Consider the following 227,978-nt stretch of genomic DNA (forward strand, 5'->3'; position numbering starts at 1 on the left):
CGCCGGGAATGGGCGATCGGCTTCGGCGCCGTAGAGTATGGGGGGCAAACGCTCGCGAAACTGGCCCGGCACGTTGCGAAGGTCAGGCGTGGACGAGCGAATGAGCCTGTGGGTCCAACATTCACACACAGCGCGAATGCCGAATGAAGACTCGTCCCGCTCCTTCGTGCCGCCCTGGGATCGGCGGAATAGCAACTGATTGCCAGTCTATAATCGAACAAAGTGCCGGAAAGGATCGGATATGAGAAAACTGATCGCCTGGAACGTCATGACGCTGGATGGATATTTCGAAGGCCCCGGACCCTGGCAGCTCGATATGCACGGCACGGTCTGGGGCGAGGAGATGGAGGAGTTTTCCCTCCGTCAGGGTGCGGAAATCGGAACGCTCCTGTTCGGACGGCGCACATATGACGGCATGCGCGACTACTGGACGAAGGAGGAGGGTCCGATCGCCAGGATGATGAACGGCCTCGACAAGGCGGTGGCCTCCCGCTCACTGGAGGCGGCCGACTGGGCCAACAGCCGGCTTCTGAAAGGCGAAGCGGCCGAAACGGTCAAGGCGCTCAAACAGGAGACCGGCAGGGACGTGTTCGTCTTCGGCAGCGCCGAATTGCTGGCAACGCTGATGGCCGAGGAACTGGTGGACGAATACCGCCTCTGTCTTGCGCCGGTGGTGTGGGGCGAAGGCACGCCGCTGTTCAAACCTGCAAGCGGCCGCACCCACTTCACCTTGCGCGAGAGCCAGCCTCTCAAGAACGGCGGGCTGATCCTTTCCTACGAGCGAAAGAGCGTGTGACGCTCGTAACAGTCGTTCTTGTTCCGCTGAGCCGCGCTGTGCGGTCGGCATAGCCGTCCAGGGACTGGTTCAATGCAAAGGCGAGCCTCGCCATGCGGGATCTTCTCGCTACTTCAATAGAGTACACGGCGCGATGTTCTGATCTCGGTGGGAATCTGGCGAAGCTCTGGAGCCATCGGTGTATCTCAATCAAAGCGGTGCGTTGAACCGGAACCGGGGTTCCGGGTGTGACCGTGGCCAGCCAGATCGAGCACACCATGCTAGAACCGATAGTGCAGCCGCACGCAGCCCTTGTCGATCGCCTTGGCGCTGACGAGAGTCGGGCTCTCACGGAAGCCGGTGAGCGGGAAGAGCGGCCGACCGCCGCCCAGCATCTCCGGGATGACGTAGATCTCGATCTCGTCCAGTGCGCCGCGCTCGAGGAACGCCATCTGCAACTGCCCGCCGCCCATCATCCAGACGTCGCCATCGTCCAGACCGCGAAGTTCGCGGACCAGCGCGTCGATGTCGCCGCAGACCTCCAGCGGACCCTTCGGTTCGTCGATCGGCCGCGAGCTGACGACGATGACGCGCTGGTCCGCGTAGGCCCAAGGCGAGGGATCCCTGGCGATGAAGTCGTACGTGCCCCGCCCCATCACCACGGTACGGATGCGACTGAGGAAGATGCGGTAGTCGTGCTCCCCCAAGTCCATGTCGTTGTACTTGAACAACCAGTCGAGATTGTCGTCCTCCCTGACGATCAGCCCGTCGAGGCTGGCGGCGATATAACCCAGAATCCTGGCCATGGCCGCTCCCCTGTTGATTAGTAAATGAATAAGCGTTTATATATTCCCATGGCAAGACCCAAAACGATCCCTGACGAGCAGGTGCTCGATGCCCTCCTCGATTCCCTGATGGAGAGCGGGCCCGACGGTCTCACCTTCGCCCGCGCAGCGAAGGCCTGTGGCCTCTCGCCCGCGACACTGGTGCAGCGCTACGGCGCCCGGGAGGCCATGGTTCAAGCCATTCTCCTGCGCGCCTGGGACCGGCTCGATGCGGAGACCGAGGCCGCGGACGCGGTTGAGGCGCCGACGCCCGAAGGCGCGATCAATCTGCTGCTGCGCCTGATGCCGCCGAAGACCGCCGAACGTGACGCGAGCAATGGCCTGCTGCTGTTGCGGGAGGACATTCGCGATCCCGTCCTGCGCCGCCGCGGCGCGGCCTGGGGCCATCGCCTGGCTGAGGCTCTCGGCCGCCGCCTTTCCAAGGATCCGACTCATGGCAAGCGCCTCGGGTGGCAGATGGCGAGCCTCTGGCAGGGTGCCTATACCTGGTGGGCCTTCACGCGCGAGGAACCGCCGGACCGGGCGATCTGCCGAGTCCTGGAAGAGTGGGTAGCACGATTGAAATGACCGAGCGCCAGAGCGACATCGGTTGATACGGCCGGTGTCCTCCCTTTTATCTGGCAGCACCTTTCCTCAGGCTGCGGTCGGCACTTGGTCGAGAAAGCCAACCACATTCTTGAGGCTGCCATTCTCCGAAGTGGCGAAGTGGGTGCCTTTGGTGGGACAGCCACCGAAGTTCCGATAGCAGGACGTTATGGACCATAGACTCGAATGGGAGAACTGATCCGGTAAGGTCCGGAGTGGGTCAGGTGCAGTCTTTAAGCGTAACCTTGTAAAGCTCCGCTTCACTCTTCTCTTGCAGAAGTTCGGCTAAGGTCTGCCCCGTGCCAGAAGTGGGCGTTCCAAAATTCGAGAGAACCGCCGCAGTAGAGTTGGTGTGAAGCAGCAGCAAGGCTTAGCTTCTGGTGTCAGTCTGCAATCCGATCGCGCATGGGTTGCGAGTATCTCCTTGGAAGCGGACGCTTTTTGCCCGCCTCCAGCTCTCCCTTTCCGTGCATCCTTGATGCAAGAGCGAGCCGCACGATGCAGTCAGACGATCTCAGCCGCCAAAGTCAAACGCTTTCGCCAGACTTTCCACTGCACCGTAGCGCGCGCTCGGCAAGGGCGCGAGGCGATGGCGCTCTCCAATGAGTTTCAGGATCGAGGTGGTGTCGTATTGGGTATGATCGATCATCCCCTTGCGGGCGAACGGCGAGACGACAATGGTCGGCACGCGCGAGCCAGGCCCGACGAAATCGGCCCGCCCTCCGGCCGTCGCCGGTTGCGGCGGCGCGACGTGGTCGTAGAAGCCACCGTTCTCATCGTAGGTGATGATGATGGCATAGGAGTCTTTCATCAGGCTCTCATCCATCAGCCTGACGATGCGTCCGACCTCCTCGTCCGCGGGGACAAGGCTGGCATAGCCCGGGTGCTGGTTCAGCACACCAATCGGCTTGTAGAAGGAGACCGGCGGCAAGGTACCTGCCTTGATGTCGGCTTCGAGCTGCGTGGCGTCCTTAAGGTACCTGTCCCGTTCGCGGCGACCAGTCTCGTTGGTGGGATCAAACCGGGTGAAGTAGGCGAACGGTTGGTGATGCCACTGGAAGGACAGATCGTTGAGTTGCTTGTCCTCGTCCGGGGTCCGGCTCTTGATGGCAAGGCTCCAGCCTCCCGAATACCAGGCCCAGTCAATCCCTTTCTCTGTAAGCTTGTCCCCGATCGTCGGTGCGGACTGAGGCGGCAGGAGATCCCCGCCCTGTCGGCCGTTGTTGAGAAAGATCGACTGCGTGGTGTTGACGGCATAGTTCCCGTCGCCTGCTGCGGTCACCTTGCGCTCCCGAACCACTGTGCCCTCTTCATCGATCTCCGAACGCAGCTCCTTGGGAGGGTTGGGCCAGACAGGAGCACAGCCGCAGACGAACCAGATGTGGTTCAGGAACGAGCCTCCTAATGCCCCCTGGAAGAAGTTGTCGAGCAGCGTGTAGCGCTCGGCAAGCTTCCAGAGATTGCTGTCCTTGAGCGCGGCGGCGCCGTAGTAGCCCATCGTCAAGCCCTTGGCGTCCGAGAACTGGGCGAACCAGTCGTTCTTGCCGCCGTGGATCTGGGTCCGGTGAGTATAGAAGGCATGGATGAGATCCCGGGTGTGGGTGGCCGTAGTCACACCGGGCCGGATGCCTTCGCTGGCGAAGGGCTTGTTGGGCAGGTTGTCGAGAATCGCCATATCCCTCAACTCGGGCGGATTCTTTGGGATATTGAAGGGTTTGTCGACGGCCGGCAGCGTGGCGAATGGCTTGCCGTCGCGATCGCGCTGGATGGCCCCTTCTCCGGCATTGGCGATACCGTTGGCGCCCGGGAACTCGCCGAACATGTTGTCGAAGCTGCGGTTCTCCAGATAGAGCACCAGAATGTGGGAAAGCCTATCGAGACCCTGCGGTGATTGAGCAAGCGTCGGAGCGGCCATGGCGCTCCATGCGCAGGCGGCAGTGCCAAGCAGAAATAACCGAAGTTTCATGAGCGCTCCTCCCTGATCCCTCCTCCGAGGAGAGAAGAGAATAAGCTAAGTCGGCTTCGTGTTTGGGCTATCCCTCCCCCTCATTAGGGCGATACGGCCATCAGAGAGATGCAATCAGAAGACGGTTGCATTTTACCCTGGTGGCTCCATGCGCCCTGGGTGCCTCGGGCCGAAGCTTCGGAAGCCTTTTGTAGAGTTCCGAATGTCGGCACCGGGTCAGGCAGTGACGTTCGCCGACTTTTCGGAATATCTGGCGCCCCGGGTGAGCGGATACTCGGCTTACGTCTCAGATGTGCCAAGATCGGGCAACGTCTGGCAGCGGATATGCCGTCATCTGAAATTGGGCATTAACCGCGCCGCGCCGCCTCGATCGCGGCAACATCGATCTTCCTCATGTCCATCATCGCCTCAAACGCGCGTTTGGCTTCATCGCCGCCTGCCGCCAACGCTTCCGTCAGTGCGCGTGGCGTGATCTGCCAGGACACACCCCACTTGTCCTTGCACCAGCCGCACGCGCTCTCCTGGCCACCGTTGCCGACGATGGCATCCCAGTAGCGGTCGGTCTCGGCCTGATCGTCGGTGGCGATCTGGAACGAGAAGGCCTCGTTATGCTTGAACGCGGCTCCCCCGTTGAGGCCGAGACAGGTAACGCCCGCAACCGTGAACTCGACGGTCAAGACGTCGCCCTCCCTGCCGGCTGGGTAGTCACTGGGCGCACGGTGCACGGCAAGCACCGCACTGTCGGGAAACGTCTCGGAGTAAAAGCGCGCGGCAGCCTCGGCGTCCTTATCGTACCAGAGGCAGATCGTGTTCTTTGCCATAGCGAGTTCCTTTCGCCTCGAAGCCAACACTCTGGCCATCCTCGGCTCAAACTCTTCTGAAATCGTTAGCAAGCCGCTTTTCGCCATTGCGGATGGGTCTCACACCCGGGCGACCTCCATGGGCCGCTTACTTAAAGCATCGCTATCCGCTGTAGATCAGGAACGGTTTCTAAGTGTGCCCGTGCGACGGTCCGCCCACCGCCGCAAATGAGGACATTCGGTTTAGGTCAGCCTCGGGCCAGAAGCCGCCATTTACTGATCTGCGGCCGAATGGCTGGAGTCGACCCATAGCCGACGATTAGCAGCCGCGCCATTTCCGCTGGCAGTGCCTGTCAGGCTTACCCTATAAGACGTCGGGCTTGAGCTTATCCGTCGTCGACGCCCCGCTTTCCTATAACGTTTCCCTGGCGGAGACTGAGCTGGGCCTGGCCGCACAACGCAATTAAAATGTTGGGAGGAGCAGATGGAAAAGCTGGATTTGAAGAAGACTAGGAAGGAACTCTTCACCGCTCCCCTCAACCGGTTCGTACCGATCAATGTGCCGCCGGTTTCCTACCTCATGGTGGATGGTCATGGTGACCCGAACACAGCCCCGGCTTATAAGCTGGCTGTCGAGAGCCTCTACGCGACGGCCTACACGATCAAGTTCTCCTGCAAGGCAAACGGGGAAGACTTCATCGTGATGCCGTTGGAGGGACTTTGGTCAGCTCCCGACCCTGAAAGTTTCACCGCCCGGCGTAAGGACGAGTGGGACTGGACCATGATGATCATGGTGCCGGACTATGTGGATGACGAAACGTTCCTGGCTGCCAAGCTCAGGGTGCGCGAGAAGCTCGGCACGCCTCCTGAAAGTCTGAGGCTCGAGAGCTTGGAGGAAGGCCTGTGCCTTCAGGCATTGCACGTGGGCAGCTACGACGCCGAAGGACCGCTGCTCGCTGTGTTGCACGGGGAGATCATGCCTTCGGGCGGCTACGACTTCGCCGGCCGGCATCATGAGGTCTATCTCAGCGACCCTCGCAAGGCGCCGCCCGAGAAGCTCAAGACCGTGATCCGCCAACCTGTGCGGCAGAACTGAACGTCCGCTCTCCACCAGTTGCAGCCATTCGTGACGCCACGATCGAAGAGCGGCCTAGGTCAGGCAGTGAAGTTCGCGGACTTTTTGGAATGTCTGGTTACGAGAGGATTGTCGCCCTCGTGCTTGGGTCTCAGGCGTGCCATTAAAGACTTTCCCGGTTCATATGTGTAATTTCGCGGAAGGCCGTATGGAATGGCTGCTTCGGATGACGCACTTTAGCGAGCAGCCTTCCTTTGCGCAGCGACCTTCTCGTATGCGGCCTGAAGCTCATGCAGCACTGAGCGCTTCGGAGCAGGCGCGCCGAGATGCAGCGCTCGGAGCTCCGCCATGAACGCATTCCACAGCGACGGACCGCCCTCCTCCAGCAACTGCGCGCGGATCGACAGCTCCGCCGAAACCGGTCTGTGGCGCCTTCCCCAGGCCCCCATCTGCACGAGCAGGGGGACGAGCTGAATGGCAGACTCGGTCAGGCTGTAAATCGCCTTCTGCTGATGGCTGGGATCGTCACCTTTCGTGAGCAGTCCGGCTTCCATCAGCCGCTTGAGCCGAGCGGCTAGAATATTGGATGCGATCCCCTCCTCTGAGCGGTTCAGCAACTCTCGGAAATGGCGCCGATTACCGAACATGATGTCCCGGATGACGATCAGGCTCCATCGGTCGCCCAGAACTTCCAGAGTCAGATTGATCGGGCACCCGGAGCGGTGCGCATCGTCCATAGCGAGATCCTCATCAGAGACCGCTTGCAAAATAGGATCGGTCGAGTTACCGATCAACCAGTTGCAATCTGAAAGCAGATACTCCCTGCGCGAGGTGACGATGACGTTGACGCTCTACGCCCACCCCCTCTCATCCTACTGCCAGAAGGTACTGATCGCGCTTTACGAGAATGGCACCCCGTTCGAGTACCGGATGCTCGATAGCGAGCAGGCCAACTCAGAATTGGCAGCGCTCTGGCCGATCAAGCGATTTCCGGTCCTGGTGGACGACGGCCGCACAGTCGTCGAGACGAGCATCATCATCGAGCATTTGGATCTCCGCCACCCAGGACCGGAGCGCCTCGTTCCTGAGGACGCCGGAAGCGCTCTCGATGTGCGAATGATGGACCGTTTCTTTGACAACTACGTCATGACACCGGTGCAGAGGATTGTGTCCGATAGCCTGCGATCCGCGGAGGCGCGAGATCCGCAGGGCGTGGCCGAAGCCCGGGAGATGCTCGATAGATCCTATGGTTGGCTCAATAAGGTCATGGATGACCGAGAATGGGCGGCGGGTGAGGCTTTCAGCCTTGCGGATTGTGCGGCGGCCCCTTCTCTCTTCTATGCCGACTGGGTGCACCCGGTCAGTGAGGCGTTTGCCGGTGTGCGGGCCTATCGCAGGCGTTTGCTTGCGCGGCCGTCATTCGCACAGGCTGTGGACGAGGCACGGCCCTATCGCCATCTCTTTCCGCTTGGCGCCCCTGATCGGGACTGAACGAGTTTTTGCATTCCTATCTGACCACGGATGCCAAGTCTGACCACGGATGCCAAGGCGAAGGATGCGATCCGGGGAACAGCGCCACCATCAGCAATATCGCCACCGTGAAGCGTCTCAACTCTCGTCGGCGTGAGGCAACGTAATGTCTGTTGTCCCTGAGGCGGGTTATCTGCGTGTCGCCATTGCAGCGGTGACGCCGAGGCCAATGAACGACGTGCCGGCGAACCAACGCTGACAGCGCAGGAAACGCCGGCTGCGGCGCAGGAACTCGCCGGTAGCCCCGGCCACCAGCGCAAACATTCCATCGCTCAGGATGCCGAGCCCCATGAAGGTCAGACCGAGAAGGAGGATCTGCCAATGGACCGCGCCCCGCGCGGAGTCGACGAATTGCGGCAGGAATGCGAGGAAGAAGATTGCCGTCTTCGGATTGAAGAGATTGACCACGAAGCCGTCGCGGAAGACCCGGCGCAGCGGCTCGGCCGGCACTTTGGGCCGTTCTGGATCGGGATCCTTCGCCATGAGGGTGCGGATGCCGATCCAAATGAGATAGGCGGCGCCGAGATACTTGACGACGGCGAAGGCGAGCGCCGACGACACGAGCAGAGCCGAGAGCCCAACCGCCGCTGCGGTGATGTGGACGATGGTGCCGAGATGGATGCCAAGCACCGAGACCAGCCCCGCCGCCCGCCCCTGCTCGATCGAGCGGGCCACGATGTAGATCACCGCTGGGCCGGGCGTTAGCAGCAGCACCACTGACGCGACGATGAATACTCCCCACAAGGTCGGATCGGGCATCGTTGTTCGTCCTGACTTGCCTGAGCGAGTAAGCCACACCGAGGTGGCCGAGGCAAGTGATCTCCCTTCCCTCACGAGCGTCCGCTCAATCCTTCGACACCCGACATTGGAGTATGGTCAGCCGCGTGCCAAGAGCTGCCTTTACGGATCGGCGAACTTCACAGGTTCCTGGCGACGGAAGATGAGGCTGAGATTGTTGGCGGGCATCGGAATGCGCTCGACAAGCATCAGCCCGTGACTTCCGGCGAGTTCTGCTACTGCTTCAAGGTCCCGAATACCCCAATCGGGATTTCGGCGTCTGAGATCCGCATCAAAAGCTTCGTTGCTCGGAGCCGTGTGGGTGCCGTTCTCCCTGTAGGCTCCGTAAAGGTAGAGCACGCCCTCATGCTGGAGCACCCTTCCTGCGCCGGCCATCAACCCCTGCGTCGCCCGCCAAGGGCTGATGTGGACCATGTTGATGGCCACAACGGCGTCGGCCTGCTCGACGGGCCAATCAGGAGCAGCAGCATCAAGGGAGAGCGGCGCGAGAAGATTGGACAGCCCGGAGATCTCCCGATGGGCTGCGATGCTTCTCAGAGCCGGCTCGTCCTGATCCGATGGCTGCCACGTCAGATGCGGCAGCGCAGCCGCGAAGTACACCGCGTGCTCGCCCGTGCCGCTGGCGATTTCCAGAACCGTCCCGGCTGGCGGAAGAACCCTGTGCAGCACGGCCAAGATCGGATCCCGGTTGCGCGCCACGGAAGGCGAAGCCAGTGCATCTTCGGAAGAAAACGTCTTCATCATGGGGAGATATATACCCCAGTTCAGGGCCACGTGTCTGAGCCTTGAACGGCACGTCGCCGACGGATCGAATAAAGTCACTGTGGCAGGCGCAGTCAGCCGGATGACCTGATCCTCTCCAGCGTGTCCGCGACAGCCCGTCTCGCGGCTTCCACCGCTCCGGCCAGGGTGAGGCGCCGTCGCCACGCTCCTGTCACCCAGGCAGCATCCGCGGATGAGACATGGCCGGTGAAACTCCGGTCAGCGGGAGCCGCGGTCAAGGGATCGGCCGCAGCCTCTGGATCGCCGACGAGGCCGGTCATGGCCTGCCCGAGACCCCGACCGTGTTCGGTGTCACGCCGCTGCTCAAGGCTTCTCAGCGTCGAGACCACCATGATCGAGGGCGAGGAGGATCGGTTCGAATGACCGCAATGGGTCAACTTGGGAAGTTTAGGCATGCCCGCTAGAGCATCGGACCCCAAAGTGGCTTCCACTTTTGGGATTGATCCGATGCTCAACCCTATAAGCGGCGCATCGTCCGATGCGGAAAACCGGGTCCACTTTTCCGCACGATGCGCTAAAAGTCCGCTCACCGCGGGAGACCGGACCTTCCCAGCCTCATCACATGCCATTCTGTGACAGCACTGCGGATATGTTGGGAGTCAGATCAACGGCAGACTTTGAATGACTCAGTTCGGTATCCCCGCTCTCCTGGTTGGCTTGCCTTGCACCCCGCCTGAGTCTCGCCGACCGAACGTGTGGCTACCTATTGGCTACCTGGGAGAAAACAGCTCAAAGGGCAAATGCCGGTAACCCTTTGAAATTGATGGTGAGCGCGCTGGAACTCGAACCCAAGACCCTCTGATTAAAAGTCAGATGCCTGCTTCATTCGAACTCATTCCCTGTTAGAGCAGAAATATTCCCTGTTAGCACGCAGGGGAGGAGTTTGCCTAAGCCGCTGAGGTTTACGGGAGATCCACTCATTCACGCGATCCTAGTAAGCCAAATCAGATAAATTTCCCAGTATTTTCACGTAGAACAGGGAATGCAGTTCGGAGACAGGTTCGCAGGTGACTACCTCCATCGCCATTATCTAAACCACTGAAATTACTGTCTCTTTCTTTTCGGCATGCCTTCTTCTAAGTGCCGGTATCCTTGTGCCAATTTCGGGACAGTCGCTCTCTGATAGACGTTCTCTGGATATCAAAAAGGGGCTTCAGGGCTCCAACTTTGCCCCTATTTTCCGCTAGAAAACCGCCCAGTCCGGTTGTGCCGTGAAAGGCGACTGCGGGTCTATCCTGCGAAGCAGGTCGCGATGTGCAGCAGGCCGCAGTCAATCATGAGAAGCGCCTCACATGCCCGAGGCACGAAGGCGCGTCTCACGTCTCCTCATCGCTCCAGCAATCACAGGCTATGAGCGCTCCTGCTTCTTCTTGCGCCAGAGTGCATTCGATTCCCAATCGCCGGCCATGATACAGCCATAAGGCAACACCTCGTCGACGATCTCAGCCAGATCGTAACGCTCGATCTGGCGACGCACCGCAGCGGCGTTCTTATAGGCACTTGGCAACTCCGAAATGTCAGTGACGCCTGAGAAGAAGCGAGCGTCGATGCCCTTCGTCTCCTCAGCGAAGATGTCGGCATCGCTGCGGCCAGCCTGCATACGCCGGTGTTGACTGCGCGAGAAGTTGCGCCCCGCGCCATGCGGTGAGAAACCGAGCCCGTTCGGCGCGTTCTTGCCGCGCGCGATCAGGATCGGCTCCGCCATGTTAAGCGGGATCAGCGTCAGATCCGTCGCGTCGTCGGCCCAGTTGTCGAAGGCCGGCGTTGCGCCTTTGCCATGATAGAACAGGCCGTCCGAACGCCGGAAGACGAAGTTGTGCTCGTTCCAGAAGCGATCCGCGACCTTCGCGGACAGGCGCTCCGCCGCCAGATCATGGATCAGCATGTGGTTGGCCTTTGTCCACGCGCGGATCGTCTGAAGCGCCTCCCAATAATCCTCGCCCTCCTGCGTGTCCGCGGGAATCCAGGCATTCTGCGGCAGCGTCTCGGGGGAGAGCTGCCTGCGGTAGCTTTCGGCGATCTTCATGCCCTTCGCATAGAGACGAGCCCCAGGCCCGCGCGAGCCGTGATGCGTCACGAGCGCCGTCTCGCCGCTCGATTTGATCGTACCGACATAGGCGAAGTGATTACCGTCTCCCTGAGTGCCGAAATGCTCGATCGCCGCACTCATTACGTCGCGCAGAAACGGATTGGCGTCGATGCGTTCGGCGACGTGCTGCGGCGGCCGGATTTGCTGGCCGCGCTGCCGCCCGCCCGGACCGAAATGAGTCACCGCCTGCACGGCATCGAGCAGCGTGGCCGGAGCCACCCCCGGAAAGATGGAGATTGCCACGGAGCAGCAGATGTCGGCGGAGTGCATGCCCGGATGGATCGCCTCGGAAACAGCGACACCGCCAACGGGAATCGTGCCGTGAGGACCGGCCGGGCAGGCGTCGGGCATGACGGTGCCCGCGCGGACGACCGGCGTGCGCATCAATTCGCGCATCGAGCGCGTCACGGCTTCGACATTGACTGCCTCGTGGGCGTTCTCCGCCTCGATGTTGAGATGGAGCGGCATTGAATCCGGCGCATGCAGCGCGCGCGCCGGAGGCGGCTCGAAGCCGCGCGCGGTCGTCAGCGCCCCCTCAAAGGAGCCGCCGCCTTCCAGCACGGCGTTTGCCGCAGCCAGCGCCTTACCGAACCACTTTCCCTGCACCATTCCGGCGTCGATCAAGTCCTGTCCACTCAAAACCAAAACTTCACTCATCTTCCTGTTTCCAATGTTGCTGTTCATCAACCGAGTGACGGCAAGGAACAGCGAGATTTTCATTCCGCCACTTCGCGATCCGCGAAGGAAGGACACGAACCTTCACGCCTTTCGGCCACCCGCACATGCGGGCTGCGTCTACCTGTAATCCCACCTGCATCCGTGACCCGGCAGAAAGGAATGACAAGACTTATGCCAGACTGTCGGCCACCCGCGGGAGACCGGGCGGATTCGAACCGCCATTGACCAATGTAGTCCGACAAGCATTCATCCCTTTCCCCATAGCGGGCGGCGAGTTTCTGTGAGACTTTTGCTGAGCTACTTCCTGCTTTCGCCGGAAGGGGTGCATCGAACACCCGACCTCCTACCCCTTGCGAGGCAGGCGCTCTCATCTGTAGTCCCACATGCATCCGCCCACCGGTTTGGCGACCAGAAGCGACAAGACAGTTTTGTCTGCGCCACTCCGCTCCTCGGAGCAGAGGGGTGATTTGAACACCCGACCTCCCGCCAGATGGCGGGCGCGCTACCTGTAGTCCTGCCTGCATTCGCCATTTGTGATGCCGCGGCGACAAGAATGGACGAAACCCGGAATACCCCGCTCGTGCCAGAGAGCGCCTGCAAGGCGAGGAGTCGAACCTCGCGAGCATTCCATCGATGGTGCTGTAGTTCCGTCCGGCATTCGCCGCGCTTTTTCCTTTCTTTCCTGATCCGATCCAGACAATGGCCATGACGACGAGAGTGATGAAACATCGCCTGCCTTACGGCAGACACCTGCTCTACCGCTGAGCTACGGGCCCGCAGATGGTGGACCCGACGGGATTCGAACCCGCGACCTGGAGGTTAACAGCCTGTAGTTCCATCGGCATTCGTCATGCCTTATCCGAATTCCTTCCCTCATGGTCCCGGCGGCTTCACCGCCGGGACCCTCGTCAAAGCCTCAATGCTTCAATCGTGCGCACCCAATGATCCGGGTCGCTCTTGGAGGACAGCATGGTTCCGATCACGTCGAAGACGCGATCGGAAAACCCGCCGACATTCAGCACGTCGGCGTTGGGCTTGGCCTGCACCGTCGTGTAAGGCTGGATGTCGATGCAGACGAGCTTCGCCCCAGGGTTTATCGCCTTGAGCTTCTGCCATTGCTGCATCGTCGCCGTGCCCTGATGCGGATGGCCGGTTGAATCCACCCAAGACTGGTTGTCCGATATGAACACCACGAGATCGACCTTAGCGCGTTCGCTTACTAGGCGAGCCAGTGGCGCGGAGCAATTCGTTCCGCCGCCACCGATCGCGGCAAGCTTCTGCGCATTGGTCATGACCGTATCCCGCGCATTGAGACGGACATCGACCACATCGTTCTCGAACGGCAGCACCCGAGCGGTGGGGTTGCGCCGCAGAAGCGCAGCAGCCACCAACGCAGCCACGTCGATGCATCGCACCACCGAAGTAGAGCCCTTGCGGTAACCGGTTGCCGGCGAGCTCATCGAACCCGACACATCCGGGCACACGACAACGCGGCCTTCGATACTCGGCACGTTGGCAAGCGCGATTTCCATCGCATCCTGCAAAGCACCCCTGACTACCTCGGGAACCCCCGCATCGACGGTGTTGAAAGCCACCATCAACTGGTAGGGGAACACGCGCGAGCGCCGCACTTCGTTGGGATCACGCAGTCGCGCCGCCAGCCTTTCGGCAAAGCCCTCGACCTCGAACACGTCGTTGCGCGCGAAGGTGTTGAGGTTCTGCCGCAGCATCTGCCAGCTGGCATTTTCCGCGATCTGAACCCAATGCGCCTTGGTGAGCGGCAGCGAGGTCAGCATCTGGAACGGCACCTCCGGCACCGGCAACGACGGATCGCGCTTGAACGCCTCGAAGGCTTTCACCACTTCGGGCAACGCCAGCACGTTATGCGGCTTGCCGATCAGATAGCCGTAAAGCGCTGCCCGCGAGGCCGATTTCGGCTTGGGATGCACCATCTTCACCACATCGGCCAACGACGGGTCGTTGCCGACTGCCGCCCGCATGATCTCCGCATCCGATGCCTGCTCGAGCCACTCGAGGACGAGCCGCTTCGGGCGTGTTCCCAGCGACTTGCGACCAGTCGCGCCGGAGCGCATGACCTGGACGAAGTTGCGCAGCATCTTGCCGTTCTTCACGATGCGGCGAAAAGCGCGGCCGAAACCATTACCCTCCATCATCGAAAGCACAGCCAGCAGCAGCGCCGGCATGTCCTTCATGTAGCCGGATTCATAGGCATGCACGGCAATCTTGGCGAGAAACTCCGGCTCGACCTGCCAGGCCAGTTTCAGAACCTCATCCAGCTGCTCCCGCGCATCAGCATAAAAGGTCGCGTTGAACGTTCCCGTCGACGCCAACTGCGCCAGAGCCTGTTGGGGCGTGAGGCTATAAGCCTGGGCGTCCTCATGGTTCACGGCGCCAGCGTGCGGGAGCAGCTTTCCCTTGATCGTCGCAAACACGGATTCATTTGCCATGGTTCTCTTCCTTCTGTTCACGCCGCCTTCTGAGCAAGTTGCGTGCCAAGCTGAGCAGGAGAGCCAAAAATCGATCAAATAAAATGATAAGTCATTGTTTTTACATGATAAAAAAATTTACCCTAATATCTGCGCCCAGAGGCCACCATTGAAGTCTTCCTCTAAGGCTGATATCTAATGATATAGCATTTATAAAAATGGATAATCAGGGATGCGCAGACGCGTCGCTATCGGCTTCCTCGGGACCACACTGGACGCAGGCCGCCATAATCGCTGGCAGCGTTGGCGCCCCACGATCGCGCTGTGCCAGCAGCCGGGCCTGTTCATCGATAGGCTCGAACTCATCCACGGATCGGGTTCGGACAGTCTTGCAAAGCAGGTCATTGACGACATCGCGCAGGTCTCGCCGGCGACTGAGGTGAGATCGCATATCATCGAAATGGATGATCCATGGGATTTCAGCGAGATCTATACGAGCTTGCGCGACTTCGCCCGTTCCTATGCCTTCGACCCTGAGCGCGAAGATTATCTGGTCAACATCACCACCGGCACCCATGTCGCGCAGATCTGCTGGTTCCTGCTCACCGAGGCGCATTTCATCCCCGCTCGGCTTTTGCAGCTTTCACCGCCGAAAAATCGCGAAGGCGACGACTATTCCGGTACCCATTCGATCATCGACCTCGATCTGTCGCGCTACGACGCCATCGCAACGCGCTTCACCGCCGAGCATGAGGAGGCAACATCCTTTCTGAAATCCGGCATCGCCACTCGCAACCGCGCTTTCAACACCATGATTGACCAGATCGAGAAGGTGGCGATCCGTTCGCGCGCGCCGGTGCTCCTGACCGGGCCGACTGGCGCGGGTAAATCGCAGCTGGCAAGACGCATCTACGAGCTAAAGAAGGCGCAACATCAGGTATCTGGCGCCTTTATCGAGGTGAATTGCGCTACCCTGCGTGGCGATCAGGCGATGCCAACCCTGTTCGGCCACGTCAAGGGTGCCTTTACAGGAGCGCAATCGGCCCGTGGCGGGCTGATGAAATCTGCCGACAAGGGCATATTGTTTCTCGATGAGATTGGTGAATTGGGGCCGGATGAGCAGGCGATGTGCCTGAGGACCATCGAGGAGAAGCGCTTCCTTCCGGTGGGCGCCGACGAAGACATGACCTCGGACTTTCAGCTTCTTGCCGGCACCAACCGGGATCTGTCCATTGCTGTGAGCGAAGGGCGGTTTCGAGAGGATTTGTTCGCTAGGCTCAATTTATGGACATTCGAGCTGCCCGCCTTAAAAGACCGGAAAGAGGACATCGAGCCGAACCTGACCTTTGAGCTGCGCCGCTTCTCCGAACGCGAGGGACAGAACGTAACTTTCAACAAGGAAGCGCGCGAGTTCTATCTTAAATTCGCCATGGCACCGGAAGCTCTCTGGCGCGCAAACTTCCGCGACTTGTCCGCGTCGGTTACGCGCATGGCAACGCTGGCGCCACAAGGACGGATCAACGAGGAGACCGTTCGGGACGAGATCGGGCGCCTGACACGACTATGGTCGTCGGCCAGGGACACCACGGCCCCGGATGCACTATTGGAAAGGGTGCTTGGCGCCGAGCGTGCCAAAGCCATAGACCTGTTCGACCGCGCCCAATTGGCGGCGGTGATTGCAGTCTGTCGCAAGAGCTCGTCGATGAGCGCGGCCGGCCGCGAGCTTTTTGCCGTCTCGCGACTGACCAAGAGCAGCGGCAACGACGCAGACCGCCTGCGCAAATATCTGCTACGGTTCGATTTGAGTTTCGAGAGTCTAAATCGCACATAGTTCATCGACGTCGTCTGGCATCTTGGTGACGCGCCATACAACGCAGGACGCCGAGGAGACGCCGGGCGGTAGTCGCATCGACGCCCACCGGCTCACAACACTAATGAAGCCCTCTGGGGCGAGCTTCTGCCGATCAGCCGGCATTCTTTCAGTAACGGATTGCAAGGCTACACTCATGAACCCCCTCCCCTGCAGATATGCAATATATAGCTCATTAACTGCAAATCAGTTCTAGGGAGCCATTGCCTCGCGCTAGGTAAATAGGTTGCCTTCGAACCATTCTCTGAAGGGCACTCTCGGGAGACCAATCAGAGGCATTCCGGCTCCAACTGTGCCTCTATTCTCCGCCTTAAAATCACCAGTCCGGTTGTGGCGTGGCACGCAGGTTCGGGCGCAATCGATTGACCAATGCTCGCGGTCAACCTGAGAGCGGAATTTTGGCCAAGGTTCGGTAGGCGGTAGAAGCAATCGAAGAGAGGCCATCTCTAGGATGAAGCTTCCTCTATCGCGCTCACTGAGGAGAGCATGACGATCCGTCGCTTTGATCGCTGCGCCGCCTCCTCGGCACATTTCTCCACATGCGCGGTCCGGTTGATGACCTGAAGATTGCCAGCTCCCCAGAAAGCCAGCAGCTCCGGCCAAGGAGTCGCACGATGTTGGGACCAAACAGCAAAGAGCGGAATGCGATGGTCCACTTCGGCGGTTCTTAATAAACGCCGTCCATCTGTTGCGCATTTCCTGTTCTGGCGCAGTTTCAGCATCTTCAAGTGATCGGTCGGTGCGGTCCAGAGTTGCCAGGCGACCACACACGCGGCATGCCAGGTGGCATTCTTGTTGGACTTGCTGTCACCCCAGAGATCACAGTGCCATCCCAGGCGATAGACAGGCTGCCCGCAGATGCAGCAATGCCCGGCTCCACGCGAGAAGGCGGTTTCGCGATAGGGTGATGGCGGTGTGCGGAAGGACATCGGTAGCCCTTCATCCTTGTTGGATCCAAGCCGCCATTGCCATCCTGCAGGCTGCCCGCTCCGGGCTGCGAGGGCCCGCGCCAATCGATCCGCGAGAAGCGGGCGGTGACGCCAATACGACTCCATAGCGCGACGCTGCGTTGGCGGGTTCAATGGTTGCCTGAGCGCGTGGGACAGAACACATGAAGGAAAGTGCTCGGAGAGGCGCTTTTCAAGTCGGGCTCGTGCCTTTTGATTTCTTTCGTCTCGCCACCCGGACATCTCAGATCCACTGCCCTCACTAATTTCATCGTCAGGTGCGGAGCGGCCGTTTGCAGTTCCGGAACCCATTGACAGAATGCCGGATATATGTTGACCGGCCCTTAACCTTATGGCGGCCAGTTTGGTCCTATGGTCTCGCATTCATGAACAGGGGCAGCATTGCTGCGAGGGCTGAATGCGGGGACAGGCGGATCACTAAACCTGCGCCTCACGTACCTCCTCGGCCACTGCAAGGCGTCTCTCCAGATTCTTCTACGAAGGGAGACCGGCCGAGCCGCTGCGGTCCTCGGCTCCCCTGAACCCAGCCCGAATACAGAAGGTGGACAGCATGCCGCGCCCGTGTCAGCCCGACATAGAAGAGGCGACGACTCTCGCAGAGCGCCGCCTCACTCTCGTTCCTCCAAGGCATGGCTCCGAGATCCATTCCGACCATCGTCATTACGTCATACTCGCAACCTTTTGCCGAGTGCAGGGTCAGCATATTCACGTGGGTCAGCGATCCGTCACGGCCGTCAAGGCTCTTCAGCTCTGACCCCTCCAGCTTGCCGCCGGGCGCCAGCGCTTCGCTCATGCGACGAACCTGGTCACGCTGATCTGCGAGACTTGGCTCCTCGACCGTTAGGGGGGCGACGAGAGCTTCGCGTATGGCTGCAACGAAGGCCGATGCGGCACCTTCATCAGCTCGGTTCGCCATCAGGAGCGCCGTGAGCGTCCGCGCCGCCTCCCTTGTGTCCCGCTCGCTTGGGCGGCCACTGCGGAACCCTATCCAGCGCGAAATTAGGCCACTCAACTTCGGACGACTACCCCGCCAGCCGCCGGCGCACCATGCCGCGCAGTCTTCGATCCAGCTCGTCAGCCCTACTTTCTTGTAGGGCGCCGCCGTGTCGACTCGGATAAAATCATAACCACGAGAGGATAGTACGTCGGCAAAGACATCACCGACATTGGCGGTTCGATATAAGATGGCGAGGTCGCCGAGTTTCCGCCCCCCTTCCGGCCAACGCCTCGGGGATCAGTGTCTCAGCCACAAAGGCCGCCTGATCCTCCAACCCGCCCGGACGCTCGACGAACTGGATAACGGCCTGACGATCGGGGTCGGTCGGCCGGTACCCTCGCACCTCTCCAAGCGCGTATTCCGACGCTTCGATGATCCGTCCGCCTGAGCGATAATCGAGTTCAAGCCGGACAGTCTCAACATCATCGCGCTCAGACAAACGGAACAGCAAATCACCATAGGCGCCGGCGAAGCCGTATACTGATTGATCGGCGTCCCCAACGGCAAGTAGCCTGACTCCACCCTCGAACGCCAGTCGCATTACGATGCGATGAAGCGGAAGACCAAGATCCTGATACTCATCAATCGCTAGGATCGGCCAACGCGCAGCGATCACCGGCAGCACCCAATCGTGCTCGCCAACCAGCTGGTTACCGCAAACGACCAAGTCATCGAAATCAATCAGGCCCCGCCGGCGCAGCGCTTGTTCATATCTCTCGCAAATGCGTGCCAGCTGCCGATCGTCGTTCCAGTCGGGGCAGCGCGGTCGAGATTCACGCGCCGATATTTGCCCATATCGTGGGGCTTGTAGGGCTGGTTGAGCCCAAGCAAATCCTCCACGACCTGTCGGAAGATGCTGTCCGCCTGTCCGGTAGTCGCAAGTGTTAGTGGAAATGGCAGATCGAGCCTGGCCAACCGCGCATAAGGCGTCAGAATATGGCGCAAACAGAAGCCATGCACCGTGCCAACGAAGAGATTCGGTGCCTCGCGCAAGCCAAGTTCTCTAAGCCGCCGCGTCAGCTCGCGGCCACATTCCTGACTGTAGGTGATACAGGCGACACCCTGCGGGGCGCGCACGTCCTCGGCCAGCATGCGTGCCAGTTTCAGGACGAGCGTTTTCGTCTTGCCCGACCCTGGGCCGGCCAGGACAACGCAATGGCCTTCGGAGCCATAGGCTGCCTGCTGCCCCGGGTTTTCGGCAAGGTCAGCAGCGTGACGAAGATAGGCTGCGCTCGTGCTACGCCACGGCGTCGTGGATGCGCTCCAGTGCGCTACGAATGTAAGGCGGGGCAGCGGTCGGATCGCGTTGCCGAGTCTGTGGCCGGAGCGCAAGCTACGCCTTCAGGACGCACACCATCTTGCGGCGTATGGCTGTCGCGAAGAGTTCTGGCTCAAGGGTATTCGCGTTAACAAAGATACCTCGGCGCTCGCCGCGGCGGAACACCTCGGCTTCATCCATCGCGCCGTAGCCGGGCCCAGGTCGGATAATCTCCAGTAGCTTGGCCACGCGGCCGCGCCCCAGGACCGTACCGTTATCGAGCAAGTCGCGATCGGTCAGCACAACAAGTGGGATATTCAGACCGTCCGATCCGAGCAGCTTCACATAAGGTGCGAAGTTCGTTCCTCCGACTGAACACTCTGAGATGCCGAGCCTATCGAGATGGATGTTGAGCGCCTCGGCGAACGCCGGTATGAGGAAACGTTCCGCACCTCCCTCCACCAGGATCACGCCGCGCGCAAAAAACAGCTCGCCCCGCGTCACGTCGATGTAGCGCTGTAAGTCTTTCTCCTCCCGAATGCTGAGCTCGATATTCGCATTCGAAACACCGGTGGTGGAACCGTCAGCAGCACGACTGAGCGCAGCGGCGCGATGCTCGCAATGTGGGGCGAATGGATCGTTAAGATGGTAATGTGGCGGCCGCCATCTCCCTAGCTTCGTCACTATCCCCCGCGTCATCATCCTCGTCGGCTTCCTCGACTGTCTCCAGGAAATGCCTGTAAACGAGGCGTTGGACCTGGGGATGGAGGTGGGCCTCTGGCTCCTCGACAGCGAGGAAGGTGTAGCCTCGCTCCCCCTCCTCAATCAGTCGGTCGAGTTCCAGGCTTTTGAGCGCCAGGAAAATGAGGTTGGCCGTACCTAGCATTACAGTTGCACCTGCCGCATAGGGTCCCATAATCTCCTGATCTGACCCAGGAGGCTGCCATGACGGGTGTGGCCATCGAGCAGATGCTCGAACTCTGGTGTGTGGAGTTGCGTCAGGTCAAAGCCGATCTCCAATCCCTGTTTGCTCATCCCAGCGTGGCCGCCTCAGCCGCCGCCTTCCTCGATGGGGTGCTCGGGCCGGAGCGGCGCAAGACCGGCTGGATGCGGGCCGAAGCCGCGGGTGATCCGGGGCCGTGGCGTCAGCAGGCGGTGCTCGGGCGCAGCCACTGGGACGCCGATGCTCTGCGGGACATGGTGCGCGACTATGTGCTGGAGACGCTTGCCGCACCTGGTGCCGTGCTGGTGATCGACGAGACCGGCTTTCTCAAGCAGGGCCAGCACTCGTGTGGCGTGGGCCGCCAGTACACCGGATCGGCGGGCAAGATCGCGAACTGTCAGATCGGCGTGTTTGCCGCTTACGTGTCGAATAAGGGCTGCGCCTTCATCGACCGCCAGCTCTATCTGCCCAAGGACTGGAGACCAACACGCCCGAGCGCCGCACCGCTGCTCAGGTGCCCGACAGCATCCGCTTCGTGACCAAACCCGAGATCGCCGCGCAGATGATCGAGCGGGCGATTGCGGCCGGTGTGCCGTTCGACTGGGTGGCCACCGACACGGTCTATGGCGTGGGCCGGCTCGAGATGCAGTTGCGCCAGGCCGGCAAGGGCTATGTGCGGGGCGCTCATGCGACTGACCAATTCTCTTCCTGGATCGACAAACCGGAAGTGGCCGGCACGGCCGAGGAGATCGCACAGGCTCTTGCGCCCGAGGCGTGGACGCGCCTGTCGGCGGGAGACGGGACTAAGGGAGCACGCCTGTAAGACTGGGCTTATCGCGAACTCGCCGATCTCGCGGTGGAGGAATACAGCGAGGCTCTCACCGGCCTGTGGACGCGCGGCCTGCTGATCCGACGCAGCCTCAGTGATGAGGACCTGGCGTTCTTCTCGACCTGGTGTCCGGCCGGCACGCCGATCGACACCTTGGTGCGGGTCGAGGGGCAGCGCTGGGCAATCGAGGATGCGTTCGAGACCGCCAAGACGGAGTTGGGACTCACGCACAACGAGACGCGCTCGTGGCATGGCTGGCATCGGCACGTGTCGCTGATGATGCTGGCCTTTGCCATGATGGCGGTGGTGCGCCAGCGCGCCAACACTCTCACGTCACCCCAAAAAAGAACCGACGAGGCCAGGCTCCAGCGCTGGTACGCCGGTCTGTCCAGGAAATCCGCCGCGTGGCCACACGTCTCCAGCAGCGCCGGATCGAGCCTGCCCTCGTGATCGCCTGGTCCGCGTGGCGCCGGGCGCATCAGGCCATGGCGCAAGCCTCACATCGCAAACGAAAGGTGCAACTGTAGTGCTAGATCACACCTTGCCCCTTGCGGATCATCGCGCTGACCTCATAACGGGCAATTTGTCCGTGAGGCGTCACGACGCTTTTGAAGCCCAGCCCAGGCCGGACAAGATGCGCCGGTGATCCTGCTCGACGATGTTGTTCAAAAATCTCATCTGTCGGAGTTTGGAAAAACACCAGAGCACTCCATCCCTCTTCATGGCCTTCATCGCGATTGGGTAGGCGGCATTCGGTCGACCGTGATCATTCTCGGATTGACCGTATGCAACTGCCTCAGGGCCTTCTGGAAGGAACGTCGTGCCGCCGTGGCATCGCGCTTGTCGAGCTCTGGCACATAAGCCTGAATCCAACGAAACAGCGTCGTATGGTCCACTTGGGCCTTGCGGTCCGCCAGCATGCGTTCGAGGTCGCGATAGCTGATCGGGAGCTGCAGAGACCAGCATACCGCTCACAGCGGTGACCTCCGCCGTGAACGGCCGGCCCTTGAATGGGCTCTTGTTATTGTACTTCATCGTCAGCCCCTCATGTCGCAGCTCAGGCAGAGCGAGGTTCAAAGATGCAACAGATCCGCCACAGCTACCTGGGTGGCTTCGATGTTGCCAAATCCCAGGCCGTATCGACGAGCACTCGGGCGCCAGCTGTGATGTGTTCAGGTTCAACCCACTCCTTTGGACTGTGCGAGATTCCTTCATGACATGGAATGAAGATCATTCCAGTCGGGCACCAATAGTGTAGTTGACGAGCATCATGCCCTGCTGCTGAGTAGATATCCATGCTTGGAATTCCGATGCCTTGGGCGGCTCTCGTGATCGCGGCGCGAACCTCGCTCGCGAACGTGAGCGAGCGCGCATGAGCGATCTGTATGAGTTCGACCTCGCATGAACCCTTTTCGACTTCGGTGATCCTGCGGATCTCACTATCCACCCGGTCGACGATCTCGTCTTGCGGATGCCTCAGGTCGATAGAGAAGAACGCCTCGGCAGGCACCACCGAGGGAGCATTGGGCGACACAGTGAGGAGACCAACCGTCAGCATCGTATCTGCCGGTTCCAAAGCGGCGCGGTCGATCGCGGATATCATTCGGACAGCCGCCATGAGTGCGTCCTTCCGCTCTGCCCGCAGAGCGGTGCCCGCATGCGCGGCTTCGCCCGCGACTCGCACGCGATAGCGCCGGGTCCCCTGAATCCCGGAAACCACGCCGATCGGAATACCGGCTTTCTCCAGAACAGGCCCTTGCTCGATATGCGCTTCCAGGAATGCCGCTATGGGAAATCCGAGGGCGCGTTGTGGAATGTCGATATCCCGTGAAAGAACGGCCTCAGCCGCCTGTTGAACAGTGATGCCTTTTGCATCCCTGATCTGGAAAAGTTCCTGTGCCGAACGTTTGCCGGTGAATACCTCGGAACCGGTCATGCCGGGGGCGAAACGGGAGCCCTCTTCGTTCGTCCAGGCCACAACTTCGATCGAGCGAAGTGGTCTTTCTCCCCGTGCGATGATTGCCTGGACAGCCTCCAACGCCGCGAGGACACCAAACACCCCATCAAACTTTCCCCCGGTTGGTTGCGAGTCGATGTGGGATCCGACCAAGATCGGCGCCAAACTCGGATCGCGTCCTTCATATCTCAAGAAAAGATTGGCCACCGCGTCGGTAAACGGGCGAAGCCCCAGTTCCCGTCCCCACGCGACGATCTGCGCGCGCGCGTCAGCCTCGACACCGGACAGGGCCGGGCGATCGACGCCGCCGTCATCACGCGCCCCGAAACGCGCGAGAGCCATATGGCGGTCCCAGAGCCTGGAACCATCGATGAAGTCTGAAGGTCTCCTGCTCATCCGGGGCATCGCTTGTCTCAATTCGTTCTCATGATCTGTGACGGGTTGGCCCGTGGGTCGCGCGGGCTCCAACTGCCGGCTTCGACCTGCGCGATGAATTCCGCGATCATCCGATTAAACAGCTCCGGCTCTTCCAGATTCAGGGTGTGGCCGGCTTTCGGAAGCACCGCCAGGCCACAGCGGGTAATCGTTTTCTTCAGGAACACTCCCGGCTGGATGCAGTGATCGTCTTCGTCGCCGACCATGACGAGGATGGGGGCGTCAAGCATTTCGAGTTCCGATTTGAGATCGTAGAGGGATGGCCTACGCATCTGGACGCCCCGCATCGTATTGGCCGCACCTAAGCTGGAATGCTTACCAAGCCGCTCCGCAAAGAGTTTCCACCCACGAGGATCCTTGTTCTGAAATTGGACGCGTGAAGCACCTTCCGCGTAGATCGGCGCGAAGCTTTCCGCACCGTGTGCCTCGAAGTTCTTCGCCACCTGTTCCGAGATGCCTCGGAAATATTCTTCGTGGGCCTTCTCAGCCCCATAACCCGCGCCGGCGATAACTGCGGAGAGGATGCGATCGGGGTGGCGGATGGCAGCGTGCAAGCATGCGAAACCACCCATCGAAAGACCCACGATATGGGCTTTTTCGATGCCTGCGGCACTCATCACCTCGATGATGTCGTCGGCCGCACGGGCCTGGGAGTATTTTTCGACATCCTCAGGGATATCGGATGGCGGATATCCACGGGCGGCATACGTGACACATCGATGCCGCCGGGAGAAGTAGCCGAGCTGGGGCTCCCAGCTCCAATGGCTTCCACCGAATTCATGCACGAAGATGATAGCCGACCCGGTTCCTGCGGACTCGTAGAAGAGCCTTACGCCGTCGTCGGTGGTGGCGAACGCCATTTTTCGCTCCTCAGATTACCGGACTGTCCAAGACGAGGCTACGGAACACCTTGAACCCCAGGCTTCCCCATGACGGCAAAATACCACAGAAACTTAGCCAGTCGCACGTCAGATATACAATGCATATGTTTGTGTATGCATCAAGTTTATATGTGCATATATGAATCGTGAATTTTCCCGGCGGCGCTCAACCCCGGACCCAATCATCCCAAAGCACCTGTGACACCAACTCTTGACGTCAGGCGAAGGGCTATGGGCAAGACACTAGGCCATCGGCGACTTTCGTGAGTACGGCACTCCCCCTCCATTCCATTTCTGGGCGTATCTGAAATGAAACCGCGCAGTCCATCCATTCCGGATTCTTGCCTTAGTCCTGGCATTCCCTCGAAGTACCAGTAAGCACAGGAATTAGATTTTTGCGCACCAAAACATTTTTCTTGTATACATGATGAAGAATCGCCGCTAGCCTCCATCGAACGTTAGGCCAGCAACAAAGGTAAACCGATGATGGGAGCCGCGCACCAGTCTGTTGCCGCGACAGAGGTGAAAGTTTTGCCCAAACGTGAGCTTGCAATCGAAATAAGCGGCCTATCCAAGACCTTCTTGCTCGCCGCCGGGGGCGGCTGGACTGCCCTTCAGGGAATCGACCTGCAGGTCGAGCGCGGCAAGTTCCTGTCGCTCGTCGGCCCAAGTGGCTGCGGCAAGTCGACAATGCTGCGTCTCATCAGCGGTCTCCTCTCGCCCACCACCGGAACGGTGACGGTCCTTGGTCAAAGCCCTGAACAGTTCCGCCGCAAAAATCGTATTGGCTTCGTCTTCCAGGATGCGACGCTGCTGCCTTGGCGCACCGTTTTGGGGAATGTGCTGTTCCCCATGGAAATCCTGGGAGTTCATACGCGCAAGGAGCGGCTCGAGCGCGCAGAGGCCTATCTGGAACTCGTGCGGCTGCACGACTTTCGCAAATCCTATCCAGCTCAACTTTCGGGCGGTATGCGGCAGCGGGTTTCGATCGCGCGCGCATTGGCGGACTCTCCGGCCATCCTGCTGATGGACGAGCCCTTCGGCGCTCTCGACGAAATCACGCGCCAGGATATGCAGGAAGAGCTTCTGCGGATCTGGGCCGAAACGGGCATAACGACGATTTTCGTCACCCATTCCCTGTCGGAGGCTTTGTTCCTCTCCGACGAGGTGGCGGTGATGCAAGCGCGCCCTGGGCGCATCACCGGTTCTGTCGCAGCGGATCTGCCGCGACCTCGCGAGCCTTCGTTGCGGCTCAAGCCGAACTTCGTCGAACAGCTCATGCGTCTCGAGGCAATGCTTCGGGATCCGGATCAGCAAAAGTCTTGAGGCAGTCGTGAACACTCCTTCGCACCTTCATAACAGTTTCCTCACGCGGGCCGCCTCATCCCTCCAGGAAAACTGGCCGTCAATCGCGTTGTTCGCACTTGGGCTGCTCATCTGGCAATATGCGGTCGCGTTTCTGCAGATCCCGCAATATCTGTTGCCGACGCCGTCCGAGATTTTTCTGCGCATCTGGAAGGAGAGATGGCTGCTATGGAGCAATCTCTCGATCACGATGATTGCGGCGATCTCAGGATTCTTCCTCGGCCTTCTGATTGCGGTCGGACTCGGCACTCTCTTCGTCTTTTCCAGAACAGCAGCGCGTGCGCTGATGCCATGGACCATTATCATCAGGACGATTCCGATATTGGCCATCGCGCCCCTGATGACCATATGGCTCGGCTTTGGCATTGCGCCTAAGATCGCGGTCGCCGCTCTGGCGTGCTTTTTCCCCATCCTCATCAATTTCTATCGTGGCCTCGGGTCCATCAGCCGCGAGATTGGCGAACTTCTCTCACTTGTGAATGCGAGTCGGATTCAGGGCTTGCTTCATGTCCGCATATTCGCGGCCATGCCCTTCACATTCGCTGCGCTCAAGATCAGCTCCGGTCTTGCCGTCGTGGGGGCCATCGTCGCCGAGTTTACCGGCGCTAATCTCGGGATCGGCACGCTTATCGTGACGGCAGGATATCAGCAGGACGCCGTCATGCTGTTCGCCGGGATCATCGTGTCCTGCATCGCTTCAGTACTGTTCTACTACGTTGTCGTCGCCGTGGAGAAGCTTTGCTTGTACTGGCCCGAAGCACGCATGGGCTAAAACCAAAAGAGGGGAAAAGAAATGCGTAACATCGCTACTGTCAAATACACGAAGAAAATCGGAAGAATTTTCGCTTCGGCACTCGCCCTGGCCCTCGCACTCGCGACGCCATCGCTTGCCAACGACAAGGTCGTCATGCGCCTCCCATGGATCGCGAATGTGCAGGCCGCCGCCTACATCATCGCTTTCGAGAAAGGCTTCTATCGCGATGCCGGCCTTGATGTCGAAATCCGTCCAGGCAGCGTGCAGGTCAACCCGAACCAACTGGTGGCGTCGGGAGACGAGCATTTTGGCGCAAACGACTCTCCAAACATCATCACGGGGGTCAGCCGTGGCATGCCGCTCGTCGCCGTGGCCGCTTGTTGGCAGAAACACCCGGGCGGCCTTTACATGCTTGAATCGAGCGGGATCAAGACACCAAAGGATCTCATCGGCAAGCGCGTTGCTTACGATGAGGGTGGCCCGTGGACGCTGATCAAGGCGATGTTGTCCAAGTCTGGTGTGAAGCTCGACCAGATCAACACCGTCAATGCGAGCGGCAACGAAGTGCTGATGAAAGGCACCGTCGACGCTCGTTCAGGATTCGTAATCAACGGCCCTGTTGCAATCGAGCTGGCAGGCATGAAGACCACCTCCATGCCGGCCGCCGACTACGGGATTTCGGCCGCGGCCGAAGTGATCTTCACAAACAAGAAGATGATTGCAGAGCGGCCGGATGTCGTTCGGCGCTTCGTCGAAGCCACAGTCAAAGGCTATAAATATGCCTATAGCAACCGCGAGGAAACGCTGAAGATTGTTCTCGCGAACAATCCTCAGCTCGCGGCCGAACAACAGCGCCGCCAACTCGATCTGCAGGCCAGCCTCATCTTCACGGAACGGGCCGCCCAGAAGGGCCTGTGCAGCTTCGACCGTCAGGACGTCGCCAGCACGGTCGACGTCCTGCGTGAGTTCGGTGGACTCACGGGCCAGGTCGATGTCGACGCCATGATCAACACGAGCTTCGTGCCGGCGCCCTAGGGCATTTTCCGCAGAAGCGGGGAGCCGGTTCTGCGCGGGACAAATACGGCAAAGTAAGAGTGCTTTCCGATTCAATCGGATCGGAAAGCACCCCAGCAACGAACGCACTCTGGCCACATCCGGTCACTCATGTCTCGGGAAGATACCCTGAGACATCCCTTTCGGCTGACCTTTAACAACCCGAAAAAGGACCTGCTCCGTGAAGTCCTTCGAGCTTCGTAACGCCCACTTCGACCGACTGGTGAATACGCCCGATCTACGCTGGCTGGGGCAGAACACCAATCATGCCCGCCCGCATCCCGCCGTTACCGAGGCGATGCTGCGCAGCATTCACGATGAGGAGTTTCATATCTACGCGCCGCCTGCCGGGCTCGAGGAGCTTCGCGCAGGGATCATCGCCGATCTGGGCCTCGAGGGTTTCTCGGCGCTGGTTTCCGATGGGGCCGTGGCCTCGCTTTACCATGCTTGCCACACCTTGCTCGGTCCAGGCGACGAGTTCATTACGACCGATCCGACCTGGAACTGGCCGATGGCCTTTGCTCGCTCCGTCGGCGCTTCTGTGAGGCAGATCCCGATCTATGGGGAAGAGCATTCCTACCGGCTCTCTCCTGAAAGACTTGCGGCGGCCATTACTCCGAAGACAAAGGTCGTCTATCTTGTCGATCCCAACAATCCTTTGGGAACGGCCTGCACGCCCTCCGAAATCGACGCCATCGTCGACATTGTCCGCGCTGCCGGCGCTTATCTCATTCACGACTGCACGTATCGCGACTTCGCCTATGACCATACGCTTGCCGCGACCCGTTATCCTGAACGGACCCTGACCATCTACAGCTTCTCCAAGTGGCTGGGGCTTGCCGGTTTGCGCGTCGGTGCAGTCGTAGCCAATCCCGACATCATCGAGCAACTGACAGCCGCTCCACCGAACAATCTTGGATCGAGCATTCTCTCCCAGCGAGCCGCGATCGCGGGCCTCAGCATCAAGAATGAATGGTTTCCGGGCGTTCTCGCGCAGCAGCGCATGATTCAAAAGCTCATCATGGAAGCAATCGGCGGGATTCCCGGTCTGTCGTTACCGGTATACCCGTCCAACGGCAACTTCGTCGTTCTTGAAACCCACGGCGCCGGTATCGCACCGGAGGCTCTCGTGGCCGGGTATCAGAAGCGAAAGATCATGATCCGACAAGGTGCATATCACACGCCTACTTTCGGGGATCGCTTTGTGAAGGTCAGTACCAGCGTTCCGACCGAATGGATCGAGGAATTTACTACGCTCCTACCGGAGATGGTGGAAAGCGCACGCGGCCTTAACGAAACCACAAAGCTTTTTTGAACCGCGCCGCGTGGCGTTGCGTTCGCATAGGAGAATGTCCAATGGATCTCGGTCTTTCTGGAAAGAAGGTTCTGATCACGGGAGCGTCACAGGGAATTGGGGAGGGGCTTGCGAATGCCTTTGCCGACGAAGGTTGCGACGTGCATCTCGTCGCGCGCTCGTCCGATAAGCTCGAAGCCATCAAAGCGGAACTGGCCGCCTCTTGTTCCGTCAAAGTCACTGTGCAAGCGCTGGATCTCTGCGAGCCGGACGCAATCGAGCGCGTGGTGGCCGAGGCCGGACAAGTGGATGTCCTGGTGAACAATGCCGGCGTCATTCCCAGCGGCGATCTGTGGGATGTCGACGAGGACAAGTGGCGTGAGGGCTGGGAGCTCAAGGTCTTCGGCTATATCAACCTGACCCGCGCCATCTACCCGCGCATGAAAGCTCGCGGTGGCGGTGTCATCATCAACAACATTGGCAATGGCGGCGAGGTCTTCGATCCCAACTACATCGCCGGGACGACAGGCAATGCGAGTCTGATGGCCTTCACGCGAGCCCTCGGCGGCCACAGCCTCGACGACAACATCAGGGTCGTTGGCGTCAACCCCGGTCCGGTCGATACCGATCGCATCTACAATATGTTGAAGAAACGCGCGAAGACCTGGTACGGCGATGAGGGAAAGTATACCGATCTACTCGAGCGCTACCCGCTTAAGAGGCCCGCGCATATTCACGAGATAACGGATCTGATCGTTTTTCTGGCGTCCTATCGGTCCGGGTATACCTCCGGCGCCATTTTTACCGTAGACGGCGGAATAGCGTCGCGTCGCTCGGTCATCTGAGTTCACTGTTGGAAGTGGCGTGATCCCAACCTACAATCGAGCGAAAAAGGAAACACCATGTCTGACGCCACAGCCTCTCAGCGGAAGATGCACGTCAAGATCGCGCCTGGCGACGTTCCGCGCTACGCGATCATTCCCGGAGATCCCAGCCGCGTTCCCCTGATCGGCGAAGATTGGGCAAGCTACGAAGAAATCTCGTTCAATCGCGAGTTCCGTGTCGCGCGGGGTACGATCGGTACGACGCAGCTTGCGGCCTGTTCGACCGGCATCGGCGGCCCTTCCACGGATATTGCCGTTCAGGAACTGTCGGCATGCGGCGTCGATACGTTCATTCGTGTCGGCACCTGCGCGGCCTTGCAGGAAGAGATTGCCTGCGGGACACTCGTCATATCGAGTGCTGCCGTTCGCCTGTCCGGCGCGGCTGACGCCTATGTTGGACGAGAGTATCCGGCCGCTGCCGACATTGCCGTGACATACGCGCTGATCGAAGCGGCGGAAGAACTTGGCGCGACCTATACTGTTGGCGTGACGGCCAGCGTCGATTCCTTCTTCGCGGGTCAGGACAATCCCACGCCTCAGGCCTATCGGCCATCGCATATCGCGCACATCGTTGATGATTTCCGCCAGCAACGCGTCGCCAATATCGAGATGGAGGCGGCTACTCTCTTCGTGCTTGGTTCGTTGTTCGGCTTGCGGAGCGGTTGCATCTGCGCGGTCGGGTCAAACCGGATCACGCGCAAGCGGGAGCCCTCGGAAGAGGCCATCCGGCTGGCCTGCCGTGTGGCGTCTCGCGCGATCGAACTTCTTGCCGCCCGCGATGCGCGCGCTGTCGAGTTAGGGAAGGCGCGTTGGTATCCTGGTCTGTAATGTCCACCCCCAACGGACGAGCCGGTCATCTCAGCGCAGCGAATCCAGAATGATGGCGATATCTCGCCGCAGGAAATCGAGATGGGCCCGCGATGCGGCCGCCGCCGCTTCCGGCTGCATGGCCAGGATGGCATCGATAATGAGCTGGTGTTCCTTGAGCGAAACCGCAATGCGCCCGGGATGATAAGTGACGATCCGTCGGTACGGCTCCAGGCGACGCCGGAAAAGCGAGGCCTGCTCGCCGATGAAACGGTTCCTGGCCGCCTTGTAGAGAGCCTCGTGGAAGTCGCCGTTTGCGGAATAGAAGCGATCAGGATCGTTGGAGGAGGCCGCCTCGATGCAAGCCGCATGTGCATCGGTCAGATTCTGGCCGTCGGCAGCCGTCAGCCGCGTGGCGGCGAGATAAGCGCAGGAAGCCTCAAGCTCGGCCATCGCCTCGAAGAACTCGATGAGCTCGGAGGTCGTGAGTTGCGCGACCGTCGCCACGCGGCGCGCGCGTATCGATACCAGCCCCGCGCTCGCCAGCTCCCGCAATGCTTCACGAACGGGCGTCCGCGACACGCCATAAAGGGTCGCGAGGGCATTCTCGTCCAACCGTGCGCCGGCCTTAAGGTCTCCGGTCAGAATCTTATCCTCAAGGTCCTTCTTGATGCGACTACTGGCCGGACCGGGAGGGCTTGCTTCATTCATGGATTCCGGCTTTTGCTTAATTCGTGGCATGAATTGATTTCCGCCGAAAAAATGCGATGTTGCATACAGAACTGTACCTTCAGTATGCGAAGTTGCCTCTGGCGGTCAACTCTGGGCAAGGATAAGTTATTATTCCTTGGAATGCCCCGTGAGAGTCTTCAATGCGGAGTTTGCCGATGACGTCGTCTGTCAATCATAGCGGTCACCAGAGAAATCCTGGAATTGACCTTGATCTGAGCTGGCTCGACGACATACGCCATGTCAATCGGAGCGCGCTGGAAAGGCGCGCGCAAACGCTTACGCGCCGACGCAGCATCAAGGGCGAGTATCAGGCTGCCTGGCTGTTGCGCTCCATCGCCTGTATGGACCTGACGACGCTGTCGAGCCACGATACGGACGAACGTGTGCGACGCCTCTGTGCCAAGGCAAAGCAGCCGCTGCGACCGGAAATGGCCGCTCAACTCGGACTTGGCGATACCGTCATCCGTCCCGCGGCCGTGTGCGTTTATCATCCTTTTGTCGCGACGGCGGTCGAGGCCCTTCGCGGCACTGGAATCCAGGTCGCCGCTGTTTCGACTGCGTTCCCGCATGGGCTCGCTCCCTTCGCGACCCGTCTGCGGGAGATCGAGGAATCGGTTGCCGATGGAGCAACCGAGATCGACGTTGTCATCACACGAGGGCATGTGCTGAGTGGGCAATGGTCAGCTCTGTACAATGAAGTCAAAGCCTTTCGGGCCGCCTGCGGCGAGGCCCATCTCAAGGTCATTCTCGGGACCGGCGAGTTGTCCACGTTGCGCAACGTAATGCGGGCCTCCCTCGTCTCCATGATGGCGGGCGCCGACTTCGTGAAGACCTCGACCGGCAAGGAGACCGTCAACGCCACGCTTCCTGTCGGACTTGCGATGGCTCGGGCCATTCGTACATACCATGAGCGCACAGGCTGGCTCGTCGGATTCAAGCCCGCCGGCGGAATTTCTTCCGCCAAGCAATCTCTCGACTGGCTTGCTCTCATGCGCGAAGAACTTGGTTTGACCTGGCTGGATCCCGGACTATTCCGGTTCGGCGCAAGCAGCCTTCTCACCGATATCGAGCGGCAGCTCGAACATTTTCTGACTGGCCGATATTCGGCCAACCACCGCCACGCAATCGCATGATAACGACGGGGAATGCCGTGAACATTCTGGAGAAGTACGCCACCATGGAATATGGACCGTCCCCAGAGGCCCGCAACGAGGCTGATGCTTGGCTGGCGCAACGAAACTTTGACGAAGCACTTTTCATCGACGGCTCCTGGCGGGCGCCCGCATCGGCCGAGACCTTCGAGGTTATCGAGCCTGCCACGGGCCGCGCGATCACCAGTATAGCCTATGCCGGTGTCGACGATGTCGATGCCGCGGTCGCCGCTGCGAACGATGCGCAAGTCGCCTGGGGGGCCACATCGGGCTTCAGGCGGGCTCGCGTGTTGTACGCGCTCGGGCGCATGCTGCAGCGCAATGCACGCCTTTTTGCCGTGCTGGAATCGATCAACAACGGCAAGCCGATCCGCGAAAGCCGAGACATCGACATTCCCCTCGCGGTTCGTCACTTTCTGTACCACGCGGGCTGGGCCCAGGCGATCGAGCGGGAGTTTCCGGGCTACAAGCCCGCAGGTGTCGTCGGGCAGATTATACCCTGGAACTTTCCGCTGCTGATGCTGGCATGGAAGATCGCGCCAGCTCTTGCGGCTGGCTGTACCGTCGTTCTGAAGCCGGCGGAGTTCACGCCGCTGACGGCCATTCTGTTCGCCGAAATGTGCGAGCGTTGCGGTGTGCCAAAGGGCGTCGTGAATATTCTGCCTGGAGGCCCGGAAGCTGGCGCGGCGATTGTCCGGCACCCGGATATCGCAAAGATCGCCTTTACGGGATCGTCCGAGGTCGGCAAGCTGATCCGAAAAGAGACAGCAGGGTCCGGCAAGAAGTTGTCATTGGAACTCGGTGGCAAGTCGCCCTTCATCGTCCTTGAGGATGCGGATCTCGACAGTGCCGTCGAAGGCCTTGTCGATGGCATATGGTTCAACCAGGGACAGGTGTGCTGCGCCGGATCGCGGCTCCTGATGCATGAAAGCATTGCGGAGAGGTTCATCGCGAAGACAAAAGCCCGCATGGCGCAAATGCGCATCGGCAGCCCGCTCGATAAGAACACCGATATCGGTGCTATCGTCGCGCCCGTACAGCTTGCGCGCATTCGCGAGCTGGTCGCGGAAGGGGAGAAGCAAGGGGCGGTGTGCTGGCAGCCGGATTGCGCGCTTCCGTCCTCCGGCCTCTTCTATCCACCGACCCTCATCACCAACGTTTCGTCCGCCAACATCCTTGTGCAAGAGGAAATATTTGGCCCGGTTCTCGTCGCGATGACGTTCCGCACCATCGAGGAGGCCATCGAACTCGCCAACAACAGCCGCTACGGTCTTGCCGCATCCGTGTGGAGCGAGAACATGAACGCGGCGCTCCACGTCGCGCCGCAGTTGAAAGCAGGCGTTGTCTGGCTGAACGGCACCAACATGTTCGACGCCAGCTGCGGCTTCGGCGGATATCGCGAGAGCGGGTTTGGCCGCGAAGGCGGCCGTGAAGGATTGCAGGAATATCTTGTCCCTCAAAGGACTTCCGCGCCGTTGTACAAATCCTTGCCGCAGCCCGAAGCCACAGAGAGGCAGCCAACGGAGAACCTTGCCTTTATCGACCGCACCCCCAAGCTTTTTATCGGCGGAAAGCAGATTCGGCCGGACGGCAATTATTCGATGCACGTTGCCGACAGCGCGGGACGGTTCGCAGGAGAGGTCGGTCTCGGAAATCGTAAGGACATCCGCGATGCGGTCACGGCCGCGCGGGCCTGCCACAGCTGGGCGGAGACGACAGCCTATAACCGTTCGCAGGTCCTCTATTTCCTGGCGGAGAACCTGTCGTCGCGCGCGTTGGAATTCGCCAATCGCCTGCAACAACTGACGGGGATGGGGACTGATGCCGCGAAGAATGAGGTCGAACTCTCGATCCGGTGCATCTTCGCCTATGCCGGATGGGCGGACAAGTTCGAAGGCCGCGTTCACTCTCCACCCATGCGCGGGGTCGCGATCGCCATGAACGAGCCGGTCGGCACGATCGGGATCGTCGCGCCGGACGATACGCCGCTTTTGGGTCTCGTTTCGATGATCGCGCCCGCGCTCGCCATGGGCAATCGCGTGATAGCGGTTCCTTCCGCCCGATATCCGCTGGTCGCCACTGATCTCTATCAGGTTCTGGAAACCTCGGATCTTCCAGCTGGGTCGATCAACATCGTCACCGGGCGGAGCGCCGAACTTGCCCTGGTCCTGGCCCGTCACGATGACGTCGACGGACTCTGGTGCGTCGTCGAAAGCGAGGTCTGTCGAGCCGTCGAGGCGGAATCGGCTGGTAACGTGAAGCGTGTTTGGACCAATGCTGGGCTTGCCATAGACTGGCAGGTGGAGGGAGCTCATGAAGATGTTTGGTTGCGTCGCGCAACCGAGGTGAAAAATGTCTGGATCCCCTATGGCGAGTGACTACCGCGTGGGCTTTGTCGCAAATTCTGTCTGGAGACGAGACGAAACGGACACGCCTCGTCATTAAGGCTCATGCGGCGATGATTTCGAATTGTTTGGCGGTGACGCTGCAAATTATAGGCAAGTCTCGCCTGTTTGCGCATCATATGGATCCATATCGAACCCGCCCAAGATAACGCGGGCGCTCTCTCTTGAGATTTGAAGCTGAGCATTGGACCCACGCGGTGTTTAGAAGAGAAGAACTCCACCGTATCACCGACGCTGTCGATAGCCCGGTATCGTCAGTAACAGCGAGTTCATGCGACGGCATGCGATTCCGTTTATGATCGGTAGCGGACGATCAGCCTGCGACTGCCGATAGGCAGGAAATACCGTTGTCGGGCGAGCCCTACTCTCTACGGGCTCCAACAACGGCCGGCATTCACGTTCGCAGATTGGACTGCGAGAGGATATTCAGTGCGTCCCGCAGGCCGTCAGGCTTGAGCTCGGACAGTCCGGCTTCGATGGCGGCATGAGTCTCCCGCCAGATCGGAACGGCCGCAGCAAGCACCCTCTGCCCTTCGTCGGTGAGGCGGAGAAGACGGTTGCGGCGATCGTTTGGATCAACGGCAACCGTCACAAGGCCGTCCCGTTCGAGCGGCTTCAAGGCTGCGGTGAGCGTCGTCCGATCCATCGCGAGCAGTTGCGCGACCTTTCCGACCGCCGGCGGCTCAGGCCGGTTGAGGGCATTCAGCAGCGAGAACTGCCCGTTGGTCAGCCCGACCGGCCGCAACGCCTCGTCGAATTGCCGCGCGAGCGTACGGGCCGCCCGCTGAACATACAGACAGAGGCACGTGTCGCGTACTTCCAATGTGGTTGCGAATGGGACCAGTTTTGACATGATCTAAATATGTTGATATCAACCAGAATCGTCAAGAACATCCTATGACCAGTTCACGCATTTGTGGCGAGCCGCCGTCGAATAAGCCAAGGGAGAGCAATGATGAAATATGTGGATGGCTTCGTGGTAGCCGTACCTGCTGCCAACAAGGAGGTCTATCGCAAGCACGCCGCCGAGGCCGCACCCTTGTTCAAGGAATTTGGCGCGACCCGCTTCGTTGAATGCTGGGGCGATGACGTGCCGGACGGCAAGCTCACGGATTTCCGGACTGCCGTGAAGGCGCAGGACGGCGAGATCGTAGTGTTCAGCTGGATCGAGTATCCGTCAAAGGAGGTCCGTGACGCCGCGAACGAGAAGATCATGACCGATCCGCGCATGAAGGCGATGGGTGCGCAGATGCCATTCGACGGCAAGCGCATGATCTTCGGTGGCTTCGCGCCGATCCTCGACGTCTGAGGAAATCGGCATGCCCAATCAACATGGTGACTTCATCTGGTATGAACTTCTGACGACCGATGCCGACGCCGCCAGCCGGTTCTATGGCGCTGTGATCGGTTGGCGGGTCCGGCCAGCCGAAGGTTCCGACCGCGACTATAGGATCTTAGGGACCGGCGACGCGGATGTCGCCGGCGTGATGACGATCCTGGCCGACACCGACTGCGTGGGCATGCGTCCGGGATGGCTGGGCTATGTCGGGGTCACCGATGTCGACGCGACAGCGGCCGAGGTCGTTCGGGCCGGCGGCACGCAATATGTGGCGCCCACCGATATTCCCGGCGTGGGTCGCTTCGCGATGGTCTCGGATCCGCAGGGGGTCGCATTCTACGTGATGCGAGGCGCGATGGAGGGAACGAGCACGTCCTTTGCCCAAGCCAAACCTGGCCATTGCCACTGGAACGAGCTCGCAACCAACGATCAGGGAGCGGCGCTTGCCTTCTACACCGGGCTTTTAGGCTGGGAGAAAGGCGACGCGATGCCGATGGGCGACATGGGCGACTATCAGTTCATCACGCACCACGGCGGCATGATCGGCGCGATGATGACCCGGAGCGTCGGCGGACCGCCGCCCGCATGGACCTTCTACTTTGGAGTCGAGGATATAGACGTCGCCGCGCGAGCCGTTTCCGGCAACGGCGGCACGATCCACCATGGCCCCGCCGAGGTGCCCGGCGGCGTCTACATCATTGTCGCCGCCGATCCGCAGGGTGCCCAGTTCGGCCTCGTCGGTCCCCGTAAGCGATGAGGATGAGTAGCGGCACCTTGAAGGGGGCCCGGCAACTCTGGTCCGCAGCTTCTTGATCGACCATGACCCGAAGGAGCGCCTCATGGCTGATATCCTCATCCCTGCCGCCGAACTCGCCCAGCGCAGTCTGGTGCGCTTCCCGAACGAGAGTGCCGAATACCGCGCCGCCCGCACGGCCCTGCTCGCGGAAGAGGTCGAACTGCGCCGGCATTTGGAGCGCGTCGCTGCCCAGCGCCGCGCCTTGCCGCCCGGCGGCGAGGTGATGGGCGATTATCGCTTCCAAGGGGAACGCGGCCCGGTGAGCTTCGCCGATCTCTTCGGCGACAAGCAGACGCTGGCCACCTACAGCTACATGTTCGGTCCGCAGCGTGATCGTCCATGCCCCATGTGCACCAATATGCTCGGCGCCCTGGAAGGCAACGCCGCCGACATCCAACAGCGCATGGCTCTCGCCGTCATCGCCCGCTCGCCAATCGAGCGGCTGATCGCCTGGAAACAGGAGCGCGGGTGGACGAACCTGCAACTCTACAGCGACCTCAACGGGAACTATTCCCGCGACTATCATGGCGTATTGCCGGACGGCTCGGAGATTCCGGGCTTCAACGTCTTCACCCGGCGCGATGGGACCATCCGCCATTTCTGGAGTGGAGAGATGACAGGCGATTCTGCTGACCCCGGTCAGGATCCCCGCGGTGCCCCTGATCTTGCCCCGGTGTGGAACGTGCTGGACACCACGCCGGAAGGACGGGGCACGGATTGGTATCCAAGGTTGAATTACGAGGCGTGATCCCGCCAGATCGAACCCGCCGGCTTTTCTGGGCAACGGGCAGATTCGGCCTTTTGGCATGGGGCCGACCTTGGCCGAACTTCTACGTTGCAGGGATAAGCGAATCTTCCAGGCTTCGGGCCCCCAAGCCTGGAATACCCGCGATTCACGCGAGAAGCGCCCGTAGCTTTCGGACTGCGCTGTCGGGGGTCGTGAGAACAGGCTTGGCGCAGGCTGCGGCGACCGCATCGGCCGCGCGGGCAAGACTGAACTGGGCGAGCGCGACCACGTCGCAATCGTGCAGGCTGGTTGCCGCCTCTGCGGCGAGGCGGTCATGCTCGGGGCCATCGCCGCGATCGAGGGCGGCAAGAGCACCTTCGATCAGTGTCGGCAAGAGCGTCACGTCAGGCGGGAACTCGGCGGGCATGGAGGCGAGGGTCGGCGCGAAGGTCGCCATGAGACCTATGCGGGATCCTTGCGCGCGGGCTTCCTCGATCATGGCTTCGTTCGGCTTGAGGACGGGAACCCCCGGAAGGTCCTGTTTCACGGCGTCGATGCACGGGCCGAAGGCCGAACAGGTGAAAAGGATCCCGTCAGCGCCGGTGTCCCGAGCGTAGCGCCCAAGGCGCAGGAAGCGCTCCGTCATGGCCGGAGTGATCTCGCCATCCCGCGCGAGATCCGCTGAGAGCGAGTCATCGAGGAGGTTCACCAGCGTCGGCTCGGGCCAGACCCGCCGGAACGCATCCTCGATCGGCGGCGGCGAATGGCGGAGCGCATGGATGAGCGCGATTCTCATGCCGCTGCCCTCCGGCGGCGCTGCAGAGCGATGATCAGACCCAACAGCCCCAGGGCCGGCAATGTGATCCAATAGGGGTTCAGCCGGTCGACAGGGACGAGGACGGCGTGGATCGTGTCGCCGGGCCGCAATCCGTACTTCGCTGCTTCGCTGCCGAGCGCTGCGGAGCGCACGATCGTGTCGTCGCCCTGCTTCGCCAGGATGAGCCCCGTGGCCCGAAGCCGTTGTTCGGCAGCTCCCTCGGCCCGCAGGCTGAGACGGACGAGCTTCTCGACCTCGTCGCCGGCGCGGCTCTCGCTCTGGACGCGTAGGCGCAGCGTGCCGTCCTTCGGCGTCGCATCCACTTGCGCGGCGATGGCAGCCGGCCCTTTGCTCTCGAAAGCGGGTTGTACGAGGTCGAGCCAGAAATGCGGCCGGAACAGCGTGAAGCAGATCACCAGCAGCGCGAGGCTCTCCCATAGCCTGTTACGCACGAGAAGCCAGTTCTGGCTCGCCGCCACGAAACAGGCCATGCCGACAACGGCACCGGCGAGTACGAGCACGAACCGCCACCAGCTCTGTACATCGATCAGCAAAAGCTCCGTGTTGAAGATGAAGATGAAAGGCAGGAGGCCGGTGCGGATTTCGTACTTGAAGCCTTGGATACCCGTCTTCACCGGATCCGCACCGGAAATTGCCGCCGCCGCATAGGCCGCAAGTCCTACGGGAGGCGTGACGTCCGCCATCAGGCCGAAATAGAAGACGAACATATGCACCGCGACGAGCGGCACGGCGAGATCGTTCTGCGCCGCAATTTCGATCAGCACCGGAGCCATCAGCGTCGCGACGACGACGTAGCTCGCCGTTGTCGGCATACCCATGCCGAGCACAAGGCAGATCGCCGCGGTGAGGATCAGCATGACGATGAGGTTGCCGCCGGAGACGGCTTCTACGATCTCGGTCATCACGAGACCGATGCCGGTGAGCGCCACCGTGCCGACGATGATGCCCGCGGCGGCAGTCGCGATGCCCACGCCCGTCATGTTGCGCGCGGCGGCTTCAAGCGCATTGATGAATTCGCTTACGCCCTGCCGGACTTCCCGCGCCATGTCGCCTTTCTTGCGGAAGAAAGCGATGATTGGCCGTTGGGTCAGGATGACGAAAGCGAGCGTCACGGTGCCCCAGAATGCGGCGAGGCCGGGAGACATTTCCTCCACCAGCAGACACCAGATGAGCACGATGACGGGGATCAGGTAGTGCAGTCCCGTCCGGGCCGTTTCGTAGAAGTCCGGCACCGCCATGGTCGGCGAACTCGGATCGTCCTCGGGGAGATCGGGATGCCGCGCCTTGTTCCAGAGCAAGCCGGCATAGGCCGCCGCGAGGCCGAGGCCGATGAGCCAGGAGGCCTGCGGCCCCATGGCCGCCTTTAATGCGCCAAGCGTGAAATAGACGATGCCTGCGAGGATGATGACGCCGCACCAGGTCGCCAGCGCCTTCACGAGACGCTCGGATAGCGGGTGGACGCGCGTGCGCGTGCCGCCGACGAGACCCATTTTCATGGCCTCGATATCGACGATGTAGAAGAGCGCCCCATAGGTCAGAAGCGCCGGGATGAAGGCGTGCTTCACCACCTCGGCATAGGAGATGCCGACATATTCCGCGATGAGAAAGGCGGCAGCGCCCATGACCGGGGGCATCAACTGGCCGTTCACGCCGGCGGCGCATTCGATCGCGCCAGCCTTCACGGCGGGATAGCCCACCCGCTTCATCAGCGGGATCGTGAAGGTGCCCGTGGTCACCGTGTTGGCGATCGACGATCCGGAGATCATCCCAGTCATGCCCGACGCGACGACGCCTGCCTTGGCAGGCCCGCCGCGATAATGACCGAGCAGGGAATAGGCCATCTGAATGAAGTAGTGGCCCGCGCCCGCCTTCTCGAGGAGGGTGCCGAACAGCACGTAGAGAAAGATGAAGCTTGTCGAGACGCCGATCGCGACGCCGAACACGCCCTCCGAAGTGAGCCACATCTGCGAGGCCGCGCGCCCCACGGAGGCGCCACGATGGGCGAAGACGCCGCCGAGCCAGGGTCCGGCGAAGATATAGGCGAGCATCAGCGCAGCGATGACGGCAAGCGCCGGCCCGACGGCACGGCGGGCCGCCTCGAGCAGCACAAGGATGCCCGTAACCGCAACCGCGATATCGAGCGTGGTCGGCAGGCCAGGGCGCTGGGCGAGATCGCGATAGAAGAAGAACAGATAGAGGGCCGAGGCCGCGCCGAGCGCCGCCAGGATCCAGTCATATAGCGGAACATAGGAGCGTGGCGACGCCTTGGCGCGCGGAAAGGTCAGGAAGGCCAGCGTCATCGCGAAGGCGAGATGAATCGCGCGGGCCTCGAAGTCGTTGAAGACGCCGATCTTCAACGCGAACGGAAGGGGAGACGCGTACCATATCTGGAACAGGGACCAGGCAATCGCCGTCCAGAACAGGAAGGCGCGTGTCATTCCCTTCGGCTTGCGGCCTCCGGTATCGGCCTCCGCCACCATTTCTTCCAATACGGCGCGCGTGGCCGTGGCGCTTTCTTCGATGCGCGGCATCGCAATCCCCCTCGCCCAATCAATAAAAAGGGCGGGCCGCGTTCATGCGGCCCGCCCTTTGTCGCGGCTTACATCCAGCCCTTTTCCTTATAGAACTTCACCGCACCAGGATGGAGCGGAGCGGAGAGGCCGTTCTGGATCATGGCCTTCGGGTCGAGGTTGGCAAAAGCGGGGTGCAGCTTCTTGAACTCGTCGAGATTGTCGAACACGGATTTCACGAGCGTGTAGACCGTCTCATCGGACACCTTCGCCGAGCTGACCACCGTCGCCACGACGCCGTAGGTCGTCGTCGGGTTCGGGTTGTTGGCATACATGCCGCCGGGGATCGTTGCCTTGGCGTAGTAGGGTTTCTCGCTCACCAACTTGTCGACCGCCGGGCCGTCAAGCGAAACCAGCTTCGCGCCGCAGGCGGTGGTCGGGTCCTGGATCGCGGCGGAGGGATGGCCAACGCCGTAGAAGAAGCCGTCAATCTTGTTGTCGCAGAGCGCGGTGCCCTGCTCATCGGCCTTCAACTCGGCAGCGAGCGAGAAATCGCCCTTGGTCCAGTTGAGCTCCTTGAGAAGTTCTTCCATCGAGGCGAGCGTTCCCGAGCCGGGATTGCCGACATTGAATCGCTTGCCCTTGAAGTCGGCGAATTTCGTGACGCCGGCTTCCTTGCGCGCGAGCACGGTGAACGGCTCCGGATGGACGGAGAAGACCGCGCGCAGATCCTTGTCGGCCCCGGTATCCTTGAACTGGGCGAGGCCCTTGACGGCGTTGAACTGCACGTCGGACTGGGTCAGGCCGAATTCCTGCTCGCCAGTACGGATGGCATTGACGTTGAAGACCGAGCCGCCGGTCGACTCCGTCGAGCAGCGAATGCCGGTCTTGGCGCGGTCCTTGTTGATGAGACGGCAGATCGAGCCGCCGACCGCGTAATAGACACCGGTCACGCCGCCGGTGCCGATGGTGACGAATTTCTGCTGGGCGGCGGCCGGTGCCGACAAACCGACCGACAATCCAAGAGCGACAAGGCCTGCAAGTTTCGCATTCATGTTTGTTCCCCTCTGGTTGAATGCACTGGTGGACTTAAGCGATTGACTGGATGGCCGCATCCACCGCATCGCCCAGGCGTTCGACGATGGTGTCGATATCCTGGCTGGTGCAGATGAAGGGCGGCGCCAACATGTTGTGATCCCCGGTTTTGCCGTCGATGGTCCCCGGCATGGCGTAACACGCCAGTCCCCGCGCCAGGGCTTCGCGCTTCACGCGGGCATTGAGCTTGAACGACGGATCGAAGGGCGCCTTCGTGGTCCGGTCGGTCACGTACTCGATGGCCCAGAACAGGCCGCGCCCGCGGATATCACCGACGTGATGGTGATTGCCGAAACGCTCCTTGAGCCGGCGCTCGAGATGGGCGGCCTGCTTGCGCACGTTGGCAAGAAGGTTCTCCTCCTCGATCGTCTTCTGCACGGCGAGGGCCGCCGCACAGGCGAGCGGATGCGCGAGATATGTGTGGCCGTGCTGAAAGAAGCCGCTCCCGTCCCTGATCGCAGCGAAGATCTCGCCGCTCAGCAGAACCGCTCCGATCGGCTGGTAGCCTCCGCCCAATCCCTTGGCGATGGCCATAAGGTCCGGCGAAATGCCTTCCTGTTCGCAGGCATGCAAGGTGCCGGTACGGCCCATGCCGCACATCACCTCATCAAGAATGAGAAGAATGCCGTGCCGGTCGCAGATCTCGCGGATGCGCTTGAAATAACCAGGCGGCGCGGTGGTGCAGCCCTGAGTGGCGCCGCCGACGGTTTCCGCCACGAAGGCGATCACGGTCTCCGGGCCAATCTCGACGAGCTTCGCTTCGAACTCGGCGACGAGCCGCTCGCCATAGGCTTCCATCGTCTCGCCGGGACGCTGATCGCGATAGGCATAAGGCGGAGAGACATGGTGGCTCTCGAAGAGCATCGGCGCGAATTGCTGGCGCCGCCAGAGATTACCACCGACGGCGAGCACGCCGAGCGTGTTGCCGTGATAGCTCTGCCGCCGCCCGACGAAATTGACGCGGCCATGCTCGCCCTTTTCGATGAAATATTGCCGCGCCATCTTGAGCGCGGCCTCCATCGCCTCGGATCCTCCCGACACGTAATAGACGTGATCGAGGCCCGCCGGGGCATGGGCTATCAGATGGTCGGCGAGTTCCTCGGCGACATCGGTCGTGAAGAACGACGTGTGGGCGTAGGCGAGCCGGTCAACCTGCGCCTTCAGGGCCGCATTGACGCGCGGATGACCATGGCCGAGACAGGAAACCGCCGCCCCGCCCGAGGCGTCGATATAGGCTTTGCCCGTGCTGTCGACGATCTCGATGCCATGCCCCGCAACGGCGATGGGCAGCCTGTCGCCCCCTGCGATCTGCCGATGAAGTATGCGCGTGGTTCTTGTGGCGGTAGTGTTTGCTGTCACGATATCCGCCCTTTGCTGGTGCTGTCCGTGTAATAGGAGCCGAAGCGCTCGAGATGAGCCTCCGCTTCGGCGATGGCGGACACGGCCTTCTTGCCACGCCGCGCCGCGACGAGCGCGGCAATGCTTTCAACGACGATCAGCGCGGGAGCGACGGTTTGAAGGAAGGAAGGGGTGGCCGTCGGAACGATGATCGTGGCCGTCGCGTGCCGCGCAATGGGCGAGACCGCGCTATCGGTAATGGCGATGATGCTCGCCCCCCGCTCCCGAGCAAAGGCGACCGCCTCGACGGTCACGCGGGTATAAGGTGCGATGGTCAATGCCAGCAGCGCATCGCCCGGACCGATGGCGCGCAACGTGTCGAGCCCGATCGCGCCCGCTCCATCGACAAGCACCGTGTGCTCTCCGATGAGCGAGAGGAGATAGGCGCCGAGATGAGCGCCCGAGTAACATGAACGGGCCCCGATGCAGAAAAGCCGGTCGCGCTGGACGACGATGTCGGCGGCCTTTGCGATCGCTGACAGAGTATCGGGACTGCTCAGCAACTGCAGATGACCGGCAAGGCCCGACAGAAGATCCGATGTGAACGCGGCATCGCCATCGAGCGTGCGACGCCGCAAAAGCTTCTCCGCCCGGTCGGCAAAGTGATCGGGCCGGCCGCGCAGGAAGGCGACGTAGATCTCCTTGAGGCCGTCGAAGCCGTCATAGCCCAGCCGCTGCGCCAGCCGCGTCATCGTCGCGGGCGGCACGCCTATCCGTTTCGCCTGTTCGCGCATCGACAGCAGGGCAACATCGTCCGGATGGTCGAGCAGCCAGCGGGCCGCGAGCCGGTGCTGGGCCGGCAGGTCGTCGAAGATCGCAAGAATCCGATCAGCTATCGGCACGTCTGACATGCATCCACTCTAGCGCCGCCCTGGCAGATCGCAACATATGTTTCACTACGACTTTGGTTGAAACATATGGAAGCAGCGCCTCACATAGGCCTGCCTTGCGCGACCGGCTTCGATGGAAGGCCGCTTGAGGTTTGATCCGGCCGCCGACCCTGTCGCGGCTGTCGAGCGGCCCTGCTCGCCACGCAGCGAATGATCTCGCGCTACACAGTTGTCATGCCATCGTAGGCTTTCTCGAGAGTATCGATCTCAAGCTTGGTCATCTGCAGAAGCGCCTTCATGACGCGCTCCGCTCGTGCCGGATCGGCATCCCGCAACATGTCGCCAAGGACGGTAGGAACGATCTGCCACGACACGCCGAATTTATCCGTGAGCCAGCCGCATCGCTCGATTTTGCCGCCTTCCGAAAGCCTTGCCCAGAACCGGTCCACCTCGGCCTGATCCGCACATTTCACGAACAGGGAGATTGCCGGGGAAAAGGTGAAGTGAGGCCCTCCGTTGAGGGCAATGAACTCCCGGTCCGCAAGCATGAACGTCACGCTCAGGGCTCTTCCCTTCGACCCGGGACCTGCCTTCCCGTAGCGCATGCCGTCCTTGATCGCGGCATCCTGGCCACAATCTCGAAACGTGGAGACGTAGAAATTCGCCGCCTCCTCCGCTTGGCCGTCGAACCACAGGCATGGGGCTATCTTCGACATGGGCTTGTCCATTGCAGAATGAGCTCGAGGATGCGAGCATCGATCACGGATCAGACGCTTGCCGTCATAGCGGCTTGGGCTGCCGCCAGATCCATCCACATCACTTCCCAGATATGCCCATCCGGATCTTCGAAGCTGCGGCCATACATGAAACCATAATCCTGCTGCGGGCAGGGATCGACGCGACCGCCTGCGGCGCGAGCCTTGCCGACCATATCGTCGACGGCTTCGCGACTATCCGCCGAGATGCAGATCAGCACTTCGCTGACGTCCCGTGCATCGGCGATCTTCTTCGGCGTGAACTGGCGGAATTTGTCATGGGTCAGCAGCATCGCGTGGATGGTCTCGGAAAAGACCATGCACGATGCGGTAGCGTCGCAAAACTGCTCGTTCTTCTCGGCACCCACCGCCTCGTAGAACGCGGTCGCGCGTTCGAGATCGGCAACAGGCAGATTAATGAAAATGAGCTTGGCCATGGCATTCCCCTTCAAGCTGTATTGTTTGACGATGATGTCGCGATAAGTTATAAAAAGCAACTATGAAGTTAGAAAAAATTACTAACACTCATCAGCGCCGCCGGTATGAGGATGCCTGCGCCACCGCGCATGCGCTCGACCTGATCGGAGAGCGCTGGGCGCTTCTTGTGATGCGGGAGCTCATGTTCGGCCCCAAGCGGTTCAGCGACTTGCGCGAGGGGCTTCCCGGAATCAGCGCGAACATCCTCACCCAGCGCCTTGAGGGATTGGACGCGGTCGGCGTGCTTAAGCGGCGCAAGCTGCCCCCACCCGCCGGGGTCCAGGTCTACGAGCTGACGGCCTGGGGCTATGAGAGCGAGCCCATCTTCCAGACCCTCGGCCGGTGGGCTGCGAGATCGCCCGCCCATGATCCGAGCCTGCCGTTCAGTGCGGCCTCCCTTCTGCTGTCGCTCCGGACGATGCTCGATCCGGAGCGGGCAGAAGGAATCGATATGCGGGTTGGCTTCCGGTTGGAGTCGGAGACCTTTCTTGGCCATCTTGCCGACGGCCGGATTGAGATCGCGAGAGGCGCGCTAGACGAAGCGGATATGATTTTCTCAGGAGAGCCGCAGGTTCTCGCCAGCGCGATTTACGGCGGCCAGCCGCTGGATGCGCTCGAGGCCCAAGGTATGCTGCGGATCGAGGGCGACCGCGCGCTTGCCGAACGGTTCGTCGGCTTGTTTCCCCTTCCCTCCAAGGTCGAACGGCCGGACTGACGCTGGAGCAGTCTCTCCTAAGTCTGCTTTCCGCCAGCGGCCTTCATTTCGCCCAGCATCGTCGGAATGAGTTCGGACACGGTCGGATGGATCGGCACGGCGCGTTGCAACGTCGTGTAAGACATGTCGGCATTCATCATGTCGAGGATGCCATGAATTGCCTCGTCGCCCCCTGTGCCGAGGATCGCGGCGCCAAGGATCTTCTGCGTCTGCGCGTCGACGACGACCCTCATGAAACCTTGTGTCTCGCCCTTCTCGATAGCGCGTGCGACGCGGCTCATGGGACGATGTCCGACGAGCAGAGGCCGGCCGCTCGCGCGAGCCTCGGCTTCCGTCATGCCGACGCGACCCAGGGGCGGATCGATGTAGAGGGCGTAGCCGGGGATGCGGTCGCTTACCTTCCGCTCTTCGCCGTCGAGGAGATTGGCGGCAACGATCTCGAAGTCGTTGTAGGCCGTATGGGTGAAGGCGCCGCGGCCGTTGCAGTCGCCAAGCGCCCAGATGCCCGGCACATTGGCGGCGAGACCATCGTCGACCTGGATGTATCCGCGCGTATCCGTCGCGACACCGGCCTTGTCGAGACCAAGATCGTCGGTGTTGGGGCGGCGGCCGACGGCGAGGAGCACGTGCGTGCCGACAATCTCGGGATCGCCCGAGGTGCAGTCGACGCCGACGGCCACACCCTTCGCATGCGGTGCGAGGCGGATGCATTCGGCACCGGTGCGCACCGTTATGCCTTCTCCCTCGACGATCTCGCGGATCACCTGCGAAACATCTTCATCTTCGCGAGCGATCAGTCGCGCTCCCTTCTCGACGCCGTCACTTCAGCTCCGAACCGCCGATACATCTGCGCGAATTCGAGCCCGATATAGCTGCCGCCGATGATGACGAGATGTTCAGGCACCCGATCAAGCGCAAGGATGGAGGTGTTCGTGAGATAGGAGACCTGATCGATACCGGGCCAGTCCGGCACGACAGCGCGTCCGCCGACATTGATGAAGATGCGCGGCGCGCTCAGTCTCTCATCGCCAACGCCGATCATATCCGGCCCAAGAAAGCGGGCGTGGCCTTCGATGACCGCGCATCCTTTCATGCCGCGCAGCCAGCTCTCGACACCGGTCCGGGCATTCGCCGAGACAGTATCGGCCCGTGCCTTCACGCGGGCCATGTCGATGCGAGGCGGTGTATCGAGCATGACGCCATAATCGACACCGCGTCGGGCGAGATGGGCGGCATAGGCGCTTGCGACGAGTGTCTTGGTCGGCGTACAGCCGGTATTGACGCAGGTTCCTCCGAAGAGCTTGCGTTCGACGAGGGCGACGGACATTCCGGCCCCGGTCAGTCGGCCGGCCAGCGGCGGGCCGGCCTGCCCGGCACCGATGATGATTGCGTCGAAACGCCTGCTCATGGCAGCACCATCACGATCGTCAGCGCCGCGAGGATCGGTTCGGGCACTTCTTCACAGTGTCGCATCAAGGAACAACCGTGGCCAACACTTCCCCCGCCATGATATCTGGTTCTCCCTCGATGAGATCGATCAGGCTCGCCCGGATCCAGACCAGCGCCTTTTCGTTCGCCGCCATGGCGGCTTCCTGCGTCTCGAACAGTGTGATGGATCCGCCGGCCCCGTTCCCCGCATCGAACACGTAGCAACCCTGGAAGCCAGGGGACCGCTTCATCATCTGGCCGATGCCGCTTTCCACACGGCGTGCGACCTCGGCCACCGAGAGCATCTTATGAAACTTACGGATGACGACATACATGGCCGCCTCCTATCGCATTGAGGAATCCGCAGTTCCCGGTCAGAATATCACACCACCGCCAGCCGCACTAACCGGCAGCCGTTCAATGTCCCTGTCCGGCCGCGCCTCCCGACGACGTGAGAGGCTTAGGCCATAGGCCGGCATGTCTCCGCAGGGAGCCTCGAATACGCTTTCGCTGAGAGAGGTTCTCATTTTCGAGACAATATTCACGGCCGGGATTTCGTAACCCGCGAGGCCGGCCAGCACAAACCAACCTTTGTAAATTAAGATTCGACATATGCCGAAATTGAAGTAGTGTGATTAAACGGTTAATCACAACGGTTCCCCATCGTGTCCACCCTGCGCTCGCGCCCTAGCTTAAGCGATATTGCCGCGGCGCTTGGTGTCTCTGTAGCGACCGTTTCCAATGCTCTGTCCGGAAAGGGGCGCGTTTCGGCCGACCTGATCGAGAAAATCCGGAAAAAGGCGACCGAGATCGGTTACATCCCGAGCATGACAGGCAAGGCCTTGCGCACGGGACGCAGCGGCGTGTTGGGACTTGTTCTGGCCGACATCGCGCACCCGCTCTTCCCGCAGATCGCACAAGCGATAGAGCATGCCGCTACGAATTGCGGCTATGGCGTCCTCATCGCCGATTCCCGTGGCGACGTCGCAAGCCAGACGGACGCCATCAATCGGCTTCTGGAACGCGGGGCCGATGGGCTTATCGTCGTACCGAGGAGAGGAACACGCATCGGCGACATCGGGCGGCCCGTTGCCGTCATCGATAGTCCATCGACCCCCGGCAACACCGTTGCGGCGGATCACTGGAACGGCGGCGAGCAAATCGCCCAACATCTTTTGTCCCAAGGGCACCGTCGCTTCATCATTATTGGCGGAAGCGCGAACTCCAACGTGCAGAACGACCGTATCGGGGGCATTCGATCCCCCCTCCCCCGTGACGCGGCGAGCGAAGTCATCTGGATTGAGGATCGCGAGCGGGCGATGTCGAAAGGCTGCGATCTGGGGCTCGTTTCCAAAGTACGAGAGGGCTTTACGGCATTCTGCGCGGTTTCCGACCTTCACGCCTTGCGCGCACTGATGGAGCTGCAGCGCGGCGGCATCCACGTGCCGGAAGAGGCCAGCGTGACGGGCTTCGACGATCTGATCTGGTCGCCTGTCGTCACACCCGCCCTCACGACCATGCGCATGGACATGGCCACCATTGCCGAAATCGCAGTCGCCAGTCTGCTCGATGTCATCGAGGCCGAAGGCCGCGGGACAGGAAGCGACAGCGAGGAGGCGGAAGCCTCGTCCCATCCGCACGGCATTGCCGCGGCCAAGACATCGAGCGTGCCCATGCAACTCGTCGTCCGCCAGTCGAGCGGTCCGGCACCGGTTATCAGAGTTCAATCCCCAGGAGGACTAGCGTTACTATGAGAAAGATTCTTCTCGCATCCGGCGCGGCTTTAATGCTTTGCATGCCGTCGGCCCAGGCCCAGGAGCGCAAGCTCGTCATTTCTGTTTACGGTTTCGCACAGGATGCTTTCAAGACGATCCTTTACGATCCCTTCGAGGCGAAATGCGGCTGCAAGGTGGTGGTCGAAACCGGCAACAGCGTCGAGCGTCTTGCAAAGCTCGAAGCCAACAAGAACAATCCGGTCGTCGACATGGCGGTCGTCTCAACGCCGGACGCATTGGCCGCCTCGCGCGCCGGACTGATCGCGCCCATCGACACATCCAAACTGTCCAACTACAATAAGCTCTATGATATCGCGAAGGATCCCATCGGCGGCAACCTGAGCGTCGGATACACGTTCTACGCGACATCCATCGTCTATCGCTCCGACAAGGTCACGATCAATTCCTGGAACGACCTGTTCTCGAAGGAACTTGCCGGCCGTGTCGCGTTTCCGAATGTCACCACCAATCAGGGCCCACCGACCCTCTACATGATCGGCAAGGCCATGGGAAATAATACGCCCGACCTTAAAGCGCCGATCGAGAAAGTTGCGAAGCACAAGGACGATTTCACCACCTTCTATGTCCGCTCGTCGCAGCTCGTGCAGCTGATGCAGCAGGAAGAGATCTGGGCGGCCCCGATCGGTCGCTTCGCCTGGGAAGGGTTCGCCAAAATGAATTTCCCGATCAAGTGGGCCTCGCCGAAAGAGGGTCAGACCGGCGGCATGAACGTAATGGTGCTGGTGAAGGGCGCAAAGAACAAGGATCTGGCGCTGGAATTCATGGATTACTGGCTTTCCACCGCAATCCAGACCAAGCTCGCCGAACGCCTTGTCGACAGCCCGGCCAATAAGGAAGTGAAGCTTCCTCCGGCCATTGCCGACAACCTGACCTATGGCGAAGACATCGTGAAGACGCTGGACCTGCAGCCGGCGGAGGCCATCCTCGACAATCGCGATGGCTGGCTCACGCAGTGGAACGCCAAGGTCGGGCAATAATAAACAAGTTTCTGTAACGGTCTCCTGCTGAATGGCGATGACCCCGATTCCTCCCGAACCGGGGCCATCGCCGGGTCGTGATGATGGCCGCGCCGGACGCAAATACGGGCTGATCCCTCATGTTTCAGAACCGAGCCGAATCCTTGGCTCTCGCTCTTCCCGCCGTCTTGTTCGCGGCGGTCATCTTCATCGTTCCCGTTGTGATCCTTCTGTCGGAAGGAACGCGTGCGGCCGATGGCTGGTCGCTGGCCTCCTACGTGTCGTTCTTCACCACACCGCTGAACCTCACCGTCTTTATCCGCACCCTCAAGCTCGGTGCCATGGTGACGGTGGTCGCGGCGATCATCGGCTATGCGACGGCTCTTTGCATCGTGAACCTTCCGCCCAAGGGACGCGGACGGATGGTCGGACTGGTCGTGCTGCCGCTCATGATCTCGCCGGTGGCGCGAACCTATGCGTGGATCGTGATCCTCGGCCGCACCGGCTTCATCAATCAGGCCCTGACCGGCCTGGGCCTGACCGATGAGCCGATCCGGATTCTGTTCTCCGAGACGGCCGTTTTCATCGGCCTTCTGCAATTGTTCCTGCCGCTGATGATCATCGCGTTGATCAGCGCCCTCGAGAACATGCCTCGCGATGCGATCCCCGCCGCGCGGGTCCTCGGCGCGAACTGGCTTCAGGTTTTCTGGAAGGTCATTCTTCCCCTCACCAAGGAAGGTCTGGTCATCGGCGGAACGCTCGTCTTCACCGGCTCGCTAACGGCCTATATCACTCCCGCCATTCTGGGCGGCTCGAAGGTTCTCATGCTGGAAACATTGCTCTACCAGCGCGTCACGGTCGCCAACGATTTCGCTTCCGCGAGCGTTATCGCGATGATCCTCATCGTCATGAGCTTCTCCGCAAACCTGCTGTTGAAACGTCTCGCAACCGCGAGGGCCAAGCGATGATGTCCCGCCTTCTGTCGACGGTCATTCTGACGACCGTCATGCTTTTCCTAATCGGTCCATTTTTCATTATCGTCGCCGCCTCGTTGTCGGCCGGCGATACGCTGGCCTTTCCGCCGCAGGGCTTCTCCCTCAAATGGGTTCTGAAGGTCTTCGAGGTCGAGAGTTTCCGGGCAAGCTTCGTCATGTCGATGATGCTCGCGATCCTCGGAACGCTGGCCGCGCTCGTGATTGGCATTCCGGTGTCCTACGCTCTTGCCCGTTATAAGGTGCCCTTCGGCGAAACGGTTCGGACCATCGTCTCCGCGCCGATCATCGTGCCGGGCATCATCGTCGGCCTGGCACTGCTGCGCTATCTGGTCATTCCGCTCGGATTCAACATCACGCTCGCGCTTTTTCTGGCTCATACGGCTCTCGTGTTGCCCTATGCCGTCCGTGTGGTGTCCGCCAGCATGGTCAACCTGCGGAGCGATATCGAGGAAGCTGCTGTCCTTCTCGGCTGCTCGCGGCTGGGTGCTTTCTTCCGCGTGGTCCTGCCTAGCATTCGCGGCGGCATCCTTGCCGCCTTCATCCTGGGTTTCGTCACGAGCTTCAACCAGGTTCCGGTCTCGCTATTCTTGTCAGGCCCTGGGGTGAGGACCCTGCCCATCGACATGCTCGCCTATCTCGAAACCACTTACGATCCGTCTGTTGCCGCACTCTCGGCACTGCTGGCCTTCATGTCCATCGGCATCGTGTTTCTGGCCGAACGCTTTCTGGGATTCTCTCGTTATGTCTGATGCTTCCTTCCTGACCCTCGAGCGGCTGACGCTGGCCTATGGCGATACCACCGCCGTCAAGAACCTCGATCTTGACATCAAGAGAGGAGAACTCGTCGCCCTGCTCGGCCCTTCCGGCTGCGGCAAGACGACGACGATGCGTTCGATTGCAGGCCTCCTGAAACCGAAATCGGGCAAGATTCGGCTCGATGGCGTCGACATTACCCATGTCGGTGCGAACAAGCGCGCGGTCGGCTTGGTGTTCCAATCCTACGCCCTCTTCCCGCATCTCTCGGTCTTCGAGAATGTAGCCTTCGGCTTACGTCTGAAGAAAATACCAAAGACGGAACTGGAGAAACGCGTCTGGGACGGGCTGAAATCCGTCGGCTTGAGCAAGTTTGCAGATCGCAAGCCTGCCGAGCTTTCCGGCGGACAGCAGCAGCGCGTCGCCCTTGCGCGGTCCATGGTCATGGAACCGAAGGTGCTCCTCCTCGACGAGCCTCTCTCCAACCTCGATGCCCGCCTCCGTCTCGAGATGCGCACGGAACTGCAGCGCGTGCAGAAGGAAAGCGGCATCACGATGATCTTCGTGACGCACGACCAGGTCGAGGCGCTGGCCTTGGCAGACCGCATCGTCGTCATGCTTGACGGCCGCATCGAGCAGATCGGGACGCCCGAGCAGATCTTCAACGCGCCGGTTTCCGCCTTCGTCGCCGACTTCGTCGGATTCGAGAATGTCTTCGCCCTTGAAGACGGAAAGCTGAAAACGTCGCGGGGTTTGATTACTCTATCCAAACCCGCTCCGGTCGGTATCGCCGGTGTCGCCTGGCGCCCGAATGCGATCAGGCTCGGCGAAGGCCCCTATCGGGGTACGGTGCGCGGCACGTCATTCGCCGGTCGTACCCGGGAATATCTGCTCGATACGCCGCTCGGGCCGATCAAGGCCGAAGTCGATGCAGGCGTTCCGGCCCACGAACTCGGCACGTCGCTCGATTTCAACCTTCCTCTTGAGGACGCGGCGCAATTGTCGCGGTTCGCGTGAGGTCGCGATGGGAATCTGGATCGACACCGATATGGGTTTCGACGACATTCTGGCGATTCTGATCGTCAGCCAGTCGGAGCTAGAGATCGACGGCGTCTCGCTCGTCTTCGGCAATGCGCCCTTGGAGGTCATCAAGGACAATGCCGCCCGGGCGGCAAAGGCTTTCGACTGGCACTTTCCGATTCATTGCGGGCGCAAGCTGTCGACCTTGGGAAAGCTTGAAACGGCGCAGAATATCCTTGGCGAAAGCGGAATACCGACGACGGGCAGAGTGTTGCCACCGGCAACAGCGCTCCCTCACAGCAATGCTTTTCTTGCTCTGAGCCGGTGGCTGGAATCGAACCTAGATACCGATGAGACGCCACGCCGGATTCTTGCCCTCGGACCGCTGACCAATATCGCGGCGCTTGCATTGGCACGTCCGGATCTCGCGGCACGAATCGGCGAGCTGACGTGGATGGGTGGGGGCGTCACCAGTGGTAATCACACTCCATCTGCGGAGTTCAATGCCTTCGCAGACCCCGAAGCGCTTGCCATCGTGCTCGCCAGCGGCATTCCACTCCGGGTGGTCGATCTCGATATCTGCCGCAAGGTTCTAGTCGACCCGACCGCCGTTGAGCCCATACGCGCCGAAACCGGAAGGAATGCTGCCGTTCTCGCGGACATGTTGGAGGGTTTTATCAATATCGCCATCCAGCGCCGACGTCCGGCGATGGCGCTTTATGATCCGATCGCCGCCATTGCTTTCGCATTCCAGGATATTGTTCGCTTCAAGCCCGCACGCATCGAGGTGGAGCTTGGCGGATTTCATACTCGTGGACGGACCGTCGTCGATTCTCGTTACAATGCCGCGTTCAATGCGCATGTCGCCGACACGATCGATGTAGACAAAGCGCGTTCCCTGTCGCTGAACGCGCTCCGCATGGAGGCCGGACGATGAACTCTCGCAAGCAGGAGCCTGCGGACTTGAACGATCCCGCCCTACGTGACCGGGCCGTGGCCGCCGCACGAGGCGATGAACCCTTCGATGTGTTGATCACGGGCGGAACGCTTGTCGATATGGTGACGGGTGAGCTGCGCCTGGCAGATATCGGCCTTGTCGGTCCCTTGATCGCCAGCCTGCATGAGCCCGGCGCGCTCGCAAAAGCCACTGAGATCATCGACGCGACGGGAAGCTACATCACACCCGGGCTGATCGATACGCACATGCATATCGAAAGTTCGATGGTGACACCGAGCACCTATGCCGAAACGGTCCTGCCGCGCGGCGTGACGACCATCGTCTGGGATCCCCATGAGTTCGGCAATGTCAGCGGACTTTCGGGTGTCGGATGGGCCATTGAAGCCTCTCGCGACCTGCCGTTGCGAGTTATCACGCTCGCACCCTCGTGCGTTCCCTCAGCGCCTGGCCTGGAAATGGCCGGTGCCGATTTCGGTCCGAAGGAGCTGGAGAACTTACTCTCCTGGCCGGAAATCGGCGGCCTTGCCGAAGTCATGAACATGCGGGGCGTGATCGACCGCGATCCGCGCATGACTGGCATCGTTCAGGCAGGCCTTGTCTCCGGCAAGCTCGTCTGCGGTCACGCGCGCGGGCTGAGCGGCGCCGATTTGAATGCCTTCATGGCGGCAGGCGTGAGCTCCGATCACGAGTTGATCTCCGGGGAGGATCTGATCGCCAAGCTGCGCGCCGGTCTGACGATCGAGCTTCGGGGCTCGCACGACCATTTGCTGCCCGAATTCGTGGTGGCACTGGACGAACTTGGTCACTTGCCGCAAACCGTGACGCTTTGCACGGACGACGTCTTCCCCGATGATCTGCACGCAAGCGGCGGATTGGACGACGTCGTGCGCAGGCTCGTCCGCTATGGCATGCGCCCCGAATGGGCTTTGCGAGCGGCAACCCTGAACGCTGCGAGCCGGCTCGGACGCGCCGATCTCGGGCTGATTGCAGCGGGCCGGCGTGCGGATCTCGTGCTCTTCGACGATCTCATTGATTTCAAAGCCCGCCACGTCTTCGCCAGTGGCCGGCACATCGCCTCTGACGGTGCGATGAGGGTTACCCTGCCTCGTCTGGCTGCCGGCCCATTACGCGACACCATGAAGCTTCAACCGCTGGGTGAAGCGGATTTCATGATCCCTGCAAAGGGTAAGAAGGCACGCATCGCCACAATCGACCGGCCCCGTTTCACCCGTTGGGGCGAGATCGTCGCGGATATTCACGAAGGGTTTGTCATTCCACCGAACGACGCGACGCTGATCGCCGTAATCCACCGTCATGGCAGGGCCGATAGCCGCCCGCGTATCGGCCTCCTCACCGGCTGGGGCATGTGGAATGGAGCCTTCTGCACCACAGTCTCCCATGACAGCCACAACCTGACCGTCTTTGGCAGCAATCCGCGCGACATGTGCATTGCCGCGAATGCGGTCATCGCTGCGGGAGGCGGAATGGCTGTGGCGTCGGAAGAAAAGCTGGATGCGCTTCTGGAGCTGCCGCTTTGCGGCTTGGTGTCCGAAGCGGATATGACGGAAGTCGCCAATGGCTTCAGGAAGCTTCGCACAGCGGTTGACCGCATCGCCCCCTGGCAGCCGCCATATCTCGTGTTCAAAGCCTGTTTCGGCGCGACATTGGCCTGCAACGCCGGTCCCCATCAAACCGATCGCGGAATCGCGGACGTTGTGTCCAGCACGATCCTTGAAACGCCGGTTCTCGAGATCCTGGCCTAAGCCGAAAGTTCCTGCTCGACGAGCGTGGCCCAGAAGGCCACGCCTGTCGGAATGGCCTCGTCGTTGAAGTCATAAGCGGTGTTGTGGTGCAGCGCACCGTCAACGGCGGGTCCGTTCCCGAGCCATACATATGCACCCGGGACCGCGTCCCCGAAGAACGCGAAATCGTCCCCGGCGGTCGAGGGAGGAAATTCCGTCATGACCTTGGCACCGCAGACAGCTTGCGCTGCCTTGAGAGCACGTGCGGTTGCATCGGCATCATTGACCACCGGCGGGATGCGTCGGCGGAACTCGTAAAAGACGTCGATACCGAACATGGCGGCGACACCGCGCGCCAAGCGCTCGATCTCGACCTCGAGCTGATCGCGGACTTTCGCCGAATAGGCCCTGGCCGTTCCCCCGATCTCGACGATGTCTGGAATGACATTGAGCGCTTTCGGGTCACCTGCCTGCACGGAGCAGGCGCTGACGACAGCAGGTTGCAACGGATCGACCACACGTCCGACGATGGTCTGCAAGGCCGACAGGAAATGACCGCTCGCCGTGATCGGATCCTTACCCAGATGAGGCTTTGCTCCATGCGTGCCCGTGCCCTTGAAGGTCACGAACCAACTGTCGGATGAGGCGAGCTGCGGCCCGGCGACAACAGCCATCTCGTCCGTCGCCAAGCCCGGCATATTGTGCAGGCCGTAGACCGCATCGCAGGGAAAGAGATCAAAAAGGCCGTCCTCGACCATTTTCTTCGCGCCGCCGCGGCCTTCTTCCGCGGGCTGAAAGATGAAATGCACCTTGCCGGAGAAATTGCGTGTCCGCGCCAGATAGCGCGCGGCACCCAGGAGCAGCGTCGTGTGCCCATCGTGGCCACAGGCATGCATCTTTCCTGGAAACCTGGACTTGTAGGGCCGTTCCGCCATTTCAGGCATCGCAAGCGCATCCATATCCGCGCGCAACCCGATGGATCTGCTTCCGTTCCCAAGGTGCAATGTCCCGACGACGCCGGTTTTTCCGAGGCCGCGATGGACCTGAAGGCCCGCCTCTTCGAGCAGGGAAGCCACGATGTCGCTCGTACGCTCCTCTTCGAACCCCAATTCGGGATGCGCATGGATATCCCTGCGCAGATCTTGCAAAAATGAGACATCCGCGAGAATCGCGTTGGGGAGAGGCATAGGGTCGAATTTCCTGTCTGTGTCCATCATTTGGGATGGTCGAACTATCGTTCGCAAGTCATAAACTTAGAACGCATTTCACGAATTGTCAGTCCGCCGGGGCAGGCAATCGGCCGAAAGCCTTTCTTGAGAATCCGCCTTGCATGAAAGAGATCCTGTATGCGTCCCCATGATTTCTGGCAGGAAATCCACCCTTCCTTGACGTTCGAGCGCCGCCCCAATGCGGGACATCGCACATTCTTCCCGGCAGAGTTCGATGACGGGCGTCAGGTCTGCCTGCCGATCAGGGAACTGTCGGACGGGAAACATGCGCTTGCCTCGCTGATCATCAATCAGGCGAGCTTTTCGGTAGAGGAAGCGCTTTGTGCGGATCTGGCCGAGAAGGTCGCTTCATACGATCCGGAGGTGGTCGTGGGCTTGCCGACGCTCGGCCTCACGCTGGCGCGCGGTACGGCGAAGAAGCTCGGGCATAGCCGCTACGTTCCGCTCGGAACCTCACGCAAGTTCTGGTACCGAGAGGATTTTTCAGTCCCCTTAAGTTCCATCACGAGCCCGGGTCACATCAAGAATCTTTATGTCGATCCGCGCATGCTGCCCCTGCTCGAAAACAAGCGTGTTCTTCTCGTCGACGACGTGATCAGCAGCGGCACCTCCATCGTTGCGGCGCTTCGGCTCCTCGCGCTCTGTGGAATAACCCCGGTGGCCATCGGCGCGGCAATGCTGCAAACGGACAAGTGGCGTGGTAGGCTCACTGAGATGGATCCGCGATGGCCGGAACGTGTGATCGGCGTCCTGAAGACACCGCTGCTTCAACGCACGACGGAAGACGGCTGGGTCCCGGAGGCATGACCTGCCCAACATGATGGACACCTGTCCCGCCGCAGGCAACCGCTGAAAATATACCTCTGCAATCAAGGGAAGTCTGTCGAATTAAGCAGCCACCTTTCGGCGGCACCTTGCCGCCCCAACCTGCCTCCAAACCGATGGATGTGGATCACTTCACCGTGTTTTTTTCCGCTCAAGCTTCGCACGACGGGAACTGTCTTAAGTCAAGCGGCATATCAAGATCGGCCTGTAGACTTGCTGCGATGATGAATTGATCGCTCTACTTGGCCCATATCTTGGAGACTAGCGATGATGAGATCCGTTCTCCTTGCCGGCACCGCCGTTATTGCGGTGGCTATCGGCACCGCTCAAGAGGCACAGGCTCAACCGCGTTTTCATGGCGGCGGCTTTTCCCATGGCGGGGGCTTCTATCGAGGTGGAGGCTTCTATCGCGGCGGGTGGGGAGGCTGGCGCGGTGGATATTATGGCAATCGTGGTTGGGGATGGGGTAATGGTGGAGCGCTGGCTGCCGGACTGATCGGCGGTGCACTTCTCGGAGGCCTTACGGTCGCGGCAACGACGCCTGCCTATGGTTATCCCTATTACGGCTATGGCTACGACTACCCTTATTATGGTACCAGTTATTCCTATCCGTACTCCGGCTATGGCTATAATCCACCTTATGTGGCCTCTGCCTATCCCGCTTATACGTACCCGGCCTATGCCTACCCGCGTTACAGATATGCCTACCGCTACAGGTATCCCGTGGCGAGCTATTATCGTGGCGGATATTACCGGCCCTATGCTGCGTACGGAGTTCGCACCGTATACCGGGCCCGCCCCGTTTATCGAAATGTTGCGACTGTCGGCTCGGTCAGAACCGTCCGGCACGTAGCTCCCTACCGTCCGGCTCGCAGATATGTGCGTTGATCGTCATTCCCTGCGCCTTGAAGCCTCCCCGGAGATTCCGGGGAGGCTTTCTTCCACTTGGCGTGGTTATCGCGTTTAGTACACCAGTTCACGCTCCACGCTCGATGCAATCTCCAACAGCCTGCGGTCCTGACCGTGACGTGCAAGGAGCATGAAGCCGATCGGACGCGGCCAACCAGGAACGGGTATAGAGATGCCTGTGAGATCGAACTGATTGCCGAACGTGGTGTTGCGCAGGATCAGCGTGTCGGTCTGGTTGTAAAGGCTTTCATCTGCGACGAGAGGCGCCATGAATGGCGCCGAGATCGCCGTCGTCGGCAGGGCGAGGATGTCGATCGCCAAGAGCCTTGCATCCATGGCTGCGACCAGTTCATTGCGCCGACGAATCATCCGAATATAGGTAGGTGCCGAAATGCTCTGCCGCCTGGCAATCCATTTCTGCACGCGAGGATCGATCTTCTCTGCCTTCGCCTCGATCCAGTCCGCATGAATCTCGGCAGCCTCGACCGATGCGATCGATGTGCGTGAGGTCGCGTCCGCCATGCGATCCAGCAGATCCTCGATATCGTAATCCACGATCCGAGCGCCTGCCGTTGCAAGCCTGCCAAGGCTCGCCTCGAAGGCTTCACCGACCATCGATTCCATCTCCGTGAAGAGACGGCCTCGCGGCACACCGACCCGGAGACCTGCCAGCGGATAAGGAGACAGGGTCCGCGCTTCCTCCCCGGCCATGACGGCGTCCGTCGCTGCGCAATCGGCGACATTCCGTGCAAGGGGGCCGAGCGAGTCGAGAGTATATGACAGCGGGAAAGCTCCTTCGAGGGGGATGCGGCGCGCCGTCGGCTTGAAGCCCACCACGCCATTGAGCGCGGCGGGAATGCGCACGGATCCGCCCGTATCGCTGCCGATGGAAACTTCGCTCGTCCCCTCCGCTACGGACACGCCTGCCCCTGAGGACGACCCACCCGGAATGCGCTCCGGATCCGTTGCATTGCCCGGCGTGCCAAAATGGGGATTGAGCCCGATCCCGGAAAACGCGAACTCGACCATGTTCGTCTTTCCGAGGATCACGGCGCCTGCCTGTCTCAATCGCCGAACGACGACGGCGTCGCGTGTGGCGGGAGGATGGTCGCGCAGCACGACGGACCCGGCCGTGGTGGTTTCGCCGGCAACATCCAGCAGATCCTTGATCGAGACGATCGCCCCGTCGAGCGGGCCCAACGACACGCCATCCCGTTTCCGCGCATCCGCCGCATCGGCGGCGGATCTTGCGGCTTCTTGATAGACCCGAAGATAAACGCGTTCATCGTCGGTGCGCTTTACAAGCCGCGCCAGAATTTCTTCGAGCTTATCGCGAACGTTCGTCATGAGATTTTCCGGATGAGAGCGGCCGTTCTTCCTGCCTGGAACCGACCCCTGCTCCTTGGAACGGGGGTCCTCCCTTAAGTTACCGGAATCGATACGGGATCGAAAGGCCGTGCTCTATTCCGGCCATTTCATCAGCGCCTCGGCGCGCCTGTTGCGTCGGCGCTCAAGGGAGGTTGCGATGATCTCGTTCGATTGCCGCGCCTTCTCTAATTCGTCGACGAGGCGTTGTGCCACGATCGTCTCCTGGCCCGGATGCAGGTTGCAGGGATCCATATAGAAAAAGCCGTGCTCGGTCTCATGATCGCGCACGATGACCGGCATGGGGCCGGAGGCGAGAGCATCGGCCAGGTCCCAGGCGGTGATATGCGCGATGGCAGGTTCTACGACGACCTTGAGGCGATCGAGAGGATTGTTTGTCGGATCCGCCTCGATGATAGCCGTGACACCCGGCCTGCCAGAGAGCGTCTCATGCCATAATTTCAGATAGCCGGTCTCGCGTTCGCGAATGGCGGCATGGTCCCGCTTTTCCCAGGCCTCGAGCGCGGCGATCGTGCCGACCATGCCCTCCTTGCCGATCTTCATGCCCCGGCCGATCCCCATATTCTGCAGATAGGTCGCGCGGACGAGCTCGGTACGGCCAGCAACGATGCCACCTGTCGGCCCCCCCAGGAACTTGTGCGAGGAATACAGGGCGATGTCGGCGCCCGTGGCGAGAAAGCCCTTGAGATCGTATTCGGATGCCGCATCCACGATGACCGGGACGCCGCGGGCATGACAGACGGCGACGAACTCATCGAGCGGGATCATGCCATACTGAACCGTATGGTGCGAAACCACGTAAACGGCGGCCGCCGTCCTGTCGGTGATCGCACCATCGAGTTGATAGGCCCGCGCCGAGGTTGCCTGACCGACGGTCACGACCTTTGCGCCCGAGAGCCGAATGCCTTGCTCGACCGGAGCGCCATAGCTCACCATGTGGCCGCTCAGGATCAGGACTTCGTCCTTCAAGCCCTTCGTATCGGGAAGACGTTCGATGGCGGCCAGATCGGACCCGGTCATGGCACCCGCCACGGCCAAGGTGATGCCGGCGGAGCAGGACGCCGTCACGAAGCCCGCCTCCGTATCGCATAGCCGGGCGATGACCTGGCTCGCCTTCTTCTGAAGATCGTCGATCTCGACGAACTGGGAAAGCACGGCCGCAACCGCGGAGACGGCCTCCGGCACCACGATCGACGCTCCGAGCGACGTCATCGTGCCGGAAACGTTGATGATCGGGCGAAGGCCGAGATGTTGGCGAATGTCCTGCTGGTCCATGATGCATCCTTTGCGAGAGATTGAGCGATATCGGGTCGCTATTCCATTATTCGGGAAGTTATTTTATTGTGCGGCAAGCAGATGTTGACGACCCATGCCAGGAGATATGCCCGTGGACGCCAAGACACCGACCCGCCTGCATGCGCCGGTCAAGGCCAAGCAGACGAGAGGCGCTCGCGTCAGCGGAATCGACCGGGCGATCCAGATCCTCGACTATCTTCGTGAGAACGAATCTCCTGCCAGCGCCTATGCCGTCGCCAAGGCGGTCGGCGCTCCACTTTCGACGGTCTATGCGATCATCGACGACCTTGTCGAAAAGCATCTTCTGCAACGGAAGAACGACGGCACTCTCTGGCTTGGGCCACGCCTCTATCATTACGGCCTGGCTTACGCGCGGTCCCTCGACTTTTTGGACGTGGCGACGCACGAGATGCAGGAGCTCTGCCGGGAGGTCGAGGAGACCGTTCAGATCTGCGGTCGCGACGGCGATCATATGGTGGTGATGGCCATGGCCGACGGGCCCGGACATTTCCGCGTGATCTCGCGGGTCGGAACGCGTGTGCCCTTGAACTGGACGGCATCGGGCCGGCTTCTCGTCGGCCATTTGCCCAATCCCGAGCGCTTGGCGCTGTTCCAGAAGGCCGCGCGCGTCTCGCCCACGGGGCATGCGGAGATCAATGCGGAAGCCCTGTCCGATGCCTCGGCGGCCACGCTCAGGGAGCGCCTGTCGGTTCAGATCAGCGAGTCCGATTTTTCCGTGGCCTGCGTCGCTTCTCCAATCTGCGATCCCTCGGGAGCCTGTGTCGCGACGATGTCGATCGTGCTGCCGGAGCACAAGGTGCTCCAGGCTCAGAAGCGCTATGCCAATGCCGTGAGATCGGCGGCGGAGCGGGTCGAGACGGTTCTGGGCTGGCGCTGACATCGAGCCTCAATCCTCGACGGCAACGACGGCTTCGATCTCAACGGTGATGTTGTTCGGCAGCGAGCCGAAGCCGACGGCCGAGCGAGCATGCCTGCCTTCCTCGCCAAACACGGCGACCATCAGATCGGAGCACCCGTTGATGACCTTGGGATGGTCGCCGAAATCGGGCGATGCGTTGACCATGCCGAGCAGCTTCACGACCCGCTTCACCCGGTTCAGATCGCCTAGGGCGCTGTGCATGACGGCGATCAGGTTGATTCCCGTCAACCTCGCATGCCGATAGGCATCCTCGATGCTCACATCGGCGCCTACTTTGCCGCTATGAAGAAACCCATCCGCTTCCTGTGGCCCCTGGCCGGAGAGGAAGAGCAGGTTTCCTTCGCGGACATGGGTCACGAAGTTGGCGATGGGCGACGGCGCCTCGGGCAGGGCGATGCCGAGATGTTTCAGCCGCGTATAGGGATCTTCACGGCCGGTGTTCTGAACTTGGCTCACAGCCTTTTTCCTTGAGAGATGACGTCTGGATCGTCTCGCCTGATGCAGGCGACATGGTGTCCCGCAGCGACGGAATCGAGCGGAGGCACGACTTCCGCGCAGGCGGGAATGGCGTAAGGACAACGGGTGCGGAACACGCAGCCGGAGGGCGGGTTCATCGGGCTCGGAATGTCCCCTTGCAGAATGATGCGCTGGCGGTGCGCTTTCGGATTCGGAACCGGCGCCGCGGACAGGAGAGCCTGCGTATAGGGATGGCGCGGCGTGGCGTAGATGTTGCGGCTCGGCCCCTTCTCCATCACGCGGCCGAGATACATCACCACGACCTCGTCGCAGAGATACTCCACCACGGAGAGATCGTGCGCGATGAACAGCATCGTCAGCCCGAAACTCTGCTGCAGATCCTGGATGAGGTTCAGGACCTGGGCCTGCACGGAAACATCGAGCGCCGAGACAGGCTCGTCGGCAACGATGAATTCCGGCTCGACGGCCAGGGCGCGCGCGATGCCGATGCGCTGGCGCTGGCCGCCCGAGAATTCGTGCGGATAGCGCCTCGCATGCTCCGGATCGAGGCCGACGCGGGTCAGCAATTCGGCGATGCGCTCGCGCCGCGCCAGTCCCCTGGCAAGGCCATGGGTATCGATGGCCTCGCCGATGATTTCACTCACGCGCATGCGCGGATTGAGGCTCGAATAGGGATCCTGGAAGACGATCTGCATCCGGCGGCGATAGGACCTCATATCCCGGTCGGACAGGGTCGTCAGATCCTTGCCGTCGAACAGGATGCGGCCGGCGCTAGGTTCGATCAGGCGGAGCGTGCAGCGGCCGGCCGTCGTCTTGCCGGAACCCGACTCGCCGACGAGACCGACGATGGTGCCGCGTTTCACATCGAAAGTGACCCCGTCGACCGCTTTCACGGTGCCGCTCCTGGCCGGAAAATGCTTGCTCAGGTTCTCGACACGAAGAAGAATATCGAAGGCTGTCATAGATCTCCATGCCTCCAGCAGCGGCTGAGATGATCGGGCTCGGCGGCGAGCAGCGGCGGATCCTCCTCGCAACGCTCGATCCTGAGCGGGCAGCGCGGCGCGAAACTGCAGCCTTTCGGCAGGGCAAGGACGCTCGGCACATTGCCGGGGATCGGTTTGAGACGCAGCCGCTCACCCGCCGGCCCCCTGTCCCGCGATGCGTCGGGAATGCAGGCGAGAAGGCCGAGCGAGTAGGGATGCTTCTGACGCTCGAAAAGACGCTCGGAAGGCGCCTTCTCGACAACGCGCCCGGCATACATCACCACGACCTCATGGGCGATCTCGGCAACGACGCCGAGATTGTGCGTGACGAACAGAATGCTCATGCCGATTTCGGCCTGGAGCCGCCGCAGCAGATCCAGGATCTGCGCCTGGATGGTGACGTCGAGAGCCGTGGTCGGCTCATCCGCGATAAGCAGGTTCGGATTACACGAGAGGGCAAGGGCGATCATCGCCCGCTGCCGCATGCCGCCGGACATCTGGTGCGGATAATCGTCCAGGCGTCTTTCCGCCGCCGGAATCTCGACCAGCTCCAGCATGCGCCTCGCACGCTTGCGGGCTTCCGCCCTGGATAGTGGCTCATGCAGCTCGATCATTTCGATGATCTGGTCGCCGACCGTAAAGAGCGGATTGAGGCTCGTCATGGGCTCCTGGAAGATCATTGCGATCTCCCGCCCGCGGATCCGCCGCATGGCCCGCTCGGACAGCTTTGCGATGTCGAGCACGCGGCCATCGCTCGCACGATAAAGAATCTCTCCGCCGACGATGCGCCCAGGCGGCGACAGAAGCCGCATGATCGACAGGCTCGTGACGGATTTGCCGGAGCCGGACTCGCCGACGACGGCCACCGTCTCGCCGCGCTTCACATCGAAACTGACATCGTCGACCGACTTGGCCACGCGGCTTCCCAGTTCGAAATGGGTGCGCAGGCGATCGACGCGCAGGACGGTATCGGCGGGGAGTTCGCTCATCGCGCTCCGACCCATCCGCAATGCGGGCAGCTGGAGCCCTTGAGCGAGTATTTATGCTTAGGCTCATAGCGGCTGGCCTTGACGGCCCGTGCGCCCAGGATCGTCCAATCCGGCACGATCAGGCGGTCGAGATGTGCCTCGTCCCCCATCGAGTCGCGGATCTTGAGATCGCTGCTCTCCACGTTGAAGACCGTGAACTCGGCTTTCGTTCCGGGTGAGAGCAGATTCCGGGTCGGCAGGCCGATGACGGACATGGGCGCCAGGGTCGACGCCTCGATGACGGCCTCGAACGGCATTCCGACGGCGAGGAGCTTCGACATGGTCGTGCCCATGTCCCAGACCGGACTGTCGAGGGAGCGGTTGTGCAGGTCCGTAGAGATCGAGAAAGGCAGAAGCCCGCGTGCGATGGCGGCCTGCGCCACACGGAAGGAGAAGGATGCGCCGCCATGCCCGACATCAAGGCGGACACCTTCCTTGGCGCAATGTTCCGCGAGCTGGAAGAGGTCCTCATCCTCCATGATGCTGCCGCCCGCCTTGCCGTTGAAGCAATGCGTGATGACGTCTCCGGGACCGAGGATCTCCAGCACCTCGTCATAAAGCGGAGGCGGCTCGCCTACATGCACCATGAGGGGGAGCTTGAGGATCTTGGCGACCTTCTTGGCGATCTTGACCGGGGTAATGCCCCAGGATCCTAGGATCACATGGCTTGCCCGCACCTTGATGCCGACGATCACATCGCGGTTGGCCTCGACGCAGGCAATCGTGCGGTCGAGATCAATCGACCGGATGTCGATCAGCTCGCTCACGCGGTTGCAGGCGACGAGTCCGATGGAGCCGATATTGAGAAAGGCTTTGATCCTTTCCCGAGCGGGCTCGATGATGAATTCGCGAAATCCGTGGAAATTGGCTTCGCCTGCGGAGCCGGCATCCACGATCGTCGTGACGCCGCGCTCGACGCCGCAGAGTTCCGGCCGGATGGAGATATCCGTGCCGCCATGCCAGACATGGGCGTGCAGATCGACCCAGCCCGGCGAGACATAGGCGCCCCCGCCATCGACACGCTGGCATCCTTCCGGAGCGGACAATGCCGGCCCGACGGATTGGATCGCTCCGTCTTCGCCGATCAGGATATCGACCAGCTCCTGCGGCGTTCCCGGCCCGAAGCCGACGGGCTTCACGCGGGTGAGCAGCAGGCCGCCGGAAAGTTCTGCGGAAGCAGTCATAGGCTCAAAGATCCTTTCTAAAACGTGGATCGAGGAGATCCCTCAATCCGTCGCCGACCATCTGCAGCGACAGGACGGCGAGAATGATCGCGACACCGGGAAAGAGGGTCATCCAGTCGGCCCGCCCGACATATTGGCGGCCGGCGGCGATCATCGTTCCCCAGGTCGGGACCTCGGGGCTGACGCCAAGTCCGAGGAAGGACAAACCTGCCTCGGCCAGCATCGCATAGGCGAAGATGAACGTGCCCTGCACCAGGATCGGAGAGACGAGATTGCGCAGGACATGCCGGGTCATAATGCGCCAGATGGATACGCCAAGCGCCCGCGCCGCCTCCACATAGGGCAATTCGCGGATGACGAGCGTCGAGGCACGCACGATGCGCGCGAGGCGAGGCGTATAGACGATGCCGAGGGCCACGATGACGGTCGCAAGCGAAGGCCCGAGCGCGGCGACCAGAGCGATGGCGAGGAGAATATCCGGAAACGCCATCATCGCATCGATGATGCGAGCAGTCGGCGTATCGAGTCGCCGGAAGAAACCGGCGACGAGGCCGAGCGCGATTCCGAAGACCGACGCGAAGCAGACAACCGACACGCCCACGAGAAGCGAAAGACGTCCCGCATAGATTGTCCGGCTGAAGACATCGCGGCCGAACTCGTCCGTGCCGAACCAATATGTGGCGCTCGGCGGCTTCAGGCGGTTCACGACGGAAAGTTTGCCTGGCGCATATGGTGCCAGCAGCGGGGCAAGGATTGCAACGAGCGCGATGACGGCAAGGATTGCAATTCCCAACAGAACCGTCTTGCGACGGATGAGTAGGGAGAAGAAATTCGCCTGTTCGGGGATGGATGCTGCGGCTGCCATCAGTAGCGCACTCTCGGATCGACGACGAGATAGAGCATGTCGATCAGGAAATTGATGAGGACATAGAGCGCCGCGATGATGAGAAGCGCTCCTTGAATGACAGGGTAATCCCGTCGTAGGACCGCGGAGACCACGAGACTGCCGACACCGGGAAGCCCGAACACGGTCTCGGTCACGACAGCGCCCGAGACGAGAAGCGCCGCCGTCAGGCCGAGCACGGTCAGGACAGGAATGAGGGCATTCTTGAAAGCATGCTTCATAATCACCCGGAACTCGCCCATTCCTTTCGAGCGTGCCGTGCGAACATAATCGTCATTCAGCACATCGAGCATGCTGGCGCGTGTAAAGCGCAGGATCAGCGCCGAGGAAACGATGCCGAGGGCAAACGCGGGCAGAACGAGGTGCGACAGCCGGGTCGCGAGGCTGGCGCCGGGACCGCCGTACCCCGAAACGGGAAAGAGGCCGAACCGGACCGCGAAGAATTGAATGAGCAGCAGGCCGAGCCAGAAACTTGGAACGGAGGCAGCAAACATCGCGAGCGTCGTCGCTGTCTGGTCGAAAAGCGAGCCGCGCCTGTAGGCGGAGAAAATCCCGATCGGAATCGCGATGACAGCGGCAATGAGAATCGAGAACAGGGTCAGAAAGAAGGTCGGTTCCGCACGCTCGGCGATGGCGGATAGAACGGGCCGGTTGAGAAAGATCGATTCACCCAGGTCCCCCTGGACCAGCTGGGCCAGGAAGAAAGCGTATTGAATCAGAAGAGGCCGATCGAGGCCCAACCGCACCCGGAGGGTCGCGATATCCTGCGGCGTCGCATCGGGACCCAGCATGACGGCGGCGGGATCGCCCGGTGCGATGCGCACGATGATGAACACGATCGTCACGACCACGAACATCACCGCGAGCATGCCGAGCAGACGTTGAAGGACGTAGCGGCCCATACCTGTTTCTTTGTTGGCGATGGATAGAGCGGGAGGCGTCCTTCCGACGCCTCCCGCAATGGTTCAGGCGTTATTTCTTGATCGAGACGTTCCAGAAATACGGCCACGGAGCCGGCACGACGCCTTCAAGCTTGGGCGCCTGCGCGGCAAGGGCATTGAAGTCGCCGATCTTGATGCTCGGCGTTTCGTCGTACATGACCTTCTGCACATTCGCCCAGAGTGCGACGCGCTTCTGCGGGTCGCTTTCCGTATTGAAGGCATCGACCGCCTCCTTGCGCGCCGGGGTCGACCACCAGCCGGGAGAACTCTCCGACAGCTGGCCGATCAGGGCTGGCTCCGGCAAGAAGGGGCTGTGCGTGATGTAGATGTCCCACAGCGCCGCGTCGGCACGGCGTTGGGTGAGCGTCGCCCAGTCCACCACCTGCATGTCGACCTTGAATCCGGCCTGCTTCAGATACTCGGCGGCCACCTGCGCCATCTTGTAGTGGAACTCGTATTGGCGGCTCGTGAGGATCCGCACCGGCGAACCATCGTAGCTGGCCTTCTTGAGCAGGGCCTTCGCCTTATCGGCGTCGGCGACATTGTATTTGCCCTCGGTCCCTGCCTTCGTGTGCCAGACATAGCCCTCGGGATACATGGCTGCGTCCAGGTTGTAGAAATCAGTGCTGCCGAAGGCGGCGGCGAGCATGTCTTCCATGTTCAGCGCCATGCGCACGGCCATGCGCGAATCCACATTGGCCATCACGCCTTGTTTCGTGTTCATGACGAAAACCGGCCAGCCAAAAGGCTTCAGCACCACGGGTTTCGTCGCCTGCTGCCCCTTCAGCCTGTCGTAAGCTTCCACCGGCAGGGCATCGACGTAATCGAACTGGCCCGAGACGGCGCCTTCAACACGGGTATTCGGATCGGGAACCGGAACGAAACGAATTTCGTCGAGGATCGGCTTGCGTGCGCCGCCATAGCCGTCCGCTGCCCCATCGCGCGGCTTGTATCCGGGATAGCGCACGAGCTGGATATATTGATCGGGCTTGCGATCCTTCAGCATGTAGGGGCCGGTTCCGACCGGCTCCTTGAGCGGGTTCTCCATCTTCTTCGCTGGCATGATGACGGCGGCCGAATTGTTGAAGGCCAGGAGCGCCAGCAATGGCGCATAAGGCGCCTTGAGCGTGATGCGGACAGTCGCCGGGTCGACCATCTCAATCTTCTCGATGTTGCCGGCGGTCTGCTTGCCGCGGGAGGCGACATCCATCCAGCGCTTGAGGGAGGCCAAGACATCATCGGCCGTCATCGGCGAACCGTCATGGAAGGTCACGTCGCGACGCAGCTTGATCGTGTAGACTTTTCCACCTTCCGTGATCTCCGGCATACTCTCCGCCAGAAGCGGCGTCACCTTCCAGTTCTTGTCGAAGGTGAAGAGCGTTTCGAAAAAGTGCTGGGTCACGATGCCGACGAGATCGGCCGTGGACACCATCGGGTCCATCGTCGGCGGCTCGCCGACCGTCGCGACATTGATGACGCCGCCGGACGTCTGGGCGAGGACTGGACTGGAGATTGGATTCATGCCGAGCACCAAGAGGCCCGGCAGCAGGACACGACTGATTAGTTTCACGGCTTCCCCTCCTTATTCCATATTTACGTTATATGGACCCCAATTACGTCATAGTGGGATAGATCGAAAGGCTCGTCAATCATGCTTGAGGGGAGGATGCGGACAGCCGGCCCCTCCCCGGCGCTCGGGCATCAGGGTTGATGGGAAAGATCGAAAAGAGAGCCCTGAACCCGATGCATCGCAAATCGGGCGAAACGGAGTATGCGGCGGACGCCGCGCGATGGACGGCCTCAGCGCCGGGCGACGCTGTCCCGGATCACGAGTTCCGTCTTGAGGCGAATGCGGTCGGGTGTCTCCCGGTTCTGCAGGAGAGCGATGAGCGCGGCGGCACCGGCTTGGCCAAGCTCGCGGCGGGGCTGGCGGATCGTCGTCAGGGACGGTTCGGCCACGGCCGCGAAATCGATATCATCGAAACCGGCAACGGAAACGTCCTGCGGCACGCGGATGCCTGCCGAGAGCAGCGTGCGCATGAGGCCGATAGCCATCTCGTCGCTGGTGCAGAACACTGCCGTCGGACGGTTCCTCCGTCGGACGATCTCTTCACCGGCATGGACACCGGATTCGATCGTGTAATCGCCCGCAAAAAACAGGTCGGGATCGTACTCGGCCCCCGATCTCCCCAAGCCATCGCGATAACCGCGAAAGCGCTCCCGCTCCAGGACGTTCCCGGACGGGCCGCTCACATAGGCGATGCTGTGGTGACCGAGCGAGACGAGATGCTGGGTCATCCGGCACGCCGCGGCGCGGTTGTCGATCTCGATCTGCGGAATATCCGCATTGGGGATTGCTTCGCAAAGGGCAACCACCGGAATGTCGATCTTGGCCGCCTCTCCCTCGCCCTCGCGACTCTGGCCGAACAGATGGCCGTTGAGGAGAATCGCTCCATCGACGCGCCCGGCGGCAGTGAAGGCCGCGAAATGCGCCTCCTTTTCCGGCGACCCATCGAGATCGCCGATGATCATGCCGTAACCCGCCTCGAACAGGGTTTCCTCGATTCCGCGCAGGATCTTGGAGAAAAAGGTATTGGCGAGGTCCGGCAATACGACCAGGACCATGCCGGTTTTCTGCGAACGCAGGGACCGGGCGGCGGGGTTGGGGACATAACCGGTCTTGGCAATGGCCTCGAGCACGCGGGCACGCGTTTCGGGCGACACCTGTTGGGGCGTGGCCAGCGCTCGGCTCACCGTCGCCGTCGAAACATCGGCGAGCTTGGCGACGTCCTGGATCCGCACGGCGCGGCCTGATGCGCGCCGGCGTCCCAAGCGGTTTTTGTGCCCAGCCTCATCCATGTTTCAAGTCTCTCTCGGAGTCCGATCGCGCCTCGCCGACGGGATCATGCTCTTGCGCCCTGTTTGACAGAAGGCACCATTGCGGTAAAGTTTATGTAATCGTTTACATCGAGGTGTTGTCAAACTTTCCGGCTCGCCTAGATCATCAAGAAGTCCCGGAAGAGGACATCTGAAAATCTGGAGGAAACCCATGCCCGCTCACATCCCGTCCAGCTGATCCTTCATCGGCGCGCAAGTGCCGGAAGACCGTCCCCGAACCCCTCGGCGGCGGGCCGATGCCGTTCACCACGGTCCGGAGCAGCTCATGGCTTCTGTTCTTCGTGCAGAGAACATCTCGAAATCCTTCGGACCCATCGAGGTTCTGAACGACGTTTCGCTCGACTTGAAGGCGGGCGAAGTGCATGCCGTCATCGGTGAGAACGGCGCGGGCAAATCCACCCTCATGCGGATCCTGTCGGGTCACCTGCCGCCGACCCGGGGGACGCTCTTTCTCAACGATCAGCCTGTCCGGTTTTCCAGCCCCGTCGAGGCCGAAGGCCGGGGCATCGTTCTCGTGCATCAGGAGATCCTGCTCGCCGAAGACCTCACGGTCGCGCAGAACGTGTTCCTCGGCCGGGAACTCCGCCGGTTCGGTTTCGTCGACGACACAGCCATGCGCGAAAGGACACGCGCGATCCTCGCAGAACTCGGCACCGCCATCGATCCGGACCGGGAGGTCAGGCGCCTGTCCATCGCCGACAGGCAGCTCGTCCAGATCGCGCGGGCGCTTCTCGTGCCACATCGGGTAGTCGCCTTCGACGAGCCGACCGCCGTGCTGACGCCTGTCGAGGCCGAAAGCCTTTTTGCCATCATCCGGCGGTTGCGAGAACAGGGCGCCGCCATTCTTTACATCTCCCATCGCCTCAACGAGGTAAAGGCGATTGCGGATCGCGTCACCGTTCTGCGCGACGGCAGACTCGTCGCAACCCGCGGCATCGAAGGGCTCGAGCCGCTCGAGATGGCCCGTCTCATGGTCGGCCGCGACATGTCGAAGCTTTATCCGGACAAGCCTGCCACCGCATCAGACGAGACCATCCTGACCGTTCGCGACTTCACGGTGCCGGGTCATGCGGAGCATGTGTCGTTCGACCTGCGGCGCGGCGAGATCCTTGGTTTCGGCGGCCTCATCGGCGCAGGGCGCACGGAATTGTTTGAAGGCCTTGTCGGCCTGCGCCCGGGCCAGGGCACGACCACCCTCGGCGGCCGCCCGATTCATTTCAAGGATGCGCGGGAGGCCATGGCCGCCGGCATCGTCTATCTGTCGGAAGACCGGAAGGGCAAAGGCCTCCTGCTGCAGCAGAACCTGCGCGTGAACCTGACTCTTGCTTCGCTGGAGAAGTTCGGGCGCGGTTCGTTCATTGACGTTCAGGCCGAAGACCGGGCTCTCGATACGGCGATCCATGATTTCGACATTCGCGCCCGCCGCCGCGACATGCTGGCGGGCCAGCTTTCCGGCGGCAACCAGCAGAAGCTGCTGCTCGCCAAGATGATGCTGGCGGAACCCCGCATCGTCATCATCGACGAGCCGACCCGAGGCGTCGACATCGGCACCAAGGAACAGATCTACCGCTTTATCGCCTCCCTTGCCGAAAAGGGGTGCTCCGTCATCGTCATCTCCTCCGAAATGCAGGAGCTGATCGGCCTCTGCCACCGGGTTCTGGTGATGCGGAACGGGCGCATCGCCGGCGAGGTCGGCGCCGCCGATCTATCGGAGGATTCAATCGTATTTCTCGCCACCGGCATTCATGAGGAAAGGGCGGCGGAAATCGCCGCAGGCCATGCATGACCGAAACCGTTCTTCGCAGCGCTCCCGAACGGCGCAAGTTCGCCATCGACATGCGCGCTCTCTCTCCCTTCATCGCACTCATCGTGCTCGTGATCGCAGGCGCGCTCATCAATCCCGACTTTCTCACCGCATCGAACCTGCTCAACGTGGTGACCCGTTCGGCCTTCATCGCCATCATCGCGGTGGGCGCGACCTTCGTGATCGCCGGCGGCGGCCTCGATCTTTCGGTCGGTTCCATGGCGGCCCTCGTCGCCGGCATCATGATCCTGACGCTGAACCGCCTCGGCGCTGCTGATATGGGCGCGCTCGCGGTCGGGATGGGCGCGGCGCTGGCGCTCGGGGCGGCCTGCGGCCTGGCCAACGGCCTTATCGTCACTTTTGGGCGCATCGAGCCGTTCATCGTCACGCTCGGCACCATGGGCATATTCCGATCCCTGGTGATCTGGCTCGCGGCGGGCGGCACCATCACCTTGCGCAATTCCGAACTGCGCGAACTCTACCGGCCGGTCTATTTCGGCAGTGTTCTGGGGATTCCGGTGCCGATCCTGGTGTTCCTGGCGGTCGCTGCCGTCGGCGCACTGATCCTCTACAAAACGTCATTCGGACGCCATGTGGTCGCCATCGGCTCCAACGAGGACGTGGCGCGTTATTCCGGCGTGCCGATCTGGCGCGTGCGCACACTCACCTATGTCATCCAGGGCATCTGCGTCGGAATTGCGGTGCTAGTCTATGTGCCGCGCCTCGGCTCGGCGACGCCGACCACCGGCCTGCTCTGGGAGCTTCAGGCAATCACCGCCGTGGTCGTCGGCGGCACGGCCCTGAGAGGCGGCATCGGCCGTATCTGGGGCACGATCGCCGGCGCCGTCATTCTCGAACTCGTCGCCAACATCATGGTGCTGTCGAACTTCGTCTCCGAGTTTCTCGTGGGCGCGGTGCAGGGCGCCATCATCATTATCGCCATGCTCGTACAGCGCAGCCTTCAGCGCGGGCGATGACGCCGGTGCGAGCCCACCGGCCTCAGACCAGGGCTCAAGCCAACCCTTCAGGGAGGAAAACATGAGAGGAACGGCACTGAAACTAGCAGCCACGGCAGGCCTGATCGCAGGGCTTGCGACGGGTGCGATGGCGCAGGACAAGAAGAGCGTCACCATCGGCGTCTCGATTCCGGCCGCCACCCATGGCTGGACCGGCGGCGTCGTCTACCACGCGCAGGAAGCCGCCAAGCAGCTCGAGAAAACCTATCCTGGTCTCAAGGTGGTGGTGAAGACCTCGCCCGATGGCGCCTCTCAGGCGAACGCCCTCGACGATCTGACTGCGCAGAAGATCGACGCCCTCGTCGTTTTGCCCTTCAACTCGGACGAGCTGACGGATCCGGTTCGGGCGGTGAAGAAGCGCGGCACCTTCATTACCGTGGTCGACCGCGGCCTGAAGGATCCCTCGATCCAGGACATCTATGTCGCCGGCAACAATCCGGAATTCGGACGCGTCGCCGGCAAGTTCATGGTCGACAACCTGAAGACCGGCAATGTGGTGATCTTCCGCGGCATCCCGACCGTGATCGACGAGGAGCGCGTTTCGAATTTCGAGAAGGCGCTCGAAGGATCGGGCGTGAAGGTTCTCGACAAGCAATACGCCAACTGGAACCGCGACGATGCTTTCCGGGTGATGCAGGATTACCTCGCCAAGCATCCGAAGATCGACGCGGTCTGGGCCTCCGACGACGACATGGCACTCGGCATTCTGGAGGCGATCCGGCAAGGCAAGCGCGAGGATATCAAGTTCGTTCTCGGCGGGGCCGGCATGAAGGAGATGGTGAAGCGGGTCATGGACGGCGACAAGATGATCCCCGCCGACGTGTCCTATCCGCCCGCCATGATCGCGACGGCGATGAACGTGACGGCGGCGCAATTCTTCACGGATGCGCCCATGCGCGGCACCTACGTGCTGAATGCGCAGCTCATCACCAAGGACAATGCGAAGGAACACTACTTCCCAGACTCGTCCTTCTAAGCCGTGAAACGTCCCTCCCCGCCGGCGGGGAGGGACGAACTGGTTGCGGGCTATCCAGACATTTGCCCCTCCTCCGCCTATGACGGAGGGATCCCGGGAGACGTTCCATGAAGACCATGAAGGGACCCGGACTCTTCCTTGCGCAGTTCGCAGGCGACGAGGCCCCGTTCAACTCGCTCGATTCCATCTGCCGCTGGGCGGCCTCCCTCGGCTACAAGGGCGTTCAGATTCCCACTTGGGATGCGCGCCTCTTCGACTTGAAGAAGGCGGCGACGTCGGAGACCTATTGCGACGAGGTTCAGGGCATCGCGCGCTCCCATGGACTTTCGATCACCGAATTATCGACCCATCTCCAGGGTCAGCTCGTGGCGGTTCATCCAGCTTACGACGAGGCCTTCGACGGGTTCGCGGCTCCCGAGGTCAGAGGCAATCCGCGGGCGCGGCAGGAATGGGCCGTGGAGCAGATGCTCATGGCGGCGAAGGCCTCGAAGCGCCTCGGCTTACAGGCGAGCGTGACCTTCTCCGGGGCGCTCGCGTGGCCTTTCGTCTATCCCTGGCCGCAGCGCCCCGCCGGCCTCATCGAGACTGCGTTCGAGGAACTCGGCCGGCGCTGGCGTCCGATCCTCGATGCCTATGAGGATGCCGGCTGCGATGTGGCCTACGAGATCCATCCGGGCGAGGATATTCACGACGGGGCGACCTTCGAGCGGTTCCTCGATTCGGTCGGCGGCCATGCGCGTGCCAGCATCAACTACGACCCGAGCCATTTCCTGCTGCAGCAGCTCGACTACGTCGCCTTCATCGACCTCTATCACGAGCGCATCAAGGCGTTCCACGCCAAGGACGCCGAGTTCAATCCCACCGGGCGTGTCGGCGTCTATGGCGGCTATGAGAACTGGATCGACCGCGCCGGGCGCTTCCGGTCTCTCGGAGACGGGCAGGTGGATTTCAACGCGATCTTCTCTAAACTCGCGGAATACGACTACGATTCCTGGGCCGTGCTGGAATGGGAATGCTGCCTCAAGCATCCGGAAGACGGGGCACGGGAGGGCGCCGCATTCATCGAAAATCATATCATCCGCGTGACGGAGAAGGCCTTCGACGATTTCGCGGCGGGCGGAACGAATGAGGCCGCCAATCGCCGCATGCTCGGCCTCGAAGCCTTGCGCAAGGCAGCGGAGTAGACGCCATGACAATCACGGCATCACAGGACCAACATCTGAAAAGACGTCTTCGCCTGGGCATGGTCGGCGGCGGGCGTGGCGCCTTCATCGGCGCCGTCCACCGCATCGCGGCGCGGCTCGACGACCGCTGGGAGCTGGTGGCGGGCGCGCTCTCCTCGGACCCCGAGCGCGCGCGCCTGTCCGGCGAGGATCTGCTGCTGCGATCCGATAGGATCTATGACGATTTCAATGAAATGGCGCGGCGCGAGCGGCGCCTGAAAGACGGCATCGATGCGGTTGCCATCGTGACGCCCAACCATGCCCATGCGGCGGCGGCGCGGGCTTTCCTGAAAGCCGGCATCCACGTGATCTGCGACAAGCCCCTCACCACCACGCGCCGTGAAGCGGAGCAACTGGCGAAGCTCGCGAAGGAATCGGGCCTGATTTTCGCAGTCACGCACAATTATACTGGCTATCCCCTGGTACGGCAGGCCCGCGCCATGGTGCGGGTCGGCGATCTCGGCGCGATCCGCGTAGTGCAGGTGGAATATGCACAGGACTGGCTCGCCACCCGCGTGGAGGACACCGGCAGCAAGCAGGCCGAGTGGCGCACGGACCCGGCCCGGTCGGGACCGGCCGGCGCGGTGGGCGATATCGGCACGCATGCCTTCAATCTCGCCGAGTTCATCACCGGCGACGAAGTCACTTCGCTCTCAGCCGATTTGCACATCTTCGTCGAAGGCCGTAGGCTCGACGACAACGCGCATATGATGCTGCGCTTCGCCTCCGGCGCTCAGGGAATGTTGTGGTGCAGTCAGGTGGCCACGGGCCTGGAGAACGGCTTGCGCATCCGGATCTATGGCGACAGGGCTGGACTCGAATGGCACCAGGAAAATCCGAATGTCCTGGTCTTCTCGCCGCTTGGCGAGCCGCCCCGCCTGATCCGGCGCAACGGCGCGGGCACGAAGGAGGTTTCGCAGGCCGCCTCGCGCATTCCCGCAGGGCATCCGGAAGGCTATCTGGAGGGCTTCGCCCAGCTCTATACCGATGTGGCGGAACAGATCACGGCGCGGCTCGAGGGCCGGGAACCGAATCGGTACTCGCTCCAGGTGCCCACCGTCGAGCATGGAGTGCGCGGCGTACGCTTCATCGAAGCGGCGGTTCGCTCGTCGCAGAGAAAGTCGGTATGGGTCTGCCTCTGAACTGAGCTTTCTCTGGCGGTGCAGTCGCCTTCGGTGCCGGGATGCCGGTTCCCGATTCATCCATGTTGTCACACCGGCATGGTGCTGGCTGGAAGCGGCGGGGTTGGGCCCCTATAAAACCCATGGCAGGCCGAGCCGAGCGAATGGTCCGCTTGCCATATGGACGATATTCGGTCACGACAGCGCAGGGTCGCTCCCTTTGAAGGGCGGACCTGTTTCAGGTTGCACGGAGTTGCTGATTTCTCATGACCTCGACCCATCATCATGACCATGCCGTCGAGGGGTTGAACGACACGCAGAAGCGCGTGCACCGCATTCTGACGGCGGCGCAGAATCCGCTTTCGGCCTATGAGGTCCTGGACAAGATGCGGGCGAAGGGGTCCGTGACCCCACCCACGGTCTATCGCTCGCTCGACAAACTGATCGAGAAAGGGCTGGCCCACCGGCTCGAGAGCCTCAATGCCTATGTGGCCTGCAAGCACCCGCACCATCACGACATGGCGGCCTTCGCCATCTGCGAGGAATGCGGCCAGGTCACCGAATTTACAGATTCCCAAATCAGCGACCGGCTTATCGGGTGGAGCGAGGCTCACGCCTTCCACCCAAAGAAAGTAACTGTCGAAGTCAGGGGCCTCTGCGAAACCTGCTCGCAATAAAATTGCTTTAGGCCGTTATTCTTATCCCTTTGCCTATTGGCATCGAGAACCTCCCCTCTAATTCCCGTTATGCAACAACGCCGTTGGGACAACCCAGTTCTGCATATCTGCAAGCATAAATTGCAACGATACCACATTGTACAAGTCAAGCTTTACCTATATGAACATGTAGGATTCGAAATAACAGGAGCCTGCTATGAGCGCCCGAACCCAACGGAAAGATGAGGAGGATATGCTCCTCCAGCGTGCGGATGATCTGTGCCGTGCCAACAATCTGCGTCTGACGCCAATCCGCGAGCGCGTTTATCGCGAGCTCGTACAGAGCGGCGGCCCCGTCGGCGCCTACGATCTCGTGGACAGGTTGAGCAGCGACAAGAAGCGTCTCGCTCCTGTGACGATCTACCGGGCTCTCGACTTTCTTCGCGATGCCGGCCTCGTCCACCGCCTGGCGACGCAGAACTCCTACATCGTGTCGCACGGCCAGCCCGAAGTGAACGCGATGAAGATCATGTTCGTCTGCACCAAGACGGGCCAGACCGTCGAGGTTCATTCCAAGGAAGTCGCGGAAGCCGTCCAGAAGGCAGCCGAGGAAGCAGGCTTCAGATCCCTCTCGCCCTTCATCGAAGTCGAAGGCGAGATGGCCCGCTAAACCATTTTCCGCAGAGGCGGATACCGGCTCTGCGTCAGAAAACGGGACAAGATGAAGATTTCTAGGGCTCGTTCCGATCGGATCGGAACCTGTTCTTGAAAAGAAAGGTCAGGGCACCGCCGCCCTGCCCTATCGAGGCAACAAAGAGAAAGGCCGGGCATTGCCCGGCCTTTTTGCTACTCGGCTGCGAGAGCCCGGTGGGGAACGCGAGGCTTCGCCTCTTCCGCCAGCACCTTTCTCTTCTCCCGCGAGATGTAGGTGTAGAACATCGGCACCACGAAGAGGGTGAAGATCGTCCCGATGGACATGCCCGCGGCAATCACGAGCCCCATGGAGAAACGGGCGGCCGCACCCGCGCCGCTGGCGTAAAGAAGCGGCGCGACGCCGAGCACCATGGCGGCGGTGGTCATGAGGATCGGACGCAACCGCACCCGGGCCGCCTCCTGGATCGCCTCGCGCCGGCTGACGCCCTTCTTCTCCTTGAGCTCGTTGGCGAACTCCACCATCAGGATGCCGTGTTTGGTGATCAGGCCCACAAGGGTGATCAGACCGACCTCCGTATAGATGTTGAGAGTCGCCAGACCGAGATTCAGGAAGATCATCGCACCGAACATCGAGAGCGGCACCGACATCATGATGATAAACGGGTCCCGGAAGCTCTCGAACTGGGCCGCGAGCACGAGATAGATCACGATGATGGCAAGGCCAAAGGCGAGCGCGATCGAGCTGCCCTCCTGCACCTCCAGGCGCGACTGACCTGCGTAATCCTCATAGAAGCCCTCCGGCATGGTTTCCTTCGCGATGGAGCGAAGGGCCTGCAGACCCTCGGACGTGGTCACGCCGGGAAGGGGAAGCGCCGAGAGCGTCGCGGCGTTGAGCTGGTTGAACTGCTCGATCGCCGCCGGCGCCGCATCCGTCTTGATGCGCACGAGGGCCGAGAGCGGCACCATCGAGCCATCCGAGGCGCGGACATAGTACTCGCCCAGACGCTCCGGGTTCAGACGATCTACCTGCCGCACCTGGCTGATGACGTCGTAGCTCCGGTTGTCCCGGTCGAATTTCGAGATCGGAGCGCCGCCGACCAGAGCGCCAAGAGTGTTGCCGATCTCGCTGACCGGCACGCCCATGGCCGCCGCCCGGTCGCGGTCGACGACGATGCGGGCCCGCGGCGTCTGATAGGACACGGAGTTCTGGACGATGATGAACTTGCCGGTCGCCATCGCCTTCTGTTTGACCTGCTCCGCGACCTCATAGGCCTGAGCGGGGTCGCCGATCGTACGCAGCACATATTGGATCGGCAGACCGCCGCCAGCACCAGGCAGAGATGGCGGTGCGAAGACGAAGGCCTGGACACCGGCATTCTCATTCAGAAGATTCTGAATCTCCTGCTTGGTCACGACGCCCTTCTTCTGGCGCTCGCTCCACTCCTTGAGCTTGAAGCCGACGAAACCACCGCCGCCGCCGTCGATGCCGACGATGAGGAAGGAATCGTCGATCTCGGGGATCTTATCGCCCGCATTCGTGAACTGCGACGCGAAGGTCTGGGTGTAATCCGCCGTGGCATATTGCGGGGCGTTGACGATGCCGAGATAGGCGCCCTGATCCTCTTCCGGCGCAAGCTCGGATGAGGTCTTGGTGAACAGGAACGCCGTCGTTGCCAAAAGGGCAATGACGATGGTCAGCGTGACGGGCCGATAATCGAGTGAGCCTTTCAAGCGCCGGGAATACCAGTTCTCCACGCGCGTGAAGGCGCGGTCCACGAAGCCCGCGAAGCCGGTCTGTCCGCCATGGCCATGCGGCTTCAAAAGCTTCGACGACATCATGGGCGAGAGCGTCACCGCGACGATACCCGAGATCACGACCGATCCGGCGAGCGTGAAGGCGAATTCGCGGAACAACGTGCCCGTGAGGCCCTGTGTGAAGCCGATAGGCGCATAGACCGCCGCGAGAGTGATCGTCATGGAGACGATCGGCACGAAGATTTCCTTCATGCCCACGATGGCGGCATCGACCGGCTTCAGGCCCTCCTCGATGTGGCGGTGGATGTTCTCCAGCACCACGATGGCGTCGTCGACCACGAGGCCAATGGCGAGCACCATGGCGAGCAGGGTCAGCAGGTTGATCGAGTAACCCAGCGCAAAGAGCACGAAGCAGACGCCCACCAGCGAGAGCGGAATCGTCACGATGGGAATCAGCACCGAGCGGAAGGAGCCGAGGAAGAGCAGAATCACGATGATCACGATCAACGCCGCTTCGCCGATGGTCTTGAAAACTTCCTCGATCGAGGCCGAGATGAAGTTCGACGCATCGTAGACGATCTGAACCGTCATGCCCTTCGGCAGGGTCGGCCGGATGTCGTCGATGGCCTTGGTGACCGCCGCGGCCACGGTCAGCGGGTTAGCGGAGGGCGTCGGCGTGATGCCGATGAAGGTACCTTCCTTGCCGTTGAAGCTGACCTTGGTATCGGTGCTCTTCGGGCCCAGCGCCACATCGGCCACATCGCGCAGACGCACGACCTGATCGCCGTTGGAGCGAATCGGCAGCGTGCCGAAGGATTCCGGCGTCTGGAACGTGGTCTGCATCTCGAGCGCGTAGGCGACGAACTCGTTCTGAGTTTTGCCGGGCGCGGCGAGGAAGTTGCTGGCACGAACCGCCGTCACCACGTCGCCTGCGGTCACCCCACGGGCGGCGAGACGCACCGGATCGATCCAGATGCGCATGGAGAAGTCGCGTCCGCCGAGAATATCGGCGGACCCCACGCCTTCAAGCGTGGCGAAGCGCGGCTGCACCACGCGGGTGAGGAATTCCGAGACCTGCTCTGGATTCATCTCCGAGCTAGCAAAGGTCAGGTACATCAGGGCGAAGGTCTGGCCCGTGCCCTTCATGATGACCGGGTCTTCGGCATCGGTGGGCAATTGCGCGCGCACCGTCTGCACCTTCGCGGTCACCTCGGTCAGCGCCGCGTTGGGATCGGTGTTCAGGCGCATGCGTACGGAGACCGTACTCAGACCGAGCCGGCTCTGCGACGTCACGTAATCGACGCCCTCGGCGCTCGACACGGCCTTGGCAATGGGCGTGCTGATGAAGCCCTGCATCAGGTCCGCGCTGGCGCCCGTATAGGTGGTCGTGATCGTGATCGTGGTTTCCTCGACCTCCGGGTACTGACGCACCTGAAGGCTCATCAGACCCTGCGCGCCGAGCAGCAGGATCAGGAGGCTCACCACCATCGACAAGACCGGGCGGCGAATGAAGAGTTCAGTGAAACTCATGGGAGTTGTGCCTATTGTCCGGTCGCGAACTTCGTCGCGTCGGCTTTGGTCAAATCGATCGTGTTGTTGATTTTGACCGTCGATCCTGCCTGAAGTTTGTTCTGACCGGAGGCTACGACCTGCTGGCCGGGCTCCACGCCGGAAAGAACTTCCACGGTGCCGCCGCGACGGCGCCCTGTCTTCACGAAAACCTGCTTGGCGACGTCGACCGTCTTGCCCGCCTTCTCCGCCGGTTCGATCGTATAGACGTAATCGCCATAGAGGCTGGTAATCACGGACGTCTGCGGAATCGTGACTACGTTCGGCTCAGGCGGCAGGATCGCTTCGACGTTGAGGAACTGGCCGGGCAGGATCGCCCCATCCTTGTTGTTCTCGACTGCGGCCTGAACAGAAACGAGCCGCGTCTTGGGATCGACACGCGGATCCTTGCCGGTTACGTGTCCGGTAAAGCGAAGGTCACTCCCTGTCACACCGACGCGCACCTCCTGGCCGAGCTTGATCTTGCTAGCGTCCTGCTCGGGAACCGTGAAGTCGACCTTCATCGACGACAGGTCCTGGAAGCTCGCGATCACGGTGCCAGGCTGCAGATATTGACCGATATCGATGCGCGGAATGCCGATGACGCCTGAGAAGGGCGCTTTCAGGGCTTTCTGCTCGATGGTCGCCTCGAGTCGCGCCAGGCGGGAACGCGCTGCGGCGAGCACGGCGCTGGCCTGATCGAAATTGACTTCCGTGCCATAGCCGCGCGAGGACAATGTCTTCGCGCGCTCGAAATTGCTCTCGCCAACCTTCACGGCGGCCTGGACATCCTGCAGGTCGGCCCGCTCCACGGTGTCGTCGAGCTGAACCAGCACCTCGCCCTTGCGGACTTCCTGGTTCGCCTTGAAGTTGATCTGCTTGACGATGCCGGGGGTTTCGAACGAAAGCTCGACGCCATTGGCGGCACGGGCCGTTCCGATGGCGCTGACGCCCGGATTCCAGGTCTTCGCCTCGACCTTCGCCGAAGAAACAACCTGCGGCGGCTGCTGCATATTGGCGAAGAAGTCCTTGATCATTTTCTCTTTGAAGAAATTGAACCAGACCAGACCGGCGCAGAGCCCAATCGCAAGTATGAACACAACAAAGACTACGATGCGCCGTTTCATGGGCTTGTTCCGAAATGTTCAGGTCCGGGAACCGGATATCCTGTCTGAATGTGGAGGGGTGGCTCTAGCGCAACTTCCCCTTGACGCCAATGCCGAGGGACCCTTTATATACCGTCTGGACGGTGCAGTGCAAGAGGCGTGAATGTTTGGTTGTATTCCGGGACGAAAAAGTTCCCGAGAAAAAATTCTCGATGCCGCCGCAGAACTCGTCAGCGAAATCGGCTCGGGACGCCTGACTCTCGATGCCGTTGCGGAGCGCGCCGGACTCAGCAAGGGCGGGCTTCTTTACAACTTTCCGAGCAAAGAAGCACTCCTCCAAGGCATGATTCAACGTCTGGTCGATGAGGTATCTTCCAAAAAGGAGGCACTTCGGAGGCAGGCTCCTCTCGGTCGTAACCTGGAGGCCCGGCTTTGCACCCAGGCTCTTCTGACCATGTGCAGCAACGGCAAGATGAAGGAAATCGCCACCGGCATGCTGGCGGCCTCGTCAGAAAATCCGCGGCTTCTCGAACCCGTCCGCAACGTGGTCAAGGAAACCCTGGGGAAGCTGAAATCGACCTCGGACGATCTCGATGCAAGCCTCCTGGCCTGGCTTGCGGTCGAAGGGCTGCGCAGCATGGAAATGCACGACATCAGCCCCTTTTCGGATGACGACCGCGAGAAGATCGTCGACGCCATCAACCGCCTGCTGAGCAAAGGCATCGCCGAATAGAGCATGATCCGGACAAGGGAAAACCGTTTGTCCGTCAAGTTCCCGCGGTATCAAACTCCAGCGTCTTTTTCTCCGATCAGGCGATCCAGGAAGGATCGTTCGAAACCTCGTCCGTATGCTCGCCAAGGCGTGGTGACGGACGACCCGCCGCCATGGGCTTGCCATCGATCACGATGGGCGAGCGCACGGACGGAATCGTCCCGTTCTTGGCCGCAGGCGCAGGCAGATCGATCTTCAGCCCGCGCGCGATGACCTGCGGATCGGCGAAAACGTCGGCCACCGTATTGATCGGCCCCGCCGGAACGCCCTGAACCTCCAGCGCGGAAAGCAGGGCGTCGCGGGTCATCTTGAGGGTCAATTCGGTGAGAATCGGCACTAGCTCGGGCCGGTGGCGTACCCGACCTGCATTGGTCTTGAAGCGCTCGTCCTGCGCCAGATCGGGCCGTCCGAGCACGGTCACGAACCGGGCATATTGACTGTCATTGCCGACGGCCACGATCACATGCCCGTCTGCGACGGGAAACACCTGATACGGCACGATATTGGGATGGGCATTGCCCATGCGCCTAGGCGACTTGCCGGAGGCCAGATAATTCATGGCTTGGTTGGCGAGCACGCTCGTCTGCACATCGAGGAGCGCCATGTCGATATGAGCGCCTTCCCCCGTCTCGTCCCGGCGGCGAAGCGCAGCAAGCACGCCGACGACCGAATAGACTCCGGTAAAAATGTCGGCGAAAGCCACGCCGATCTTCTGCGGCTCGCCCTCCGGATCGCCGGTCAGGTCCATGATCCCGCCCATGCCCTGGATCATGAAGTCGTACCCGGCGCGCGTCGCATAGGGTCCGTTCTGGCCGAAGCCCGTGATGGAGCAGTAGACGAGGCGCGGATTGACGGCTTTGAGGCTCTCGTAATCGAGTCCGTACTTCTTCAGGCCACCGACCTTGAAGTTCTCGATCACCACATCCGCGTGAGCCGCAAGCCTGCGGACAAGCTCCTGGCCTTCAGGCGTCTCGAAATCGACCGCGATGGAGCGCTTGCCCCTGTTGCAGGAGTGGAAATAAGCCGCCGAGAGATCGCCGCCATCCGCGCCCTCGATAAAGGGCGGGCCCCAGCCGCGGGTATCGTCCCCCGCGCCGGGCCGCTCGACCTTCACCACATCCGCGCCGAGATCGGCCATGAGCTGGCCGACCCATGGACCGGCCAGGATGCGGGCGAGTTCGAGGACTTTGAGACCCTCAAGCGGCTTCATCATGATGTTGTCCGCCTTCGCTTTAGTAGAACGCCTGCAAACCGGTCTGCGCGCGACCCAGGATGAGAGCATGCACGTCATGCGTGCCCTCATAGGTGTTGACGGTCTCCAGGTTCTGCGCGTGGCGCATCACGTGGTATTCCTCCTGGATGCCGTTGCCGCCATGCATGTCGCGGGCTTGGCGGGCGATGTCGAGCGCCTTGCCGCAATTGTTGCGCTTGACCAGCGAAATCATTTCCGGCGCCATGCGGCCCTCATCGAAGAGGCGGCCGACGCGCAACGACGCATGGAGGCCGAGCGTGATCTCGGTCATCATGTCGGCAAGCTTCTTTTGCACGAGCTGCGTTGCCGCCAGCGGCTTGTCGAATTGCTTGCGGTCGAGAGTGTATTGGCGCGCCCGGTGCCAGCAATCCTCCGCCGCGCCCATGGCGCCCCAGGAGATGCCGTAGCGCGCCCGGTTGAGGCAGCCGAACGGGCCCTTCAGGCCCGACACGTTCGGCAGCAGCGCGTCCTCGCCGACCTCGACGCCATCCATCACGATCTCGCCGGTGATCGAGGCGCGAAGGGAGAGCTTGCCGCCAATCTTCGGGGCGGAGAGGCCCTTCATGCCCTTGTCGAGCACGAAGCCGCGAATCTCGTTGTTGTGCGCGGCCGACTTCGCCCACACCACGAACACGTCCGCGATGGGGGAGTTGGAAATCCACATCTTGGTGCCGGTCAGGCGATAGCCGCCGTCGATCTTCTCGGCGCGGGTCTTCATGCCGCCGGGATCGGAGCCCGCATCCGGCTCGGTCAGGCCGAAGCAGCCGACGAACTCACCCGAGGCGAGCTTCGGCAGGTATTTCTGGCGCTGCTCCTCGCTGCCATAGGCATAGATCGGATACATGACGAGGGAGGATTGCACGCTCATCATGGAGCGGTAGCCGGAATCGACCCGCTCGACCTCCCGTGCCACAAGGCCATAGGCCACATAGGAGGCGCCGGCGCAGCCGTATTCCTCCGGCAGGGTCACGCCGAGAAGGCCGAGATCGCCCATCTCGTTGAAGATGGCGCGGTCGGTGCGCTCCTCCCGATAAGCCTCGATCACGCGCGGCAGGAGCTTGTCCTGGGCATAGGCGCGGGCCGTATCGCGGATCATGCGCTCGTCATCGGTGAGCAGGTCATCGATGAGGAGCGGATCGTCCCACTTCAGTTTCGCAATTTCCTTATGGGCGCCTGCCATGATGCGTTTCCTTTTGCTGAGCGCCGCCGAAATCCGGCGCGCCGGCTGAAGTTGATGAATTTGGGCCGCAAAGTCGCGCTGGACAGGCCGGATGTAAAGCGACATCTTCGAAGCAGGTTATTCGCAAATGGAATGAACTTGTGCTCCGTCGCGGCTTTCTCCCGAGTGTCGGCAACCTTCTCGCCTTCGAGGCCACGGCCCGCCATGGCAGCGTATCCCGGGCGGCGGAGGAATTGAACCTCACGCAAAGCGCCGTCTCGCGCCAGATCCAGCAGCTTGAGGAATCGTTGGGCGTGCACCTGTTCAGCCGGTCCCGGCAGCGGGTGGTGCTGACCGATGTGGGGCGCATGTATGCGGCCAATGTGCGAACCACGCTCGGCGACCTCTCCGACGCGACCCGCCAGGCCATCGCGCTCTCGGGTACGAGCGGCGTCCTCAACCTTGCGGTTCTGCCCACCTTCGGCACCCGCTGGCTCATTCCGCGCATGCCTGAATTTTTTGCGCGGCATCCGGATGTGACGGTGAATTTCGGCGTGCGCCTGGTGCCGTTCGATTTCGCGGCCGAGCCCTTCGATGCGGCGATCCATTTCGGCCAGCCGCACTGGCCCGGGGCCGGGTGCGACCTTCTCATGAACGAGGAATGCGTGCCCGTATGCAGCCCGGCCTACCGGGAGCGGGAGAATATTCGTGTCCCGCAGGATCTGACCCGCGCCACGCTTCTTCAACAAAGCACCCGTTCCACCGCCTGGGCGGAATGGTTCGCCGGCGTGAATGTGGAGATCGGCAACGCCTTGCGCGGGCCGCGCTTCGAGCAGTTTGCCATGGTCGCCCAGGCGGCCGTGGCGGGGCTTGGCGCGGGGCTTATCCCGCATTTCCTGATCGCGGATGAACTCGCCTCGGGGCGTCTCGAAATTCTTTTCCCCCAAAGCCTGATCAGCAGCGGCGCCTATTACCTCATCTATCCCGAACCCAAGGCGGAAGCGCCGCTGGTGCGCTCGTTCCGCGATTGGATCAAGGCGAAGGCGCGACAGGACTCCGCTACGGATAGGGCTTTGCCCGCTTCAGAACCGTCCAGCTCAAGGTGAAAGCGGACCATCCGCAAACCGCGATTGCCGCCACCATCGACAGCGATGAGCCGTCGAAGAAGGCGCTCACGAGCATGATCACGATGGCGCCCGAGCAAAGCTGCAGCGTGCCCATGAGGGCAGATGCCGTTCCGGCGATCGGACCATGGGTTTCGAGCGCCAGGACCGCCGTCGATGGAATCACGAGGCCAAGGCAGCCAAAGGACATGAACAGGAGCCCCCACAGAACGAACGCGCTGTCGATGCCGGCGAGAGTCAGAACGAAAAGCAGGGTCGTCAACGCGGCGAACACGCTGATTGCGGTACGCACCACACGCTCGGCCCCGAACCGCCGCATCAACATGCTGTTGAACTGCGCTCCGCCGATGAAGGCGATGGCGTTCGAGGCGAAGACGAGGCTGTAGCGGGACGGCGTCAGGCCGAAATGCTCGATGAACACCACTGACGAGCCGGCAAGATAGGCAAAGAAGCTCGACTGGCCGAGACCGCCGATGAAGACGAGCCCGAGGAAGCGCCAGTCTCTCAGGAGATTTCCATAGGTGCGGGCGATGCCTCCGATACTCCTGTGGCTCGTTCCCGAAACCCGCGTTTCCGGCAGCAGGGTCGCCACGATGACGAGCCCGATCAGGCCGATGCCGGCGATGGCCCAGAAAATGACGCGCCAGCTGAAGAACTCGGTGAGCATGCTGCCTGCCAAGGGCGCCAGGATCGGCGACACGCTGAACACCAGCATCGTCGTCGCCATGAGCCGCGCGGCTTCCGCGCCCGTATGCAGATCGCGAATGATGGCCCGGGTGATGACCATGCTGGCGCAGGCCCCGACGCCCTGGAGAAACCGGAATGCGATCAGCATCTCGGCACTTTTGGCGAAGCTGCAGCCGATGGCGCCCAGGATGAACAAGGTCAGCCCGAAATAGATCGGCGGCTTGCGGCCGACCTGATCCGAGATCGGGCCATAGATGACTTGGCAGATCGCGACCGCCAGGAAGAAGCTCATCAGGCTCATCTGGACGGCACCGACATCCACCTGCAATTCCCGCGAAATCGCCGGGAAAGCGGGCAGATACATGTCGATGGCGAAGGGCCCGATGGCGGACAGCATGCCGAGGACGAGGGCATTGCGCAGAAAAGCGGACTTCATGAAAAAACTTCCGTCGCCCGATCCGAAGGACCGGGATTGATCAATTGGCCTGCGCTTTCAAAAACACAGGCGATCGAGGCAAGCAGGTAAGGAAAACGCGCTGTTGAACTGGGTCACAGCTCCGCGGGGCAGGAATCCGCAGCCAACTGTGTATCATGCTTTTATGCCGCACCGCGCGCGGGTCAAGAGACGAATGCAGCGGATCCATGCGTGCCGCGATGGGCTCGCGACACGATTTATCGAGAAAGTCCGGCAATGTCATCCTTTACAGGAGAGCGCTTTCCTTGCGTCCGGACAGGTGGAAGGCACCGTAGACCGCGATCACGGTCATGGTCAGCAGAATGGTGGAGAGCGCCGAAGCCGTGCCGTATTCACCATCCATGACCGACATATAGATGCGGACCGGCATCGTGATCGTGCGGCCCACATAGAGCACGAGCGAGGACGAAAGCTCGTTCATCGCCGTCACGAAGCTCATGAGCGCGCCGGCGAGAATGCCCGGCAGGATGAGAGGGACCGTGACCTTCATGAAAGCCTTGCCCGGCGAATAGCCGAGGCTGATCGCGGCATCCTCCAGATTCGGCCCCACCTGCTTCAACGCGGCCGCTACCGAGCGCGCCGAATAGGGCAGACGGCGTACATAGACCGCGAGGATGATGACGAGACCCGTGCCGGTGAGCGCAAGCGGGGGATTGTTGAAGCGAGTGATGAAGGCGATGCCCATCACGATGCCGGGCACGATGTAGGGCACCATCAGCAGCGCATCGAGCGCCCCCGTGGCGACGCTCGGCCGCCGCGAGATCAGGTAACCGATGAGCGTGCCGCTGATCACGATGGCGACGACGGCCACCGAGGAGAACATCAGCGTGTTCCAGATCGGATCCGACACGGTCGCGATGACCTTCTCGTAGCTCTGCAGGCTCAGGCCAGGCTGGAACACCGGGCCGCTGGTGCGCCGGAAGGAGAACAGCACCACGATGATCGCGGGCAGCGCACCCATCAGCACGATGGCGTAGGCGAGAACGTGGAGGCCGACCGATTTCAGACCGCTTGCGCGTTGGCGCTCGGGCTTCTTGATCAGGTTGCTGTAATAGACGTTCTTGCGCAGTACCCAGCGCTGCCCGAACACGACCATCATCGACAGAACGATGAGCGCGATGCTGAGCGCCGAGGCCATGCCCGGATTGCCGCCGACCTCGCCCGAGAACAGGTTGAAGGCTTCCGTCGCCAGCACGTTGAAGTCACGCCCGATGATGCGCGGCGTGCCGAAATCGGCAATCGACAGAACGAAGGTCAGAAGCGCGCTTGCCGAGATCGCGGGCAGGATGAGCGGGAAGGTGATCGTGAACAGGCGCTTCCATGGCGGCACGCCCAGGCTTTCCGCCGCTTCTTCCACCGAGCGGTTGATGGCGGCAAGCGCGCCGGAAGTGATCAGGAACACGTGCGGAAAGAATTTCAGGCTGAACACCAAGATGACGCCCGCGACCCCATAGATCGGCGGGATCGAGATCCCGATGGAGGCAAGCCCTTTACGGACGACGCCGCTCGCGCCGAACAGCACGATCCAGGCATAGGCACCGATGAAGGGCGGCGAGACAAGGGCGACGACGGCGAGCGTCTGGATGAGCGCGCGGCCGTAGATGCGGAACCGCGTGGTCACGAAGGCCAGCGTCACGCCGAGGACGAGGGCCCCGGCCATGCCGCCGAACCCGGCGATGAAGGTGTTGCCGATGGCCCGTTGATAGGCCTTGATGGTGAAGATCTCGACATAATGGATCAGGGAGAAGGCGCCGGTCTCATTGTCGAGCAGACTGGCGCGCAGAATCGAGGAAAGCGGCCAGACCAGCAGGACGAGGAGAACGGCCCAGGCCGCGATGAGGACGAAGGTCCACAGATCGAAACGGATGCGCCTGGTCATCACGCTTGCCCCGTCTTCACCACGTCGCCGTTCTGATCGAACAGGGCGATCTTCGCAAGCGGCAGGCGCACATCGACGGGACGGCCTTCCATTGCGATGAAATCGGCGCTCGGATCGGCGACCTGGGCGATAATCTCACCGGCCTCCGTCTTGAGCGTGTAATGGGCCTCACGCCCCAGGAACGTCACCTTGCGGACCTCGCCGCGCAGGGAAATCGCCTCGCCCGCGATGGGCTCGCCGGTGAGAACGACATTCTCCGGCCGGATGGCCACCTCGAGGGCGCCGCTCTTCGCCCCACCAGAGAAAGGAACCGATTGGCTGCCCACCGTGAGCCGTCCGCCTTCGATATGGGCGGGCAGAAAATTCATGGTGCCGACGAAGCTCGCGGCGAACCGGCGGGCCGGCTGGCGGTAGATCTCGAACGGGGTGCCGATCTGCTCCGCACGACCTTTATGCATCACACAGATGCGGTCGGAGACGGCGAGCGCCTCCTCCTGGTCATGGGTGACATAGATGGTGGTGATGCCGAGCCGCCGCTGGATATCGCGGATATCCTCCCGCAACTCGATGCGCAGCTTGGCGTCCAGGTTGGACAGGGGCTCGTCCATGAGAAGCAGGGTCGGGCGGATCGCCATGGCGCGGGCAAGGCCGATGCGCTGCTGCTGGCCGCCGGACATTTCCGCGGGCAGCCGGGACTGATAGCCGTCGAGACGCACCATCTTCAGGCTCTCGGCCACCCGGGCCTCGATCTCGGCCTTGGGCAGGGAGCGGGCCTTGAGCCCGAAAGCCACGTTCTCGGCAACCGTCAGATGGGGGAAAACGGCGTAATCCTGGAACACCATGCCGATGTCGCGCTTATGGGCGGGCTTGTCGTCGATCCGCTCTCCCTTGACGATGATTTCGCCGCGATCCTGATGCTGGAACCCGGCGATGGTCCTCAAAAGCGTGGTTTTTCCACATCCGCTGGGGCCGAGAAGGGTGAAGAATTCGCCCGAGGCAATATCGAGATCGATGCTCTCGAGGACGCGGATGTCCTTATAACTCTTGGCCAATCCCTGGATTTTCAAATCCGCCACGCCCCACTCCTGTTTTCGTATAACTACGTCTTGTGTTCCGTTGACTTTACAAAACTTATGGCTTTCAGCAACATGCCGTAGCTTTGCTACCTAATCCGGGGAGGAATGGAATGCTGAAAGTTGGTTTGACTGCCGGTGTCCTGCTGGCGTCGCTGAGCGTCGCCGCCATGGCGCAGGACAAGTCCGTCGTCGTCTATACGGCGCATAAGGCTTCGATCGTCGATGCGCTAGTTCCCAAATTCGAGAAAGCGACCGGAATCAAGGTCGATGTGGTGAAGGCCGGCTCCGGCGACATCATCAAGCGTGTGAAGGCCGAATCATCCGCGCCCAAGGCCGACGTGATCTGGAGCATCGGCGGCGAGCAGCTGGAGGACAACAAGGACCTCCTTCAGACCTATACTCCGAAGGATGATGCCGCCATCCTGCAGACCTACAAGGTCAGCCCGGAATGGATTCCCTATACCGGCATCCTGCTGGTCATGGCGGTGAACAACAAGGAATTGAAGCCCGCCGACTACCCCAAGACCTGGGCCGAGCTCGGTGACGCGAAATGGAAGGGCAAGGTGTCCTCCGCCCGCGCTGACACTTCCGGCTCCTCGTTCCAGCAACTCGCGACCGTTCTCATCGCCCATGGCGACAAGGGCTGGGACGTCTACAACAAGACCCTCGCCAACATGAACCTGTCCGACTCGTCCGGCGCCGTTCCGCGCTACGTCAACGACGGCGAGGCGCTTGTCGGCCTGACGCTCGAGGACAATGCCCTCGACTACGTGAAGGGCGGCGGCAACGTGGCGATCGTCTATCCGGAGGACGGCTCCTCGACCGTTGCGGACGGCGTAGCGCTGGTGAAGGGCGCTCCGCATGCGGATAACGGCAAGGTCTTCATCGACTGGCTGCTGTCGAAGCCCGTCCAGGAAGAGCTCGTCTCCGAGATCGGTCGCCGCTCCGTGCGCAAGGACGTGACCGGCGCCGGCCTGAAGCCGATCAGCGAGGTCAAGCTCGTCGACTACGACATCAAGAAGGTGGCCCAGAACCGCAACGAGTGGATCGCCAAGTGGAAGGCGGCTCTGCAGAACCGCTAATCCTATAAAAGCGTAAAGACGACATCATGCTGATCGAGGCATTCTCCGAGGCCAAGGACCCGTCCGCGCCTCACACCAACGAGGACCGTCTCGTGATTCTGCCGGGCCGCGCCTACGCGGTTATCGACGGAGTCACGGACCGGCTCGGAACCCGGTACGGCGGAGTCCTGTCCGGTCAGTATGCGGCCATGATCGTCAAGGGCGCGCTCGAGCATATGCTGAGCGCGCCCGATGCGCTCACCGACGGCCTAGCCATCGTCCGGGCGCTCACCTTGGAGATCGAACGCGCCTACAAGGCGCACGGTATGTTCGAGAAGGCGCAGACCGACTGGAACGTGCGTCTCGGGGCAGCCCTCGCCCTGGTGCTGGTCCAGGACAAAACCCTCGACGTGATCCTGGCCGGCGACAGCGGCGTGCGCATCAACGGCAGAGAAATTCTTCGCATGGAGAAAGATCTCGACCTCATCACCTCGGCTTTGCGCCGGGAGGCCTGGCCCGTGATCGGCGAGCGAACCAAGGACCCTGCCCTGCAGGAACAACTGTCGCGCCGCATCACATGGCATGGCACGGGACAGGCGGTGGACGCCTTCAACGGCGCCCTGACAGCGGACGACATGGCCCGGATCGAGCGTCTTGCCATCGACACGAACATCGCGGCCTTGCCACATGTGCCGCGCGATCTTATCACGCATCTCGTCACCGGCGGCATCGTCAATGCCCAGGGCGGCTATCAGAACGATCCCTCCACCATCCTCGGCTATCCCTGCCTCGATGGGTTCCCGGTGCCGGAGAACATGATCTGCATCGAGCGGCTTCCCCGCGGCAGCGTCGAGACCATCGAAATTTTCTCCGACGGCTATTTCAAACCCGGCGACGGGTTCGGCGCCGCGGCCTGGGAAAAGGCGTTCGCGGAGGCGGAACGGGAGGATCCGGCCAAAGTTTTTCTATACCCTTCCCCGAAGGGATCGACCGCCTCGGCCTGGGCCGATGACAGGACCTATCTCGGCATCAGGTTCTAGGGAGCCGCGGGATATCGGGATGAACCGCCCCACTACCCTGATCGAAACCATCGAGCAGATCGCGCCGAACCTGAAGAAGGCCGAGCGCCGCGTGGCCGACATGGTCCTTCAGGATATCGAGGGCACGACCCGCAGCAGCATTAAATCCTTTGCGGCCCATGCGGAGGTGAGCGAGCCCACCGTGATGCGTTTCGCGCGCCGGGTCGGCTGCGACGGCTTCAGCGATTTCAAGATGCGCCTCGCGCAGGATTTCGCGGTGGGGCGGATGTATATCGAGGCCGAGCGCAAGGTGCAGGCGGGGGATGCCGGCACCACCGCGCAGCATGTCTATCAATCGGGCATCGATGCTCTCGCGACGGCCTTTGCCGGTCTGGAAGAGGACGCATTGACGAGGGCGGCGGACGCCATCGCCAAGGCCGGCAAAACAACCTGCCTCGGTGTCGGCGGCAGTTCGGCCATCATGGCGCAGGAGATGGAGAACCGCCTGTTCCGTTTCGGCCTTTCCGTGACCGCCTCGGCAGACCCTTACAAGCAGCGCATGCTGGCCGCCATTGCCGACAAGGGCGATGCCTTCATCATTTTTTCAGTGACGGGTAAGCCGCGTTCGCTTGTAGATGCCGCGGGCATCGCCGCCGACCGGGGCGCCTGCGTCATCGCCGTCACGCAGCCGCAGAGCCCGCTTGCCGAGCGCGCGAGCCTACTGCTGCAACTCGCCGTTCCCGGCGACGAGGTGCATTTCAACTTTCCGAACCGCACCCGTTACGGCCAGCTTCTCGTCATCGATTGCCTCTCTGCGCTCGTGGGCGCCATGAAGCAGCCGGTCTCGGCGCGCAAGCTTCATCGTATCAGAACGACCCTGCTCGCCCTGCACGGCCACACGGAAGCGCAACCTATCGGCGATTGACGACATCGCCGGTCCGGCACGGCCCGGCCTCCTCGCTCATGCGGCGAGGGCGAAAAGGCCGAGCGCGTCGCGAATTTCATCAAGCGTCTCCTGCGTCGTTTCCCGTGCCTCCCTCGTTCCCCTTCGCAGGATTTCCAGCACGAAGGCGGGATCCTGCGATAGAGCGGCCCTGCGCTCGCGGATCGGAGCCAGCACGGCCTGCAGCACCTCGTCGAGCCTGCGCTTCACGGTCATGTCGCCTAAGCCGCCGCGCCGGTAGCGGGATTTGAGATCCTCGACCGTGGCGCGATCCTCGTCGAACGCATCCAGATAGGTGAAGACGACATTGCCCTCGACAGAGCCGGGATCGCTGACCCGCAGATGGTGAGGATCGGTATACATGCGATGCACTGCATCTCGGATTTCCTCCGACGAAGCGGAAAGGGGGATCGCATTCCCCTGCGACTTGCTCATCTTGGCCGTCCCGTCGACGCCGGGCAGACGGCCCATCGCGGGAATGAGGGCTTGCGCCTCGGGCAGGAGGCCTCTCCCGATCTGACGATTAATGCGGCGAACGATCTCGTTCGTCTGCTCGATGAGCGGCGCCTGGTCCTCGCCCACAGGCACGACCTGCGCCTTGAAGGCGGTGATATCGGCAGCCTGCGCGACCGGATAGCAGAGGAACCCGGCCGGGATATCCCTGCCGAATCCGCGCGCCTGGATCTCATCCTTGATCGTCGGATTCCGCTCGAGCCGGGCCACGGTGACGAAATTCAGATAGAGCATGCTGAGCTCGGCGAGGGCCGGCAGGCCGGATTGTACGCAGATCGTCGACAGGCCGGGGTCGATCCCGACCGCCAGATAATCGAGCGCAACCTCGATCACATTCCGACGCACCTTCTCCGGATCATGCGCATTGTCCGTCAGGGCCTGGGTATCGGCAAGAAGCAGGAACTGGCGGTGCGTGTGCTGAAGAGCGACGCGGTTCTTCAGCGATCCGACATAATGTCCGAGATGCAGGGGGCCGGTCGTCCGGTCTCCCGTGAGGATGATGGGACGCTTTTCGTCTGTCGCAGGCATAGGGCCTCTCCAAAGGGGAGCCGCCGTGATCGAAAGACTGCTTGGGAGGAAAAACCGCGCCTGCCGAACCACGGCGGCAACGGTCGTTTTCATGACATGACGACGTGCCGCTCCTTACAAGGAGCGCCACCAGAGGGCTTTGGTCGTTTTGGCAACGTCTGTCATGCCCCTGGAATGCCACAGGCGACCGGCTCATGACAAGCCCTTCGCGCCGGAAGGGGCTGGCCGCGGCGTTTCCAGTCAGGTTCTTAAAACTCCGCGCCGCAGAATTCGCGCGCCATGGTGGTTGAGCCCACGGACAATCCTCCATCGACCGGAAGGACCGCGCCCGTGATCATCCGTGCGTCGGGACCGATCAGGAAGGCGGCGACGCCGGCGATGTCCTCGGGCACGCAGATATCGCCCAAGGGATACCAGCGCTTCAGGCGCTCGAAGATCTCCGGGTTCTGTTCGACACGGGCTTTCCAGGCCTGGGTCTTCACGCTGCCCGGCGCGATGGCATTGGCGCGGATGCCATGGGGGCCGAGTTCCACGGCAAGAAACCGCGTCAGCTGGACAAGCCCCGCCTTCGCGGCGCTGTAGGCCGGGTAGCCGTAGATGCCCGAGCCATTGACCGACGAGATGTTGAGGATCGTGCCGCGGCGGCGCGCGACCATGCCGTCCTGCACCGCGCGCACGCAACGCCATGCACCGTTGAGGTTGAGTTCGATATCGGCAAGCCAATCGGCCTCCGACGTGGTGGCAAGCGTCGGGCTGACGACGCCGCCTGCGTTGTTGACGAGGATATCGACGGAGCCGAGGCGCATATCCACCTGCGCAACGGCTTCCGTAACCGAAGCCAGATCCGTCACATCGGCCATGACGATCATAAGATTTTCAGGCGTTCCGAGTGTCTCCATCGCCTTCCGCAGCGCGGCCTCATCGCGATCGAGCATCGCCACCCGATGGCCACCTTTGAGAAAGCGCGTGCAGAGCGCCCGCCCGATATCGCCCGCTCCGCCTGTCACGATGATGGTCTGGCTCATGCCGGTCGTCCCCGCTCGTCCCTGCCCTTCTATAGCGAAAATGTAGCTCGGTGAAAATCCGGCATGGCGGGAACAAATTTTATCGATGAATCGCGTTGTTAAACTACTTTTTTGATCCTAGTCTCATGGCCCTCATTCCTCCCGGTGCCTCATGGATTTAAACGAAAAAACCATCGTCCGCCTCGATTTCGAAGAGGTGATCGTTCCCGCCCATCCCGGCGTGATCAATTCGGAAAGCCTGAACAAGCCGCTCCATATGCTGCCCGTCGGCGGCAAGCAGGCCTGGTCGGTGCAATTCGACGCATTGCCGAAGCTGATCATGCGCATGACGCTCAAAGACGGCACCGTCGGCCTGTCGGAATTCTATCGCGACCACAACTGGGCGACCATCGAGGGCATTTCGAACCTGCTCCTCGGCCAGAGCATCGCCGACATGCCTCTGCAGGACCTGCCCATTGCCCTGTGCCGAGAATATGACGGATTCGAATGCGCGATCTGGGATGCCTATGCCAAGTCGCTCGGCGTACCGCTTCACCGCCTGCTCGGCGGCGCCGTGCGCCGGCATGTAAAGATCAGTGCATGGTCGAGCCACCGCACGGTGGAGGAGATCGGCCCCTGGGTGAGGCAATATCATGAGCAGGGCTTCGACTGTATCAAGTTCAAATGCGATCTTGAGGACGACGTCGTCGCCTGGTGCATAGAGATCAAGAAACATGCTCCCGGCATGAAGGTGATCTTCGATCCCAACCAGCGCTGGGAAAACTCGGGCAATGCCCGGCCGATCATCCGAGAACTGGAGAAGATCGGTAACGTTCTGCTCCTCGAGGACCCGATCCAGCGCTGGATGATCCAGGATTACGCGAATCTCCGCCAGTTCAGCGCGATCCCCATCGCGCTGCACGTGTCGCTGCCCTACGTTTTCCAGGGCCAGCGCCCCTATGAGGCGGTGAATGCCATTGCGCATGGCGCGGTCGACGGTTTCAACTTCAATGGCGGCCTCGCCAAGTTCAAGTCGCTCGCCGATCTCGCCACCATGGCCGGGCTTCCCTGCTGGCACGGCTCCGAGGTCGATCTCGGCATTCTCGAAGCGATGTATGTACATCAGTCTGCGGCTGCCGCGAGCTGCATCTGGCCAAGCGACATCTTCGGCCGCATGATCCGCTCGCACGACCTGCTCAAGACGCCGCTGACCATCGAGCCGCCGCATATCCGTGTGCCGGAGGGCCCGGGCCTCGGCATCGAGCTCGACGAAGAGGCGATCCGCCGCTTCAAGGTGTCCGAGCGCACGATCCGATAAAGGGGGCCTCCATGTCCGACATGAATCCGTTTCCACCCGCCGACGAGGCGCGCCATGCCATCTGGGAAATGCTCGTCCATCGCGACATCGACGCTTTCGTCGCCGGCGACTGGGACGCGCATTTCCGGGACTTCGCGCCCGATCTCTTCTTCGGCATCGACGCGCGGTTTTCCGACAACCCGGATAGCTGGCGCGTCACCTATGCGGACATCGCCCGCTATCGCGAGGCATGGCTCAGCGGGGCCAAGGAACTCAAGGGCCGCATTGCGGACGGAGAGCTTCGCCGATCCATCTTCGCGCTCACAACGTTGCGCGACATCGAGATCATGGGTGATTTCGCGCTGGCACGGAAAAAGTTCGATGGCGCGATCCGGCTGAACGACGGCGAGGCCGTCACCCTGCGCTGGCAGACCCAATATTTCTGCCGTCGCATCGAAGGACGCTGGCGCATCGCAGGCTTCCTCGGCTACCTGCCGAATCCCATGGGAAGCCGCAATGTCTCGGAGCCCGTCAAGCGTGCGCCTGCCGCGACGCAAGCCCCCGGCAACGGTCCCTATTCTCCCGTGATCGAGGTCGCGCCCGGCAAGATCGTCGTGGTTTCCGGTCAGGCCGCCGTAGGGCCGGATGGAAAGACCATCGGCTCCGATATCCGTACCCAGGCGCGGGTGACGATCGAGAACTGCGCCATGCAGCTGCGCAATGCAGGATGCAGCCTCGCCGATGTGTTCAAGGTCAACGTCTATATGACCGATCTGAACGACTGGCCCGCTTTCAATGAAATCTATGCCGAGATGATGCCCCCGCCCCTTCCGGTCAGAACGGCCGTCGAGACGAAGCTGCTACGGGACTTCGTGGTTGAGATCGAACTCTGGGCGGTGAAGCCATGAGGTGGGAGAAACTCACGACGCTCGAGATCGGGGCGCTCGACCGCTCCATTCCGGTCATCATGAACATCGCCGCCATCGAGCAGCATGGACCGCACCTACCTCTCGACACCGATGCGCGCATCGGCGGCCATTTCCTGGAGGAGCTCGACAAGCGGCTCGGCGACAAGGTGCTGATCCTGCCGCCGGTCGTGGTCTGCGCCTCCGAGCACCACATGGATTTCGTCGGCACGCTCACCGTCCAGCATCCGACCATGCTCGCCTATGTGACTGACATCCTCAATTCGGTCGCCGCCCACGGCTTCACCAATATTCTCCTGCTCAACAGCCACGGCGGCAACCAAGCCATCGGCCAGGTCATCCTGGAAAGCTTCGGCGCCCGTCATCGGAATTGCCGGATCGGCCTGCTCACGTGGTGGCGCATCGCCACCGATGCGCTGCTGAAGTTACAGGAGAGCAGCTTCGGCGGCGTCGGTCATGCCTGCGAATTCGAAACCTCGCTGATGCTGCACATCGACCCGTCGAGCGTGCGCAAGGATCTGGTCGCCGGGCGCACCCATGTGATGACCCATGACTGGGCCAATTCCGACCTTCTGCGCGGCGGCTGCGGCTCCCTGTTCCGCACCATGGCGGAATTGTCCGGCGGCACGGGCGTCGTCGGCGATCCGAGCTTCGCCTCGGCGGAAAAGGGCGCCGCGATCAGCCGGATCGTGGTCGACGCCTTGGCCGAGATCGTCGGCACGATGAAATAAGACAACGGCTCCCGGGACGATGGCGCTCCGGGAGCGAATCTTCGCTCACGCGAATCCGTCAGATGCCTCCGATGCGACTCCAGTCGCCGCACCCATGATTTCGAGTTTCGCCGTTGAGTTCTGACGTTTCTTTTTAGAGAATTACAAACATTCCTATAAATCCGAAACACCTTATTTTGCAATTACTTATGCACTATGATCGGATCCTGGCGAGGACGAGAAGGAAGTCTTTTCGGGCGAAGCTTACCCTTCGTTAACTATGTTCGCCCATGTCTGGTTAAGCATTCCGTTGATGGCGCCGCTGATCCGAGAAGAGGACATCATGCAAACCTCTCCCCGCTGCGCCCGCCTCAGCTGACCCGTCGACGCCAGATTCATCTCCAGGTTCATGACCCTTTCGCAGCCCCAGAATCGGACAAGCCTCGGCGCCCAGGAACGCTATGGACGGTCTCGTCCTGCCTGCAGACGCCTTCTTGGTGCAATCAGGATGTTCGCCGTCGCAGCATCCGTGGCTTTGGCCGGCTGCTCGACCCAATCGGGCTTGCGCTTCGCGACGCTCATGACGGAGGTTCCGGCCTCTAAGGCGATGATCCTGCCGCCACCCGGCGGGCCGGCCGTGGTCGCGGTTCTGCAGCGCGCCTATCAGAACGGCATTGCCCAGGAGATCGCCTTGTCGACGGCCTCGGTGACGACAGGCCAGAACGCCTTCTATGCCAGCATGGTCAACGACTTGGAGGTGTCATCCGAGATCGACGATGTCGCCAAAGTCAGGCGGATCACCCCCGAGCGGCTTCAGGGCGAGATGGAAGAACGGCTTCCCGGCATCGAGATGCAGACATCCCTTTATTACGTCCAGAACAAGTACGGCCCCTTCGGATTTGCCACAGGGCGCTCGGGGTCGGGGGATCTGTGTCTCTATGCCTGGCAGGAAATCGAGCCGAACAAGCCGGCCATTCTCACCCCAGGCGGCATCATCTCCATCCGGCTGCGCCTGTGCGACGCCGATGCGACCGAAGAGCAGCTGCTCCGCAGCATGTATGCCTTCACGATCTCGGCCTATTTCTCGTCCTTGGATTGGAACCCCTACGGCAGCCCGCCGCCCGTTCCGCTGCAGCTCGGCCAGATCGATGCCCCCCTTTACCCGATCGGAATCGGCGCATCGGGCGGGGCACCGGTCCCGCCGCCGAAGGGCCGGCCGGCCGTCATCAGCCAGCCATCGGCCAGAATCGTTACGAAAGATACCGTTCTCCCGCCTCAGGCGGAACCTCAGGCGCCGCTCAGTGGCTACCCCGTGGTGCCGCCTCCGCCCTGATCCGATGCATTATATCAGTCTCTAACCATAGAATAGAAATGGCTGAGATAGCGATAGACCGTTACGTAAGCTTAGATTATGCGTAGCACCTGCCATAAAGAAACATGAATAGAGATCGGGGACTGATGAAGAAGGGTCTTATTGTGGCCTTCTGGGCCGTGGCGGCGACCTTGATCCTCGTATTGGTTGCCTTGCCTATCAGTCTCCAAGCGCATCTCATCGCAGGCCTTGTCGTCGTCGCCTGCATGATCGTCCTGAAATTCTTTCGGGCTCAGGGGATCTGGCGCCTCGTCGCACTCTCGCTCGGCACGGCGATCGTCCTGCGTTACGTTTTCTGGCGAACCACCAACACGCTTCCGCCCATCAACGAACTTGCCAACTACATCCCGGCGATCCTGCTCTACATCGCCGAGATGTACTGCGTCATGATGTTGTTCCTCAGCCTGTTCGTGGTCTCGAGTCCCCTGCCCTCGCGCCGGCCGCCCATGATCGATGAGGAAAACCTGCCGTCGGTCGATGTTTTCGTTCCCTCCTATAATGAAAGCGCCAGCCTGCTCGCCACGACCCTCGCTGCGGCGAAGGCCATGAACTACCCGGCGGACAAAATGACCGTCTGGCTTCTGGACGACGGCGGCACCGACCAGAAATGCGAATCCCTCGACAAGACCCAGGCGGCGGAGGCGCGCGAGCGGCGCGCCGAATTGCAGGCGCTCTGCGCCGCGCTCGGCGTCAATTATCTGACCCGCACGAAGAACCTGCATGCCAAGGCAGGCAATCTCAACAACGCTCTCGAACACTCGACGGGCGATCTGATCGCCGTGTTCGATGCGGATCACGCGCCCGCACGCAGCTTCCTCGAGGAAACGGTCGGCTATTTCAGCACCGAGAAAAACCTGTTTCTCGTCCAGACCCCGCATTTCTTCATCAATCCCGATCCGCTCGAGCGAAACCTGGGAACCTTCCAGACGATGCCATCTGAGAACGAGATGTTCTACGGCATCATCCAGCGCGGCCTCGACAAATGGAACGCGGCGTTCTTCTGCGGATCAGCCGCCGTGCTCCGGCGTGAGGCGCTGCAGGAGACAAACGGGTTCAGCGGCATCAGCATCACGGAGGATTGCGAGACCGCGCTCGAACTCCATTCCCGTGGCTGGAAGAGCATCTACGTGGACAAGCCGCTGATTGCGGGCCTGCAGCCGGACAGCTTCGCCAGCTTCATCGGCCAGCGCTCACGCTGGGCGCAGGGCATGATGCAGATCATGCGCTATCGCTTCCCGCCGTTCAAGCGCGGCCTCAAGCTGCCGCAACGCCTGTGCTACATGTCGAGCACGCTGTTCTGGTTTTTCCCGCTCACGCGGTTCTTCTTCCTGGTTTCCCCGCTCTGCTACCTGTTCTTTTCGCTGGAGATCTTCACCGCGTCGGGCGGCGAGTTCCTCGCCTATACCTCGACCTACATGATGGTGAACTTCATGATGCAGAACTATCTCTACGGCCGCTATCGCTGGCCGTGGATCTCTGATCTTTATGAATTCATCCAGACGGTCTATCTGCTGCCGGCCATCCTGTCCGTCATCGCCAATCCGAGCAAGCCGACCTTCAAGGTCACGGCCAAGAACGAATCCATGATCCAAAGCCGGGTCTCGGAGCTGGGCGCGCCCTTCTTCGTCATCTTCGGCATTCTCGTGCTCGGCGTGATCGCCACCGCCGTGCGGATCTGGGCGGAGCCCTACAAGGCCGACGTCACTCTCGTGACGGGCGCATGGAACCTGCTCAACCTCATCATCGCAGGCTGTGCCCTCGGAGTCGTGTCGGAACGCGGGACGCGCCGCCAGAGCCATCGGATACGCTCGCAGCGACCGAGCCGCTTCATCATGGGCGACAAGATCGTCGATGCCATGATTCAGGATGTCTCGGTCGGCGGCGCAAGCCTTCGCCTGTCCCAGTCCGGCCTGCCGGGCCTCAAGAAGGGCGCGCTCGGCACGCTCGAGTTCACCCCTTATTCCAAACTGCCCATCAACCAGCTGCCGATGGAGGTACGGAAGATGAGCATGGACGAGAAAGGCGTTCTCATCGGCTGCCGTTTCCTGACCGAAACACCCGAGCACCATCAATTGATCGCCGATCTGGTTTTCGCCAATGCCGATCAGTGGAGCGAGTTCCAGAAGCGGCGCCATCAGGATATCGGCATCCTGCGCGGCACCCTGTGGTTCCTCACCGTCGCGATCTACCAGACAGGGCGCGGCCTGGCCTATCTTTTCGGCCTTCAGAAGCTCGGTGCATCGCAATCGCCGGCTCCGGCCGTCAACACGGCCGCCGAGCCGGCATCGATAGCGAAGTAGGGGCTGGTCTTGCGCGCGTTTCTGATCCCTCTCCTCCTCGCGATCGAGGCTTTCGCCGCAGGGCCCGCCCTTGCACAGGCGGCCCCTTTCAACATGACGCCGGACAGGCCGGGCGCAGCGCCCGCAACACCGGCTGCACCGCCTTCGCAGCCCCAGCCCCCGGCGCAGCCGCCCGCTGCCGCTTCGCCTTTCGGCATGAAGGCTCAGCCTGCAATGCCGTCCGCCCCGACGACGGCGTACACGCCGTCCCAAACACAGTCCCCGCCCCCCACTTCTCCTTTCGAGATGGCGCCCCAGCCGGCCCGGCCCCCGGCACAGGCGGGGGGAAATCCGGCGCGGGCAACCCAGCCTTTCCCTCAAGCGGCAAACGCCGCAGCGCCGGTGCGCGGCGTCAACCGGCCAATCCTGCCCTTCGAGACCATCCGGTTCGAAGGTGAGGTCGATACGAGAAGCTGGGTGTTCTTTCTGACGCAGGATGAGGCCGCGAGCGGATCTAGCCTGTCGGTAGGATACCAGAATGCCGTCGTGGTCATGCCCGAGGCATCGAAACTGCGCGTGGTAATCAACGGAGAAACGGTCGCCGAGCTCCCCATCGTGTCCTCGCAGGGCATCAAGCGCGTCGTGGTTCCGGTCCGGCCCGGCCTTCTCAGAGGCGGGCAGAACATCATCCGCATGGAGGCGACACAGCGCCATCGCACCGATTGCACGGTGAAGGCGACTTACGAGCTTTGGACGGAACTCGACTCAGCGTCCACGAGTCTCATGTTCACGGAAGGCACCTCCCGCACCATCCGCAGCCTGGAGGATCTTGCCGCCGTCGGTCTCGATGCCCACGGCGTGACGACCATCCGTGTGGTCGCGCCGCGAATCTTCCGGCCGGAAATTCGCGATCGCCTGCTGCGCCTGGTTCAACTTGTCGCTTTGCGCGGCCGCTATGCCCATCCGGTGATCCAGGTAGTGGAAACCGATCCGGGCCCCTCTCCTGTCGGCACGATCAAGGTCGTCATGGGCATCGCCAGCGAATTGCGCGGCCTCATGGCTGCCGTGCCCGATGCCGCATCGACCCAGCCGCTGGCGCTGATGATGCAGGATCCCGGCTCCACGGCCCCGCTTCTGCTCGTCTCTGGCCCGAGCTGGAACGATCTCGACAGCGCCATCAACATCGTCGGCGCGTCGGTGCTCAATGCCAGTAGCGCCGAGCGGAGAACGGTCGACACCGCATCCTGGCTCTGGCCGGAGACCCCGACCCTCCGCAGCGCACGTGCGATCCGTTTCGCGGATTTCGGCATTCCCACGCAGGAATTTTCCGGACGGCGGTTCCGGGCCCGGTTCGCGATCAATCTCCCGTCGGATTTCTACGCCACCGATTACGGCGAGGCGACCCTTTATCTCGATGCCGCGCATACGCCTGCAGTGCAACCGGGCAGCCATGTGGACATCTACGTGAATGGCCGCATCAGCGCGACGATGACGATCACCTCGCGCGGCGATGTCTTCCGCCGTTATCCGATTCGGATCCCGATGCGGAATTTCAAATCGGGCATCAATCACGTCACATTTGAAACCATTATCCTTACCGCCTCCGACGAGCGTTGCGCGCCCGGCGAAACGCTCTCGGACGCGAACCGTTTCGTTCTGTTCGACACCACCTCCTTCTACATCCCGAATTTCGGACGTATCGGGCGCATGCCCGATCTCGCGACCCTGAGCTCGGGCGGTTTCCCCTATGGCGAAATCCCGGCAGCGGTCGTTCTGGCGCGTCAGGATGCTCTGAATTACTCGGCGGCCGGTACTCTTCTCGCACGCATGGCACGGGATGGCACCACACCGGTGCGGGCCTATTTCGTCAATGCCGCAAGCGCCGGAGACCATTCGGTGATCCATATCGGCGCCGTCGACCAGCTTCCTGCAGGTGTGCTCGGGCGAGTGAACGTCTCGGAAAATCTGCGGACGCTCTGGCAATCGACACCGGCCCCGAACTGGTCCCTCCCCACGGGGACCAAGCCCGATACTGCAAGCCAGGCACCGACGAAAACGATTACGGCCATCTCCACCAGCAAGGTTGCCGCGGATCAGGCCGATCAAGCTTCGACCGACGAGATTCGCCAGCGTTGGCTGGAAACCCTTCAGAAGCGCGGCTTCCTGCAGCGGACGATGGAATCCTTCACGACGTGGATGGAGGGAACCTTCAATCTGTCGGTTGCCAAACTCGCCCTCGAGGACCAAGGGGACAGGCCCTACGAACCGCTGCAGCGCACCTCTCTTCTCCTGGCACAGAGCCGCGCGGATGGAACGGGCACCCGCACGTTGGTGACTGCACGGACGGAAGAGGCCCTTGCCGCCGAAATGGCCCGGCTCACAAGCCCGATGCTGTGGCCACAAGTCTCCGGCCGGATCGTATCTCTCGATCCGACCGAGGACAAACTCGACATCCAGCCGATCGACAGTTTCACCTTCGTGCCGACCCAGCTCTTCTCGCTCTGGAACCTACGGCTCGTCGCGGCGAACTGGATGTCGGTCAATATTCTGCAATATGCCCTTTTGATCGTGGCGTGCTGCACGCTGCTAGGCGCGGCCACCTATCTCCTGCTGAACCGTCTGGGGCGCGACCGATGAGCAGAGACATGAATGCGGCGTCATGTTTCCTGTCCTTGTCCATGGCCGCGCTTTTCATTCTGCTCGGCGCGGTGCAACCCGCAAGGAGCGCAACCGTGGAGCCGCTGAACGTCGCAGGCTTCGTCTCATCCTCCGACTGGGAGGCCTACCGCTCCCGCTTCGTGGAAGATAGCGGCCGCATCATCGACAACGCGAACGGCAATATCAGTCACAGCGAAGGCCAGGGCTACGGCCTGCTGCTGGCCTTCGCCGCGGGTGACAGATTGACCTTCGAGAAGATCTGGAACTTCACGCTCACCGAATTCCTGATCCGCGACGACGGGCTCGCGGTCTGGAAGTGGGACCCCAGTGCCACGCCCCATGTGACCGACCGCAACAACGCCGCCGACGGCGATATCCTCATCGCCTACGCCCTCGCGAAGGCGGGCACGGCCTGGCAGGATCAGCGTTACACGCAGGCGGCACAGAAGCTGGCCCGAGCCATCGGCAAGACCACGATCAGCCGGAATCCCGGCTTCGTCCTCCTGCTCCCGGGCGTGAAGGGATTCAGCCAGGCCGATCGTCCGGATGGTCCCGTGGTCAATCTCTCCTACTGGGTCTTCGAAGCCCTTCCCGTGCTGGCGACGCTCGCGCCGGAATTCGACTGGAGCGGCGTCTGGCGTGACGGCGTGACGCTGCTGCGGCTGGCAACCGCCGGAAGAACGCATCTTCCCGCCGACTGGATCTCCATCCGCAACCGACAGCAGCCGCGCACGGCGGACGGCTTTCCCCCTGAGTTCGGTTACAACTCGTTAAGAATACCTCTTTACTTATTGAGGGCAGGGATGTCCGACATGGAGTGGCTGAAAACGCTCAAACAGCGTTGGATCACGGACAAGGAAGGCGTCGCCGTTATCAATGTCTTGACCGGTGAGGTGGAGGAGCACCTGACGGATCAAGGCTATGTTGCCCTGTCCGCCACGCTCGCCTGTGCGCTCGATGGAACGAAGGTTCCGGATGCGCTGAAGACGTTCGAGCCGAATCTCTATTACCCGGCAACCCTTTATCTGCTGTCCATGTCACTGATCGGTGAAAAATATCCGCAATGTCTCTAGCACGTGGCATCATGGCAATGGCGGTTGGCGGCTTGGCCTTTGCGGCTCTGGCCCAATCTGGCGTGGCTCCCCCTCGCCAGACGCCTGATGCTGCCCCTGCCACACCTGCGACTTCTCCGCGTCCGCAAGTGGACGAATCCGCGCTGCGGTACTTCGCATCGCAAGGCGACACGCGTCGCGTGGATGCGGAAATCGCGCGGCTGCGCGCCCTTTATCCCGATTGGACGCCCCCGTCCAACCTCTCCCAATTGGTCGGTGGCGGCGGGCAAGTCAACGATCCCGAAGTCGACCGGCTCTGGAATCTCTATACGGAGAGCCGCATCAGCGAGGCGAGAGCCGCCATCGCCGCGCGACAGGCCGCCGATCCGCAGTGGAAGCCACCGCCGGATCTCATCACCGCCCTCGACGTCGCCGACGCGCGGCGCCGGCTGGCGAACGCTTCCGATAACGGTCAGTGGCGCACGGTTCTTTCCATCGCGACCGAAACACCGTCTCTCCTGACCTGCGCCAATGTAGATTCCCTGTGGCGCGTCGCCGAGGCTTTCGCCAAGTCCAACCAGGCCAACAGGACACAGGACGTCTACACTTATGTCCTGAGCACCTGCACCAACCCTGCGGAGCGTCTCGGAACCCTGCAGAAAGCGCTTGCCCTGCTGCCCGAGCCGCAGGTGACGGACCTACTCAAGTTCGAGCGCACGGGCGGCAACCAATCGGACGATTTCAGTACGGTCCGCGACGAGTTGGCTCGCCGCCGGGTCGAGCGCGCTTCGACGGACGGCAAGCTCACAGCCTCCGCAGAGGATCTCGCGCTCGTCGAAAGGCTGGCCGAGAACGAGAGCGAGCCCGGCAACGCGCTTCTGCTCGGCTATTACAGCTATCACCACAAGAATACCGAGAAGGCTCTGGAGTGGTTCAAGACCGCGCTCGACCGCAACGGCGGCCCGAAGGCGGCCGAGGGATATGCCCTGTCCTTGAGAGACCTCAACCGCTTCGCGGATGCCGAAGCCTTCGCTTATGAATGGCGCGACAAGGCCCCGGAGAACATGAAGGTCTATCTCGACGTGGCGACGGCCCTCTTGAGCCAGGATCCGCCGCCCCGGCTCGAATCGAAGGTGATCGCGCGCGTCATTCCCCCGATCGCCAAGGAACGCTTCGTCAACGGCGCTCAGGCCCTCGGCTGGTATTCCTACAATACCGGGCAGTTCCGATCCGCACGGGAATGGTTCGACGAGGCCTTGAACTGGAAGGCAGACGACGAGCCCTCGGCTTATGGCGTCGCCCTTTCGAGCCAGCGCCTGAATGATCGCAGTCGCTTCAATGCCATCACCGCCCAATGGAGAGCCCGTTCGCAGCGCATCGCCGATCTCGCGGATGGAATCACCCGGGACCGCACGGTACCGGCCGGAAGCCAGCCTGTCGCTACACAGCCGATCGCGGCCCAACCTGCCCCGCAGCCGGCCGTGACCGTGCCGGCCGCACCCTCGACGAGTGAAAGCTCACGCCAGGTCGAAGAAGCGCGCATCGCCGCCTATGACCGCATGGTCGTACGGCAGGAAAGCAGTCTCCAATCCAAACGCGGCCCCGCCCGGTCGGGCGGCGGACGGCGCAATTGCACCGTGACGCGCGATCCGAGCACGCTCTCTGCGGATGCGGCCTTAGGCCTCGGCTGGTGCCTGATGGAACTCAACCGTCCCATGGAAGCGGTCGCTGCCTTCGATCAGGCCATCAGGCGAGGCAGCGCAAAGACCCGTGAGGAAGCAGCCTACGGCAAGTCGCTGGCCTATCTCCGCAAGGACCTGACCTCGGAGGCCGCCGTCGCCGCGGCCGAAGCCCCGCAGACAGCCACGCGCAGAGCCGAACTTGGCGCCACCATCCTCGCGCAGCGCGCCGTCGCCGCCTATCGGGACGGCCGCTGGGTGGAGGTCATCCTCGCCCTGGGAGAACGGGCGCGGATCGTGCCCGAGCAGAACGACCTGATGCTCCTGCGCGGCTGGTCCTACTTCAAGCTCGGACGCTACGAAGACGCGGAAAAGATCTTCCGCGCCGTTCACAGAACCGGCTATTCCAACGATGCGAATGTCGGGCTGAACGCCATCATGGAAGCGACCCGGCCGATCCGGCAATACTGAGCGCCCGCCTGCCGCCGACAGAACAGGTGTTGCAGGCCCCGGCCTTCCGCCCAATATACAGTTCGGCAGGGGCTCGAGCATGATCGGGTATCCCAACTGAAATCTCGACAAGACGTGAGCGATGGCAAGCCTGCAGATCATAGTGTTCGATGTATGCGGGATAGAATGCGCACTGCGCCGGAATGCGGTGCGGGAACTTCTGCCGCTGCCGCGCCTGTGGCGGCCGCCCGGTACGCCGCAGCCGGTTGCGGGATTCTTCAATCTTGGCGGCGCGGCCATCCCCGTCGTTCGGCTCGACAGACTTTTCGGCCTCGAACAGGGCGAGACCTTACCCGAAGCCGACCTCTACCGGCACCTCATCCTGATCGAGGGCCTGACCGGCACGAATCCCACGGCGTTTCTCGTCGACCGGGTTCAGGATCTTGCCGAGGTGAGCCCATCACAACTCTCGCCGGTAACGGAGCAGGGTACGTTGAACGGCTGCGTCGAGGCGGAAATCGATCTCGATGGCGGGCTCGTTCATCTTCTGTCCCTCGAACGCATTCTCTTCGCCGAGGAGCAGCAGGCACTCGCCGAACTGGGACGCCAGGCGCAGAACCGTCTGAGCGAGTGGGCGGTTACGGCCTGATGGCCGAAAAGCCCGTTCCTCATTTCGGACTCGATGCAGGCTTTCCACGGTTAAAGAGCCTCGTCATCGCACGCACGGGCCATTTCTATTATCAGGACAAGGACGACCTGCTCTGGGAACGTGTGCGCAAGCGCCTGCGCGCGACAGGCGCTCGCGACTGCACGCAATATCTGGAACGCCTGAACGATCCAGCCCTCGGCCCTGCCGAGTGGAGCCGTCTCGAAGCAGACATCACTATCGGCGAAACCTTCTTCTTCCGTTATGCTGAGCAGTTCACCGCCTTGCGCGAAAGGATCCTGCCGGACATCATCGCACGCAAACGCGCCGAGAAGCGTCTGCGCATCTGGAGTGCGGGCTGCGCCACGGGTGCCGAGCCCTATTCCATCGCCATCCTGCTCAGCGGGCTGCTCGGAGACGATCTGGAAAATTGGCGCGTCGGCATCGTCGGCACCGACATCAACGAGACGTTCCTGGACACCGCGCGCAAGGCACGCTTCGGCAAATGGGCGCTGCGCTCCCTCTCGCCTGAGGACAGGGCTTCCTATTTCGTATCGGGACCGGAAAAGGACCAATGGCAGCTACGGCCGGAATACCGGTCACTGGTCCGGTTCGAGCGGCATAATCTTTTGAGCCTTCTCGACGGAACCTCGCCGCTTCAGTTCACGGAATTCGACCTCATCCTCTGTCGCAACGTCCTGATCTATTTCCATCCCGATACCGTGGTCAGGATCGTCGGCGCCCTGCGCGACAGCCTCCTCGACGAAGGCTGGATGCTGCTCGGCCATGCGGAGCCCAATCCTGCCTTCGCAGCGATGCTGCAGGTCATCAGCCTTCCCGGAACCGTCGCCTATCTGCGCGGGTCGGGCCATGAGGCCGCCGCGGCACCCGCTCTCGAGAGCAAAGCCACGTATGAGCCACCTTCCTGGCCCATCATTCCGCCACCTCCTCCTGCAAACCCGGAAATACGGCAACGAAGGCCGCTCCCCGCCCCGCCGCCTCGGGCGGAGCCTCACCCTGTCCCGATTCCCGAACGGCCGGACTCTCTCCTGGCCGAGGTCCGCGCCATGGCCGATGCGGGCCAGTTCGAAGCCGCCGACGCCCTGTGCCGGAAAGCGCTTCTCGCGCAGCCACTGAATCCCGTCCTGCATTTTTACCAAGGCCTCATCGCGCAGGCGATGAAACACCCTGTCGAGGCGGAGAAAGCCTTTCGCAGGGGCATATATCTCGATAAGAGCTTTGCCATGGCTCATTACCATCTCGGACTTCTGCTTCTGGCGGACGGGCGATACGGACCAGGGCGACGGTCCATGGCCAATGCGGCGCGCATTGCGGCCACGATGCCGGGCGAAACCGTGCTCGACGAAGCCGATGGACTGACCGCCCGGGAGCTGAGCAACCTTGTCCGCGCGCATCTGCAGGCCATAACCCGATTCGACGTGAGGGGTTGATATGGCGAAGTCGCTGCGCCGCAAGCTGAGAGAGATCAATCGGGCCGGCACCATCTCCGCCGAGGAGAGAGCCCGTCTGATCCTCGACGACAGAACCGAGCGCCTTGCCTCCCGGTCGGGCAACCGCGAGACGGCTACCGTGGCAGCGGTCCAGGTGCTGATCTGCGAGGCGGGCCGCGAGACCTATGGACTTCCCATCGAAGCGGTTGCGGAAGTCCTGCCCTTTCGGGCCTGCCTGCCGATCCCGGACGGTCCGCCGGCCCTGGTCGGCCTTTTCGGACGCGGCGGCCATCTCATCAGTGTGATCGATCTGGGCCTGGCCCTCGGAATCGGCCCCGCAGCAGAAAACGGCAGCCAGCACCTCGTTCTTCTTCGGCGCGATCCCATGCGAATCGCGCTTCGCGTCGCCCGGGCTCATGGGGTCGCTGCCGCCACGCCCATCACCACCGAGGAATCAGGCGGATTTCGCAAGGAATCCGTCATCGGCTACGCCGAAATCCGGTCCGGCGTTGTCGGCCAGGAAAGAATCCTATCTCTCCTGGATATCGACCGCCTTCTCAGCCCTTTCCTGTCTTCCCTACCTGTTTCCGGAGCTTAACGTGACGATCTCGATTGCGAATCGCATTCTTCTCGGCTTCGCCTTCATTGTCGCGCTGATGGTCGGCCTTGGCATTTACACGATCAATCAGCTCGACGATGTCCGTCAGACCACCGAGACGATCGTCGAGCGCGATCTGTCGGTCATGCGCCAGGTGGAAGCCTCCGGTTCCCAGCAGAACGAGATGCGGGCACTGCGGGAGGAAGCTCTGTCGCGCTTTCTCCTGCGCTCGCTCGGTCAACAGCAGAGTTCCTATGAGAACCTGATGTCCGAATGGGGCCAGCGGGCCGCCGCCACGGAAGCATCCCTGTCCCAGGCCATTGCCACGGTGAACGGCTTCAGGACCCAGTCCGTTTCGAGCGAACGGGCGGATGCCTGGCGTCGCATCGCCGAGCTTCTCAGCGCTGCCAATGCGGAACTTCGCCAGATCAGAACTTCGACCGAGCGCCAGTTCGCGGCGTTTCAGAACAACGATCTGCCCACCGTTCTGGCGGCGCAAACCAGCTTGAATGCCAGCCGGGCCAACTGGACCAGGACCTTGAACGAGACCCGCGGCATTCTGGGGGAAGCCGTCGCCATCGGACAGCGCCGCGTCGCCGAGGTCTACGAGCAGAGCAGGACCTCGATCATCCTCGCGCTCGCGGCCGTCGCCATTCTCAGCATTCTCATCACCTATGCCCTGCGATCCTCGATCGCCAATCCGCTGAGCGCCTTCATGCAGTTCGTCGAGCGGGTCGGGCGCGGCGATCTGGCAGGCCAGACGGCAACAGCGGGCAAGGACGAGATCGGACGTCTCGGCGCAACCCTGAACGAGATGGTCGACGGCCTGCGGCAATTGGCGAAACAGAGCCGCGAAGCGACCGAGAACCTGAACGCGGCGGCGGCCGAGATCCGCGCCTCGACCCAGGAGCAGGCCGCGAGCGTGGAAGAGCAGCTCGCGGCCGTGCAGGAAACCGCGGCGACCGTCGACGAGATCACCCATGCGGGTGCGCAGATCGGCAAGCGCGCGCAGGAGGTCATCGCATCCGCGCAGGCGACCGCTCAGACCAGCATGTCCGGCTTGCAGGCGGTGGACGAAACGGCGCTCGCCATGGATGCTATCCGCGAGCAGGCGGAGGCCGTGGCCGAGAACATCGTCGCCTTGAGCGAGAAGACGCAGGCGGTCGGCGAGATCATCTCCACCGTCAACGACATTTCGGAGCGCACCCATCTGCTCGCGCTCAACGCCGCCATCGAGGCCGCAGCCGCAGGCGAGAACGGCCGCAGTTTCGCGGTCGTCGCGTCCGAGATGAAGGTGCTCGCGGATCAGGCCAAGGACGCGACGGCGCAGGTGCGCTCGATCCTCGGCGATATCCAGCGCGGTATCAACTCCTCGGTCATGCTGACGGAGGAAGCGGTCAAGCGCGTCACCGCCGGAAAGGAGCGGACGGATACGACGCAGCAGACCATCACCGAGATCTCTGACCGCGTTCAGGAAAGCGTCCAGACCTTCCAGCAGATCGTCGCCTCCACCAACCAGCAGCAACTCGGAATCGAGCAGGTGATGGGCGCGCTTCAGAACATCCGCCAGGCGAGCCAGCAGACGGCGGCCGGCACCCGCCAGCTCGACATGGCGGCGGCTAACCTCGCCGATCTGTCGCAGCAGCTTCTCGCTCTCGTCGAGCGCTACCGCGTTTGATCAGCAAGGGCCGGGACCCAGCCTCGTGACGGATATCCGCAAACAGCTGCTCGCAGCATTCGACGTGGAGCACCGGGAGCATCTCCATGCGATCCGGAACGCCCTCGACAATGCCGATCGCGGCAGCGCCATCGACATGGCGGATGTCTTTCGTCGGGCACATTCCCTCAAAGGGGCCGCACGTGCGGTGGATCTCCCCGATGTCGAAGAGGTCGCCCACCAGCTCGAAGCCCTGTTCTCCCAGGTTCTGGAAGGTGAGCGATCTCTGGATACGCCGACCATCGCAGCGGTGCGCGTGAGCCTCGACACCATCGAGGACCTGGTCGCTGAAATATCGAAGCCGGCGGGCACCGCATCCCCAAAGGCGGCTCTGCAGGTCCTCGGGCAATTGTCGGATGCGAAGTCCTCGCCGACCCTTCCCGTACCGCAGATGGAAGCAGTTCAGGAGACGCCTGCGCCCAAGGCGGACAATGCGCCGGACGTGGGGGCGGGCACGTATCTCCGGGTCGCCGCCGAGCAGATGGAGGAGCTATCGAGCTCCATGCATCAGCTCCTTTCGGAATTGCAGGCGGATGAGGCCATGGCGGAAACGCTCCGACAGATCGAATTGGACGTGCGCGGCTTGAGGCGCAGCTGGGATACGCTTCACACGCAGATCGTCTCGCTGGCATCCGGCGCACCGAAATCCGCTACGGGCAGAAATGCGAGATCGGCAAGCGTCTTCGCGCCTCGCCTGAGGGATTTCGATCAGGACCTGAAAAGCCTTTTCCGTAAATTGTCGGCCCTGTCGCGAAGCCACAAGCAGTCCGCCTGGGCCACCGAGCAGGCGGCCCGGCAAGTCCGGGAGAATATCGAGCGGGTATCGCTTGTCTCCGCCGAGACGGTGTTCGGACGTTTCGGGCACATGGTGCGCGAGATCGCGCGTGAGGAAGGCCGTGACGTCCATGCGCGCACCATCGGCCTCGACATCCAGGTCGACCGGCAGGTGCTCCAGGCCCTCAAGGACCCGATCATGCACCTCCTGCGCAATGCGGTCAGCCATGGGGCGGAAGACGCCGCCGAGCGGGCCGCCAGGGGAAAGCCGGAGCGAGCCGAGATCACCCTGGAGCTTGCCTCGCGCGGCGGACGTCTGGCCGTCAGCGTCCGCGACGACGGGCGCGGGCCCGATCTCAGGCGGATCGAGCAGGTGGCGATCGAACGCGGTCTGCTGCCGCCACGGAGGGAGGGCGACCTGCCGCCGATGATGGACCAGCTGCTCCCGCTGGTCTTCTCGCCAGGCTTCTCCACGGCCGATGAGGTCGACCGCCTGTCCGGCCGCGGCATGGGGCTCTCCGTCGTCGCGGAAGCGGCCCGCAAGCTGCACGGCTCGGTATTGCTGCGGCCCCATTACCCCTGGGGTACGGAAGTGCTGCTGTCGGTGCCGTTCACTGCCGCGCGCCAATCGCTTCTCCTGGTCGAGGCGGAAGGACGCATGTTCGGGCTGCCGGCCCATGGGGTCGCGCGTCTCCTGCGATTGCGGGCCGAGTCGCTGGAAAGCGTGGAAGGCCGCCCGGCGGCCCGGATCGAGGTCGGGGGGCAAGACGTTATTGTTCCTGTCATCGCTCTTGCAGCTCTCACGGGATCGCCCAATGCACAAATTCCAATCGAGCTTGGAAACGCGAAAGCCGTGCTCGTCCGGCACGGCGCCCGCTATTGTGCCCTGGCCGTCAATGCCTTTCACGATGTCCGGACGATGCTGGTCAATGAGATTCAGGCCATCGGCTTGGGCGATATGGTTTCCGGCACGGTTCTTCTCGAGGACGAGATGCCCGCGCTTGTGCTGAGCCCCGAACTCTTGGTCGAACATTGGGTCAGGAACGAGAGCCGCCTTGCAGCCGGAGGCTTGGGCCTTGCAGAGTGGGGGCTGGCTGCGGAGCAGCAGGGTGCGACCGTTCTCGTCGTGGACGATTCCATCACCACCCGCACCCTCGAGAAGAGTATTCTCGAAGCGCAGGGCTACCGTGTCCTGCTCAGCGTCGACGGCATCGACGCGCTCAACGTGCTGCGCTCGGGCGAGGCGATGGTCGATCTCGTCATCGCCGATGTGGAGATGCCGCGCATGGACGGTTTCGGTCTCCTGCAGGCGATCAAGACCGATCCTCGGCTCGCGGCAACGCCCGTGATCCTGATGACGTCCCGCGCGGACCCCGCCGACGTGCGCCGGGGCCTCGATCTCGGCGCGAGCGCCTATATCACCAAGCAGAAGTTCGACCAGCGCGAGCTTCTGGCAACGATCGGACAATTGTTATGAGGTCCTCGCCGCAATCGCGCGTCCGCGTGATGGTCGTGGAGGATTCCCTGGTGGTCCGCCAGCTCCTCGCCCACATCATCGCCCGTGATCCGCGCCTGATCCTGGCCGCCGCCGTCGGTTCGGCGGAGGAGGCGCTGCAGGAAATCGGCCGCGTCCAGCCCGATGTGATCTCCATGGACATTCGCCTCCCCGGCATGGACGGGCTTGAGGCGACGCGCCGGATCATGTCGGAGCACCCGACCCCCATCGTGGTGATCGCGGGCAGCATCGAGGACTCGGCGCTCCGGATTTCCATGAACGCATTGCGAGCCGGTGCGCTCTCCGTCGTGGAAAAACCTGTCGGCGTCACGAGCGCGGGTTATGACGGCATCGCGGAGACGATCTGCACGCAGCTCTACATCATGAGCCAGGTGCCCGTGGTCCGGCAGCGCTCCTTCGCATGGCGGACCCAGGCCCCCGAAACATCGCTGCGGCGGGAGGAGGCGACCGGTACCGCGCGGCCGACGATCTTAGGCATTGCGGCATCCACCGGCGGGCCTCCCGCGCTCGCCAAAATCCTGGGCGCCTTTCCCGCAGACTTTCCCATCCCTATCCTTCTCGTGCAGCATATGGGGGCACCCTTCATGGAGGGTTTCGCATCATGGCTGGATGGTTTGATGCCGCTCGAGGTCCGGCTGGCGCAGGACCAGGAAATCCCGGTCGCTGGCAAGGTCTACGTGGCGCCGGGCGACCGTCACCTGCTTCTGTCTCCGACGGGAGCGTTGCGCCTCAGCGCCGCGCCTCCCTTAAGCAGCCAGCGGCCTTCCGCAACCCTGATGTTCGAATCCATGGCCAAGGCCGCAGGACCGAAAGGACTCGGCGTCATCCTGACCGGGATGGGGGAGGATGGGGCCATAGGTCTCGCCGAATTGCGCCAGGCAGGCGGCTACACCATCGCCGAGGATGAAAGCACCGCCGTCGTCTATGGCATGCCGGCCGCCGCCATCCGCATGGGGGGAGCCCGCGTCAGTCTGCCTCTCGATCTCATTGCGCCGCGCCTCCTGCGTCTGGCGAAGGGAGATGGTGAATGAGCATCGCCCCCGCGAGCCAGGCGACCCGCATCCTCCTGGTCGAGGATTCCGAAACCCAGGCGCTCCAGCTTAGGTATGTGCTGGAAACCAACGGTTTCGACGTCGATTGGCAGGCGACGGCGGAGGCGGCCCTCGACAGCCTGAATGCAGGGCTGCCGGATCTCGTCATCGCCGATTACCATCTGCCGGGCATGAACGGCGACGAGCTTTCGCGCCAGATGCGCCTGAATGTGCGCACCCGCGCCATTCCGGTGATCATGCTGACGGAAGCGCGGGAGCGCGCCGTCGAACGGCAGGGGCTGGAGAGCGGCGCGGACGCCTATATCTCCAAATCCGCCGAACAGGATCTGATCATCCTCCGGATCAAGGCCCTGCTTCGCCGGCAGGCCGCCCCCGAAGTGAAGGAGGGCCGCGAGGCGCCGAGCTTCAGTGCCTTCCGCCGGGCCCGCATCATCGTCGTCGACGACAGCCTGACCCGCCGGACCTATCTCCAGGACCTCCTGTCCCGTGAGGGCTATGAGGTGACCCCGGAAGCGGAGCCGGCCGAAGCTCTCAGGCTTGTCGGCGCGCCAGGGACCTCGTGGGATTGCATCCTCGTCAACGTCTTGAGTCCGAGCTTCGACGGCATCGAGCTGTGCCGCCAATTGAACGCCTATCGCAGCCTCGCGCCCACGCCTGGGACGGAGCTTCCGAGCTTCTACATCGTCGGCCTGGGCAACGAGGATGGCGGGGACGTGCTGGCGCGCACCTTCGCAGCCGGGGCGGACGACGTCGTGCCGGGCACTGCAGAGCCTGATGTCATGCGGGTCCGCATCCGCGCCCTCGTCCGCCGCAAGCTTCTGCAGGACGAGAACTGGCGCATCGAGGCCGAACTGCGCGAGCGCGAACTCGCGCTTGAGCGGGTACGGGCAGAGGCCGCCGCGGCGGAGGCCCGCGCGTCTCTCGCCGAAGCCTTGGCCAAGGCCAATTCCGAACTCGAACAGGCCAATCATCGCCTCAAGGACACCCAGGCCAAACTCGTCCAGGCGGCCAAAATGGCCTCCCTCGGCGAGCTGGTCGCGGGCATCGCCCATGAAATCAACAACCCTCTCGCCTTCATCCTGGCGCATCAGGGCACGGTCGAACGCCTGCTGACGGACATTTCGGGGAAGATTCCCGCCGGATTAGGGCTCGAACGTCCCGTTGCAAAATCCCTCGAACGCATAGGCGCCATGAAACTTGGGCTTGGGCGGATTCAGGAACTCGTCCTGAACCTGCGGCGCTTCTCCCGCCTGGACGAGGGCGGATTTCAGACCGTCAATGTACGCGAATCGATCGAGACGGTGCTGGCTCTTCTGGGGTACAAACTGGGCACGCGCATCGATGTCCGCCGCCACTATGGTGGCGTTCCCGACCTTTATTGCTCTCCGGCCCTGCTGAACCAGGTTGTCATGAACATCATCGGCAACGCGGCCGATGCAATTCCGGGAACCGGCGCGATCGATATTGAAACCTCAAGCGACGAGACAACCTATACCATCCAGATCAGCGATACGGGACCGGGCATCCCGCAGGACCTGCGGGAGCGCATCTTCGAGCCTTTTTTTACGACCAAGCCGGTCGGCGCAGGAACTGGACTCGGTCTTGCCATCGCTTATAGCGTCGTCCAGGCCCACGAGGGAACGATCACGGTGGATACAGGCCCGTTAGGCGGCGCCAGCTTCGCCGTTACGATCCCAAGGCGGAAAGTTGAATGATCGCGTCGAACGACACCAATCCCAAGCCTGGCACGATCCTGGTCGTCGACGACGAGCCGGATATTCTGGTCGCCATCGAGGACCTGTTCGAGAATGATTATCGGGTGATCACCACGTCATCGCCCCTCCAGGCGCTCGTCATCCTCGACCGCGAACCTGATATCGCGATCATTATCTCCGACCAGCGCATGCCGGAGATGCAGGGCGACGAGTTCCTTGCCAAAGCCAGGACCCGCAGCCATGCGGAGGCGATCCTCCTTACCGGCTATGCGGATCTGAAGGCCGTGATCGGGGCGGTGAACAGAGGCCGGATCATGGCCTATGTGCCCAAGCCCTGGGATCCGGCGGCTCTCACCAGCATGGTCGCCTCGGCTTATGAGCGTTTTAGGCTCGCCCGCGAGCTCGACACCGAACGCGCGTTGCTCCGCGGCCTCATGGAAAACATGGGCGACCGGATCTCGTTCAAGGATCCAGAAGGCCGGTTCGTGCGGTTGAACACCAGCAAGGCGAAAAGCCTCGGTCTCAGCATCGGGGCGTGTTTGGGCCGCAGGGAAAGCGAGCTCGTCGGCCCCGAGCAGGCCGCCGTGATCGAACAGATGGAATATCAGGCCATCACGGCGCGAAGCCTTGGTGAACGCATCGAGGAGCGGCACGGTCCGGACGGCGTGACGCAATGGTTCTTCATCAGCCATATTCCGATCCTCGATGAAGCCGGTACCGTCACGAACCTCGCCACCATCGAGCGCGATATCACCGAGCGCAAGGTGATGGAGATGCGCCTACGGCAGGCCGACAAGATGCAGGCGCTCGGTACCCTTGCGGGAGGCGTGGCGCACGACTTCAACAATCTTCTGATGGCGGTTCTCGGCAGCCTCGACCTCGCCTCGCGCCGCGCCCCGGACGATCCGCGCCTGAACAGGCTTCTGCAGAACGCCACTTATGCCGCCGAGCGGGGCGCTTCCCTGACTCAGAGGCTCCTCAGCTTCAGCCGGCAGCGGGATCTTCGATTGCAGGCCGTCGACGTCAACCATGTCATCGCGGACATGAATGATCTGCTCATGCGCACCCTCGGCGGCGTCATCAGGATCGAGAAGAGCCTCTCCGAGGGCCTCTGGATGGCCATGGTCGACCCGGACCAGCTCGAACTGGCGGTGCTGAACCTCTGCATCAATGCCCGCGACGCGATGCCGGAAAACGGGGTGCTGACCCTTTCAACGCGAAACCAGACCGTGTCGGAAGGAGAAATCGCAGATATGACCGGGGGCGACTACGTGGTGATCTCCGTGGCCGATACGGGCGCGGGGATTCCGCCGGACGTCCTGAACCGGGTGCTCGAGCCCTTCTTCACCACCAAGGAAGTGGGCAAGGGCACCGGCCTCGGCCTGCCCATGGTCTACGGCCTCGCGCAGCAATCGGGCGGCACCGTCACCATCGACAGCACGGTCGGCGTGGGCACGGTCGTCGAGCTCTATCTGTCCCGCACCGCCGCGGGCCGGCACGATGCGCCTCCCAAGGAGGCGGCGGCGATGCCGTCCGCTCCCAAGGTACGCGTTCTGCTTGTGGATGACGACGCGGAAGTCAGGGCCGTGACCGCCGCCTATCTGAGCGAGATGGGCCACCGGGTCGTCGAAGCCTCCGACGGGGCGGCCGGTATCGATATCCTCAAGGCCGACGATCAGATCGATCTTCTGATCGCCGATTTCGCCATGCCGGGGATAACCGGCCTGGACCTCGCTATTCAGGCCAGGCGGCACCGGCCCGATCTCGGCGTCCTGCTCGTGACCGGGTATGCCGATCCGGAAAGGATGCCGGAAGGTTATCCTATGTTGCAGAAGCCTTTCGGCCGCAGCGAACTGGCGGCCAAGGTGACCGAGGTGGCGCGTGAAACCGCCCGGACCAGAATCGGCAATCCCAGCCCGCGGTAAGGTTCATCGGGTTTCGCCTCAGGAAAGTAAGGCGAATGGCAGCGGCCAGCGGCGCTCCGGCTTCCCATTCGTCCCGAAAAATCCCTGCAAGGCTGAAGCATTCCTTATGAATGGAAATATGAATGGAAATTCGTGAAATTGCTCTATGTCTTTGAAAAAGCCATTTTATTTCGCAGAATCAGCGCCTGCCTTTACTGAGAATGCGCAGAACTTCATCGGCGAGCAGGGTCGGGAGTTTCGCGTTCAAGTCGCGCAGATTTGACAGCATCAAGCAGCCTGCCCCGGTGCCGGTAAGCATGAAATGCTATATTTTTTCCGAATTCTCCGGATCCGAAGACGGACCGATTGACATTGAACGATGTTCGCACATTAACTCTGTCGCGGAACGGCCATAATCCAGAGCCGTCTCAGAGGACTTTCATAATGAAGAAATCAGCTCTTCTTGCAGCTGTCTGCGTTCCGGCATTCCTGGCAGCGGCGCCGCTGTCGGCCAAAACGCTCGTCTATTGCTCCGAAGGCAGCCCGGAGAACTTCTACCCTGGCGTCAACACCACCGGTACGTCATTCGACGCCAGCGAGCAGATCTATAACCGCATTGTCGAGTTCGAGCGCGGCGGCACGAAAGTCGTTCCCGGCCTCGCGGAAAAGTGGGACGTCTCGCCCGACGGCACGGTCTATACCTTCCACCTCCGCAAGGGTGTGAAGTGGCACTCCAACAAGAACTTCAAGCCGACCCGCAACATGAACGCCGACGACGTCGTGTTCATGCTCGAGCGTCAGTGGAAGCAGGACAACCCCTACTTCAAGGTCACGAGCCCGAACCACTCCTATTTCGACGACATGGGCATGCCCAAGCTGATCAAGTCGGTGGAGAAGGTTGACGATTCCACCGTCAAGATCACCCTGAACCAGCCGGAAGCGCCGTTCCTCGCCGACCTGGCCATGATGTTTGCCAGCGTCCAGTCGAAGGAATACGCCGACGCGATGCTGAAGGCAGGCACCCCGGAAAAGATCGACCAAGAGCCGATCGGCACGGGCCCGTTCTCCCTGGTCCAGTACCAGAAGGACGCGATCATCCGCTATAAGGCGTTCCCCGACTACTGGAACGGCAAGGCCAAGATCGACGACCTCGTGTTCGCGATCACGCCGGACGCCTCCGTCCGCTGGGCGAAGCTTCAGAAGGGCGAATGCCACGTGATGCCGTACCCGAACCCGGCAGATCTCGACGCCATGAAGAAGGATCCGAACGTCACGATCCTCGATCAGGCCGGCCTGAACATCGGCTATCTCGCCTACAACACCACGAAGAAGCCCTTCGACGACGTGCGCGTCCGCAAGGCGCTCAACATGGCCATGAACAAGAAGGCCATCGTCGACGCGGTGTACCTGTCGAGCGGCGTGCCGGCGAAGAACCCGATCCCGCCGTCCATGTGGTCCTACAACGACGCCGTCAAGGACGAACCGTTCGATCCGGAAGCCGCCAAGAAGCTTCTGGCCGAAGCGGGCTATCCGAACGGCTTCGAGACCGACCTGTGGGCCATGCCCGTACAGCGTCCGTACAACCCGAACGGCAAGCGCGTCGCCGAGCTCATGCAGGCCGACCTCGCCAAGATCGGCGTGAAGGCCGAAATCAAGTCCTATGAATGGGGTGAGTACCGCAAGCGTATGCAGGCGGGCGAGCATGGAATGGGTCAGTTGGGTTGGACCGGCGACAACGGCGACCCGGACAACTTCCTGCACACCCTGCTCGGCTGCGCCTCGGCGCAGAGCAACGGCTCGAACGTCGCGAAGTTCTGCTACAAGCCGTTCGACGATCTCGTCACGAAGGCGAAGGTCACGACCGATATCGGCCAGCGCACGGAGCTCTACAAGCAGGCTCAGGTGATCTTCAAGGAGCAGGCTCCCTGGTTCACCGTCGCCCATGCCGTGCAGTTGAAGCCGGTCCGCAAGGAAGTGGTCGACTTCAAGCTCTCGCCCTTCGGTCGCCACACCTTCTACGGCGTGGATATCAAAGGCAAGTAAGGCTTTCACATTGGCCTCCGGCGGAGCGGCTTCACGCCGCTCCGCCTTTTTTCCATTTGAGACATGCTCCGATTCATCCTCACACGCGTCAGCCTCATCATCCCGACCTTCATCGGGATCACGCTGCTGGCTTTCTTCCTCATCCGCCTCGTGCCCGGCGACCCGATCGAGACCATGGCGGGCGAACGCGGCATCGATGCCGCGCGCCACGAGCAGCTCAAGAAAGACTTCGGGCTCGACCGGCCGCTGATCGTGCAATACGGCTACTATATCGAGCGCGTTCTGCACGGCGACCTCGGCAAGTCCATCGTCACGCGGGAATCCGTGCTCGACGAGTTCCAGACGCTCTTCCCCGCGACGGTCGAACTGGCGGTCTGCGCAATCCTCTTTGCGCTTCTGCTCGGCATTCCGGCCGGCATCCTGGCGGCGGTCAGACGAAATTCGATCTTCGATCATGGGGTCATGGGCATCTCGCTGACCGGCTATTCCATGCCGATCTTCTGGTGGGGCCTCATCCTCATCCTGCTGTTTTCCGTTCAGCTCGGCTGGACGCCGGTCTCGGGCCGCATCGACGTGCTCTATTACATCGAGCCGGTCACAGGCTTTCTGTTGATCGATTCCCTGTTCTCCGACGATGAAGGCGCGTTCCTGTCGGCGCTCGGGCATCTCATTCTGCCAACCATCGTGCTCGGCACTGTGCCGCTTGCCGTCATCGCGCGCATGACCCGCTCGGCGATGCTCGAAGTCTTGGGCGAGGATTATATCCGCACCGCCAAGGCGAAGGGCCTGTCACGTTTCCGCGTGATTTCCCTGCATGCCTTGCGCAACGCCTTGATCCCCGTCGTCACCGTCATCGGCCTGCAGGTCGGCGTTCTCTTTACTGGCGCGATCCTGACCGAGACGATCTTCTCCTGGCCCGGTATCGGCAAGTGGCTGATCGAAGCGATCTTCCGCCGCGACTATCCCGTCCTGCAGGGTGGCCTGCTTCTCGTCGGCGTGATCGTGATGAGCGTGAACCTGCTTGTCGATCTCACCTATGGCCTCATCAATCCGCGCATCAGGTATAACCGATGACTGCAGAAACCATGGAAGCTCCCACCGTTGCCGTGCCGACGGCAACGCCGCCTCACCCGCTTCGCGAGTTCTGGGGCTATTTCAGCGCCAATCGCGGCGCTGTCGCCGGCCTCTTCGTCATCGTCGGCGTCGCCCTTGTCGCATTGCTGGCCGATGTGATCGCGCCGCACTCGCCCTATCTCACCGACACCACGATCGCCCTCAAGCCGCCGTTCTGGCAGGAGGGCGGATTGCTCTCCTATCCGCTCGGCACGGACGCTATCGGCCGCGACATGCTTTCGCGTCTGATCTACGGCTCGCGCCTGTCGCTGATGATCGGCGTGATCGTGATCACGATCTCGATTGTTGTGGGTACCGTTCTCGGCCTTGTCGCGGGCTTCGCGCGCGGCATGACCGAGATCTTCATTATGCGTCTGATGGATATCATCCTGACGATGCCGAGCCTGCTCCTTGCCATCGTCATCGTGGCGGTGCTCGGCCCCGGCCTCGCCAACTCGATGCTTGCCGTGGCTTTGGTCATCCTGCCCCATTACGTGCGCCTTGCCCGCGCGGCTGTGATCACCGAAACGTCGAAGGACTACGTCACGGCGGCTCGCGTGAGCGGCGCCGGGACCTTGCGTCTGATGTTCAAGGAAGTGCTGCCGAACTGCACCGCGCCTCTGATCGTGCAGGCCTCGCTCGGCATCTCGACGGCGATCCTCGACGCGGCGGCCCTCGGCTTCCTCGGACTTGGCGCACAACCGCCTTCGCCCGAATGGGGAACGATGCTGGCGGATGCCCGCGAATTCGTGCTCCGTGCCTGGTGGGTCGTGACCTTTCCCGGTCTTGCGATCCTCATCACGGTGCTTGCCTTTAATCTGCTCGGGGACGGTCTTCGCGACGCCCTCGATCCAAAACTGAAGCGCTGACCATGGCCCTTCTCGAAATTGAAAACCTGTCGGTCGAATTTCCGACCCAAGGCGGCATCATGCGGGCCGTCGACGGCGTCAGCCTCACGCTCGAAGAGGGCGAGGTTCTCGGCGTCGTCGGAGAATCCGGCTCCGGCAAGAGCGTGACGATGCTCGCCCTCATGGGCCTCATCCCCTTCCCCGGTCGGGTCAGGGCACAGAAGCTCTCCTTCAACGGGCGCGATCTTCTGACGATGTCGGACCGCGAGCGGCGCAAGCTCACGGGCAAGGACGTCGCGATGATCTTCCAGGACCCGACGACGAGCCTCAATCCGTGCTTCACCATCGGCTTCCAGCTCACCGAGACGCTGCGCCTGCATGAAGGCATGGACCGCAAGGCGGCGCGCCGCCGGGCGATCGAGCTGCTGGAACAGGTCGGCATCCCTTCGGCGGAGAGCCGGCTCTCCGCCTATCCTCACCAGCTTTCGGGTGGCATGAACCAGCGCGTGATGATCGCAATGGCGATTGCCTGCAATCCGAAGCTCCTGATCGCCGACGAGCCGACCACCGCGCTCGACGTGACGATTCAGGCACAGATCCTCGACCTGCTGATGAACCTGCAGAAAGAGCGCAACATGGCGCTCGTCATGATCACCCACAACATGGGCGTCGTCTCTGAGACGGCGCAGCGCGTAATGGTGATGTATGCGGGTCAGATCATGGAAGAGCGCTCCGCCGCCGACCTGTTTGCCTCGCCGCAGCACCCCTACACGGCGGCGCTGCTGGCCGCTCTGCCGGAGCGTAGCGAAAATACGCGCCTCGCGACCATTCCGGGCGTGGTGCCAGGCCTCTACGACCGCCCGCGCGGCTGCCTGTTCAGCCCGCGCTGCAACTATGCGACCGAGCATTCCCGCCATGTGCGTCCGGATCTGCGGCCTTGGGCCGGCGGCCATGTCCGCTGCCACTATCCGCTCGGTGATCCGAACCGGGACGCCGCCATGAAAGCCGATCATCCTCTTGGAACGGAGGCCGCGTCGTGAGCGCTCCCGTTGTCGAAGCCAAGGGCCTGAAGCGCACCTATGAGGTGAAGCGAGGCCTGTTCAAGGAGCCGGGCCAACTGCAGGCTGTCGGCGGCATCTCCTTCTCCATCGAAGCCGGCAAGACCCTGGCGGTCGTCGGCGAATCCGGCTGCGGCAAGTCCACCCTTGCCCGCATGGTCACCCTCATCGAAAAGCCAACCGAGGGGAGCCTGACCCTCGACGGCATCGATGCGGTCAACCCGCCGGCCGGCAAAGCCAAGGACCTGCGCCGCATGGTGCAGTTCGTGTTCCAGAATCCCTACGGCTCGCTCAACCCGCGCAAGAAAGTGGGAACGATCCTCGAGGAGCCGCTGGCCATCAACACCGACCTGTCATCGGCCGAGCGCACCGAACGGGCGCGCGCGATGATGGCGAAGGTCGGTTTGCGGCCCGAGCACTACAACCGCTATCCGCACATGTTCTCCGGCGGCCAGCGCCAGCGCATCGCCATCGCGCGGGCGCTCATGCTCTCGCCGAAGCTGGTGGTCGCGGACGAGCCGGTTTCCGCTCTCGACGTGTCGATCCAGGCGCAGGTGTTGAACCTTCTGGCCGATCTGCAGGCGGAGATGGGCCTTGCCTATCTCTTCATCTCGCACGATCTCGGCGTTGTCCGGCACATCGCGCACGACGTGCTGGTGATGTATCTCGGCCATGCGGTCGAGCATGGGCCGAAGGAACGCATCTATGAGCGCCCCTTGCATCCCTATACGCAGGCACTTCTCTCCTCGACACCCGGCATCACCGGCACGAAGCGCAAGCGGATCGTTCTCAAGGGCGAACTGCCCTCGCCGCTCAATCCGCCGAAAGGCTGCGTATTCTCGACGCGCTGCCCCTATGTGACGGAGCGCTGCAAGGTCGAACGTCCGGCGCTGCGGTCGCTCGACGGCCGTCTCGTGGCATGCCACTACGCCGAGGACTTTCTCGAAAATCCCCCGGTCTGAGATTCCATCTCGAGCATCTTCCATGAGCTGGAACTCATGGAGGATGCTCTAGGTCTTAGTTTGACGCGTTTGTATCGCGCAAAACCGGAATCCACTTTACTGAAAATGCTCTGGTCAGGCAGGAAGCGGCAGGCGTTTCGCGCCGGCCGTCGTCTGGTCGGGCTGTGACGACGGAGAAGGAGTTTTCGTTTCGCGCTCCTTCGCCTCGCCCGTTGCAACTCTCATGCAGCAGATGACGGCCTCGCGCAGGGACGACACGTAATAATCCGAACCGAGAGAGGCCTGCCGACTCTGGTTATTTAAGACAGGGTCGTCGGGAGGCCACAAGCCGACGAGGATCGGTACATCGGGAAGACGCTTGCGAAGACGCCGCAAGAGATAGCGCAGGTGGGCAGGCGTGCCGGCAATCTCAAGATAGGAGAGGCACACCATACGCGCATTCTTCGCATCGAGATTGGCGATGCCTGACCGCGAAACCGCTTCATAAGGCACCGTGCGGACGCCCAGGCCGTGCTTGTTCAGCAGCTGGGCCAGCATGGACGCGGCGGCCTCATCGAGCGGCCCACGGCCCGCGATGCACAGAATCGCGCCCTCCTCCCTCCACTCCTCGGGAATCCGATCTTCCGGCGGCGGCGTTTCCGGGACGGCAGGCGTCTTGATCGCAGGCTTCTCACTCGCCGGAGAAGCCACCGGTTCATCGTGCGTTTCCTTGTGTTCCGGCTCCTGATCGTCATGTCCGCTCAGATCCTGCACAAGGGAATTGACGACATCCTTGACCTGTTCGAGCTGATGACTGGTCAACACGCCGCGGCCGGCATCGTTGGCGGCAAGCTGGAGGCCTTTCAGGGCGACCTCGTCGTAATAGGAGGTCAGAGAACGCTCCCGGAGAAGGACCTCGGCGGATTCGAGCGCCTCGTCCGGATCGCCGGCCAGCATGCGCTGATAAAGGTTTTCCGCCGGGGTCAGGGCAGGCCTGTCCCCGAGCAGCACATCCAGAAATTCAAGTCTCTCCACGTGGCGTCCGAGGACTACGAGGCAGAGGGTCAAGGGCGTTGCGATGATCAGGCCGACCGGCCCCCAGATCCAGGTCCAGAAAATGGCCGAGAGAACGACCGCGAAGGGTGAGAGGCCGGTGCTCTGTCCATAGACGAGAGGTTCCACGACATTTCCCATGAGGGGCTCGCCGAGCAGGAACAGGGCCGCGGTCATCAAGGCCATCGTCCAGCCGGGATCGACGGCGGCGGCGAGCATGATGGGGAATGCTGCCGCAATGAACGAGCCGATATAGGGCACGAACCGCATCAGGGTCGCAAAAACGCCCCAGAGCAGAGGGCTCGGCACGCCGATGGCCCATAGGCCAATCGCAACCACGACCCCGAAGACGGCATTGAGGCCGAGCTGGATCAGGAAGTAGCGGGAAAGGCGCCTCGCCGCATCGTCCATGGCGATGGTCGTGCGGTGCAGATCGTTCGAGCCGAACAGGCGAATCATCCGGTCGCGCAGATCCTCCCGCTGCAGCAGGATGAAGATGAGAACGACGAAGACGATGCCCATGGTCGCGAGCGGCTGGAGCATCGGCAGCAGGATATTTCGTGCGAGTTCGAGGGGCGTCGGCTCCGGCTGATGCACTTCCACAGGCAGGGGCGCTGGATTCGCAGACTCCTGCGACTGCGCGACGGGTGGCGCGGATGAGTTCTGATCCTGCGGCTTTTCTTGAACGGCGCGGTCGAATTCCCGTCCCATATTCTTCAAAAGCGCCGGCAATCGTCCGATCGACCCCTCCTTCAGGGAACCGACCTTCTCCTTGATAACGGTCTGATAACGCGGGAGATCGGAGGCCAGACCGGCGAGCTGAAAGCCGATGATGCTACCCAGCGACAGGATGATCCCGAGGGTCACGAGGACGGCGATGATCACGGATGGGACACGGCCGAGATGCCATCGCCGCATGATGTCGACGAAGGGGGCGAGCACGAAGGCGAGCAGGATGGCGAGCACGATCGGCAGGAAAATCTCCTCGCCGACATAGAGAGCCCCAAGCACGACGAGGCCGACGATCAGGGTCATCAGACCAGAGATGCCGGGCACGCCAGGGGGCGGTATCTCGGTCTGCGAAGGTGTCTGCAAAGGCATGGGCGACGGGGCGACAGACATAAGGGCGCATCTCTCCGGAGCCGCAAGGAGATCTCCCGGCTCGCCCCCATCAACGCTCGGAAGCCTCGAACGATCCTTGGCCGTTTCAGAAAGGGGCAAGGCCCCTCAAAAACCGCTGGGACCATTTGCCATCTATGATCGACGGACCCTCGTCCCACTTCATGGCGTTCGGAGCATCGTTACGAACAGCCACGCATCGCTTCCCATGCCGCCCCCCTTCGCGCCATCATCCCCGACCGCGATGACCCGGAGAACCCTTCTGATCGGAGCGGCCCTTGCCGCCTCCTCCCCTGTCCGAGCCCAAAATGGAGAGTCCAGCCCTATGACGGTGACAGAGACGCGTCAGACCTTTTCGAGTGGCGGAAAAGCGATCACCGTCGACATTTTTGAGGCCAGCCAATCATCTCCGCGCCCGGCCGTGATCATGCTGCATGGAGCCGACGGGGTACGCCTCAACGCCCAATACAAGGAAGGCGCGCGCGGCGTCGCGGCAGCGGGATATCAGGTTCACCTCGTCCATTATCTTGACCGCACCGGGGAACGACGCGCCTCGCTTGCCACCCTGTTCCAGAATTTCCAGCCCTGGACCGACACCGTGGCGGACGCCCTGGCCTGGGTATCGAATCGTGCCGATATCGACCCGGCCCGTCTCGGAATCATCGGCATCTCGCTCGGTGCGGCGCTCGGGCTTGCCATTTCAAGCATGGACCGGCGCATCAGGGCCCTGGTCAACTATTTCGGGCCCCTGCCGCAGGGCGCCATCGGACGCGACTCACGCCTGCCGCCGACCCTGGTCCTGCACGGGGCCTTGGACCCCATCGTGCCCGTGGCCAACGCCTACACGATCGAGGCCCTCCTGCGGCAGCAGGAGGTCCCGCATGAGCTCAAGATCTACCCGGGCGAAGGGCACGGTTTCAGGGGCAAGGCACGGCAGGACGCCATGCGGCGGGTGCTTGCCTTTCTCGACCAATATCTGGCGAGCGAACCCAACGTCACGGCGCCCACGCCTCTTTCGGCCGGTGACTGGGACCGGTAAGAGTAGGTTTCGTACCGATGAAAGCGAAGAGAGAGTCGAAGAGAATTATGGCGACATCCGACGCGAACCCCACGCCCAATCCCCTTCTCGGTTCCTGGACGGCTCCTTACGGCCTGCCGCCCTTCGAGAGCATCGCGCCGGAGCATTACAAGCCTGCCTTCGACGCGGCCCTCGCGGAGCAGAAGGCCGAGGTCGCCACCATCGCGGACAGCGCAAACGCCCCGACCTTCGGCAATACCATCGAAGCCTTGGAGCGCAGCGGCGCTACCCTCAAGCGTGTGGGCGGAGTGTTCTTCAACCTGGCCGGATCGCATACGAACGACGCGATTCAGGCGGTCGAGCGCGAGATGGCGCCCCTGCTCGCCAAGCATCGCAACAGCATCTTTATGAACGATGCCCTGTTCCGCCGAGTGGATGCCCTCCACAGCAACAGGGATACCCTCGGCCTTGCGCCCGAGCAGGCTCGCGTGCTGGATCGGTATCACACCATCTTCGTCCGTGCAGGCGCACTGCTGGGTGCGGATGAAAAGAAGCGACTGGCCGAGATCACCGAGCGGCTTGCCGTCCTCGGCACGCAGTTTTCGCAGAATGTCCTGGCGGACGAGAGATCCTACAGGCTGGTTCTCGACGGCGATGAGGATCTGGCGGGCCTGCCCTCTTTCCTGCGCGAGGCCGCAGCCCAGGCCGCCGAGGATAGCGGCCTGAAGGGCAAGCATGTCATTACGCTCTCGCGCTCCAGCATCGAGCCGTTCCTGCAATTCTCCAGCCGCCGCGATCTGCGCGAGCAGGCCTTCAAGGCCTGGGCCCAGCGGGGCGAGGGTGGCGGCGCGACGGACAACAAGGCGATCATCGCGGAGATGGTGGCCTTGCGCGCGGAGCGGGCGAAGCTTCTCGGCTACGACACCTTCGCCGACTTCAAGCTGGCCGACACCATGGCCAAGACGCCGGAGGCGGTGCTGAACCTCCTGAACGAGGTCTGGACGCCTGCCCGCCGCCGCGCCATGCAGGAGCGTGACGACCTGCAGGCCCACGCGCAGTCGCAGGGCGACAACATCGCCATCGAGCCGTGGGACTGGCGCTATTATGCCGAGCAGGTCCGCATGGCCCGACACAATCTCGATGAAGCGGCGATCAAGCCCTATTTCCAGCTCGACCGGATCGTGGACGCGGCGTTCGAGACGGCCCATCGCCTCTTCGGGTTGAGCTTCGAGGAACTGAAGGACTTTCCGCGCTATCATCCGGATATCCGCGCCTGGAAAGTCACCGATACCGCAGGCGATTTCATCGGCCTCTTCATCGGCGATTATTTCGCGCGCAGCTCGAAGCGCAGCGGCGCCTGGATGAGCGCGTTCCGCTCGCAGGAGAAGCTTTCCGGCGACATCCGGCCCATCATCGTCAACGTGATGAATTTCGCCAAGGGTGGCCAAGGGGAGCCTTCCCTGTTGAGCTTCGACGATGCGCGCACGCTCTTCCACGAATTCGGCCATGCCCTGCACGGGCTGCTCTCGAACGTGACCTATCCGCTGCTGGCGGGAACGAGCGTGTCGACCGACTTCGTCGAATTGCCGTCGCAGCTTTATGAACACTGGCTCTCGCAGCCGGATGTCCTGCGCCGCTACGCCACCCATTACCGGACCGGCGAGCCGATTCCGGAAACGACGCTCGAGCGTCTGATGGCTGCGCGCAATTTCAACCAGGGTTTCGCGACGGTCGAATACCTCGCCTCCGCTTTCGTCGATATCGATTTTCACCGCCTCGCGGATGCGAGCGACATGGATGTGGCGGCGTTCGAGAAAGCATCGCTCGAGAAGATCGGCATGCCGCGCGAGATCATCATGCGGCATCGCACGCCGCACTTCGCCCATATCTTTTCGGGTGACGGCTATTCCGCGGGCTATTACAGCTATCTCTGGTCGGAGGTTCTGGATGCGGATGCGTTCAACGCCTTCGAGGAAACCGGTGACGCGTTCAACCGGGACATGGCGGACAAGCTGAAACGCTTCATCTATTCCGCCGGCAACCTGCGCGATTCGGCCGAGGCCTATACCGCCTTCCGGGGCCGCCTGCCGACGCCCGACGCGCTTCTTGCCAAGAGAGGGCTCGTCGCACCCGTGACGGAAGAAGCTTAAGCTTCTCAGAGGGCCGTGACGTTGAGAAGCCGCCACTCGCGCAGCTTCTCAACGCGGGCCGGCTTCTGATTCGGCTCGACGGATTTTGCGCAAGGGGAACGAGTCGGAGAAGTCTGGCGCAGAACGCTCAACAGGAAGGCCGCCCCTTTCGGGTCCGTCTTCAAGGCGTTCGCGTCGAATACCGGCATATCGATCTTCCCCCATCGGCGTTTCGTTGCGAAGGCACCTTCTGGAAACAACGGCCTCTCAGGTGGCGAGGTTCCCTAAGCCGGGACGAAACGAAGTTCGCTGACCTGGCGGGAAACCGCTCCCGGCTGCAGTATACAAGGGGGAAAATGGGCCTTATTGGGGCCGTCCGGAAATCGCTGCGGCTCGAGACAAAGCCCCGCATGGGGGCCGTAGTGGGAACTATCGAGGCCCGGAACGGGAATGTCGAGCATGTGGCCGTCATAAAATTGCACGCCAGGCTCCGTGGTCCAGAGTTCCATCCCTAAGCCATTGTTGAGAGATTGCAGTGTCGCCGCATGGCGAAGCGTGCCGCTATGTCCCCGGAGCACGTAATTGACGTCGTAGGAGGTGCGTCCCTGCAGCAATTGCGCTGCGCCAATCGGTCGCTGAATGATGAAGTCGTAGGCCGATCCCGCCACGCTCTTGATCTCGCCCGTCGGGATGAGATCGGAATGGGTCGGGGTGATGTAGTCGGCGGCGATCATCAGATGATGAGACGAAATGTCCGGGCTGCCGTCGAGATTATAGTAGCTGTGCGTGGTGAGATTGACCGGCGTTGGCCGGTCGCTTGTCGCTTCGAGGGAAATCCTCACCGTGGCGTTTTCCAGAAGCGAATAGGTGCAGGAGGCGATCAGGCGGCCAGGATAGCCCATGTCGCCATCCTCCGAGACCAGGGCGAGGGTGACGCTGGAAGGCTGCCTGTCGACGATGGACCAGAGGCGGGTTCCAAATCCCTTCGATCCGCCGTGAAGCTGGTTTCGCCCCTCGTTGGCGTCAAGCTTGTAGGTATGATGGTCCAGCGTGAAATGCGCGTGCCAGATCCGGTTGGCATAGCGGCCGACGATGGCGCCGAAATAAGGGGAATGGGCGAGATAATCCTCGATGGAATTGAGGCCGAGCACCACATGCTGAGGTCCACGGCGCGTGGGGACGATCAGATCCCGGATGACGGCGCCCCAGGTCAGGACGCGCATATCGACCCCATCGGGACCCTGCAGCACCACTTCCGACACGTCTTCTCCGCCGACGGAGCCGAAGCGCCCAATCATCGCTTATCCTTTGAAGATATTGGCCCTCAAGCCGTGGGTGCCGGTTTCGACCGCATAGACATGCCCCGCCATGGGGTCGATATGCGGATCGTGCCCGATGCTGGCCGTGGTGATATAGAGCGTCCTTAGATCGGGCCCGCCGAAGGTGCAGTTCGTCACTTCCGCCGTCGGCACGGGCACGACCATTTCCGCCTCGCCGTCCGGCGTGAAGCGGGTGATGCGGGATCCGCCCCAATGGCATACCCATACATGCCCCCGGTAATCGACGGACATGCCGTCCGGATGCCCCCATCCCTGCTCGAATCGGACGAAGATGCGCGGCTTGCCGACCCGTCCCTGGTCGCAATCGAAGGCATAGATGATCCCGCTTGTCGTATCGGTCGCGTAGAGAATGCGCCCGTCAGGGCTCGAGACGGGACCGTTGGTGACGACGATGCCATCGTGGAACCGGGTCAGTTCCTGGCCGTCCCACCGCCAGAAGGCTCCCGTGGGAGTCTTCTCCTCGTCATGCATGGTGCCGAAATAGAGCGCGCCATCGGGCCCCACATGCCCGTCATTGATCCGATTGCCCGGGCTGTCGGGCTCGGGCGCGACGATCGTATCGGCCTCGCCGGTTCTCAGATCGAAGCGGGCAAGGCCCGACTTGAAACCTGCGATGACGATGTCCGGATCGGACGTCAAAACGACGAACCCGACCGGTTCCGGGGCCTCCATGCGCCAATGCTTGCCGGTGGCGGGGTGATAGCGCCAGACGCTCGGGTTCTTGATATCGACGAAGAGCAGCGTGTCGATGCGATGGTCCCACAGCACGCCCTCGCCCAAGGTGCAGCAGCTCGCCACCACCACGTGAGGGGTTTTCGGATAAACGATCGGATGGCTCATATCCTCCCCTCATCCCTGGAAATCGGGGCATCCCGTCCTGCCAGTAACTCGGCCGGATCCGCGCCGGTTCAACCCCTCCGGTTATCCCTTCGATTACCCCTTGGCGATCCGCGCGGCCAAGGCGGCGAGGCTCAGGTCCGATCCCGCTGGTCCGAGAATGGACAGGCCAAGCGGCGCGCCCTCCCGCGAGGCGAGGGGTATCGAGACCTGCGGCAGGCCCGACAGCACGGACAGGCATTGCAGGTTCAAGGCCTTGTTGCGGTAATCGTTCAGTGCTTCGTCGCTCTCGGTCAGAAGCGGCGCGATATCCGGCATGCTCGGCAGGATCAGCACGCCGTCGGAGCCGAGAATCGCGCTGAAGCGCTCACGGAAGGTGCTGCGGATGCCCTTCGCCTCCGCCACCTGTTTGTCAGTGACCCCCCGCGCGAACTCGAAACGGTCGCTGACGCCCGGTCCCAGCGGCGGCCTCAGGCGCTCGATCATCGATCCGTCGACCAGCCAGGCCTCCCGGCTCTGGATGTACCGCATCGTCCAATAAAGGGGCGTGAAGCCCTCGCTCGCGACTTCCGTGTCCCGGGCAGGGCCCAGCACGGCCTCGATCTTTCGGATGGCCGGCGCGAGGGCGTCCCGAACCGGCTTGTCGAGCAGGGAGAAAGCATCTTTTGCGAGCAGCAGGCGCGGCTTTTCCGGCAATGGATTGCCATCGACGCCGAGCAGCACCTCGCCGACGCGCAGGAAGGTTGCGCCGTCGCGGGTGAAGTAACCGCAGGTGTCGAAGGAAGGCGCGAGATCGTGACAGCCCTCCAGGCTGACCCGGCCATGAGTCGGACGGATGCCGAAAAGGCCGCAATGGCTGGCAGGTGCCCGCACCGATCCGCCCGTATCCGTGCCGAGCGCGAAATCGCACAGGCCGTTCGAGACGGCCGAAGCCGAGCCGGAGGAAGAGCCGCCGGGAATCCGATTCGGTGCGCCGCCGTTCACCGGTGTGCCGAAATGGGCGTTCTTGCCGCTCATGGAAAAGGCGAGCTCGTCGGTGATCGTCTTGCCGACGAGTCTCGCGCCCGCATCGAGAAGCTTCTGAACCGTCGGTGCCGTCCGGGTCTTGATGCCCGACATGGCCAGCATCTGCGGCGAGCCGGCGCTTGTCGGATAACCTGCCACGTCGAACAGGTCCTTCGTCGCGAAGGTCAGGCCGGAAAGGGGCCCCTCTTTCGCGTTCGGGACATCGGCGGCCGGATAGGGCATGAAGGCGCGGGCGGGATCCTTGTCGAGAAGCATGATGTCCTGGTCGCTGAAGGAATAAGGAACCGCGAGCTTCGCACCGGCCTTGGCCCACAGGCAAGACAAGAATCCCCCTCGGTGCATCCAATTGAGGCTTCCTTCCCGCCATGAATGGCCCTACACCCGCGCAGGTCCTTCATCGCAGAGAACGACAGATGGCAAAGACGTCGATGACCCGTTGGCTGGCTTTCGGACTGGCGCTGGCGCTTGCGGGCCCCGCCGCCCAGGCACAGCCGGCCCCGATCAAGATCGGAGAGCTGAATTCCTACAGCAAATGGGCCGCCTTCACCGTGCCCTACCGTCAGGGCTGGCAGCTTGCCCTCGACGAGATCAATGCCAAGGGCGGCGTGCTCGGCCGCAAGATCGAAATCGTCTCCCGCGACGACGGCGCGACCACGGGCGATGCGACCCGCGTGGCGGAGGAGCTGGTGACGCGCGAAGGCGTGTCGTTCCTGTTCGGCTCGTTCCTGTCGAATGTCGGCGTCGCCATGGCGGATTACGCCAACCAGAAGAAGATCGTCTATATCGCAGCCGAGCCTCTCACCGACGCCATCACAATGGCGCAGGGCAACCGCTACACCTTCCGCATCCGGCCCAACAATTTCATGCAGGTCGGCATGCTGGTGGATCAGGCGAAGGCTTCCGGCGCCAAGCGCTGGGCCATCGTGGCGCCGAACTACGAGTACGGCCAGTCCGCCGCCGAGGTTTTCAAGCGCCTGATCAAGGAACGCGTTCCGGGCGCCGAGATCGTCGCCGAGCAATATCCCGCTCTGGGCAAGATCGAAGCGGGCGCGACCGTCTCCGCCATCGAACAGGCTAAGCCCGACGGTATCTTCAACGTCACCTTCGGCCCGGACCTCACCCAGTTCGTCCGCGAGGGCAATACCCGCGGCCTTTTCGAAGGCAAGAAGGTGCTCTCGCTTCTGACCGGCGAGCCCGAATGGCTTCTGCCCCTCAAGGACGAGATCCCGGAAGGCTGGACCGTGACCGGGTACCCTTGGGACGAGATCAAGGATCCGAAGCACCAGGCCTTCGTCGACGCCTATCGCGCCAAGTACAACGACACGCCGCGCCTCGGCTCGCTTCTCGGTTACATGGTCGTCCATATGATCCGCGACACCATCGAACGCGCCGGGTCGGTTGAAACGGATGCGCTGATCAAGGCGCTCAAAGACGCCAAGTTCGATACGGTCATCGGCCCGGTCACCATGCGCGGCATCGACAATCAATCGACCATGGGCGCATGGGTCGGAAAGCTCGTTCTGAAAGGCGCGAATGGCGGCATGACGGATTGGAAGTACAATGACGGCGCAGCCTTCATGCCTTCCGAAACCGAAGTGAAGGCGGTTCGGAAGGACTGACGGTTCGATGGCTCCAGGCGACTTCACCCTCCCCTCGAGGGGAGAGTAACGTAAGATGGACCCCTCCTTTCTCGTCATTCAGGCGCTGAACGGGTTTGCCAGCGCCTCCTCCCTCTTCATCACCGCCTGCGGCCTGACGCTGGTTTTCGGCGTGACGCGGATCGTCAATTTCGCGCATGGCTCGCTCTACATGGTCGGAGCCTACACGGCGGCGACGCTGGTGCCGCGCCTGCTCGAATTCTCCTACGGCCCGGTATCCTTCTGGGCCGGCATCCTGATCGCGGCGCTCGTTGTCGGCCTGATCGGCGTGTTGATCGAAGTTCTGTTGCTCCGGCGCATCTACGGCGCCCCCGAGCTGTTTCAGCTCCTCGCCACCTTCGGCATCGTGCTCGTGATGCAGGATCTCGTGGTGCAGGTCTTCGGACCTCAAGACATTCTCGGACCGCGCGCACCGGGCCTGCGCCTGCCCGTCGAGATTCTCGGACGGCGCTTTCCTTCTTACGAGCTTGCGCTCATCGCCGCTGGCCCCATCGTGCTCGGCCTCGTCTGGCTCATTTTAAGCAAGACGCGCTTCGGCGTGCTGATCCGCGCCGCGACGCAGGATCGGGAGATGGTCGCGGCGCTCGGCGTCAATCAGGCGCTGCTCTTCACCGGCACGCTGTTTCTTGGCGCGTTCCTGGCGGGCCTCGGCGGCGCATTGCAGATTCCGCGCGTGGCGGCGAACACCGGCATGGATCTGTCGATCATCGCCGAATGCTTCGTGGTGACTGTGGTCGGCGGCATGGGCAGCGTGCCGGGCGCTTTTCTCGCCGCGCTGATCATCGGGCAATTGCAGGCCTTCGGCATTCTGATCTTCCCCAAGAGCACGCTCGTTGTGGTGTTTCTGCTCATGGCCGTCGTGCTGGCGATTCGTCCTTACGGGTTCTTCGGCCGCCCTGAGATCGTCGGCGGCACGCATGCGGTCGGCATCGCAAGCCGCAAGCCGATACGCGGCGGCACCGTGATCGCGCTGGTCGTGCTTGCCCTGCTCGCCGGCCTGCCGCTGGTGGGAGATTCCTATCTCCTCAAGGTCGCGACCGAGATCCTGATCTTCGCGCTGTTCGCCTTCAGCCTGCAGCTTCTCATCGGCATCGGCGGTCTCGTCAGTTTCGGTCATGCCGCTTTCTTCGGACTTGGCGCCTACGGAGCGGCGCTCGGCGTCAAATGGCTCGGCGCTTCCATGGAGGCGGCCCTGCCCCTCGGCCTGCTTCTCGCGGGCGCGGGAGCGGCGCTGATCGGCGCCTTCGTGGTACGCCTGTCCGGCATCTATCTCGCCATGATGACGCTCGCCGCCGCGCAGATTCTCTTTGCGGTCGCGTTCCAATGGGTCGACGCAACCGGCGGCGATAACGGCATCGTCGGCGTCTGGCCTCCATCCTGGGCCGGGGGGCGCAGCGCCTATTACCTGCTGACGCTCGCGCTGACGGCAGCGGCTTTGTTCCTCATCAAGCGCGTGATCGATGCGCCCTTCGGCTATGCCTTGCGTGCGGCGCGCGACTCGGAGGCCCGCGCCGAAGCGATCGGACTCCACATCCGCCGTCATCGCTGGCTCGCCTTCATTCTCGCGGGTGCCGGCGCGGGACTGGCCGGCGGGCTCTATGCCTTTTCCCGCGGCTCGGTCGATCCGAGTCTGCTGGGGATCCCGACTTCCGTCGACGCGCTGACCATGCTGCTTCTCGGCGGCATCGAAACCATCGCCGGCCCGCTCGTGGGCGCAGCCGTGCTGCATGCCTTGCGCGATCAGATCATGCCGCTGACACCATTGTGGCGTCTTTGTCTCGGCATGAGCATCATCGCCATGGTTCTGATCTTTCCGCGCGGTCTCGTCGGCACGCTCCGCCAATGGCGGGAGGAGCGCGCATGAGCCTGCTTGCCGTACAGGGTCTGACCAAATTCTTCGGCGGTGTGGTCGCGGCGCGCGATGTCTTCTTCACCATTGAACGGGGCGAAATGGTCGCGCTCATCGGCCCGAACGGGGCCGGCAAATCGACCGTATTCAACATGATCGGCGGCCAGCTTCGCACTGATAGCGGGAACGTGCTTCTCGATGGCGAGGCGATCACCCACGCCTCCCCGCAGGAGCGATTCCGCCGCGGCATCGGCCGCACCTTCCAGGTGGCGCAGGCCTTCCTCTCCATGACCGTCGTCGAAAACGTGCAGATGGCCCTCATCAGCCATCATGGCGAGAGCGAGTCCCTCTGGTCTCCGGCCAGACAGCGCCACCGCGATCGGGCGCTCGCCCTTCTCGCACAGGTCGATATGGCGGAGGCCGCCGACCGCCTTTGCGCGGAACTGGCCTATGGCGATGTTAAGCGGGTGGAACTGGCCATCGCCCTTGCAGGCAACCCCAAGCTTCTCCTCATGGACGAACCGACCGCCGGCATGGCTCCCCGCGAGCGGGCCGCGCTCATGGCGCTGACGGATTCCATCGCCCAGGCGCGCAATATCGGCGTGCTGTTCACCGAGCATGACATGGATGTGGTCTTCGGCCATGCCGCCCGCGTCCTGGTGCTCCTGCGCGGCGAGATCATCGCCGTCGGCACTCCCGACGAAATCCGCCGCGACCGCCGCGTCCGCGAGGCCTATCTCGGAGACATGCACGTTCTTCAGGCCCCTCTGGCGAGGCCCGCATGAGCGCACCTCTTCTCGATGTGGCGGGACTGTCCGCCGCCTATGGCCGCGCCCAGGTTCTGTTCGGGCTTTCGCTTGACGTCCGGCCCGGCGAGGTGGTGGCCCTGATCGGCCGCAACGGGGCGGGCAAGACGACGACCCTGAAGGCGATCATGGGCCTGATTCCGGCGAGCGCCGAGCGCCTCGCCTTCAAGGGGCAATCCATCGCAGGCCTCTCCACCTACCGCATCGCCCGCCTTGGCCTCGGTTACGTGCCGGAGGACAGACGGATCTTCACCGATCTCACCGTCGAGGAAAACCTCGAGGTCGGCCGGCAGGCCGGGCAGACCGGACGCTCGCCCTGGACCCCGGAGCGCTTGTTCCGACTGTTTCCCAACCTTGCCGAGATGCGGGGGCGGCGCGGCAACCAGATGTCCGGCGGCGAGCAGCAGATGCTCACCATCGCCCGCACCCTCATGGGCAATCCGGATGCGATCCTGCTCGATGAGCCCTCGGAGGGCATCGCCCCGGTGATCGTCCAGACCATGGCGGAGGCGGTGCTCGCCATGAAGGCCGAGGGCGTGGCGGTTCTCCTCTCCGAGCAGAACTGGGCCTTCGCGGGCGCCATCGCCGACCGCGCCTGCGTCATCGAACGCGGCGAGATGCGGTTTCAGGGATCGATGGCGGAATTTTTAGGCAATGAGGCCTTGAGGGCGGAGACCTTGGGGGTTTGAGAGCGAGGCCGCCGTTCCCTCCCCCTTTGCGAAGAAGGGGGTGCCTTACGAAACATTGACGGATCGGCCCAAAGGACCGATATGCAGCCCATCCGGCGCGGTCCGCGCCTGCTTCAGCTTGTCTAAAACATTTGAGGAATTCCCGCTTCATGGGCGTCATCCATGTGACTGATCGTGCCGGCCAGCGCCATACCCTCGAGGCGATCGAGGGCTGGCGGGTCATGGAGATCATCCGGGATTGGGGCCTGCCCATCGAGGGCCTGTGCGGCGGCGCCTGCGAATGTGCCACCTGCCATGTCTTCGTGGCGGAGGAATGGATTCCGAAGCTCTATCCTCCCACCGACGAGGAGGAGAATCAGCTCGATACGGTGATCACCCAGGCCAATTCGCGCCTGTCCTGCCAGATTCTCTGGACCCCCGAACTCGACGGCCTGGAACTCACCCTCGCCCCCACGGGCGGTTAACCGCCAGACCCGCCGCATTGCCAAAGACGGGAGACCGTGCTTTTCGAAGGTCTCTCGAAGGAGCCTGTTCATGACCGACAATATCGAAACGGACGTCGTCATCATCGGTGCGGGGCCGGTCGGCCTTTTCGCCGTGTTCGAACTGGGCCTCCTCGATATCAAATGCCATCTGATCGACATTCTGCCGAAAGTGGGCGGCCAATGCGCCGAGCTCTACCCGGAAAAGCCGATCTATGACATTCCGGGCTTCCCGATGGTCACGGGCCAGGGACTCGTGGACAACCTGATGGCCCAGATCGAACCGTTCCATCCCACCTTCCATCTCAACGAGATGGTGGAGAGCGTCGAATCCATCGGCACCCCGGAGGCTCCCCGGTTCCGGGTGAAGACCTCCGAGAACGAAACCACCTTCACCTGCAAGGCGATCGTGATCGCGGCGGGCGGCGGTTCGTTCCAGCCCAAGAAGCCGCCGATCGACCATATCGAGGCCTATGAGGGCACGGGCGTGTTCTATGCCGTGCGCCACATGCAGATGTTCAAGGACAAGAAGATCCTTATCGTCGGCGGCGGCGATTCGGCCCTCGACTGGACGGTGAACCTGCAGCCGCTGGCCAAGCGCCTCACTCTTCTGCACCGCCGGGACGCCTTCCGCGCCGCACCCCATACGGTGGAGAAGATGCGCTCCCTCGTCGCCGCGGGCGACATGGATCTGCACTTAGGCCAGGTGACCTCCCTCAAGGGCGAAGCCCCCGTGCTTGAAGGTGCGGTGATCAAGAAGGATGACGGCTCGATCTTCGAGGTCGATTGCGACGTGATCCTGCCCTTTTTCGGGTTGACCATGAAGCTCGGCCCCATCGCCGATTGGGGACTGAACCTCCACGAGAACCTCATTCCCGTCGATACGGAAAAGTTCGAGACCAGCGTTCCCGGCATCTTCGCCATCGGCGACATCAACACCTATCCAGGCAAGCTGAAGCTCATTCTCTCCGGCTTCCACGAAGGCGCGCTCGCGGCGCAGAAGGTGCATCGCTACGTGTATCCCGAGAAGAAGCTTCTCTTCCAATATACGACCTCGTCCACGAGCCTGCAGAAGAAGCTCGGCGTCGCGGCCTGAAGTGCTCCTGAAGATGCTCTTGAGGAACGGCGCTGCTTCCCCTTGCGAAGCGCGCCCGTTCCTGAAACTGTTCGGGCATCATGACGAACAAATCCGATCTCACCCTCGGCCGCCGCGTGATGGCGATGATCGAGGAACTCGCCCGGTATAGCGACGAGCCCGGGCGCCTGACGCGGCTCTATCTGTCGGACGCGCATCGCGCCGCGGCGGAAGCGACCCTCGGCCTCATGCGGCAGGCCGGCCTCGACAGCCATATCGATGCTCTGGGCTCCGTGATCGGCCGTATCGAGGGCTCGAACCCGGATGCGCCGGCCCTGCTCATCGGCTCCCATATCGACACGGTGATCGATGCGGGGCGCTATGACGGCACGCTCGGCGTCGTGCTCGGCATCGTCGTGGCGGAAGCGTTGCGGTCACAAGGAATCGTGCCCTCCTGCCCCATCGAGATCGCGGCTTTCGGCGACGAGGAGAATGCCCGGTTCCCGACCAATCTCTCTACCTCCTATGCGCTCTCGGGCCATTACAACCCGACCTGGCTCGATAGTGTCGATCAGGCCGGCATCCGATTGAGAGACGCGCTGGCGCGCTTCGGCGGAGATCCCGCTGGCATCCCGGCTCTCGTCCGTGATCCGAAGCGCTATCGCAGCTATCTCGAGGTGCATATCGAGCAAGGGCCGCAGCTCGAAGCCAAGGGTCTTCCGGTCGGCATCGTCTCGGCCATCAACGGCGTCACCCGCGCCCGCGCCACGGTGATCGGGGAAGCGGGCCATGCGGGCACCGTGCCGATGGCGATGCGCCGCGATGCGCTCGCCGCCGCAGCAGAGATGGTCGTCGCCGTGGAGCATACCGGCTCCATCCGCACCGATACGGTCGCGACAGTGGGTGTGGCGCAGGTCCAGCCGGGTGCGATCAACGTCATTCCGGCGCGCGTCGATTTCACCCTCGATGCCCGCTCACCGGACGATGCGGTGCGGCATGCGATGGTGAATGACATCCTCGCCGAGTGCGAGAACATCGCGCGGAAACGCGGCGTGAGTCTCACCATCGAGCCTTTCATGGATTCGCCCGCGACGCCGATGAACAGGAACCTGATGGCGCGGCTCGAAGAAGCCGTGACCGGCGCCGGCATCCCGCCGCTCCATCTCGCATCGGGCGCGGGCCACGACGCGGTGGCGATGGCCGCTCTGTGTCCTGTCGCGATGCTCTTCGTGCGTTGCAAGGGCGGCATCAGCCACAACCCGGCGGAATCGATCACCGTCGAGGATGCCGATGTGGCGGCGCACGTTTTGATCGAAGCCGTGAAGAAGCTCACATCATGCTGACCCGCTGTTCATGACATCCGCTCCCATTCTCGAAATCGTCGACGAAGAAGACGACGCGCTTCACCACACCGTTCGGGAGGGCGTCCGCACGTTCAACCGCACGGTGCTGTTTGCCAATCATCCTAAGGGCAGAGATCTTGCCATCGCCATTCGCGATCCTGAGACCGGGGCCTCCGTGGGTGGGCTTATCGGACGCATGAACGGCGGCTGGCTTGCCATCGAACTGCTCTTCGTTCCCGAACGCTTCCGTGGCGCAGGCCTTGCCACCCGTCTCATCGCCATGGCGGAGGACGAGGCGAAACGCAGGGGCTGCCATTCGGCCTGGCTCGACACGCTCAATCCGAAAGCGCGTATCCTTTATGAGCGACTGGGCTATGAAGTCTTCGGCGAACTCAAGGATTATCCTATCGGCTCCAGCCGCTTCTTCCTTCAGAAAAAGCTCGTCGCAAGTTCGCAATCCTGAAGTTTCTAGCTCTTCCAGTTTTCGGAAAGTATAGCCCAACGCTCGTGATCGCGCCATTCGCCGCCGATCTTCAGATAGCGCGGCGAATAGCCTTCCTTTCGAAAGCCGAGCCGCTCCACGAGTGCGCGGGAGGGCTTGTTGTCAGGTTGGATATTCGCCTCGAGGCGATGCAGGCCCAATACATCGAAGGCATGCGTCACGACGAGGCCGACCGCCTCCCGCATCAGGCCGCGTCCCTGAAACCCTGCCATGCCATAATAACCGAGATAGGCGCTCTGGAAGAGGCCGCGCACGATCTCGTTGATGTTGACGATGCCGGAGATCCGCCCGCTTTCCCGCTCACGCGCGATGAAGCCGACCGATCTCTCGCCATCGCTGCGCGTCAGATAGGCTTCGAAGCCCACAGCGTCGCGACAGGGATAAACCCAGGGCTCATGCACTGCGATGCTGGCGAGATTGGCAGCAATAAGCTCGGCGCCATCCGCCATGGAAACCGGTCTGATGATGACACGCGACTGCATCGTTCAATCTCACTTTTCTGGAACCATGGCAGGACCATGTCGTTGTCGTTTGACTTTTTATCATATCGAAGGATCGGATCATGCGAGCCATCATCCTCCCGGCTTTCGCCATCGCCCTTGGTGCCGGGTTTTTTGCTGCTCCTGAAGCACAGGCCCGTTTCAATGCGGCACAGGTACAAGCTCCCTCTCTCGTGGAGGATGCCGCTTGCGTGACCCGCCGTGTACGGACCGTGCGTCCGAACGGCCGCGTCATCTTCCGCACTGTGCGCGAATGCGGCGTCGGCGTTGGACGCCCACATGGATGCCGCATGGTACAGGAGCGCATCCGCCGCCCGAATGGAAGCGTCGTCTATCGCAACGTTCGCCGCTGCCGTTGAGTTCACTCCGAAAAGGGCTCGGTCGCACCGGGCCCTTTTTCTTTGCCCCTATTCCAGCGTCCCGATAGCACTTTCCACGGCCTCGACCACGGCACCCGAGCGCACCAGATCGAGGGCCTGGCGCATCTCGGTCGCGTACCAGCGGTCGCCCTCGAGCGCCGGCGGGATCACGGCGCGGATCGCCTCCATGGCGGCCTGCGAGCCCTTGCCGAGCGGATAATCCCTGGCCAGCGGCTCCACGAGCGTGAGAGCCTGGGCCGCCATCAGCAGCTCGCCCGCCACGATCTGCTCCACATTCTCGACGATCGTGCGCGCCTTGCGTCCGCACCATGTCGAGTTGGACACGTGATCTTCGGCATTGGACTTGCCAGGAATGGAGTCGACGGAACCGGGCATTGCAAGGCCGCGATTTTCCATCACCAGCGCCGACATGGAGCACTGCACCGTGGCAAAGCCCGTATTGAGGCCACGCTTGCCCGCCAGCAGATTGCGCGGCAGGCCGTAGGACATGGTGGGATCGATCAGCCGCGCCAGCCGCCTCTCCGAGATCGAGCCGAGATCGGCCATGGCGATGGCCAGCAGATCCATGGCCTGGGCCACGTATTGCCCGTGGAAATGGCCGCCGGAGATCGAAACGTAGCCACCCTTGCCGTCGTCGAAGATCAGCGGATTGTCGGTGGCGGAGTTCATCTCCGTTCCGATGATACGCTCCACATATTCCACCGCCTCGACAGCGGGGCCGTGGACCTGCGGCGTGCACCGCAGCGAATAGACATCCTGCACGCGTGGGCTCGCAGGCGCGCCGGGCTGGCGCGCCTCGTCGGGAAAGACGATGTCGCGCGCGGCCTGCGAGCAGCGTTTCGTGCCGTCCAGAATCCTTAGCAGGTTGCGCGCGACGCGGGCCTGGCCGGGATGCGGACGCGCCTTGTGCACGCGCGGATCGAAGGCCGCCAGCTCACCGCGCATCGCTTCCAGGGACAGGCTCATGGCGATGTCGGCCTGCTTCAGGAGACGGCGCGCATCGTTCGTGGCGAGGACGCCGAGCGCCAATGACGTGGTCGAGCCATTGATGAGGGCGGAAGCATCCTTGGCGCCGAGCTCGAAATCGGGATTGAAGCCTGCCTTCGCGATGGCCTCCCGCGCCGGCATGCGCCGGCCTTTGTAGATCATTTCGGCCTCGGCGAAGCCGCAGACCGCACCGGCCATGTGGGCCAGCGGCGCGAGATCGCCCGAAGCGCCAACCGAGCCTTTCTGCGGCACGATGGGGTGGAGTCCTGCATTCAGGAAGTCGATCAAGCGCTCGACGAGCTCGACCTGCGGGCCGGAATAGTTGGAGGCGAACGCATTGGCGCGCAGCAACATCATCGCCCGCGTCACGTCCTCCGGAAAAGACTCCCCAACGCCCGTCGCATGGGCATAGACCGTCTTCTGCTGGTAGGCCGCCATGTCGGCGATGAGAACGCGCTGGTCCTTGAACAGCCCGACGCCCGTATTGAAGGCGTACATGAGCGGCGCGTCGTCATGCATCCAGTTGCGGTCGATATAATCCCGCGTCGCGGCAATGCGCTCCCGCGCCTGGGGATGCAGGGTAGCCTTTTCGAAGCGGCCTTTCCCATTGGCGCGCGCCACACGCACCACATCCCTGATCCTGAGCTTCGCTCCGTCGATCTTGACCGTCATGTCTGGCCCTCGCGTTTCAACGAGGGATAGCGAGGCTGAGGGTGAGGCGCAACCGCCGTTGTGCCGGGACAGAGCGCCCCTGTCGCTATTCTATCCCCTCCCCTAGCGGGGAGGGAAATGGTGTTACAGCCCTTAGACCCGGCCCAGGCGCTTCGTGGTCTGGGGGTCGAAGAGGTGCACGTTGGCCGGGTCGATGGAGAGGGTCAGCTTGCCCGCATCGGCGGAAATCTGGCCGGTCGAGGCCTGCACCACGAAATCGGCGCCCGCCACCTTGCCATGGAAGAGCTGCGTCGCGCCCAGTTCCTCGACGAAGTCGATATCCATGGTCAGCGTGCTCGAACCGGTCGCGCCGGCCTGCACGTCTTCGGGACGCAAGCCCACCTCGATAGCCGTGCCGGGGGCTAGGCCGTCACGCATGTCGGTGACGTTGATGATCTGCCCGCCGACGGAGACCCGGCCGGGCCCTTCCACCTTGCCGGGAAGGATGTTCATGGGCGGGGAACCGATGAAGGTCGCGACGAACCGGGTCTCGGGACGGCGATAGACTTCGGAAGGCGTGCCGACCTGTTCGATCTGGCCGCCGCTCATCACCACGAGCTTGTCGGAGAGCGTCATCGCCTCGACCTGATCGTGCGTCACGTAAATCGAGGTCACGCCGAGCGCGCGCTGAAGGCGCTTGATCTCCACGCGCATCTGCACGCGCAGCTTGGCGTCGAGGTTGGAGAGCGGCTCGTCGAAGAGGAAGACCCGCGGCTTGCGCACGATGGCGCGGCCCATGGCGACGCGCTGGCGCTGGCCACCGGAGAGCTGGCGCGGCTTGCGGGCGAGGAAGGGCTCGATGGCGAGGATGCGGGCGGCTTCCTTCACGCGCTTCTCGATCTCGGGCTTCGGCGTGCCGCGGTTTTTCAGGCCATAGGCCATGTTGTCGTAGACACTCATATGCGGATAGAGCGCATAGTTCTGGAACACCATCGCGATATCGCGGTCGGCGGGTTCGATCTCGTTCACGACGCGATCGCCGATCTTCACTTCGCCGCCGGAAATCGTCTCAAGCCCCGCGATCATGCGCAGAAGGGTGGACTTGCCGCAGCCCGAGGGACCGACCAGCACGCAGAAGGATCCATCCTCGATGCCGAGGGACACGCCCTTCACGGCTTCGACATTGCCCGCATAGACCTTTCGTACCGTATCGAGCTTTACGCCTGCCATCGTTTCATTCCTTCAAATCAGCTCGCGCAACACAAAGGCACGAGGAGAAATTGCTGTCACAATCATATTCTATCCCCCAGCCCAGCAGGGAGACGACGCGCGGAAACCACGCGTCACTTTTCCGTTTCGACGAGCCCTTTGACGAAGAGCCGCTGCATGAAGATCACCACCAGAACCGGCGGCACCATCGCGAGCACGGCGGTCGTCATCGCGATCTGCCACTCGGTCAGAGCATCCTGCGTCGTGATCATCTTCTTGATGCCGATGACGATGGTCTGCATTGAACTCTTCGTCGTAATCAGCAGCGGCCAGAGATACTGGTTCCAGCCATAGATGAACTGGATCACGAAGAGCGCCGCGATCGTCGTCATCGAGAGCGGGAGGAGCGTATCCTTGAAGAAGCGGAACGCGCCCGCGCCATCGATCTTGGAGGCCTCCAGAAGCTCGTCCGGGATCGTCATGAAGAATTGCCGGAACAGAAGCGTACCGGTCGCGGACGCGATGAGCGGCAGGATGAGGCCGGTATAGGTATCGAGCAGGCCGAGATCAGCGACGATCTTGTAAGTCGGATAGATACGGACTTCGACCGGCAGCATCAGGGTGATGAAGATCACCCAGAAGGCGGTCTTGCGGAAGGGGAAGCTGAAATAGACCACCGCGAAGGCGGAGAGAATCGAGATGAGGATTTTCCCCACTGCGATGCCCATGGCCATGATGAACGAGTTCATCATCATCATGCTCACCGGCTCGCGTGCCATGCGTCCACCCGAGAACAGCGCGCGTGAGTAGTTCTCGCCCGCCTGATCGCCCGGCAGGAGCGGCATGTTGCCGTTGATGATGGTCGCGGCATCGAAGGTCGAAGCCAGGATCGCCAGATAGACGGGGAAGGCGACGATGATGATGCCGACTGTCAGGGTGAAATAGGCGAGGATGTTTCTGTAGCGTCTGTTCTCGACCATCAGTACTGCACCTTGCGCTCGACGTAACGGAACTGGACAGCGGTGAGCGCAATCACGATGATCATGAGGATCACCGATTGCGCGGCCGAGCCGCCGAGATCGCCGCCGAGGCGGCCGTCCGCATAAACCTTGTAAACGAGAGTCGTCGTCTGACCGGCAGGACCACCGCCCGTGACGGCATCGATGATGCCGAATGTTTCGAAGAACACGTAGACGATCGTCACGACGATCAGGAAGAAGGTCGTCGGCGACAACAGCGGGAAGATGATCGTCCAGAAGCGGCGGATCGGCCCCGATCCGTCGATGGCGGCAGCCTCGATCACGCTCTTGGGGATTGCCTGCAGACCCGCCAGGAAAAACAGGAAGTTATAGCTGATCTGCTTCCAGGTGGCGGAAAGCACGAGCAGAATCATGGCATGCTTGGCATTGAGCATCGGGTTCCAGTCGATGCCCATGGCCTTGATCGGACGCGCCAGGGTGCCGAGGGTCGGATGGAACATGAAGATCCACAACACGCCGGCAATGGCCGGGGCGACCGCATAGGGCCAGATGAGCAGCGTCTTGTAAGCCTCGCCGCCGCGCAGCTGCTTGTCGGCCTGGGTCGCCAGAAGCAGCGCGCAGGAAAGGGACAGGACCGCGACGGACGACGAGAACACGAGCGTGGTCATCATGGCCCGGTAATATTCGGGCTGCTGGAACAGCAGACGATAATTCTCGAAGCCGACGAACTCGCTCGACAGGCCGAACGCGTCTTCCAGCAGGAAGGATTGCCAGATGGCCTGGGAGGCAGGCCAGTAAAAGAAGATGAGCGTGATCGCAAGCTGCGGCACGAGCAGCATGTAGGGCAGGATCTTACTCGAGAAGAGGGCTCGTTTTTCCATCGCGTTCCACACCCGGGGGCGTCTAGAACATTCGTCCTGAATCGGAATTCAGGACGAATGTTCTAGTCTTTTGAAAAGACGCATTTTCTTTTGCAAAACCGGAATCCACTTTTGCTGAAAATGCCCTGGCAGGGAGCCGGCCCAGCGGCGCAGGCTCTTTTATAAGATCATCCCGGACGGTCCGTGACCGCCCGGGATGACAGGTTTTCATGAAGACGTTTTAGCGGCTGACGGTGCGCTCGAACTGACGCAGGAGCTGGTTGCCGCGGGAAACCGCCGCATCGAGCGCGTCCTTGGCCGACTTCTGTCCGGCAAGCGCCGCCTCGAGCTCTTCCGACCACACGTCACGCATCTGAACCATGTTGCCGAGGCGCAGACCGCGGGAATTCTCGGTCGGCTCCTTGTTGGTCAGCTCGATGAGCGGGATCTGGTTCGCAGGATTCTTCTCATAGAAGCCGGAAGCCTTGGTCTTCTCATAAGCCGCCTTGGTGATCGGCAGGTAGCCCGATTCCTGATGCAGTTTGGCCTGGCGGTCGGTATCCGACAGGAAGGTGAAGAACTTGGCGACGCCCTTGTACTCGTCAGCCGACTTGCCGCCCATGACCCACAGCGAAGCACCGCCGATGATCGAGTTCTGCGGCGCACCGGCGACGTCCGGATAGTAAGGCATCGGAGCAGCCGCCCAGTCGAACTTCGCATTGGCCTTCACGTTGCCGAGGAAGCCCGACGAGGTCAGCATGATGGCGCATTCACCCGAGGTGAAGCGGCCTTCCGAGCGGCTGTCGCGGCCGGAATAGTCGTAGGTCTTGTCCTTCTGCAGGTCGATCAGGGTCTGCAGGTGCTTCACGTGCAGCGGCGAGTTGAACTTCAGCTCCGTGTCGAAGCCATCGAGGCCGTTCGCCTTGGTGGCCAGGGGCACATTGTGCCAGGCCGAGAACTGCTCGATCATCGCCCAGGTGGTCCAGGCCGAGGTGAAGCCGCAGGTGTCGTGGCCGGCGGCTTTCAGCTTCTTGCCGGCGGCGAACACGTCGGGCCAGGTCTTCGGAATCTCGGTGACGCCGGCCTTCTTCAGCTCGTCCTTGTTGACCCACATGACCATCGAAGAGGAGTTGAACGGGAAGGAGAGCATCTCGCCCTTCGCCGTGGAGTAGTAACCCGTGATCGTGGGCAGGTAAGCCTTGGGATCGAAAGCCTGGCCCGTCTCGGCCATCATCTGGTAGACCGGCTTGATGGCGCCCTTGGCGCCCATCATGGTCGCGGTACCGACCTCGAAGACCTGCATGATGTGAGGCGCGTTGCCGGCACGGAACGCGGCGATGCCGGCATTCATGGTGTCGGCGTACTGGCCCTTATAGCTGACGACGACCTTGTAATCCTTCTGCGAGTTGTTGAATTCCTCGGCCAGCTTATTCACGACGTCGTTGTTGGCGCCCGTCATGGCATGCCACCACTGAATTTCCGTCTGCGCGAAGGCGGAGGTGCTCGTCGCGAGGCCGAAGGCCAAGGCGGCGAGGAAAGACTTATTCATCATAACCGATCTCTCCCATGTCATCCCGTCGGGATGTTCTTGTCGTTCATCATCCCTGCACGAAGGTGGGATGACGTTATTATGACGAAAACATGACAAGCATAGCCGGCTTCAAAATGGAAGCCCTTTCGTTGGGAAGCCTTAATGGCCAGGGGATGGAACGGGCTCAAGTCCCTCTTCGTTGAGGCAGTGTCCCAACGGAAGAAATACATGCCTCGTCTCATTGCAGCCTTGTTCAAGGACCGCGCCCAAGCCGCCAAGGCTCTCGAGGCGCTTCTGGAACTCGGGATCGCCCAAGATCAAATTGTCGCGCTCGGTCGGAACGAGGGAAGGGAGATTTCATCGATTTCCGGGTTCAGGTCCCTTGAGCCTCATGAGAATAATTATGAGGCGACGCTCCAGCGCCTGAACCTGCCGCCCGGCGATCTGCGTATCTTCCGGCAGGGATTGCAGCGAGGCCACGCCCTGGTCGCCGTCAGCGTTGACAGGAACGATATCGACAAGGCGATCCAGGTGCTCGAAATGTTCGACCCGATCGATCTCAACCGGGAAAGCCGGGAATGGGCCAGGGCACACGCTCCCAGGGATCGGGAGGCCGGTCTCGGCGTCTCTGTGAGCTTCGTGGAAGGCTTGACGAATACGGGTGACCTGCCCGGCATGAGAAACCTGGCCGAGAACCCTAACGATTTCGGAACTCCCGACATGGAGGTGGAGGAGGCTTCCCGGTCGGCGGAGCCGACCCGGGCCAGACAGACGGGCATCGCCCCGATCCAGCGCGACCTCAACCGCACCGGCCGCATCTGGGCCTATGGCACCGACTGAAAATCAGATGACGTTCCGCTCCAGAAGCGGGCGATTGGCCAGCACACGTTCATAACCGAGTTCGGACAGATCGAGCGTGCGGTAGCCACCATGGACGATCAGCTCCGACAATCCCCGCCCGATGGCGGGCGATTGCTGCAGGCCGTGGCCGGAGAACCCGTTGCAGAGATAGAAATTCTCCAGCCCACCGGCCCGGCCGATGATGGCGTTGTGGTCCAGGAGCGACATGTCGTAGGGGCCGGCCCAGGCGCGGCCGGGCTTGATGGCCTCGAAAGCAGGCACGCGATGAGCGAGCGCGGGCCAGATGAATTCCTCGAAGAACGAGAAGTCGATCTCCTGAGATGACGGATCCTCGTCGTGCCAATCCGGGTCGAGATCGGCCTCCGGCGAGGCGCCGCAGATGAAACCCTCGCCCTCAGGGCGCACATAGGCGCCCGAAACGTCGATCAGCAGGGGACAATTCTCTACCTTGTCGCGGCAGGTGAAGGTGAAGACGTAGCGGCGCTTGGCCTGGACCGGAATGTCGAGCCCGGCCATGGCGGCGAGCGCCCTGCCGCCCGACCCGGCGCAGTTGATGAGGCTGCCGCAGGCGATGCGCGTGCCGTCCTTGAGGCGCACGGCGACAACCCTGCTTCCCTCCCGCTCGACCTCGGCCACCTCGCCCTTCACATATTCCGCACCCAGCGAACGGGCCTTTTTCCGGAAGGCCTGGAGCAGGCCCCAGCCATCGAACCAGCCCTCGCCCGTGCGGCCCCAGGTGCCAGCCGCCAAGTCCTCCACATTGAGCCAGGGAAAGCGGGCCTTCAGGGCCGCCGGATCCATCAGGAGGATATCGGCGCCTTCCGCGGCCTGGAGCGCTTGATTTTCATTGAGGATGGAAGCACCCGCCTCCGTTGCGCAATAGAGATAGCCGCCCTCCTTCAGGTCGATCTCGGGCCGCTCTCCGTCCACCGCCAGATGCTCGCCGATGCTGCGCAGGAACTGGATCCCATAAAGGGAGATGCGAATATTCACCGCACTGGAATATTGCTGGCGAATCGAAGCCGCCGACAGGGCCGAGGCAGAGAGCTGATAAGTCGGGTCCTTCTCGACGACCACGACACGCCCCTTGAACCCCGGATCGGAGAGCAGGTGATAGGCGGTGGAGGAGCCCATGACGGCGCCCCCGACGATCACGACATCGGCAAGGTTTGCGGCTGTGGAGGTCATCGTTCGAATTTCGTTGAGAGAATGATGGAAGACTGCGTTCGCTCCACCCCTTCCACCGCGCCGATCCGATCGATGGCGGTGTCGAGGGAGGGAACGTCCTCAGCCTCTACCACCGCCAGAAGGTCGAAGACACCAGCGACCGAATGAAGCGCGCGCAATTCCGGCATGCGTTGCAGGGCGGTGACGACGCTTGCCGATGCCTTGGGTGCGACGACGATGGTCACATGCGCCCGCACCATGCGGCGGCTGACCTCCTCGGCAAGCCGCGCCGTGTAGCCGACGATGATGCCGCGCCGCTCCAGGCTTTCGACCCGCGCCTGCACGGTGGTGCGGGAGAGCCTGAGCCGACGCGCGGCCTCCGCATGGCCGATCCGGGCATTCTCGCGCAAGAGCGCGATCAGGGCACGATCCGTGGCGTCGAGCATCACTATGACCAATCATCCTGGCGTTTCGCCGAAAGGTACTTGGCTTTCCGTCAACCTGTCTATGGCGTTCTGCAGGGATATGCCCTTTTCTCCTGGCATAACCCGGGAGGTCATTTCATGCATTCCATCCTCGTCATCGGCGCCGGCAAGATCGGCTCCACCATCGCCGACATGCTGTACGAGACCGGCGATTATGCCGTCACCGTCGCGGATGGCTCCGCCGCCGCGCTCAAGGCTGTCGCTTCCGACGGCATCAAGACGATCCAGCTCGACTTCAGCGATGCCGTCGCGCTCCAGGCCGCCCTGAAGGGCCATTATGCCGTCTTGAGCGCCGCGCCGTATCACCTGACCGCCCACGTGGCCAAGGCCGCGCGCCTTGCCGGCGTCAACTATTTCGACCTCACCGAGGACGTCGCCACCACCCGTATGGTGAAGGAACTGGCCGAGAACGCCACCACCGCCTTCGTTCCCCAATGCGGCCTCGCCCCGGGCTTCATCTCCATCGTCGCGCACGACATCGCCAGCCGCTTCGACAAGCTCGACACGGTGCGCCTGCGCGTTGGCGCCCTGCCGCAATATCCCTCGAATGCCCTGTCCTATAACCTCACCTGGAGCACGGACGGCGTCATCAACGAGTATATCGAGCGCTGCGAGGCCGTGGTCGATGGCCGCTTGCGTGAGGTTCCGGCCATGGAAGAGCTCGAAGAGTTCTCCCTCGACGGTACGCGCTACGAGGCCTTCAACACCTCGGGCGGCCTCGGCACCCTGTGCGAGACGCTTGAAGGCAAGGTCCGCACCTTGAATTACAAAACCATCCGCTATCCCGGCCACTGCGCCCTGATGCGGGTTCTGCTCAACGACCTGCAGCTGCGCAACCGCCGCGAGGTCCTGAAGGACATTCTCGAGCAGGCCGTGCCCGCCACCATGCAGGATATGGTCATCGTCTTCGTGACCGTGACCGGCGAGCGCGGCGGGCGCCATGTGCAGGAAACCTATGCCCGCAGCATCTATGGCCAGACGATCGCCGGCAAGCAGCGCACGGCGATTCAGGTCACCACCGCCGCCGGCATCTGCGCCATGCTCGATCTGCTGATCGCGGGAAAAATCGAGAACCAAGGCTTCCGCCGCCAGGAGGAGGTCGATCTCGACACCTTCCTCGCCAACCGATTCGGCCGTGTCTATGCGGGCGAGCGCCTGGATTGGGTCGAAGATCACCCGGGCGGCAAGAAGCGTCTCGACGCGGTTGCCTGATCTCATTTAAGAACGGCGGCACAACATCGTGCCGCCGTTTTGCATATTCATCATGCAAGGAAAGGCGGCGAGCTGAGATATGAGCCGCAACGCCTTCAATCGACAGGGAGTTTCCATGTCCGCGCGAGACCAAGCCGCCCTCAAATCCGTCCCCGCTCAGGAGTCCGTGGCTGAGGAAGCCCGTGCCATCCTGAAGCGCCTGGGCGTTCCGGACAGCGCATTCGGCTCCTCCGGCCGCCCCGCCGTCTCCCCGATCTCGGGCGAGGTGATCGTGCATGTGCGCGAGACCACGTCCGACGAGGCCAAGGCCGCCATCGGCCGGGCCGATGCCGCCTTCAAGGCCTGGCGTACGATGCCGGCCCCCAAGCGCGGCGAGTTCGTGCGCCTGATCGGCGAAGAACTGCGCGCCGCCAAGGACGATCTCGGCCGCCTGGTGACGCTCGAGGCCGGCAAGGTCACCTCCGAGGGCCTCGGCGAGGTGCAGGAGATGATCGACATCTGCGATTTCGCGGTTGGTCTCTCGCGCCAGCTCTACGGCCTCACCATCGCCACCGAGCGCGCAGACCATCGCATGATGGAGACCTGGCACCCGCTCGGAATCTGCGGCGTCATCTCCGCCTTCAACTTCCCCGTCGCTGTCTGGTCGTGGAACGCGGCGCTCGCCTTCGTGTGCGGCGACTCGGTGGTGTGGAAGCCGTCCGAGAAGACGCTTTTGACCGCGCTCGCCACGCAAGCCATCGTCGAACGGGCCGCCAAGCGCTTCGGCGGCGTTCCGGAGGGCCTGTCCGAGGTGCTGCTCGGCGGCCGCGAGATCGGCGAGATCCTGGTCGATGATCACCGCGTGCCGGTACTCTCCGCCACCGGCTCCACCGCCATGGGCCGTCAGGTCGGTCCGAAGCTCGCTGCCCGCTTCGCCCGCGCCATCCTCGAGCTCGGCGGCAACAACGCGGCCATCGTGACCCCCACCGCCGATCTCGATCTGGCCCTGCGCGGCATCGCCTTCGCGGCCATGGGCACGGCGGGCCAGCGCTGCACGACGCTGCGCCGCCTCTTCGTGCACGAGAGCGTCTACGACAAGCTCGTGCCGCGCCTGAAGAAGGTTTATTCGGGCGTGAAGATCGGCGATCCGCGCGCCGAGGGTGTTCTCGTCGGACCGCTGATCGACAAGGCCGCCTTCGACGGCATGGAGCGCGCGCTTGACGAGGCCCGTGCGGCAGGCGGCACCGTCCATGGCGGCGGGCGCTACACGGACGGCGAATGCGCTGAGGGCTTCTATGCCCGGCCCGCGCTCGTCGAGATGCCGGAGCAAAAGGGCCCGGTTACGCGCGAGACCTTCGCGCCGATCCTCTACGTGATGCGCTATTCGAGCTTCGACGACGTGATCGCGGCGCATAACGCCGTGGGTGCCGGCCTGTCGTCTTCGGTCTTCACCCTCGACATGCGCGAAGCCGAGACCTTCATCTCGGCGGTCGGCTCCGATTGCGGCATCGCCAACGTCAATATCGGCCCCTCGGGCGCCGAGATCGGCGGCGCGTTCGGCGGAGAGAAGGAGACGGGCGGCGGCCGTGAGGCAGGCTCGGATTCCTGGAAGGCCTATATGCGCCGCGCCACCAACACCATCAATTACGGCAAGACGCTTCCGCTCGCCCAGGGCGTGAAGTTCGACGTCGACGCCTAAAATCGCTTCCTCCAGCGGAGGGCGGCGAGCCGCCCTCCGCATTTTTCTCTATTCTCCCCGTCCTTCGTTCCTCCTTTCATCGCGAGCCTTCCATGACAGCGCCCTCCCGCACCGGCGGCCAGATCCTTGTCGATCAACTTCTCGTCCACGGGGTCGATCACATCTTCTGCGTTCCGGGGGAGAGCTATCTCGCCGCCCTCGACGCGCTGCACGATGCCGCGATCAACGTCACCGTCTGCCGCCAGGAAGGCGGGGCGGCGATGATGGCGGAAGCCCATGGCAAGCTCACCGGCCGCCCCGGCATCTGCTTCGTCACCCGCGGCCCCGGCGCCACCAATGCCTCGCCCGGCCTGCACATCGCCAAGCAGGATTCGACGCCGATGATCCTCTTCGTCGGCCAGATCGAGCGCGGCATGCGCGAGCGCGAAGCCTTCCAGGAACTCGACTACCGCGCCGCTTTCGGCGCCATGGTCAAATGGGCGACGGAGGTGGACGATCCGGCCCGCTTCCCGGAAATCGTCTCCCGCGCCTTCCATGTGGCCACGTCCGGGCGCCCCGGCCCAGTGGTGATCGCGCTGCCGGAAGACGTGCTGACCGAGATGGCCAGCGTTCCCGACGCGCCGCATTACAAGGTGATCGAGAGTTATCCTGCGTCGGCGCAGATGGCGGAACTGCAAGATCTGCTGCACAAGGCCGAACGCCCGATCGCGCTCGTCGGCGGCAGCCGCTGGTCGGAACAGGCGGTCGAGGATTTCGCGCGCTTCGCCGAAACCTTCCAACTGCCGGTGGCCTGCACCTTCCGCCGCCAGATGCTGTTTTCCGCCGACCACCCATCCTATGCGGGCGATCTGGGGCTTGGCGTCAATCCGAAGCTTTTGGAGCGCATCAAGAGCGCCGATCTCGTCCTGCTGGTGGGCGGGCGCCTGTCCGAGATCCCGAGCCAGAGCTACACCCTGCTCGACATTCCGGCGCCACGGCAGAAGCTGGTGCATATCCACCCCGATCCGAGCGAGCTCGGCCGGGTCTACAGCCCGCGTCTGGCGATCAACGCCTCGCCTGTCGCTTTCGCCTCCATGGCGAAGGACCTGAAGGTGCCCGCCGCGATCCGCTGGAGCGAGGACACCAAGGCGGCGCATGCCAGTTACCTTGCCTGGAGCGATCCGTCGAAGATCCGTCATGCGGGCAGGCTTCAGATGGGCGAGGTGATGGCCCACCTGCGCAAGACGCTTCCCGCCGAGACGATCTTCTGCAACGGCGCGGGCAACTTCGCCACCTGGATCCACCGCTTCTGGCCATTCCGGAAATACGGTACGCAGCTTGCTCCGACTTCCGGCTCCATGGGCTACGGCGTGCCCGCCGCCGTCGGCGCGAAGCGCGTGCAACCCTCAAGCCCGGTGGTGGTGTTCGCCGGCGACGGCGACTTCCTCATGAACGGACAGGAATTCGCCACCGCCGTGCAATACGACCTGCCCATTCTCGTCGTTCTCATCGACAACGGCATGTACGGCACCATCCGCATGCACCAGGAGCGCGACTATCCCGGCCGTGTTTCGGCAACGCTGCTGAAGAACCCCGATTTCTCGGCCTATGCCAAGGCCTTCGGCGGCCATGGCGAGCGGGTGGAGACGACGGAAGAATTCGCGCCCGCCCTCGACCGCGCGCTGACATCCGGCAAGCCCGCCATCCTGCACTGCATCCTCGACCCCGAGGCGATCACGCCCGCCATGTCGCTGACGCAGATCCGCGAGAAGGCGATCAGCGAAGGGCGCTGATCGCCGGGCTGGAGACAGGCGCAAATAGCACCACCGCAGCCTCATCCTGAGGAGGGCCGCAAGGCCTGTCTCGAAGGACGAGGCGTCTCCAGTGTGCGCTGAAACATCCTTCGAGACGGTCACTTCGTGACCTCCTCAGGATGAGGTGAATGTGGGGCCTTAAACCGCCGCTCCGCTTCGCGCGAAAGCGACCTCCTTCGCAGGCGTCACGGTAATCACGGCTGAGCCCGCGGCGAAACCGTCGAGTACCGCATTGTGGTGCGCGACGATCTGTTCGACCGTCAGCACGTTGCTGTCGCTCGTGGTGTGCCCGTCGGCGACGAGCGTCACGTCGTAGCCGAGACCGACCGCACGACGGCAGGTGGTGTCGACGCAGTATTGCGTCATGAGGCCGGCGATCACCAGACGGCGAATGCCGCGCTCCGTCAGGACCGCCTGAAGATCCGTTTCGAGGAAGGAATCACAAGCCTTCTTGCGCACGACGGGGTCCTCAGGGCGACGGTTGAGATCGTCACAGAGGGGCCACCCGGGCGAGCCGGATTCGAGCCGGTGGCCGGGCGGGCCGTCATGCTGCACGAAGACGACCGGAACATCGGAATGCCTCGCCTCGTCGACCAGTCGGGCGATCCGGCCGCGCACTTCGTCGAACCGCTCGAGAACGGCCGGACGCTTCGCGCCCGGCACATTCAGAATCCCCGCCTGAACGTCGATGATGACGAGAGCGATCGCCATGGCCGGCAGCCTTACGCCGCCTGCGCGGTATCGAGCCGCTTCGCGACGAGGATGTGCAGGCTCCGTAGATCCTTGACGAAGGAACGGATGCCCTCAGAGAGCTTTTCTGTCGCCATCGCATCCTCGTTCAGCGCGAAGCGGAAGCTCTTCTCGTCGAGGCGCGGCGTGGCCGGGACCTTGGCCGCATTGTCGGGCGAGAGCTTGCGCGGCAGCTCGCCTTCGGCCTTCGCCAGCTCGTCGAGGAGCGCGGGCGAGATGGTGAGCCTGTCGCAGCCCGCGAGCGCCTCGATCTCGCCCATATTGCGGAAGGACGCGCCCATCACCACGGTCTTGATGCCCTGCGCCTTGTACGAGGCGTAGATGTTGCGCACCGACAGGACGCCGGGATCGGTCTCGCCCGTATAAGGTCCGCCGCCCGCCTTCACGTGCCAGTCGAGGATGCGGCCGACGAAGGGCGAGATGAGGAACACGCCCGCTTCCGCGCAGGCCTGCGCCTGCACCTGGCTGAACAGAAGGGTCAGGTTGCAGTCGATGCCTTCCTTCTGCAGAACCTCCGCCGCGCGGATGCCCTCCCAGGTGGAGGCGATCTTGATCAGGATGCGGTCGCGCCCGATGCCGCGCGCTTCATAAGCCTTGATGATGGCGCGGGCCTTGGCGAGGGTGGCTTCGGTATCGAAGGACAGATCCGCGTCCACTTCCGTCGAGACGCGGCCCGGCACGATGCCGGCGAGTTCGGCCCCGAAGGCGACGGCGAGGCGGTCGCAGATGGCGGTAACCACGCTCTCATGCGATCCGCTTTGGCTGCGGCCCCAGCTCAGAGCCTCCTCGACGATGGCGGCATAGGCCGGGTTCTCGACAGCCTTGAGCAGCAGCGTCGGGTTGGTGGTGCAATCCTGCGGTTTCAGGCGGCGCACCGCGTCGAGATCGCCCGTATCGGCGACGACGACCGTCATGGCGCGCAATTGGTCAAGCTTGGAGGGCATCGGAAACTCCATGGGTTTTGTTGAGACAAGCCTTAGACCGTCTCATTGGCTGCGTGAAGTCCGCGGTGCGGTCGCACCGGATTCTCCGTCATTCCCCAGCGCATGAATTGCGGGATGGGGATGGCAAAGGGCGTTCACACGAAAAGACTGCGGTTGGCCTTTACCCGGGCCAGGATGAAGGAATGGACCTCCTCGACGCGGCGCAGGCTGCGCACTTCCGTATGCGTGACGAGCCAGTAGGTGCGCAGATAAGAGATGGTCGGAAGGATCACGCGCAGTTCCGGGAACTGGCGGATGGCGTAATCATGCAGCACACCGATGCCGAATCCTGCCCGCACGGCCTCGACCTGCGCGACCACGCTGGCGCATTCGAAGTGGCGCGACGTGTATTTCTCAAGCCCGGAAAAATAATCCAGCACCGGAGAGTAGAGCAGGTCCGGCACATAGGTGACGAGGGTCTTGCCTGCGAGGTCGGCCGGCTCCGCGATCGGGCCGTGCCGGTCGAGATAGGCTTTCGAGGCGTACAGCCTCAGCCGGTAATCGGTGAGCTTGCGCGACACCAGCCGGCCCTCCGTCGGCTGTTCCAGGGTGACGGCAATATCCGCCTCCCGCTTCGACAGCGAGAAGGTGCGCGGCAGGGCCACGAGCTGCAGGGTGAGATCCGGATGCCGCTCGGCGAGCGCGCCCAGTTCCGGCGCGAGGAAATAGGTGCCGAAACCGTCCGGCGCGCCGACGCGTACCGTGCCGGAAAGCGCCAGATCCGACCCGCCGAGTTCGCTTGCCACGGCAAGTGCCTGAGTCTCCATGCTCTCCGCCTTGGCCAACAGCCGCTCGCCCTGCTCGGTCAGGGCATAGCCCTGCGGGCTGCGCTCGAAGAGCCTGGCCTTGAGCGCACCTTCCAGGGCCGTGATGCGGCGGGAAACCGTGGTATGATCCGCCTCGAGCTGGCGGGCGGCCACGGTGAGACGTCCCGCCCGGGCCACGGCCAGGAAAAAGCGTAAGTCGTCCCAATCGAAAGCGCTCATCCTGCCTCCCGGTTCGTATTGGTATTTTCGCACAACGTCGCTTCGATTTCACCCATAGCCGTGCGATTTTGACAATGGTAGACAGAACGACATCAAAACACCCATCAGGAGGAGAGACGCCATGCGCGAGATCGGACATTTCATCGGCGGCAAGCACGTTCCCGGCAAATCGGGCCGCACGGCCGAAGTCTTCCAGCCGATGACGGGCGAAGTCATCGCCCGGGTCGCGCTCGCCTCCAAAGAAGAGCTGCGCCAGGCGGTGGAAAACGCCAAGGCCGCGCAGCCCGCCTGGGCCGCCACCAACCCGCAGCGCCGCGCCCGCGTGATGATGAAGTTCCTGGAGCTCATCGCCAAGGAAATGGACCCGCTCGCCGAGGTGCTCGCCCGCGAGCACGGCAAGACGATTTCCGACGCCAAGGGCGACATCCAGCGCGGCGTCGAGGTGGCTGAGTTCTGCACCGGCATCCCGCACCTGATGAAGGGCGAGTTCTCGGAAGGCGCGGGCCCCGGCATCGACATGTATTCGATCCGCCAGCCGCTCGGCGTCGTCGCCGGCATCACGCCGTTCAACTTCCCGGCCATGATCCCGCTCTGGAAGCTCGCGCCTGCCATCGCCTGCGGCAACGCCTTCATCCTGAAGCCCTCCGAGCGTGATCCCGGCGTGCCGATGCGCCTCGCCGAGCTGATGATCGAGGCGGGCCTTCCCGCCGGCATCCTCAACGTGATCAACGGCGACAAGGAATCGGTCGACGGCATCCTTGACGATCACGACATCAAGGCGGTCGGCTTCGTCGGCTCGTCGGCCATTGCCGAATACGTTTATGCCCGCGCGGCGGCGAACGGAAAGCGCGCCCAGTGCTTCGGCGGCGCGAAGAACCACATGATCATCATGCCCGATGCCGATCTCGACCAGGCAGTCGATGCGCTGATCGGCGCGGGCTACGGCTCGGCGGGCGAGCGCTGCATGGCGGTCTCGGTCGCGGTGCCGGTCGGCAAGTCCACGGCGGACGCGCTGATGGACAAACTGATTCCGCGTGTGGAAAGCCTGAAGGTCGGCCCCTCCACCGATCCTTCAGCCGATTTCGGCCCGCTCGTCACCAGGGCCCAGCTCGACAAAGTTCGCTCCTATGTGGATCTCGGCGTGCAGGAAGGCGCGAAGCTCGTGGTCGATGGCCGGAACTTCAAGATGCAGGGCTACGAGAACGGCTTCTACATGGGCGGCTGCCTCTTCGACGAGGTGAAGCCCGACATGCGCATCTACAAGGAAGAGATCTTCGGGCCCGTTCTCTCGGTCGTGCGCGCCAAGAACTACGACGAGGCGCTGCGCCTGCCCTCCGACCACGAATACGGCAACGGCGTCGCGATCTACACCCGCGACGGCGACGCGGCCCGCGACTTCGCATCAAAAGTGAATGTGGGCATGGTCGGCATCAACGTGCCGATCCCGGTGCCGCTGGCCTATTACACCTTCGGCGGCTGGAAGCGCTCGGGCTTCGGCGATCTCAACCAGCACGGCCCGGACGCGATCCGCTTCTACACCAAAACGAAAACCGTCACCTCCCGCTGGCCCTCGGGCACCAAGGAAGGCGCCGAATTCTCCATTCCGACGATGAAGTGAGGACGGCTTGAAAGCCGTTTTACGAAACGCTATGGCCGTCGCTCTCAGCTTGGGAGCGGCGGTTTTCGTTTGGCCGGTTCAGGCGCTGCAATGTCCGAGACCGCTATTCTGGCGCTCCGACATGCCAGTGGATGAAGCTTTTGGCCGCATGGTTCAATTCGCTTCCAGAAAGGTTGCCGAGGCACAGTCCATCTTCAAAGGCCGTATTGTAAAAGTTGAGTTTGTTGGCCCAGATGTTGAGTACCCGGTGCTTATTCTTACTTATGAAGTTGATAAATGGCTGAAGGGGGACGGGCGGCAAAATGCCAAGCTCGTTTATGGAGGATGGTGCGACGGACCATGCAACAATATCGTAAGAATGATGGATAGTCTTAAATACGACGAAGAAGGCGAGATTTATATTGCAGATCATATAAATTCTTCATTCCTTGACCACTATCCCAATCTTCCCCGCGACACAGATGGCATTTTTGGCCTCTGCTCCCGCCTAGGAAGAAGCATCAGGCCCATCAATCAGCCTTACTATCGCTCCCCCTCGCACAGAGAATTTCTTTTCCACATCACCATGATGGGTCAAATCGAAAAGCTTCTGCCTAAGCCTGACTGATTCTTTAGGAACGCAAGCTTGGTCTACCTTGCCTGTGCTCTAGATCGAAAGTCATGGTTGCCCGAAGCCCCCGAGGCATGACGATTTAGAGCCATGACCCAGTTCTCTCTCACCGAAGACCAGATCGCCGTCCGCGACATGGCGCTGGCCTTCGCGGCGGACAACCTCGCCCCTCATGCGCTTGAATGGGACGAGAAGAAGCATTTTCCAGTCGATGTGATGCGCGAGGCAGCAAGCCTCGGCATGGCTGCGATCTATACCCGCGACGATGTCGGCGGGTCCGGCATGACCCGCCTCGACGCAGCCCTGATCTTCGAGGCGCTGGCGACCGGCTGCCCTACGGTCTCGGCCTATCTTTCGATCCACAACATGGTTGCCTGGATGATCGACCGCTACGGGTCTGACGAGCAGCGCCAGCGCTTCCTGCCGAGCCTGTGCACCATGGAGACGATCGGCAGCTATTGCCTGACCGAGCCGGGCTCCGGCTCGGACGCCGCCGCGTTGAAGACGAAGGCCGTGCGCGACGGTGACCATTACGTGGTCAACGGCGTCAAGCAGTTCATTTCGGGCGCGGGCGTTTCGGACATCTACGTGACCATGGTGCGCACCGGCGAGGAAGGTCCCTCGGGCATCTCGACCCTGGTGATCGAGAAAGACACGCCCGGCCTGTCCTTCGGCGCTCTCGAGAAGAAGATGGGCTGGAACGCCCAGCCGACGCGGGCGGTGATCTTCGAGGATGTGCGCGTGCCCGTCGACAACCGGCTGGCAGCGGAGGGCATGGGGTTCAAGATCGCCATGTCCGGCCTCGATGGCGGGCGCCTCAATATCGGCGCGTGTTCGCTCGGCGGCGCGCAGGCGGCTTTGGACAAGGCGCTCGCTTATGCCAACGACCGCAAGGCTTTCGGCAAGCGCATCGCCGATCTTCAGGCGCTGCAGTTCAAGCTTGCCGATATGGCCACCGAGCTCGAATGCGCGCGGACATTCCTGTGGCGCGCGGCCTCGGCGCTCGATGCCAAGACACCGGATGCGACGAAGCTCTGCGCCATGGCCAAGCGCATGGCCACCGATACCGGTTTCGAGGTGGCGAACCAGGCGCTCCAGATCCATGGCGGCTACGGCTATCTCGCCGATTACGGCATCGAGAAGATCGTGCGGGACCTGCGCGTCCACCAGATCCTGGAAGGCACCAACGAGATCATGCGCCTCATCGTGGCGCGCGATCTGGTGGGACGGGGGAACCAGCCTCGGTAGAAACGCCAACCCACTCTCCTCCTTGGGGGGAGGCTGTGAAGGTGGGGCGTCAGCGCTGAACTTTCAGAGCTTGGTGCTCACCCCCTGGCCCTCCCCACAAAGGGGAGGGAAAATGTCGGAGGAAACATGACCAGCATCGCCTTTATCGGCCTCGGCAATATGGGCGGCCCCATGGCCGCCAATCTCGTCAAAGCCGGCTACGACGTCACCGGATTCGACCTCTCCCCCACTTCCTGCGATCAGGCGAAGACGGAAGGGATCACTGTCGCCGGATCGGCTAACGAGGCGGTGAAGGATGCCGATATCGTCATCACCATGCTGCCAGCGGGCAAGCATGTGCTGTCGGTCTGGTCCGGCATCCTGCCCGCGGTGAAGCCAGGAGCACTCGTAATCGATTGCTCCACCATCGACGTGGAGAGCGCGCGCAAGGCCCATGCCATGGCAGGGGATCGAAGCCTTCAATCCCTCGATGCCCCGGTCTCCGGCGGCGTTGGCGGGGCGAAGGGGGCAACGCTCACCTTCATGGCGGGCGGCACGCTGGAGGCTTTCGCGAAGGCAGAACCGATCCTGTCCCGGATGGGCAAAAGGATCGTCCATTGCGGCGAGGCGGGGGCGGGGCAGGCGGCAAAGATCTGCAACAACATGATTCTCGGCATCTCGATGATCGGCGTGGCGGAGGCCTTCGTGCTGGCCGAGAAGCTGGGCCTCGCCCATCAGGCCCTGTTCGACGTGGCCTCGACCTCCTCCGGCCAGTGCTGGTCGCTGACCACCTATTGCCCGGTGCCGGGCCCGGTGCCGACCTCGCCCGCCAATAACGACTACAAGCCGGGCTTCGCGGCGACATTGATGCTGAAAGACCTGAAATTGGCGCAGGAGGCGGCGCTCGCCTCCGGCGCGACAACGCCGCTCGGCGCGGAAGCGGCACAGCTCTATGCGCTGTTCAACAGCGCGGGCCATGAAGGCGACGATTTCTCCGGCATCATCAATTTCCTGCGCGGGCGGAAGAGCTAACTCTGTGAACAAGCGCAGGAAACGGCGGCGGGAGGGAGAAAGGTCCGAGAGGTGTTGCAAGACACCTACAGCTTTCGGACCGTTCGTCCGTTAGTCTCCACCTCCCAAGGAACTCAACCCTCGATTGCCGAGCCTGACATGGCCCGTTCATCTGACCTCACGGCCGATCCTTCCGCCGACGCCGCAGCCATGCTGCGCCGCGTCGGATTTGCGATCCTGTTCTTCGCGATCCCCGTAGCGGCGCTCCTGACGCGGCGCGCGGTCGTGGTGCTCGCGCCCCTGGCGATCATGCTGCTCATTATCGCTTCCCTCCTCGATGGCGGAGCGAAAGCTCCCCTGGACAAGCTGTTTTCCATTGTAACCTCTGCGGGTGGACTTGCCGGGGCCATCCTTCTGTTGTGGACGACCCTCTCGCTGATCTGGACCCCTTTCGTGACCGAGGCCTCGGAGCGCCTGCTCAACATCATCGGCATGGCCCTGCTGGCGCTGGCCGGCTATCTGGCGCTTCCCGACCGGATGCGCTCGGCCAATCTCTACATCCTTCCGGTCGGCGTCGGACTGACCGCCTTGCTCGGGATGTTCATCGCCTTTCAAGGCGCCGGACATCTCGATCAGGACGGGCAGAGCCTGGAGCGCGGCATGATCGTGCTTGCCCTGCTGCTCTGGCCCGCCGTGACCTGGCTGCATTCGCGTGGCCGCAATCTGGAGGCCCTGCTTCTGGTCGTCGTCGTCGCCCTGGGCGCGCTCCTCGCTGCCGATGGCCTGTCTCTCCAAGGTTTGGCGGTCGGCGCCCTGATCTTCGTCGTCACCGCCGTCAGCCCTGCCTTCGGGACGCGCCTGACCGCTCTGGTGATGGCGGGGCTCCTGTTGCTGGCACCCGTCCTTCCTTTCCTGCTGAAGCCCGTCGCGGTCCTGCTTGGGCCGGATTCGCCGATCGCGGCCAGCCTCGATGTCTGGCGGAATGTCGTGCTTGGCGAACCGCTCCGCCTGATCACCGGGCATGGGCTGGAAACCGCCCTGCGCGGCCGTTTCTTCAGCCTGCTGCCGGTGAATGCGCCCTACACGATCCTGTTCGAGATCTGGTACGAGCTCGGCCTCGTCGGGGCAGTGGCCGGCGCCTTCCTGCTCTATTCCGCCGCCATGAGGTCCGGCGAACAGCGCCCTGCCCTGGATCCCGGCATCATGGCCGCTTTCGCGACGGCCTATACGCTTGGATGCTTAGGGGTCGGAACCGCACAGCTCTGGTGGTTCACGGCACTCGTGGTCGTGGTGCTGGTTTTCGTCGCCATCGAGCGCGGACAGTTTCGCACCACACGCCCGAAGGCCGTTCTTCACCGGAGACGCTGACGTTACGGCAGTGCTTAAATTGTCTATTGCGATTGACGGACGGCTGTTTCCTCTGCTTCGTTGGTTCCTGGATATTTTCAGCAAGGATCTTCCATGCCGATCATCAATCGTGTTGCCGACCTCGCCGATGAAATCGCCACCTGGCGCAGGGACTTCCATGAAAACCCGGAACTTCTCTTCGACGTGCATCGCACGGCCGGAATCGTCGCCGAAAAGCTGAAGGCCTTCGGCTGCGACGAGGTTGTGACAGGCATCGGACGGACCGGCGTCGTCGGCGTCATCAAGGGCCGTACGAACGGTTCGGGCAAAGTGATCGGCCTTCGGGCCGACATGGACGCGCTGCCCATCGAGGAAGCGACGGACGTGCCCTACAAGTCCAAGGTCCCGGGCAAGATGCATGCTTGCGGCCATGACGGCCACACCGCCATGCTGCTCGGCGCCGCCAAGTATCTCTCCGAGACCCGCAATTTCGACGGTACGGCGATCATGATCTTCCAGCCGGCCGAGGAAGGCGGCGGCGGCGGCGACGCCATGGTGAAGGACGGCCTCATGGAACGCTTCGGCGTGCAAGAGGTCTACGGCATGCACAACATGCCGGGTATCCCGATCGGGCATTTTGCGGTGCGGCCCGGCCCGATGATGGCGGCGGCCGACCGGTTCAGCATCACCATCGAAGGCAAGGGCGCCCATGCGGCGCGGCCCCATGACGGCATCGACACGATTCTCGTGGCAAGTCATGTGGTAACGGCCCTGCAATCCGTAGCGTCCCGCAATGTCGATCCGCTCGAATCGGTCGTCGTGTCGGTATGCATGATCAAGTCGGGAGAGACCTTCAACGTGATCCCGCAGACGGCGCAACTGCTCGGCACCGTGCGCACTCTCTCGCCCGCCGTGCAGGACACGGCCGAGAGCCGCATCCGCGCGATCGTCGACAATGTCTGCGCCGCCTTCGGCGCGAAAGCCAGCATCGACTATTTCCGCGGCTACCCGGTCACCGTCAACGACGCGGACAAGACGGAGTTCATCATCGATGTGGCCAAGCAGGTCGCGGGCGAGAACGCCGTCGACACCTCGATCCCGCCGCTGATGGGCTCGGAGGATTTTTCCTACATGCTGCAGAAACGGCCCGGCGCCTACATCTTCGTCGGCAACGGCGATACGGCGGGCGTGCATCATCCGGCCTATAATTTCGACGACGAGGCCGCGCCCTACGGCGTCTCGCTCTGGGCCAAGATCGTTGAGACCGGCATGCCGGCACGCTGAAGACTTGCTTCAAACGACAATCGCCGCCGGCTCGCACTGGCGGCGATTGCGTTTCAATGATCCTCTACCCGGCTAGCGCATCGTGCGGAAAAGTGGACCCGGTTTTCCGCATGGAACGATGCGCTCATCCAACGAGAGAGCAGCGGATCGATCCCAAAAGCGGAATCCACTTTTGGGATCGATGCTCTAGTGCACGACCATGGCCGTGAACGGATGAACATAGGCCTGCAGCATCACCAGCACGCCGACGAGGGAAGCTAGCGCGATCGAGTGCCAGAACACGAAGCGCAGGATATCGCCCTCGTGACCGAACCAGTTGGTGGCGGTGGAGGCCACGACAATCGATTGCGCGTCGATCATCTTGCCCATGACGCCGCCGGTCGAGTTCGAGGCGCACATGAGGATTTCCGACAATCCCAGTTGGCCCGCCGTGATCTTCTGCAGGTTGCCGAAGAGCACGTTCGAGGCCGTGTCCGACCCGGTCAAGGCCACGCCGAGCCAGCCGAGCAGCGCGGCGAAGAAGGGATAGAGCCAGCCCGTCTGCGCGAAGGCGAGGCCGAGGGTGGCATCGACGCCGGAATAGCGGGTGAGCGTGCCGAGTGCGAGCATCGCCGCGATGGTGATGAGGGAGTAGCGCACCACCCACAGGGTCTCGCCATAGGCCTGGATCAGGCGCAGAGGCGAATACTTCATCACGAAGCCCGAGATGAGCGCCGCGAGCAGGATGCCCGTTCCCGTCATAGTGAGGATGTTGAACCCGAACACCGCCCCCTCGGGCGTCGGCTTAGGAACCACCGGAGGGACTTTCTGCACCATGTTATGCAGTCCCTCGAGCGTCCATTTCGGGAAGTAGAGCGGATTGACGATGTCCTTGAAGGTCTGCGTCCCCCATACGAACACGACCGCGCAGAGGATAATCCACGGCATCCAGGCCTTGATGACGTCGCTGGAGCTATGGCGTGGCGTTCCGGACAGCTCGGCGGCGGAGGCCGCTCCGAGCGATACGGGCCGGGGGACCGTCGCACCGGCCTCGACGCCGCTGCGCAGGGCCGGACTCGTCCAGATCACGGACGGATGCCAGATCTTCAGGAACCCGAACAGGCAGGCCATGGAGACGAGGGATGCGACCACGTCGACCAGCCAGGGACCGTGGTAGTTCGAGACCAGGAATTGCGGAACGGCGAAGGCGACGCCGCAGACCAGAACGGCAGGCCAGATCTGGAGCATGCCGCGCCAGCCGGCGAAGGCCCAGATCAGCCAGAACGGTACGATCAGCGAAAAGAACGGCAATTGCCGCCCCACCATGGCGCCAAGCGCGATGGGATCAAGGCCGGTGACCGCACCCAGGGTGACGATGGGCGTGCCCAGCGCCCCATAAGCGACCGGGGCGGTGTTCGCGATGAGAGAGAGACCTGATGCGGCAAGAGGCGAGAAGCCGAGACCGATGAGGATCGCGCCCGTCACGGCAACCGGCGTGCCGAAACCTGCCGCACCCTCGAAGAACGCGCCGAAGGCGAAGGCGACGAGGAGGAGTTGCAGGCGGCGGTCCGCCGTGATTCCGGCAATCGAATCCTGAAGGATCTTGAACGAACCGTTCTCAACGGTCAGGCGGTAAAGGAAGATGACGTTGAGGATGATCCAGCCGATAGGAAAGAGGCCGGTGAGGGCGCCCAGACCGGCGGCCTCGAATGCCATACCGCTCGGCATGCTGAACACGACGATGGCGATGAACAGTGTCAAGGCGAGGGCGATGAGTGCTGCGAAATGCGCCTGCATTCTTGCAAAGGCTATAAGCCCGAGCAGGCATATCACCGGCAATGCGGCGACGATTGTCGAGAGCACGGCACTCCCGAGCGGATTATAGACCTGGCTCCACATGAGCGTTTCCCCTGAACCCACCGGCAAGAGCCGGCGACTTGGTTGAGGCGGTCAGGCCATAGCGGTCGTGCCGCCCCTAACGAAGCTAGGACGGGCGCCGCACGCGACAATATGAACTAAAGTGCTGTCTTTTGATGACGCAAGACCTTGACGGAAGACCGGATTTCCCTGTCCGGACCATGCCCTTGCGGATGAGGAATGCCTCAATCCTTGATGGAGGAAGCGAGAAGGGCCTCGATGTCGATGTAGTGTCCCGCACGGTCGCGCTTGGAGGCGAGATAGCTCACATTCTCCGCGGTCGGGCGGCCCAGCACCCGATGATCCGAGATCACGTCGAGCCCGGCCTCCTTCAGGGCGCGGATCTTCTCCGGATTGTTGGTGAGAAGCCGCACAGCCTGCACGCCGAGCTTCTTGAGCATCCCGGCGGCGAAATCGAAATGGCGCTGATCCGCCTCGAAGCCCAGGACCTCGTCGGCGTCATAGGTATCGTAGCCCTGCGATTGCAGTTTGTAGGCCCGGATCTTGTTGGCGATGCCGTTCCCGCGCCCTTCCTGGTCGAGATAGAGCAGGATGCCGCCCTCGTTCTGCGCCATGAAACGCACGGTCTCGCGCAGCTGGTCGCCGCAATCGCATTTCAAGCTGCCGAAGAGATCCCCCGTCAGGCAGGCCGAATGCAGGCGCACGGTCACGGGCTTCGCCAGATCGGGAGAGCCGACGATGATCGCCACCTGATCGCGCAGGCCCTCGCCGCCGCGAAACACCACGAACTCGCTGGTGGGCGCGCCTTCAAGCGGCACGGGCGCGCGGCTGACGATCTTCAGGTCCACCGCCTTCGCGCGGCGGTAACTGCGGATGGCCGGGCCCGGCACGCGGGTCAAGGACGGATCGACCTCGATCCCGGCCGCCAATGGCACCACGATCACGGCCGGAAGGACAAGCGACAGGCGGGCGAGCTCCAGCGCATCCTCGTCGAGAAAACCCGCCGCCCTGACCGGAGCGTCGATGCGTCCCTCGATCTTGAGGGCGAGCATCTCGATCCGGGCCCTGTCGACGGATGGCAAGGCGACGACGCCCGGCATCTCGCGCTCCAGGCCGAGACGGCGCAGGCGGGCGGGCGGCAGGACGAGATGGGCGTGTCCGCCGGCGATGGCCTCGATCTGGGCCGCCATGGCCTCATCGAGATCCTCGATGCCGAGCACGAGCGCGCTGCCCGCGGGCCCGTCGATTACAAGGGGGCGAGCGCTGCGAAACTCCGTGATCGCCCTCTCGACCGCCGTAACGGCAAGATCTTCGGATAGGCTTAAAACAACGCGCATCATCGCTTGAATTCAGACGCTCCCAACTCTTTCAGGGAAAGCCGACGCCTCGTGGAAAGGCTCAGTCGCCCTCTTCAGTCAAGCTTCCGGATTGCTTACAGCTTAGCACAGGCTCCCCGACAGCCCTAATCCCGCAGATGGGATGGCTGCCATGCAGGATTAGCAGCCCCGCCTCAGCGCAGCGTGCGGAAAAGCAGGTCCGCTTTTGGGTCCGATGCTTTAGCGCGGGGCGGGCCTCCCCACTTGAACGGAGCGCCTGAGGCCGGAGACCAGCCGCCCATCGATAAGAATAAGGCCGCAGCCGATCAGGGTCATACCGGCGATATGGCGGGGCGCGAGGCTCTCTCCCAGCAGGAAAGTGCCGAAGACGATGGCGCTGATCGGGATGAGAAAGGTCACGAGGCCGACATTCGTCGCGCCAGCCCGGGCCAGGAGACGGAAGAAGATGATATAGGCGAAGGCCGTCGAGACGAGAGCCAGCCCCGCCATGGAAATCAGTGTGCCAGCACTCGGCACCGACAGGGTCCAGGGGCGGTCGACGATGAAGGCCAGGGGCAGCAGGAGGGCGCTTGATGCGCTCACCTGCCCCGTCGCCGTCACCAGGGGCGGAATGCCCATGGCCTTGAAGCGCCGCCCGAAGACGCCGGCGAAGGCATAGGACAGAGCCGCGCCCAGAACGGCGACCTGCGCCGGTACGCTCGCATCCCAGGCCGAGAACGCAGCCGCCCCGATCATGACGGCGACGCCGAGAAAACCGACGATGACCCCGATCAGGCGCTGCCCCGTCAGGCGCTCATCCGCCGTGAGGTAATGGGCGACGATCACGGTGAAGAGAGGAGTCGTGGCGTTGAGAATCGAGGCGAGCCCGCTCGCGATATGGCTCTGCCCCCAGACGATGAGGGTGAACGGAATCGCGTTGTTGAGTATCCCCATGCCGAGAAAGGCAGCCCAGACTCGCCGCTCGCGCGGCAGGGGCACGCGCAGGATCGCAAGCACGGCACGCAGGACGATGGCCGCCATCACGACGCGGAGCGCCACGATCGTCAGAGGCGGCAGCTCCTTGACGGCCACCCCGACGAAGAGGAACGAACCGCCCCAGACGATGGACAGGAGGATCAGCAGCGCCCAGTCGGACGCAGCCATGGTTCTTTGAATGGAAGCTTGGGTCATAGGTCGGTCCCGAGTGATCGGACACCTCATGCTCTGGGACGGGCAAGTTTGCGACCCGTTTTCTGTGATGATCCGACTTGGATTCAGTGATGAATCAGAACAGCTCGTACCAGTCTCCCTGATACTGGCAGATGCCCATGCTGCCCGTGCGCATCGAGCTGCCTTTCCAGGACCGCATGACGATCCGGCACCGATACTCGCTGGCTTCTGCCATTTCGATGGATTGGATGCTCACCGTACCGGAGGCGCCGGTAGCGGGATTCTTCCAGGATGCGGTCTGGCCGTCGGCGTCATCGGCGATGGAGAGGATCACGCGCGCCTCGGCGGGACGGTCGGCATCCGGCACCGTGCGGTCGGAGGCGAACTGGGACTGAGCATTTTTCAATGCGCCCTTCGTGTAGGCGGTTGCCGCCTGCTGCTCGGCAGTTCGGATTCCTCCCCAGAGAGCCTGTTGACCGATCCTAGCTGCGGCATCTGCAGCCCCGAGACCGCCGGACATGGCGCCGCTCGCCAGTCCCCGCATGACCGAGGCCATGCTCTTGAGCTGGTTCATCGTCATGCGGGCATTGTCCCGGTCCATGACGCTTGCGGCATCATCCGCGAAATGGGGGCGCGCCGTCTTGCCGGAAGCCACATCGCGCAGGCGAGGCAGGAAGCGGCTCAGATCGGGCCCCGATCCGGTATCGACATCCGCATTGGCCGCCGCGGTGCTGGCTGCAGCAATGGCCGGAGTGGCCAGCCGGACGGCCGTTCCCGACAGACCGGTCGGATCGAAGGACGTGCCGATCGCGAGGGCCGTACCTGCCGCACCGCCGTCTCCAACCGAGTTACAGGCTGCCAGTCCCAGAGAAAACGCCAATGCGCCGATCAGATGGAATGCCTTGGTCATGAAATGCCCCCGTCAAAGTTTGCGTTATTGCGTAACACAAATGACGCTGCGGGAGAATAAAAGATACAACATTATTCTATTGCCGAACCGGTCCGTGAACTTAGCGGGAAGCGAACCGTTCTGCCGCGAGGAACAAGTCTCCTGGAAAGGATTGATTTACGAAGAATTTTGGTTCTGCGGCGGCTTTACTTCGTGTTCACGGCTTCAGAGCGAGGCTGGCACATGACCTGCTCCTTCAACCCTGTGAACGCCATGGGCTCGCATTTTTCTTCCGATCAATCGTTCTCGACGGCCGGCACCCATGAGAGGCCGCGGCCCGTGATCGGACCTGCCGGCTATCGTCCTGCATCCGCGCCCGCGCGGCATCACAGCTTCATCCTCGGCCGCTCCGATGCGAGGCTGCGCTCCCTGCTCAACCAGGAGGAACGCGACCGGCTTCATTGCTGGTCGATGATCGTTGCCCTGACCTCGTCGGCTGCCGGACTGACGCTTCTCCTGACGGCAGCTCTCCGCTGAATTCACGAAGGCGCACGGTTCAACGAAAAAGCCCGGAGGAAACTCCGGGCTTTTTCATTTCAGGCTACCGGCCCCGGATTGGGCGGACTGCCCGGATCGGGAACCGACGGTTCTGACGGGGGCAGATCGGGATCGGTGGCGGGAATTTCCGTCGGCTCGCGAACCGGCACCTCCGTTGGATTGTGGCCGGGAAGCACAGGGTTGGGACTCGGGGTCGGCTGTTGCGGCTGAGGATCGTAGGGGCCGGGGCCTCTCGTCATGACGCATACTCCGTTGGTGGTATGCAAGATTAACGGATGGCCCTGACGTCCGTTCCTCACTGCAAGGGCCAGAACATCATGATGAGCGGAATGCCGACGACGATGACGATGATCGACAACGGCAGGCCGAGCCGCCAGTAATCGCCGAAACGATAGCCTCCGGGCCCCATGACGAGAGTGTTGCACTGATGGCCGATGGGCGTGAGAAAATCGCATGCCGCGCCGATGGCAACCGCCATCAGAAACGCATCGGGCCTGAACCCGAGCTTCGTCGCGAAGCTCGCGGCGATAGGCGCCATCACCAGCACGGTCGCGGCATTGTTCAGGAACGGCGTCACCGCCATGGCGGCGACCATGATGAGCACGAGCGCGCCCGTCGGCGGCAGCATGTTCGCCACCGAGGAGAGCCACGCCGCGATCAGATCGGTGCCGCCTGTGGTGCGGATCGACTCGCTCACGGGAATCAGTGCGCCGAGCATGACGATGATGGGCCACTCGATGGTCTCATAGACCTCCCGCAGGGTGATCGAACCGAACAGGACCAGCAGCACGCCAGCCCCGAAGAAGGCGATGGCGACGGGAAGGATGTTGAAGGCGACAAGCGCCATGGCCATGGCGAGAATCGCGATGGGCAGAAGGCTTCTGCGCGCACTGCCGAGACGAATGTCTCTCTCAGCAAGGGGAAGGCAGCCGAGATTCTTCAAAGCGTCCGGCAATCTCTTGAGATTACCCTGAAGCACGAGCACGTCGCCGGGGCGCAAGGTGATGGCGCGCAGGCGTTCCTTGAAACGTTCGCCGCTGCGGCTGACAGCCAGGAGATTGACCTGGAACTGCTCGTAGAGAGCGATGCGCTCGGCGGAAGCACCGGTCAGAACCGAGTTCGGCCCGACGATGGCCTCGATGACGCCGATCTCGTCCGTCGCCTCGTCCGTTTCCGGACGGCGGTGCTCGCGGCTGAGTTTCAGCCCTGCCCGAGCCACCACGCTTTCCAAGGCATCCGGCTCGCCCTCGAGCAGGAGCAGATCGTTCTCGCGAATCGCGGCATCCGGCAGGGGACTCGAACTGCGGGTCTCGTTGCGGATGATGGCTGCCACCTTCACATCGCCCTGGCCCATCTTGCGCAGATCGGCGACGGTCTGCCCCGCGATGTCGGATTCAGGCAGAACACGCGCCTCGGTGACGTAATTCTTGATATCGAGCGCATCGTACAGGGAAACGGCGCCCTTGCGTCCTTTCGGCAGAAGACGGTAGCCAAAGGCCAGGAAGATTACGCCGGCCAGCGCGATGCCGGCGCCGACGGGCGTGAAATCGAACATCTGAAACGGCTCGCCGAGCAATTCGCCCCGGACCCGCGACACGATGATGTTCGGCGATGTGCCGACGAGAGTGACAATGCCGCCGAGCAGAGACCCGAAGGCCATCGGCATGAGGAAGCTGGAGGGCGGGGTGTTGGTGCGCCGCGCGATCTGAAACGCCACGGGAATCATCATGGCGAGCGCGCCGATATTCTTCACGAAGGCGGATAGAATCGTCACGATGCCGACAAGCACGGCGATCTGGATCTGCGTCGTGCGCAAGTAAGGTGCGAGCCGGTTCAGGCCTGCTTCCAGTACGCCCGATTTCGCCACGGCAGCGCTCACCAGGAGAGCGCTTGCCACGATGATGACGATGTCGTCGCTGAAGCCGGAAAAGGCCTTGTCCGCCGGAACGATGCCGACAAGCACCGCGACCAGGAGGGACAGGGTCGCGACGACATCGTAACGGAATCGTCCCCAGACGAAGAGCGCCATCATCCCGGCGACGACGGCAAAGGCGAGGATCTGCGGGTATGTCATGTCGCGCGCACGATAGGGAACCAAGGTTCTAACGCGCAACAGTCAAGTTTGTGCCCGCTCTTTATTGACCCAGAACGAGGGCCCAATAGCGCCCGTAGCCGCCCTGCGCATCGGCGCGGGCCAAGCCGATATAACGGGCCTGGGGCATCAGAAGATTGACGTTATGGCCGGCGGAGGCCTGCCAGCGCTTGATGGCGCCGTCGACCGAGGGGGTGCCGGCGGAAAGATTCTCGGCCGCATAGCCCCGGATGCCGAACTTATCCATGCGCCCGCTGAAATCGCCGTGGCTGAGCTTGCCGGCAGCGGCGACCGCCCGTGCCTGATGTTCGGCCGCCTCGTTCAGGCGCGGATCGACGGAAACGGGGCTCAGGCCCTTGGAGACCCGATAGGCCGAAATCAGCGATGCTGCGGCTTTGGCATCGCTCGTGGAACTTGTGAGAACGGCATTCGTGCGCGGCAACTCGGTGGCGCAGCCGGCAAGCGCCAGCGCGATCAGAAGGCAAAAGGACACGGCCCGCATTGAAATATCCCCTGAGGCGGCATTGAACGCCGCTCCTCTTGAAAAAAACAGCAATGGCGGTCATGTGGAGCACGACCGAACCGATCCGCTGCATGCCATGTCGCAGGCTAAGGGTCCAGAATGCCTCCCGCGTCAGCTGATCGCATGTCCCTGTCCCCACCATCCTTCCATGTCGCCGTGATCGGCGGCGGCCCCGCCGGCCTGATCGCCGCGGAGGTTCTGGGACGGTCAGGCGTTGCCGTCACCGTCTACGACCGGATGCCCTCGGTCGGGCGTAAGTTCCTGATGGCCGGGCGCGGCGGCCTGAACCTGACCCATGGGGAGGATTTTAGGCGATTCGTGACGCGCTATGCGAAAGCGGAATCCGACCTGCGTCCTCTCATCGAAGCTTTCCGCCCCGAGGATCTGCGTGCCTGGAGCGAAGGCCTCGGTCAGGAGACCTTCGTCGGATCGAGCGGGCGCGTTTTTCCCAAGGCTTTCAAGGCCTCTCCGCTTCTGCGCGCATGGCTCGCGCGTCTCGACGGGCTCGATGTACGTTTCGCGCTTCGCCATCTCTGGCAGGGCTGGGACGGGAAAGGCCGCCTTGTCTTCACCGATTCGTCGGGCCGGACGATCACCGAGAAGCCAGATGCGACCGTCCTGGCGCTCGGCGGCGCAAGCTGGCCCCGGCTGGGTTCGGATGGCGGCTGGACCGCTTTGCTGCAAGAACGCGGAATCGCCGTGACGCCTCTCCGCCCCGCCAATATGGGCTTCACCGTCGCGTGGTCCGAGGTGATTCGCAGCCGATTCGAGGGCGAGCCCTTGAAGCGGATGGCGATGACCTTCGAAGGCGAAAGCGTTCGCGGCGAGGCCGTCGTCACGGCGGATGGTATTGAGGGCGGGGCGATCTATGCCCTTTCGGCCAGGCTCCGTGATGCCATTCAGCGGGACGGCAGCGCGACCCTGCATATCGACCTGAGACCCGATCTTTCCACCGAATCACTCACGATCCGGCTCGATGCCCCGCGCCGGGGCCAATCCACTTCCACCTTTCTGCGCAAGGCGGCGGGCCTTTCGCCTCTCGCGATCGCCTTCCTGCGGGAGGGCGCCCCTTCCCTGCCCCTGGAGGCCGAAGCCCTGGCACGCCTGGTCAAGGCCGCGCCGCTCGTCCTGACCGGCGTCAAATCCATCGAGCGAGCCATTTCCACGGCCGGCGGCGTGCCTTTCACGGAAGTGGACGAGCATCTGATGCTGCGCCACCTGCCGGGTGTGTTCGTGGCAGGCGAAATGCTGGACTGGGAGGCGCCGACGGGCGGCTATCTACTTCAGGCGACCTTCGCCACCGGGATCGCAGCAGCGAAAGGCGTGCTCGAACGCCTGAAGATTCCCGATGCCGCATTGACCGAATCCGGCCGCTCGGCCACACGGCAATCGTGACCAACCCGCGCCAGATCCTCCACGACGTCTTCGGTTTCTCCTCCTTCCGCGAAGGACAGGAGGAAATCGTGCGTGCCGTGCTCGACGGCGAGGACGTGCTGGCGGTAATGCCGACCGGCGCGGGCAAGTCGCTCTGCTACCAGCTGCCGACCCTTGCCCGGGAGGGACTGACTCTCGTGGTCTCTCCCCTCATCGCGCTGATGCGCGATCAGGTGGCGGCCCTGCGCCATTTCGGCATCGAGGCCGGAAGCCTCAACTCAGCCAACGACGCGGACGAGAACCGTCGCGTGACCGACGCCATCCGCGACGGGCGCATGCGCCTGCTCTATGCCTCGCCCGAGCGACTCGCCAATACGGGCGCGACCGAGTGGCTGGCCCGCGCGGGCGTCAACCTTCTCGCCATCGACGAAGCTCACTGCGTCTCGCAATGGGGCCATGACTTCCGGCCCGAATATGCCCTGCTCGGCGAGGTGCGCCGCCGCTTAGGAGGAGTGCAGACCATCGCGCTCACCGCCACCGCCGATGTGGCGACCCGCGGCGACATCATGCATCGCCTGTTCGAGAGCGAGCCGCGCATCTTCATCCACGGCTTCGACAGGCCGAACCTCCGGCTCGCCATGCAGGCGAAGGAGAACATGAAGCGCCAGCTCTTCACGTTCCTCGACAAGCACCGGCACGAGAGCGGGATCGTCTATTGCTCTTCCCGCGATTCCACCGAGAGGCTGGCGGATTCGCTCAATCAGGCGGGCTATCGCGCCCTGCCCTATCATGCGGGCATGGTCCAGGCCGAGCGCGCCAAGAACCAGGACATCTTCCTGCAGGAGGACGGCGTGGTGATGGTGGCCACTGTCGCCTTCGGCATGGGTATCGACAAGCCGGATGTGCGTTTCGTCGCCCACGCGGCCCTGCCCAAATCCATCGAGGCCTATTACCAGGAAATCGGCCGCGCGGGCCGCGACGGCGCCGCCGCCGACACACTCACCCTCTACGGCCTCGACGACATGCGCCTGCGCCGGGCGCAGATCGAGGACAGCGAATCCTCCGACGAGCAGAAGCGCATCGAGCGCCAACGGCTCAATGCGCTGGTCGCTTTATGCGAAGCGCCGCGCTGCCGCCGCCAGACGCTGCTCGCCTATTTCGGCGAAAGCACCGAGCCTTGCGGCAATTGCGATCTATGCATCGAAGGTGTCATGTCCTTCGACGGCACCGTCGAGGCGCAAAAACTTCTCTCTGCCATCGTGCGCACGGGCGAGCGCTTCGGCACCGAACACCTCATCAGCATTCTGGTCGGCGAAGACACCGATGCGATCCGACGTTTCGGACACAACAGCCTCAAGACCTTCGGTGTCGGGGCCGACCGTTCGAAGACGGAATGGCGCTCGCTGCTGCGGCAGATCTATGCCGCCGGGCTCGTCGGGTTGGAGCTCGCGGAATACGGCCGCTGGACCATCACGGACAGGGGCGTTTCCGTACTGAAAGGCCAGGAGCGCATCGAGCTGCGTTCGGATGTATTGATGAAGCCCCGCGAGCGCCGTCGCAGGCGGACTGCGCTCGAAGCTCATGCCACTGTGCCGGGGGACGATCCGCTGCTCATGGAGCTGAAGGCCCTGCGCACGCGTCTCGCCAAGGAAGAAGGCGTGCCGGCCTACGTGATCTTCTCCGACCGCAGCCTGATCGACATGGCCACCAAGAGGCCGACGACCGTCAGAGCATTCGGTGAAATCCACGGCGTCGGCCAGGCCAAACTCGACCGCTATGCGGACGCCTTCCTCGCGGTTGTGAAGGAACACGCGGCTTGACGATGCGGCAATCTCAAGCCGCCCGCCGCTCTTCTCCCGATTCCACCTCGATCCAGCGCTCCTCATGCGCGCTGCGCGCCACCGCATCCACTATGCGTTCGATGCGGATACCACCCTCGAAATCGATGATGGTTGCCGCCTCGCCGTCGATGCGCCGGATCAGCGCATGGCATTCGATGATCTTCAGCTCGTTGAAGCCGAGGCCGTGACCGGGCGCGGGGATGAATTTGTCGTAGGGCGCATGAAGCGGCGATGCGAGGATGGTGCGAAAACCCTGGCGATCCTTCGGCATGTCCGTCGTATAAATCTGCACCTCGTTCATGCGCTCCTGATCGTAGACGATGGTGCCCTTCGATCCGAACAGCTGCACGAAGATGCGGCCCTTGCGCCCCCAGGCGGAACGATTGAGGGCGATGATTCCGGATGCACCGTTTTCCAGCTCGATCAGGGTCGTGGCGATATCGTAGGTCTCGACCGCGCGCCGCGCGCCGCCTTTGATAGGACGATCAGCATAGGGCTTCGCCATATGACCGAAGACGCGCCGGACACCCCCGAGGAGGGTCCAGATCAGGCTCAAGGGATGGACGCCGAAATCATCGAGCGCCCCATGGCCGGAGGAGGCCTCGCTCTTCCAGTAGAAAAGCTCTTCCGGATCCGCCATGAAATCCTCATCCATCTCGATGCGGACATGGTTGACCTCGCCGATCTGCCCTTCGTCGAGCAGACGCCGGATCAGGCGGATGATCGGGTTCTGGATGTAGTTGTAGCCCAGCACCGCCACTTTGCCCGAGGTCCGCGCGGCCTCGAGCATCCGCTCCGCGTCGGCGAGCTTCGTCGCCATGGGCTTTTCGCACCAGACATGCTTGCCCGCCTCCAGCGCCGCGATCGCCATCTCGGGATGGAACGCGTTCGGCGTGGTGATCGACACCACATCGACGGCGGGATCGGTGACGAGGGAGCGCCAGTCGCCCGTGGCCCGGGCGAAGCCGAGTTCCCTCGCCTTCCTTTCGGCGAGATCCTGCGAGGCCTCGGCGAGCATGGCGAGATTCGGTCTCGCCACATCGCCGAAGACGGGCGCGACCGCGTTCCAGGCGAGCGCGTGGCACTTGCCCATATAGCCCGTGCCGATGAGGCCGATTCCAAGCCCCGTTTTTCCAAGCCTCGTGTTTCCAAGTCCCGTCATGTCAGACCATGCCGCCCAGTTCCGCCGAAAGCGATTGCAGCTCCTTGCCACCGGCCATGAGGTTCTGCAACTCGTCGATCTGGATCCCGGACTTCGCATAGGTGCCGAGCGTCTTGCCACGGTTGAGCACCGTGAACCGATCCCCCACCGCGTAGGCATGGCGCACATTGTGCGTGATGAAGATCACGCCCAGGCCCTTCTGCCGGACCTGATGGATGTATTTCAGCACCATCGAGGTCTGCGCCACGCCGAGCGCCGAGGTCGGCTCGTCGAGGATCAGGACCTTCGCGCCGAAATAGACCGCGCGGGCAATCGCCACGCATTGGCGCTCGCCGCCGGACAACGTGCCCACCGCCTGGTTCGGGTCGCGCACGTCGATGCCGATCCTGTGCATCTCCTCGCGCGTCACCTCGTTACAATGGTCGAAATCCACATAACGGAACGGCCAGAACCCTTTCGTGGGTTCGCGGCCCATGAAGAAATTGCGCGTCACCGACATGAGCGGGATCATCGCAAGGTCCTGATAGACCGTCGCGATGCCCGCATCGAGCGCGTCGCGCGGGCTCGTGAAGGTGACGTGTTCGCCATCGACCAGGAATTCCCCGGTCGTCGGCCTGTGCACGCCGGCAAGCGTCTTGATCAGGGTGGATTTGCCGGCGCCGTTATCGCCGAGGAGGCACATCACCTCGCCGCGGCCGACCGTGAGGGACACACCCGACAATGCGATCACGGAGCCGAAATGTTTGACCACTTCCCGGATGTCGATGAGAGGAGCATTCGTTGCCATGTCAGCGCTCTCCCGTGACTTTGCGGCGGATGAAGTTGTTGAACAGCACCGCGAGCAGCAGCATGGCGCCGAGGAAGACCTGGAACCAGTCCGAGTCGAAGCGCGTGTAGGTGAGGCCGATCGAGACCATGCCGAAGATGATGGCGCCGAAGAACGCGCCGATCGCCGAGCCGTAGCCGCCGGTGAGCAGGCAGCCGCCGATCACCGCGGCGATGATGGCCTCGAACTCCTTTTGGAAGCCGCGCCGCGAGTCGGTGGAGCCCGCATCGAGAACGGTCAGAATCGCGACCAGGGCCGCCGCGCAGGCGGTCAGCATGAAGAGGCTCGTTTTCACCCGATCGACCGGCACGCCGGAATTGCGCGCGGCATTCGCATCGCCACCCGATGCGAAGATCCAGTTGCCCGCTTTCGTGCGCAGCAGGATCCATGTCGCAACGATAGCGAAGAGGATGAACCAGAGGATCGATACCGGAACCCCGGTGACGGTCGGCGTCCCGTTCGGGAATTTCGCGACGATGTCGTGGGCCGCGAGCCAGCTGAACAGGCCCTCCAGGGCGTTGCCCGAGAAGATCTCGCGCACGATGCCCTGGCCCGCCTGATCGCCGATGCCGCGCATCTGGGTCGATCCGCCCGTCGCCCATTTCAGGCCGACGAGGGACAGGCCGCGCAGGATGAAGAGGAAGGCGAGGGTGACGATGAAGGACGGCAGCCGCGTGCGGATGACGATCTGTCCATTCAGGCCACCCAGCAGCGCCGCCAGCACGAAGGTTCCCGCAATGGCGAGCAGCAGCGGCCATCCCGTGAGCGTCAGGAACGATCCGAAGATGAGGCCCGCGAAGGCCACCATCGAACCGATGGAGAGGTCGAACTCGCCGCCGATCATCAAAAGCGCCGCCGCGATGGCGAGAATGCCGAGCTGCGAGGCAGGCGTGAGGATGTTCATGATGCCCGCCAGGGTGAACATCGACGAATCGGCGGTGGAGAGAAAGAAGATCGTGACCAGGACGAGACCGGCGAGCGCCCCGAGTTCCGGACGGCGCATGGCCTTCGTGAGGAGGGAAGCCTCCTTCAGGCGCTCGTCGCGAGCGGGTTTTGCGGGAGCGCCGGGGGGAACCGGTGCCACATGGGCGGTAGGTTGGCTGACATCCGTCATGAACGCCTCCCTGAACAAAACATCTGGAAAGAGAGAAGCCCGCGATCAGTGTCGCGGGCTTCGGTCGTCGGTTAGCGGATGCCCTTGGCGGACAGATCGACCACCTGGGCCGCCTTGTCCTTCGTGACCAGGTTCGGGCCGGAGGGCACGTTGCCGCCCGGGATCAGGCCGTATTTCGCATTGAGCGCGAGAAACACCACCGGCAGATAGCCCTGCAGATATTGCTGCTGGTCGATGGCGAAGGCGGCCTCGCCCGCGGCGACCGCTTTCAGGAAATTGGCCGAGAGGTCGAAGGAGGCGATGCGCACGGCGCCGGTCTTGCCTGCTTCCTTGATGGCGGCGACGGTCGGTTCGCCAGAGAGCGGCGCGCCGAGCGCCATGATGGTGTCGATGGAAGGATCGGAAGCCACGGCCGCCTTCACCTTGGCGCGGATATCCGCCGGATCGTTCGTGACCGGCAGCACGGTGACCTTGCCGCCGAAGCCCTCACTAAAGCCCTTGCAGCGCAGATCGAGCGAAACGTTGCCGACCTCGTGGTTCACGCAAAGCCCGACCTTACCGCCCATATCCTTCAGCGCTGCGCCGGCAATGCGACCGGCCTCGGCCTCGTCCTGGCCCACATGAAGCAGGGCGCCGAGCTTCTTCGAAACGTCGGAGCCGGAATTCATGGAAATGACCGGAATGCCTGCGGCCACCGCCTTCTGGATCGACGGGCCGAGGGCCGAGGCATCCGGGATCGAGACGACGAGACCCGAAGGCTTCTGGTTGACGGCCGCATCGATGAGCTGGCCCATGGCGACCATGTCGAAGGTCTCGGGCGCGCGGTAATCGACCTGAACCTTCATATCCTGCCCGGCCGCCGTAACGCCGTTCTTCACCACGGACCAGAACGGGTCATTGGCCTGGCCGTGGCTGACGACGATGATGCGGGCGTTTTGCTGCGCCGCGGCCGGAGCGGCGGCGGCAAGGGTCAGGGCTGCCGCGGCAGCAAGACCGGTGATGAACGATTTCATATGTTTCCTCCCAAAAGGTCCTCGGACATCGCTCCGGACATCCCGGATCCGCGATGAACGCTACGGCTTCACGCCGCGCGATGGAGTTCGGCAGAAGGAGCAACAAATGATTCGAACATCGAATCGTTCGGTAGCGCGGCATTTCCTCTGCCAGTCGGACCGTTCAGAAACAGAACGATCGAACTTTTATTACATATTTGTGGAATTTTCATTCCATTTTTGTAGGATCAGTGCCAAGGTCTCATCCCATCGATCTAAGGTAGGGCGTTGGAGGGGCGAGAGAAGCATGGGGGCGCATTCAGAAGTGACGATGGACGCCGTTCCGGAAGATTACGAGGGCCTGAAGGTTCTCCTGCTCAGCCGCCGCGAGGCGCTGCCGAAGCGGCTGAAGCAGCTTGCCGCCTTCGCGCTCGAACATCCGGAGGAAATGGCGTTCGGCACGGTTGCCGGCATCGCCGAACATGCGGGCGTGCAGCCCTCGACCCTGATCCGCTTCGCCAAGAGCCTCGGCTATGACGGGTTTTCCCATCTGCAGCAGATCTTCCGCGACCGCCTGCGGGAGCGTTTCCCGGATTACCGGGAGCGCCTTCGCGGCCTGCGCGAGGCGGAGGGACATCATTTCCAGGCCGCTTCTCTGCTCGACGGCTTCACGGAAGCGGCGGCCATTTCGCTTGACCGCATGCGCAGCTCGGTGAGCCCGGAAGAGCTTTCCCGCGCCATCGAGACCCTGGCCAAGGCCGACACGATCTATCTGCTCGGCGCGCGCCGGGTCTTTCCCGTCTCGGCCTATTGCGCTTATGCCTTCGGCAAGCTCGGGGTACGGGCCATCCTGATCGACCACATCGCCCAGCTCGGCCCGGAGCAGCTCGCCACTGCGACGGAGCGGGATGCGGTTCTCGCCATCAGCTTTACCCCCTATGCGCCGGTCACGGCCGACCTCGCGGCAACAGCAGCGCGGCGAAACATCCCGGTGGTCGCGATCACCGATTCGGCCTTCTCGCCGCTGGTATCCAGCGCCGATATCTGGCTCGAAGTCGCGGAGGCCGATTTCGGCGCCTTCCGTTCCCTCTCGGCCTCCTTCGCGCTCGCTATGGCGCTGGCGGTGGGAACGGCAGAGAAGCGGGCGGAGGGGTAATACCCCACTGTCATTCCGGGCGAGCGAGAGCGAGAGCCCGGAACCCATAAACATCAATCGCTCAGAAGAAGGCGAGCCGCCGATCCACTCTCTCCTGAGCTGTTAGCGTTTATGGGTTCCGGGCTCCGCTGCGCGGCCCCGGAATGACGGGTGTTTGAAACGGAAATGGCCGGGACGAGCCCGGCCATGATCACTCGGCTTGAGCGTGTTTCTTAAAGCCGCACCGGCTTTCCGGTCTGCGCCGATTCCGTCGCGGCATCGGCGAGGCGCTGAGCCTTGAGGCCGTCATGGCCGGTGGGATCGCAGGCCTTGCCGGTCTTGACGGCGGCGAGGAAGGCGTCGAGCTCGGCCTTGTAGGCGTCGGCATAGCGCTGGAGGAAGAAATCCTGCACCGGATCGGCGGTGACGCCGGACGCATTCGCCACTTCCACCGTCGTGCGGTGGATGTTGCCTGCGCGGATCATGCCCTTCGAGCCATGCACCTCGATGCGCTGGTCGTAGCCATAGGTGGCGCGACGGGAATTGGAGATCTGCACGATACGGCCCTTGGCCGTCTTGAGCAGCACCGCCGCCGTGTCCACATCGCCCGCCTGGCCAATGGCCGGATCGACGAGGGAGGAGCCGACCGCATGCACTTCCACCGGCTCGTCGCCGAGCAGGAGGAAACGGGCCATGTCGAGATCGTGGATCATCATGTCCCGGAACAGGCCGCCCGAGGTCGCAATGTAGCTCACCGGCGGCGGGCCGGGATCGCGGGAGAGAATCGTCACCAGTTCCACATCTCCCACTTCGCCATCGGCGAGGCGCTTGCGGAGAGACGCGAAGTTGGGATCGAAGCGGCGGTTGAAGCCGATCATCAGCGGCGTGCCCGCCTTCTCGACGGTGGCGAGGCAGGTCTCGATGCGCGGGCTCGAAAGATCGACCGGCTTCTCGCAGAACACCGCCTTGCCGGCGCGTGCGCCGCGCTCGATCAGATCGGCATGTGTGGTGGTCGGCGTGCAGATGAGGATGGCGTCCACATCGGAGCGCTCGACGATGGCATCGAGGGACGCGACCTCCGCGCCCGTCGCCGCCGCCAGCTCCTGGGCGGAGGGAGCGTGCGGATCCGCCACCGCCACGAGGCGGGCATCCGGATTGTTGGCGGCGTTGCGTCCGTGAATGCGGCCGATGCGGCCCGCGCCCAGTACGGCGATCCTGATCATGATTCCCCCGGGATGTTTTGCCGGCTTTGCGGCAAGTTTAGAATTGATGTTCCAGCTCAAACTGCTAATAGAATAAACATTCTATAGCCGCAAGGGTTCTGTTTGAGACCCGCACCCGGTCTCCGGGCCGGCTCGGGGAGGAGTATCATGAAGCCGATTCTGGATGTCATCACCATCGGCCGCGCCTCGGTCGATCTTTATGGCCAGCAGGTCGGCGGGCGCCTGGAGGACATGGCCTCCTTCTCCAAGGCGGTCGGCGGCTGCCCGGCCAACATCGCCATCGGCACCGCGCGACTCGGCCTGAAATCCGGCCTCGTCACCCGGGTCGGGGATGAGGCCATGGGCTACTTCATCCGCGAGCAAATGGAGCGGGAGGGGGTCGCGACGAAAGGAATCGTCACGGACAAGGAGCGCCTCACCGCCCTCGTCATCTTAGGCGTCCGGGACGAGGATTCCTTCCCCCTCATCTTCTACCGGGACAATTGCGCCGACATGGCGCTGACCGAAGACGATATCGACGAGAGCTTCATCGCCTCCGCCGGTGCCATCGTCGTCACCGGCACGCATTTTTCCCGCGAGAACACCGCAGCCGCGCAGAAGAAGGCGATCCGCATCGCCAAGTCGAACGGGCGTAAGGTGGTGTTCGACGTGGATTACCGCCCGAATCTCTGGGGCCTTCTCGGCCACGGCGCAGGCGAGTCGCGCTATGTGCGCTCCGATGCGGTGACGGAGCATCTCAAGCCCATCCTCAGCCAGTGCGATCTCATCGTCGGCACGGAGGAGGAGCTTCACATCGCGGGCGGGTCGGAGGATACGCTCCAGGCGATCAGGAACATCCGCGCCGCCTCGCAAGCCACCATCGTGTGCAAGCGCGGCCCGATGGGCTGTGTTGTGTTTCCGGCTGAGATCCCCGCTTCCCTCGACGAGGGCGTGAAGGGCCCGGGCTTCCCGGTGGAAGTCTACAACGTGCTCGGCGCGGGCGACGCCTTCCTCTCCGGTTTCCTGCGCGGCTGGCTGAAGGACGAGCCGCTCGAGACCTGCTGCGCCTATGCCAATGCGAGCGGGGCCTTCGCCGTGTCGCGCCTGCTGTGCTCGCCGGAAATCCCGAGCTTCCCGGAATTGCAGCATTTCTTGAAGACAGGCAGCCGCCACAAGGCTTTACGTCTCGACGAGGATCTGAACCACATCCACTGGGCGACGACGCGCCGCCCCGGCCCGGAGAGCCTGATGGCGCTCGCCATCGACCATCGCATGCAGCTCGAAGCGATGGCGAAGGAAGTCGGCGCGCCGGTCGAAAGAGTCCCGGATTTCAAGGTGCTCGCGGTGCAGGCCGCCGCCCGCGTGGCGGATGGCCGTCCCGGTTTCGGCATGCTGCTCGACGGCACCTATGGCCGCGAGGCCCTGTTCCGCGCCGCCGATCATCCGTTCTGGATCGGCCGTCCGGTGGAACTGCCCGGCTCGCGCCCGCTCGATTTCGAAGGCGGCGGCAGCCTTGCCGCGCAGCTTGTCGAATGGCCGGTCGGGCACACCATCAAATGCCTGTGCTTCTACCACCCCGACGATCCGCCGGAACTGAAGCAGAAGCAGGAGCGCGAGTTGCTGCGCCTGCACGATGCCGCCCGCGGCATCGGCCGCGAATTGCTGGTGGAGATCATCGCCGGCAAGAACGGGCCGCTCAAGACCGACACCGTCGCCACCGTGATGCAGCGCCTCTACGATCTCGGCATCAAGCCGGATTGGTGGAAGCTCGAACCGCAGAAGGATGCGGCAGCCTGGCAGGCCATCGGAGAGACGATCACCCACAATGACCCCTATTGCCGCGGCATCGTGCTGCTCGGTCTCGAAGCGCCGGAGGACGAGCTGGAAGCCGCCTTCGCGGCTGCTGCGAGAGAACCATGGGTGAAGGGCTTCGCGGTGGGCCGCACCATCTTCAACGATGCGGCACGCCGCTGGCTGAAGGGCGAGATCACGGACGAGGCCGCCATCGCCGACATGGCGGGCCGCTTCCAGCGCCTCGTGGATGCCTGGCAGCGCGTTTCCGGGCGCGCAAAGGCCGCCTGACGATCAACCATTCGCGGGCCTCTTGACCGGCCCCGCCCTTATCCTCTGGATGGCGAACAGCCTCCGCACGTATCGAATAGGAGCCCGCATGAGCACGATCCGCCTCACCATGGCGCAAGCCGTCGCCCGCTTCCTGATTGCGCAGAAGACTGAGATCGACGGCGAGGTTCTGCCTCTCTTCGCGGGCGTCTGGGCCATTTTCGGCCACGGCAACGTGGCGGGCATGGGCGAAGCGCTGCACGGCGTTCGCGACAAGCTCCCGACCTACCGTGCCCATAACGAGCAGGGCATGGCCCATGCGGCCATCGCTTTTGCAAAGGCCTCGCGCCGGCGGCGCATGATGGCCTGCACCACCTCCATCGGCCCGGGCGCGACGAACATGGTGACGGCCGCTGCGGTCGCCCATGTGAATCGCCTGCCGGTGCTGCTCCTGCCCGGCGACGTCTTCGCCAATCGCAGGCCCGATCCGGTGCTGCAGCAGATCGAGAATTTTGCTGACGGCACGGTTTCGGCCAACGACTGCTTCCGCCCCGTCTCCCGCTATTTCGACCGCATCACGCGGCCCGAGCAGATCATTCCCGCGCTGCAACGCGCCATGACGGTATTGACCGATCCGGCCGAATGCGGCCCCGTGACGCTTGCGCTCTGCCAGGATACGCAAGCCGAGGCCTACGATTATCCGGAGAGCTTCTTCGCCGAGAAGATCTGGACGCCTCGCCGCATCCGGCCGGACGAGACGGAGCTTGCGAAAGCGGCCGAGATCATCCGCAACGCGAAGAAGCCGTTCATCGTCGCGGGTGGCGGCGTGCTCTATTCCGGCGCGGAAAAGGCGCTCGCCGATTTTGCCGCGAAGCATGGCCTGCCCGTCGGCGAAACCCAGGCCGGCAAATCGAGCCTGCCGCATGACAACGCTGCCAATCTCGGCTCCATCGGCGTTACCGGCACCGGCGCCGCGAACGCCATGGCCGAGGATGCGGATGTGGTGATCGCCGTCGGCACGCGGCTGCAGGATTTCACGACCGGGTCCTGGGCCCTGTTCAAGAACCCGAACCGCTGCATTATCGGCCTGAACGTGCAGCCCTTCGACGCCACGAAACACAACGCTCAAGCCCTGGTGGCGGATGCGAAGGTCGGGCTCCAGGAGCTGGACGCCGCGCTTGGAGCCTGGAAGGCGCCGGATGCCTGGACGGCGAAGGCCAAGGACGAGAAGGCGCGCTGGTTCAAGGAATCGGCCCGCTACACGGACCCGACCAATGCGGAGCTTCCCTCCGACGCACAGGTGATCGGCGCGGTGCAGCGCAATGCCTCGCCCACGGACGTGGTGGTCTGCGCCGCCGGCGGCCTGCCGGGCGAATTGCACAAGCATTGGCGGGCCTCGCAGGCGGGTGGCTATCACATGGAATACGGCTATTCCTGCATGGGCTACGAGATCGCAGGCGGCTTGGGTGTGAAGATGGCCGATCCAAGCCGCGAGGTGATCGTGATGGTCGGCGACGGCTCCTACCTGATGATGAATTCCGAACTCGCGACCTCGGTGATGCTGGGCCACAAGCTCACGGTCGTTCTTCTCGACAACCGGGGTTATGGCTGCATCAACCGCCTGCAGCGTGCTACGGGTTCGGAGAGCTTCAACAACCTGTTGCAGCACACCAGGCACGTGACCTTGCCCGATATCGACTTCGCGGCCCATGCGGCGAGCCTTGGCGCACAGACGGTCAAGGTGAAGGGCATCGGCGAACTGGAGGATGCGCTGAAGAAGGCGCGCGGCGCCGAGCGCAGCACGGTGATCGTCATCGACACCGATCCGCTGATCTCCACCGATGCGGGCGGCCATTGGTGGGATGTGGCGGTGCCCGAGGTCTCCGTGCGCTCCCAGGTGAACGACGCGCGAAAGAATTATGAGAATGCACTCGCTTCGCAGCGGGTGGGCGACTGAGACCATGCAACCGACACTGCCCTCATCCTGAGGAGGTCACGCAGTGGCCGTCTCGAAGGAGGTTCCAGTGCGCGCTGGAGACGCCTCGCCCTTCGAGACGCTACGCTTCTCAGGGTGAGGCTTCGGAAAGAAAATGTAGAAAGGACAAAAACATGACGATCCGTATCGGGGCGAATCCTATCGGCTGGTCCAACGACGACATGCTGGAACTCGGCGGCGAGACGCCGCTGGAGGTATGCCTGGCCGAGGCCAAGCAAGTCGGTTTCGAGGGCATGGAACTCGGCAACAAGTTTCCGCGCGAGCCGGAAGCCTTGAAGAAGGCGCTCGCGCCCTTCGGCCTCGCCTGCGTCTCGGGCTGGTATTCGGCGGAACTCCTGAAGCGTGATGCCGATGCGGAGATGAAGGCGCTGCGCCCGCATCTCGATCTGTTGAAGGCGATGGGCTCGAACGTGCTGGTCTTCGCCGAGACCTCGAACGCCATCCACGGCGACCGCTCCAAGCCGCTTTCGCAGCGCCCCGTAATGAAGGCGGGCGACTGGGCCGAATACAGCCGCCGCGTGACACAAGTTGCGGAGCAAACCCTGAAGGAGGGCGTGCGCCTCGTCTACCATCACCACATGGGCACCATCGTGGAATCGGAAGCCGATATCGACGCCTTCATGAACGCCACGGGCGAAGCGGCCCATCTGCTGCTCGACACCGGCCACGCCACCTGGGGCGGCGCGAACCCGGCGGCGCTTGCCCGCCGCTATCGCAACCGCATCAGCCATGTGCACACCAAGGACGTGCGCAAGAGCGTGATGGAGAAGTCGAAGGCCGAGAACTGGAGCTTCCTCGATTCGGTTCTCGAGGGCGTCTATACTGTTCCCGGCGACGGCATGGTGGATTTCGTTTCCGTGTTCAAGGAACTGCCGGGCTATAGCGGTTGGGTGGTGATCGAGGCGGAGCAGGATCCGAAGAAGGCTCATCCGCTCACCTATGCCAAGATGGGCTATGCCAATCTCACGCGCTTCCTGAAGGAAGCTGGCCTTCGCTAGAGGATAGCTGCAATGTCGAACCTCCTGGTCAAACCGTCGAAACCTGACGCCGATGGGCGCATCCATTCGGTTACGCCGGCCTCGGCCGGATGGACCTATGTCGGCTTCGAGGTCTATCGCCTCAAGGCCGGCCAGAATCTGCGTCAGGAAACGAAAGACCGGGAGGCCTGCATCGTCATGCTGTCGGGCAAGGCGCATGTGTCGGCGGGATCCGAAGATTTCGGCGTGATCGGCGGGCGCAGCTCGCCCTTCGAGCCGGACCCGTGGTCGCTCTATGCGCCCGCGCGCTCCGCGTGGTCGCTGACGGCCGAGACCGATTGCGAGATCGCCGTATGCACCGCGCCGGGCGAGGGCAAGCTGCCGGCGCGGGTGATCCGCCCCGATCAGGTGGGCCAGGAAACACGCGGCAAGGGCACGAATACGCGCCATGTGCGCAACATCCTGCCCGAGACGGAGCCTGCGGAAAGCCTGCTCGTGGTGGAGGTCATCACGCCCTCCGGCCATTGGTCGAGCTATCCGCCGCACAAGCACGACCGCGATGCGCTGCCGAACGAATCGTTCCTCGAGGAAACCTATTACCACCGCCTCAACCCGCCCTCGGGCTTCGCGCTGCAGCGGGTCTATACGGACGACCGCTCTCTCGACGAGACGCTGGCCGCAAGCGATGGCGACGTGGTTCTGGTGCCCAAGGGCTATCACCCCGTCGGCGCGCCGCACGGCTATGAGCTCTACTACCTGAACGTGATGGCGGGCCCGAAGCGGATCTGGAAGTTCCACAACGATCCGGCCCACGCCTGGATGGTGGCGTAAAGAATATTCGAGCCCGGCAGAACTTGTCTTCTTGCCGGGCTTTTTTCCGAGGCGCCTTGCATCGGCGCGAAGCATCCGTTCCCGGCGGACTTTGGCAGCAACGCGAAAACCGTATCGCAGCCTTGAATGCGGCGTTCCGGCGCGAGCAGCCTATCCGGTACGGCCTATGGCAAACCGCGCCCGTGCCCCTATGTGGGAGGCTTCGTGATCTTTGATCCGATCCTGTTGCGCGACAAAGGAGGAGCCCGGCATGACCCGTTTCGCATTGGTAATCGCAGGGACGATGGCGCTGCTGAGCGCGGGCTGCGCCGTCTACGGCTCCGCCGAGACGGCCACTTTCAACGTCCAGGGCGATACGGGACGGGTGACGGCCGACCGGTGGGAAGGAACGGTGGTTTGCGGACCTGCATCCGGACAGGCGCCCTGCGCTGCCGAATCCATCCGCGAAAGGATCCGATGAGCGTCCCCGCCTTCACGCCCATATCCCTTTCGGGAATCACATCTTCTTCTGACGAGAATATGCACTAGATCCGGACGAACCAGGGCTTCCTCGCGGTCGGCCCCCGAACCGGCGAAAGGCCTGTTCCAATCGCGGCCTTGCCGCTTGGAGGACCGGTCGAATGACGATCAGCGAAACTCCTGCCGGACTTCGCCGCGGGAATCCCTTGTGGCCCGCCCTGGATTACGAGCAATGGCGCGACACCGCCGCCACTCTTCAGCTCTGGACGCAGATTGCCGGCAAGGTCCGCCTGTCGCAAACGCCTTGGCTCAACCATTCATGGCACGTGGTTTTCTATCTCACCGCCGCAGGGCTGAGCACATCGCCGATCTATACCGATGGCGAGGTGTTTGAGATCGAGTTCGATTTCATCTCGCACAGGCTTCGCGTGCGCACGGGCCGGGGCGAGCAGCGTGAATTCCCACTGACGGCGCAGCCCGTCAGTGCCTTCTACGGGAAACTGCTTGCCGCGCTGGATGAACTCGGGATTCCGGTCGACATCAATCCCGTGCCGAACGAAATCGAACAGGCGATCCCGTTTCCGGAGGACGATGTCCACGCCTCCTATGATCCGGATGCGGCCCACCGCTTCTGGCTGACACTGGTTCAGGCGGATCGCGTCTTCAAGCATTTCCGTACCGCCTTTCTCGGGAAGTGCAGCCCAGTTCATTTCTTTTGGGGCAGTTTCGATCTGGCGGTGACGCGCTTTTCCGGGCGCAAAGCACCGCCGCATCCCGGCGGTGTTCCCCACCTTCCGGATGCGGTGGCGCGGGAGGCCTATTCGCACGAGGTCAGCAGTGCCGGGTTCTGGCCCGGCAATGATGCCTTTCCACATGCCGCTTTCTACTCTTACGCCTATCCCGAACCGCTCGGCTTCCGTGATCGTCCGGTTCACCCCTCAGCGGCATCCTTCAATGCCCAGTTGGGCGAGTTCATCCTGCCTTACGATGCGGTCCGGCAGGCTGAGTCGCCCGATGACGCCCTGCTCGCCTTTCTGCAATCGACCTACGACGCGGCAGCCGATGCCGGCGGATGGGATCGCCGGGCGCTTGAATGCGCGCTCGGAGCACCCAGGCATCCTCGGGCGGTCGACTGACGGCCGCCGCGCGGTTCCTCTCTTACCCCATTAACCGAGTGGCCTTACTGGCCCATTCTCCGCACGGCTTGCGCGGAACATCTCCATCGAGGCGGGTTACCCGTGATGAAACGGCAGCTCGGATCGGGCGGCCCCTCATAACGTTCTCCGGTTCTGGGATCGGTGAAAACCCCTGCGGCAGCAGCGGCTTGGACGGAACCGGTCGTTGTCGGCTCGGCCGTCTGGCGCATTGCCCGAACCGCGGAGGCGGGGCACCTCCAATGGCGCGGTTGGCTCATGATGAGGCGGCAGCGTGCATCGGGCGGAGCCTCATATCGAGCCCCCGTTCTCGGATCGATGGCGACCCCGCCCTCTTGGCCGATCGCCATCGACGAGAGGCCAGTGGCAAGCGCAATGCCCAGGAACGCCAGTGTTGATTTGCGCATGACCAACTCCTTCCCTGGTCGGAGAGCCCCCTCGGACATTGCACGCCTCTTTCTGGGCCACTTCATGGCACGGTTCGATGGCGAAGCGTATCCGTGCCGGTGTGATCGGTATCCTCTGATGGATGCTGCCGGAGAGGTCAGCGTCTTTCCCGCATTCAAGAGCGTCACATTCCGTTCGGGGTCATTCCATCATGCCTCAATCGGCATCGTTGGCAGCGACCCTCCCTTTGCCGTCTCGATCCAGGAGAGCTCCAGGCATCCTTTCATCTGGACCTCCACGTCCGGCCACATGAAAACGGGTGTTGAGGCTTGATGACTTCACCACATTACGTCCCGCCGCCTTCGCCCGGTATAAAGCCGCATCGGCGGATCTAAACAGGAGAGACGGGTGGTTACCGGGCGCCGGAAAAGCCGTTCCCACACCGATGCTGACGGTCAGAACGCCGTGCCTGCTTTTTTCATGCGGCATTCCAAGCGCCAGAATTGCCTGTCGAATCCTCTCTGCAACCACGAGCGCCCCCTTCTGATCCGTTTCAGGCATCAGAACAGTAAATTCTTCGCCTCCATAACGGGCGGCATAGTCGCGGGGCCGACGCAGATGAGTCCGCAGGACATCGGCGATGGCACCTAAAAGAACATCGCCTTCCCCATGACCATAGTGGTCGTTGTAGTTCTTGAAGTTGTCGGCATCGATGAAGAGCAGCGACAGCGGCGCCTGCGTTCGAACGGCATCATTCCATTCGCGCTTGAAATATTCATCGAAGGCCCGGCGATTGGGAAGGTTGGTCAGGCCATCCGTTGCCGCCAGGGTCGCAAGCTCGGCCTCGGCCAGGGTCCGGCGCCGCAGTTCTCGCTGAAACATGAAGGTCAAGGCGACGACCGCGGAGCACAGCATCAACGTGATCAAGCTCAGGACGAAGGCCTTCTGGCGCCAGCGCTCGAAGATCTCGTCGACGGACATGGCGACCTGAACGATAAGAGGAAGTCCATCCACATGCGCGAAGACGAAATGCCTCCGCACTCCGTCGATCATGGATATCCCGACGAACTCTCCCGAATTTTCGCGCATGACGCGGCTTATATTCGGGCTTTTGCTGAGATCTCTGTCGATGTCGTTCTCGTCGAAAGGACGGCGCGTCAGCAGGATGCCGTCACCTCGTAGAAGGGTTATCGTACCTTCGCGTCCCAGCTGCAGCTTTGCGAAGGAATCGCCGATCTTGGCCAAGGGCAAGGCCGTTGAGACGATACCGGCGAACTGACCGTTCGGGTCGGAGATGCGCCGGCTGATGGCGATGCTCCATTCGCCGTCGCGGAGCCTGTTCCGATATGGCCTGCTTACATGGAGGCCGACATCGGCATGCTCCTTATGGACTTTGAAGTAATCCCGATCCGCGAAATTTCCGGCACGTGGCATGACCGAGGATGCATCCGCAACGATATCTCCGGCTGCGTTCAGGATCAGGATCGGCCGCATATAGCCCGTAGCGGCAGCGTAATCGAAGAGGATCTGATGTTGTATCTGTTGAGGGAGTTCCTGAAAGCCTTCCGTGGCAAGCCTATTGATGACCCCTTGGAGAAACAGGTCATACAATCTGATATTCCCGCCGATATCCCGGATGACCGCCGTCAACAGATTGCGCGATGACTGCTCCGCCTCCCGCCAGGTGTCCTGACGGCTTTCCCAGAGCATGTTGAGCGACAGGGCAAAGATGCCGATCGCGATGACGCTGGCGATCACATTCAGAGAGAGGCGAGAACGGATCCGCCTGAAGGCCTTTTTCATCGGGGATTGAGCAGGCGTCACATGATACATGGCGAACTTCGATCAGGCCGTGCCCATAAAATCCCTCTTTTCAGGCGTCAGGTTAAGTTACTCTTTCGGTGAAGTCGTATTTTGTTGAGAATCAAGTTAACCAGCGCAAAATCCGTCGAGAAAGTAACAGCACTGCCATTTCATAAATTATTCATTTGCATGACACGAGCCTTACTGCAGAGAGAACACGAAGAATTGTTCGCAAGACTTTGCTCTGGATGAAGTCCGGGATGCAATGACCTGTTACAACGTGTCAAATAATTGCATTGTTCATACGTTCAGCAATGCGCCACGCGCACTACCTGACCTGAATATGACGCGACCTCGAAACGGCGGGAGCATTGCCCCTGCCAGATTTATTCCGGTAACGCTTCCTCGCGTGCCTGCCCTCCCTTCAAGGAGAATTGTTCTATGACCCGCCAAGCTGCCATTGCCCGCGCCGAGAGCCATTTCGACTCCGGCGCATTCAAGGCCGATCTTGCGCGCCTTGTCGCGATGCCGACCGAGAGCCAGAATCCGGATCGCTCAGGCGTGCTCGACGCCTATGTCGAAAAGGAAATGAAGCCACGGCTGGAGAGCCTCGGGTTCACGTGCAGGATGCTCGCGCATCCCAAGGCGAAGGGACCCTTCCTCCATGCCGAGCGCATCGAAGACCCGCTTCTGCCGACGATCCTGGGTTATGGCCACGGCGACGTGATCCGCGGTCTGGACAAGGATTGGAGCGAGGGCCTTTCGCCCTGGGTGCTGACCGAGGCGAACGGCCGCTGGTATGGCCGCGGGGTCGTCGACAACAAGGGTCAGCATGCGATCAACATCGCCGCCCTCCGGGCCGTTCTGGAAACGCGCGGCATGCTCGGCTTCAATGTCAAATACCTGATCGAAATGGGAGAAGAGATGGGCTCCCCCGGCCTGCGTGAATTGTGCATGGAGCGGAAGGATCTGCTGAAGGCCGATCTTCTCATCGCCTCGGACGGGCCACGCCTGAGTGCCGAACGTCCGACGATCTTTCTCGGTGCGCGTGGCGTCCTGAACTTCGATCTCACGATCGATGCGCGCGAGGGCGGCCACCATTCCGGCAATTGGGGCGGCCTACTCTCCGACCCGGCCATTCAGCTTGCGCACGCCATCGGCACCATCACGTCGCCGACTGGCCAGATCCGCATTCCCGAATGGGTGCCGAAGGAGCTTCCGGCCTCCGTCCGCCAAGCCCTGGCCGACTGTGAAGTGGATGGCGGGCCCGAAGGACCCGTGATCGATCGGGACTGGGGTGAGCCTGGGTTGACGCCGGCAGAGCAGGTCTTCGGCTGGTGCTCCTTCGACGTGCTCGCCATGAAGGCCGGCAATCCCGACACGCCGGTGAATGCCGTTCCTCCGAGAGCCTGGGCCCGCTGCCAGCTGCGCTTCGTCGTCGGGATCGATCCGGACGACATCATCCCCGCCCTGCGCCGCCATCTCGACCACCATGGCTTCCCGATGGTTCGCGTCACGCCCGGCGAGGACGAGATCTTCCATGCCACGAGGCTCGATCCCGACGATGCCTGGGTCGCCTGGACCGTCGCGTCGCTGACGAAGACGACAGGAAAGAAACCCGCCCTCCTGCCCAATCTCGGCGGTTCGCTGCCCAACGACATTTTTTCGGATGTTTTGGGGCTACGCACGATCTGGGTGCCTCATTCCTATCCCGGATGTTCGCAGCACGCGCCCAACGAGCATCTTCCGATGTCCCTCGCCCGTGAAGGTCTCGCCCTGATGGCAGGGCTCTATTGGGATCTCGGAGAGAACGGGACGCCGCCGCTCGAACGATCCTGAAACCTGACAGGAGCACGGCGGGGCGCTGAAAGTTCGCGCCCACGATCCCGGCCCAGACGCTTAAAAATCCGGGAAAATCCGGTCGCCCTGTTCGTCGATGATCTGCTTGGCCTTAGCGATCGCGAAGGTGGCCGCATCGTCCTTGCTCACATGGGTCTCGGCCCGCACGAAGCGATGTTCCTTCATCCCGCCAGGGAAATCCTTCTCGATCACGCCTGCGGTCTGGTACTGCCCCTTTGCCGGGTAAGGGGCCGGTCGAATGCGGTAACCTTTATATTCGGTAGGTTCAGCCAAAGGCTCCTCTCGCCCCTCGGCCGGACCTTTGCCGACGAGGCGTGACCAAAGCTCTGTGAAAATCGAGGGCATGAGCGGCAACCGGGCGCGTGGATGATTCGAGCGGGCAATCATATCCCGAGGCGCGAAAAAACCTATCCTCGACACTGCGACTGGCGGACGGATCGGCTTTCGAGGCAAATGCCGCCGACGAACCGGAAATCACCACGGCAGCTGGTGCGAGCATCCTGAATGGGTCTTGGAAAATAATGGCGCACCCGACACGATTCGAACGTGTGACCTTTGCCTTCGGAGGGCAACGCTCTATCCAGCTGAGCTACGGGTGCGTGAGGCGCGTGGCCTAGTCTTCTCCCTACCCGATTGGCGGACGGAGGGCAACCTCCGAGGCGGTAACGCTCTCACCGTCTGACAAGAAAGCCCCTTCAGAAGCGTGACGGGAGCGGTTGCGAGGGGCGCTTGCCCCTGGGCCGGACAGGTTTGCGTATCCCCGGTCTCTCGGGCGTCAGGGTCAGATATTGCCTGCCGGATCCGCCGCGACGGCCTCGCGGGCGGCCCACCGCCTGCACCCTCGGAGACGGATCGATAGACATTAATTGACATTGCCCGCGCCGGCCGGCGGTGCCTCAATATTCATCCATAATCAGCCCATTCGAGATCGCTTGGGCAAGATCGCTTGGGCAAGACCGTTTGGGAAGTGGGAACAACGCAATCGTTTTGCCGGGAGGGTTCGATGACGACCGAGAGCGACAATATCGCCTTGCTCAAGGACGCTTATGCGCAATGGGTCGACGGCAGGGGCACCGATTGCGCGTGCTGGATGAACGTCATTGCCGAGGATGCTTCCCTCGCCTCGCTCGCGGAGGGCTCGCCCGAAATGCCCTTCACCGCCCGTCGCAACGGCAAGGCCGAGATCATGAGCTATCTCGAGGGCCTGATGCGGGACTGGGACATGGTCAGCCATGCCATGGACGAGTTCATTGCCCAGGGCGACCGGGTCGTCGTCATCGGGCGGGTGGCGTGGCGCAACAAGGCCACGGGAAAGGTCGTCGATACGCCGAAGGTGGATGTCTGGCGCATCCGGGACGGGAAAGCGGTCGACTATGTCGAATTCTACGACACCGCCCGCTCCCTGGATGCCGCGCGCCCTTAAGCGACCTCGACAGCCCTCAGACCAGACCCGGATCGATATTGCTCTTGCGCTCGAGCCAGGCCGGGACGGGAAGGTTCTTGGAGCGCAGAAAATCCGGGTTGAACATCTTGGATTGGTAGCGCGTGCCGTAGTCGCAGAGCACGGTCACGATGGTGTGACCGGGGCCGAGATGCTTGGCGAGCCGGATTGCGCCGGCCACGTTGATGCCGGAGGAGCCGCCGAGGCACAGGCCCTCGTGCGCCAGAAGATCGAAGATGATCGGGAGCGCTTCCTCGTCGGGGATCTGGAACGCGACATCGGGCGTGAACCCTTCGAGATTCTTCGTGATCCGGCCCTGGCCGATGCCCTCGGTGATGGAGGAACCTTCCGCCTTCAGCGCGCCCGCCGTGTAATAGCTGTAGAGCGCCGCGCCCATCGGGTCGGCGAGGCCGATCGCGATCTTGGGGTTCCGCTCCTTCAGCGCCATGGCGACGCCTGCCAACGTGCCGCCCGTACCGACGGCGCAGATGAAGCCGTCGACCTTGCCTCCGGTCTGGTTCCAGATTTCCGGGCCGGTGGTTTCCACATGGCCCTGGCGGTTCGCCACATTATCGAACTGGTTGGCCCAGATCGCCCCGTTCGGCTCGGAGGCAGAGAAGCGCTCGGCCAGGCGGCCCGAGACCTTCACGTAATTGTTTGGGTTGGCATAAGGCACCGCCGGCACCTCGATGAGCTCGGCGCCGCAGAGGCGCAGCATGTCCTTCTTCTCTTGGGTCTGCGTCTCGGGGATGACGATCACCGTGCGATAGCCGAGCGCGTTGCCGACCAGCGCCAGGCCGATGCCGGTATTGCCCGCCGTGCCCTCGACGATCACGCCGCCCGGGCGCAACAGGCCGCGCTTTTCCGCATCCTGGATGATGAAAAGCGCCGCCCGGTCCTTCACGGACTGGCCGGGATTCATGAACTCGGCCTTGCCGAGAATCGTGCAGCCGGTGAGCTCCGAGGCCTGGCGCAGCTTGATCAATGGCGTATTGCCGATAGCCTCTACGATCCCGTTATGGATCATCGTCCGCATCTCCCGCTTCGACTGTTCTCAAGACTTGTACAGGATGCGAAGCGGATTTCTCTAGCCCCAACTTGCGCCGGGAAGCGCATCGAGCGGGAGCTTGAGATAACGCCGTCCGTTCGATTCCGCCGCCGGCAGCCGACCGGCGGCGATATTCACCTGGAGCGCATGCAGGATCAGCTTGGGCATCGGGAGCATGGCGTCCCGCGCCTGCCGAAGGGCGATGAAATCCTGTTCGTCCGACGCCTGCCGAAGATGGACATTGGCGGCCCGCTGCTCGGCGACGCTGCTTTCCCAGGCAGGCTCCCGGCCGTCGGGCCTGTAATCGTGTCCGGTGAAGAGACGCGTGTCGTCGGGCAGGGCAAGAATGCGCTGGATGGTTCGCCAGAGCGCCTGAGCGCTTCCTCCCGGAAAGTCGCAGCGCGCCGTGCCGTAATCCGGCATCAGCAGCGTGTCGTGCACGAAGGCCGCATTCCCGACGACATAGGTGATGGAGGCCAGCGTGTGGCCGGGGGAAAACAGAACCTCAGCCTCCAGCCCGCCGATCGAGAAACACTCGCCGTCCTTGAACAGGTGGTCCCATTGCGAGCCGTCGGTCCGGAACGTATCGGGCAGGTTGTAGAGGGATTTCCAGAGCTTCTGGACCTCGACGACCTTCTCGCCGATGCCGGTGCGCGCGCCCGTCCGCCCTTTCAGGTAGTCGACCGCGGAGAGATGATCCGCATGGGGATGCGTATCGAGAATCCAGGCCGGCCTGAGACGCTGCTCCGACACGTATCGCAGGATCTCATCGGCCGATTCCGTCGCAATCGATCCGGATTTCTCGTCGTAGTCGAGGACCGGATCGATGATGGCGCAATCCCCGGTGGACGGATCGGAAACGACATACTGGATGCTGCCCGTGCGGCACTCGAAGAACGCTTCCACGTCGGGCTTGTGCTGCCTGCTGCCGGTCGGGCGGGAGAGAGCCGCGACGCTCATCCTTCATCCTCCTCTGAGGGCGCCGCCGACACCCACCGCTCGTTCACGATCCAGGCTGCGGCACGATGCGGATATAGGGCTTGGGCGCCTTCCACCCTTGCGGATAGATCTGCCGCGCCTCGTCGTCCGACACGGAGCCTGCGATGATGACGTCTTCACCCTGCTGCCAGTTGGCCGGCGTCGACACCTTGTGTTTCGCCGCCAGTTGCAGCGAGTCGATGACGCGCAGCACCTCGTCGAAGTTGCGGCCCGTCGTCATGGGATAGACGAGGATCAGTTTGATCTTCTTGTCCGGGCCGATCACGAAGACGTTTCGCACCGTCTGATTATCGGAAGGGGTGCGCCCCTCCGAAGAAGCGCCTGCGCCTGCCGGCAGCATGCCATAAAGCTTCGAGATCGTCAGATCCGGATCGCCGATGATGGGATAGTTCGGCGCATAGCCTTGCGTTTCCCTGATGTCATCCGCCCATTTCGCATGATTGGTGACGGGATCGACGCTGAAGCCGATGATCTTGACGTTGCGCCGGTCGAAATCCGGTTTGATCTTGGCCATATAGCCAAGCTCGGTCGTGCAGACCGGTGTGAAGTCCTTCGGGTGTGAGAAAAGAACGCACCAGGAATCGCCGATCCAATCGTGGAAGCGGATGGGACCTTGCGTGGTCTGCGCTTCGAAATCCGGTGCCGTGTCGCCGATTTGGAGAGTCATCGTAACCTCCTGCCGCATCGCATGCATTCTTGCCGACGCGCGGACTATAGCACCGAATGTCGAAGGCGGGTAACGGCATCCATGGCGATGCGCGCCCCAAGGCATGACGATTTTTAGAGGTATTGCTTCAAAACCAAGCTGGATATTGCAAAGACCCGATCCGGCATCAGGCATATAAAGATAACCGGCCAATAAGTTCGCCTTGCTAGAGCATTTTCAGCAAAAGTGGATCCCTGTTTTTGCGGCGGAAAATGGGACTTTTCAAAAGGATAGATCCTATTTCATAAGCCGTAATTCCTGAAATACGCTCTAGACATTCGCTTAATGGGCTCCGGCACACGACGTGGTTATGCTAAGGGCGAACCATCCCTCTGTCCTTCCAGGACTCCCCTCACACATTTGTCGATCATGGATTTTTCAACAACGGCGCTCCTTGCTGCCTCCGGTCTCGGAGCGGGTCTCGTCAATGCGATTGCGGGCGGAGGAACGTTCTTCACCTTCTCGGCCCTCATCGCGGCCGGGCTTCCGCCCGTCGTCGCCAATGCCACGAGCGCGGTCGCCGTCACGCCCGCCAATCTCGCCAGCGCCTGGGCCTATCGCCGCGAGCTTGCGGCCAACCTCAAACGCTTCGCGGCACTCGGGGCCGTCAGCCTGGTCGGCGGGTTGCTGGGCGCCTATATCCTCACCGTCACCGACAATTCCTCCTTCAGCCGTCTCGTCCCGTGGCTCCTGCTCTTCGCGACGCTCCTGTTCGCGGCAAGCCCGCAGATCGTGGCGCTGGCCCGCTCCATCGGGCGCGCCGAGGGCAAGCATCCCTCGACCCGCGCCTGGGCCGCCGGCCTGGCGTTCCAGTTCCTGGTCTCCGTCTATGGCGGTTTCTTCGGCGCGGGCATGGGCATCGTGATGCTGGCGGCGCTCGCCATCACGGAAGGCGACGATTTTCACCTCATCAACTCGGCCAAGCACCTTTGCTCCACCTTGATCCAACTCGTGGCGGTCGTGCTGTTCATCATGGCGGGCCTCGTGAGCTGGCGCGAGACCTTCATCGTCGGCGCAGCATCCATCGTCGGCGGCTATGCGGGCGTGGCCTTCGGGCGGCGTCTGCCGGCCCCGGTCATCCGCTGGCTCGTCATCGCGGTCGGAGCCATCCTCACGGTCTATTTCTTCATTCGATAACGTTGCATCGCATATCCGCAGCGGTGCCTTGATACGGATAGTGTTTCGGCATTCTCATTTTCAGCCGCATCGCCCGTCCTTTCGTGGCGCTTGCCCGATTCACGCCACATCCATGACCATAGCTGTGGCGACGTGATTCTGACCCCATGAGAAGGACAACGCCGTGGCTGAACCTAAACACCTCGCAGGACTCGACGGATCTCAATCGGTGAGCGCCCTCGGACTGCGCTGGGCCGCGCTCCGCGGCATGCTCGCCTCCCCTCTGATCACGACCGAGGATCAGAGCGCGCTGAAGGACGAGCTTCTGCGCGAGTTACGGACGATCGAACAGGATTTCGCCACGCTGCAATCGCGCAGCCTGATGGAAGTGTCGGCAAAGATCGACGTTGCGAAGACGGCTTTGCAGGAGAGCATGCTGACCGGTCATTCATGGCTCATCAGCTTGCTGGAAAGCATCCAGACCGATCTGCAATCGGCCAATGCGAAAACCCCTGCGACGCAGCATCGCCCGGTTTCGAATCTCCCGCGGAGCTATCCGCAACGGACGGATGTGGACGCGACCGCTCAGTCCAGTGAACCCGAGTCGTCGACCGCCGCCTGACCGCCGGTCCTTTGCCGGACATGCCGAAAGACATGCCATGAAAAAGGGCGCCACCAAGGCGCCCTTTTTGTTTCATGCTCAGGCCTGTACGGCGGCCGGACCAGGGATCTCGACCTCGATCTCGAGGGTCGACATATCCGCGCCGCGGTTCATCTTGATCTGGACGCCATCGTGTTCGACCGTGACATGGCGGCGGACGACAGCCAGAATCTCCTCGCGCAGCACGGCCACGAGATCGGACTTGCCGCCGACGACGCCGCGCTCGTGCGCAAGCAGGATCTGGAGCCGCTCTCGCGCCACCGGCGCCGAGGTGCGGCGGTTGAAGAAACTCATCAAACTCATGCTGCCCTCCGTCCGAACAGCTTGCCGAACAGGCTCTTCTTGTCGGTGGGAACCGACATCTCCACCGTTTCGCCCTTCAGGCGCCGGACGGCATCGAAATAAGCCTTGCTAGGGGCGCTGCCCGGATTGTTGAAAGTGACCGGCGAGCCGACATTCGATGCGCGCAGAACCTCTTCGCTCTCCGGGATGATCCCGATCAGTGGGATCGAGAGGATCTCGAGCACATCGTCGACCTTGAGCATCTCGCCGCGCTCGGCGCGGATGGGATCGTAGCGGGTGACCAGCAGGTGTTTCTCGACGCGTTCGCCCTTTTCGGCCCTCTCGGTCTTGGAATCGAGCAGCCCGATGATGCGATCGGAGTCGCGAACCGAGGACACTTCCGGATTGGTGACGACCACCGCCACATCCGCGTGCCGCATGGCCAGCGTCGCACCGCGCTCGATGCCGGCCGGGCTGTCGCAGATGATCCAGTCGAACTTCTCGCGAAGATCGGCGAGAACGCGGGCCACGCCTTCTTCCGTCAGCGCATCCTTGTCACGGGTCTGCGAGGCGGGAAGCAGCGACAGGTTCTCCATTCGCTTGTCGCGGATGAGCGCCTGGTTGAGCTTCGCATCGCCCTGCACCACGTTGATGAGATCGAACACGACGCGCCGCTCGGCTCCCATGACGAGATCGAGATTGCGCAGGCCGACATCGAAATCGATGACGACGACCTTCTCGCCGCCATGGGCCAGAGCGGCGCCCAGGGCCGCCGTGGAGGTTGTCTTGCCGACGCCGCCTTTGCCAGATGTTACGACCAAGACTTTGGCCATTGTCGTCTCACTTTTCTGTCTGTCAGTCCAATGTTTTCAGGATGATGGCGTCGCCGTCCAGGTTGACCTGGATGGGCTGGCCTCGAAATTTCGGCCCCAGATCGTCCGCCGTCTTGTAGAGTCCGTCGATGGCGATGAGCTCCGCCTCGAACTTGCGACAGAAGATGCGGGCGCGCGCATTGCCCGTACAGCCCGCGATGGCCCGGCCGCGCAGGGTGCCGTAAATATGAACGGAGCCGGCCGCCACGATCTCCGCCCCGGACGCCACGGATCCGAGAATAGTCACGTCGCCATCGGTGTGAAGGATCGACTGGCCCGACCGGACCGATCCCTCGATCAGAAGGGTGGAGTTGGGCGTCGGCTGAGCCTGGGCGGATACGACCGGGATGGGCATGGCATCGAGATCGGGTACCTCGATCTCGCCCGCAGCACGACCGCCATTCACGGGGGCGGGCATGTCGGCATCCAGAACCTGAGGTGCCGCTCCTTCCAGACCGATGATGCGAATATCCCGCATCTTGAGCGCGGCGAGGAGAAATTTCAGCTCGGACTTGGACGGCTTGAGAGCTGACACGTCGAGGATGATCGCCCGCTCCGCGAAGAAGCCCGGCGAACCCTTCGCCACGGCGTCGAGATCTTCGAGCCAGTCCCGCAATGGCACGACCGGCGCGAGAACCAGTGCCAGAAAGGATCTGCCACGGAAACGGAGGGAGGGACGGGGGCGAACGGCGATGGTCACGAAATCAGATTCCTTCTGTCCTCTGATCTCGTCGTTTTATGGTTAACAGCCGGTTAAGAACGCGTCCATTCGTCAACAATTTCGGGGGATGAGTCCGCGGTTAAAGTTCCGCTCTCAGCGTTCCGCCCGGCTGGTTTGCGCGGGTTTGCGCACCCTCGGCGGCAGAACCGTCACGGTTATCTTTTTCGAAATCAGGAGTGGCTTGAAGGGTTTGTGGTCCGCATCGCCCAGGACGAGCCGCAGGGTGTGTTTGCCGGGCGGCAGATCGAGGCGGGTCTCGGTCTGCCCCGCTCCGAAATGAAGATGCTGCTTGTCCGTCGGAATCGGCTCGGCCGTGTCGACCTCCTCATCCACGTCGACCAGAAGATGGTGGTGGCCGGTATTGGGCGTGGTATCGCCCGCATGGGTCACGCCCATATTGCGCAAGCCGAACCGCACCGGGAACCCGCCCCGGATGCGCTGCCCGTTGTAAGGATAGATGATGTAGAGAACCGCATCCGCAGGAGCAGGAGTCTGCGCGAGGGCTGGGGCCGGGATCCCCGCAACCCAGCAACTGGCTGCCAGCACGGTGGCGACCACGGTCCGTTGCATGATGGCATGCATAAATTCTCTCCCCTCAAAGCGAGCGTGCGACCCTGAAGCCGTGCGCCGGGTAGCGCACCCCCGTGTCGTAATGCATGCGGCTGGCGGATCTGGCATAGCTCGCATCGTTGCGCCATGAACCGCCGCGCAGAACGTGTTCGCGGCATCCCGGATCGGCCCAGGCCGATCCGTCCGCGGGAGCGCCCTGATAGTTGGGATGCCAGCAATCGGCGACCCATTGGGCGACGCCGCCGTTCAGATCGTTCAACCCGAACGGATTGGCCGAGAAGCTTCCGACCTTCAAGGGCTGATGAGCATCGTAGGGCTCGCCGCAGCCTTTGCAATTCGCCATCCTGGGTACGATCCTTTCGCCCCACCAGTAGCGGCCGTTGGTGCCGGCCCGGGCCGCATATTCCCATTCGGCCTCGCTCGGCAGCCGATAGGGCCGGCCCGTGCTCTGGGTGAGCCAAGCCACAAATTGCTGGGCGTCGACCCAGCTCAGGTTGCGGGCCGGATCCGCATCCTCGCCCTGGATGACGAAGGTGCAGGCCTTGGCGGCGACGCATTGGTTCCATTCCGCGACCGTGATCGGATATCGCCCCATGGCGAATGGGCCGACCTTGACCGGATGGACCGGCATTTCCGAGGGGTCCTCGTCGCTGCCCATGCGAAAGCTTCCGCCGGCCACGCGGACGAGTTCCGGACAGCCCTGGCAATCCCGGAAGCCGGATCCCGTATCCGCGGACTTGCCCGATGGCTGGGGCGGGACGACTCCGGCCGTCTGCGTGCCGGTCTGCCCGGTTCCGGACGGTGAAGTGGTTGCCGGCGGCGTCGGAGGGATCGGGATCGGCAGCGCCCCGCTCGGAGGCGGAGGCGGGGACGGCATGCCGGGAAGAGCTCCCGCATTGGACAGGGCTCCAGTGGATTGAGGCGGAACCTGAGAGGCGTCCACCGGTGGCGGATTGGCGGGCGGTGAGACTATGGCCGCCTCCCGGGCGCCCTCGGAGAATTCGGGGGTCAAAATGTACCACCCGACGGCTCCCAGGACGAGAAACGAAAGCCCGCCGATGGCCGACCAGCGCCACCTGTGGCGTGTCGCCTGCGCGACGGCGGCCGGATCGGGCAGGACCCGGTAGATCCGTACCGGATCGGTGATGTTCTTGAGCCTCTCGTCGCCCAGGGATTGGTAGCCGCAAACCAGCTTGTTCTTGATCTGCTCGTAGACGCCTCCCGAGATGAAGACCCCTCCGGGATCGGCGAGATTCTCAAGCCGGGCCGCGATATTGACCCCCTCGCCATAGATATCGTCCGGATCGACGATGACATCGCCGAGATTCACGCCGATCCGGTACCGAATCCATTGATTCGCCGGAAGCGGCGTATTGCGGGCGGCCATGGATTGCTGGATGACGATGGCGCAGCGCACAGCTTCGAGCGGGCTGTCGAACATGGCGAGGAACCCGTCGCCCGTCGTCTTGATCAGGCGGCCGTAATGCTCCTGGATCGTCGGCTCGATGATCTCGCGGCGAAGCCGCTTCACACGCGCGAGGGTGCCTTCCTCGTCGACACCCATGAGACGGCTGTACCCGGAAATGTCGGCAGCAAGAATCGCCGCCAGACGACGCGGGCCGCCGACCACATGCGATGTGCTCTCTCCGGGCATTGGCAACTCCCGACGGCACGACGAAGGCTGATCAGCCTACACCTGAACGCCGGGAGCGCCAATCTTTGATCAGGTTTTCGACCCGGCGCGGACACGCTCGCGATAGGCCGTGTAGAGGCCGCTCAGGGCGATGATGGCAGCGCCCGCGACCGTCCATGAATCCGGCACCGACCCGAAGACGAGATAGCCGAGCACGCCCGCCCAGAGCAGCTGGACATAGGACAAGGGCGCGATCGTCGAGGCATTGGCGTGGCGATAGGCGAGAATGACGAGCCAATGTCCCATCGTCGAGAGAACGCCCATGCCTAAACCGAGCGCGATCTCATGCCAGTCGGGCGTCACCCAGGCAAAGGGCAGGAGAACGGTGAGAAGAACGACGCCGACGAGCGCCGAATAGGCGAGCGTCGTCGCCGCCTGGTCCCGGCCGCTCATCTTGCGGGTCACGACGGCGGCTATCGCCCAGCATGTCGCCCCCAGCAGCGGCAGAAGCGCCGCCATCTCGAAGGCGCTGGTGCCCGGACGGATGATGAGCAGGACGCCGACAAGGCCGACGAAGGCCGCGCTCCATCGCCGCCACCCGACCATTTCGCCGAGGAACGGGATGGAGAGCGCCATGATCACGATCGGCGAGATGAAATAGATCGCGGTGGCTTCGGCGACGGGCAGATAGGGCAGACCGGCCGTGAACAACAGGGCCGAGCCAACCATGCCGAGGCCGCGGAGGACCTGCAGACCGGGACGATGAGAGCGCAAGACACTGCCGCCGCCACTGGTAAGCAGCAGCGGGATGACCAGGAGCAAAAAGGTGACATAGCGCAGCCATGCGACCTCGATCGCCGGCAGCTTGCCCGCAAGTTCCTTCGTGACGACGTCCGAGCAGGCGAAGAATACCGTGGACACGACCATGAGGATCGTGCCCCGAAACTGCGACGGCGCCGCCTTGCCGCTCAGGTCGGCTTCTGGAGCGGACGCGGCCTTTTCGGCAATAGAAGGGGTGACCATGGATTTCTCAAAAAATACGCGCCTGCGGACGATCGGAGCGGCGCGGGGCAAAACATCAACCTTTTTTCATGAGCAATGGTTTCGCCCTGAAAGAGAAGCGCAAAGGCAGCAGGCATTCTATGCACGCATGGAATGGATTAAGATCCCGTTTCCGCGAAACCCCGCGTTATGAGCAAGATCACAGGCGATTGGCGCTTCGGCCTGATTCCTGCGCAACGGCGCCGCGAGGCGCGCGGGATGGTGTGATGCACGAAAACGAACAGGGCGGGCCGAAACAGCTTGAAAGCGGAACGCCCGCCTTTCGACGGTTGAACCTCGCCCTGTTCGCTGCGGGCTTTGCAACCTTCGCCATTCTCTATTGCGTGCAGCCGCTGCTCCCCGTGTTCTCGCAGGACTTCCACGTGAGCGCGGCCGTCAGCAGCCTGTCCCTTTCGCTCACCACCGGCATGCTTGCCGTCGCCATGCTGGTTACCGGCTCCTTGTCCGAAATCTGGGGCCGCAAGCCGATGATGGTGGCCTCCCTGTTCTCGTCGGCCGTGCTGACGATCCTCTCCGCCGCATCGCCGAACTGGCATGCACTGCTTCTCGTACGCCTGCTGATGGGAGTGACGCTCAGCGGCCTTCCCGCCGTCGCCATGGCCTATGTGAGCGAGGAGGTGGATCAGAAATCCGTCGGCCTCGCCATGGGCCTCTTCATCGGCGGCAACGCCATCGGCGGGCTGGCGGGCCGGGTCGTCGCCGGCGTGCTGACGGATCTCGGCTCCTGGCGACTTGCAGTCGGGACGATCGGCGCGCTCGGTCTGATCGCGGCCATCCTGGCCTGGCGCAGCCTTCCGGACTCCCTTCACTTCAAGCCGAGCCGCGCCGCCCCCAGGGACCTTCTTCGGTCCTTCTCCGACCATCTGCGCGATCCGGGCCTCCGCGCCCTGTTCATCGAAGCCTTCCTGCTCATGGGCGGGTTCGTGACCTTTTACAACTATCTCAGCTATCGGTTGATGGCACCGCCCTACTCCCTGAGTCACACCGCCATCGGGGCGATCTTCACTGCCTATCTGGTGGGAACCTTCAGCTCGACCTGGGTCGGCGATCTCGCGGGGCGGCTCGGTCGGCGCAAGGTGCTCTGGGTGATGATCCTCATCATGCTCGGCGGTCTGGCGCTGACCCTCTTTAACTCTCTTTTCCTCATCCTTCTCGGGATCGTGTCCGTCACCTTCGGCTTCTTCGGCGCCCATTCCATCGCCAGCAGCTGGGTCGGCCGGAGGGCGCTGAGGGCCAAAGCACAGGCCTCCGCGCTCTATCTGTTCGCCTATTATCTCGGCTCCAGCACCATCGGGACCCTCGGCGGCCTGTTCTGGACGTCCTCGGGTTGGTGGGGCGTCACCGGGCTGATTGCAGTGCTCCAGCTGATGGCGCTCGCCATCGCCTTCTGGCTGATGATGCTCCCGCCTCTCGTGCCAGAGCAGGAGAAGGCAAACAAATATACAAAATAATTATGTATATTTATATAAAAATACATACTTGACCGTTAATTTAATAGACTACATGTCTTGCTCTGTAAAATAGCTGTCGGGACGTGCTCGTGGTCTCCGGCATCGCGCAATCCAATCGCGGGTCAGGAAAGAACCATGTCGGGTTCCGCAATCGCTTCAGCTTCCGCCCTTCCTGCCCGCACAGGGTCGGGCATCAACACCCAAGCCTCGCTGGCGGCAGGCGCCGCCATTCTCGCGGGTGCTGCGCTCATCGGCACGGTCGTCAATCCGCGGCAGGCCATTCTCTATGTCCTGGGTGCTGCGCTCGGTCTCGTGCTCTATCATGCGGCTTTCGGCTTTACCTCCGCGTGGCGCGTCTTCATTGCCGATCGGCGCGGCGAGGGCCTGCGGGCGCAGATGGTGATGCTCGCCGTCGCCTCTATCCTCTTCTTTCCCGTTCTCGCTTCAGGCTCGTTGTTCGGCCAGCCGGTTTCCGGTCTCGTATCGCCGGCGGGCATCTCGGTTGTGTTCGGTGCCTTTATCTTCGGCATCGGCATGCAGCTCGGCGGCGGATGCGCCTCGGGCACGCTCTATACCGTGGGCGGCGGCTCGACCCGCATGCTGATCACGCTCGCCGCCTTCATCGCCGGATCGGCCATCGGCGCGGCGCACCTGCATTGGTGGTCGGCGCTGCCGAGCCTGCCCAAGGTGTCAATCATCGAGCTCTGGGGGCCATGGACCGCGCTTGCCGTACAGCTTGCCGTCTTCGCCGCCATCGCCGCATTCACAATCGTGCTGGAACGGCGCCGCCACGGCCGTCTGGTCGATGCCGGAGCATCGCCGCGCGAAGGTCTCGCCCGCTTCCTGCGCGGCCCCTGGCCGCTCGTGGCCGGAGCGGTGGCGCTCGCCCTGTTGAACTTCGCGACCCTGGCGCTGGCCGGGCGCCCCTGGGGCATCACCTCGGCCTTCGCCCTGTGGGGATCGAAGATCGCCGCCGGAATCGGTTTCGATGTAGCGAGCTGGCCCTATTGGTCGTCGCCTGCTCGCCAAGCCGAACTCAATGGAAGCATCCTCAACGACATCACCTCGGTGATGGACATCGGCATCGTGCTCGGCGCTCTTCTGGCGGCGGCGCTTGCCGGCCGCTTCGCGCCGGTCTGGCGCATCCCGCTGCGCTCGGCCATCGCTGCCATCGTCGGCGGGCTCCTTCTGGGTTACGGCGCGCGCCTCGCCTATGGCTGCAATATCGGCGCATATTTCTCCGGAATCGCCTCCGGCAGCCTGCATGGCTGGATATGGCTGGTGGCTGCCTTCTTCGGCAATGTGCTGGGCACGAAGCTGCGCCCACTCTTCGCGCTGGAAGTGGAGCGCACGCCCAAGCTCACCGGCTGCTGATCAGACACGGAGGCGCTTCATCGGAGAAGCGCCTCCTCATCCTTTCTACGTTGCGACCACTCTCTCGTTCATGGCCCGCTCGATGACGCTCTTGACGGCCTCGTATGGCTGGGCGCCACTGATCAGATAGGCCTGCTCGCCGCCGCTGATAATGAGTGCGGGAACGCCGGAAATGCCGATCTCCTGCGCAAGCCGCTCGTCCTCGACGACTTTCTGCGTGTAACGGCCGCTCTCGAGAGCGATGCGCAAATCATCCGCATCGAGCCCGACGGATTGCCCGATTTCAAGCAGCACGTGAAGATCGCCGATATCGCGGCCATCCTCGAAGAACGCCTTGAACAGGGCGTGATGCAGCGTATCGAACCGGCCGGTGTCACGGGCAAACGCCGCAGCCTCGTGCGCCTTGCGGCTGTAGGGCTGAACAGGCGGAAGGCGTAAAACCATCCCGCGCGCCTCGGCCATGGGATAGACCGACTGGTTCCAGACCCGGTGCAGATATTCGCCGTCCGGATCGAGCGTCGGGTTCGGCGCGGGCCGCAATTCGAAGGCGCGCCAGTCGGTATCGACCTGATCGCCGAACTCCCGGCGAACCTGATCGAGGACCGAGACTTCCAGGTAACAGAAGGGGCAGACATAGTCGCTCCAGACGAGGATCCGGATCAGGTCATTCTCTTGCATTGCCATTCTCCGTGACCAGTCTGAATACCCATCCACGTTAACGTTTCAACCATCCGAGAGTTTGCGGAAAGGGGCCTTTCCATCCGCCACGGCTGCAGGTTCCTCATTTCCCGCCACTCGGAAGGTCCTGCGAAAACACCGCCATGCTTGGAACCTGAGCCGGTCTCAACCGCTTTTCTCCCGACCACGAGGAGAAGGATTTTGGAGGAGGACATGGTGGCTCGCCTGCACTTCGCATCAAGCGCTGCCCTGCTGATCGTGCTGCTGGCAAGCGAGCCTGGCGCTCTTGCCCAGACGAACCGGCCATGGGTGGATCCGCCTGCCGATTTGAATGCGCCGCCCCAAGCTCCCGAGCCTCAGCCCTCCGCCCCACAATCTCCCTCACCGCAGACCCAGGAACCCTCATCGAGGGCGGTTGTGCCCATGCCGAAATCGGCGCAGCCCATTCCTTCTCCGCCGCCGACAGTGACGGATGCGCGCGAGGAGAGGCGCAAGGCGCGCGTCCAGGCCGCGCAGAATTTCACGATTAATTATCTGAACTCCTGGTCGGCGCCGAACGCGGACGCGCTCGATGCGACAGCGGAACTCTATGCGCCGCGCGTTCTCTTCCATGGCCGTGCAATGAATGTCCGTAGCCTCCTGAAAGAGAAACGGCGCTTTGTCCGACGCTGGCCCGAGCGCCAGTATCGCCCTCGCGAAGGCACGATCCAGGTCGCCTGCGAACCTGAGGACGATGTCTGCGCGGTGCAATCGCTCTTCGATTTCAGTGCCGCCAATCCGAGACGGGACCGCCGCTCGCAGGGCATCGCCGCTCTTCAGCTCGTCATAAGCTTCATGGACGATCACCCCGTCATTTCCGCCGAGAGCAGCATGGTGCTGGGGCGGAGCGGTGACGAGGAGAACATGACGCTGGAGGAAACCACCGATGATTGAAGCCGACCACGCGGATTCTCTTTCGATGAGCCCCGACGGCAAGGACGACGGCATGAGAGAGATACGAGACCGGGTGCGCGCCGTCATCCGTGCCGAGATCGCGCAGTTTCACCCCACGGACGATGCGCGGCAGCCGCTCGAACTGATCGTCGAGACATTCTTGCGATATGGAGAGAAGGACGGCGCGCTGGCGATTACCGTGGTTGACGAGAGCGGGCAGCCACGAACCAGCATCCGGAATGGACAGGTTGTTGCCGCGACCATTCGAGACCTTCTCGAGGAGCTTCGCCAGACCCATCCGGCTCTGTTCAAGCCCATATCCGAGGCCGACACAGCTGCGCCCGATATCATGCATGCCGCTCCGACAGAACACCAGCCGCAAAGGGATTGGTTGAGCATCGGCTCCGTGAATCTGCCGTCGTCGCCCGATGCACCGTCTGCGCCCTTGGCCGGAAGCAACGTCCTTCATCGGCTTCATGGAGATCGCATCCGCATGTGGGTCCACCAGTGTTCACGGACGTGGAGCGACCTTTCCGCGTCCCACGCGCCGAAGCTTCGTTCCGCCCGAGATCGCTTGCGGCATGCATTCCCTGGCATGCGCAATGCCTTTCGCGGAGTGCGAACGGATCGCCAATGGGGAAAAAGACCTCTCGTCCTCGGCGCAGCCGCGCTCGCAGCTTTGCTTGCCATCGGCGCCTTCGCGTTGTCCCGGAATGACCGCGTCGTACTGGCCAACGCTGCCGAGCCGGCAGCAACCGGGGCGATCGCCCCGGTTGCGGATACCGGTTCGCTTCGCGGGGTGCCGCAGGTGATCGATACCGCGACGCTTTCCCTGCAAGGCCGCGTCGTCCGCCTGTTCGGCGTTGAATGGGCCTCCGGCGCCGGCAAGCCCGATGACCTCACTCGCTATCTGGCAGGCCGGGAGGTCGCCTGCGAAGCGGTGGCTTCGACCAACACCTATCGCTGCCAAGTGAACGGGCAGGACCTGTCGAAAGTCGTGCTGTTCAACGGCGGCGGCCGCGCCACCGCTCAGGCCACCGACGAGCTGAAAGCTGCTGCGGAAAAGGCGCGACAGGCACGGATCGGAGTCTGGAACAGGTAGACTGGTCGGACGCGAACAGAGGCGATCCGCCCAAGGATCGAGACTTGCCTGCGGTCAGTCCAGCGTTTCACCCTGAAGGAAGGGGTTGGTCTCCCGCTCGTGGCCGATAGTGCTCATGGGGCCGTGACCGCAGATGAAGGTAACATCGTCACCGAGCGGCAGGACCTTGTCCTTGATCGAGCTGATCAGCGCGCTGCTGCTTCCGCCGGGCAGATCCGTCCGGCCGACGGAGCCGTTGAACAGCACGTCGCCGACGAGAGCGAAGCGCTCTTGCGGCGAGAACAGCACGACGCTGCCGGGCGAGTGGCCCGGGCAATGGAGGACCTCCAGGGTCATATCCCCAACGCTGACCGTATCGCCTTCGTTCAGGAAGCGGTCCGGCGTGACGGCGCGCACACCCTCGAAGCCATAGGCGCGGCCCTGCTCGGGCAGGCGCTCCAGCAGCGGCTGGTCCGCCTCGTGCGGCCCCTCGATCGGGACGCCGAGCTCTTCCTTCAGCTCGGTGGCGGCGCCCGCGTGATCGATGTGGCCGTGGGTGAGAATGATCTTCTCGACCGTGACGCCGCTGTCGGCGATGGCCTTGCGGATGCGGTCGAGATCGCCACCCGGATCGACCACGGCGCCCTTCTTGGTAGTGTCGTTCCACAGCAGCGTGCAGTTCTGCTGGAATGGCGTGACGGGAATGATGGCGGCGCGAACGTCTGACACGGCAGGTTCCTCGAATGATATGCCAGGCGGACATAAGACCGGAGACCGCCCATTTGAACCCCCTCCGAGCGAGTGAGCCTCGCTTCTATTGACCTCGAACCCTCCCCGTTCACATAGTCCCCCGCAGAATCAGCAAGGAAGGGACGAGCATGGAAACCAGAGCAGCCGTGGCATGGGAAGCGGGCAAGCCCCTCACCATCGAAACCGTCCGTATCGAAGGCCCGCGCGCGGGCGAGGTGCTCGTCGAGGTGATGGCGACGGGAATCTGCCATACGGATGCCTATACCCTCTCCGGCCTCGATTCAGAGGGCAAGTTTCCGGCGATCCTCGGCCATGAGGGCGCAGGTATCGTGCGCGAGGTCGGCCCCGGCGTCACCACGCTGAAACCCGGCGACCACGTGATCCCGCTCTACACGCCGGAATGCCGTCAGTGTAAGTCCTGCCTCTCCCGCCGGACGAACCTGTGCACTGCCATCCGCGCCACGCAGGGCCAGGGGCTCATGCCCGACGGTACGACCCGCTTTCGCTGCGACGGCGACCAGATCTTCCATTACATGGGCTGCTCGACCTTCGCGAACTTCACCGTGCTGCCGGAGATCGCGCTCGCCAAGATCCGCGAGGACGCGCCCTTCGACAAGATCTGCTATATCGGCTGCGGCGTCACCACGGGCATCGGCGCGGTGATCTACACCGCGAAGGTCTGGCCCGGGGCGAATGTGGTGGTGTTCGGCCTCGGCGGCATCGGCCTCAACGTGATCCAAGGTGCGCGCATGGTCGGCGCGGACAAGATCATCGGCGTCGACATCAACCCGGCGAAGCGCGCCATGGCCGAGAAATTCGGCATGACCCACTTCATCAATCCCAACGAGGTCGGCAACGACAAGGTCGTTCAGGCGATCATCGACGCGACGGATGGCGGCGCGGATTTCTCCTTCGACGCAACCGGCAACGTCAATGTCATGCGCCAAGCGCTGGAATGCTGCCACCGGGGCTGGGGCGAGAGCATCATCATCGGCGTCGCGGAATCGGGCAAGGAGATCGCCACCCGTCCGTTCCAGCTCGTCACCGGCCGCGTCTGGAAAGGCACGGCCTTCGGCGGCGCCCGCGGCCGCACGGACGTGCCGAAGATCGTCGACTGGTACATGGAGGGCAAGATCAACATCGACGACCTGATCACCCACAAGATGCCGCTGGAAGAGATCAACACCGCCTTCGACCTCATGCATGAAGGCAAGTCGATCCGTTCGGTCGTGGTCTACTGATCGGGGAACGTCGTGGCACTCGAGGTCGTCTCGCAGTCGCGTTGCTTCAACGGCACGCAGTTCGTCTATCGCCATGCCTCGTCCGAGACGGGCACGCCCATGCGCTTCGCCGCCTACCTGCCGCCCCAGGCGACGGAGGGCAAAGTGCCGGTAGTATGGTTTCTGTCAGGCCTGACCTGTACGGAGGAAAACTTCACCGTGAAGGCGGGCGCGCAGCGCGTGGCGTCGGAGCTCGGGCTCATCCTGATCGCGCCGGATACGAGCCCGCGGGGCGAGGGCGTGCCGGACGACCCGGAAGGCGCCTACGATCTCGGCCTCGGCGCGGGCTTTTACGTGGATGCGACCCAGGCGCCCTGGGCGAAGAATTATCGCATGCGCTCCTATATCGAGCGCGAGCTACCCGCCCTCGTCGGCGCGGAGCTTCCCGCCGACATGACGCGACAGGGCATCACCGGTCATTCCATGGGCGGGCATGGCGCCCTGACCATCGCCCTTCGCAATCCGGGCCGCTTCGCCGCCGTCTCGGCCTTCGCGCCCATCGCCTCGCCGATGAACTGTCCCTGGGGCGAGAAAGCGCTGTCGGCCTATCTCGGGTCCGACCGCTCCGCCTGGCGCGACTACGATGCCTGCGCGCTCATCGAGGATGGCGCGCGGCTGCCCGGCATCCTCGTCGATCAGGGCAGCGCCGACGGCTTTCTCGAGACCCAGCTCAAGCCCCGGCTTCTGGAGGAGGCCTGCGCCAGGGCCGGAATACCGCTGATTCTGCGCATGCAGGAGGGTTACGACCACTCCTATTTCTTCATCGCGACCTTCATCGAGGATCATCTGCGCTGGCATGCGGACAGACTTCGGAACGTGAAAGCTTGACCGGCGCGACAATATCGAAAGGTGTTCCGGCGCACCGCAGAAGAGGTAACGCAAAGGAATAGATGTCTTTGGAACGATAGAGCATAGCTCTTTGCGCCCGATCAGGCTATGAGAGCCTTTCGAGCGAATCCCTACCATCGACTCAAAGCATCCACCCATGGAACAGACCCGCGAACCTCTTCTCAATCCCGATGCCGGCAAGCTGGTCGGCAAAGCCGTCGGCCTGACCCAGGCGGCGCTGGCATCAGATGCCGGCAAGGCCGTACGCGCCGCGATCACCCAGGGCCAGGACGGCCTGATGCAGCATCTGTCGCAGGCGGCGCAGAAGCACGTGCCGGACCCGATCACGCAGGCGCGCATGCTGCTTGCCGAGCAGAGCCAGAATTTCGACGCCATGCGCAACGCCATCGGGCAGATCGGGCAATCATTGACCCATCTGAACGAGACGGCGCCGGATGCTCAGACCCGGCAACTCCACACCACCGCTCTCCTCAATGCCCAGGCGGAAGCGATTCAGGGCCTGACGCTGCTCGTCCTGAAAGGGCAGCAGGTGCAAGCCGAGTTGATCAATGCCGTCGACGGGCAATCCCGCCAGAGCGCCCCCGGCATGCCGAAATGGATCTATTACATGATGGGCGCCATGATGGTGTGGAGCATGCTGGGCATGATCTTCTAAAATTTCCAGCCGCGTTACTGCGCAGGCGCGCCGGAAAGCTTGGCGCGTTTGCGTCTTAATTCAATCTTCAGTAGATTTCGTGAGTTAGCGGGGGCAGATTCATGTTCGACGCCAAGAAACTTCTCGACGCCCTGGGCACGCCGGCCCCGGCCGGCGGCCAAGTCCCGGCATCCCCCGCTTCCGACAAACCAATTGACGCCGCCAAACCGAGCCCGGCCAACCCACTCGGAGCAGGCACCCTGCTCAGCGACCTGATCGGCCTGGCGAACAGACAGTCGCCTCCGCCGCCCGCACCCGAAACCGCCGGGGGCGAGCAGCCTGCGCCGAAGCCAGCCAAGGCCGCCTCTCCGCCGCCTCCCGCGGACCTCACCGATCTCCTGCTCGGCAAGGCGCAGGAATATCTCAAGACCCCACAGGGCAACGCCGCCGTCCATGCGGTCGTGGCTGGCCTGACCAAGGCCGTGGTCAATTCGGAAACCGGACGCAAACTCACCGCGACGGCGAAGACCAAGGGCACCGCCCTGTTCAACCGCTTCCTGAACAAGGGCGGCGAGGCTGCGCCACTGATCGAGGCGCAGCCTGCCCTTCCGCCGCCCGTGCCGACGGATGCCGAGAACGGCGACACCGCTCTTCTGGTCATGCGCGCGATGATCGCCGCGGCCGCAGCTGATGGCCGCATCGATGACGGCGAACGTGCGCGCATTCTTGGCGCGCTCAAGAGCGCGGGCATCGAGGGCGAAGGCGTGCACATCATCGAGGCGGATCTGGCCCATCCCGCCAGCGCGGCCGAACTCGCCGCTGCCGTGAAGACTCCCGAGGCCGCCGTGCAGGTTTATACGGCGGCCCGGCGCATCATCACGCCGAACACGGTCGAGGAACGTGTCTTTCTGGCGCACCTGTCCGGTGCGCTCGGGCTCAAGCCTCGCCTCGTCGCCCAGATCGACGCCATGGCATCGGGTGCGATCCAGGGCTGAGCGTCGGACAGAAGCAACGATCCTACCTTTCGAAACGGTTTCGATCTCGCTTGCATGCTCGCTCACGCGCGAGCGTGCGTCGCTTGACATCGCCGCTTCGCGCTCCAGATCGTGAAGCTTGACGGGACGTTTGCGCCCGCCATTCACGCGCCAAGATGTTGTCGTTCTGGATGATGGTGTCGTAGACAACGCTCATTGATTCGGAATGCCGCTTGGCATCTTCCGTCATTGCCCCGCGTGATCGCGGCTTCACCAAAGTTTGACCCGTCTGCCGCGTGTTCGGCACTTCCGTTTTTGAACCCCTGATGCCGCCTTGGCGTTTTCCTGATGCGGCGATTCCGAAAGTGCAATCGATGAAGGAACTGGAACGAAACACGACGATCGATTTCTGGCGGGGCCTCGTCCTCGTGATCATCTTCGTCAATCACATTCCGGGCAACATCATCGAACATCTCACACCCCGCAGCTTCGGCTTTTCGGATTCCGCCGAGGCGTTCATCTTCATATCGGGGCTGTCGCTTGCACTGGTTTATTATCACAAGATCCCGCAGGGCGACGTGATCGGCGTCGTGCGGCGGTGCGTGCGCCGCTCGCTCGAACTTTATCGCATGCACCTCCTGCTCACCGCGGGAGCCATTGCACTTTTCTCTATCGGTTATGAGCTCAGCGACGATATCGGCCTGATCGAAGCGGACGGACGCAGTGCCGTCTTCGGCGACACGACGAAGGGTGTGACCGGAATCCTCCTGCTCGGGCATCAGCTCGGCTATTTCAATATTCTGCCGCTCTATATCGCGCTCATGCTCTGGGCTCCCGTGGCGATGATCCTGGCGCGGATTCATGTGCTGTTCGCGCTCGCCGTATCGGGCGGAATCTATGCGCTTGCCCGCACTGGCGTCTTGGTGCTGCCGACATGGCCGGAGCCAGGGACCTGGTTTTTCAATCCCTTTGCTTGGCAACTGCTTTTCACCATCGGCATCGTTGCGGGCGTCGTCTTCACGAAACGGCCCATTCCTCTGACGCGCACCTGCGCGATCAGCTGCATCGCCGTTCTTACGGCGTCGCTGCTGGTCATCATGGATGTCTTCGGCCTCGCTCCGGGCCTGCGCGACGCGGCCTTCACGCAGCTCGACCTGCCGAAATACGATCTCGGCCTCGGTCGTCTGGTCCACTTCCTCGCCCTGGCCTACCTGCTCACCCAGTGGCGCGTCGGAGAGATGCTGGAGCGCACTTTCATCGGTCCGGACCTGCGGCGGCTTGGCCGTAACGGACTGGTCATCTTTGCCGCAGGCTCGCTGCTCAGCGCCCTGGGACAGGTCATCATGACGCTTGCCGCGGTCAAATCCTCCGCTAGTCCGCAGATCATCGGCATGGTATTCACCATTGTCGGGGCAATTGGTCTCCTGGCACTGGCGCGATATCTGGAATGGAACAAGTTCAACTCGGCCGGCCCGAAAAAGGGTCGGACAAGAAGTCTCGCTCTGTCTTCCGCCTTTACTGGGCGGCTTTCTCCTTAAGCTTGGCAATACTGGGCATGGCAGCACCCGCCTCCGCCGACGGAAACGCTTGCAGAAGCGCTCATCCGATCTTCAAGGCGCATGGCCTGCTTGGCATGCTCTCGACCAGACTCTCCCGGCATGAGCCGATACGTATCCTGGCCATTGGCTCCTCCTCGACGCAGGGCGTGGGAGCCTCGGCGCCCGAATATTCCTATCCCGCCCAGCTTCAGGAGGATCTCGCCGCCCTCTGGCGGGAAAAGGTTACGGTCGTGAATGCCGGCATCGGCGGCGAAACCGCGACCCGGACCGTCGAGCGGCTGGAGGCTGCGCTCACGGCCGATTCCTATGATCTCGTCATCTGGCAGGTGGGCACCAACGACGCGGTCTCGGGCGTGGTAACTGAGGAAAGTTTCCGCAATCTGCTCGAGCGCGGCATCACGGCCGCCAGGAGCGCCCATACCGACATCATTCTGCTGGATCCGCAGTACTTCCCGACCATCCGGGACCCGGCTCGCTACGAGAAGTTCGTGCAGACGGTCGGCGACGTCGGCGACGAGCGGAAGGTCTCCGTCTTCTCGCGCTATGCGATGATGAAGGATTGGGGCAGCCATTCCATCGACGACCTGCGTGCCATGTTGTCCGCCGACAATTTCCACATGGGCGACAAGGGTTACGATTGCCTCGCAAGCCGCGTCGCGGAGGAGATCCAGACAATCGTGGTGCAGTCGGTGGCGCAGACGGGCGGCAAGGTCGTCGCGTCGGCGGGGCGCCGTTAACGACCCTGCAACGGCTCCGCCGCCAGGATGAAGGGCCAGGGCTCTGCCATGGGTGAGCCTGGAGCATCGGACGAAGAAGTGGATCCGGTTCTTCGCGGAAAATGATGCTCAAACAAAGATAAAGCCCAGTTCAAAGGTGACTATGTCTCAAGGCAAATCCCCCGCAAAACGCCGCCTCTCGCTTCGCGATATGCTGACGGACGGGCGCGTCGCCTTGATGCTGCCCCTCGGCTTCTCCTCCGGGCTACCGTTCCTCCTGGTCTTCAGCACGCTCTCCGCATGGCTGCGTGAGGCGGGCATCTCGCGGACCGAGATCGGCATGCTGAGCTGGGTCGCGCTGGCCTATTCCTTCAAGTTTCTCTGGGCTCCCATCGTTGATCGCTACGACGTGCCTTTCCTTGCCCGCCTGCTCGGACGGCGGCGCGGATGGATGGCCCTGTCGCAGATCGTCACCGCGCTGGGCCTCATCGGCATCGCCGCGAGCGATCCGCAGATGAGCCTGATGCTCACCATCGTCTCCGCGCTTCTCGTGGCCTTCGCGTCGGCCACGCAGGACGTGGTGATCGACGGATGGCGTATCGATGCGGCTTCCACCGAGCGCCAGGGTATGATGGCAGCCAGCCTCCAGCTCGGCTACAGGCTCGCCCTGATCTGCGCAGGCGCGGGTGCGCTCTATATCGCGGAATTCGTGAACTGGCGCAGCGCCTATCTCGCCATGGCGGCGCTCATGAGCGTCGGGCTGATCGGCACGCTCCTCGCCCCACAGGTCAATGAAGGGTCTGCAAGAGAGCGCCTGCCTTTTGCCGCCGCCATCATTGAGCCGCTGGCCAACCTGTTCCAGCGCAAGGGCCTGATCCTCATCCCGATCCTGGCCCTGGTCGCATGTTTCCGCCTGCCCGATTTCGTGGCGGGTGTGATGGCGAACCCACTCTATATCGATCTCGGTTTCTCCAAGGCCGACATCGCCAATGTCTCGAAGCTCTACGGCGTGTGGGTCGGCATCGCCGGCGCTTTCGCGGGCGGGTTGGCGCTGACCCGTCTCGGCCTGTGGTGGACGCTCTTCATCGGCGCGTTCATCGCCGCATCCTCGAACCTGATGTTCTCGTGGCTCGCCATGGAAGGCGCGCGGATGGACCTTCTGATCCTCGCCATCAGCGTCGACAACTTCGCCTCGGGCTTCGCGGGCTCCGCGCTCGTCGCCTACATGTCGGGCCTGACCGCGCCGGGATTCGCGGCGACGCAATACGCGCTGTTGAGTTCGCTCTACGCGCTTCCCGGCAAGCTGATCGGCGGCGCCTCGGGCGCGGTGGTGGATGCCTACGGCTATCCGCTTCTCTTTTCCGCCACCGCCGCCATCGGCATCCCGCTCGTGATCCTGTGCCTCGTGGTGCGCAAGGACACGATGAAGGTTGAGAGCGGGGAGGATGAGGTGGAAGAAGTGCCTACCGCCGCCGAGGCTGGGGCGAGGGCCTGAACCTCTGCGTCATCCCGAACGCCGTGGGCGATCCGGGATCATCGGACAAGAACAACGCTTTATCTGGAGAACGATCCCGGGCTCCGCTCCGCGGCCCCGGGATGATGGGTTAGGCAAGCGCAGCTCTCAAACCCAGCCGCCATCCACCAGATAGCTCTGCGCCGTGATTGCGCCCGCATCGTCGGACGCCAGGAACAGGGCCACTTTCGCGATATCCTCCGGCACAAGCTTGCGCTTGACGCATTGGCGCTTCAGCAGTTCCGCCTCGCCTTCCGGCGTGAGCCAGAGGTCGATCTGGCGCTGGGTCATGATCCAGCCCGGCACGATGGAATTGACGCGGATATTCTTCGGCCCGAGTTCACGCGCCAGCGCGCGGGTGAGGCCGACCGTGGCGGATTTCGCGGTCTTGTAGGCGGCGAATGAATCGTCGCTCACCATGTAGCTCGTCGAGCCCATATTGATGACCGAGCCGCCGCCCGCCTTCTCCATGTCGGGCAGAACCGCCTGCGTGGCGAAGAACTGGTGGTCGATATTGGTGGCGAAGCGCTCGCGCCAATAGTCCGGCGTCACCTGATCGATGGTGTGCCTGTCGTCCCGCGCCGCATTGTTGATGAGGATCGTGATCGGCCCCAACGCCTCGCTCGCGCGCCGGATCGCGGCCTGCAGGGCGGGGATGTCGCGCACATCGTTGTGCTCGAAATGCGCGCGCTCGCCGAGACGCGTCGCCAGCGCCTGCCCGGCCTCGGCATTGTAATCGAGGATTGCGACCTTGCTCCCTTGCGCATGAAAGGCCTCCGCGATGCTCTCGCCGATGCCGCTGGCGCCGCCGGTGATGAGGGCGGTCTTGTTCTTCAGGGAGCCATAGATAGTCGTCATGTGCTTCGCTTCCTTGATAGAGCATTTCGGTTGTCATTCCGGGGCCGCGTCAGCGAAGCTCGGAATCCATAACCGCCGAGTTTCGGATCGGCAGCGCTTCGACGACCGCAGCCTGATCCGACGCAGTTAGCGTCTATGGGTTCCGGGCTCTCGCTTCGCTCGCCCCGGAATGACGAAGGTTTGTTTCAGCTCGCGCCCGGCCCCGGCGTTGCCCTGGGCGGGCACTTGCCGAGAATGATCATGCCGAGCACCTCATCCTGCGTTACGTCGGTCACGTTGGCCGAACCAACGAGTTTGCCGTTCTTCATCACGCTGACGCGATCCGCAAGCCCAAAGACGTCGTGGATGTCGTGGCTGATGAGGAAGATGCCGATGCCTTCCTTCTTCAATTGCAGCACGAGATCGGCCACCTGCTGCGTCTCGGCGGGGCCGAGCGCCGCGGTGGGCTCGTCCATGATGAGGACGCGGGCATTGAAATAGATCGCACGGGCGATCGCCACCGATTGCCGCTGGCCGCCGGAGAGAGCCTTCACAGGCTCCTTGAAGCGGCGAAAATGCGGGTTGAGACGCGCCATCACCTTGCGCGTCTCGGATTCCATGGTGGCATCGTCGAGGGTACCGTAAGAGGTCAGCACCTCGCGACCGAGGAAGATGTTGCCGGCGGCGTCGATGTTGTCAGCGAGCGCCAGGGTCTGATAAATCGTCTCGATGCCGTAGCGCTTGGCGTCGCGCGGCGAGCCGATATGGGCGTGCTCGCCGTTGACGTAAATTTCGCCCGCATCGGGCGCATAGGCGCCGGACAGGATCTTGATCAGGGTCGATTTGCCCGCCCCATTATGGCCGAGCAGGCCCACCACCTCGCCGGGACGCAGATCGACGGAGACATCGTCGACCGCCTTGATGCCGCCGAAGGCGATGGAAATATTACGCATCTCGATGAGAGGCGCTGTGCCGTTCGTTTGCATGACGCTCTCCGATTACTTGATGCGGCGGCGATAGAGGCCGTCGACCCAGACCGCCAGAACCAGCACGGCGCCGACGACGATGTTCTGCAACGGCGTGTCGACCCCGAGCAGCACCATGCCCGATTGCAGGGACTGCATAACGAGCGCGCCGAGCATGGCGCCCGCAATTGTTCCGATGCCGCCCGCAAGCGACGTGCCGCCGATGACGGCGGAGGCGATCACATAAAGCTCGTCGAGGGTGCCGGCGGAATTCGTCGCCGCGTTGAGGCGCGCGGTCGAGATGCAGGCGGAGATGCCGCACAGGACGCCCATGAGGCCGAACACCTTCATCAGGGTCCAGCGGGTATTGATGCCCGACAGTTCCGCCGCCTCCGGATTGCCGCCGATGGCGAAGACATAGCGGCCAAAGCGCAGACGCCGGGCGAGAAAGGTCATGAAAAGGCCGACGACCACTGCGATCAGCACCGGCAGAGCAACGCCGTGGGGAATGAACAGGCCACCTTCGGGCCAGACGATGCCGTTGGCCTCGGCCCAGCGCCGCGCGGTGCCTGCGGGCAAGGGATAGGCGTTGGCGATGGCCGCGGCCCCCAGAACCGCGCCGCAGGCGAAGAGCGCGATCACCGCATCCGCCCAGCCTGGGCGCACCGGGAAGCCGAAGCTGATCCGGCGGCGGCGGGCGAGGCCGAGCGCGACGATGACGAGGCCGCAGGCGATGGCCGCGATAACCCAGGTGGCGGTCGCGCCGAGCGCCCCCTCCACCCCGCCGCCGAAAGCCTTGAATCGGTTATCCATGGGCGCGATGGTCTGGCCCGCCGTGACCCACCAGGCCGCGCCGCGCCAGACCAGCAGACCACCGAGGGTGACGATGAAGGAGGGGATGGCGAGATAGGCGATGAGCCAGCCCTGGAACAGGCCGATGGCGCCGCCGATGGCGATGGCGACGAGCACGACGAGAGGCGCAGTGAGCCAATGCTCGAAGCCGAGCCAGGCCGGCAGCCACTGCACCTGCGCCACGCCGATGATCATGCCGACGAGGCCCAGAATCGCGCCTACGGAGAGATCGATGTTGCGAGTGACGATAACGAGCACCATGCCCGTCGACATGATGGCGATGGAAGCCGTCTGGACCGAGAGATTCCAGAGATTGCGCGGTGTGAGGAAGACGCCGCCGGAGAGAATGTCGAACCCGATCCAGATGACGGCAAGCGCCGCCAGCATGCCGAGCATGCGGACATCGATTTCCAGCTTCGATAGGAGCGATCCTTCGGAGGAAGAGCTCCGGGGCGGAACGGTCGTGGTGGCGGGTGCTGTCATGGCCTTGCGCAGTGTCATCCTCAGGCTGAGGGAAGCGAGGAAAGGGGATCCACAGTCGCGACGTATTGAGGTTATGGATCCCCTTCCCATCCAGCGGCGATGCCGCCTCCGGCCGGGGATGACACGGAGGCTGCTTGAGGCGGATGATAAGGCCTAATTGCAGGCCTTCACCGAGCCCGGCTTCACGCCCTGACAAACCACGTCCTTCGTGACCCAGCCGGCGTCGATGACCACGTTGAGGTTATCCTTCGTGATCGCGACGGGCCTGAGGAAGATCGCCGTCATGTTCTGCTTCTTCGGGCCCAGATTCCAGGACATGGCCCCCTGAACCTCGTTCAGCTTCTTGCCGCCTGCGAGCTGCAGGGCGATTTCCGCCGCGTTGCGGCCGAGCTCGCGGGCATCCTTGAACACGGAGACGGTCTGCGTGCCGAGGGCGACGCGGTTGAGCGCTGCCTTGTCGGCGTCCTGGCCCGAAACCGGCACGGAACCGGCAAGGCCCTGCGCCGCCAGCGCCGCGATGGCGCCGCCCGCCGTGCCGTCATTGGCGGCGATGACCGCATCGACCTTGTTGTTGTTCTTGGTCAGGAACTGCTCCATGTTCCGCTGTGCGTTGGCCGGGAGCCAGCCATCCGTATAGGCCTCGCCCACGTTCTTGATCTTGCCAGAATCGATCGAGGGCTTGAGCACTTCCATCGCGCCCTGGAACAGGAAATTGGCGTTCGGATCGGCGCCCGAGCCCTTGATGAAGACGTAGTTGCCCTCGGGCTTCACTTTCAGCACGTCGCGGGCCTGCAGCCGGCCGACCTCCACATTGTCGAAAGTGAGATAGAACACCTGCGGGATTTCGATGAGACGGTCATAGCCAACCACCGGAATGCCCTCGGCCACCGCCTTCTCGACCGCCGGGCGGATGGCGTCCGAATCCTGCGCCAGGACGATCAGCGCCTTAGCGCCGCGGGAGATCAGGCTCTCGATATCGGTGAGCTGCTTGGCGGGCGAGGATTGCGCGTCGGCGGACACATAGGTGCCTCCGGCCTTCTCGATGGCAGCCTTGATCGCCGCCTCGTCGGTCTTCCAGCGCTCCTCCTGGAAATTCGACCAGCTGACGCCGACCACCGGACCTTTGCCCTGGGCAAGGGCCGCATTCGCCGAAAGGGCGAGGGCGGCGAGGCTGATGAGTACGTGTTTCAGAGCGGGTTTCCTGGACAACATGTGTTCCCTCCTGGGGCAGCGCGTTCCCCGCAGCGCCCTCTTTGTCATGGCAGGCCGTCCGCCCAGGCTGGGCAGACATTCGGTAGCTCAAGCTCGCCACGTGTATTTTTCGAGCAGGAAAATAACTGTCCTGAACGAACCGCCCTTCAAGCAGCCAAGCTCTCATCATTTGGTAGATCGACTGATTTTTCGGGTTTTTCGCTGCGGCCCGGTACGAGGCCATGGACCTGCCCCTCCCCTTCGAGGCGGCGCTGGATTCCCGGCCGCTCCCGCCCTCTTGGAGCACAATCTCGATCCGGCCCGACTGAAGGCGGCATAACCCGCATGCGGGCATAGCCATCGGGCGCCGGAATCATTATCTGTTACTGATCCGTTTTCACGCTCGAGACCCTATGGCTCCCTCCCGTCCCGTCACCGCCGGCGACCACGTCTTCCTCGTCGACGGCTCGTCCTTCATCTTCCGGGCCTACTTCCAGTCCATGAACCAGGACTCGAAGTACAACACCCGCATTTCGGACGGTATGCCGACGGGGGCCGTGCGCCTGTTCGTGTCGAAGCTTTTGCAATTCATGCGCGACGGCGCGGCGGGCTTCATGCCGACCCATCTCGCCATCGTGCTCGACAAGTCAGAGGGCTCGTTTCGCAAGGAGCTCTACGAGGATTACAAGGGCCACCGCCCCGACGCGCCGGAAGACCTCAAGGTTCAGATGCCGCTGATGCGCGAGGCGATTCGCGCCTTCGGCCTGGAGCCCATCGAGCAGGCGCGCTACGAGGCGGATGACCTCATCGCAACCTATACGCAGGAAGCCAAGGCGCGCGGCGCGAACGTGCTCATCGTATCCTCCGACAAGGATCTGATGCAGCTCGTCGGCCCGCTCGTGTGCTTCTACGATTTCGAATCGGGCTCCAAGGGCAAGCCGGGCTACCGCCCCGAGCGCAACCTGGACGAGGCCGCCGTCACCGAGAAATGGGAGGGTATTCCGCCGGAAAAGATCGGCGACGTGCTGGCACTCATGGGCGACACGTCGGACAACGTGCCCGGCGTGCCCGGAATCGGCCTGAAGACTGCGGCCCAGCTCATCAAGGAATATGGCGATCTCGAAACGCTGCTCGCCCGCGCGGGCGAGATCAAGCAGCCCAAAAGGCGCGAGACCCTGATCAACAATGCGGAGGCGGCACGGCTTTCGAAGAAGCTCGTGACGCTCGATTGCGAGGCCCCGCTTCCGGTGCCGCTCGACGCGACGCGCCTGCCCGAGCCCGACCCGAAGACCCTCGTCGGCTTCCTCAAGGCGATGGAGTTCAACACCCTGATCCGGCGTGTCGCCGAGCTTTACGATGCCGACCCCACCCTGATCGAGCCGGACCCGCGCCTCATGCCCGGCGGCGAAGCGATCGCCTGGGAGCGGGCCGGCAACGGCGCCGAGGAAGTGCCGTTTTCAGCAGGCGAGACGGTCTTGGGCGAGGTCGATCCTTTCGCCGGGCTCGACCTGCCGGAGACCGGCGCCGTGCGCAAACCCGTGGAGGGCCTCGGCACGCCCGCTCAGCTTGCGGGCAAGCGCGCGACGGAAGCCTCCTCGCAGTCTTTCGACGTGCAATCCTACGAGACCGTCACGAGCCTCGACCGCCTGAAGGAGTGGGTAGCACAGGCCCGTGAGCAGGGCTTCGTCGCCGTGGATACGGAGACGAGCGCGCTCGATGCGAACCTTGCCGATCTCGTCGGTTTCTCCCTGGCATTGGAACCGGGCAAGGCGTCCTATGTGCCCCTCCAGCATCGCAGCGATTCGGACCTGTTCGGCGGCGGTCTCGCCCCCGGGCAGATCCCGCTCGACGAGGCGATTGCGGTCATCAAGCCGCTTCTGGAGGACCCGTCCGTTCTCAA

The 227,978-nt window shown here is 62.6% G+C and carries 200 protein-coding genes, 1 tRNA gene and 3 pseudogenes (1 of these 204 running past the window's edge); 109 read left to right on the forward strand and 95 right to left on the reverse strand.

Features of this window, described 5'->3' with window-relative positions; all coding sequences use genetic code 11:
• The first annotated feature begins 241 nt into the window (after positions 1-241).
• A complete protein-coding gene (locus AB4Y97_RS00005; RefSeq protein ID WP_441996941.1) occupies positions 242-796 on the forward strand; it encodes a dihydrofolate reductase family protein in 555 nt (184 codons plus the stop codon).
• Positions 797-1,056: 260 nt separating this feature from the next.
• On the opposite strand, the gene AB4Y97_RS00010 is transcribed toward AB4Y97_RS00005, so the two are convergent.
• Complete coding sequence (locus tag AB4Y97_RS00010) at positions 1,057-1,581, reverse strand: dihydrofolate reductase family protein (RefSeq protein ID WP_441996942.1); 525 nt, start codon at positions 1,579-1,581, stop codon at positions 1,057-1,059.
• 48 nt (positions 1,582-1,629) lie between these two features.
• Here AB4Y97_RS00010 and AB4Y97_RS00015 point away from each other — a divergent pair, with 48 nt between their 5' ends.
• On the forward strand, positions 1,630-2,187 hold the full coding sequence (locus tag AB4Y97_RS00015; RefSeq protein ID WP_441997388.1) for a TetR/AcrR family transcriptional regulator: 558 nt from the start codon (positions 1,630-1,632) through the stop codon (positions 2,185-2,187).
• A 532-nt stretch (positions 2,188-2,719) separates the two neighbouring features.
• On the opposite strand, the gene acpA is transcribed toward AB4Y97_RS00015, so the two are convergent.
• Both acpA and AB4Y97_RS00025 read right to left on the reverse strand, forming a co-directional pair.
• The gene (gene acpA, locus AB4Y97_RS00020) at positions 2,720-4,171 is read right to left on the reverse strand and encodes an acid phosphatase (RefSeq protein WP_441996943.1); all 1,452 of its coding nucleotides are present in this window, start codon (positions 4,169-4,171) and stop codon (positions 2,720-2,722) included.
• A 347-nt stretch (positions 4,172-4,518) separates the two neighbouring features.
• Positions 4,519-4,992 (reverse strand): VOC family protein, encoded by a 474-nt coding sequence (locus tag AB4Y97_RS00025; RefSeq protein WP_441996944.1) that lies wholly within the window; start codon positions 4,990-4,992, stop codon positions 4,519-4,521.
• Positions 4,993-5,455: 463 nt separating this feature from the next.
• Between AB4Y97_RS00025 and AB4Y97_RS00030 the strand changes: the two genes are divergently transcribed.
• Positions 5,456-6,067, forward strand: coding sequence for a GyrI-like domain-containing protein (locus AB4Y97_RS00030; protein WP_441996945.1), 612 nt, complete (start codon positions 5,456-5,458; stop codon positions 6,065-6,067).
• A 215-nt stretch (positions 6,068-6,282) separates the two neighbouring features.
• Here AB4Y97_RS00030 and AB4Y97_RS00035 read toward each other — a convergent pair whose 3' ends face one another.
• On the reverse strand, positions 6,283-6,783 hold the full coding sequence (locus tag AB4Y97_RS00035) for a winged helix-turn-helix transcriptional regulator (protein ID WP_441996946.1): 501 nt from the start codon (positions 6,781-6,783) through the stop codon (positions 6,283-6,285).
• Positions 6,784-6,883: 100 nt separating this feature from the next.
• On the opposite strand from AB4Y97_RS00035, the gene AB4Y97_RS00040 reads away from it, so the two are divergent.
• Entirely contained in the window at positions 6,884-7,537 is a 654-nt protein-coding gene (locus tag AB4Y97_RS00040; protein WP_441996947.1) for a glutathione S-transferase family protein, read from the forward strand.
• 168 nt (positions 7,538-7,705) lie between these two features.
• Here AB4Y97_RS00040 and AB4Y97_RS00045 read toward each other — a convergent pair whose 3' ends face one another.
• From AB4Y97_RS00045 to AB4Y97_RS00065, 5 genes are all read right to left on the reverse strand, one after another.
• Positions 7,706-8,335 (reverse strand): LysE family translocator, encoded by a 630-nt coding sequence (locus AB4Y97_RS00045; RefSeq protein WP_441996948.1) that lies wholly within the window; start codon positions 8,333-8,335, stop codon positions 7,706-7,708.
• Positions 8,336-8,476: 141 nt separating this feature from the next.
• Entirely contained in the window at positions 8,477-9,118 is a 642-nt protein-coding gene (locus tag AB4Y97_RS00050; protein WP_441996949.1) for a DUF938 domain-containing protein, read from the reverse strand.
• A gap of 92 nt (positions 9,119-9,210) precedes the next feature.
• Positions 9,211-9,552 (reverse strand): hypothetical protein, encoded by a 342-nt coding sequence (locus AB4Y97_RS00055; protein WP_441996950.1) that lies wholly within the window; start codon positions 9,550-9,552, stop codon positions 9,211-9,213.
• Positions 9,553-10,505: 953 nt separating this feature from the next.
• On the reverse strand, positions 10,506-11,903 hold the full coding sequence (locus tag AB4Y97_RS00060; protein WP_441996951.1) for an RtcB family protein: 1,398 nt from the start codon (positions 11,901-11,903) through the stop codon (positions 10,506-10,508).
• A gap of 929 nt (positions 11,904-12,832) precedes the next feature.
• Positions 12,833-14,392 carry a vWA domain-containing protein gene (locus AB4Y97_RS00065; protein ID WP_441996952.1) on the reverse strand — a complete coding sequence of 520 codons (1,560 nt, stop codon included), beginning with the start codon at positions 14,390-14,392 and terminating at the stop codon, positions 12,833-12,835.
• A 211-nt stretch (positions 14,393-14,603) separates the two neighbouring features.
• On the opposite strand from AB4Y97_RS00065, the gene rtcR reads away from it, so the two are divergent.
• The gene (gene rtcR, locus AB4Y97_RS00070; protein ID WP_441996953.1) at positions 14,604-16,202 is read left to right on the forward strand and encodes an RNA repair transcriptional activator RtcR; all 1,599 of its coding nucleotides are present in this window, start codon (positions 14,604-14,606) and stop codon (positions 16,200-16,202) included.
• A gap of 485 nt (positions 16,203-16,687) precedes the next feature.
• Here the strand turns inward: rtcR and AB4Y97_RS00075 are convergent, their stop codons facing one another.
• From AB4Y97_RS00075 to AB4Y97_RS00100, 6 genes are all read right to left on the reverse strand, one after another.
• Complete coding sequence (locus tag AB4Y97_RS00075; RefSeq protein WP_441997389.1) at positions 16,688-17,431, reverse strand: hypothetical protein; 744 nt, start codon at positions 17,429-17,431, stop codon at positions 16,688-16,690.
• A gap of 208 nt (positions 17,432-17,639) precedes the next feature.
• Complete coding sequence (locus tag AB4Y97_RS00080) at positions 17,640-18,002, reverse strand: 3'-5' exonuclease (RefSeq protein ID WP_441996954.1); 363 nt, start codon at positions 18,000-18,002, stop codon at positions 17,640-17,642.
• Positions 18,003-18,366: 364 nt separating this feature from the next.
• Entirely contained in the window at positions 18,367-18,993 is a 627-nt protein-coding gene (locus AB4Y97_RS00085; RefSeq protein ID WP_441997390.1) for a UvrD-helicase domain-containing protein, read from the reverse strand.
• The gene (locus tag AB4Y97_RS00090; protein ID WP_441996955.1) at positions 18,888-19,538 is read right to left on the reverse strand and encodes a UvrD-helicase domain-containing protein; all 651 of its coding nucleotides are present in this window, start codon (positions 19,536-19,538) and stop codon (positions 18,888-18,890) included. Before AB4Y97_RS00090 ends, AB4Y97_RS00085 begins: the two co-directional genes overlap by 106 nt.
• Position 19,539: 1 nt before the next feature.
• Positions 19,540-20,166 (reverse strand): ATP-dependent nuclease, encoded by a 627-nt coding sequence (locus tag AB4Y97_RS00095; RefSeq protein ID WP_441996956.1) that lies wholly within the window; start codon positions 20,164-20,166, stop codon positions 19,540-19,542.
• Positions 20,105-20,380 (reverse strand): AAA family ATPase, encoded by a 276-nt coding sequence (locus AB4Y97_RS00100; RefSeq protein ID WP_441996957.1) that lies wholly within the window; start codon positions 20,378-20,380, stop codon positions 20,105-20,107. The genes AB4Y97_RS00095 and AB4Y97_RS00100 overlap by 62 nt, the downstream gene beginning before the upstream one ends.
• A 29-nt stretch (positions 20,381-20,409) precedes the next feature.
• Here AB4Y97_RS00100 and AB4Y97_RS00105 point away from each other — a divergent pair.
• Positions 20,410-21,578: pseudogene (locus AB4Y97_RS00105) on the forward strand (IS701 family transposase); the annotation flags it as partial.
• Between the two features lie 193 nt (positions 21,579-21,771).
• Here AB4Y97_RS00105 and AB4Y97_RS00110 read toward each other — a convergent pair.
• From AB4Y97_RS00110 to AB4Y97_RS00120, 3 genes and pseudogenes are all read right to left on the reverse strand, one after another.
• Positions 21,772-22,271, reverse strand: a pseudogene (locus tag AB4Y97_RS00110) (DDE-type integrase/transposase/recombinase); the annotation flags it as partial.
• Between the two features lie 64 nt (positions 22,272-22,335).
• Positions 22,336-23,598, reverse strand: coding sequence for a M20 family metallo-hydrolase (locus AB4Y97_RS00115; RefSeq protein ID WP_441996958.1), 1,263 nt, complete (start codon positions 23,596-23,598; stop codon positions 22,336-22,338).
• An 8-nt stretch (positions 23,599-23,606) separates the two neighbouring features.
• The gene (locus tag AB4Y97_RS00120; RefSeq protein ID WP_441996959.1) at positions 23,607-24,488 is read right to left on the reverse strand and encodes an alpha/beta fold hydrolase; all 882 of its coding nucleotides are present in this window, start codon (positions 24,486-24,488) and stop codon (positions 23,607-23,609) included.
• Positions 24,489-25,091: 603 nt separating this feature from the next.
• On the opposite strand from AB4Y97_RS00120, the gene AB4Y97_RS00125 reads away from it, so the two are divergent.
• From AB4Y97_RS00125 to AB4Y97_RS00150, 6 genes are all read left to right on the forward strand, one after another.
• Positions 25,092-25,835: an ABC transporter ATP-binding protein gene (locus tag AB4Y97_RS00125; RefSeq protein ID WP_441996960.1), complete on the forward strand. Its 744-nt coding sequence runs from the start codon at positions 25,092-25,094 to the stop codon at positions 25,833-25,835.
• A gap of 7 nt (positions 25,836-25,842) precedes the next feature.
• The gene (locus tag AB4Y97_RS00130) at positions 25,843-26,646 is read left to right on the forward strand and encodes an ABC transporter permease (RefSeq protein WP_441996961.1); all 804 of its coding nucleotides are present in this window, start codon (positions 25,843-25,845) and stop codon (positions 26,644-26,646) included.
• Positions 26,647-26,667: 21 nt separating this feature from the next.
• Entirely contained in the window at positions 26,668-27,663 is a 996-nt protein-coding gene (locus AB4Y97_RS00135; RefSeq protein ID WP_441996962.1) for an ABC transporter substrate-binding protein, read from the forward strand.
• Positions 27,664-27,862: 199 nt separating this feature from the next.
• A complete protein-coding gene (locus tag AB4Y97_RS00140) occupies positions 27,863-28,996 on the forward strand; it encodes a pyridoxal phosphate-dependent aminotransferase (protein WP_441996963.1) in 1,134 nt (377 codons plus the stop codon).
• 41 nt (positions 28,997-29,037) lie between these two features.
• Complete coding sequence (locus AB4Y97_RS00145) at positions 29,038-29,820, forward strand: SDR family oxidoreductase (protein ID WP_441996964.1); 783 nt, start codon at positions 29,038-29,040, stop codon at positions 29,818-29,820.
• Positions 29,821-29,877: 57 nt separating this feature from the next.
• Positions 29,878-30,687 (forward strand): nucleoside phosphorylase, encoded by an 810-nt coding sequence (locus tag AB4Y97_RS00150; RefSeq protein ID WP_441996965.1) that lies wholly within the window; start codon positions 29,878-29,880, stop codon positions 30,685-30,687.
• Positions 30,688-30,717: 30 nt separating this feature from the next.
• Here AB4Y97_RS00150 and AB4Y97_RS00155 read toward each other — a convergent pair whose 3' ends face one another.
• Entirely contained in the window at positions 30,718-31,377 is a 660-nt protein-coding gene (locus AB4Y97_RS00155; RefSeq protein ID WP_441996966.1) for a GntR family transcriptional regulator, read from the reverse strand.
• A 176-nt stretch (positions 31,378-31,553) separates the two neighbouring features.
• Here AB4Y97_RS00155 and deoC point away from each other — a divergent pair, with 176 nt between their 5' ends.
• Both deoC and AB4Y97_RS00165 read left to right on the forward strand, forming a co-directional pair.
• Positions 31,554-32,531 carry a deoxyribose-phosphate aldolase gene (gene deoC / locus AB4Y97_RS00160; RefSeq protein ID WP_441996967.1) on the forward strand — a complete coding sequence of 326 codons (978 nt, stop codon included), beginning with the start codon at positions 31,554-31,556 and terminating at the stop codon, positions 32,529-32,531.
• Positions 32,532-32,548: 17 nt separating this feature from the next.
• A complete protein-coding gene (locus AB4Y97_RS00165) occupies positions 32,549-34,927 on the forward strand; it encodes an aldehyde dehydrogenase family protein (protein ID WP_441996968.1) in 2,379 nt (792 codons plus the stop codon).
• A gap of 421 nt (positions 34,928-35,348) precedes the next feature.
• On the opposite strand, the gene AB4Y97_RS00170 is transcribed toward AB4Y97_RS00165, so the two are convergent.
• Positions 35,349-35,807 (reverse strand): MarR family winged helix-turn-helix transcriptional regulator, encoded by a 459-nt coding sequence (locus tag AB4Y97_RS00170; protein ID WP_441996969.1) that lies wholly within the window; start codon positions 35,805-35,807, stop codon positions 35,349-35,351.
• A 102-nt stretch (positions 35,808-35,909) separates the two neighbouring features.
• Between AB4Y97_RS00170 and AB4Y97_RS00175 the strand changes: the two genes are divergently transcribed.
• The 3 genes from AB4Y97_RS00175 to AB4Y97_RS00185 all read left to right on the forward strand — a co-directional run bounded on the left by AB4Y97_RS00175 (position 35,910) and on the right by AB4Y97_RS00185 (position 37,837).
• Complete coding sequence (locus AB4Y97_RS00175; protein ID WP_441997391.1) at positions 35,910-36,263, forward strand: DUF1428 domain-containing protein; 354 nt, start codon at positions 35,910-35,912, stop codon at positions 36,261-36,263.
• Between the two features lie 10 nt (positions 36,264-36,273).
• Complete coding sequence (locus AB4Y97_RS00180; RefSeq protein ID WP_441996970.1) at positions 36,274-37,050, forward strand: VOC family protein; 777 nt, start codon at positions 36,274-36,276, stop codon at positions 37,048-37,050.
• An 82-nt stretch (positions 37,051-37,132) separates the two neighbouring features.
• Positions 37,133-37,837, forward strand: coding sequence for a DUF899 family protein (locus AB4Y97_RS00185; protein ID WP_441996971.1), 705 nt, complete (start codon positions 37,133-37,135; stop codon positions 37,835-37,837).
• 145 nt (positions 37,838-37,982) lie between these two features.
• Here the strand turns inward: AB4Y97_RS00185 and AB4Y97_RS00190 are convergent, their stop codons facing one another.
• The 7 genes from AB4Y97_RS00190 to AB4Y97_RS00220 all read right to left on the reverse strand — a co-directional run bounded on the left by AB4Y97_RS00190 (position 37,983) and on the right by AB4Y97_RS00220 (position 45,679).
• Entirely contained in the window at positions 37,983-38,612 is a 630-nt protein-coding gene (locus tag AB4Y97_RS00190) for an aspartate/glutamate racemase family protein (RefSeq protein ID WP_441996972.1), read from the reverse strand.
• Positions 38,609-41,092: a TRAP transporter permease gene (locus AB4Y97_RS00195; RefSeq protein ID WP_441997392.1), complete on the reverse strand. Its 2,484-nt coding sequence runs from the start codon at positions 41,090-41,092 to the stop codon at positions 38,609-38,611. The genes AB4Y97_RS00190 and AB4Y97_RS00195 overlap by 4 nt, the downstream gene beginning before the upstream one ends.
• 161 nt (positions 41,093-41,253) lie before the next feature.
• A complete protein-coding gene (locus tag AB4Y97_RS00200; RefSeq protein WP_441996973.1) occupies positions 41,254-42,219 on the reverse strand; it encodes a TAXI family TRAP transporter solute-binding subunit in 966 nt (321 codons plus the stop codon).
• 34 nt (positions 42,220-42,253) lie between these two features.
• Entirely contained in the window at positions 42,254-43,618 is a 1,365-nt protein-coding gene (locus tag AB4Y97_RS00205) for an aspartate aminotransferase family protein (protein ID WP_441996974.1), read from the reverse strand.
• Positions 43,615-44,508, reverse strand: coding sequence for a MurR/RpiR family transcriptional regulator (locus tag AB4Y97_RS00210; RefSeq protein ID WP_441996975.1), 894 nt, complete (start codon positions 44,506-44,508; stop codon positions 43,615-43,617). Before AB4Y97_RS00210 ends, AB4Y97_RS00205 begins: the two co-directional genes overlap by 4 nt.
• A gap of 200 nt (positions 44,509-44,708) precedes the next feature.
• Positions 44,709-45,203, reverse strand: coding sequence for a VOC family protein (locus AB4Y97_RS00215; protein ID WP_441996976.1), 495 nt, complete (start codon positions 45,201-45,203; stop codon positions 44,709-44,711).
• A 50-nt stretch (positions 45,204-45,253) separates the two neighbouring features.
• The gene (locus AB4Y97_RS00220; protein WP_441996977.1) at positions 45,254-45,679 is read right to left on the reverse strand and encodes a VOC family protein; all 426 of its coding nucleotides are present in this window, start codon (positions 45,677-45,679) and stop codon (positions 45,254-45,256) included.
• Positions 45,680-45,741: 62 nt separating this feature from the next.
• Here AB4Y97_RS00220 and AB4Y97_RS00225 point away from each other — a divergent pair, with 62 nt between their 5' ends.
• A complete protein-coding gene (locus AB4Y97_RS00225; RefSeq protein WP_441996978.1) occupies positions 45,742-46,434 on the forward strand; it encodes a winged helix-turn-helix transcriptional regulator in 693 nt (230 codons plus the stop codon).
• Between the two features lie 17 nt (positions 46,435-46,451).
• Here AB4Y97_RS00225 and AB4Y97_RS00230 read toward each other — a convergent pair.
• Positions 46,452-47,842: pseudogene (locus tag AB4Y97_RS00230) on the reverse strand (FAD-containing oxidoreductase).
• Between the two features lie 64 nt (positions 47,843-47,906).
• Positions 47,907-48,197: a hypothetical protein gene (locus AB4Y97_RS00235; protein WP_441996979.1), complete on the reverse strand. Its 291-nt coding sequence runs from the start codon at positions 48,195-48,197 to the stop codon at positions 47,907-47,909.
• Positions 48,198-48,527: 330 nt separating this feature from the next.
• Between AB4Y97_RS00235 and AB4Y97_RS00240 the strand changes: the two genes are divergently transcribed.
• The 7 genes from AB4Y97_RS00240 (at position 48,528) to AB4Y97_RS00270 (ending at position 56,103) form a co-directional block, all read left to right on the forward strand.
• Positions 48,528-49,616: a LacI family DNA-binding transcriptional regulator gene (locus AB4Y97_RS00240; protein ID WP_441996980.1), complete on the forward strand. Its 1,089-nt coding sequence runs from the start codon at positions 48,528-48,530 to the stop codon at positions 49,614-49,616.
• Entirely contained in the window at positions 49,613-50,635 is a 1,023-nt protein-coding gene (locus AB4Y97_RS00245) for an ABC transporter substrate-binding protein (protein WP_441996981.1), read from the forward strand. The genes AB4Y97_RS00240 and AB4Y97_RS00245 overlap by 4 nt, the downstream gene beginning before the upstream one ends.
• A gap of 119 nt (positions 50,636-50,754) precedes the next feature.
• Positions 50,755-51,582 (forward strand): ABC transporter permease, encoded by an 828-nt coding sequence (locus tag AB4Y97_RS00250; protein ID WP_441996982.1) that lies wholly within the window; start codon positions 50,755-50,757, stop codon positions 51,580-51,582.
• Positions 51,579-52,358: an ABC transporter permease gene (locus AB4Y97_RS00255; RefSeq protein WP_441996983.1), complete on the forward strand. Its 780-nt coding sequence runs from the start codon at positions 51,579-51,581 to the stop codon at positions 52,356-52,358. Before AB4Y97_RS00250 ends, AB4Y97_RS00255 begins: the two co-directional genes overlap by 4 nt.
• On the forward strand, positions 52,351-53,379 hold the full coding sequence (locus AB4Y97_RS00260) for an ABC transporter ATP-binding protein (protein WP_441996984.1): 1,029 nt from the start codon (positions 52,351-52,353) through the stop codon (positions 53,377-53,379). The genes AB4Y97_RS00255 and AB4Y97_RS00260 overlap by 8 nt, the downstream gene beginning before the upstream one ends.
• A 7-nt stretch (positions 53,380-53,386) precedes the next feature.
• Positions 53,387-54,319: a nucleoside hydrolase gene (locus AB4Y97_RS00265; RefSeq protein ID WP_441997393.1), complete on the forward strand. Its 933-nt coding sequence runs from the start codon at positions 53,387-53,389 to the stop codon at positions 54,317-54,319.
• Entirely contained in the window at positions 54,316-56,103 is a 1,788-nt protein-coding gene (locus AB4Y97_RS00270) for an adenine deaminase (protein WP_441996985.1), read from the forward strand. The genes AB4Y97_RS00265 and AB4Y97_RS00270 overlap by 4 nt, the downstream gene beginning before the upstream one ends.
• Here the strand turns inward: AB4Y97_RS00270 and AB4Y97_RS00275 are convergent.
• A complete protein-coding gene (locus AB4Y97_RS00275) occupies positions 56,100-57,269 on the reverse strand; it encodes a M20 aminoacylase family protein (RefSeq protein WP_441996986.1) in 1,170 nt (389 codons plus the stop codon). The two genes, AB4Y97_RS00270 and AB4Y97_RS00275, sit on opposite strands and share 4 nt — an antisense overlap.
• A 159-nt stretch (positions 57,270-57,428) precedes the next feature.
• On the opposite strand from AB4Y97_RS00275, the gene AB4Y97_RS00280 reads away from it, so the two are divergent.
• Positions 57,429-58,118 (forward strand): phosphoribosyltransferase, encoded by a 690-nt coding sequence (locus AB4Y97_RS00280; protein WP_441996987.1) that lies wholly within the window; start codon positions 57,429-57,431, stop codon positions 58,116-58,118.
• A 285-nt stretch (positions 58,119-58,403) separates the two neighbouring features.
• Positions 58,404-59,024 (forward strand): hypothetical protein, encoded by a 621-nt coding sequence (locus AB4Y97_RS00285; RefSeq protein WP_441996988.1) that lies wholly within the window; start codon positions 58,404-58,406, stop codon positions 59,022-59,024.
• Positions 59,025-59,099: 75 nt separating this feature from the next.
• On the opposite strand, the gene AB4Y97_RS00290 is transcribed toward AB4Y97_RS00285, so the two are convergent.
• Positions 59,100-60,392: an amidase gene (locus AB4Y97_RS00290; protein WP_441996989.1), complete on the reverse strand. Its 1,293-nt coding sequence runs from the start codon at positions 60,390-60,392 to the stop codon at positions 59,100-59,102.
• A gap of 114 nt (positions 60,393-60,506) precedes the next feature.
• Positions 60,507-61,706: an aminotransferase class V-fold PLP-dependent enzyme gene (locus tag AB4Y97_RS00295; protein ID WP_441996990.1), complete on the reverse strand. Its 1,200-nt coding sequence runs from the start codon at positions 61,704-61,706 to the stop codon at positions 60,507-60,509.
• A 112-nt stretch (positions 61,707-61,818) separates the two neighbouring features.
• Between AB4Y97_RS00295 and AB4Y97_RS00300 the strand changes: the two genes are divergently transcribed.
• A complete protein-coding gene (locus AB4Y97_RS00300) occupies positions 61,819-62,625 on the forward strand; it encodes an IclR family transcriptional regulator (protein ID WP_441996991.1) in 807 nt (268 codons plus the stop codon).
• 9 nt (positions 62,626-62,634) lie between these two features.
• On the opposite strand, the gene AB4Y97_RS00305 is transcribed toward AB4Y97_RS00300, so the two are convergent.
• The 8 genes from AB4Y97_RS00305 to AB4Y97_RS00340 all read right to left on the reverse strand — a co-directional run bounded on the left by AB4Y97_RS00305 (position 62,635) and on the right by AB4Y97_RS00340 (position 71,043).
• Positions 62,635-63,123: a RidA family protein gene (locus AB4Y97_RS00305; protein ID WP_441996992.1), complete on the reverse strand. Its 489-nt coding sequence runs from the start codon at positions 63,121-63,123 to the stop codon at positions 62,635-62,637.
• Positions 63,120-64,106: an ABC transporter ATP-binding protein gene (locus tag AB4Y97_RS00310; RefSeq protein ID WP_441996993.1), complete on the reverse strand. Its 987-nt coding sequence runs from the start codon at positions 64,104-64,106 to the stop codon at positions 63,120-63,122. The genes AB4Y97_RS00305 and AB4Y97_RS00310 overlap by 4 nt, the downstream gene beginning before the upstream one ends.
• Positions 64,103-65,116 carry an ABC transporter ATP-binding protein gene (locus tag AB4Y97_RS00315; protein WP_441996994.1) on the reverse strand — a complete coding sequence of 338 codons (1,014 nt, stop codon included), beginning with the start codon at positions 65,114-65,116 and terminating at the stop codon, positions 64,103-64,105. Before AB4Y97_RS00315 ends, AB4Y97_RS00310 begins: the two co-directional genes overlap by 4 nt.
• The gene (locus AB4Y97_RS00320) at positions 65,113-66,339 is read right to left on the reverse strand and encodes an amidohydrolase/deacetylase family metallohydrolase (protein WP_441996995.1); all 1,227 of its coding nucleotides are present in this window, start codon (positions 66,337-66,339) and stop codon (positions 65,113-65,115) included. Before AB4Y97_RS00320 ends, AB4Y97_RS00315 begins: the two co-directional genes overlap by 4 nt.
• 4 nt (positions 66,340-66,343) lie before the next feature.
• Positions 66,344-67,204: an ABC transporter permease gene (locus AB4Y97_RS00325; protein ID WP_441996996.1), complete on the reverse strand. Its 861-nt coding sequence runs from the start codon at positions 67,202-67,204 to the stop codon at positions 66,344-66,346.
• Positions 67,204-68,145 carry an ABC transporter permease gene (locus AB4Y97_RS00330; RefSeq protein WP_441996997.1) on the reverse strand — a complete coding sequence of 314 codons (942 nt, stop codon included), beginning with the start codon at positions 68,143-68,145 and terminating at the stop codon, positions 67,204-67,206. Before AB4Y97_RS00330 ends, AB4Y97_RS00325 begins: the two co-directional genes overlap by 1 nt.
• 70 nt (positions 68,146-68,215) lie before the next feature.
• Positions 68,216-69,706 (reverse strand): ABC transporter substrate-binding protein, encoded by a 1,491-nt coding sequence (locus tag AB4Y97_RS00335; protein ID WP_441997394.1) that lies wholly within the window; start codon positions 69,704-69,706, stop codon positions 68,216-68,218.
• 278 nt (positions 69,707-69,984) lie between these two features.
• Entirely contained in the window at positions 69,985-71,043 is a 1,059-nt protein-coding gene (locus tag AB4Y97_RS00340) for a LacI family DNA-binding transcriptional regulator (RefSeq protein ID WP_441996998.1), read from the reverse strand.
• Positions 71,044-71,347: 304 nt separating this feature from the next.
• Here AB4Y97_RS00340 and AB4Y97_RS00345 point away from each other — a divergent pair, with 304 nt between their 5' ends.
• From AB4Y97_RS00345 to AB4Y97_RS00375, 7 genes are all read left to right on the forward strand, one after another.
• Positions 71,348-72,868 (forward strand): sugar ABC transporter ATP-binding protein, encoded by a 1,521-nt coding sequence (locus AB4Y97_RS00345; protein WP_441996999.1) that lies wholly within the window; start codon positions 71,348-71,350, stop codon positions 72,866-72,868.
• Positions 72,865-73,863 carry an ABC transporter permease gene (locus AB4Y97_RS00350; RefSeq protein ID WP_441997000.1) on the forward strand — a complete coding sequence of 333 codons (999 nt, stop codon included), beginning with the start codon at positions 72,865-72,867 and terminating at the stop codon, positions 73,861-73,863. Before AB4Y97_RS00345 ends, AB4Y97_RS00350 begins: the two co-directional genes overlap by 4 nt.
• A 61-nt stretch (positions 73,864-73,924) precedes the next feature.
• The gene (locus AB4Y97_RS00355; RefSeq protein ID WP_441997001.1) at positions 73,925-74,878 is read left to right on the forward strand and encodes a substrate-binding domain-containing protein; all 954 of its coding nucleotides are present in this window, start codon (positions 73,925-73,927) and stop codon (positions 74,876-74,878) included.
• A gap of 107 nt (positions 74,879-74,985) precedes the next feature.
• Positions 74,986-76,062, forward strand: a complete 1,077-nt coding sequence (locus AB4Y97_RS00360) for a sugar phosphate isomerase/epimerase family protein (RefSeq protein WP_441997002.1) — start codon at positions 74,986-74,988, stop codon at positions 76,060-76,062.
• Positions 76,063-76,067: 5 nt separating this feature from the next.
• Positions 76,068-77,243, forward strand: a complete 1,176-nt coding sequence (locus tag AB4Y97_RS00365) for a Gfo/Idh/MocA family protein (RefSeq protein ID WP_441997003.1) — start codon at positions 76,068-76,070, stop codon at positions 77,241-77,243.
• Between the two features lie 245 nt (positions 77,244-77,488).
• Positions 77,489-77,899 carry a Fur family transcriptional regulator gene (locus AB4Y97_RS00370; RefSeq protein ID WP_441997004.1) on the forward strand — a complete coding sequence of 137 codons (411 nt, stop codon included), beginning with the start codon at positions 77,489-77,491 and terminating at the stop codon, positions 77,897-77,899.
• A 196-nt stretch (positions 77,900-78,095) separates the two neighbouring features.
• Positions 78,096-78,548 carry a Fur family transcriptional regulator gene (locus AB4Y97_RS00375; RefSeq protein ID WP_441997005.1) on the forward strand — a complete coding sequence of 151 codons (453 nt, stop codon included), beginning with the start codon at positions 78,096-78,098 and terminating at the stop codon, positions 78,546-78,548.
• Between the two features lie 176 nt (positions 78,549-78,724).
• On the opposite strand, the gene AB4Y97_RS00380 is transcribed toward AB4Y97_RS00375, so the two are convergent.
• Together AB4Y97_RS00380 and AB4Y97_RS00385 are read right to left on the reverse strand one after the other, a co-directional pair.
• A complete protein-coding gene (locus tag AB4Y97_RS00380) occupies positions 78,725-81,817 on the reverse strand; it encodes an efflux RND transporter permease subunit (protein WP_441997006.1) in 3,093 nt (1,030 codons plus the stop codon).
• 11 nt (positions 81,818-81,828) lie between these two features.
• Positions 81,829-82,962, reverse strand: a complete 1,134-nt coding sequence (locus AB4Y97_RS00385) for an efflux RND transporter periplasmic adaptor subunit (protein ID WP_441997007.1) — start codon at positions 82,960-82,962, stop codon at positions 81,829-81,831.
• 142 nt (positions 82,963-83,104) lie between these two features.
• Between AB4Y97_RS00385 and AB4Y97_RS00390 the strand changes: the two genes are divergently transcribed.
• On the forward strand, positions 83,105-83,674 hold the full coding sequence (locus AB4Y97_RS00390; protein ID WP_441997008.1) for a TetR/AcrR family transcriptional regulator: 570 nt from the start codon (positions 83,105-83,107) through the stop codon (positions 83,672-83,674).
• A 76-nt stretch (positions 83,675-83,750) separates the two neighbouring features.
• On the opposite strand, the gene AB4Y97_RS00395 is transcribed toward AB4Y97_RS00390, so the two are convergent.
• Together AB4Y97_RS00395 and AB4Y97_RS00400 are read right to left on the reverse strand one after the other, a co-directional pair.
• Entirely contained in the window at positions 83,751-84,926 is a 1,176-nt protein-coding gene (locus tag AB4Y97_RS00395) for a CaiB/BaiF CoA transferase family protein (RefSeq protein ID WP_441997009.1), read from the reverse strand.
• A gap of 19 nt (positions 84,927-84,945) precedes the next feature.
• The gene (locus AB4Y97_RS00400) at positions 84,946-86,145 is read right to left on the reverse strand and encodes an acyl-CoA dehydrogenase (RefSeq protein ID WP_441997010.1); all 1,200 of its coding nucleotides are present in this window, start codon (positions 86,143-86,145) and stop codon (positions 84,946-84,948) included.
• A gap of 140 nt (positions 86,146-86,285) precedes the next feature.
• On the opposite strand from AB4Y97_RS00400, the gene AB4Y97_RS00405 reads away from it, so the two are divergent.
• The gene (locus AB4Y97_RS00405) at positions 86,286-87,230 is read left to right on the forward strand and encodes a LysR family transcriptional regulator (protein WP_441997011.1); all 945 of its coding nucleotides are present in this window, start codon (positions 86,286-86,288) and stop codon (positions 87,228-87,230) included.
• On the opposite strand, the gene AB4Y97_RS00410 is transcribed toward AB4Y97_RS00405, so the two are convergent.
• The 3 genes from AB4Y97_RS00410 to AB4Y97_RS00420 form a co-directional block, all read right to left on the reverse strand.
• Positions 87,184-88,371 (reverse strand): multidrug effflux MFS transporter, encoded by a 1,188-nt coding sequence (locus tag AB4Y97_RS00410; RefSeq protein ID WP_441997012.1) that lies wholly within the window; start codon positions 88,369-88,371, stop codon positions 87,184-87,186. The two genes, AB4Y97_RS00405 and AB4Y97_RS00410, sit on opposite strands and share 47 nt — an antisense overlap.
• Positions 88,372-88,636: 265 nt before the next feature.
• On the reverse strand, positions 88,637-90,289 hold the full coding sequence (locus AB4Y97_RS00415) for an ABC transporter permease (RefSeq protein WP_441997013.1): 1,653 nt from the start codon (positions 90,287-90,289) through the stop codon (positions 88,637-88,639).
• A complete protein-coding gene (locus tag AB4Y97_RS00420) occupies positions 90,289-91,365 on the reverse strand; it encodes an ABC transporter ATP-binding protein (protein WP_441997014.1) in 1,077 nt (358 codons plus the stop codon). Before AB4Y97_RS00420 ends, AB4Y97_RS00415 begins: the two co-directional genes overlap by 1 nt.
• A gap of 110 nt (positions 91,366-91,475) precedes the next feature.
• Between AB4Y97_RS00420 and AB4Y97_RS00425 the strand changes: the two genes are divergently transcribed.
• Genes AB4Y97_RS00425 through AB4Y97_RS00435 form a run of 3 tightly spaced genes read left to right on the forward strand, consistent with a single transcriptional unit; the run spans position 91,476 to position 94,370 of the window.
• Positions 91,476-92,447 (forward strand): extracellular solute-binding protein, encoded by a 972-nt coding sequence (locus AB4Y97_RS00425; protein ID WP_441997015.1) that lies wholly within the window; start codon positions 91,476-91,478, stop codon positions 92,445-92,447.
• A gap of 26 nt (positions 92,448-92,473) precedes the next feature.
• A complete protein-coding gene (locus AB4Y97_RS00430; protein WP_441997016.1) occupies positions 92,474-93,466 on the forward strand; it encodes a hypothetical protein in 993 nt (330 codons plus the stop codon).
• Between the two features lie 19 nt (positions 93,467-93,485).
• Positions 93,486-94,370, forward strand: coding sequence for a MurR/RpiR family transcriptional regulator (locus AB4Y97_RS00435; RefSeq protein WP_441997017.1), 885 nt, complete (start codon positions 93,486-93,488; stop codon positions 94,368-94,370).
• Between the two features lie 36 nt (positions 94,371-94,406).
• Here the strand turns inward: AB4Y97_RS00435 and trpS are convergent, their stop codons facing one another.
• Positions 94,407-95,429 (reverse strand): tryptophan--tRNA ligase, encoded by a 1,023-nt coding sequence (gene trpS, locus AB4Y97_RS00440; RefSeq protein WP_441997018.1) that lies wholly within the window; start codon positions 95,427-95,429, stop codon positions 94,407-94,409.
• 248 nt (positions 95,430-95,677) lie between these two features.
• A complete protein-coding gene (locus AB4Y97_RS00445; RefSeq protein WP_441997019.1) occupies positions 95,678-96,454 on the reverse strand; it encodes an SDR family oxidoreductase in 777 nt (258 codons plus the stop codon).
• Between the two features lie 151 nt (positions 96,455-96,605).
• Here AB4Y97_RS00445 and AB4Y97_RS00450 point away from each other — a divergent pair, with 151 nt between their 5' ends.
• The 21 genes from AB4Y97_RS00450 to AB4Y97_RS00550 all read left to right on the forward strand — a co-directional run bounded on the left by AB4Y97_RS00450 (position 96,606) and on the right by AB4Y97_RS00550 (position 126,253).
• Positions 96,606-97,751 (forward strand): mandelate racemase/muconate lactonizing enzyme family protein, encoded by a 1,146-nt coding sequence (locus AB4Y97_RS00450; RefSeq protein ID WP_441997020.1) that lies wholly within the window; start codon positions 96,606-96,608, stop codon positions 97,749-97,751.
• Between the two features lie 11 nt (positions 97,752-97,762).
• Complete coding sequence (locus AB4Y97_RS00455) at positions 97,763-98,638, forward strand: Rid family hydrolase (RefSeq protein ID WP_441997021.1); 876 nt, start codon at positions 97,763-97,765, stop codon at positions 98,636-98,638.
• A complete protein-coding gene (locus AB4Y97_RS00460; RefSeq protein ID WP_441997022.1) occupies positions 98,635-99,387 on the forward strand; it encodes a creatininase family protein in 753 nt (250 codons plus the stop codon). Before AB4Y97_RS00455 ends, AB4Y97_RS00460 begins: the two co-directional genes overlap by 4 nt.
• Before the next feature lie 487 nt (positions 99,388-99,874).
• Positions 99,875-100,699, forward strand: coding sequence for a cellulose biosynthesis protein BcsN (bcsN, locus tag AB4Y97_RS00465; protein ID WP_441997023.1), 825 nt, complete (start codon positions 99,875-99,877; stop codon positions 100,697-100,699).
• Between the two features lie 125 nt (positions 100,700-100,824).
• Positions 100,825-103,038 carry a UDP-forming cellulose synthase catalytic subunit gene (gene bcsA / locus AB4Y97_RS00470; protein ID WP_441997024.1) on the forward strand — a complete coding sequence of 738 codons (2,214 nt, stop codon included), beginning with the start codon at positions 100,825-100,827 and terminating at the stop codon, positions 103,036-103,038.
• 9 nt (positions 103,039-103,047) lie between these two features.
• Positions 103,048-105,654, forward strand: a complete 2,607-nt coding sequence (locus tag AB4Y97_RS00475; protein ID WP_441997025.1) for a cellulose biosynthesis cyclic di-GMP-binding regulatory protein BcsB — start codon at positions 103,048-103,050, stop codon at positions 105,652-105,654.
• Positions 105,651-106,748: a glycosyl hydrolase family 8 gene (locus tag AB4Y97_RS00480; RefSeq protein ID WP_441997026.1), complete on the forward strand. Its 1,098-nt coding sequence runs from the start codon at positions 105,651-105,653 to the stop codon at positions 106,746-106,748. Before AB4Y97_RS00475 ends, AB4Y97_RS00480 begins: the two co-directional genes overlap by 4 nt.
• Complete coding sequence (locus tag AB4Y97_RS00485; protein ID WP_441997027.1) at positions 106,739-108,877, forward strand: tetratricopeptide repeat protein; 2,139 nt, start codon at positions 106,739-106,741, stop codon at positions 108,875-108,877. The genes AB4Y97_RS00480 and AB4Y97_RS00485 overlap by 10 nt, the downstream gene beginning before the upstream one ends.
• A 121-nt stretch (positions 108,878-108,998) precedes the next feature.
• A complete protein-coding gene (locus AB4Y97_RS00490; RefSeq protein ID WP_441997028.1) occupies positions 108,999-109,505 on the forward strand; it encodes a chemotaxis protein CheW in 507 nt (168 codons plus the stop codon).
• On the forward strand, positions 109,505-110,953 hold the full coding sequence (locus tag AB4Y97_RS00495) for a CheR family methyltransferase (protein WP_441997029.1): 1,449 nt from the start codon (positions 109,505-109,507) through the stop codon (positions 110,951-110,953). The genes AB4Y97_RS00490 and AB4Y97_RS00495 overlap by 1 nt, the downstream gene beginning before the upstream one ends.
• 1 nt (position 110,954) lies before the next feature.
• Positions 110,955-111,551, forward strand: coding sequence for a chemotaxis protein CheW (locus tag AB4Y97_RS00500; protein ID WP_441997030.1), 597 nt, complete (start codon positions 110,955-110,957; stop codon positions 111,549-111,551).
• A gap of 1 nt (position 111,552) precedes the next feature.
• On the forward strand, positions 111,553-113,229 hold the full coding sequence (locus AB4Y97_RS00505; RefSeq protein WP_441997031.1) for a methyl-accepting chemotaxis protein: 1,677 nt from the start codon (positions 111,553-111,555) through the stop codon (positions 113,227-113,229).
• A 25-nt stretch (positions 113,230-113,254) separates the two neighbouring features.
• Complete coding sequence (locus tag AB4Y97_RS00510; RefSeq protein WP_441997032.1) at positions 113,255-115,519, forward strand: hybrid sensor histidine kinase/response regulator; 2,265 nt, start codon at positions 113,255-113,257, stop codon at positions 115,517-115,519.
• On the forward strand, positions 115,516-116,589 hold the full coding sequence (gene cheB, locus AB4Y97_RS00515) for a chemotaxis-specific protein-glutamate methyltransferase CheB (protein WP_441997033.1): 1,074 nt from the start codon (positions 115,516-115,518) through the stop codon (positions 116,587-116,589). The genes AB4Y97_RS00510 and cheB overlap by 4 nt, the downstream gene beginning before the upstream one ends.
• On the forward strand, positions 116,586-118,325 hold the full coding sequence (locus AB4Y97_RS00520; RefSeq protein ID WP_441997034.1) for a response regulator: 1,740 nt from the start codon (positions 116,586-116,588) through the stop codon (positions 118,323-118,325). The genes cheB and AB4Y97_RS00520 overlap by 4 nt, the downstream gene beginning before the upstream one ends.
• Positions 118,322-120,250, forward strand: a complete 1,929-nt coding sequence (locus AB4Y97_RS00525; RefSeq protein WP_441997035.1) for a response regulator — start codon at positions 118,322-118,324, stop codon at positions 120,248-120,250. Before AB4Y97_RS00520 ends, AB4Y97_RS00525 begins: the two co-directional genes overlap by 4 nt.
• A gap of 423 nt (positions 120,251-120,673) precedes the next feature.
• Entirely contained in the window at positions 120,674-122,272 is a 1,599-nt protein-coding gene (locus AB4Y97_RS00530) for an ABC transporter substrate-binding protein (RefSeq protein ID WP_441997036.1), read from the forward strand.
• A 63-nt stretch (positions 122,273-122,335) separates the two neighbouring features.
• Positions 122,336-123,346: an ABC transporter permease subunit gene (locus AB4Y97_RS00535; protein ID WP_441997037.1), complete on the forward strand. Its 1,011-nt coding sequence runs from the start codon at positions 122,336-122,338 to the stop codon at positions 123,344-123,346.
• On the forward strand, positions 123,343-124,254 hold the full coding sequence (locus AB4Y97_RS00540) for an ABC transporter permease subunit (RefSeq protein WP_441997038.1): 912 nt from the start codon (positions 123,343-123,345) through the stop codon (positions 124,252-124,254). The genes AB4Y97_RS00535 and AB4Y97_RS00540 overlap by 4 nt, the downstream gene beginning before the upstream one ends.
• Positions 124,255-124,256: 2 nt before the next feature.
• A complete protein-coding gene (locus AB4Y97_RS00545) occupies positions 124,257-125,273 on the forward strand; it encodes an ABC transporter ATP-binding protein (RefSeq protein WP_441997039.1) in 1,017 nt (338 codons plus the stop codon).
• Complete coding sequence (locus tag AB4Y97_RS00550) at positions 125,270-126,253, forward strand: peptide ABC transporter ATP-binding protein (protein ID WP_441997040.1); 984 nt, start codon at positions 125,270-125,272, stop codon at positions 126,251-126,253. The genes AB4Y97_RS00545 and AB4Y97_RS00550 overlap by 4 nt, the downstream gene beginning before the upstream one ends.
• A 114-nt stretch (positions 126,254-126,367) precedes the next feature.
• Here the strand turns inward: AB4Y97_RS00550 and AB4Y97_RS00555 are convergent, their stop codons facing one another.
• On the reverse strand, positions 126,368-128,407 hold the full coding sequence (locus AB4Y97_RS00555; protein WP_441997041.1) for an AI-2E family transporter: 2,040 nt from the start codon (positions 128,405-128,407) through the stop codon (positions 126,368-126,370).
• A gap of 322 nt (positions 128,408-128,729) precedes the next feature.
• On the opposite strand from AB4Y97_RS00555, the gene AB4Y97_RS00560 reads away from it, so the two are divergent.
• Positions 128,730-129,443 (forward strand): dienelactone hydrolase family protein, encoded by a 714-nt coding sequence (locus tag AB4Y97_RS00560; RefSeq protein ID WP_441997042.1) that lies wholly within the window; start codon positions 128,730-128,732, stop codon positions 129,441-129,443.
• A 47-nt stretch (positions 129,444-129,490) separates the two neighbouring features.
• A complete protein-coding gene (locus AB4Y97_RS00565; protein WP_441997043.1) occupies positions 129,491-131,572 on the forward strand; it encodes a M3 family metallopeptidase in 2,082 nt (693 codons plus the stop codon).
• Between the two features lie 5 nt (positions 131,573-131,577).
• On the opposite strand, the gene AB4Y97_RS00570 is transcribed toward AB4Y97_RS00565, so the two are convergent.
• The 4 genes from AB4Y97_RS00570 to AB4Y97_RS00585 form a co-directional block, all read right to left on the reverse strand.
• Positions 131,578-131,760, reverse strand: a complete 183-nt coding sequence (locus AB4Y97_RS00570) for a hypothetical protein (protein WP_441997044.1) — start codon at positions 131,758-131,760, stop codon at positions 131,578-131,580.
• Between the two features lie 75 nt (positions 131,761-131,835).
• A complete protein-coding gene (locus AB4Y97_RS00575; RefSeq protein WP_441997045.1) occupies positions 131,836-132,849 on the reverse strand; it encodes an aldose epimerase family protein in 1,014 nt (337 codons plus the stop codon).
• Positions 132,850-132,852: 3 nt separating this feature from the next.
• A complete protein-coding gene (locus AB4Y97_RS00580) occupies positions 132,853-133,731 on the reverse strand; it encodes an SMP-30/gluconolactonase/LRE family protein (RefSeq protein WP_441997046.1) in 879 nt (292 codons plus the stop codon).
• Positions 133,732-133,824: 93 nt separating this feature from the next.
• The gene (locus tag AB4Y97_RS00585; RefSeq protein WP_441997047.1) at positions 133,825-135,078 is read right to left on the reverse strand and encodes an amidase; all 1,254 of its coding nucleotides are present in this window, start codon (positions 135,076-135,078) and stop codon (positions 133,825-133,827) included.
• Between the two features lie 89 nt (positions 135,079-135,167).
• Between AB4Y97_RS00585 and AB4Y97_RS00590 the strand changes: the two genes are divergently transcribed.
• The 8 genes from AB4Y97_RS00590 to AB4Y97_RS00625 all read left to right on the forward strand — a co-directional run bounded on the left by AB4Y97_RS00590 (position 135,168) and on the right by AB4Y97_RS00625 (position 143,119).
• Positions 135,168-136,373: an ABC transporter substrate-binding protein gene (locus tag AB4Y97_RS00590; protein WP_441997048.1), complete on the forward strand. Its 1,206-nt coding sequence runs from the start codon at positions 135,168-135,170 to the stop codon at positions 136,371-136,373.
• A 55-nt stretch (positions 136,374-136,428) separates the two neighbouring features.
• Positions 136,429-138,276: an ABC transporter permease gene (locus AB4Y97_RS00595; RefSeq protein ID WP_441997049.1), complete on the forward strand. Its 1,848-nt coding sequence runs from the start codon at positions 136,429-136,431 to the stop codon at positions 138,274-138,276.
• The gene (locus tag AB4Y97_RS00600) at positions 138,273-139,046 is read left to right on the forward strand and encodes an ABC transporter ATP-binding protein (protein WP_441997050.1); all 774 of its coding nucleotides are present in this window, start codon (positions 138,273-138,275) and stop codon (positions 139,044-139,046) included. The genes AB4Y97_RS00595 and AB4Y97_RS00600 overlap by 4 nt, the downstream gene beginning before the upstream one ends.
• On the forward strand, positions 139,043-139,756 hold the full coding sequence (locus AB4Y97_RS00605; protein WP_441997051.1) for an ABC transporter ATP-binding protein: 714 nt from the start codon (positions 139,043-139,045) through the stop codon (positions 139,754-139,756). Before AB4Y97_RS00600 ends, AB4Y97_RS00605 begins: the two co-directional genes overlap by 4 nt.
• 149 nt (positions 139,757-139,905) lie before the next feature.
• Positions 139,906-140,220, forward strand: coding sequence for a 2Fe-2S iron-sulfur cluster-binding protein (locus tag AB4Y97_RS00610; RefSeq protein ID WP_441997052.1), 315 nt, complete (start codon positions 139,906-139,908; stop codon positions 140,218-140,220).
• Between the two features lie 70 nt (positions 140,221-140,290).
• Positions 140,291-141,334, forward strand: a complete 1,044-nt coding sequence (locus tag AB4Y97_RS00615; protein WP_441997053.1) for an NAD(P)/FAD-dependent oxidoreductase — start codon at positions 140,291-140,293, stop codon at positions 141,332-141,334.
• Positions 141,335-141,414: 80 nt separating this feature from the next.
• Positions 141,415-142,656, forward strand: coding sequence for an allantoate amidohydrolase (locus tag AB4Y97_RS00620; RefSeq protein WP_441997054.1), 1,242 nt, complete (start codon positions 141,415-141,417; stop codon positions 142,654-142,656).
• A 10-nt stretch (positions 142,657-142,666) separates the two neighbouring features.
• Positions 142,667-143,119 (forward strand): GNAT family N-acetyltransferase, encoded by a 453-nt coding sequence (locus AB4Y97_RS00625; protein ID WP_441997055.1) that lies wholly within the window; start codon positions 142,667-142,669, stop codon positions 143,117-143,119.
• Between the two features lie 5 nt (positions 143,120-143,124).
• On the opposite strand, the gene AB4Y97_RS00630 is transcribed toward AB4Y97_RS00625, so the two are convergent.
• The gene (locus tag AB4Y97_RS00630; RefSeq protein ID WP_441997056.1) at positions 143,125-143,640 is read right to left on the reverse strand and encodes a GNAT family N-acetyltransferase; all 516 of its coding nucleotides are present in this window, start codon (positions 143,638-143,640) and stop codon (positions 143,125-143,127) included.
• Between the two features lie 80 nt (positions 143,641-143,720).
• Between AB4Y97_RS00630 and AB4Y97_RS00635 the strand changes: the two genes are divergently transcribed.
• Positions 143,721-144,017, forward strand: a complete 297-nt coding sequence (locus AB4Y97_RS00635; RefSeq protein ID WP_441997057.1) for a hypothetical protein — start codon at positions 143,721-143,723, stop codon at positions 144,015-144,017.
• Positions 144,018-144,065: 48 nt separating this feature from the next.
• Here the strand turns inward: AB4Y97_RS00635 and AB4Y97_RS00640 are convergent, their stop codons facing one another.
• From AB4Y97_RS00640 to ugpB, 5 genes are all read right to left on the reverse strand, one after another.
• Positions 144,066-145,697, reverse strand: coding sequence for an HAL/PAL/TAL family ammonia-lyase (locus tag AB4Y97_RS00640; RefSeq protein WP_441997058.1), 1,632 nt, complete (start codon positions 145,695-145,697; stop codon positions 144,066-144,068).
• Between the two features lie 132 nt (positions 145,698-145,829).
• Positions 145,830-146,906, reverse strand: a complete 1,077-nt coding sequence (locus AB4Y97_RS00645) for a sn-glycerol-3-phosphate import ATP-binding protein UgpC (RefSeq protein WP_441997059.1) — start codon at positions 146,904-146,906, stop codon at positions 145,830-145,832.
• Between the two features lie 113 nt (positions 146,907-147,019).
• A complete protein-coding gene (gene ugpE / locus AB4Y97_RS00650; protein ID WP_441997060.1) occupies positions 147,020-147,865 on the reverse strand; it encodes a sn-glycerol-3-phosphate ABC transporter permease UgpE in 846 nt (281 codons plus the stop codon).
• Positions 147,865-148,746, reverse strand: a complete 882-nt coding sequence (ugpA, locus tag AB4Y97_RS00655; protein ID WP_441997061.1) for a sn-glycerol-3-phosphate ABC transporter permease UgpA — start codon at positions 148,744-148,746, stop codon at positions 147,865-147,867. Before ugpA ends, ugpE begins: the two co-directional genes overlap by 1 nt.
• 220 nt (positions 148,747-148,966) lie before the next feature.
• Positions 148,967-150,277, reverse strand: coding sequence for a sn-glycerol-3-phosphate ABC transporter substrate-binding protein UgpB (ugpB, locus tag AB4Y97_RS00660; RefSeq protein WP_441997062.1), 1,311 nt, complete (start codon positions 150,275-150,277; stop codon positions 148,967-148,969).
• Positions 150,278-150,484: 207 nt separating this feature from the next.
• Here ugpB and AB4Y97_RS00665 point away from each other — a divergent pair, with 207 nt between their 5' ends.
• On the forward strand, positions 150,485-151,096 hold the full coding sequence (locus AB4Y97_RS00665; protein WP_441997063.1) for a hypothetical protein: 612 nt from the start codon (positions 150,485-150,487) through the stop codon (positions 151,094-151,096).
• Between the two features lie 3 nt (positions 151,097-151,099).
• Here AB4Y97_RS00665 and AB4Y97_RS00670 read toward each other — a convergent pair whose 3' ends face one another.
• Together AB4Y97_RS00670 and AB4Y97_RS00675 are read right to left on the reverse strand one after the other, a co-directional pair.
• On the reverse strand, positions 151,100-152,305 hold the full coding sequence (locus AB4Y97_RS00670) for an NAD(P)/FAD-dependent oxidoreductase (protein ID WP_441997064.1): 1,206 nt from the start codon (positions 152,303-152,305) through the stop codon (positions 151,100-151,102).
• Entirely contained in the window at positions 152,302-152,730 is a 429-nt protein-coding gene (locus tag AB4Y97_RS00675; protein WP_441997065.1) for an Lrp/AsnC family transcriptional regulator, read from the reverse strand. Before AB4Y97_RS00675 ends, AB4Y97_RS00670 begins: the two co-directional genes overlap by 4 nt.
• Before the next feature lie 117 nt (positions 152,731-152,847).
• Here AB4Y97_RS00675 and AB4Y97_RS00680 point away from each other — a divergent pair, with 117 nt between their 5' ends.
• The 3 genes from AB4Y97_RS00680 to AB4Y97_RS00690 all read left to right on the forward strand — a co-directional run bounded on the left by AB4Y97_RS00680 (position 152,848) and on the right by AB4Y97_RS00690 (position 157,431).
• A complete protein-coding gene (locus tag AB4Y97_RS00680) occupies positions 152,848-153,981 on the forward strand; it encodes a saccharopine dehydrogenase family protein (protein WP_441997066.1) in 1,134 nt (377 codons plus the stop codon).
• Positions 153,982-154,096: 115 nt separating this feature from the next.
• Entirely contained in the window at positions 154,097-155,659 is a 1,563-nt protein-coding gene (gene amaB, locus AB4Y97_RS00685; RefSeq protein ID WP_441997067.1) for an L-piperidine-6-carboxylate dehydrogenase, read from the forward strand.
• Positions 155,660-155,751: 92 nt separating this feature from the next.
• Positions 155,752-157,431, forward strand: a complete 1,680-nt coding sequence (locus AB4Y97_RS00690) for a thiamine pyrophosphate-binding protein (RefSeq protein ID WP_441997068.1) — start codon at positions 155,752-155,754, stop codon at positions 157,429-157,431.
• A 159-nt stretch (positions 157,432-157,590) separates the two neighbouring features.
• On the opposite strand, the gene AB4Y97_RS00695 is transcribed toward AB4Y97_RS00690, so the two are convergent.
• The 3 genes from AB4Y97_RS00695 to AB4Y97_RS00705 all read right to left on the reverse strand — a co-directional run bounded on the left by AB4Y97_RS00695 (position 157,591) and on the right by AB4Y97_RS00705 (position 160,171).
• A complete protein-coding gene (locus tag AB4Y97_RS00695; RefSeq protein ID WP_441997069.1) occupies positions 157,591-158,163 on the reverse strand; it encodes a cysteine hydrolase family protein in 573 nt (190 codons plus the stop codon).
• Between the two features lie 11 nt (positions 158,164-158,174).
• A complete protein-coding gene (gene tal / locus AB4Y97_RS00700) occupies positions 158,175-159,146 on the reverse strand; it encodes a transaldolase (RefSeq protein ID WP_441997070.1) in 972 nt (323 codons plus the stop codon).
• Positions 159,147-159,280: 134 nt separating this feature from the next.
• Positions 159,281-160,171 (reverse strand): LysR family transcriptional regulator, encoded by an 891-nt coding sequence (locus AB4Y97_RS00705; RefSeq protein ID WP_441997071.1) that lies wholly within the window; start codon positions 160,169-160,171, stop codon positions 159,281-159,283.
• Between the two features lie 121 nt (positions 160,172-160,292).
• Between AB4Y97_RS00705 and AB4Y97_RS00710 the strand changes: the two genes are divergently transcribed.
• The 6 genes from AB4Y97_RS00710 (at position 160,293) to AB4Y97_RS00735 (ending at position 167,268) form a co-directional block, all read left to right on the forward strand.
• A complete protein-coding gene (locus tag AB4Y97_RS00710) occupies positions 160,293-161,789 on the forward strand; it encodes a CoA-acylating methylmalonate-semialdehyde dehydrogenase (protein ID WP_441997072.1) in 1,497 nt (498 codons plus the stop codon).
• A gap of 31 nt (positions 161,790-161,820) precedes the next feature.
• Positions 161,821-162,396 carry a hypothetical protein gene (locus AB4Y97_RS00715; RefSeq protein ID WP_441997073.1) on the forward strand — a complete coding sequence of 192 codons (576 nt, stop codon included), beginning with the start codon at positions 161,821-161,823 and terminating at the stop codon, positions 162,394-162,396.
• A gap of 93 nt (positions 162,397-162,489) precedes the next feature.
• The gene (locus AB4Y97_RS00720) at positions 162,490-163,647 is read left to right on the forward strand and encodes an isobutyryl-CoA dehydrogenase (RefSeq protein WP_441997074.1); all 1,158 of its coding nucleotides are present in this window, start codon (positions 162,490-162,492) and stop codon (positions 163,645-163,647) included.
• 126 nt (positions 163,648-163,773) lie between these two features.
• On the forward strand, positions 163,774-164,658 hold the full coding sequence (gene mmsB, locus AB4Y97_RS00725) for a 3-hydroxyisobutyrate dehydrogenase (RefSeq protein WP_441997075.1): 885 nt from the start codon (positions 163,774-163,776) through the stop codon (positions 164,656-164,658).
• A gap of 138 nt (positions 164,659-164,796) precedes the next feature.
• Positions 164,797-166,005: a peptide ABC transporter permease gene (locus tag AB4Y97_RS00730; RefSeq protein WP_441997076.1), complete on the forward strand. Its 1,209-nt coding sequence runs from the start codon at positions 164,797-164,799 to the stop codon at positions 166,003-166,005.
• A 93-nt stretch (positions 166,006-166,098) separates the two neighbouring features.
• Positions 166,099-167,268 (forward strand): M20 aminoacylase family protein, encoded by a 1,170-nt coding sequence (locus tag AB4Y97_RS00735; RefSeq protein WP_441997077.1) that lies wholly within the window; start codon positions 166,099-166,101, stop codon positions 167,266-167,268.
• Positions 167,269-167,454: 186 nt separating this feature from the next.
• Here AB4Y97_RS00735 and AB4Y97_RS00740 read toward each other — a convergent pair whose 3' ends face one another.
• The 4 genes from AB4Y97_RS00740 to AB4Y97_RS00755 all read right to left on the reverse strand — a co-directional run bounded on the left by AB4Y97_RS00740 (position 167,455) and on the right by AB4Y97_RS00755 (position 172,521).
• Positions 167,455-169,146, reverse strand: a complete 1,692-nt coding sequence (locus AB4Y97_RS00740) for an L-lactate permease (protein ID WP_441997078.1) — start codon at positions 169,144-169,146, stop codon at positions 167,455-167,457.
• A 203-nt stretch (positions 169,147-169,349) separates the two neighbouring features.
• Entirely contained in the window at positions 169,350-170,462 is a 1,113-nt protein-coding gene (gene ribA / locus AB4Y97_RS00745; protein ID WP_441997395.1) for a GTP cyclohydrolase II RibA, read from the reverse strand.
• Positions 170,463-170,681: 219 nt separating this feature from the next.
• Positions 170,682-171,605 (reverse strand): DMT family transporter, encoded by a 924-nt coding sequence (locus AB4Y97_RS00750; protein ID WP_441997079.1) that lies wholly within the window; start codon positions 171,603-171,605, stop codon positions 170,682-170,684.
• 121 nt (positions 171,606-171,726) lie between these two features.
• Positions 171,727-172,521, reverse strand: a complete 795-nt coding sequence (locus AB4Y97_RS00755) for a hypothetical protein (RefSeq protein WP_441997080.1) — start codon at positions 172,519-172,521, stop codon at positions 171,727-171,729.
• 222 nt (positions 172,522-172,743) lie between these two features.
• Here AB4Y97_RS00755 and AB4Y97_RS00760 point away from each other — a divergent pair, with 222 nt between their 5' ends.
• Entirely contained in the window at positions 172,744-173,037 is a 294-nt protein-coding gene (locus tag AB4Y97_RS00760) for a hypothetical protein (RefSeq protein WP_441997081.1), read from the forward strand.
• Positions 173,038-173,096: 59 nt separating this feature from the next.
• Here the strand turns inward: AB4Y97_RS00760 and AB4Y97_RS00765 are convergent, their stop codons facing one another.
• The 3 genes from AB4Y97_RS00765 to AB4Y97_RS00775 form a co-directional block, all read right to left on the reverse strand.
• Positions 173,097-173,297, reverse strand: a complete 201-nt coding sequence (locus tag AB4Y97_RS00765; protein ID WP_441997082.1) for a hypothetical protein — start codon at positions 173,295-173,297, stop codon at positions 173,097-173,099.
• A 56-nt stretch (positions 173,298-173,353) separates the two neighbouring features.
• Positions 173,354-175,132, reverse strand: coding sequence for an SLC13 family permease (locus AB4Y97_RS00770; RefSeq protein ID WP_441997083.1), 1,779 nt, complete (start codon positions 175,130-175,132; stop codon positions 173,354-173,356).
• Positions 175,133-175,193: 61 nt separating this feature from the next.
• Positions 175,194-175,652, reverse strand: a complete 459-nt coding sequence (locus tag AB4Y97_RS00775) for a CAP domain-containing protein (RefSeq protein WP_441997084.1) — start codon at positions 175,650-175,652, stop codon at positions 175,194-175,196.
• 120 nt (positions 175,653-175,772) lie between these two features.
• Between AB4Y97_RS00775 and AB4Y97_RS00780 the strand changes: the two genes are divergently transcribed.
• Positions 175,773-177,068, forward strand: coding sequence for an NAD(P)/FAD-dependent oxidoreductase (locus AB4Y97_RS00780; protein WP_441997085.1), 1,296 nt, complete (start codon positions 175,773-175,775; stop codon positions 177,066-177,068).
• Positions 177,065-178,867 (forward strand): DNA helicase RecQ, encoded by a 1,803-nt coding sequence (gene recQ, locus AB4Y97_RS00785; RefSeq protein WP_441997086.1) that lies wholly within the window; start codon positions 177,065-177,067, stop codon positions 178,865-178,867. Before AB4Y97_RS00780 ends, recQ begins: the two co-directional genes overlap by 4 nt.
• 13 nt (positions 178,868-178,880) lie before the next feature.
• Here recQ and AB4Y97_RS00790 read toward each other — a convergent pair whose 3' ends face one another.
• The 4 genes from AB4Y97_RS00790 to AB4Y97_RS00805 form a co-directional block, all read right to left on the reverse strand.
• The gene (locus AB4Y97_RS00790) at positions 178,881-180,050 is read right to left on the reverse strand and encodes a Gfo/Idh/MocA family protein (RefSeq protein ID WP_441997087.1); all 1,170 of its coding nucleotides are present in this window, start codon (positions 180,048-180,050) and stop codon (positions 178,881-178,883) included.
• A gap of 1 nt (position 180,051) precedes the next feature.
• A complete protein-coding gene (locus AB4Y97_RS00795; RefSeq protein ID WP_441997088.1) occupies positions 180,052-180,837 on the reverse strand; it encodes an ATP-binding cassette domain-containing protein in 786 nt (261 codons plus the stop codon).
• A gap of 1 nt (position 180,838) precedes the next feature.
• Complete coding sequence (locus tag AB4Y97_RS00800) at positions 180,839-181,990, reverse strand: ABC transporter permease (RefSeq protein ID WP_441997089.1); 1,152 nt, start codon at positions 181,988-181,990, stop codon at positions 180,839-180,841.
• Positions 181,991-182,061: 71 nt separating this feature from the next.
• Positions 182,062-183,003, reverse strand: coding sequence for a sugar ABC transporter substrate-binding protein (locus AB4Y97_RS00805; protein ID WP_441997090.1), 942 nt, complete (start codon positions 183,001-183,003; stop codon positions 182,062-182,064).
• A gap of 310 nt (positions 183,004-183,313) precedes the next feature.
• Here AB4Y97_RS00805 and AB4Y97_RS00810 point away from each other — a divergent pair, with 310 nt between their 5' ends.
• Positions 183,314-184,138 carry a MurR/RpiR family transcriptional regulator gene (locus AB4Y97_RS00810; RefSeq protein ID WP_441997091.1) on the forward strand — a complete coding sequence of 275 codons (825 nt, stop codon included), beginning with the start codon at positions 183,314-183,316 and terminating at the stop codon, positions 184,136-184,138.
• A 212-nt stretch (positions 184,139-184,350) separates the two neighbouring features.
• On the opposite strand, the gene iolG is transcribed toward AB4Y97_RS00810, so the two are convergent.
• On the reverse strand, positions 184,351-185,340 hold the full coding sequence (gene iolG, locus AB4Y97_RS00815; RefSeq protein ID WP_441997092.1) for an inositol 2-dehydrogenase: 990 nt from the start codon (positions 185,338-185,340) through the stop codon (positions 184,351-184,353).
• A gap of 147 nt (positions 185,341-185,487) precedes the next feature.
• Here iolG and AB4Y97_RS00820 point away from each other — a divergent pair, with 147 nt between their 5' ends.
• From AB4Y97_RS00820 to AB4Y97_RS00845, 6 genes are all read left to right on the forward strand, one after another.
• Positions 185,488-187,401, forward strand: coding sequence for a bifunctional 5-dehydro-2-deoxygluconokinase/5-dehydro-2-deoxyphosphogluconate aldolase (locus tag AB4Y97_RS00820; protein ID WP_441997093.1), 1,914 nt, complete (start codon positions 185,488-185,490; stop codon positions 187,399-187,401).
• 88 nt (positions 187,402-187,489) lie between these two features.
• Positions 187,490-189,337: a 3D-(3,5/4)-trihydroxycyclohexane-1,2-dione acylhydrolase (decyclizing) gene (gene iolD, locus AB4Y97_RS00825; RefSeq protein ID WP_441997094.1), complete on the forward strand. Its 1,848-nt coding sequence runs from the start codon at positions 187,490-187,492 to the stop codon at positions 189,335-189,337.
• A gap of 152 nt (positions 189,338-189,489) precedes the next feature.
• Positions 189,490-190,374, forward strand: coding sequence for a myo-inosose-2 dehydratase (gene iolE / locus AB4Y97_RS00830; RefSeq protein ID WP_441997095.1), 885 nt, complete (start codon positions 189,490-189,492; stop codon positions 190,372-190,374).
• Between the two features lie 12 nt (positions 190,375-190,386).
• A complete protein-coding gene (gene iolB / locus AB4Y97_RS00835; protein ID WP_441997096.1) occupies positions 190,387-191,184 on the forward strand; it encodes a 5-deoxy-glucuronate isomerase in 798 nt (265 codons plus the stop codon).
• Positions 191,185-191,434: 250 nt separating this feature from the next.
• A complete protein-coding gene (locus AB4Y97_RS00840) occupies positions 191,435-191,644 on the forward strand; it encodes a hypothetical protein (protein WP_441997097.1) in 210 nt (69 codons plus the stop codon).
• A gap of 160 nt (positions 191,645-191,804) precedes the next feature.
• Complete coding sequence (locus AB4Y97_RS00845) at positions 191,805-192,779, forward strand: DUF5996 family protein (RefSeq protein ID WP_441997098.1); 975 nt, start codon at positions 191,805-191,807, stop codon at positions 192,777-192,779.
• A gap of 621 nt (positions 192,780-193,400) precedes the next feature.
• Here the strand turns inward: AB4Y97_RS00845 and AB4Y97_RS00850 are convergent.
• Positions 193,401-195,017 carry a diguanylate cyclase gene (locus AB4Y97_RS00850; protein ID WP_441997099.1) on the reverse strand — a complete coding sequence of 539 codons (1,617 nt, stop codon included), beginning with the start codon at positions 195,015-195,017 and terminating at the stop codon, positions 193,401-193,403.
• A 411-nt stretch (positions 195,018-195,428) separates the two neighbouring features.
• On the opposite strand from AB4Y97_RS00850, the gene AB4Y97_RS00855 reads away from it, so the two are divergent.
• Positions 195,429-196,826: a M20 family metallopeptidase gene (locus AB4Y97_RS00855; RefSeq protein WP_441997100.1), complete on the forward strand. Its 1,398-nt coding sequence runs from the start codon at positions 195,429-195,431 to the stop codon at positions 196,824-196,826.
• A gap of 60 nt (positions 196,827-196,886) precedes the next feature.
• Here the strand turns inward: AB4Y97_RS00855 and AB4Y97_RS00860 are convergent, their stop codons facing one another.
• Both AB4Y97_RS00860 and AB4Y97_RS00865 read right to left on the reverse strand, forming a co-directional pair.
• Complete coding sequence (locus AB4Y97_RS00860) at positions 196,887-197,192, reverse strand: HlyU family transcriptional regulator (protein WP_441997101.1); 306 nt, start codon at positions 197,190-197,192, stop codon at positions 196,887-196,889.
• Positions 197,193-197,369: 177 nt separating this feature from the next.
• A tRNA-Arg gene (locus AB4Y97_RS00865) sits at positions 197,370-197,446 on the reverse strand.
• 404 nt (positions 197,447-197,850) lie between these two features.
• Between AB4Y97_RS00865 and AB4Y97_RS00870 the strand changes: the two genes are divergently transcribed.
• Entirely contained in the window at positions 197,851-198,270 is a 420-nt protein-coding gene (locus AB4Y97_RS00870; RefSeq protein ID WP_441997102.1) for a nuclear transport factor 2 family protein, read from the forward strand.
• Positions 198,271-198,286: 16 nt separating this feature from the next.
• Here AB4Y97_RS00870 and AB4Y97_RS00875 read toward each other — a convergent pair whose 3' ends face one another.
• Genes AB4Y97_RS00875 through AB4Y97_RS00885 form a run of 3 tightly spaced genes read right to left on the reverse strand, consistent with a single transcriptional unit; the run spans position 198,287 to position 201,002 of the window.
• Positions 198,287-199,315: a cysteine synthase A gene (locus tag AB4Y97_RS00875; RefSeq protein WP_441997103.1), complete on the reverse strand. Its 1,029-nt coding sequence runs from the start codon at positions 199,313-199,315 to the stop codon at positions 198,287-198,289.
• Positions 199,316-199,375: 60 nt separating this feature from the next.
• Positions 199,376-200,296 (reverse strand): MBL fold metallo-hydrolase, encoded by a 921-nt coding sequence (locus tag AB4Y97_RS00880; RefSeq protein ID WP_441997104.1) that lies wholly within the window; start codon positions 200,294-200,296, stop codon positions 199,376-199,378.
• A 43-nt stretch (positions 200,297-200,339) separates the two neighbouring features.
• On the reverse strand, positions 200,340-201,002 hold the full coding sequence (locus AB4Y97_RS00885) for a peroxiredoxin (RefSeq protein WP_441997105.1): 663 nt from the start codon (positions 201,000-201,002) through the stop codon (positions 200,340-200,342).
• A 408-nt stretch (positions 201,003-201,410) separates the two neighbouring features.
• On the opposite strand from AB4Y97_RS00885, the gene AB4Y97_RS00890 reads away from it, so the two are divergent.
• Positions 201,411-202,178, forward strand: a complete 768-nt coding sequence (locus tag AB4Y97_RS00890; RefSeq protein WP_441997106.1) for a sulfite exporter TauE/SafE family protein — start codon at positions 201,411-201,413, stop codon at positions 202,176-202,178.
• Between the two features lie 163 nt (positions 202,179-202,341).
• Positions 202,342-202,779 carry a hypothetical protein gene (locus AB4Y97_RS00895; RefSeq protein WP_441997107.1) on the forward strand — a complete coding sequence of 146 codons (438 nt, stop codon included), beginning with the start codon at positions 202,342-202,344 and terminating at the stop codon, positions 202,777-202,779.
• 78 nt (positions 202,780-202,857) lie between these two features.
• Here the strand turns inward: AB4Y97_RS00895 and minE are convergent, their stop codons facing one another.
• The 6 genes from minE to AB4Y97_RS00925 all read right to left on the reverse strand — a co-directional run bounded on the left by minE (position 202,858) and on the right by AB4Y97_RS00925 (position 207,919).
• Entirely contained in the window at positions 202,858-203,121 is a 264-nt protein-coding gene (minE, locus tag AB4Y97_RS00900) for a cell division topological specificity factor MinE (protein ID WP_441997108.1), read from the reverse strand.
• Positions 203,118-203,933 (reverse strand): septum site-determining protein MinD, encoded by an 816-nt coding sequence (gene minD, locus AB4Y97_RS00905; protein WP_441997109.1) that lies wholly within the window; start codon positions 203,931-203,933, stop codon positions 203,118-203,120. Before minD ends, minE begins: the two co-directional genes overlap by 4 nt.
• A gap of 22 nt (positions 203,934-203,955) precedes the next feature.
• Positions 203,956-204,672, reverse strand: a complete 717-nt coding sequence (minC, locus tag AB4Y97_RS00910) for a septum site-determining protein MinC (protein WP_441997110.1) — start codon at positions 204,670-204,672, stop codon at positions 203,956-203,958.
• A gap of 114 nt (positions 204,673-204,786) precedes the next feature.
• Positions 204,787-205,275: a DUF4399 domain-containing protein gene (locus AB4Y97_RS00915; RefSeq protein ID WP_441997111.1), complete on the reverse strand. Its 489-nt coding sequence runs from the start codon at positions 205,273-205,275 to the stop codon at positions 204,787-204,789.
• A gap of 13 nt (positions 205,276-205,288) precedes the next feature.
• Positions 205,289-206,917 carry an SUMF1/EgtB/PvdO family nonheme iron enzyme gene (locus tag AB4Y97_RS00920; RefSeq protein WP_441997112.1) on the reverse strand — a complete coding sequence of 543 codons (1,629 nt, stop codon included), beginning with the start codon at positions 206,915-206,917 and terminating at the stop codon, positions 205,289-205,291.
• Positions 206,918-206,986: 69 nt separating this feature from the next.
• Positions 206,987-207,919: a DMT family transporter gene (locus AB4Y97_RS00925; RefSeq protein ID WP_441997113.1), complete on the reverse strand. Its 933-nt coding sequence runs from the start codon at positions 207,917-207,919 to the stop codon at positions 206,987-206,989.
• On the opposite strand from AB4Y97_RS00925, the gene AB4Y97_RS00930 reads away from it, so the two are divergent.
• The 3 genes from AB4Y97_RS00930 (at position 207,918) to AB4Y97_RS00940 (ending at position 210,783) form a co-directional block, all read left to right on the forward strand.
• Complete coding sequence (locus AB4Y97_RS00930) at positions 207,918-208,091, forward strand: hypothetical protein (protein WP_441997114.1); 174 nt, start codon at positions 207,918-207,920, stop codon at positions 208,089-208,091. The two genes, AB4Y97_RS00925 and AB4Y97_RS00930, sit on opposite strands and share 2 nt — an antisense overlap.
• Positions 208,092-208,164: 73 nt before the next feature.
• Positions 208,165-209,409, forward strand: coding sequence for an MFS transporter (locus AB4Y97_RS00935; protein WP_441997115.1), 1,245 nt, complete (start codon positions 208,165-208,167; stop codon positions 209,407-209,409).
• A gap of 135 nt (positions 209,410-209,544) precedes the next feature.
• On the forward strand, positions 209,545-210,783 hold the full coding sequence (locus tag AB4Y97_RS00940; protein WP_441997116.1) for a YeeE/YedE family protein: 1,239 nt from the start codon (positions 209,545-209,547) through the stop codon (positions 210,781-210,783).
• 45 nt (positions 210,784-210,828) lie between these two features.
• On the opposite strand, the gene AB4Y97_RS00945 is transcribed toward AB4Y97_RS00940, so the two are convergent.
• A complete protein-coding gene (locus AB4Y97_RS00945) occupies positions 210,829-211,461 on the reverse strand; it encodes a DsbA family oxidoreductase (protein ID WP_441997117.1) in 633 nt (210 codons plus the stop codon).
• Positions 211,462-211,674: 213 nt separating this feature from the next.
• On the opposite strand from AB4Y97_RS00945, the gene AB4Y97_RS00950 reads away from it, so the two are divergent.
• Complete coding sequence (locus AB4Y97_RS00950) at positions 211,675-212,394, forward strand: hypothetical protein (RefSeq protein ID WP_441997118.1); 720 nt, start codon at positions 211,675-211,677, stop codon at positions 212,392-212,394.
• Complete coding sequence (locus AB4Y97_RS00955; RefSeq protein ID WP_441997119.1) at positions 212,387-213,496, forward strand: thermonuclease family protein; 1,110 nt, start codon at positions 212,387-212,389, stop codon at positions 213,494-213,496. The genes AB4Y97_RS00950 and AB4Y97_RS00955 overlap by 8 nt, the downstream gene beginning before the upstream one ends.
• A 54-nt stretch (positions 213,497-213,550) precedes the next feature.
• Here AB4Y97_RS00955 and AB4Y97_RS00960 read toward each other — a convergent pair whose 3' ends face one another.
• Entirely contained in the window at positions 213,551-214,204 is a 654-nt protein-coding gene (locus tag AB4Y97_RS00960; protein WP_441997120.1) for an MBL fold metallo-hydrolase, read from the reverse strand.
• 149 nt (positions 214,205-214,353) lie between these two features.
• Between AB4Y97_RS00960 and AB4Y97_RS00965 the strand changes: the two genes are divergently transcribed.
• The 7 genes from AB4Y97_RS00965 to AB4Y97_RS00995 all read left to right on the forward strand — a co-directional run bounded on the left by AB4Y97_RS00965 (position 214,354) and on the right by AB4Y97_RS00995 (position 221,732).
• Entirely contained in the window at positions 214,354-215,466 is a 1,113-nt protein-coding gene (locus AB4Y97_RS00965) for an S-(hydroxymethyl)glutathione dehydrogenase/class III alcohol dehydrogenase (RefSeq protein ID WP_441997121.1), read from the forward strand.
• Positions 215,467-215,478: 12 nt separating this feature from the next.
• Positions 215,479-216,333 carry an S-formylglutathione hydrolase gene (fghA, locus tag AB4Y97_RS00970; protein ID WP_441997122.1) on the forward strand — a complete coding sequence of 285 codons (855 nt, stop codon included), beginning with the start codon at positions 215,479-215,481 and terminating at the stop codon, positions 216,331-216,333.
• Between the two features lie 157 nt (positions 216,334-216,490).
• Positions 216,491-217,009 (forward strand): hypothetical protein, encoded by a 519-nt coding sequence (locus AB4Y97_RS00975; protein WP_441997123.1) that lies wholly within the window; start codon positions 216,491-216,493, stop codon positions 217,007-217,009.
• Between the two features lie 101 nt (positions 217,010-217,110).
• A complete protein-coding gene (locus AB4Y97_RS00980; protein ID WP_441997124.1) occupies positions 217,111-217,983 on the forward strand; it encodes a DUF533 domain-containing protein in 873 nt (290 codons plus the stop codon).
• A gap of 353 nt (positions 217,984-218,336) precedes the next feature.
• Positions 218,337-219,500: an OpgC family protein gene (locus AB4Y97_RS00985; RefSeq protein ID WP_441997125.1), complete on the forward strand. Its 1,164-nt coding sequence runs from the start codon at positions 218,337-218,339 to the stop codon at positions 219,498-219,500.
• Positions 219,501-219,517: 17 nt separating this feature from the next.
• Entirely contained in the window at positions 219,518-220,258 is a 741-nt protein-coding gene (locus AB4Y97_RS00990; RefSeq protein ID WP_441997126.1) for an SGNH/GDSL hydrolase family protein, read from the forward strand.
• A gap of 142 nt (positions 220,259-220,400) precedes the next feature.
• Entirely contained in the window at positions 220,401-221,732 is a 1,332-nt protein-coding gene (locus AB4Y97_RS00995) for an AmpG family muropeptide MFS transporter (protein WP_441997127.1), read from the forward strand.
• 126 nt (positions 221,733-221,858) lie between these two features.
• On the opposite strand, the gene AB4Y97_RS01000 is transcribed toward AB4Y97_RS00995, so the two are convergent.
• The 4 genes from AB4Y97_RS01000 to xylF all read right to left on the reverse strand — a co-directional run bounded on the left by AB4Y97_RS01000 (position 221,859) and on the right by xylF (position 226,099).
• Positions 221,859-222,608, reverse strand: a complete 750-nt coding sequence (locus AB4Y97_RS01000; protein WP_441997128.1) for an SDR family NAD(P)-dependent oxidoreductase — start codon at positions 222,606-222,608, stop codon at positions 221,859-221,861.
• A gap of 185 nt (positions 222,609-222,793) precedes the next feature.
• Complete coding sequence (locus tag AB4Y97_RS01005) at positions 222,794-223,573, reverse strand: ATP-binding cassette domain-containing protein (protein WP_441997129.1); 780 nt, start codon at positions 223,571-223,573, stop codon at positions 222,794-222,796.
• 12 nt (positions 223,574-223,585) lie between these two features.
• Complete coding sequence (locus AB4Y97_RS01010) at positions 223,586-224,887, reverse strand: sugar ABC transporter permease (RefSeq protein WP_441997130.1); 1,302 nt, start codon at positions 224,885-224,887, stop codon at positions 223,586-223,588.
• A 153-nt stretch (positions 224,888-225,040) separates the two neighbouring features.
• The gene (xylF, locus tag AB4Y97_RS01015) at positions 225,041-226,099 is read right to left on the reverse strand and encodes a D-xylose ABC transporter substrate-binding protein (RefSeq protein WP_441997131.1); all 1,059 of its coding nucleotides are present in this window, start codon (positions 226,097-226,099) and stop codon (positions 225,041-225,043) included.
• Positions 226,100-226,491: 392 nt separating this feature from the next.
• On the opposite strand from xylF, the gene polA reads away from it, so the two are divergent.
• A protein-coding gene (gene polA, locus AB4Y97_RS01020; protein ID WP_441997132.1) for a DNA polymerase I crosses the window boundary here: on the forward strand, positions 226,492-227,978 show its start. 1,549 nt of this gene lie beyond the right edge of the window; only the first 1,487 of its 3,036 coding nucleotides appear in the window; the start codon lies at positions 226,492-226,494; its stop codon lies beyond the right edge, outside the window.

The sequence above is a fragment of the Microvirga sp. 2TAF3 genome (genome assembly GCF_052114965.1).
GTDB lineage: Bacteria > Pseudomonadota > Alphaproteobacteria > Rhizobiales > Beijerinckiaceae > Microvirga.

What these genes read in the sequence shown, in the direction of transcription:
- AB4Y97_RS00005 (WP_441996941.1), top strand. Translation starts at nt 242, where the DNA reads ATGAGAAAACTGATCGCCTGGAACGTCATGACGCTGGATGGATATTTC.
- AB4Y97_RS00010 (WP_441996942.1), bottom strand. Translation starts at nt 1,581, where the DNA reads ATGGCCAGGATTCTGGGTTATATCGCCGCCAGCCTCGACGGGCTGATC.
- AB4Y97_RS00015 (WP_441997388.1), top strand. Translation starts at nt 1,630, where the DNA reads ATGGCAAGACCCAAAACGATCCCTGACGAGCAGGTGCTCGATGCCCTC.
- acpA (WP_441996943.1), bottom strand. Translation starts at nt 4,171, where the DNA reads ATGAAACTTCGGTTATTTCTGCTTGGCACTGCCGCCTGCGCATGGAGC.
- AB4Y97_RS00025 (WP_441996944.1), bottom strand. Translation starts at nt 4,992, where the DNA reads ATGGCAAAGAACACGATCTGCCTCTGGTACGATAAGGACGCCGAGGCT.
- AB4Y97_RS00030 (WP_441996945.1), top strand. Translation starts at nt 5,456, where the DNA reads ATGGAAAAGCTGGATTTGAAGAAGACTAGGAAGGAACTCTTCACCGCT.
- AB4Y97_RS00035 (WP_441996946.1), bottom strand. Translation starts at nt 6,783, where the DNA reads ATGGACGATGCGCACCGCTCCGGGTGCCCGATCAATCTGACTCTGGAA.
- AB4Y97_RS00040 (WP_441996947.1), top strand. Translation starts at nt 6,884, where the DNA reads ATGACGTTGACGCTCTACGCCCACCCCCTCTCATCCTACTGCCAGAAG.
- AB4Y97_RS00045 (WP_441996948.1), bottom strand. Translation starts at nt 8,335, where the DNA reads ATGCCCGATCCGACCTTGTGGGGAGTATTCATCGTCGCGTCAGTGGTG.
- AB4Y97_RS00050 (WP_441996949.1), bottom strand. Translation starts at nt 9,118, where the DNA reads ATGATGAAGACGTTTTCTTCCGAAGATGCACTGGCTTCGCCTTCCGTG.
- AB4Y97_RS00055 (WP_441996950.1), bottom strand. Translation starts at nt 9,552, where the DNA reads ATGCCTAAACTTCCCAAGTTGACCCATTGCGGTCATTCGAACCGATCC.
- AB4Y97_RS00060 (WP_441996951.1), bottom strand. Translation starts at nt 11,903, where the DNA reads ATGAGTGAAGTTTTGGTTTTGAGTGGACAGGACTTGATCGACGCCGGA.
- AB4Y97_RS00065 (WP_441996952.1), bottom strand. Translation starts at nt 14,392, where the DNA reads ATGGCAAATGAATCCGTGTTTGCGACGATCAAGGGAAAGCTGCTCCCG.
- rtcR (WP_441996953.1), top strand. Translation starts at nt 14,604, where the DNA reads ATGCGCAGACGCGTCGCTATCGGCTTCCTCGGGACCACACTGGACGCA.
- AB4Y97_RS00075 (WP_441997389.1), bottom strand. Translation starts at nt 17,431, where the DNA reads ATGTCCGGGTGGCGAGACGAAAGAAATCAAAAGGCACGAGCCCGACTT.
- AB4Y97_RS00080 (WP_441996954.1), bottom strand. Translation starts at nt 18,002, where the DNA reads ATGAGCGAAGCGCTGGCGCCCGGCGGCAAGCTGGAGGGGTCAGAGCTG.
- AB4Y97_RS00095 (WP_441996956.1), bottom strand. Translation starts at nt 20,166, where the DNA reads ATGATGACGCGGGGGATAGTGACGAAGCTAGGGAGATGGCGGCCGCCA.
- AB4Y97_RS00100 (WP_441996957.1), bottom strand. Translation starts at nt 20,380, where the DNA reads ATGGGACCCTATGCGGCAGGTGCAACTGTAATGCTAGGTACGGCCAAC.
- AB4Y97_RS00115 (WP_441996958.1), bottom strand. Translation starts at nt 23,598, where the DNA reads ATGCCCCGGATGAGCAGGAGACCTTCAGACTTCATCGATGGTTCCAGG.
- AB4Y97_RS00120 (WP_441996959.1), bottom strand. Translation starts at nt 24,488, where the DNA reads ATGGCGTTCGCCACCACCGACGACGGCGTAAGGCTCTTCTACGAGTCC.
- AB4Y97_RS00135 (WP_441996962.1), top strand. Translation starts at nt 26,668, where the DNA reads ATGCGTAACATCGCTACTGTCAAATACACGAAGAAAATCGGAAGAATT.
- AB4Y97_RS00145 (WP_441996964.1), top strand. Translation starts at nt 29,038, where the DNA reads ATGGATCTCGGTCTTTCTGGAAAGAAGGTTCTGATCACGGGAGCGTCA.
- AB4Y97_RS00150 (WP_441996965.1), top strand. Translation starts at nt 29,878, where the DNA reads ATGTCTGACGCCACAGCCTCTCAGCGGAAGATGCACGTCAAGATCGCG.
- AB4Y97_RS00155 (WP_441996966.1), bottom strand. Translation starts at nt 31,377, where the DNA reads ATGAATGAAGCAAGCCCTCCCGGTCCGGCCAGTAGTCGCATCAAGAAG.
- deoC (WP_441996967.1), top strand. Translation starts at nt 31,554, where the DNA reads ATGACGTCGTCTGTCAATCATAGCGGTCACCAGAGAAATCCTGGAATT.
- AB4Y97_RS00170 (WP_441996969.1), bottom strand. Translation starts at nt 35,807, where the DNA reads ATGTCAAAACTGGTCCCATTCGCAACCACATTGGAAGTACGCGACACG.
- AB4Y97_RS00175 (WP_441997391.1), top strand. Translation starts at nt 35,910, where the DNA reads ATGAAATATGTGGATGGCTTCGTGGTAGCCGTACCTGCTGCCAACAAG.
- AB4Y97_RS00180 (WP_441996970.1), top strand. Translation starts at nt 36,274, where the DNA reads ATGCCCAATCAACATGGTGACTTCATCTGGTATGAACTTCTGACGACC.
- AB4Y97_RS00185 (WP_441996971.1), top strand. Translation starts at nt 37,133, where the DNA reads ATGGCTGATATCCTCATCCCTGCCGCCGAACTCGCCCAGCGCAGTCTG.
- AB4Y97_RS00190 (WP_441996972.1), bottom strand. Translation starts at nt 38,612, where the DNA reads ATGAGAATCGCGCTCATCCATGCGCTCCGCCATTCGCCGCCGCCGATC.
- AB4Y97_RS00195 (WP_441997392.1), bottom strand. Translation starts at nt 41,092, where the DNA reads ATGACACGCGCCTTCCTGTTCTGGACGGCGATTGCCTGGTCCCTGTTC.
- AB4Y97_RS00200 (WP_441996973.1), bottom strand. Translation starts at nt 42,219, where the DNA reads ATGAATGCGAAACTTGCAGGCCTTGTCGCTCTTGGATTGTCGGTCGGT.
- AB4Y97_RS00210 (WP_441996975.1), bottom strand. Translation starts at nt 44,508, where the DNA reads ATGTCAGACGTGCCGATAGCTGATCGGATTCTTGCGATCTTCGACGAC.
- AB4Y97_RS00215 (WP_441996976.1), bottom strand. Translation starts at nt 45,203, where the DNA reads ATGTCGAAGATAGCCCCATGCCTGTGGTTCGACGGCCAAGCGGAGGAG.
- AB4Y97_RS00220 (WP_441996977.1), bottom strand. Translation starts at nt 45,679, where the DNA reads ATGGCCAAGCTCATTTTCATTAATCTGCCTGTTGCCGATCTCGAACGC.
- AB4Y97_RS00225 (WP_441996978.1), top strand. Translation starts at nt 45,742, where the DNA reads ATGAAGTTAGAAAAAATTACTAACACTCATCAGCGCCGCCGGTATGAG.
- AB4Y97_RS00235 (WP_441996979.1), bottom strand. Translation starts at nt 48,197, where the DNA reads ATGTATGTCGTCATCCGTAAGTTTCATAAGATGCTCTCGGTGGCCGAG.
- AB4Y97_RS00245 (WP_441996981.1), top strand. Translation starts at nt 49,613, where the DNA reads ATGAGAAAGATTCTTCTCGCATCCGGCGCGGCTTTAATGCTTTGCATG.
- AB4Y97_RS00250 (WP_441996982.1), top strand. Translation starts at nt 50,755, where the DNA reads ATGTTTCAGAACCGAGCCGAATCCTTGGCTCTCGCTCTTCCCGCCGTC.
- AB4Y97_RS00255 (WP_441996983.1), top strand. Translation starts at nt 51,579, where the DNA reads ATGATGTCCCGCCTTCTGTCGACGGTCATTCTGACGACCGTCATGCTT.
- AB4Y97_RS00260 (WP_441996984.1), top strand. Translation starts at nt 52,351, where the DNA reads ATGTCTGATGCTTCCTTCCTGACCCTCGAGCGGCTGACGCTGGCCTAT.
- AB4Y97_RS00265 (WP_441997393.1), top strand. Translation starts at nt 53,387, where the DNA reads ATGGGAATCTGGATCGACACCGATATGGGTTTCGACGACATTCTGGCG.
- AB4Y97_RS00270 (WP_441996985.1), top strand. Translation starts at nt 54,316, where the DNA reads ATGAACTCTCGCAAGCAGGAGCCTGCGGACTTGAACGATCCCGCCCTA.
- AB4Y97_RS00275 (WP_441996986.1), bottom strand. Translation starts at nt 57,269, where the DNA reads ATGCCTCTCCCCAACGCGATTCTCGCGGATGTCTCATTTTTGCAAGAT.
- AB4Y97_RS00280 (WP_441996987.1), top strand. Translation starts at nt 57,429, where the DNA reads ATGCGTCCCCATGATTTCTGGCAGGAAATCCACCCTTCCTTGACGTTC.
- AB4Y97_RS00285 (WP_441996988.1), top strand. Translation starts at nt 58,404, where the DNA reads ATGATGAGATCCGTTCTCCTTGCCGGCACCGCCGTTATTGCGGTGGCT.
- AB4Y97_RS00290 (WP_441996989.1), bottom strand. Translation starts at nt 60,392, where the DNA reads ATGACGAACGTTCGCGATAAGCTCGAAGAAATTCTGGCGCGGCTTGTA.
- AB4Y97_RS00295 (WP_441996990.1), bottom strand. Translation starts at nt 61,706, where the DNA reads ATGGACCAGCAGGACATTCGCCAACATCTCGGCCTTCGCCCGATCATC.
- AB4Y97_RS00310 (WP_441996993.1), bottom strand. Translation starts at nt 64,106, where the DNA reads ATGACAGCCTTCGATATTCTTCTTCGTGTCGAGAACCTGAGCAAGCAT.
- AB4Y97_RS00315 (WP_441996994.1), bottom strand. Translation starts at nt 65,116, where the DNA reads ATGAGCGAACTCCCCGCCGATACCGTCCTGCGCGTCGATCGCCTGCGC.
- AB4Y97_RS00320 (WP_441996995.1), bottom strand. Translation starts at nt 66,339, where the DNA reads ATGACTGCTTCCGCAGAACTTTCCGGCGGCCTGCTGCTCACCCGCGTG.
- AB4Y97_RS00325 (WP_441996996.1), bottom strand. Translation starts at nt 67,204, where the DNA reads ATGGCAGCCGCAGCATCCATCCCCGAACAGGCGAATTTCTTCTCCCTA.
- AB4Y97_RS00330 (WP_441996997.1), bottom strand. Translation starts at nt 68,145, where the DNA reads ATGGGCCGCTACGTCCTTCAACGTCTGCTCGGCATGCTCGCGGTGATG.
- AB4Y97_RS00335 (WP_441997394.1), bottom strand. Translation starts at nt 69,706, where the DNA reads ATGAATCCAATCTCCAGTCCAGTCCTCGCCCAGACGTCCGGCGGCGTC.
- AB4Y97_RS00340 (WP_441996998.1), bottom strand. Translation starts at nt 71,043, where the DNA reads ATGGATGAGGCTGGGCACAAAAACCGCTTGGGACGCCGGCGCGCATCA.
- AB4Y97_RS00345 (WP_441996999.1), top strand. Translation starts at nt 71,348, where the DNA reads ATGGCTTCTGTTCTTCGTGCAGAGAACATCTCGAAATCCTTCGGACCC.
- AB4Y97_RS00350 (WP_441997000.1), top strand. Translation starts at nt 72,865, where the DNA reads ATGACCGAAACCGTTCTTCGCAGCGCTCCCGAACGGCGCAAGTTCGCC.
- AB4Y97_RS00355 (WP_441997001.1), top strand. Translation starts at nt 73,925, where the DNA reads ATGAGAGGAACGGCACTGAAACTAGCAGCCACGGCAGGCCTGATCGCA.
- AB4Y97_RS00360 (WP_441997002.1), top strand. Translation starts at nt 74,986, where the DNA reads ATGAAGACCATGAAGGGACCCGGACTCTTCCTTGCGCAGTTCGCAGGC.
- AB4Y97_RS00365 (WP_441997003.1), top strand. Translation starts at nt 76,068, where the DNA reads ATGACAATCACGGCATCACAGGACCAACATCTGAAAAGACGTCTTCGC.
- AB4Y97_RS00370 (WP_441997004.1), top strand. Translation starts at nt 77,489, where the DNA reads ATGACCTCGACCCATCATCATGACCATGCCGTCGAGGGGTTGAACGAC.
- AB4Y97_RS00375 (WP_441997005.1), top strand. Translation starts at nt 78,096, where the DNA reads ATGAGCGCCCGAACCCAACGGAAAGATGAGGAGGATATGCTCCTCCAG.
- AB4Y97_RS00380 (WP_441997006.1), bottom strand. Translation starts at nt 81,817, where the DNA reads ATGAGTTTCACTGAACTCTTCATTCGCCGCCCGGTCTTGTCGATGGTG.
- AB4Y97_RS00385 (WP_441997007.1), bottom strand. Translation starts at nt 82,962, where the DNA reads ATGAAACGGCGCATCGTAGTCTTTGTTGTGTTCATACTTGCGATTGGG.
- AB4Y97_RS00390 (WP_441997008.1), top strand. Translation starts at nt 83,105, where the DNA reads ATGTTTGGTTGTATTCCGGGACGAAAAAGTTCCCGAGAAAAAATTCTC.
- AB4Y97_RS00395 (WP_441997009.1), bottom strand. Translation starts at nt 84,926, where the DNA reads ATGATGAAGCCGCTTGAGGGTCTCAAAGTCCTCGAACTCGCCCGCATC.
- AB4Y97_RS00400 (WP_441997010.1), bottom strand. Translation starts at nt 86,145, where the DNA reads ATGGCAGGCGCCCATAAGGAAATTGCGAAACTGAAGTGGGACGATCCG.
- AB4Y97_RS00410 (WP_441997012.1), bottom strand. Translation starts at nt 88,371, where the DNA reads ATGAAGTCCGCTTTTCTGCGCAATGCCCTCGTCCTCGGCATGCTGTCC.
- AB4Y97_RS00415 (WP_441997013.1), bottom strand. Translation starts at nt 90,289, where the DNA reads ATGACCAGGCGCATCCGTTTCGATCTGTGGACCTTCGTCCTCATCGCG.
- AB4Y97_RS00425 (WP_441997015.1), top strand. Translation starts at nt 91,476, where the DNA reads ATGCTGAAAGTTGGTTTGACTGCCGGTGTCCTGCTGGCGTCGCTGAGC.
- AB4Y97_RS00430 (WP_441997016.1), top strand. Translation starts at nt 92,474, where the DNA reads ATGCTGATCGAGGCATTCTCCGAGGCCAAGGACCCGTCCGCGCCTCAC.
- AB4Y97_RS00435 (WP_441997017.1), top strand. Translation starts at nt 93,486, where the DNA reads ATGAACCGCCCCACTACCCTGATCGAAACCATCGAGCAGATCGCGCCG.
- trpS (WP_441997018.1), bottom strand. Translation starts at nt 95,429, where the DNA reads ATGCCTGCGACAGACGAAAAGCGTCCCATCATCCTCACGGGAGACCGG.
- AB4Y97_RS00445 (WP_441997019.1), bottom strand. Translation starts at nt 96,454, where the DNA reads ATGAGCCAGACCATCATCGTGACAGGCGGAGCGGGCGATATCGGGCGG.
- AB4Y97_RS00450 (WP_441997020.1), top strand. Translation starts at nt 96,606, where the DNA reads ATGGATTTAAACGAAAAAACCATCGTCCGCCTCGATTTCGAAGAGGTG.
- AB4Y97_RS00455 (WP_441997021.1), top strand. Translation starts at nt 97,763, where the DNA reads ATGTCCGACATGAATCCGTTTCCACCCGCCGACGAGGCGCGCCATGCC.
- AB4Y97_RS00460 (WP_441997022.1), top strand. Translation starts at nt 98,635, where the DNA reads ATGAGGTGGGAGAAACTCACGACGCTCGAGATCGGGGCGCTCGACCGC.
- bcsN (WP_441997023.1), top strand. Translation starts at nt 99,875, where the DNA reads ATGTTCGCCGTCGCAGCATCCGTGGCTTTGGCCGGCTGCTCGACCCAA.
- bcsA (WP_441997024.1), top strand. Translation starts at nt 100,825, where the DNA reads ATGAAGAAGGGTCTTATTGTGGCCTTCTGGGCCGTGGCGGCGACCTTG.
- AB4Y97_RS00480 (WP_441997026.1), top strand. Translation starts at nt 105,651, where the DNA reads ATGAGCAGAGACATGAATGCGGCGTCATGTTTCCTGTCCTTGTCCATG.
- AB4Y97_RS00485 (WP_441997027.1), top strand. Translation starts at nt 106,739, where the DNA reads ATGTCTCTAGCACGTGGCATCATGGCAATGGCGGTTGGCGGCTTGGCC.
- AB4Y97_RS00490 (WP_441997028.1), top strand. Translation starts at nt 108,999, where the DNA reads ATGGCAAGCCTGCAGATCATAGTGTTCGATGTATGCGGGATAGAATGC.
- AB4Y97_RS00495 (WP_441997029.1), top strand. Translation starts at nt 109,505, where the DNA reads ATGGCCGAAAAGCCCGTTCCTCATTTCGGACTCGATGCAGGCTTTCCA.
- AB4Y97_RS00500 (WP_441997030.1), top strand. Translation starts at nt 110,955, where the DNA reads ATGGCGAAGTCGCTGCGCCGCAAGCTGAGAGAGATCAATCGGGCCGGC.
- cheB (WP_441997033.1), top strand. Translation starts at nt 115,516, where the DNA reads ATGAGGTCCTCGCCGCAATCGCGCGTCCGCGTGATGGTCGTGGAGGAT.
- AB4Y97_RS00520 (WP_441997034.1), top strand. Translation starts at nt 116,586, where the DNA reads ATGAGCATCGCCCCCGCGAGCCAGGCGACCCGCATCCTCCTGGTCGAG.
- AB4Y97_RS00525 (WP_441997035.1), top strand. Translation starts at nt 118,322, where the DNA reads ATGATCGCGTCGAACGACACCAATCCCAAGCCTGGCACGATCCTGGTC.
- AB4Y97_RS00530 (WP_441997036.1), top strand. Translation starts at nt 120,674, where the DNA reads ATGAAGAAATCAGCTCTTCTTGCAGCTGTCTGCGTTCCGGCATTCCTG.
- AB4Y97_RS00535 (WP_441997037.1), top strand. Translation starts at nt 122,336, where the DNA reads ATGCTCCGATTCATCCTCACACGCGTCAGCCTCATCATCCCGACCTTC.
- AB4Y97_RS00540 (WP_441997038.1), top strand. Translation starts at nt 123,343, where the DNA reads ATGACTGCAGAAACCATGGAAGCTCCCACCGTTGCCGTGCCGACGGCA.
- AB4Y97_RS00545 (WP_441997039.1), top strand. Translation starts at nt 124,257, where the DNA reads ATGGCCCTTCTCGAAATTGAAAACCTGTCGGTCGAATTTCCGACCCAA.
- AB4Y97_RS00555 (WP_441997041.1), bottom strand. Translation starts at nt 128,407, where the DNA reads ATGTCTGTCGCCCCGTCGCCCATGCCTTTGCAGACACCTTCGCAGACC.
- AB4Y97_RS00560 (WP_441997042.1), top strand. Translation starts at nt 128,730, where the DNA reads ATGACGGTGACAGAGACGCGTCAGACCTTTTCGAGTGGCGGAAAAGCG.
- AB4Y97_RS00565 (WP_441997043.1), top strand. Translation starts at nt 129,491, where the DNA reads ATGGCGACATCCGACGCGAACCCCACGCCCAATCCCCTTCTCGGTTCC.
- AB4Y97_RS00570 (WP_441997044.1), bottom strand. Translation starts at nt 131,760, where the DNA reads ATGCCGGTATTCGACGCGAACGCCTTGAAGACGGACCCGAAAGGGGCG.
- AB4Y97_RS00575 (WP_441997045.1), bottom strand. Translation starts at nt 132,849, where the DNA reads ATGATTGGGCGCTTCGGCTCCGTCGGCGGAGAAGACGTGTCGGAAGTG.
- AB4Y97_RS00580 (WP_441997046.1), bottom strand. Translation starts at nt 133,731, where the DNA reads ATGAGCCATCCGATCGTTTATCCGAAAACCCCTCACGTGGTGGTGGCG.
- AB4Y97_RS00590 (WP_441997048.1), top strand. Translation starts at nt 135,168, where the DNA reads ATGGCAAAGACGTCGATGACCCGTTGGCTGGCTTTCGGACTGGCGCTG.
- AB4Y97_RS00595 (WP_441997049.1), top strand. Translation starts at nt 136,429, where the DNA reads ATGGACCCCTCCTTTCTCGTCATTCAGGCGCTGAACGGGTTTGCCAGC.
- AB4Y97_RS00600 (WP_441997050.1), top strand. Translation starts at nt 138,273, where the DNA reads ATGAGCCTGCTTGCCGTACAGGGTCTGACCAAATTCTTCGGCGGTGTG.
- AB4Y97_RS00605 (WP_441997051.1), top strand. Translation starts at nt 139,043, where the DNA reads ATGAGCGCACCTCTTCTCGATGTGGCGGGACTGTCCGCCGCCTATGGC.
- AB4Y97_RS00610 (WP_441997052.1), top strand. Translation starts at nt 139,906, where the DNA reads ATGGGCGTCATCCATGTGACTGATCGTGCCGGCCAGCGCCATACCCTC.
- AB4Y97_RS00615 (WP_441997053.1), top strand. Translation starts at nt 140,291, where the DNA reads ATGACCGACAATATCGAAACGGACGTCGTCATCATCGGTGCGGGGCCG.
- AB4Y97_RS00620 (WP_441997054.1), top strand. Translation starts at nt 141,415, where the DNA reads ATGACGAACAAATCCGATCTCACCCTCGGCCGCCGCGTGATGGCGATG.
- AB4Y97_RS00625 (WP_441997055.1), top strand. Translation starts at nt 142,667, where the DNA reads ATGACATCCGCTCCCATTCTCGAAATCGTCGACGAAGAAGACGACGCG.
- AB4Y97_RS00630 (WP_441997056.1), bottom strand. Translation starts at nt 143,640, where the DNA reads ATGCAGTCGCGTGTCATCATCAGACCGGTTTCCATGGCGGATGGCGCC.
- AB4Y97_RS00635 (WP_441997057.1), top strand. Translation starts at nt 143,721, where the DNA reads ATGCGAGCCATCATCCTCCCGGCTTTCGCCATCGCCCTTGGTGCCGGG.
- AB4Y97_RS00640 (WP_441997058.1), bottom strand. Translation starts at nt 145,697, where the DNA reads ATGACGGTCAAGATCGACGGAGCGAAGCTCAGGATCAGGGATGTGGTG.
- AB4Y97_RS00645 (WP_441997059.1), bottom strand. Translation starts at nt 146,906, where the DNA reads ATGGCAGGCGTAAAGCTCGATACGGTACGAAAGGTCTATGCGGGCAAT.
- ugpE (WP_441997060.1), bottom strand. Translation starts at nt 147,865, where the DNA reads ATGGTCGAGAACAGACGCTACAGAAACATCCTCGCCTATTTCACCCTG.
- ugpA (WP_441997061.1), bottom strand. Translation starts at nt 148,746, where the DNA reads ATGGAAAAACGAGCCCTCTTCTCGAGTAAGATCCTGCCCTACATGCTG.
- ugpB (WP_441997062.1), bottom strand. Translation starts at nt 150,277, where the DNA reads ATGATGAATAAGTCTTTCCTCGCCGCCTTGGCCTTCGGCCTCGCGACG.
- AB4Y97_RS00665 (WP_441997063.1), top strand. Translation starts at nt 150,485, where the DNA reads ATGCCTCGTCTCATTGCAGCCTTGTTCAAGGACCGCGCCCAAGCCGCC.
- AB4Y97_RS00670 (WP_441997064.1), bottom strand. Translation starts at nt 152,305, where the DNA reads ATGACCTCCACAGCCGCAAACCTTGCCGATGTCGTGATCGTCGGGGGC.
- AB4Y97_RS00675 (WP_441997065.1), bottom strand. Translation starts at nt 152,730, where the DNA reads ATGCTCGACGCCACGGATCGTGCCCTGATCGCGCTCTTGCGCGAGAAT.
- AB4Y97_RS00680 (WP_441997066.1), top strand. Translation starts at nt 152,848, where the DNA reads ATGCATTCCATCCTCGTCATCGGCGCCGGCAAGATCGGCTCCACCATC.
- amaB (WP_441997067.1), top strand. Translation starts at nt 154,097, where the DNA reads ATGTCCGCGCGAGACCAAGCCGCCCTCAAATCCGTCCCCGCTCAGGAG.
- AB4Y97_RS00690 (WP_441997068.1), top strand. Translation starts at nt 155,752, where the DNA reads ATGACAGCGCCCTCCCGCACCGGCGGCCAGATCCTTGTCGATCAACTT.
- AB4Y97_RS00695 (WP_441997069.1), bottom strand. Translation starts at nt 158,163, where the DNA reads ATGGCGATCGCTCTCGTCATCATCGACGTTCAGGCGGGGATTCTGAAT.
- tal (WP_441997070.1), bottom strand. Translation starts at nt 159,146, where the DNA reads ATGCCCTCCAAGCTTGACCAATTGCGCGCCATGACGGTCGTCGTCGCC.
- AB4Y97_RS00705 (WP_441997071.1), bottom strand. Translation starts at nt 160,171, where the DNA reads ATGAGCGCTTTCGATTGGGACGACTTACGCTTTTTCCTGGCCGTGGCC.
- AB4Y97_RS00710 (WP_441997072.1), top strand. Translation starts at nt 160,293, where the DNA reads ATGCGCGAGATCGGACATTTCATCGGCGGCAAGCACGTTCCCGGCAAA.
- AB4Y97_RS00715 (WP_441997073.1), top strand. Translation starts at nt 161,821, where the DNA reads ATGGCCGTCGCTCTCAGCTTGGGAGCGGCGGTTTTCGTTTGGCCGGTT.
- AB4Y97_RS00720 (WP_441997074.1), top strand. Translation starts at nt 162,490, where the DNA reads ATGACCCAGTTCTCTCTCACCGAAGACCAGATCGCCGTCCGCGACATG.
- mmsB (WP_441997075.1), top strand. Translation starts at nt 163,774, where the DNA reads ATGACCAGCATCGCCTTTATCGGCCTCGGCAATATGGGCGGCCCCATG.
- AB4Y97_RS00730 (WP_441997076.1), top strand. Translation starts at nt 164,797, where the DNA reads ATGGCCCGTTCATCTGACCTCACGGCCGATCCTTCCGCCGACGCCGCA.
- AB4Y97_RS00735 (WP_441997077.1), top strand. Translation starts at nt 166,099, where the DNA reads ATGCCGATCATCAATCGTGTTGCCGACCTCGCCGATGAAATCGCCACC.
- AB4Y97_RS00740 (WP_441997078.1), bottom strand. Translation starts at nt 169,146, where the DNA reads ATGTGGAGCCAGGTCTATAATCCGCTCGGGAGTGCCGTGCTCTCGACA.
- ribA (WP_441997395.1), bottom strand. Translation starts at nt 170,462, where the DNA reads ATGCGCGTTGTTTTAAGCCTATCCGAAGATCTTGCCGTTACGGCGGTC.
- AB4Y97_RS00750 (WP_441997079.1), bottom strand. Translation starts at nt 171,605, where the DNA reads ATGGCTGCGTCCGACTGGGCGCTGCTGATCCTCCTGTCCATCGTCTGG.
- AB4Y97_RS00755 (WP_441997080.1), bottom strand. Translation starts at nt 172,521, where the DNA reads ATGACCAAGGCATTCCATCTGATCGGCGCATTGGCGTTTTCTCTGGGA.
- AB4Y97_RS00760 (WP_441997081.1), top strand. Translation starts at nt 172,744, where the DNA reads ATGACCTGCTCCTTCAACCCTGTGAACGCCATGGGCTCGCATTTTTCT.
- AB4Y97_RS00765 (WP_441997082.1), bottom strand. Translation starts at nt 173,297, where the DNA reads ATGACGAGAGGCCCCGGCCCCTACGATCCTCAGCCGCAACAGCCGACC.
- AB4Y97_RS00770 (WP_441997083.1), bottom strand. Translation starts at nt 175,132, where the DNA reads ATGACATACCCGCAGATCCTCGCCTTTGCCGTCGTCGCCGGGATGATG.
- AB4Y97_RS00775 (WP_441997084.1), bottom strand. Translation starts at nt 175,652, where the DNA reads ATGCGGGCCGTGTCCTTTTGCCTTCTGATCGCGCTGGCGCTTGCCGGC.
- AB4Y97_RS00780 (WP_441997085.1), top strand. Translation starts at nt 175,773, where the DNA reads ATGCCTCCCGCGTCAGCTGATCGCATGTCCCTGTCCCCACCATCCTTC.
- AB4Y97_RS00790 (WP_441997087.1), bottom strand. Translation starts at nt 180,050, where the DNA reads ATGACGGGACTTGGAAACACGAGGCTTGGAAAAACGGGGCTTGGAATC.
- AB4Y97_RS00795 (WP_441997088.1), bottom strand. Translation starts at nt 180,837, where the DNA reads ATGGCAACGAATGCTCCTCTCATCGACATCCGGGAAGTGGTCAAACAT.
- AB4Y97_RS00800 (WP_441997089.1), bottom strand. Translation starts at nt 181,990, where the DNA reads ATGACGGATGTCAGCCAACCTACCGCCCATGTGGCACCGGTTCCCCCC.
- AB4Y97_RS00805 (WP_441997090.1), bottom strand. Translation starts at nt 183,003, where the DNA reads ATGAAATCGTTCATCACCGGTCTTGCTGCCGCGGCAGCCCTGACCCTT.
- AB4Y97_RS00810 (WP_441997091.1), top strand. Translation starts at nt 183,314, where the DNA reads ATGGACGCCGTTCCGGAAGATTACGAGGGCCTGAAGGTTCTCCTGCTC.
- iolG (WP_441997092.1), bottom strand. Translation starts at nt 185,340, where the DNA reads ATGATCAGGATCGCCGTACTGGGCGCGGGCCGCATCGGCCGCATTCAC.
- AB4Y97_RS00820 (WP_441997093.1), top strand. Translation starts at nt 185,488, where the DNA reads ATGAAGCCGATTCTGGATGTCATCACCATCGGCCGCGCCTCGGTCGAT.
- iolD (WP_441997094.1), top strand. Translation starts at nt 187,490, where the DNA reads ATGAGCACGATCCGCCTCACCATGGCGCAAGCCGTCGCCCGCTTCCTG.
- iolE (WP_441997095.1), top strand. Translation starts at nt 189,490, where the DNA reads ATGACGATCCGTATCGGGGCGAATCCTATCGGCTGGTCCAACGACGAC.
- iolB (WP_441997096.1), top strand. Translation starts at nt 190,387, where the DNA reads ATGTCGAACCTCCTGGTCAAACCGTCGAAACCTGACGCCGATGGGCGC.
- AB4Y97_RS00840 (WP_441997097.1), top strand. Translation starts at nt 191,435, where the DNA reads ATGACCCGTTTCGCATTGGTAATCGCAGGGACGATGGCGCTGCTGAGC.
- AB4Y97_RS00845 (WP_441997098.1), top strand. Translation starts at nt 191,805, where the DNA reads ATGACGATCAGCGAAACTCCTGCCGGACTTCGCCGCGGGAATCCCTTG.
- AB4Y97_RS00850 (WP_441997099.1), bottom strand. Translation starts at nt 195,017, where the DNA reads ATGTATCATGTGACGCCTGCTCAATCCCCGATGAAAAAGGCCTTCAGG.
- AB4Y97_RS00855 (WP_441997100.1), top strand. Translation starts at nt 195,429, where the DNA reads ATGACCCGCCAAGCTGCCATTGCCCGCGCCGAGAGCCATTTCGACTCC.
- AB4Y97_RS00860 (WP_441997101.1), bottom strand. Translation starts at nt 197,192, where the DNA reads ATGCCCTCGATTTTCACAGAGCTTTGGTCACGCCTCGTCGGCAAAGGT.
- AB4Y97_RS00870 (WP_441997102.1), top strand. Translation starts at nt 197,851, where the DNA reads ATGACGACCGAGAGCGACAATATCGCCTTGCTCAAGGACGCTTATGCG.
- AB4Y97_RS00875 (WP_441997103.1), bottom strand. Translation starts at nt 199,315, where the DNA reads ATGATCCATAACGGGATCGTAGAGGCTATCGGCAATACGCCATTGATC.
- AB4Y97_RS00880 (WP_441997104.1), bottom strand. Translation starts at nt 200,296, where the DNA reads ATGAGCGTCGCGGCTCTCTCCCGCCCGACCGGCAGCAGGCAGCACAAG.
- AB4Y97_RS00885 (WP_441997105.1), bottom strand. Translation starts at nt 201,002, where the DNA reads ATGACTCTCCAAATCGGCGACACGGCACCGGATTTCGAAGCGCAGACC.
- AB4Y97_RS00890 (WP_441997106.1), top strand. Translation starts at nt 201,411, where the DNA reads ATGGATTTTTCAACAACGGCGCTCCTTGCTGCCTCCGGTCTCGGAGCG.
- minE (WP_441997108.1), bottom strand. Translation starts at nt 203,121, where the DNA reads ATGAGTTTGATGAGTTTCTTCAACCGCCGCACCTCGGCGCCGGTGGCG.
- minD (WP_441997109.1), bottom strand. Translation starts at nt 203,933, where the DNA reads ATGGCCAAAGTCTTGGTCGTAACATCTGGCAAAGGCGGCGTCGGCAAG.
- AB4Y97_RS00915 (WP_441997111.1), bottom strand. Translation starts at nt 205,275, where the DNA reads ATGCATGCCATCATGCAACGGACCGTGGTCGCCACCGTGCTGGCAGCC.
- AB4Y97_RS00920 (WP_441997112.1), bottom strand. Translation starts at nt 206,917, where the DNA reads ATGCCCGGAGAGAGCACATCGCATGTGGTCGGCGGCCCGCGTCGTCTG.
- AB4Y97_RS00930 (WP_441997114.1), top strand. Translation starts at nt 207,918, where the DNA reads ATGGATTTCTCAAAAAATACGCGCCTGCGGACGATCGGAGCGGCGCGG.
- AB4Y97_RS00925 (WP_441997113.1), bottom strand. Translation starts at nt 207,919, where the DNA reads ATGGTCACCCCTTCTATTGCCGAAAAGGCCGCGTCCGCTCCAGAAGCC.
- AB4Y97_RS00935 (WP_441997115.1), top strand. Translation starts at nt 208,165, where the DNA reads ATGCACGAAAACGAACAGGGCGGGCCGAAACAGCTTGAAAGCGGAACG.
- AB4Y97_RS00940 (WP_441997116.1), top strand. Translation starts at nt 209,545, where the DNA reads ATGTCGGGTTCCGCAATCGCTTCAGCTTCCGCCCTTCCTGCCCGCACA.
- AB4Y97_RS00945 (WP_441997117.1), bottom strand. Translation starts at nt 211,461, where the DNA reads ATGCAAGAGAATGACCTGATCCGGATCCTCGTCTGGAGCGACTATGTC.
- AB4Y97_RS00950 (WP_441997118.1), top strand. Translation starts at nt 211,675, where the DNA reads ATGGTGGCTCGCCTGCACTTCGCATCAAGCGCTGCCCTGCTGATCGTG.
- AB4Y97_RS00955 (WP_441997119.1), top strand. Translation starts at nt 212,387, where the DNA reads ATGATTGAAGCCGACCACGCGGATTCTCTTTCGATGAGCCCCGACGGC.
- AB4Y97_RS00965 (WP_441997121.1), top strand. Translation starts at nt 214,354, where the DNA reads ATGGAAACCAGAGCAGCCGTGGCATGGGAAGCGGGCAAGCCCCTCACC.
- AB4Y97_RS00975 (WP_441997123.1), top strand. Translation starts at nt 216,491, where the DNA reads ATGGAACAGACCCGCGAACCTCTTCTCAATCCCGATGCCGGCAAGCTG.
- AB4Y97_RS00980 (WP_441997124.1), top strand. Translation starts at nt 217,111, where the DNA reads ATGTTCGACGCCAAGAAACTTCTCGACGCCCTGGGCACGCCGGCCCCG.
- AB4Y97_RS00985 (WP_441997125.1), top strand. Translation starts at nt 218,337, where the DNA reads ATGAAGGAACTGGAACGAAACACGACGATCGATTTCTGGCGGGGCCTC.
- AB4Y97_RS00990 (WP_441997126.1), top strand. Translation starts at nt 219,518, where the DNA reads ATGGCAGCACCCGCCTCCGCCGACGGAAACGCTTGCAGAAGCGCTCAT.
- AB4Y97_RS00995 (WP_441997127.1), top strand. Translation starts at nt 220,401, where the DNA reads ATGTCTCAAGGCAAATCCCCCGCAAAACGCCGCCTCTCGCTTCGCGAT.
- AB4Y97_RS01000 (WP_441997128.1), bottom strand. Translation starts at nt 222,608, where the DNA reads ATGACGACTATCTATGGCTCCCTGAAGAACAAGACCGCCCTCATCACC.
- AB4Y97_RS01005 (WP_441997129.1), bottom strand. Translation starts at nt 223,573, where the DNA reads ATGCAAACGAACGGCACAGCGCCTCTCATCGAGATGCGTAATATTTCC.
- AB4Y97_RS01010 (WP_441997130.1), bottom strand. Translation starts at nt 224,887, where the DNA reads ATGACAGCACCCGCCACCACGACCGTTCCGCCCCGGAGCTCTTCCTCC.
- xylF (WP_441997131.1), bottom strand. Translation starts at nt 226,099, where the DNA reads ATGTTGTCCAGGAAACCCGCTCTGAAACACGTACTCATCAGCCTCGCC.